Annotated in this window: 217 protein-coding genes, 2 tRNA genes, 1 other RNA gene and 1 pseudogene (2 of these 221 running past the window's edge); 102 read left to right on the top strand and 119 right to left on the bottom strand. The window is 49.7% G+C overall.

What is annotated here, in order from left to right:
- Nucleotides 1–117 carry the 5' end (the start) of an ROK family transcriptional regulator gene (locus tag AJ81_RS05210; RefSeq protein ID WP_031505000.1) on the bottom strand. 1,014 nt of this gene lie to the left of the window's left edge, so 117 of the gene's 1,131 nt are visible here — the first part of the coding sequence; the start codon lies at nucleotides 115–117; its stop codon lies off the left edge, out of view.
- 235 nt (nucleotides 118–352) lie between these two features.
- Between AJ81_RS05210 and AJ81_RS05205 the strand changes: the two genes are divergently transcribed.
- Nucleotides 353–1,378: a glycoside hydrolase family 130 protein gene (locus AJ81_RS05205; protein ID WP_197536851.1), complete on the top strand. Its 1,026-nt coding sequence runs from the start codon at nucleotides 353–355 to the stop codon at nucleotides 1,376–1,378.
- Here AJ81_RS05205 and AJ81_RS05200 read toward each other — a convergent pair.
- From AJ81_RS05200 to AJ81_RS05180, 5 genes are read right to left on the bottom strand one after another with little or no spacing between them, the layout of a single operon-like run.
- Nucleotides 1,368–2,582, bottom strand: a complete 1,215-nt coding sequence (locus AJ81_RS05200) for a carbohydrate ABC transporter permease (RefSeq protein ID WP_031504998.1) — start codon at nucleotides 2,580–2,582, stop codon at nucleotides 1,368–1,370. The two genes, AJ81_RS05205 and AJ81_RS05200, sit on opposite strands and share 11 nt — an antisense overlap.
- Nucleotides 2,579–3,448 (bottom strand): carbohydrate ABC transporter permease, encoded by an 870-nt coding sequence (locus AJ81_RS05195; protein WP_081708927.1) that lies wholly within the window; start codon nucleotides 3,446–3,448, stop codon nucleotides 2,579–2,581. The genes AJ81_RS05200 and AJ81_RS05195 overlap by 4 nt, the downstream gene beginning before the upstream one ends.
- A gap of 43 nt (nucleotides 3,449–3,491) precedes the next feature.
- Nucleotides 3,492–4,703 carry a sugar ABC transporter substrate-binding protein gene (locus AJ81_RS05190; protein WP_031504996.1) on the bottom strand — a complete coding sequence of 404 codons (1,212 nt, stop codon included), beginning with the start codon at nucleotides 4,701–4,703 and terminating at the stop codon, nucleotides 3,492–3,494.
- Between the two features lies 1 nt (nucleotide 4,704).
- On the bottom strand, nucleotides 4,705–6,072 hold the full coding sequence (locus AJ81_RS05185) for a glycoside hydrolase family 3 N-terminal domain-containing protein (RefSeq protein WP_051368700.1): 1,368 nt from the start codon (nucleotides 6,070–6,072) through the stop codon (nucleotides 4,705–4,707).
- Nucleotides 6,069–7,001: an ROK family protein gene (locus AJ81_RS05180; RefSeq protein ID WP_031504994.1), complete on the bottom strand. Its 933-nt coding sequence runs from the start codon at nucleotides 6,999–7,001 to the stop codon at nucleotides 6,069–6,071. The genes AJ81_RS05185 and AJ81_RS05180 overlap by 4 nt, the downstream gene beginning before the upstream one ends.
- Nucleotides 7,002–8,026: 1,025 nt before the next feature.
- Here AJ81_RS05180 and AJ81_RS05165 point away from each other — a divergent pair.
- Nucleotides 8,027–8,452: a ribonuclease H family protein gene (locus AJ81_RS05165; protein WP_031504992.1), complete on the top strand. Its 426-nt coding sequence runs from the start codon at nucleotides 8,027–8,029 to the stop codon at nucleotides 8,450–8,452.
- A 604-nt stretch (nucleotides 8,453–9,056) separates the two neighbouring features.
- Here AJ81_RS05165 and AJ81_RS05160 read toward each other — a convergent pair.
- The gene (locus AJ81_RS05160) at nucleotides 9,057–10,253 is read right to left on the bottom strand and encodes a dicarboxylate/amino acid:cation symporter (protein ID WP_031504991.1); all 1,197 of its coding nucleotides are present in this window, start codon (nucleotides 10,251–10,253) and stop codon (nucleotides 9,057–9,059) included.
- A 112-nt stretch (nucleotides 10,254–10,365) separates the two neighbouring features.
- On the opposite strand from AJ81_RS05160, the gene AJ81_RS05155 reads away from it, so the two are divergent.
- The gene (locus AJ81_RS05155; RefSeq protein WP_031504990.1) at nucleotides 10,366–11,031 is read left to right on the top strand and encodes a FadR/GntR family transcriptional regulator; all 666 of its coding nucleotides are present in this window, start codon (nucleotides 10,366–10,368) and stop codon (nucleotides 11,029–11,031) included.
- Here the strand turns inward: AJ81_RS05155 and AJ81_RS05150 are convergent.
- The 10 genes from AJ81_RS05150 to AJ81_RS05105 all read right to left on the bottom strand — a co-directional run bounded on the left by AJ81_RS05150 (nucleotide 11,009) and on the right by AJ81_RS05105 (nucleotide 21,626).
- On the bottom strand, nucleotides 11,009–12,904 hold the full coding sequence (locus tag AJ81_RS05150) for an alpha-glucosidase (RefSeq protein WP_031504989.1): 1,896 nt from the start codon (nucleotides 12,902–12,904) through the stop codon (nucleotides 11,009–11,011). The two genes, AJ81_RS05155 and AJ81_RS05150, sit on opposite strands and share 23 nt — an antisense overlap.
- Nucleotides 12,891–14,234: an L-fucose/L-arabinose isomerase family protein gene (locus AJ81_RS05145; RefSeq protein WP_231845446.1), complete on the bottom strand. Its 1,344-nt coding sequence runs from the start codon at nucleotides 14,232–14,234 to the stop codon at nucleotides 12,891–12,893. Before AJ81_RS05145 ends, AJ81_RS05150 begins: the two co-directional genes overlap by 14 nt.
- 5 nt (nucleotides 14,235–14,239) lie before the next feature.
- Entirely contained in the window at nucleotides 14,240–15,652 is a 1,413-nt protein-coding gene (locus tag AJ81_RS05140) for an aldehyde dehydrogenase family protein (RefSeq protein WP_231845481.1), read from the bottom strand.
- Nucleotides 15,653–15,672: 20 nt separating this feature from the next.
- Nucleotides 15,673–16,827, bottom strand: a complete 1,155-nt coding sequence (locus AJ81_RS05135; protein WP_031504986.1) for a UxaA family hydrolase — start codon at nucleotides 16,825–16,827, stop codon at nucleotides 15,673–15,675.
- A 5-nt stretch (nucleotides 16,828–16,832) separates the two neighbouring features.
- Complete coding sequence (locus AJ81_RS05130) at nucleotides 16,833–17,114, bottom strand: UxaA family hydrolase (protein WP_031504985.1); 282 nt, start codon at nucleotides 17,112–17,114, stop codon at nucleotides 16,833–16,835.
- Nucleotides 17,115–17,131: 17 nt separating this feature from the next.
- Nucleotides 17,132–17,791: a transaldolase family protein gene (locus tag AJ81_RS05125; RefSeq protein WP_031504984.1), complete on the bottom strand. Its 660-nt coding sequence runs from the start codon at nucleotides 17,789–17,791 to the stop codon at nucleotides 17,132–17,134.
- A gap of 6 nt (nucleotides 17,792–17,797) precedes the next feature.
- The gene (locus tag AJ81_RS05120; RefSeq protein ID WP_031504983.1) at nucleotides 17,798–18,616 is read right to left on the bottom strand and encodes a carbohydrate ABC transporter permease; all 819 of its coding nucleotides are present in this window, start codon (nucleotides 18,614–18,616) and stop codon (nucleotides 17,798–17,800) included.
- Complete coding sequence (locus AJ81_RS05115) at nucleotides 18,613–19,521, bottom strand: carbohydrate ABC transporter permease (RefSeq protein ID WP_031504982.1); 909 nt, start codon at nucleotides 19,519–19,521, stop codon at nucleotides 18,613–18,615. Before AJ81_RS05115 ends, AJ81_RS05120 begins: the two co-directional genes overlap by 4 nt.
- Nucleotides 19,493–20,752: an extracellular solute-binding protein gene (locus tag AJ81_RS05110; protein WP_081708926.1), complete on the bottom strand. Its 1,260-nt coding sequence runs from the start codon at nucleotides 20,750–20,752 to the stop codon at nucleotides 19,493–19,495. The genes AJ81_RS05115 and AJ81_RS05110 overlap by 29 nt, the downstream gene beginning before the upstream one ends.
- A gap of 340 nt (nucleotides 20,753–21,092) precedes the next feature.
- Complete coding sequence (locus AJ81_RS05105; protein ID WP_031504980.1) at nucleotides 21,093–21,626, bottom strand: GNAT family N-acetyltransferase; 534 nt, start codon at nucleotides 21,624–21,626, stop codon at nucleotides 21,093–21,095.
- 111 nt (nucleotides 21,627–21,737) lie between these two features.
- Between AJ81_RS05105 and rpmB the strand changes: the two genes are divergently transcribed.
- The 12 genes from rpmB (at nucleotide 21,738) to AJ81_RS05045 (ending at nucleotide 30,290) form a co-directional block, all read left to right on the top strand.
- The gene (gene rpmB, locus AJ81_RS05100; protein ID WP_031504979.1) at nucleotides 21,738–21,938 is read left to right on the top strand and encodes a 50S ribosomal protein L28; all 201 of its coding nucleotides are present in this window, start codon (nucleotides 21,738–21,740) and stop codon (nucleotides 21,936–21,938) included.
- A gap of 75 nt (nucleotides 21,939–22,013) precedes the next feature.
- On the top strand, nucleotides 22,014–22,526 hold the full coding sequence (locus tag AJ81_RS05095) for an adenine phosphoribosyltransferase (protein ID WP_031504978.1): 513 nt from the start codon (nucleotides 22,014–22,016) through the stop codon (nucleotides 22,524–22,526).
- 12 nt (nucleotides 22,527–22,538) lie between these two features.
- Nucleotides 22,539–23,894 (top strand): glucose-6-phosphate isomerase, encoded by a 1,356-nt coding sequence (locus tag AJ81_RS05090; protein ID WP_031504977.1) that lies wholly within the window; start codon nucleotides 22,539–22,541, stop codon nucleotides 23,892–23,894.
- A complete protein-coding gene (locus AJ81_RS05085; protein WP_031504976.1) occupies nucleotides 23,891–24,121 on the top strand; it encodes a hypothetical protein in 231 nt (76 codons plus the stop codon). Before AJ81_RS05090 ends, AJ81_RS05085 begins: the two co-directional genes overlap by 4 nt.
- Nucleotides 24,118–24,696, top strand: coding sequence for a dephospho-CoA kinase (gene coaE, locus AJ81_RS05080; protein ID WP_051368698.1), 579 nt, complete (start codon nucleotides 24,118–24,120; stop codon nucleotides 24,694–24,696). The genes AJ81_RS05085 and coaE overlap by 4 nt, the downstream gene beginning before the upstream one ends.
- Entirely contained in the window at nucleotides 24,693–25,952 is a 1,260-nt protein-coding gene (locus AJ81_RS05075; RefSeq protein WP_031504974.1) for an ABC transporter substrate-binding protein, read from the top strand. The genes coaE and AJ81_RS05075 overlap by 4 nt, the downstream gene beginning before the upstream one ends.
- Before the next feature lie 39 nt (nucleotides 25,953–25,991).
- On the top strand, nucleotides 25,992–27,035 hold the full coding sequence (kdd, locus tag AJ81_RS05070) for an L-erythro-3,5-diaminohexanoate dehydrogenase (protein ID WP_031504973.1): 1,044 nt from the start codon (nucleotides 25,992–25,994) through the stop codon (nucleotides 27,033–27,035).
- Nucleotides 27,032–27,526, top strand: a complete 495-nt coding sequence (locus tag AJ81_RS05065) for a hypothetical protein (protein WP_031504972.1) — start codon at nucleotides 27,032–27,034, stop codon at nucleotides 27,524–27,526. The genes kdd and AJ81_RS05065 overlap by 4 nt, the downstream gene beginning before the upstream one ends.
- A 126-nt stretch (nucleotides 27,527–27,652) precedes the next feature.
- Nucleotides 27,653–28,816: an iron-containing alcohol dehydrogenase gene (locus tag AJ81_RS05060; protein WP_031504971.1), complete on the top strand. Its 1,164-nt coding sequence runs from the start codon at nucleotides 27,653–27,655 to the stop codon at nucleotides 28,814–28,816.
- 27 nt (nucleotides 28,817–28,843) lie between these two features.
- A tRNA-Ser gene (locus tag AJ81_RS05055) sits at nucleotides 28,844–28,932 on the top strand.
- Nucleotides 28,933–28,974: 42 nt separating this feature from the next.
- The gene (gene panC / locus AJ81_RS05050; RefSeq protein ID WP_407636279.1) at nucleotides 28,975–29,790 is read left to right on the top strand and encodes a pantoate--beta-alanine ligase; all 816 of its coding nucleotides are present in this window, start codon (nucleotides 28,975–28,977) and stop codon (nucleotides 29,788–29,790) included.
- Nucleotides 29,787–30,290, top strand: coding sequence for a DUF5317 domain-containing protein (locus AJ81_RS05045; protein WP_031504969.1), 504 nt, complete (start codon nucleotides 29,787–29,789; stop codon nucleotides 30,288–30,290). The genes panC and AJ81_RS05045 overlap by 4 nt, the downstream gene beginning before the upstream one ends.
- Here the strand turns inward: AJ81_RS05045 and AJ81_RS05040 are convergent.
- Genes AJ81_RS05040 through nagZ form a run of 3 tightly spaced genes read right to left on the bottom strand, consistent with a single transcriptional unit; the run spans nucleotide 30,267 to nucleotide 33,414 of the window.
- A complete protein-coding gene (locus AJ81_RS05040) occupies nucleotides 30,267–31,019 on the bottom strand; it encodes a GntR family transcriptional regulator (RefSeq protein WP_031504968.1) in 753 nt (250 codons plus the stop codon). The two genes, AJ81_RS05045 and AJ81_RS05040, sit on opposite strands and share 24 nt — an antisense overlap.
- A complete protein-coding gene (gene murQ / locus AJ81_RS05035; RefSeq protein ID WP_031504967.1) occupies nucleotides 31,016–31,915 on the bottom strand; it encodes an N-acetylmuramic acid 6-phosphate etherase in 900 nt (299 codons plus the stop codon). The genes AJ81_RS05040 and murQ overlap by 4 nt, the downstream gene beginning before the upstream one ends.
- Entirely contained in the window at nucleotides 31,912–33,414 is a 1,503-nt protein-coding gene (nagZ, locus tag AJ81_RS05030) for a beta-N-acetylhexosaminidase (RefSeq protein ID WP_031504966.1), read from the bottom strand. The genes murQ and nagZ overlap by 4 nt, the downstream gene beginning before the upstream one ends.
- Before the next feature lie 100 nt (nucleotides 33,415–33,514).
- Between nagZ and AJ81_RS05025 the strand changes: the two genes are divergently transcribed.
- The 13 genes from AJ81_RS05025 (at nucleotide 33,515) to gyaR (ending at nucleotide 46,350) form a co-directional block, all read left to right on the top strand.
- Nucleotides 33,515–34,315, top strand: a complete 801-nt coding sequence (locus AJ81_RS05025; protein WP_031504964.1) for an electron transfer flavoprotein subunit beta/FixA family protein — start codon at nucleotides 33,515–33,517, stop codon at nucleotides 34,313–34,315.
- A complete protein-coding gene (locus tag AJ81_RS05020; protein ID WP_031504963.1) occupies nucleotides 34,312–35,277 on the top strand; it encodes an electron transfer flavoprotein subunit alpha/FixB family protein in 966 nt (321 codons plus the stop codon). Before AJ81_RS05025 ends, AJ81_RS05020 begins: the two co-directional genes overlap by 4 nt.
- Nucleotides 35,261–36,652, top strand: a complete 1,392-nt coding sequence (locus AJ81_RS05015) for an FAD-binding oxidoreductase (RefSeq protein WP_031504962.1) — start codon at nucleotides 35,261–35,263, stop codon at nucleotides 36,650–36,652. The genes AJ81_RS05020 and AJ81_RS05015 overlap by 17 nt, the downstream gene beginning before the upstream one ends.
- Before the next feature lie 169 nt (nucleotides 36,653–36,821).
- Nucleotides 36,822–37,493: a GntR family transcriptional regulator gene (locus tag AJ81_RS05010; RefSeq protein ID WP_031504960.1), complete on the top strand. Its 672-nt coding sequence runs from the start codon at nucleotides 36,822–36,824 to the stop codon at nucleotides 37,491–37,493.
- A 12-nt stretch (nucleotides 37,494–37,505) separates the two neighbouring features.
- A complete protein-coding gene (locus AJ81_RS05005) occupies nucleotides 37,506–39,011 on the top strand; it encodes a tripartite tricarboxylate transporter permease (RefSeq protein WP_031504959.1) in 1,506 nt (501 codons plus the stop codon).
- A gap of 12 nt (nucleotides 39,012–39,023) precedes the next feature.
- The gene (locus tag AJ81_RS05000) at nucleotides 39,024–39,974 is read left to right on the top strand and encodes a tripartite tricarboxylate transporter substrate binding protein (RefSeq protein ID WP_031504958.1); all 951 of its coding nucleotides are present in this window, start codon (nucleotides 39,024–39,026) and stop codon (nucleotides 39,972–39,974) included.
- Nucleotides 39,975–40,015: 41 nt separating this feature from the next.
- Nucleotides 40,016–40,459 (top strand): tripartite tricarboxylate transporter TctB family protein, encoded by a 444-nt coding sequence (locus AJ81_RS04995; protein ID WP_157724356.1) that lies wholly within the window; start codon nucleotides 40,016–40,018, stop codon nucleotides 40,457–40,459.
- A 9-nt stretch (nucleotides 40,460–40,468) separates the two neighbouring features.
- Nucleotides 40,469–41,743 carry a nickel-dependent lactate racemase family protein gene (locus AJ81_RS04990; protein ID WP_031504955.1) on the top strand — a complete coding sequence of 425 codons (1,275 nt, stop codon included), beginning with the start codon at nucleotides 40,469–40,471 and terminating at the stop codon, nucleotides 41,741–41,743.
- On the top strand, nucleotides 41,740–42,717 hold the full coding sequence (locus tag AJ81_RS04985; protein WP_031504954.1) for a hydroxyacid dehydrogenase: 978 nt from the start codon (nucleotides 41,740–41,742) through the stop codon (nucleotides 42,715–42,717). Before AJ81_RS04990 ends, AJ81_RS04985 begins: the two co-directional genes overlap by 4 nt.
- A gap of 13 nt (nucleotides 42,718–42,730) precedes the next feature.
- The gene (gene dapA / locus AJ81_RS04980; RefSeq protein WP_031504953.1) at nucleotides 42,731–43,621 is read left to right on the top strand and encodes a 4-hydroxy-tetrahydrodipicolinate synthase; all 891 of its coding nucleotides are present in this window, start codon (nucleotides 42,731–42,733) and stop codon (nucleotides 43,619–43,621) included.
- A 10-nt stretch (nucleotides 43,622–43,631) separates the two neighbouring features.
- Entirely contained in the window at nucleotides 43,632–44,414 is a 783-nt protein-coding gene (locus AJ81_RS04975) for an HpcH/HpaI aldolase family protein (protein WP_031504952.1), read from the top strand.
- Between the two features lie 4 nt (nucleotides 44,415–44,418).
- Nucleotides 44,419–45,360 (top strand): sugar phosphate isomerase/epimerase family protein, encoded by a 942-nt coding sequence (locus tag AJ81_RS04970; RefSeq protein ID WP_031504951.1) that lies wholly within the window; start codon nucleotides 44,419–44,421, stop codon nucleotides 45,358–45,360.
- Between the two features lie 3 nt (nucleotides 45,361–45,363).
- Nucleotides 45,364–46,350, top strand: a complete 987-nt coding sequence (gene gyaR / locus AJ81_RS04965; protein WP_031504950.1) for a glyoxylate reductase — start codon at nucleotides 45,364–45,366, stop codon at nucleotides 46,348–46,350.
- A gap of 19 nt (nucleotides 46,351–46,369) precedes the next feature.
- Here the strand turns inward: gyaR and AJ81_RS04960 are convergent, their stop codons facing one another.
- From AJ81_RS04960 to AJ81_RS04855, 22 genes are all read right to left on the bottom strand, one after another.
- Nucleotides 46,370–47,914, bottom strand: a complete 1,545-nt coding sequence (locus tag AJ81_RS04960) for a Na+/H+ antiporter NhaC family protein (RefSeq protein ID WP_038059826.1) — start codon at nucleotides 47,912–47,914, stop codon at nucleotides 46,370–46,372.
- Between the two features lie 196 nt (nucleotides 47,915–48,110).
- Nucleotides 48,111–49,085: an ABC transporter ATP-binding protein gene (locus tag AJ81_RS04955; protein ID WP_031504947.1), complete on the bottom strand. Its 975-nt coding sequence runs from the start codon at nucleotides 49,083–49,085 to the stop codon at nucleotides 48,111–48,113.
- Entirely contained in the window at nucleotides 49,082–50,071 is a 990-nt protein-coding gene (locus tag AJ81_RS04950; protein WP_031504946.1) for an ABC transporter ATP-binding protein, read from the bottom strand. Before AJ81_RS04950 ends, AJ81_RS04955 begins: the two co-directional genes overlap by 4 nt.
- Before the next feature lie 6 nt (nucleotides 50,072–50,077).
- Nucleotides 50,078–51,214: a C40 family peptidase gene (locus tag AJ81_RS04945; protein WP_231845444.1), complete on the bottom strand. Its 1,137-nt coding sequence runs from the start codon at nucleotides 51,212–51,214 to the stop codon at nucleotides 50,078–50,080.
- A gap of 14 nt (nucleotides 51,215–51,228) precedes the next feature.
- Nucleotides 51,229–52,110, bottom strand: coding sequence for an ABC transporter permease (locus AJ81_RS04940; RefSeq protein WP_031504944.1), 882 nt, complete (start codon nucleotides 52,108–52,110; stop codon nucleotides 51,229–51,231).
- A 12-nt stretch (nucleotides 52,111–52,122) separates the two neighbouring features.
- Entirely contained in the window at nucleotides 52,123–53,043 is a 921-nt protein-coding gene (locus AJ81_RS04935) for an ABC transporter permease (RefSeq protein ID WP_031504943.1), read from the bottom strand.
- Between the two features lie 45 nt (nucleotides 53,044–53,088).
- Nucleotides 53,089–54,642, bottom strand: a complete 1,554-nt coding sequence (locus AJ81_RS04930) for an ABC transporter substrate-binding protein (RefSeq protein WP_031504942.1) — start codon at nucleotides 54,640–54,642, stop codon at nucleotides 53,089–53,091.
- A 34-nt stretch (nucleotides 54,643–54,676) separates the two neighbouring features.
- On the bottom strand, nucleotides 54,677–55,585 hold the full coding sequence (locus AJ81_RS04925) for a diaminopimelate dehydrogenase (protein WP_031504941.1): 909 nt from the start codon (nucleotides 55,583–55,585) through the stop codon (nucleotides 54,677–54,679).
- A 259-nt stretch (nucleotides 55,586–55,844) separates the two neighbouring features.
- Nucleotides 55,845–56,054, bottom strand: coding sequence for a sugar phosphate isomerase family (locus AJ81_RS04920; protein ID WP_031504940.1), 210 nt, complete (start codon nucleotides 56,052–56,054; stop codon nucleotides 55,845–55,847).
- A 161-nt stretch (nucleotides 56,055–56,215) separates the two neighbouring features.
- Nucleotides 56,216–57,223 carry a LacI family DNA-binding transcriptional regulator gene (locus AJ81_RS04915; protein WP_031504939.1) on the bottom strand — a complete coding sequence of 336 codons (1,008 nt, stop codon included), beginning with the start codon at nucleotides 57,221–57,223 and terminating at the stop codon, nucleotides 56,216–56,218.
- A 27-nt stretch (nucleotides 57,224–57,250) separates the two neighbouring features.
- Entirely contained in the window at nucleotides 57,251–59,599 is a 2,349-nt protein-coding gene (locus AJ81_RS04910; protein WP_031504938.1) for a glycoside hydrolase family 2 protein, read from the bottom strand.
- 12 nt (nucleotides 59,600–59,611) lie between these two features.
- Nucleotides 59,612–60,418 (bottom strand): carbohydrate ABC transporter permease, encoded by an 807-nt coding sequence (locus AJ81_RS04905; protein WP_051368695.1) that lies wholly within the window; start codon nucleotides 60,416–60,418, stop codon nucleotides 59,612–59,614.
- Entirely contained in the window at nucleotides 60,419–61,306 is an 888-nt protein-coding gene (locus tag AJ81_RS04900) for a carbohydrate ABC transporter permease (protein ID WP_031504936.1), read from the bottom strand. It abuts the gene before it with no gap.
- A gap of 78 nt (nucleotides 61,307–61,384) precedes the next feature.
- Nucleotides 61,385–62,611, bottom strand: a complete 1,227-nt coding sequence (locus tag AJ81_RS04895) for an ABC transporter substrate-binding protein (RefSeq protein WP_031504935.1) — start codon at nucleotides 62,609–62,611, stop codon at nucleotides 61,385–61,387.
- 284 nt (nucleotides 62,612–62,895) lie between these two features.
- Nucleotides 62,896–66,210 (bottom strand): carbamoyl-phosphate synthase large subunit, encoded by a 3,315-nt coding sequence (carB, locus tag AJ81_RS04890; RefSeq protein WP_031504934.1) that lies wholly within the window; start codon nucleotides 66,208–66,210, stop codon nucleotides 62,896–62,898.
- Between the two features lie 4 nt (nucleotides 66,211–66,214).
- Entirely contained in the window at nucleotides 66,215–67,375 is a 1,161-nt protein-coding gene (gene carA, locus AJ81_RS04885) for a glutamine-hydrolyzing carbamoyl-phosphate synthase small subunit (RefSeq protein ID WP_031504933.1), read from the bottom strand.
- Complete coding sequence (locus AJ81_RS04880; RefSeq protein ID WP_031504932.1) at nucleotides 67,372–68,535, bottom strand: aspartate aminotransferase family protein; 1,164 nt, start codon at nucleotides 68,533–68,535, stop codon at nucleotides 67,372–67,374. The genes carA and AJ81_RS04880 overlap by 4 nt, the downstream gene beginning before the upstream one ends.
- A gap of 38 nt (nucleotides 68,536–68,573) precedes the next feature.
- Nucleotides 68,574–69,413 (bottom strand): acetylglutamate kinase, encoded by an 840-nt coding sequence (argB, locus tag AJ81_RS04875; protein WP_031504931.1) that lies wholly within the window; start codon nucleotides 69,411–69,413, stop codon nucleotides 68,574–68,576.
- A complete protein-coding gene (argJ, locus tag AJ81_RS04870) occupies nucleotides 69,395–70,603 on the bottom strand; it encodes a bifunctional glutamate N-acetyltransferase/amino-acid acetyltransferase ArgJ (RefSeq protein ID WP_031504930.1) in 1,209 nt (402 codons plus the stop codon). The genes argB and argJ overlap by 19 nt, the downstream gene beginning before the upstream one ends.
- Nucleotides 70,604–70,615: 12 nt before the next feature.
- On the bottom strand, nucleotides 70,616–71,635 hold the full coding sequence (gene argC, locus AJ81_RS04865) for an N-acetyl-gamma-glutamyl-phosphate reductase (RefSeq protein ID WP_031504928.1): 1,020 nt from the start codon (nucleotides 71,633–71,635) through the stop codon (nucleotides 70,616–70,618).
- Nucleotides 71,636–72,823, bottom strand: a complete 1,188-nt coding sequence (argH, locus tag AJ81_RS04860) for an argininosuccinate lyase (RefSeq protein ID WP_031504927.1) — start codon at nucleotides 72,821–72,823, stop codon at nucleotides 71,636–71,638. It lies immediately after the preceding gene.
- On the bottom strand, nucleotides 72,816–74,078 hold the full coding sequence (locus AJ81_RS04855; protein WP_031504926.1) for an argininosuccinate synthase: 1,263 nt from the start codon (nucleotides 74,076–74,078) through the stop codon (nucleotides 72,816–72,818). Before AJ81_RS04855 ends, argH begins: the two co-directional genes overlap by 8 nt.
- A gap of 468 nt (nucleotides 74,079–74,546) precedes the next feature.
- Here AJ81_RS04855 and AJ81_RS04850 point away from each other — a divergent pair, with 468 nt between their 5' ends.
- Genes AJ81_RS04850 through AJ81_RS04840 form a run of 3 tightly spaced genes read left to right on the top strand, consistent with a single transcriptional unit; the run spans nucleotide 74,547 to nucleotide 77,607 of the window.
- Nucleotides 74,547–75,809: an extracellular solute-binding protein gene (locus tag AJ81_RS04850; RefSeq protein WP_031504924.1), complete on the top strand. Its 1,263-nt coding sequence runs from the start codon at nucleotides 74,547–74,549 to the stop codon at nucleotides 75,807–75,809.
- A gap of 57 nt (nucleotides 75,810–75,866) precedes the next feature.
- Nucleotides 75,867–76,760: a carbohydrate ABC transporter permease gene (locus AJ81_RS04845; RefSeq protein WP_197536850.1), complete on the top strand. Its 894-nt coding sequence runs from the start codon at nucleotides 75,867–75,869 to the stop codon at nucleotides 76,758–76,760.
- Between the two features lie 10 nt (nucleotides 76,761–76,770).
- Nucleotides 76,771–77,607 (top strand): carbohydrate ABC transporter permease, encoded by an 837-nt coding sequence (locus tag AJ81_RS04840; RefSeq protein ID WP_231845443.1) that lies wholly within the window; start codon nucleotides 76,771–76,773, stop codon nucleotides 77,605–77,607.
- 117 nt (nucleotides 77,608–77,724) lie between these two features.
- Here AJ81_RS04840 and AJ81_RS04835 read toward each other — a convergent pair whose 3' ends face one another.
- The 5 genes from AJ81_RS04835 to AJ81_RS04815 form a co-directional block, all read right to left on the bottom strand.
- On the bottom strand, nucleotides 77,725–78,333 hold the full coding sequence (locus AJ81_RS04835) for a glycerol-3-phosphate acyltransferase (RefSeq protein ID WP_031504921.1): 609 nt from the start codon (nucleotides 78,331–78,333) through the stop codon (nucleotides 77,725–77,727).
- Nucleotides 78,326–79,396, bottom strand: a complete 1,071-nt coding sequence (locus AJ81_RS04830; protein ID WP_051368694.1) for a glycosyltransferase family 2 protein — start codon at nucleotides 79,394–79,396, stop codon at nucleotides 78,326–78,328. Before AJ81_RS04830 ends, AJ81_RS04835 begins: the two co-directional genes overlap by 8 nt.
- Nucleotides 79,397–79,550: 154 nt before the next feature.
- Entirely contained in the window at nucleotides 79,551–80,390 is an 840-nt protein-coding gene (locus AJ81_RS04825; RefSeq protein WP_031504919.1) for a carbohydrate ABC transporter permease, read from the bottom strand.
- 9 nt (nucleotides 80,391–80,399) lie between these two features.
- Nucleotides 80,400–81,269, bottom strand: coding sequence for a carbohydrate ABC transporter permease (locus AJ81_RS04820; protein ID WP_031504917.1), 870 nt, complete (start codon nucleotides 81,267–81,269; stop codon nucleotides 80,400–80,402).
- A gap of 44 nt (nucleotides 81,270–81,313) precedes the next feature.
- Nucleotides 81,314–82,612 (bottom strand): ABC transporter substrate-binding protein, encoded by a 1,299-nt coding sequence (locus tag AJ81_RS04815; RefSeq protein WP_031504915.1) that lies wholly within the window; start codon nucleotides 82,610–82,612, stop codon nucleotides 81,314–81,316.
- 493 nt (nucleotides 82,613–83,105) lie between these two features.
- Here AJ81_RS04815 and AJ81_RS04810 point away from each other — a divergent pair, with 493 nt between their 5' ends.
- Entirely contained in the window at nucleotides 83,106–85,100 is a 1,995-nt protein-coding gene (locus AJ81_RS04810) for a hypothetical protein (protein ID WP_051368693.1), read from the top strand.
- A gap of 82 nt (nucleotides 85,101–85,182) precedes the next feature.
- Here the strand turns inward: AJ81_RS04810 and AJ81_RS04805 are convergent, their stop codons facing one another.
- Genes AJ81_RS04805 through AJ81_RS04790 form a run of 4 tightly spaced genes read right to left on the bottom strand, consistent with a single transcriptional unit; the run spans nucleotide 85,183 to nucleotide 88,837 of the window.
- Complete coding sequence (locus tag AJ81_RS04805; RefSeq protein ID WP_031504913.1) at nucleotides 85,183–85,842, bottom strand: GntR family transcriptional regulator; 660 nt, start codon at nucleotides 85,840–85,842, stop codon at nucleotides 85,183–85,185.
- Between the two features lie 25 nt (nucleotides 85,843–85,867).
- A complete protein-coding gene (locus AJ81_RS04800) occupies nucleotides 85,868–87,370 on the bottom strand; it encodes a tripartite tricarboxylate transporter permease (RefSeq protein WP_031504911.1) in 1,503 nt (500 codons plus the stop codon).
- 12 nt (nucleotides 87,371–87,382) lie between these two features.
- On the bottom strand, nucleotides 87,383–87,817 hold the full coding sequence (locus AJ81_RS04795; protein WP_031504910.1) for a tripartite tricarboxylate transporter TctB family protein: 435 nt from the start codon (nucleotides 87,815–87,817) through the stop codon (nucleotides 87,383–87,385).
- A 45-nt stretch (nucleotides 87,818–87,862) separates the two neighbouring features.
- Nucleotides 87,863–88,837: a tripartite tricarboxylate transporter substrate binding protein gene (locus AJ81_RS04790; protein ID WP_031504909.1), complete on the bottom strand. Its 975-nt coding sequence runs from the start codon at nucleotides 88,835–88,837 to the stop codon at nucleotides 87,863–87,865.
- A gap of 123 nt (nucleotides 88,838–88,960) precedes the next feature.
- On the opposite strand from AJ81_RS04790, the gene AJ81_RS04785 reads away from it, so the two are divergent.
- The 7 genes from AJ81_RS04785 (at nucleotide 88,961) to AJ81_RS04755 (ending at nucleotide 97,787) form a co-directional block, all read left to right on the top strand.
- The gene (locus tag AJ81_RS04785; RefSeq protein ID WP_031504908.1) at nucleotides 88,961–89,848 is read left to right on the top strand and encodes an isocitrate lyase/PEP mutase family protein; all 888 of its coding nucleotides are present in this window, start codon (nucleotides 88,961–88,963) and stop codon (nucleotides 89,846–89,848) included.
- Nucleotides 89,849–90,400: 552 nt separating this feature from the next.
- Nucleotides 90,401–92,494, top strand: coding sequence for a peptide ABC transporter substrate-binding protein (locus tag AJ81_RS04780; RefSeq protein ID WP_031504906.1), 2,094 nt, complete (start codon nucleotides 90,401–90,403; stop codon nucleotides 92,492–92,494).
- Nucleotides 92,495–92,535: 41 nt separating this feature from the next.
- A complete protein-coding gene (locus AJ81_RS04775) occupies nucleotides 92,536–93,906 on the top strand; it encodes a M14 family zinc carboxypeptidase (protein ID WP_031504904.1) in 1,371 nt (456 codons plus the stop codon).
- A 3-nt stretch (nucleotides 93,907–93,909) separates the two neighbouring features.
- Nucleotides 93,910–94,896: an ABC transporter permease gene (locus tag AJ81_RS04770; RefSeq protein ID WP_031504903.1), complete on the top strand. Its 987-nt coding sequence runs from the start codon at nucleotides 93,910–93,912 to the stop codon at nucleotides 94,894–94,896.
- 3 nt (nucleotides 94,897–94,899) lie between these two features.
- Entirely contained in the window at nucleotides 94,900–95,832 is a 933-nt protein-coding gene (locus AJ81_RS04765; RefSeq protein ID WP_031504900.1) for an ABC transporter permease, read from the top strand.
- A gap of 9 nt (nucleotides 95,833–95,841) precedes the next feature.
- The gene (locus tag AJ81_RS04760; RefSeq protein ID WP_031504897.1) at nucleotides 95,842–96,831 is read left to right on the top strand and encodes an ABC transporter ATP-binding protein; all 990 of its coding nucleotides are present in this window, start codon (nucleotides 95,842–95,844) and stop codon (nucleotides 96,829–96,831) included.
- Nucleotides 96,816–97,787 carry an ABC transporter ATP-binding protein gene (locus AJ81_RS04755; protein ID WP_031504896.1) on the top strand — a complete coding sequence of 324 codons (972 nt, stop codon included), beginning with the start codon at nucleotides 96,816–96,818 and terminating at the stop codon, nucleotides 97,785–97,787. Before AJ81_RS04760 ends, AJ81_RS04755 begins: the two co-directional genes overlap by 16 nt.
- Before the next feature lie 18 nt (nucleotides 97,788–97,805).
- Here AJ81_RS04755 and AJ81_RS04750 read toward each other — a convergent pair whose 3' ends face one another.
- From AJ81_RS04750 to AJ81_RS04715, 8 genes are all read right to left on the bottom strand, one after another.
- Nucleotides 97,806–98,648 (bottom strand): MurR/RpiR family transcriptional regulator, encoded by an 843-nt coding sequence (locus AJ81_RS04750; RefSeq protein WP_031504895.1) that lies wholly within the window; start codon nucleotides 98,646–98,648, stop codon nucleotides 97,806–97,808.
- A complete protein-coding gene (locus AJ81_RS04745; protein ID WP_051368692.1) occupies nucleotides 98,645–99,535 on the bottom strand; it encodes an ROK family protein in 891 nt (296 codons plus the stop codon). Before AJ81_RS04745 ends, AJ81_RS04750 begins: the two co-directional genes overlap by 4 nt.
- A complete protein-coding gene (locus AJ81_RS04740; protein ID WP_031504891.1) occupies nucleotides 99,519–100,148 on the bottom strand; it encodes a bifunctional 4-hydroxy-2-oxoglutarate aldolase/2-dehydro-3-deoxy-phosphogluconate aldolase in 630 nt (209 codons plus the stop codon). The genes AJ81_RS04745 and AJ81_RS04740 overlap by 17 nt, the downstream gene beginning before the upstream one ends.
- A 14-nt stretch (nucleotides 100,149–100,162) precedes the next feature.
- A complete protein-coding gene (locus AJ81_RS04735; protein ID WP_096325183.1) occupies nucleotides 100,163–101,641 on the bottom strand; it encodes a tripartite tricarboxylate transporter permease in 1,479 nt (492 codons plus the stop codon).
- Nucleotides 101,642–101,653: 12 nt separating this feature from the next.
- The gene (locus tag AJ81_RS04730; RefSeq protein ID WP_031504888.1) at nucleotides 101,654–102,079 is read right to left on the bottom strand and encodes a tripartite tricarboxylate transporter TctB family protein; all 426 of its coding nucleotides are present in this window, start codon (nucleotides 102,077–102,079) and stop codon (nucleotides 101,654–101,656) included.
- A gap of 46 nt (nucleotides 102,080–102,125) precedes the next feature.
- Entirely contained in the window at nucleotides 102,126–103,061 is a 936-nt protein-coding gene (locus AJ81_RS04725; protein ID WP_031504887.1) for a tripartite tricarboxylate transporter substrate binding protein, read from the bottom strand.
- Nucleotides 103,062–103,277: 216 nt separating this feature from the next.
- Nucleotides 103,278–104,441 carry a serpin family protein gene (locus AJ81_RS04720; RefSeq protein WP_051368691.1) on the bottom strand — a complete coding sequence of 388 codons (1,164 nt, stop codon included), beginning with the start codon at nucleotides 104,439–104,441 and terminating at the stop codon, nucleotides 103,278–103,280.
- A gap of 65 nt (nucleotides 104,442–104,506) precedes the next feature.
- Nucleotides 104,507–104,725: a hypothetical protein gene (locus AJ81_RS04715; protein WP_144316853.1), complete on the bottom strand. Its 219-nt coding sequence runs from the start codon at nucleotides 104,723–104,725 to the stop codon at nucleotides 104,507–104,509.
- 151 nt (nucleotides 104,726–104,876) lie between these two features.
- On the opposite strand from AJ81_RS04715, the gene AJ81_RS04710 reads away from it, so the two are divergent.
- A complete protein-coding gene (locus tag AJ81_RS04710) occupies nucleotides 104,877–106,091 on the top strand; it encodes an S-layer homology domain-containing protein (protein WP_031504882.1) in 1,215 nt (404 codons plus the stop codon).
- A 141-nt stretch (nucleotides 106,092–106,232) separates the two neighbouring features.
- A complete protein-coding gene (locus AJ81_RS04705; protein WP_031504881.1) occupies nucleotides 106,233–106,880 on the top strand; it encodes a CBS domain-containing protein in 648 nt (215 codons plus the stop codon).
- A 36-nt stretch (nucleotides 106,881–106,916) separates the two neighbouring features.
- On the opposite strand, the gene AJ81_RS04700 is transcribed toward AJ81_RS04705, so the two are convergent.
- The 7 genes from AJ81_RS04700 to obgE all read right to left on the bottom strand — a co-directional run bounded on the left by AJ81_RS04700 (nucleotide 106,917) and on the right by obgE (nucleotide 114,816).
- Nucleotides 106,917–108,737, bottom strand: coding sequence for a PEGA domain-containing protein (locus AJ81_RS04700; RefSeq protein WP_051368690.1), 1,821 nt, complete (start codon nucleotides 108,735–108,737; stop codon nucleotides 106,917–106,919).
- Nucleotides 108,738–108,752: 15 nt separating this feature from the next.
- On the bottom strand, nucleotides 108,753–109,403 hold the full coding sequence (locus AJ81_RS04695) for a hypothetical protein (protein WP_031504878.1): 651 nt from the start codon (nucleotides 109,401–109,403) through the stop codon (nucleotides 108,753–108,755).
- Nucleotides 109,404–109,446: 43 nt separating this feature from the next.
- On the bottom strand, nucleotides 109,447–110,814 hold the full coding sequence (locus AJ81_RS04690) for a Do family serine endopeptidase (RefSeq protein ID WP_031504877.1): 1,368 nt from the start codon (nucleotides 110,812–110,814) through the stop codon (nucleotides 109,447–109,449).
- Nucleotides 110,815–110,963: 149 nt separating this feature from the next.
- Nucleotides 110,964–111,665, bottom strand: coding sequence for a hypothetical protein (locus AJ81_RS04685; protein ID WP_144080675.1), 702 nt, complete (start codon nucleotides 111,663–111,665; stop codon nucleotides 110,964–110,966).
- 323 nt (nucleotides 111,666–111,988) lie between these two features.
- Entirely contained in the window at nucleotides 111,989–112,942 is a 954-nt protein-coding gene (locus AJ81_RS04680) for a tRNA dihydrouridine synthase (protein ID WP_038059824.1), read from the bottom strand.
- On the bottom strand, nucleotides 112,929–113,558 hold the full coding sequence (gene nadD, locus AJ81_RS04675; RefSeq protein WP_038059823.1) for a nicotinate (nicotinamide) nucleotide adenylyltransferase: 630 nt from the start codon (nucleotides 113,556–113,558) through the stop codon (nucleotides 112,929–112,931). The genes AJ81_RS04680 and nadD overlap by 14 nt, the downstream gene beginning before the upstream one ends.
- On the bottom strand, nucleotides 113,509–114,816 hold the full coding sequence (gene obgE, locus AJ81_RS04670; RefSeq protein WP_031504869.1) for a GTPase ObgE: 1,308 nt from the start codon (nucleotides 114,814–114,816) through the stop codon (nucleotides 113,509–113,511). The genes nadD and obgE overlap by 50 nt, the downstream gene beginning before the upstream one ends.
- A gap of 189 nt (nucleotides 114,817–115,005) precedes the next feature.
- Between obgE and AJ81_RS04665 the strand changes: the two genes are divergently transcribed.
- From AJ81_RS04665 to prfA, 16 genes are all read left to right on the top strand, one after another.
- Entirely contained in the window at nucleotides 115,006–117,360 is a 2,355-nt protein-coding gene (locus tag AJ81_RS04665; protein WP_081708826.1) for an HD domain-containing phosphohydrolase, read from the top strand.
- A gap of 7 nt (nucleotides 117,361–117,367) precedes the next feature.
- Nucleotides 117,368–118,411 carry a GGDEF domain-containing protein gene (locus tag AJ81_RS04660; RefSeq protein WP_031504867.1) on the top strand — a complete coding sequence of 348 codons (1,044 nt, stop codon included), beginning with the start codon at nucleotides 117,368–117,370 and terminating at the stop codon, nucleotides 118,409–118,411.
- 287 nt (nucleotides 118,412–118,698) lie between these two features.
- Nucleotides 118,699–119,499, top strand: a complete 801-nt coding sequence (locus AJ81_RS04655; RefSeq protein ID WP_051368688.1) for an HDOD domain-containing protein — start codon at nucleotides 118,699–118,701, stop codon at nucleotides 119,497–119,499.
- A gap of 875 nt (nucleotides 119,500–120,374) precedes the next feature.
- Nucleotides 120,375–121,370 (top strand): LacI family DNA-binding transcriptional regulator, encoded by a 996-nt coding sequence (locus AJ81_RS04650; protein WP_031504864.1) that lies wholly within the window; start codon nucleotides 120,375–120,377, stop codon nucleotides 121,368–121,370.
- A complete protein-coding gene (locus AJ81_RS04645; protein WP_031504863.1) occupies nucleotides 121,367–121,996 on the top strand; it encodes a PIG-L deacetylase family protein in 630 nt (209 codons plus the stop codon). The genes AJ81_RS04650 and AJ81_RS04645 overlap by 4 nt, the downstream gene beginning before the upstream one ends.
- A gap of 12 nt (nucleotides 121,997–122,008) precedes the next feature.
- Nucleotides 122,009–123,040, top strand: a complete 1,032-nt coding sequence (locus AJ81_RS04640) for a Gfo/Idh/MocA family protein (protein WP_031504861.1) — start codon at nucleotides 122,009–122,011, stop codon at nucleotides 123,038–123,040.
- The gene (locus tag AJ81_RS04635; RefSeq protein WP_031504860.1) at nucleotides 123,037–124,542 is read left to right on the top strand and encodes a sugar ABC transporter ATP-binding protein; all 1,506 of its coding nucleotides are present in this window, start codon (nucleotides 123,037–123,039) and stop codon (nucleotides 124,540–124,542) included. The genes AJ81_RS04640 and AJ81_RS04635 overlap by 4 nt, the downstream gene beginning before the upstream one ends.
- Nucleotides 124,526–125,470: an ABC transporter permease gene (locus tag AJ81_RS04630; protein WP_031504858.1), complete on the top strand. Its 945-nt coding sequence runs from the start codon at nucleotides 124,526–124,528 to the stop codon at nucleotides 125,468–125,470. The genes AJ81_RS04635 and AJ81_RS04630 overlap by 17 nt, the downstream gene beginning before the upstream one ends.
- Before the next feature lie 35 nt (nucleotides 125,471–125,505).
- Nucleotides 125,506–126,453, top strand: coding sequence for a substrate-binding domain-containing protein (locus AJ81_RS04625; RefSeq protein ID WP_031504856.1), 948 nt, complete (start codon nucleotides 125,506–125,508; stop codon nucleotides 126,451–126,453).
- Nucleotides 126,454–126,499: 46 nt separating this feature from the next.
- Nucleotides 126,500–127,417 (top strand): sugar phosphate isomerase/epimerase family protein, encoded by a 918-nt coding sequence (locus AJ81_RS04620; RefSeq protein ID WP_031504854.1) that lies wholly within the window; start codon nucleotides 126,500–126,502, stop codon nucleotides 127,415–127,417.
- 74 nt (nucleotides 127,418–127,491) lie between these two features.
- Complete coding sequence (locus AJ81_RS04615; protein WP_031504853.1) at nucleotides 127,492–127,944, top strand: DUF5615 family PIN-like protein; 453 nt, start codon at nucleotides 127,492–127,494, stop codon at nucleotides 127,942–127,944.
- Entirely contained in the window at nucleotides 127,941–130,601 is a 2,661-nt protein-coding gene (locus tag AJ81_RS04610) for a sensor histidine kinase (RefSeq protein WP_231845442.1), read from the top strand. The genes AJ81_RS04615 and AJ81_RS04610 overlap by 4 nt, the downstream gene beginning before the upstream one ends.
- Nucleotides 130,588–130,947, top strand: a complete 360-nt coding sequence (locus AJ81_RS04605; protein WP_031504851.1) for a response regulator — start codon at nucleotides 130,588–130,590, stop codon at nucleotides 130,945–130,947. Before AJ81_RS04610 ends, AJ81_RS04605 begins: the two co-directional genes overlap by 14 nt.
- Before the next feature lie 13 nt (nucleotides 130,948–130,960).
- On the top strand, nucleotides 130,961–133,696 hold the full coding sequence (ileS, locus tag AJ81_RS04600) for an isoleucine--tRNA ligase (protein WP_031504849.1): 2,736 nt from the start codon (nucleotides 130,961–130,963) through the stop codon (nucleotides 133,694–133,696).
- Entirely contained in the window at nucleotides 133,693–134,751 is a 1,059-nt protein-coding gene (locus tag AJ81_RS04595; RefSeq protein ID WP_031504847.1) for a type IV pilus twitching motility protein PilT, read from the top strand. Before ileS ends, AJ81_RS04595 begins: the two co-directional genes overlap by 4 nt.
- Nucleotides 134,748–135,800: a peptide chain release factor 1 gene (gene prfA / locus AJ81_RS04590; protein WP_031504845.1), complete on the top strand. Its 1,053-nt coding sequence runs from the start codon at nucleotides 134,748–134,750 to the stop codon at nucleotides 135,798–135,800. Before AJ81_RS04595 ends, prfA begins: the two co-directional genes overlap by 4 nt.
- Here prfA and AJ81_RS04585 read toward each other — a convergent pair.
- The 5 genes from AJ81_RS04585 to AJ81_RS04565 all read right to left on the bottom strand — a co-directional run bounded on the left by AJ81_RS04585 (nucleotide 135,792) and on the right by AJ81_RS04565 (nucleotide 141,046).
- The gene (locus AJ81_RS04585; RefSeq protein ID WP_051368687.1) at nucleotides 135,792–136,067 is read right to left on the bottom strand and encodes a hypothetical protein; all 276 of its coding nucleotides are present in this window, start codon (nucleotides 136,065–136,067) and stop codon (nucleotides 135,792–135,794) included. The genes prfA and AJ81_RS04585 overlap by 9 nt on opposite strands.
- On the bottom strand, nucleotides 136,068–137,108 hold the full coding sequence (locus AJ81_RS04580; RefSeq protein WP_096325182.1) for a flagellar basal body P-ring protein FlgI: 1,041 nt from the start codon (nucleotides 137,106–137,108) through the stop codon (nucleotides 136,068–136,070).
- On the bottom strand, nucleotides 137,071–137,664 hold the full coding sequence (locus AJ81_RS04575; RefSeq protein ID WP_031504841.1) for a flagellar basal body L-ring protein FlgH: 594 nt from the start codon (nucleotides 137,662–137,664) through the stop codon (nucleotides 137,071–137,073). Before AJ81_RS04575 ends, AJ81_RS04580 begins: the two co-directional genes overlap by 38 nt.
- A gap of 4 nt (nucleotides 137,665–137,668) precedes the next feature.
- Nucleotides 137,669–138,334, bottom strand: a complete 666-nt coding sequence (flgA, locus tag AJ81_RS04570) for a flagellar basal body P-ring formation chaperone FlgA (protein WP_031504840.1) — start codon at nucleotides 138,332–138,334, stop codon at nucleotides 137,669–137,671.
- Nucleotides 138,335–138,418: 84 nt separating this feature from the next.
- Nucleotides 138,419–141,046 carry a calcium-transporting P-type ATPase, PMR1-type gene (locus tag AJ81_RS04565; RefSeq protein ID WP_031504839.1) on the bottom strand — a complete coding sequence of 876 codons (2,628 nt, stop codon included), beginning with the start codon at nucleotides 141,044–141,046 and terminating at the stop codon, nucleotides 138,419–138,421.
- 160 nt (nucleotides 141,047–141,206) lie between these two features.
- Here AJ81_RS04565 and AJ81_RS04560 point away from each other — a divergent pair, with 160 nt between their 5' ends.
- Nucleotides 141,207–142,532: an FAD-dependent protein gene (locus AJ81_RS04560; RefSeq protein WP_031504838.1), complete on the top strand. Its 1,326-nt coding sequence runs from the start codon at nucleotides 141,207–141,209 to the stop codon at nucleotides 142,530–142,532.
- A 267-nt stretch (nucleotides 142,533–142,799) separates the two neighbouring features.
- On the opposite strand, the gene AJ81_RS04555 is transcribed toward AJ81_RS04560, so the two are convergent.
- Nucleotides 142,800–143,381, bottom strand: a complete 582-nt coding sequence (locus AJ81_RS04555) for a DUF996 domain-containing protein (RefSeq protein WP_064462321.1) — start codon at nucleotides 143,379–143,381, stop codon at nucleotides 142,800–142,802.
- Between the two features lie 98 nt (nucleotides 143,382–143,479).
- On the opposite strand from AJ81_RS04555, the gene ffs reads away from it, so the two are divergent.
- Nucleotides 143,480–143,744: signal recognition particle sRNA large type (gene ffs / locus AJ81_RS04550), an RNA gene on the top strand.
- 35 nt (nucleotides 143,745–143,779) lie between these two features.
- On the opposite strand, the gene AJ81_RS04545 is transcribed toward ffs, so the two are convergent.
- Genes AJ81_RS04545 through AJ81_RS04525 form a run of 5 tightly spaced genes read right to left on the bottom strand, consistent with a single transcriptional unit; the run spans nucleotide 143,780 to nucleotide 149,106 of the window.
- Nucleotides 143,780–144,754: an ABC transporter ATP-binding protein gene (locus AJ81_RS04545; RefSeq protein WP_031504834.1), complete on the bottom strand. Its 975-nt coding sequence runs from the start codon at nucleotides 144,752–144,754 to the stop codon at nucleotides 143,780–143,782.
- On the bottom strand, nucleotides 144,751–145,731 hold the full coding sequence (locus tag AJ81_RS04540) for an ABC transporter ATP-binding protein (RefSeq protein ID WP_096325204.1): 981 nt from the start codon (nucleotides 145,729–145,731) through the stop codon (nucleotides 144,751–144,753). The genes AJ81_RS04545 and AJ81_RS04540 overlap by 4 nt, the downstream gene beginning before the upstream one ends.
- Before the next feature lie 5 nt (nucleotides 145,732–145,736).
- On the bottom strand, nucleotides 145,737–146,588 hold the full coding sequence (locus AJ81_RS04535; protein WP_031504831.1) for an ABC transporter permease: 852 nt from the start codon (nucleotides 146,586–146,588) through the stop codon (nucleotides 145,737–145,739).
- 5 nt (nucleotides 146,589–146,593) lie between these two features.
- Complete coding sequence (locus AJ81_RS04530; protein WP_031504830.1) at nucleotides 146,594–147,511, bottom strand: ABC transporter permease; 918 nt, start codon at nucleotides 147,509–147,511, stop codon at nucleotides 146,594–146,596.
- A gap of 47 nt (nucleotides 147,512–147,558) precedes the next feature.
- Nucleotides 147,559–149,106, bottom strand: a complete 1,548-nt coding sequence (locus AJ81_RS04525; RefSeq protein WP_031504829.1) for a glutathione ABC transporter substrate-binding protein — start codon at nucleotides 149,104–149,106, stop codon at nucleotides 147,559–147,561.
- A 153-nt stretch (nucleotides 149,107–149,259) separates the two neighbouring features.
- Between AJ81_RS04525 and AJ81_RS04520 the strand changes: the two genes are divergently transcribed.
- Both AJ81_RS04520 and AJ81_RS04515 read left to right on the top strand, forming a co-directional pair.
- Complete coding sequence (locus AJ81_RS04520; protein WP_051368686.1) at nucleotides 149,260–149,988, top strand: class I SAM-dependent methyltransferase; 729 nt, start codon at nucleotides 149,260–149,262, stop codon at nucleotides 149,986–149,988.
- A 93-nt stretch (nucleotides 149,989–150,081) separates the two neighbouring features.
- On the top strand, nucleotides 150,082–151,734 hold the full coding sequence (locus tag AJ81_RS04515; protein WP_051368685.1) for a sensor domain-containing diguanylate cyclase: 1,653 nt from the start codon (nucleotides 150,082–150,084) through the stop codon (nucleotides 151,732–151,734).
- 78 nt (nucleotides 151,735–151,812) lie between these two features.
- On the opposite strand, the gene AJ81_RS04510 is transcribed toward AJ81_RS04515, so the two are convergent.
- Both AJ81_RS04510 and AJ81_RS04505 read right to left on the bottom strand, forming a co-directional pair.
- Nucleotides 151,813–152,670, bottom strand: coding sequence for an SDH family Clp fold serine proteinase (locus AJ81_RS04510; RefSeq protein WP_038059821.1), 858 nt, complete (start codon nucleotides 152,668–152,670; stop codon nucleotides 151,813–151,815).
- A 12-nt stretch (nucleotides 152,671–152,682) separates the two neighbouring features.
- Nucleotides 152,683–153,786, bottom strand: coding sequence for a M24 family metallopeptidase (locus AJ81_RS04505; protein WP_231845511.1), 1,104 nt, complete (start codon nucleotides 153,784–153,786; stop codon nucleotides 152,683–152,685).
- Between the two features lie 279 nt (nucleotides 153,787–154,065).
- Between AJ81_RS04505 and udk the strand changes: the two genes are divergently transcribed.
- The 13 genes from udk to mnmE all read left to right on the top strand — a co-directional run bounded on the left by udk (nucleotide 154,066) and on the right by mnmE (nucleotide 167,009).
- Nucleotides 154,066–154,683 carry a uridine kinase gene (udk, locus tag AJ81_RS04500; RefSeq protein ID WP_031504821.1) on the top strand — a complete coding sequence of 206 codons (618 nt, stop codon included), beginning with the start codon at nucleotides 154,066–154,068 and terminating at the stop codon, nucleotides 154,681–154,683.
- Nucleotides 154,680–157,088 carry a hypothetical protein gene (locus AJ81_RS04495; RefSeq protein ID WP_031504820.1) on the top strand — a complete coding sequence of 803 codons (2,409 nt, stop codon included), beginning with the start codon at nucleotides 154,680–154,682 and terminating at the stop codon, nucleotides 157,086–157,088. Before udk ends, AJ81_RS04495 begins: the two co-directional genes overlap by 4 nt.
- Nucleotides 157,089–157,093: 5 nt before the next feature.
- Entirely contained in the window at nucleotides 157,094–158,554 is a 1,461-nt protein-coding gene (locus AJ81_RS04490; protein ID WP_031504818.1) for a glycogen synthase, read from the top strand.
- 12 nt (nucleotides 158,555–158,566) lie between these two features.
- Nucleotides 158,567–159,568 (top strand): galactose-1-phosphate uridylyltransferase, encoded by a 1,002-nt coding sequence (galT, locus tag AJ81_RS04485; protein ID WP_031504816.1) that lies wholly within the window; start codon nucleotides 158,567–158,569, stop codon nucleotides 159,566–159,568.
- An 81-nt stretch (nucleotides 159,569–159,649) separates the two neighbouring features.
- Nucleotides 159,650–159,922, top strand: coding sequence for a stage V sporulation protein S (locus tag AJ81_RS04480; RefSeq protein ID WP_031504815.1), 273 nt, complete (start codon nucleotides 159,650–159,652; stop codon nucleotides 159,920–159,922).
- 3 nt (nucleotides 159,923–159,925) lie between these two features.
- Nucleotides 159,926–160,174, top strand: coding sequence for a hypothetical protein (locus tag AJ81_RS04475; RefSeq protein WP_031504814.1), 249 nt, complete (start codon nucleotides 159,926–159,928; stop codon nucleotides 160,172–160,174).
- Between the two features lie 72 nt (nucleotides 160,175–160,246).
- Nucleotides 160,247–160,321, top strand: a tRNA-Gly gene (locus AJ81_RS04470).
- A 60-nt stretch (nucleotides 160,322–160,381) separates the two neighbouring features.
- Nucleotides 160,382–160,651, top strand: a complete 270-nt coding sequence (gene rpsO, locus AJ81_RS04465) for a 30S ribosomal protein S15 (protein WP_038059820.1) — start codon at nucleotides 160,382–160,384, stop codon at nucleotides 160,649–160,651.
- Between the two features lie 65 nt (nucleotides 160,652–160,716).
- Nucleotides 160,717–162,894 (top strand): polyribonucleotide nucleotidyltransferase, encoded by a 2,178-nt coding sequence (locus tag AJ81_RS04460; RefSeq protein WP_031504810.1) that lies wholly within the window; start codon nucleotides 160,717–160,719, stop codon nucleotides 162,892–162,894.
- Between the two features lie 17 nt (nucleotides 162,895–162,911).
- Nucleotides 162,912–164,147: a M16 family metallopeptidase gene (locus tag AJ81_RS04455; protein WP_031504809.1), complete on the top strand. Its 1,236-nt coding sequence runs from the start codon at nucleotides 162,912–162,914 to the stop codon at nucleotides 164,145–164,147.
- Entirely contained in the window at nucleotides 164,137–165,189 is a 1,053-nt protein-coding gene (locus AJ81_RS04450) for an HD-GYP domain-containing protein (RefSeq protein WP_031504807.1), read from the top strand. The genes AJ81_RS04455 and AJ81_RS04450 overlap by 11 nt, the downstream gene beginning before the upstream one ends.
- Before the next feature lie 13 nt (nucleotides 165,190–165,202).
- On the top strand, nucleotides 165,203–165,652 hold the full coding sequence (locus tag AJ81_RS04445) for a GatB/YqeY domain-containing protein (RefSeq protein ID WP_031504806.1): 450 nt from the start codon (nucleotides 165,203–165,205) through the stop codon (nucleotides 165,650–165,652).
- A 4-nt stretch (nucleotides 165,653–165,656) separates the two neighbouring features.
- The gene (mnmE, locus tag AJ81_RS04440; RefSeq protein WP_031504804.1) at nucleotides 165,657–167,009 is read left to right on the top strand and encodes a tRNA uridine-5-carboxymethylaminomethyl(34) synthesis GTPase MnmE; all 1,353 of its coding nucleotides are present in this window, start codon (nucleotides 165,657–165,659) and stop codon (nucleotides 167,007–167,009) included.
- Between the two features lie 23 nt (nucleotides 167,010–167,032).
- Here mnmE and hup read toward each other — a convergent pair whose 3' ends face one another.
- Entirely contained in the window at nucleotides 167,033–167,305 is a 273-nt protein-coding gene (gene hup / locus AJ81_RS04435) for a DNA-binding protein HU (protein ID WP_031504803.1), read from the bottom strand.
- A gap of 266 nt (nucleotides 167,306–167,571) precedes the next feature.
- Here hup and AJ81_RS04430 point away from each other — a divergent pair, with 266 nt between their 5' ends.
- From AJ81_RS04430 to AJ81_RS04405, 6 genes are read left to right on the top strand one after another with little or no spacing between them, the layout of a single operon-like run.
- Nucleotides 167,572–168,846 carry a hypothetical protein gene (locus AJ81_RS04430; RefSeq protein WP_031504802.1) on the top strand — a complete coding sequence of 425 codons (1,275 nt, stop codon included), beginning with the start codon at nucleotides 167,572–167,574 and terminating at the stop codon, nucleotides 168,844–168,846.
- 13 nt (nucleotides 168,847–168,859) lie between these two features.
- Nucleotides 168,860–171,514 carry a pyruvate, phosphate dikinase gene (gene ppdK, locus AJ81_RS04425; RefSeq protein WP_031504800.1) on the top strand — a complete coding sequence of 885 codons (2,655 nt, stop codon included), beginning with the start codon at nucleotides 168,860–168,862 and terminating at the stop codon, nucleotides 171,512–171,514.
- 36 nt (nucleotides 171,515–171,550) lie between these two features.
- The gene (locus AJ81_RS04420; RefSeq protein WP_031504799.1) at nucleotides 171,551–172,150 is read left to right on the top strand and encodes a class I SAM-dependent methyltransferase; all 600 of its coding nucleotides are present in this window, start codon (nucleotides 171,551–171,553) and stop codon (nucleotides 172,148–172,150) included.
- Nucleotides 172,147–172,833 carry an energy-coupling factor ABC transporter ATP-binding protein gene (locus AJ81_RS04415; RefSeq protein ID WP_064462319.1) on the top strand — a complete coding sequence of 229 codons (687 nt, stop codon included), beginning with the start codon at nucleotides 172,147–172,149 and terminating at the stop codon, nucleotides 172,831–172,833. Before AJ81_RS04420 ends, AJ81_RS04415 begins: the two co-directional genes overlap by 4 nt.
- Nucleotides 172,820–173,443, top strand: coding sequence for an energy-coupling factor ABC transporter ATP-binding protein (locus AJ81_RS04410; RefSeq protein WP_031504796.1), 624 nt, complete (start codon nucleotides 172,820–172,822; stop codon nucleotides 173,441–173,443). Before AJ81_RS04415 ends, AJ81_RS04410 begins: the two co-directional genes overlap by 14 nt.
- A gap of 59 nt (nucleotides 173,444–173,502) precedes the next feature.
- Complete coding sequence (locus tag AJ81_RS04405) at nucleotides 173,503–175,356, top strand: ABC transporter substrate-binding protein (protein ID WP_031504795.1); 1,854 nt, start codon at nucleotides 173,503–173,505, stop codon at nucleotides 175,354–175,356.
- Nucleotides 175,357–175,398: 42 nt separating this feature from the next.
- Here the strand turns inward: AJ81_RS04405 and AJ81_RS04400 are convergent, their stop codons facing one another.
- The 4 genes from AJ81_RS04400 to AJ81_RS04385 are packed head-to-tail and all read right to left on the bottom strand — an operon-like array spanning nucleotide 175,399 to nucleotide 179,503.
- On the bottom strand, nucleotides 175,399–176,562 hold the full coding sequence (locus AJ81_RS04400; protein ID WP_031504794.1) for an ABC transporter ATP-binding protein: 1,164 nt from the start codon (nucleotides 176,560–176,562) through the stop codon (nucleotides 175,399–175,401).
- Nucleotides 176,559–177,569, bottom strand: coding sequence for an ABC transporter ATP-binding protein (locus tag AJ81_RS04395; protein WP_031504792.1), 1,011 nt, complete (start codon nucleotides 177,567–177,569; stop codon nucleotides 176,559–176,561). Before AJ81_RS04395 ends, AJ81_RS04400 begins: the two co-directional genes overlap by 4 nt.
- Nucleotides 177,570–177,574: 5 nt before the next feature.
- Complete coding sequence (locus AJ81_RS04390) at nucleotides 177,575–178,453, bottom strand: ABC transporter permease (protein WP_031504791.1); 879 nt, start codon at nucleotides 178,451–178,453, stop codon at nucleotides 177,575–177,577.
- 12 nt (nucleotides 178,454–178,465) lie between these two features.
- Nucleotides 178,466–179,503, bottom strand: a complete 1,038-nt coding sequence (locus AJ81_RS04385; RefSeq protein ID WP_031504789.1) for an ABC transporter permease — start codon at nucleotides 179,501–179,503, stop codon at nucleotides 178,466–178,468.
- 592 nt (nucleotides 179,504–180,095) lie between these two features.
- Here AJ81_RS04385 and AJ81_RS04380 point away from each other — a divergent pair.
- A complete protein-coding gene (locus tag AJ81_RS04380; protein ID WP_031504787.1) occupies nucleotides 180,096–181,814 on the top strand; it encodes a P-loop NTPase family protein in 1,719 nt (572 codons plus the stop codon).
- A gap of 2 nt (nucleotides 181,815–181,816) precedes the next feature.
- Here AJ81_RS04380 and AJ81_RS04375 read toward each other — a convergent pair whose 3' ends face one another.
- Complete coding sequence (locus AJ81_RS04375; protein ID WP_031504785.1) at nucleotides 181,817–182,506, bottom strand: rhomboid family intramembrane serine protease; 690 nt, start codon at nucleotides 182,504–182,506, stop codon at nucleotides 181,817–181,819.
- 248 nt (nucleotides 182,507–182,754) lie between these two features.
- A complete protein-coding gene (locus AJ81_RS04370) occupies nucleotides 182,755–184,065 on the bottom strand; it encodes an alkaline phosphatase (protein ID WP_031504784.1) in 1,311 nt (436 codons plus the stop codon).
- 296 nt (nucleotides 184,066–184,361) lie between these two features.
- Here AJ81_RS04370 and AJ81_RS04365 point away from each other — a divergent pair.
- From AJ81_RS04365 to AJ81_RS04350, 4 genes and pseudogenes are all read left to right on the top strand, one after another.
- Nucleotides 184,362–184,875, top strand: a pseudogene (locus AJ81_RS04365) (rubrerythrin family protein).
- An 11-nt stretch (nucleotides 184,876–184,886) separates the two neighbouring features.
- The gene (locus AJ81_RS04360) at nucleotides 184,887–185,282 is read left to right on the top strand and encodes a class II SORL domain-containing protein (RefSeq protein ID WP_031504783.1); all 396 of its coding nucleotides are present in this window, start codon (nucleotides 184,887–184,889) and stop codon (nucleotides 185,280–185,282) included.
- A gap of 9 nt (nucleotides 185,283–185,291) precedes the next feature.
- A complete protein-coding gene (gene rd / locus AJ81_RS04355; RefSeq protein ID WP_031504782.1) occupies nucleotides 185,292–185,453 on the top strand; it encodes a rubredoxin in 162 nt (53 codons plus the stop codon).
- A 56-nt stretch (nucleotides 185,454–185,509) separates the two neighbouring features.
- Nucleotides 185,510–185,758: a hypothetical protein gene (locus AJ81_RS04350; RefSeq protein WP_031504781.1), complete on the top strand. Its 249-nt coding sequence runs from the start codon at nucleotides 185,510–185,512 to the stop codon at nucleotides 185,756–185,758.
- A gap of 19 nt (nucleotides 185,759–185,777) precedes the next feature.
- Here the strand turns inward: AJ81_RS04350 and AJ81_RS04345 are convergent, their stop codons facing one another.
- From AJ81_RS04345 to AJ81_RS04325, 5 genes are all read right to left on the bottom strand, one after another.
- A complete protein-coding gene (locus AJ81_RS04345) occupies nucleotides 185,778–186,041 on the bottom strand; it encodes a hypothetical protein (RefSeq protein WP_031504779.1) in 264 nt (87 codons plus the stop codon).
- A gap of 314 nt (nucleotides 186,042–186,355) precedes the next feature.
- Nucleotides 186,356–186,547, bottom strand: a complete 192-nt coding sequence (locus AJ81_RS04340; protein ID WP_031504778.1) for a hypothetical protein — start codon at nucleotides 186,545–186,547, stop codon at nucleotides 186,356–186,358.
- Between the two features lie 5 nt (nucleotides 186,548–186,552).
- Complete coding sequence (locus tag AJ81_RS04335; protein ID WP_031504776.1) at nucleotides 186,553–187,749, bottom strand: FprA family A-type flavoprotein; 1,197 nt, start codon at nucleotides 187,747–187,749, stop codon at nucleotides 186,553–186,555.
- A gap of 46 nt (nucleotides 187,750–187,795) precedes the next feature.
- Nucleotides 187,796–188,554: a metallophosphoesterase family protein gene (locus AJ81_RS04330; protein WP_031504775.1), complete on the bottom strand. Its 759-nt coding sequence runs from the start codon at nucleotides 188,552–188,554 to the stop codon at nucleotides 187,796–187,798.
- Between the two features lie 17 nt (nucleotides 188,555–188,571).
- Nucleotides 188,572–189,921, bottom strand: coding sequence for a B12-binding domain-containing radical SAM protein (locus AJ81_RS04325; protein ID WP_031504774.1), 1,350 nt, complete (start codon nucleotides 189,919–189,921; stop codon nucleotides 188,572–188,574).
- A gap of 216 nt (nucleotides 189,922–190,137) precedes the next feature.
- Here AJ81_RS04325 and AJ81_RS04320 point away from each other — a divergent pair, with 216 nt between their 5' ends.
- Complete coding sequence (locus AJ81_RS04320; protein WP_031504772.1) at nucleotides 190,138–192,519, top strand: ATP-dependent Clp protease ATP-binding subunit; 2,382 nt, start codon at nucleotides 190,138–190,140, stop codon at nucleotides 192,517–192,519.
- 98 nt (nucleotides 192,520–192,617) lie between these two features.
- Here the strand turns inward: AJ81_RS04320 and AJ81_RS04315 are convergent, their stop codons facing one another.
- The 14 genes from AJ81_RS04315 to cysE all read right to left on the bottom strand — a co-directional run bounded on the left by AJ81_RS04315 (nucleotide 192,618) and on the right by cysE (nucleotide 204,555).
- Nucleotides 192,618–193,073, bottom strand: a complete 456-nt coding sequence (locus AJ81_RS04315; protein WP_031504771.1) for a hypothetical protein — start codon at nucleotides 193,071–193,073, stop codon at nucleotides 192,618–192,620.
- Nucleotides 193,074–193,087: 14 nt separating this feature from the next.
- Entirely contained in the window at nucleotides 193,088–194,194 is a 1,107-nt protein-coding gene (locus AJ81_RS04310) for an NADH:ubiquinone reductase (Na(+)-transporting) subunit F (RefSeq protein ID WP_031504770.1), read from the bottom strand.
- Nucleotides 194,195–194,198: 4 nt separating this feature from the next.
- Entirely contained in the window at nucleotides 194,199–194,789 is a 591-nt protein-coding gene (locus AJ81_RS04305; RefSeq protein WP_031504769.1) for an NADH:ubiquinone reductase (Na(+)-transporting) subunit E, read from the bottom strand.
- A 5-nt stretch (nucleotides 194,790–194,794) separates the two neighbouring features.
- Nucleotides 194,795–195,394 carry an Rnf-Nqr domain containing protein gene (locus tag AJ81_RS04300; protein WP_031504767.1) on the bottom strand — a complete coding sequence of 200 codons (600 nt, stop codon included), beginning with the start codon at nucleotides 195,392–195,394 and terminating at the stop codon, nucleotides 194,795–194,797.
- Nucleotides 195,395–195,398: 4 nt separating this feature from the next.
- The gene (locus AJ81_RS04295; protein ID WP_031504765.1) at nucleotides 195,399–196,031 is read right to left on the bottom strand and encodes an FMN-binding protein; all 633 of its coding nucleotides are present in this window, start codon (nucleotides 196,029–196,031) and stop codon (nucleotides 195,399–195,401) included.
- Complete coding sequence (locus tag AJ81_RS04290) at nucleotides 196,028–196,939, bottom strand: RnfABCDGE type electron transport complex subunit D (RefSeq protein WP_031504764.1); 912 nt, start codon at nucleotides 196,937–196,939, stop codon at nucleotides 196,028–196,030. The genes AJ81_RS04295 and AJ81_RS04290 overlap by 4 nt, the downstream gene beginning before the upstream one ends.
- Before the next feature lie 53 nt (nucleotides 196,940–196,992).
- Nucleotides 196,993–197,946: a redoxin domain-containing protein gene (locus tag AJ81_RS04285; protein WP_031504762.1), complete on the bottom strand. Its 954-nt coding sequence runs from the start codon at nucleotides 197,944–197,946 to the stop codon at nucleotides 196,993–196,995.
- A 5-nt stretch (nucleotides 197,947–197,951) separates the two neighbouring features.
- Nucleotides 197,952–198,782 (bottom strand): thiamine pyrophosphate-dependent enzyme, encoded by an 831-nt coding sequence (locus AJ81_RS04280; protein WP_031504761.1) that lies wholly within the window; start codon nucleotides 198,780–198,782, stop codon nucleotides 197,952–197,954.
- 3 nt (nucleotides 198,783–198,785) lie between these two features.
- A complete protein-coding gene (locus AJ81_RS04275) occupies nucleotides 198,786–200,459 on the bottom strand; it encodes a 2-oxoacid:acceptor oxidoreductase subunit alpha (protein ID WP_038059833.1) in 1,674 nt (557 codons plus the stop codon).
- 88 nt (nucleotides 200,460–200,547) lie between these two features.
- Entirely contained in the window at nucleotides 200,548–201,630 is a 1,083-nt protein-coding gene (locus AJ81_RS04270) for a radical SAM protein (RefSeq protein WP_031504758.1), read from the bottom strand.
- 3 nt (nucleotides 201,631–201,633) lie between these two features.
- Nucleotides 201,634–202,767 carry an anhydro-N-acetylmuramic acid kinase gene (locus AJ81_RS04265; protein ID WP_051368683.1) on the bottom strand — a complete coding sequence of 378 codons (1,134 nt, stop codon included), beginning with the start codon at nucleotides 202,765–202,767 and terminating at the stop codon, nucleotides 201,634–201,636.
- A 12-nt stretch (nucleotides 202,768–202,779) separates the two neighbouring features.
- Entirely contained in the window at nucleotides 202,780–203,139 is a 360-nt protein-coding gene (locus AJ81_RS10950) for a GIY-YIG nuclease family protein (RefSeq protein WP_257008758.1), read from the bottom strand.
- A 14-nt stretch (nucleotides 203,140–203,153) separates the two neighbouring features.
- On the bottom strand, nucleotides 203,154–204,029 hold the full coding sequence (gene cysK / locus AJ81_RS04255) for a cysteine synthase A (protein WP_031504754.1): 876 nt from the start codon (nucleotides 204,027–204,029) through the stop codon (nucleotides 203,154–203,156).
- Nucleotides 203,926–204,555, bottom strand: a complete 630-nt coding sequence (gene cysE, locus AJ81_RS04250) for a serine O-acetyltransferase (RefSeq protein WP_051368682.1) — start codon at nucleotides 204,553–204,555, stop codon at nucleotides 203,926–203,928. Before cysE ends, cysK begins: the two co-directional genes overlap by 104 nt.
- A 148-nt stretch (nucleotides 204,556–204,703) precedes the next feature.
- Here cysE and AJ81_RS04245 point away from each other — a divergent pair, with 148 nt between their 5' ends.
- Genes AJ81_RS04245 through AJ81_RS04230 form a run of 4 tightly spaced genes read left to right on the top strand, consistent with a single transcriptional unit; the run spans nucleotide 204,704 to nucleotide 207,134 of the window.
- Nucleotides 204,704–205,336, top strand: a complete 633-nt coding sequence (locus AJ81_RS04245; RefSeq protein WP_031504751.1) for an HAD family hydrolase — start codon at nucleotides 204,704–204,706, stop codon at nucleotides 205,334–205,336.
- On the top strand, nucleotides 205,305–206,006 hold the full coding sequence (locus AJ81_RS04240) for a Crp/Fnr family transcriptional regulator (RefSeq protein ID WP_031504749.1): 702 nt from the start codon (nucleotides 205,305–205,307) through the stop codon (nucleotides 206,004–206,006). Before AJ81_RS04245 ends, AJ81_RS04240 begins: the two co-directional genes overlap by 32 nt.
- Nucleotides 206,007–206,042: 36 nt before the next feature.
- A complete protein-coding gene (locus AJ81_RS04235) occupies nucleotides 206,043–206,609 on the top strand; it encodes a hypothetical protein (protein ID WP_031504748.1) in 567 nt (188 codons plus the stop codon).
- 51 nt (nucleotides 206,610–206,660) lie between these two features.
- Nucleotides 206,661–207,134 (top strand): hypothetical protein, encoded by a 474-nt coding sequence (locus AJ81_RS04230; RefSeq protein ID WP_031504746.1) that lies wholly within the window; start codon nucleotides 206,661–206,663, stop codon nucleotides 207,132–207,134.
- Here the strand turns inward: AJ81_RS04230 and AJ81_RS04225 are convergent.
- On the bottom strand, nucleotides 207,118–207,924 hold the full coding sequence (locus tag AJ81_RS04225) for a PfkB family carbohydrate kinase (RefSeq protein ID WP_051673628.1): 807 nt from the start codon (nucleotides 207,922–207,924) through the stop codon (nucleotides 207,118–207,120). The genes AJ81_RS04230 and AJ81_RS04225 overlap by 17 nt on opposite strands.
- A 33-nt stretch (nucleotides 207,925–207,957) precedes the next feature.
- Between AJ81_RS04225 and AJ81_RS04220 the strand changes: the two genes are divergently transcribed.
- From AJ81_RS04220 to AJ81_RS04190, 7 genes are read left to right on the top strand one after another with little or no spacing between them, the layout of a single operon-like run.
- Nucleotides 207,958–208,245 (top strand): ubiquitin family protein, encoded by a 288-nt coding sequence (locus tag AJ81_RS04220; RefSeq protein WP_031504742.1) that lies wholly within the window; start codon nucleotides 207,958–207,960, stop codon nucleotides 208,243–208,245.
- A 1-nt stretch (nucleotide 208,246) separates the two neighbouring features.
- Entirely contained in the window at nucleotides 208,247–208,915 is a 669-nt protein-coding gene (locus AJ81_RS04215; protein ID WP_031504741.1) for a HesA/MoeB/ThiF family protein, read from the top strand.
- Between the two features lie 11 nt (nucleotides 208,916–208,926).
- The gene (locus AJ81_RS04210; RefSeq protein ID WP_231845441.1) at nucleotides 208,927–209,655 is read left to right on the top strand and encodes a lysophospholipid acyltransferase family protein; all 729 of its coding nucleotides are present in this window, start codon (nucleotides 208,927–208,929) and stop codon (nucleotides 209,653–209,655) included.
- Nucleotides 209,656–209,661: 6 nt separating this feature from the next.
- Nucleotides 209,662–210,216, top strand: coding sequence for a bifunctional nuclease family protein (locus AJ81_RS04205; protein WP_031504738.1), 555 nt, complete (start codon nucleotides 209,662–209,664; stop codon nucleotides 210,214–210,216).
- Nucleotides 210,197–211,039: a polyprenyl synthetase family protein gene (locus AJ81_RS04200; protein WP_031504737.1), complete on the top strand. Its 843-nt coding sequence runs from the start codon at nucleotides 210,197–210,199 to the stop codon at nucleotides 211,037–211,039. The genes AJ81_RS04205 and AJ81_RS04200 overlap by 20 nt, the downstream gene beginning before the upstream one ends.
- Before the next feature lie 4 nt (nucleotides 211,040–211,043).
- On the top strand, nucleotides 211,044–213,401 hold the full coding sequence (locus AJ81_RS04195; RefSeq protein ID WP_031504735.1) for a hypothetical protein: 2,358 nt from the start codon (nucleotides 211,044–211,046) through the stop codon (nucleotides 213,399–213,401).
- A 10-nt stretch (nucleotides 213,402–213,411) separates the two neighbouring features.
- A complete protein-coding gene (locus AJ81_RS04190) occupies nucleotides 213,412–214,257 on the top strand; it encodes a tetratricopeptide repeat protein (RefSeq protein WP_031504734.1) in 846 nt (281 codons plus the stop codon).
- Here AJ81_RS04190 and AJ81_RS04185 read toward each other — a convergent pair.
- From AJ81_RS04185 to AJ81_RS04170, 4 genes are read right to left on the bottom strand one after another with little or no spacing between them, the layout of a single operon-like run.
- Nucleotides 214,205–214,867: a hypothetical protein gene (locus AJ81_RS04185; protein ID WP_031504733.1), complete on the bottom strand. Its 663-nt coding sequence runs from the start codon at nucleotides 214,865–214,867 to the stop codon at nucleotides 214,205–214,207. The two genes, AJ81_RS04190 and AJ81_RS04185, sit on opposite strands and share 53 nt — an antisense overlap.
- Nucleotides 214,867–215,877: a rod shape-determining protein gene (gene mreB / locus AJ81_RS04180; protein ID WP_031504731.1), complete on the bottom strand. Its 1,011-nt coding sequence runs from the start codon at nucleotides 215,875–215,877 to the stop codon at nucleotides 214,867–214,869. The genes AJ81_RS04185 and mreB overlap by 1 nt, the downstream gene beginning before the upstream one ends.
- Nucleotides 215,878–215,926: 49 nt before the next feature.
- Nucleotides 215,927–216,127 carry a hypothetical protein gene (locus AJ81_RS04175; RefSeq protein ID WP_031504730.1) on the bottom strand — a complete coding sequence of 67 codons (201 nt, stop codon included), beginning with the start codon at nucleotides 216,125–216,127 and terminating at the stop codon, nucleotides 215,927–215,929.
- Between the two features lie 13 nt (nucleotides 216,128–216,140).
- A complete protein-coding gene (locus AJ81_RS04170; protein ID WP_051368680.1) occupies nucleotides 216,141–217,031 on the bottom strand; it encodes a YitT family protein in 891 nt (296 codons plus the stop codon).
- A 184-nt stretch (nucleotides 217,032–217,215) separates the two neighbouring features.
- On the opposite strand from AJ81_RS04170, the gene groES reads away from it, so the two are divergent.
- Nucleotides 217,216–217,485, top strand: a complete 270-nt coding sequence (groES, locus tag AJ81_RS04165) for a co-chaperone GroES (RefSeq protein WP_031504727.1) — start codon at nucleotides 217,216–217,218, stop codon at nucleotides 217,483–217,485.
- A gap of 15 nt (nucleotides 217,486–217,500) precedes the next feature.
- Nucleotides 217,501–219,117, top strand: a complete 1,617-nt coding sequence (gene groL, locus AJ81_RS04160) for a chaperonin GroEL (protein ID WP_031504725.1) — start codon at nucleotides 217,501–217,503, stop codon at nucleotides 219,115–219,117.
- A 42-nt stretch (nucleotides 219,118–219,159) separates the two neighbouring features.
- Here the strand turns inward: groL and AJ81_RS04155 are convergent, their stop codons facing one another.
- Nucleotides 219,160–219,822, bottom strand: a complete 663-nt coding sequence (locus tag AJ81_RS04155) for a DUF429 domain-containing protein (RefSeq protein WP_031504723.1) — start codon at nucleotides 219,820–219,822, stop codon at nucleotides 219,160–219,162.
- Nucleotides 219,819–220,151, bottom strand: a complete 333-nt coding sequence (locus AJ81_RS04150) for a cupin domain-containing protein (RefSeq protein ID WP_096325201.1) — start codon at nucleotides 220,149–220,151, stop codon at nucleotides 219,819–219,821. The genes AJ81_RS04155 and AJ81_RS04150 overlap by 4 nt, the downstream gene beginning before the upstream one ends.
- A gap of 244 nt (nucleotides 220,152–220,395) precedes the next feature.
- Between AJ81_RS04150 and aguA the strand changes: the two genes are divergently transcribed.
- From aguA to AJ81_RS04135, 3 genes are all read left to right on the top strand, one after another.
- The gene (aguA, locus tag AJ81_RS04145; protein WP_031504721.1) at nucleotides 220,396–221,487 is read left to right on the top strand and encodes an agmatine deiminase; all 1,092 of its coding nucleotides are present in this window, start codon (nucleotides 220,396–220,398) and stop codon (nucleotides 221,485–221,487) included.
- Nucleotides 221,481–222,251 carry an SDR family oxidoreductase gene (locus AJ81_RS04140; protein WP_031504720.1) on the top strand — a complete coding sequence of 257 codons (771 nt, stop codon included), beginning with the start codon at nucleotides 221,481–221,483 and terminating at the stop codon, nucleotides 222,249–222,251. Before aguA ends, AJ81_RS04140 begins: the two co-directional genes overlap by 7 nt.
- Nucleotides 222,252–222,822: 571 nt before the next feature.
- Nucleotides 222,823–223,140 carry a cupin domain-containing protein gene (locus AJ81_RS04135; protein WP_031504719.1) on the top strand — a complete coding sequence of 106 codons (318 nt, stop codon included), beginning with the start codon at nucleotides 222,823–222,825 and terminating at the stop codon, nucleotides 223,138–223,140.
- A gap of 3 nt (nucleotides 223,141–223,143) precedes the next feature.
- Here the strand turns inward: AJ81_RS04135 and ltaE are convergent, their stop codons facing one another.
- The 7 genes in view from ltaE to AJ81_RS04100 are tightly spaced (at most 38 nt apart) and all read right to left on the bottom strand, a layout consistent with a single transcriptional unit that may run on beyond the window.
- Nucleotides 223,144–224,178, bottom strand: coding sequence for a low-specificity L-threonine aldolase (ltaE, locus tag AJ81_RS04130; protein ID WP_031504717.1), 1,035 nt, complete (start codon nucleotides 224,176–224,178; stop codon nucleotides 223,144–223,146).
- Between the two features lie 11 nt (nucleotides 224,179–224,189).
- Nucleotides 224,190–225,779, bottom strand: a complete 1,590-nt coding sequence (locus AJ81_RS04125) for an N-acyl-D-amino-acid deacylase family protein (RefSeq protein ID WP_051368679.1) — start codon at nucleotides 225,777–225,779, stop codon at nucleotides 224,190–224,192.
- A 38-nt stretch (nucleotides 225,780–225,817) separates the two neighbouring features.
- Complete coding sequence (gene leuS, locus AJ81_RS04120) at nucleotides 225,818–228,265, bottom strand: leucine--tRNA ligase (RefSeq protein WP_031504714.1); 2,448 nt, start codon at nucleotides 228,263–228,265, stop codon at nucleotides 225,818–225,820.
- 14 nt (nucleotides 228,266–228,279) lie between these two features.
- A complete protein-coding gene (gene rdgB, locus AJ81_RS04115; RefSeq protein ID WP_031504713.1) occupies nucleotides 228,280–228,864 on the bottom strand; it encodes an RdgB/HAM1 family non-canonical purine NTP pyrophosphatase in 585 nt (194 codons plus the stop codon).
- Nucleotides 228,852–229,508 (bottom strand): ribulose-phosphate 3-epimerase, encoded by a 657-nt coding sequence (gene rpe, locus AJ81_RS04110; RefSeq protein ID WP_031504711.1) that lies wholly within the window; start codon nucleotides 229,506–229,508, stop codon nucleotides 228,852–228,854. The genes rdgB and rpe overlap by 13 nt, the downstream gene beginning before the upstream one ends.
- Entirely contained in the window at nucleotides 229,505–230,377 is an 873-nt protein-coding gene (gene rsgA, locus AJ81_RS04105; RefSeq protein WP_031504710.1) for a ribosome small subunit-dependent GTPase A, read from the bottom strand. Before rsgA ends, rpe begins: the two co-directional genes overlap by 4 nt.
- A 1-nt stretch (nucleotide 230,378) precedes the next feature.
- Nucleotides 230,379–230,686, bottom strand: partial view of a PASTA domain-containing protein gene (locus AJ81_RS04100; protein WP_031504708.1) — the 3' portion only. Its footprint extends 214 nt past the window's final position; only the last 308 of its 522 coding nucleotides appear in the window; the start codon falls outside the window, past its right edge; its stop codon occupies nucleotides 230,379–230,381.

Below are 230,686 nucleotides of genomic sequence, written 5' to 3'. Positions count from 1 at the left end.
CACCACGTTGGTAACGACAGGCTTGCTGACGCCCAATTCTTTGGCGATGTCCAAACGCGAAATGTTTTGATTGTCCCTTATCAAGCGCAGTACTGAGCCTTCAAGTTCGGTGAGCAAACCGGTCCCCCATTTAGTTAGCCTGTATTAACCAATATGATCATAAGACTGCCGTAACTCTCCTGTCAAGTCGTGGATTTGGGTGTTACATTATGAAAACTTTAACTGTCAAAGGGATCTCGGTGATAATCGCACATAATTGACCAAAAGGCCGCGTAGGAAAAATTATTCAGGAAAATCGACACTTCACCTATGACTCCATCGCGTGATGTAATAACTGGGTGAGGTGAACGGTGTGATCGAAGTTCAAAAGTTCTTGGAGCTCTTTAAACCAAGTCCGATCGGCGAGTTGAAATCCTCCGATAAGGTGAAGAGGCATCCAAAGAATCCCATACTCACGAGAAAACATGTGCCTTACTCTTCTGCCTTGGTCTTCAACCCGGGTGTGTGCAAGTACAAAGGAAAGTACGTCATGGTCTTTCGCAACGACCACGGCTCTTTTGAGGAACAGAGGCTCGAAGGCACGAACTTGGGACTCGCATTCAGCGACGACGGTGTAGAGTGGAAGGTCGAACCGAAACCCCTGCCGATGTTCCTGAGTGAGCCAGATGTATTGAGGATCTACGATCCAAGGCTCAACGTCGTCGAAGACGAACTCATCATGAGCTTCGCTGTGGACACCTTGCATGGCATCAGGGCTGGTATCGCGATCGTTCACGATTTTGAGAACTTCGAAGTGATCCATCTGTCCACCCCAGACAACAGGAACGTCGTGCTCTTTCCCAGAAAGATCAACGGTCGTTACGTGAGGCTCGAAAGACCTTTCCCAGTCTATGGAAGACTCGGCATGGAGAGGTTCGACATGTGGATGAGTTTTTCATTAGATCTTAGGTTCTGGGGTGAAAGCAGATTGTTGCTCGCAGTTGAGGACGTACCTTTCGCGAACTGCAAGGTTGGACCCGGTGCACCTCCCATCGAGACGGAGAAAGGATGGTTGGTGATCTTCCACGCGGTAGATGTCGATCCGAACAGAGGAAAGAACGGCTGGGAGGAGAAGTGGACCAAGCGTTACAGTGCCGGTGTGATGCTTTTGCATCTGAACGATCCGACCAGGGTTCTCGGTGTTTACAAACAACCCATCCTCGCACCCGAAGCAGAGTACGAGATCAGTGGAGGATTCAGAAACAACGTGATCTTTCCGACGGGCGCAGTTTTGGACGAAGAAGAGGTGAAGATCTACTACGGTGCGGCAGATACGACGATATGTCTCGCCACGGCGAAGGTGAAGGACCTGATCGAGCTGTGTCTGACTAACTCTTGATGGCACCCTCCAAGATACCAGAGATGATCCTCTTTTCGAATATGAGAAAGACAATGATGATGGGTAGTCCCGCTATCGTGGAAGCGGCCATGAGAGTTGGCCAAGTGAAGACGTTCAGCTTTTGATACAGCGCCAATCCGATCTGCACCGTTCTCATCTCGCGGGAGGTCGTGAGGATCAACGGATAGAACACATCGTTCCACGTGAGCACGAAGGTGTTTATGCCAAGCACGGAAAGCGCAGGTTTGCTCAGAGGTAAGAGGACGTTCCAAAAGATCCTGAAATCTCCCGCCCCGTCTATCCTCGCCGCCTGATCCAGCTCCAGCGGAAGTTGTTCGAAGTACTGTCGCATGAGAAAGATTCCAAAGGGTGTGACGAGATTCGGAAGTATCAGGGCCCAGTAGGTGTTTATCAGGTTGAGCTTTCTCATCAAGATGAAGGTGGGTATGATCGTGACCTGTGGGGGGATCATCATCGTTGAAAGGACGATCGAAAAGAGAAGTTCTTTCATTCTGAACTGTTTTCTCGCAAACGCGTAGGCTACGAGCGAGCAGAAGAAAAGGTTTCCAAAGACGGAGCAGACTGAAACGACTGTGCTGTTCAAAAGATATCTTCTGAAGTAGTCCTCTCTCAGGACCTTCACAAAATTGTAGAGCGTTGGATATCTGTTCACCAAGATCACATCGTCTATCTCCAGTGTTCCATCGCCTTCGATCGTTATTCTCAACTGAGAAATGTGTAAAACATCCAGCGTCAACTTCTTTGGTTCTACGTTCACTCTCATCGTTTTCCATTGCGATGTTGGATCTATGACGATCTCGGCAAATTTTTCCACACTCTCTCTTATGTCTTTGAAGAAGAAATTCATTTTCAGTGCACTTGAGGCCCTCACCTTGAAAACCAAGTGGGACAGTCTGTTGATGTCGGAAGAACCCATCGAGAACGCCAATCCGATAACTTCTTTGGATGAGTCCAACCTCGCAAAACTGTTTTTCTCATCCTTGACGAGTTCGAAGGCCTTTCCAATGGGACGGACCCTGGTCAGCAAAACGGTCCTTGGTGCTTCGAAATCTGACACGGTCTTTTCGATCGTTCTGTTGAACAGATCTCCTTCGGGCACGAAAGAGGTGGAGAACATCAAAAACGTTGGAAAAAGCGAGATCACAAGGAAGAGCACAAGCAAAGAATACACCAACACTTTCATAGTTGCTCACCCTTCAGAATCTTTCTTTGAAGCAATGTTATTGCCAGCACAATGAAAAACAGTACATAAGCGATCGCTGAACCGTAACCCATCTCGAACTTTCGAAACGAAACGTCGTAGAGATAATGAACTATCGTCTGCGTCGAGTTGGCAGGACCACCACCGGTGAGCGTGAAGATCTCGGTGAAGATCTGAAAAGAACGGATCGAGTTTATAGATACGACAAACAAGATCGTGGGTTTCAACAGAGGAAGCGTTATTCTTTTAAAAATCTGCCACTTCGTCGCCCCATCGATCCTGGCCGCTTCGTAGAGTTGCAACGGCAAACTTTGAAGACCTGCGACGAAGAGCACGGTGTAGTAACCCACGGCGGACCAGACGTCCATCACCATGATGGAGCCGAGCGCAGTCTTTTCGGAAGCGAGCCAGCTTCGCGCTGGTACGTCGATCCCCAGAGACCTCAACAGCATGTTCAAAGGTCCCATGGCGCTGTAGATATACAACCAGATCATCGATATGACCACCATGGAGATCACGGATGGTAAAAAATAACCAGCCTGAAAGAGACGTTTGAACTTGATTCCACTCGTCAACAGCACGGCCAGAAACAGTGAAATCACCGTCGTGGCTGGTACGGTGATCAGCACGAACAAGAAGGTGTTCGAGAGCGCTCTGAGAAAGACTCTATCGTTGAAGGCTCTGACGTAGTTGGAAAATCCAACGAATTTCATGTTCCACGTCAGACCAGAGTAATCCGTCATGCTGACGTAGATGGAAAAGACTATGGGATAGAGAACGAAGATGCAGAAACTCACCAACCAAGGTAGAATAAAGACAAGCGTTGTGATTTTCTCTCTTTTTCTCACGTTTTCACCCCAGAGAACCGGGGGCATTCGCCCCCGGCTTTTTTCATTTCACCTCATCGAGCACCCTCTGGATCTGCTCGTTGTAGTAGCTGAGAACTTCATCGACGCTCTTGTACCTGACGATGAGATCGTCCACGACGTTGGTCAGTATGTCTTCGATCTTCGGCCACGCTGGAGTCGGTGGTACAGGGAAAGCAGTCTTCAGTTGTTCGAAGAACACAAGATGCAACGGATTGTCCTCGAACCATGGGTCTGAAGCAGCTCTTGGATCGGCAGGGTACACTCCAGGATAGTGCTTGGTGATGATCATCGCCACTTGTGGTCTCATGAGGTAGTTTATCAATTTCCTTGCCGCATCGACGTTCTTGCACTGAGAAGGTATCGCGAGAACCTCACCACCCAAGAACGAAGCATGGATGCCTTCAGGCTTGTCGGGTTTCGGGATCAAGCAAACTCCGTAGTTCAAGTTAGGATAAGACTGCGCGAGCGTGCCTATGGACCAAGCTCCACTCACAAGGAAGCCAACCCTACCTTCTCCGAAGGCTTCACCGAGGTCTTTCTGCTTGCTCTTCAAAGCGTACTTCGACAGCTCTTGGTAGAACAAAGCGGTCTCTCTGTTCTGCGGTGAGTTCAGTACAGCCTTCTTAAGATCCTTCGACACCACGTCTCCACCGTTGCCCCAGATCGCGAGCAAGAACCACTCTTGCCATGGGCTGTACACTTCACCCGCAGGCAGTCCGATCCCGTAAACGCCTGGAAGTGCCGAGATCTTCTTCACCGCTTCGAGCAGTTCTGACCAAGTTTCTGGTGGTTTGTCTGGATCCAGACCTGCCTTGATCATGAGATCGACGTTGTAGAACATGGCGCGCGTTCCAAGGAGCCACGGATAGCCGTAGTACTTGCCCATGTACTCGGCACAGTTGGCACCTGGAAAGTTCTTGTACTTGGCGAGGTCTTCTGGATGCATCTCGAGCAGAACGTTCTTGGAAGCAAAGCTCGCAACCCAGGTGTTGCCGAGCTCCACGACGTCGGGTGCCGCACCGGCTGCGATCGCTGTAACGATCTTATCAAACCCCGTGGACCAAGACAGTTGAACAACCTCGACTTCGATGTCTGGATACTCTTTCGCAAAGCCAGCCAGGACTTCCTTCGCGAGCGCATCGTCCATCATGAACTGCCAGAACGCAAGCTTCGTCTTTCCAAGGCTCAGGACGGTGGCAAGAACCAAGACCACGAACAGTAGTTTCCTCAACATCCTAAACACCCCCTTGAGAGAGTTGTGCAAGTTTTCGAAAGACGTACCCTATCACCAGCGGACTCAGAGAGTATGTGACCACGTGAGGTTTGTCGCTGAAGTACTCCGCAAGGTGCGGGTTTCTCGTGATGATGTAGATGGTTGAAAATTTCCTCGAAAGCTCTCTGTGGAGTGAGATCTCATTTTCGGAAGCATCGACGATCAAATCTATGAGCAGATGTTTTGCATCGACAGAGCGGACCTGGCTGAAAGAAATGCACCGCGCCTTCAGATATTTTCGTGCTTGTTTCTTGATCGTCGCAACGTAAGAAGCGGAAACGTCCGCTGCGCTGTACGAGATCTCATCTGGTAGAACGAGCAACGCTGCTAAAGGTCTCAGACTCGAAACTTTGATTTCTACAGCTTTTTCGATCGCTTCAAACAAGTTCGCCACATCGCTCTCGACCTCAACAAGCTTGGAATTCACCCTGTCGATGGCCCTTTCAATCATTCTTTTTGGAATTCTTCCTGCCTGTAAGTTTTCCTCGATGGCTTCAAGATAGCCCTTCACGTTCTTCGCTTTCGAAACGATCAACATATCGCCAGATGCGTTGAAAAACTCCTGAACGATCTGGCTGGGTTTGAATCTCTTTGAGAGCGCCTTCATTTCCACCGCATCGCTGACAACGATTCCTTCGAAGGAGAGCTGTTCTCTGAGGATCTCTTGAACGATCTTTATCGAGATCGAAGCAGGTTTGGTATCGAGCGAACTGTAAACCAAGTGCGCGAGCATGACGAAATCGACTCTCGCGTCGATGGCTTCTCTGAAAGGTAATAGATCTTCTTGGAGTTCTTCGATGCTCGCATCGATGACTTCGAACTCTTCGTGGCTGTCCTTTCTGGATCTTCCATGCCCCGGAAAATGTTTCGCACACGAAAGAATCTTGGCACTCTTATACCCCTCGATTGACGCTTTACCCATCTCTGCGACGATTTTTGGATCTTCTCCAAAACTGCGATACCCCACCACGGCGTTCGAATAGGTTCTTTTCACATCCAGAACGGGTGCGAAGACGCTGTTGAAGCCAAGCCTTCGCAAGAAATTTCCCGCCATCTCACAGTAACTTCTCACGAACCTCGGATCTGTCCTACCAAGCAACAAGTTTCCCGGAGATGGAGGAACGAAAGGCACAGTTTCGAGTTGACCACCTTCGTGGTCGCAGGACACAAAGACCCTCCGCCCCTTGAGAAGATTCATGAGCTCTACAAACTGTGAGACATCTTCGAACATTTTGGGATAGATCAAAATTCCCCCTGCGCCGAGATCGAGAGCGATGTGCAGATCATTCAGATCGGAAACACCACAGAAGAGAAGTTTAGCGAAGTTCATGATCTCGCATCCTTTCTTTCAATGACTCGTTGCGCAAAGTCGAGATCGCTGAAGAATCTTTCGTAGAAAGCTCTAACAGCTCCCACTGCAACTGTCCTTGAACCGTTCTCGTCGATCTGCCAGTTCAAGGTCTTAACTTTTCTCACCGTCACTTGGTCTTCAATCTTTCGAACGATGCGTTGCAGCAGCTCTTCAGGCAACAATTTGAAATCTCCGCCGAGTATGAACAGCTCTGGATCAACGAGGTTGATGGCCGTCGCCATCTTGAACGCGGTATTTTCCACGAATTGATCTAAAGTTTTGCCGTCTTCAAATAGGACCGCAGGATCTTTCTCGAGATCTTCTAAGCTCACATTCTTTCGTGTTAGTGGCACTCCTTCACCCAGTTCACCCGCGGAGTGGTTGCTACCTTCGTAGATCTTTCCATCGATGATCAAACCCGCGCCCAGTCCGACGGGCTTTGAAAGCTCGTACGGTATCGAGAGTAAGAAGTACACCAGATTCTTTGCTCTACTCAGGTAACTCGCCGCAGCCGCGTTCGCGTCGTTGATCAAAAAGAAGGGTTTTTCTATCAATCCATCGAGTACGAAGTTCTTCAGCTCGAGCGCTTGAGAGATCAGCACGGTGTTGTTGGCGGAATCGATCAAGCCTGGCATGGCTATGGCGACTGCGTGGAACTGTCCGGCAGATTCGAAAGCTTGTCTCAAGATGTGAATCAGATTCTTCTGGTTCACATCGACGGTACGTTCCTCACACGAAACAACGTTCGAAGCGAAGTCCGCCAGAGCCCAGCACAACTCTCCCTGTTCCACAGAAACACCGAGCACCTTGAGCCATTCTGGGTTGAGCGAGAGCAAGCGCGTCTTTCTGCCACCAAATTGTGTGGGAGGAAGATAGCTTTTCACCATAACGATCTTCTGCTGGAGCAAAGGTTTCAGATTCCTCGAAACGGTAGATTCGTCAACAGAAAGGATCGCGCCGATCTGCCGCGCCGTGCATTCATTTTCTTTCGATAGAACACCCAGAATCGAATGCTGTAACTCGTTGATGTGGATCGCCCCCTATTAGTTGATTGCATCCTGCAACTAACATACCCGATTCTTTCCATACAGTCAAGGTCCAAAAATATCCTTCATTGAGAATTTCCAACAATTTCTGCCGATCATGGCCGCTCATCAGTCTTGTTCTCTCGATTACTCGCTTTATCTTTGTCTTTCTATCGGAATTGCTGTGTTGAGGGTGAGCTCCATCCCTCAAATGGGATTGTTGCCAACTCACCAAAACCTCTATTTCGTTGTGCCATCGAACATACAGCTTCATGGCACAAGCACGAAAAAACTAAATCCCTACAAGAACCCCACTACCAGCGCCGAACACCTCGACCAACAACCGTGATGTGGCTGGGATTTTTGTCCAAAACAGCAAAGATCAAGCGATTTTGTCGGGATCGTATACTAAGACAGGTGAAGGATGAGCGACGTACGTTGCTTTGAAGTTCCCTTAGTTGTAAGGCACGCCTTTCAACTTATCCTCCATGACCGACTGGCAGGTTCATCGAAGTGTGACCCGCACCGATCGTATCTGCTGAAGAGCAGTTTGTTCTCCTTGTCGAGCAGCACGATGGAGCTCGATGTGTGACCAGGGATCTATCAGCAACGTCTGAAAGAGTACCCACAAAACCTTTCAGATGTCCCTTCCCCACACTCGTGTGGATCAGGAGTGAACGCTGCGTGCCTTCTACGCAGCACATGCTGTCCTTAGAGAGCTTCATTTTCCACAAACAGGATCTCAACGTGATGTTAATGATAACAGCTGTCAGAACTCGGGGTTTTGAAACCTCAATATTAATAGGTGAAAGTGATGGGTCTTTGAAAAGTGAACGTGTGCCGAAGGTTTTGTCAAAAGCTTCCGTGAGCGAGGGATTCTTCATACAAATCTCAGAGGGGGTAGACAGATGACCATTTATACCGATGGTTCGTATTCCAATCAAACCAGCGTCTTAGGCTATGCCTTTTGTCTTGTAGAAGATGGTAAAGTGGAATACTTCTCGGACGCGTTCATCTTGAAAAACGGTAGCTCCACGATAGCCGAGATAGTGGCGGTCACAAAATCGCTTGAATATTGCTTGAAAAACGGCATCCAGAATCCGGTTGTAGTTCACGACTACGACGAACTACCTTTCTTTGCCTTTGGCTACAGAAGATGCCCACCGTCCATGTACAAATTTGTCAAGACGCTGCAAAGACTCACAAGAGAAGTGAAGCCGAGATTCCGTAAAGTGGAAGCCCACAAAGATGACACCTACAACAACATTGTCGACAAACTCGCAAGAGAGGCGATGCAACAGTTCTTCTCTCGAAGGACGAACAGCGACGTCTGAGCCAGCGAATGCGTTCGATGCAAACGATCAAGTTGATGGCCGTAAACCTCTTTTCTTGCTCCTCCAACGATCGCAACACTTGAAGCTACTTCGTCAGTGAATATAGTCCCGTTGGAATTCAGCAGCAGCTGAAGTGAAAATGAGTTTAAATCGGATCTGACAAGAACGAGAGCACAAAAAAGCCCCCGTGTTGCACGGGGGCCAAGTGTGATCAGCATCATTAAGCTTAAGAAAGTACGCTTTGCTCTCCCAGAATGAGGACTGGAAGCTTTCTCTTCAGGGTCCACGAGGCGATCTTTCTTTATAATTATCGGCTCGGGCCCACACCATCTCGTGAATTTCAAAGTCTGTCTTAAATTCTTTGTTGGCTTGTTCTCCGTCTCTCGGCCACGCACAATATCTACTATGAACTTTCCGAAAAGGGAGCGTGTTTCAACGGCTTAGACCAAGGCCAATGTACGGACTTCACGTTGAGGCCAGTGCACTTTCCTCAGGAGCGCTCCCATGAATAGATATACGGATATGGCTGTTGAGACAATGTAACCATCCCGTGTAGAAAAAAAGACGCCCCCTTGAACTGGGGCGTCTTTGAGAGTTTCCCTTTTCAGGCCTTCTCGCTACGATGTATGATCAGTGTACCAACCATGTCGCCAGTCACGTTCAAGCAGGTCCTTCCCATATCTAAGATCCTGTCCACACCTGCGATCAATGCGATGCCTTCCATGGGTAGTCCAACGGAAGTGAAAACCATCGTGAGCATGATCAAGCCGGCACCGGGAACTCCAGCAGTACCTATGGACGCCAAAGTTGCCGTAAGAACTATGGCGAGCTGCTGCGAAAAGCTCAAAGAAATGCCGAAGATCTGGGCGACGAAGAGGGCGCATATACCTTGATACAGCGCTGTTCCGTCCATGTTTATCGTCGCGCCAAGGGGCAGTGTGAAGCTGCTTATGGACTTTGGAACGTTCAGTTCCTTTTCAGCCACATCCATCGTGACGGGCAGTGTGGCGGAACTGCTACATGTTGTGAAGGCGACCAGCATGGCGGGTGCAGCCTTCTTGAAAAATTCTCCGGGGTTCATCTTACCCATCGTTTTCACAAGCAGAGAATAGACCACACCAGCGTGTATTGCGAGACCTATGTAGAGCGCGATGATCAGTTTCAACAGAGGCAGAAGCACCTTCGCGCCATGCGTGGCGACGGTGGGCACGATCAATGCGAACACGCCGATCGGTGCGTACCACATGATGATGCGAACGATTTTGTAGCTTGCCTCGGCCAGACCGTCAAAGAAGTTGAACACCACTTTTGCTCTTTCCCCGACGAGCGTGATCGCAATGCCTAAGAAGATCGAGAACACTATGATCTGAAGCATGTTCGCATCCACCATTGCTTTGATGGGGTTCGTCGGCACCATGTTGAGCAAAACACTCACCAATGAGGGAGGTTTGGCAGCGGTAACCTGGGCGTCGGTGGGTAAGGTCAATCCTGAACCTGGTTGCATCAAATTGCCCATGATCAATCCGATGATCACTGCGAGCGCGGTGGTGAATAAGTAATAAGCGATTGTTTTGGCCCCCACACGACCCAGTTTTCTAATGTTTTCAACACTCGCCGTTCCAACCACCAAAGACGCGAGCACGAGAGGTACGATGATCATTCTGATGAGGTTCAGGAACAAGTCACCGAAGGGTTTGATGTACGTTTGAGCAACTTTGGGGAACGGCTGAAGGATCAATCCTACCACCACACCTATCAGCAGACCCACCAAGATCCTGGAGGCAAGCCCGAGTTTCTTCATACCCTCGAACCTCCTTTCGCAGGATGAACATACGTACCAATATTATAGCGAATGCTGAGATCTTGCACAAAGCAGTGATAAACTTATCGTGGGAGGATTGAATTAGGCTGGTATGAAGAGCAAGTACGTCGTTGAGCAGATCAAGAACTTGATCGTATCACAAAAGCTGAAAGTTGGAGAAAAACTCCCGAACGAGAGGTTTCTCGCAGAAAGCTTCGGTGTTTCAAGGATCATCGTTCGTGAAGCGCTGAGTTATCTGAAAGCTTGTGGGATCATTGAAAGCAGACACGGGAGCGGGAACTACGTTTTGAAGATCCCGAACGATTCGAATTTTCAGAATGGCTCGATAGAGTACGATCTTGAAGAAGTCATCGACGCGCGAGAGCTTCTGGAGTCGACGATAGCGAGGATGTTTTTGCAGAACGTCACCCACGACATGATCCAGGACATGGAGTACATGGTTCAGAGCATGGAGATCAACTTCTTGAGGGACGATCTGGAGAAAGTTATAGAGAGCGATGTGAGATTCCACCAAATCTTCTCTAAGGCCTTTGGTAACTCCATCGTCTACTCGTTTTTGGACCATCTGACCGATTACATGAAGACCAGGATATGGCTGTTCCTGAAAAGAGACTATCTGTGGGACGAAGAATACCAGAAGAAATCGATCGAAAATCACAAAAGGATACTGCAAGCTATCTCGCGGGGCAGTCAGGATGAATTGCTCATGGCCATAAAGATCCATTACGATACCATCAGAGAACATCTCGAAGTTTGATCAACAGGTCTTGGATCAAAGATGAATCTTCTCTGAGAAAGACCGGTGGAAAGCCAATCGGTGCATCGATCTCGATCCAACCGCCCTTGAACCTCTTTTTCGTCCAGAGGTGTATCCATCCGTCCTTGGGAAGATAAACCCTCCAATTCTTGGTGTGCGGCTTTATGACGGGAGCGACCAAGACATCGTCACCCAACAGGTACTGATAGATCAACCTGTGACAGTTTGGATCGTTCGGATAGTTCATCGCCAAGTGCTTCACCAAGGGTAGGTTCTCCTCGTTGGCCTTCTTCAACTCTTGCTTCAGATAGTCCTTCAAGAGCCAGTGGATCTTCGACATGCGCGCGAAGTGTTTCAACACGTCTGGGTGAGAGTCGAACTGAAGGTTTTTGGAGGGTCGGTTCGTCTGGTGCGTTCTCATGATGGGCGAAAAGGCTCCGATCTCTGCCCATCTCATGAACAATTCTGGTGTTCTTTTGAGCCACAGCAAAGAGGTGAAACCACCCGTGTCGAAGTGCACCAACTTCACTCCACACATGCCCATGCTTAACATGGCTGGTATCACGGAGGCAAGCCCATCGCTCTTCGACCAATCCACGTTCTGATCCCCCGCCCAATAGATGGGAGAGTACCTCGTGGATGCAAGGTATCCTGCTCTCATGAAGAAGACCACTTCTTTGTTTGCCTCCTCAACAGCTTCGTAGTTCAACCTCGCCCAATCGACGGTATAAGCACTGTGATAACTCAAGCCATCTGCACTCTTCAGTCTCGCGTCTGAAGGCAGATACTCTCCATAGTCCGCCATCCAGCCGCTCATCCCGATACCGATCATGTTCTCTTTGATGATCTTCTTGTACCACTCGAAGGCATCTTTGTTGGTCAGATCGATCAGACCTGCTGGAAAGGTCGTCACGACGATGTCGTAAGGTTCGTTCTTTTCGTTCTTCACCAACAAGTCGTTTTTCAGCGCTTCTTGATAGAGCGATCCTCCCTTTATGAGAAACGGGTTTATGTAACCGAGGAAATGCACACCTTTCTCTTTCCACCTACTTATGTGTTCTGGTAAGTCGTGGTAATCTTTCCTGTCGTAACTCCAGTTCCAGTAGACCTGCCTTCCAAACTTCGTAATGTTTTTCCCACTCCAGTCTTGACACCAGAGTGCTGTGAGTGGTATGTCCCAACTTTCGCAGGTTTCAATCACCTTCTGTGCCGCTTCTATTCCACCTTGACTCGCTATCCAAACTCCAAAGACCCAATCGCTCACTTCAATGGATCTACCAAAGAGCATGTGAAATTTTCGAACCAGGTCCTTCAATTGACCATCCAGAAAAATGAGTTCGAACTCTTCGTCGTAAACCTCGAAGATCGTTTCGTCTTTGGATCTGAAATCTGCAACAACGAGCTTGTTCGTGTTGATAACAACACCGTATCCAACGCTCGAGAAGAAGACTGGTTGTGGGAAATAGCAGGTGTACCAATCGCCCCTCACACCTTTGAGCGAAGCGAGTAATGAGACCAAGTTCCAGCCCCTTCCGATGCCTTGCTCTTGGACAAAAATCGGAAACCTTTTGCCCTTCAAGTTCAAACGACAGAACTGTTCTCCCCCACCGTAGATGATTTCGTTCTTGAACCCCCTAAGCTTCACGATCAAACAGTTCGAAGCTTTGGATGAGATCTTCAAAGTGATGGGACTTTCAGAGACGAGTTTTATCGAGTCTGAATCGATCTTCGTCGAGTTGCTGAGTTTCGTTTTGATCTTGAAATGCCCATGCACGTCTTTTAAAGACAGGGTTGCATCGGCTTTCAATACGGTCCCATCGAAGAGTGTCTCGTTCGAAAGATACACTTTCGGACCTTTCTCAAATCTCAGCATGCACCTTCCACCCCTTCATGGACGCAAGCTCGAGGAAGTCTTCATACCAATCTCCGTAGGCCATGACGACATGATGGGCGAAACCTTTCTGCACAAGTGATTCGACCAGCCCAATGGGGTCGCTAACTTTCACTTTCACTTTCACGTACGTGCCCTTCAACAGCTTTTCTGTTTCTATGGCTTCACCTTTCGCCAGGAAGAGAGACCATCCTTTAATGTAGTCTATCCTCGCTATCGTCACAGGTCCTGGCTTGAGGACGAATCCCACAGTTACTCCTTTTCCACCTGCGAAGTAGGTGTCTAAAGTCCTCTCGGATCGTCCATCCCAGAGCGTGTGTGGTGCAACACCGCAGTGCCAGAAGAGCAGAGCGTTTTCTTCTTCAAAGATCTGACTGATATCGGAAAGATACATACCTTTACATCCGAAAGCCTTCAAAGTGAGCATTGTGACGGCGCCTAAGATATCTCCTTCACAGGCTGTGATCAATCCACTGGCCATGTCGTAACTCATCGCCGCACACGGCGAAACTCCGTAGTGCATCGCGAACTCGGGCCAACATCTTATTGCGAGGGCCGAGGATCTCGTCGTTTGAGCGATACTTCGAAACGTGGCGGCCAACCTCGCGACCTTTTCCAGTCTCACATCGTCCATGTTTTCGTCGTATCGGTATATGTTTTTGTAGTCCTCTTCGATCTTTTGAACTTCTTCTTCGGATGGACTGTGCTTGAAAACCATCTCCAAGGGTAGAACCTCCACGATGATCTTGAACTCTTTGAACAATTCAGGCTCGTAGACGTCGATGTTCATGAAAGACTTGGCATGACCACCGATCAAGGCTATCTTCGAATCTCTCCAAATCTTGATCGCCCTGATCGCGTTGAGCCAGCGTGAGAATTTTTTGATGAATCTTTCATCCTCGGCGGTTCCGTAGATGAATCGAACGTTCCTTCTGCCGGATCTGTAAAGGTTGGAAAAGTCCAGATGCGCACCAACCAGTGAGTTCAGCCTGACTCTGTCGCCACGATAATCCGGCTCCGGCACGGCCCAGCACATGATCGGAACGTTTTCGAATTCGGATGAAACGCTCAACGCGAGATCTCCAAGGTGAAACGTTGCGCTCAGCAGGACTATTCCGTCTATCGATTCTTTCTTCAGCGTGTTCAAAAAATTCGTCATCGATTCGACGTACTCGACGATTTGTGATGGCGCGAACCAGCGTACGCCTTCGAACCTCTTCAAGAGGTTCAGCTGTCTTTGGAACACCTTCTTACCCTCTTCTATGTCGTAAGTGCTCCTCACTAAGGGAATCAAAGCGATCTTCAATTCCACGTTTTTCACTCCCTGATCTCGATCACCACCGTCTTCATCTCGGTCATCTCCTCTATCGCGAATCTCACGCCTTCTCTTCCTATTCCGCTTTCTTTGTATCCACCGTAAGGCATGAAATCTGCTCTGTATCGTGGTCCGTCGTTCACGATCACACCACCGAACTGGAGTTCTTCTATGGCCTTCATCGCTTCGAAGATGTTGTTTGTGAAGATGCCCGCCTGAAGACCGTAGCGGGTAGAGTTTGCCAGATTGATCGCCTCGTCGAGACTTTCAAAGCTGTTCACCGCTACCCCGGGACCGAACAGTTCTTCGGTCATGATTTTTGTGGAAGTCGGCACTTCCAAAAGCACGGTTGGCTGGACCAACGTGTACTCGCGCGTGCCACCTGTCGCAACCTTCGCACCTTTATCTCTTGCTTCTTCGAACCAGTCCACGATCCTCTCGGCGTTCTGTTCGTCTATCACTGGTCCCATCTGCGTTTCTTCCTTCCTTGGATCACCGACTTTTATTTTTTCAACTCTTTCGACGAGCCTGTCAACGAAGTCTCTGTAAATATTCTTGTGTACGAAGACCCTTTGTACTGATATACACACCTGACCTGCGATCGAGAAACCCCCGGCGATGGTGGCATGGACAGCTCTGTCTATGTCGACACCATCACAAACTATCAAAGGTGTGTTCGAACCGAGTTCCAAAGAAAGCTTCTTCAAACCAGCGTTCTGGGCGATCTGTTTTCCCACCTCGACGCTTCCTGTGAAACTGACGAGCCTGATCCTTTCGTCCCGAACCAGTCTCATTCCCACGCTGCCACCCGGTCCGGTCAAAACGCTGATCGCCTGGGGTGGCATACCAGCTTCTAAAAGTAGTTCGCCGAGTATCAGAGCGTTCAAAGGCGTTTGTGAGGTTGGTTTCACAATGATAGAGTTACCAGCGGCGATCGCCGGAGCGACCTTGTGTGCGCACAGAGCCAGCGGAACGTTGAAGGGAACTATGGCGAGGACTACTCCAACCGGTTCTCTGACGAAGTAGCCTCTCTTTTTCTCCGAACCCTTGACGCTGTCGAACGGCAGTGTCTCTCCGTGTATCCTCTTTGCCTCTTCACATGCCAGTTTGAATATCTCTGCGGTTCTCTCGACTTCGGCCGTCGCTTCCCTGATAGTTTTTCCGACTTCAAGGACCAGAGTCTGAGCGATCCTCTCTTTGTTTTTGAGAATCAGAGAAGCCGTGTTGAGCAGTATCTCTGCCCTCTGCCAGGCGGGAGTTTTCTTCATTATCTTTGCACCTTCCAACGCATTAGAGATGGCCGTTTCGATGTCTTCTTCCTCTGCGATGGGCACGTTGTCCACGACGGAGCCGTCATATGGGAATCGGACTTCTATCTTTTTTGGTCTATCGATCCACTTTCCAGCAACGAGCATCTTCAAGGCAACCACTCCCTTCATGCGCTTGGATAGAGTTTCGTCAAAACGAACTCTTTGTGGTTCAGTATCTCTGCTTTCACCATCCTACCGTTCGCAGTCTCGATTACCCTTTTCCAGAGTACATCGGCAGCCTGATCGAGATCCATCTCTCCCCTCAACACGGCGGATACATCCACGTCGATGTGCTCGGACATGTTCACGGCAGTCTTGGGATTGGCAGTGATCTTCACCACCGGCACGATAGGATTTCCTATGGGATTGCCCTGACCCGTTGGAAAGAGATGTATCACGGCACCTGCTGCGGCGAACAGCGTCACAGCTTCAGCGGCTGCGGAAGAGGTGTTCATGAAGTAAAGACCTTTTCCTTTCGGTGGTTCTGCGTAGTCGAGTGCGCCATCGATCATCGCGTTTCCTATCTTTTGGATGTTCCCGAGCGCCTTTTCCTCTATGGTACTCAGACCACCCGCTATGTTTCCTTCGGTCGGTTGCGAACCGAGCAGGTCGACCCCTTGCGACTTGACCAACTGTTGGTACTCTTCGAAGAACTTCAAGAACTTTTCGCGCTCCTTCTGATCTTTAAACCTGCTCGCGACGATGTGTTCCGCCCCGGTCAGTTCGGTCGTTTCACCGAACAGGACCGTTCCACCGATGCTCAAAAACCTTTCTGTGAACCTTCCAACCACTTTGTTCGCGCCTAAACCAGATGTCGTGTCCGATTCACCGCACTTCAGACTGATCATCAGTTCGCTAATGTCGACTGGCTCTCGACGCAGATTGGTGGCATCTTCGACCAATTTCACGGCCACTCTCGTGACCTTCTCGATCGTTTTTATTTGCCCGCTACCTTCAACCCAGAAAGCCTCAACGGGTTTCTTCGTCTTCGCTATGCCCTCTGCAACGATGGTGGCCCATTTTGGTTCAATCCCAACGACGATGGCCGCCGCAACGTTCGGATTCGAACCTGTGCCTATGAGCGTTTTGAAGAGAAGTTCGAGGTCTTTTCCAAACTGGAGCCTTCCATACGGATGCGGTATGGCCAAAGTTCCAGCAACGGCCTTTTCCACCGCTTCCACCACTGCGTTGGATATGTCATCGACAGTTATCAACAGAATGTAGTTCCTCACTCCCACCTTGCCATTCTCTCTCCTGTAAGCCAGTATTTGTCTTTCCATTCAATTCACCCCCACCTGAGACTGCGTATGTTGTGAACGTGTACGTGCTCGCCTTTCATGATCTTCTTTGTCGCAACGCCTATGATTTCTCCATATTCTTTCACTTTCTCACCCTGCTCGATGTCTCTCAACGCTATCTTGTGACCCAAGGGTATATCCTGCTGAACGTCGATCTCATACTCCGTGTTACTTTCCAAGGTTCTTCCGCGAGCGGTTTCTCCTTTCTTCAGATCGACGACGGCGACACCCACATCGTCCCCATCTTTGTGAACCAAGAATCCCAGCATTCTTTGTCACCCCCATCTCATTTTTGAATCTGATCCCAGGAATCTTTGAAGATGTCCAATCCGAGGCTCGAGTAAGGGTTCTCGAAAGATCTCTTGTAAACCTCGAATGATGCGGTTATGATGTCTGCCCCAGCCAAAGCCGCCTCGGTGAAGTGCCGTGCGGATCTGACGGCGGCGATCAGGATCTTCGACTTGAAACCGTAGTTCTTCACAGCTCTCACGACGTTGCTGATGAAATCCACATCGTAATCGCCACGTTCTTCTTTCCAACCTACAAACGGACTTATGTAGTAGGCGCCGAGTCTGGCGGCTTGTAAGGCTTGAACCACGTTGAAAACTAAAGTCACGTTCACCTTCACTCCCTTTTTGCTGAGCACGCTCAGCGCTTCGAAACCAGCCTCTGTCGCGGGAATCTTTATGACGAAGTTTTCGCACATCGAAGCGATCCTCTGAGCTTCTTCGATCATGCTTTCGGCGTCGTTCAAGTGTGGATTCACCTCGATGCTCACGCTGATGTTTGTGTTTTCAACCAGCGGTTTGATCTTCTCGATGAACTGCTCGACTTTCATCTTGGCGTTCGCAAGATGTCTGGGATTTGTCGTGACTCCATCGATCTTCCATCTTTTGATCGCATACTCGATTTCATCCAGCTTCGCACTGTCCAGAAAGAACAACATGATACATCACCCCTTTATGCCACCGGCCGAAAGGCCTCTTATTATGTACCTTTGAAGGCTCAACGTCACCGCGAACACGGGAAGCAACATTATCGTTCCCGCGGCGGAGAGCTGCCCCCACAGAGGCGCGTACTGACCTAAGAACGCGTTCACCACGATCGGAGCAGTCTTGGCTCTTGTGCCCGTCAAGACCAAAGCGTAGATGAACTCGTTCCAAGACATCAAGAAAGCGAAGACCGCGGCAACGACGATCCCGGCCGAAGCCAGGGGAAAGAAGATCTTCAAGAATATCTGAAACGTTCTACATCCGTCAACCTTCGCTGCCTCTTCGTACTCTCGAGGGATCGACGAAAAGAACGGTAACAAAAGCGCCACAACGTAAGGCAAGTTGAAACTTATGTGCGCGAGAGACAGACCCAGAACGTTGTCGTTCAACCCGATCGATCTGAAGATCATGTAGAAAGGAACGGCGAGCGATATCTGCGGTATCATTCGGACCATGAGCAAAATGAAAATGAGAGCGTCGTTGAACTTGAAGTTGAACCTGCTCAGTCCGTAGGCTGCCATCGAGCCGAGTGAGACGGAAACGAGCGCCGAAAGACTGGCGACAACGAAAGAGTTTCTCAAAGATCTCGGAAACTCCCTGTGTGTGAAGATCAGTTGGTAACTCCTCAAGGTCGGCTTGAAGTAGAAAGGATTCTTACTCCAGATGTCTATGTCCCTCTTGAACCCGTTGACGATCACGACCATTATTGGAAAAAGCTCAATCAGGACGATTGAGAGGGCCACTAACAGAACAACGAAGGAAATCACTCTTTTTCTCATTCGATCTCACCACGCAATCCACGTTTGACCACGAAGTAAGATATGAAGAGCGCAACTATCAAGAGAAACACAGCAACAGAGGCGGCATAAGAGAGTCTTCCAAATTCGAACGCTTGTTTGTGAATGTAGAGAGAAAGCAGCATCGTCGCGTTCGACGGACCACCGTAGGTCATCACGTAGACTTCAGAGAAGATCCTCAGAGCATCTATCATCCTGAGTAGGAAAGCGGTGGCTATGACGGACTTCAAATAAGGCAACAGCACGTACCAAAACCTCTGGAAAAAGTTTGCACCGTCTATCCTCGCTGCCTCAACGTACTCTGATGGCATCGAGGAAAGGCCTGCATAGATGATCATGAACATGAAAGGCCACATGCGCCAGATGTCCTGAAGAAGTATCGCCACGTAAGCGTACCTCGTGTCTGCAAGCCAAGCGATCGGTCCGAGCGAGATCGAGTTGAAGAAACTTGCCAGTACACCGTAACTGGGCTGGAGCATCAAACGCCACGTCAAACCTGAGAGGACAGGTAGCACGAAAACTGGAAGCATCAGGAGTGAGCGCAGAATTTTCGAAAAGGGAAATTCTCTGTTGAACAGGATCGCCACGAAAAGACCAATCACCAATTGAATGGGTATCGCGATTGCGATGAATCCGAGTTGCAAACTCAAAGAGTGCCAGAAGTTCCTATCTCTAATCATCTCAGAATAATTTCTCAAACCGATGAAGTTCGTCTTTCCCAGATACAAAAGCTCTCTGTCGGTTAACGAGATCGCCAGAGCGTAAATGACAGGATAAGCTAAGATCGCACCAACGACTATCAGTGCTGGCAGAACGAAGACGAAAAAGGGGGCGAGGAACCGCCCCCTCTTTTTTGGATCAATAACCATACTTCTTGAGGACTGCATTGATCTCCTCCACCATCCTGTCAACGGCAACTTCAGGTGAAACTCTTCCAGATACCGCATCGAGCCAGTTGTTCCTTATGACCTGTGAAACTTCTGGATATCTTTCGAACCTTGGTCTTTCAACTGCATATTTCATGGACTGGTATATACCCAGGAACCAGGGTCTTTCCTTGGAATAGGCTGGATCTTTGAGTAGAGATTCCCTTGCGGGTGTCAAACCTTTTGGTATCAGTTTTCTGCCGGTCTCCACGGACATCCACCAGTAAGCGAACTCTGCAGCCGCTGTTTTCTCTTTCGCGGCGAGTGGTATTGCCACTATCCAGCAACCCCTCACAGCTGCAGCTTTCGCTGGTCCAGCCGGTGGTTCTGTGTAAACGACGTTACCTGCGACGAGCGATTTTTCGGGATTTTCGATATCGGGAACCAAAGCTGGCCAGTTGAACATAGAAAAGACCTCTCCTCTTGAGAATGCCGCAACCCTTTCAGCGTGACCGTAATCCAACGCACCGGGGGGCGCATACTTCAAGAGTTCTCTGTAGAAGTTGATCGCTTCGATGGCCTTCTGTTTGTCCAGAACCACGTTGTAGCCTTTGTCTGTGACTTGAAGGACCTTGGTACCGAAGCTTTCAAACATCCAGATCGCTTCGCATGTGGCTCCTTCCGTTGGTTTTGTGAACGGGGCCCAGCCATAGATGCCTTTTTTCGAGAGGAACTTTGCCATGTCAAGAAGTTCTTGCAGAGTCTTCGGAACTCTCATTTCATAGCCGTATTCTTTCTTGAACTCGTCCTTGTACTTTTCAATGATGTCCTTTCTGGTCAACCATATGTACACGTTTGCGTTGACTGGGAGTCCCTTGAACTCTCCTTTCCATTGGCCAGCTTCCAAAGCCAGCGGCATAATATCTGCCATGCTCGGTCGCGTGTAGAACTTAGTCTCCGGCCACTGTGCAAACGGCAGCAGCAAAGGTGCGACCAAGGGTATGTTCGGTTCGTCCACGGCGATGAGATCGTAGTCAGACCTTTCCGCAGTCACGCTGATCAACGTCTTCTGAAGTAGCGTGCCGCTCGGCACAAGTTCGAGCTCTACCTTGATGCCGGTCTTCTTCTCGAATTCAGGTAAACCTTCTCTGAGGGCTTGTGTGAGCGCATCGTCCCAGAGCAGAACACGCACGGTCGCAGCCATGAGCGTGAGTGTGAGCAACACTGCCAGACAGATTAACCACTTCCTCACAGACATCCCCCCTCCGTTTGGATTTTGAAAAGAACCGTTCACACATTTATTCTAAAAGTGGTATTACCACTTTTCAAGTGCAGTTTTCGCCCTTCTCAGCACAATATCACCAAAGAATTCCGGTTTGCAGCGATCTTCGCCTTGATGTTCAAAATATCTCCATCTTTCTTTCGTTATCTTTTCAGATTTAGCTTTTTAATAGTCTGGACTATGTTGTGCGTGGAATTTGAAGATGAAGAACGGGATAGAGTCCTTCTTGGAAGGTTCCGATACGCAATCACGAAATGTGGAACGGTACTGCCGGAAACTTGGAAGCGCTTGAAAGGTTTGGCTATCGCGCTCAAGATTGTCTGGAAAAATACTCCTCTGCCAGTATGCCCATCACGATGACATCGTGGTACTCGCCTTTCAGATACCTCGCTTTTCTCAGTACTCCTTCCCTCACGAAGCCACACTTTTCGTAGACACGTATCGCGCGATGGTTGTATTCGTACACGCGAAGCTGTACCCTGTTCATGTTCAGATACTCAAAAGCGTATTTCAAGGTAAGCTGTGTCGCTTCCGTCCCAAGGCCCAAGTTCCAGTAGTTTCTATCGGTTATGGCGATGCCAAACTCGGCACACCTGCTCACCCAATCTATAGAGTGCAAACCCGTCGTTCCAACCAGTTGGTTCGTTTCCACTGGAACGATGGCAAAGACGATGTCTCTCTGGCTCGCGTACAGATTCTTCACCCATTCTTCCTCCCTGATTCTGTTCAGTGGAAACACGCTCAACAGATACTGCCTCACTTCCTCGTCGTTGATGTTCAACAACCTGTCGATGTCGGAAATGTCGATCGGTCTGAGAATGGTTCTTTCACCTCGAAGTATCATGCCATTCCTCCTCAATCTCGGTAGGTTTTATAGGTATTCTAACCTAATTCTTGAAAACTTCAAACACATCTGGTAATATTGTCTCGGCTGAACGGGAAAGGGGTATGCGACATGGCGAAAAGGTGCGAAATCTGCGGAAAAGCTCCCGTGGCTGGTAAGAACGTGAGCCACTCGAACAGGCACACACCGAGGATGTTCAGACCGAACATCCAGAGGGTGAAAGTTGTACTCGAGGATGGAACGATCAAGACCATGAAGGTGTGTGCCAAATGTCTGAAGGCAGGAAAAGTCAAGAAAGCAGCAGCAGTTTGATCGCGCGGAGGACCCGCGCGATCTTATTTTTTGCTAAAATGTACTTGTGAGACTTGAAAAAGGACGGTGAGCGTTGTGGAGCTGAAAAGTTTCATCAGGGATATTCCCGATTTTCCCGCAAAGGGTATCATCTTCAGAGACGTCACCCCTCTGCTTAAGAACCCTGCGGCTTTCCAGAAAGCGATCGACGAGATGACGAAGATCTTGCAGGATATGAAGTTCGATCTCATCGTCTCTCCCGAAGCGCGTGGCTTCATCTTTGGTGCGGCTCTTGCGTACAAGCTTGGCAAAGGTCTTGTTCCCGTAAGAAAGCCTGGAAAGCTGCCTTATAAAACCGTTTCCATCGAGTACAACCTGGAGTACGGGACTGCTCAGCTTCACATGCATTCGGACGCTCTTCAGCAAGGTCAGCGTGTGATCATTGTGGACGACGTCTTGGCAACTGGTGGTACGGCCGCGGCTATAGCCAGCTTGGTGAAGAACGTGGGTGGTGAAGTGGCGGGAATGTGTTTTCTCATAGAACTGAGTTACCTCAGCCCGCGTGAGAAACTGAAAGATTACGATGTTCGTTCCGTTCTGGTCTATTGAGGAGTGATCATCATGCTCAGATTCGATTTCAGTTTCATGTTCGAGCCGAACGTGAAGGGTGGAATAACTGAGGAAGAGTTTTCGCAGATTCAACCGACGATGACTCGGTTCGTCGAAGAGATCTCGAGAGAAAAACCAGCTTTCGTGAAGGTGCTGTTCGACAGGAACCTGATGGACGCCGTCGAGGATCTGAGGGAATGGATTTTGAACTTCGACAACTTCGTCGTGATAGGCATAGGTGGTTCGAGCCTCGGAGCGGCTGCGCTTGCGAATGCGCTGAAACCTTTCGATTGGAACTATCTTTCAAAGTCTGAGCGCGGAGGTTATTTGAGAATCTTCTTTCTTGAGAACGTCGATCCGGATTACACGGCGAGCGTGCTCGACCGAATAGATCCGCGCTACACGATCTTCAACGTGGTTTCCAAGTCTGGTTCGACCGCCGAGTGTCTGGCGCATTATCAAATAATCAGGGGCCTTTTGGAAGTCAGAGGATTGAACCCCTCAGAACACATCGTTTTCACAACCGATCCGAAGAAAGGCTTGCTCAGGAGGATTGCGGAAAGAGAAAAGATCGTTGCGCTCGATATCCCACCGGAGCTCGGTGGCAGGTTCAGCGTTCTCTCCCCGGTGGGATTGCTGCCCGCCATGGCCATAGGCGTTGACATCAAGGCGCTCATCGACGGTGCGAAGGATGCATACGCAAAATGTGTTGCGCTGGACGTGTGGAAGAACCCCGCGGCGATGATGGCCGCCTGTCATTATCTGCACAAGCTCAAAGGAAGGCGCATCAGTGTCATGATGCCTTATTCGAACCGTTTGTACACGCTCGCGGACTGGTTCAGGCAGCTGTGGGCAGAGAGTTTGGGAAAGAAGTATTCCCTCAATGGAGAAGAGGTCTACGAAGGACTGACGCCGATAAAGGCACTTGGTGTGGTGGATCAACATTCACAGGTTCAGCTTTACAATGAAGGACCAGACGACAAAACCGTAACGTTCGTGGAGGTCGAAAACTTCGACAGGGACATTCTGATACCCTCGATACACGACGATGAGGAGATCTCTTATCTTGGGGGTAAGAGGCTATCGAACCTGCTCAGGAACGAGCTGTTTGGAACGGAAAGATCGCTTGCTTTCAACAACCGTCCGAGCATGAGGGTGATCTTCCCGTCGATCGACGCGTACGAGCTTGGCCAGTTCTTCATGTACTACGAGTTCACCACCGCTTTGATGGGAAAGCTTTTGAACATCAACCCGTACGATCAACCTGGTGTCGAACTCGGCAAACAGATCACCTACTCTTTGATGGAACGAAAAGGTTTTGAGAAGATGGCGTTTCCAGAACCATCGAAAAGGGTTGTGATCGAATGACGCAGAAGATCCTTGAGATATTCAAACCCAAGTGCCTGTATCGTGTAGATGAAGGTCCACTGGGTGAGAACGTCTACGTCGTGGTTGTGAATGAAGGGACCGATGTAGAAAAGAAGTTCATCGAGTTCTACAACCAAGTTGGGACGGAACCGGCTTTGATCGTGGTCACAGAAGAAGAGTTCGCCCAGATTGAGCCGCTGCTCGGTAAGGGGGAAAAACTCTTCTGAGGTTTGTCGTCGGCTTAACGGGAAAGATGGGTTGTGGAAAGAGCACCGTGGCGGAAATTTTCAAAGAACTCGGAGCCCAGGTCATAGATGTTGACAAAATTGGACACGAGGCGCTGAAAGAAGAGGCTGTGAAAGACCGCTTGAGACGGCTGTTCGGTCCAAAGATATTCTGTCAAGGTGAGATCGACAGGAAGAAACTCGCAAACGTGGTCTTTGAAGACGCAGAAAAGTTGAGAATCCTCGAGAGTGTCGTCCATCCAGTCATCAAAGATAAAGTGCTCAAACTGATCGAAGCTTGTTCGGACGTTGTGGTGCTGGACGCGGCACTGCTGAGGAGGATCGGACTGGCAGAGCTGTGTAACGTGATCATCACCGTTAAATGTGACGAAGCAAAGATCGTCGAAAGGCTTAAGAAAAAGGGTTTGAGTCAGCAAGAGATTCAAAGGCGGCTCGCGGCACAGAACGATATCGTCGAGGAAGGTATCGTGATCGAGAACAACTCTGATCTGGCGTCTCTTAGAAATGAAGTGGTCAATCTTTATAAACGATTACTTGAGGGAGGTGTTGGTGGATGAGAAGGTTTCTCGTGGTGTTGTTGACGGTGCTCCTCGTCACGTTGATGATGGCAAAGGTCAAAGTCACGTTCTGGCACGCGATGGGTGGTGGCCACGGTAAAACACTGCAGGAGATCGTTGAATTCTTCAACCAGCAACGTCCCGACATCGAAGTCGAGGCGGTCTACATTGGAAACTATGCGGCGTTGCAACAGAAACTTCTGGCCGCTGCTCAGGCGGGAGGACTTCCAACGATATCGCAAGCGTACTCCAACTGGACGGCGAAGCTCATTTACTCTGGAATCGTCGAAGTTCTTAACAGCTACGTCAACGATCCGCAGATAGGTCTTTCCAAAGCCGAGTGGGAAGACATCTGGGAAGTGATGAGGTTGAACTGCACTTGGGACGATAAGATCTACGCGGTACCTTTCAACAAGAGCATCTACGTTCTTTACGTGAACACCGATGCGCTCGCGCTCGCCGGTCTCAAGATACCCGAAACCATTGGTGAGCTCAAGAGGGCCGCGATACTGTTGACCGAAGACTTTGACAACGACGGTACGATCGATCAGTACGGCTTTGGCTTCAGATCCACGGTGGACCATTTCCAGGTTTTCCTCGCGCTCAACGGTGGCTCGATACTTCAGAAAGGTCCCGACGGCAAGTGGAAGGTAACGATCAACAGTCCTGAGTCGAGGGAAGTGCTTCAGTTCCTACTCGATCTGAAGGACAAATACGCGCTCGTTCAGGGTGGCTATCTCGATGGACCGTTCGGTGAAGGAAAGATCGCGATGTTCATAGAGACGGTTGCGAGCAAACCTTACGTTGATGCCGCTTCGAAGGGTAAGCATGGATGGACGTGGGCTCCTGTACCCGTTTGGAAAACAAGAAACGTTCAGTTCGCAGGAACCGACGTCATCATGTTCAGCACAGCGAAACCTGAAGAGAAGAAGGCAGCCTGGGAGTTCATGAAGTTCTTGATCTCTCCAGAGATCACCGCCTATTGGGCCGTCAAGACGGGTTATCTGCCCGTGAGAAAGAGTGCGACCGAAACTGCGATATGGAAAAAGCTCGTTGCGGAAGATCCAGCCGCCGAGGTTCCGTTGATCCAACTTCCGTACGGTGTGTTCGATCCACAGATCGGTGTTTGGGCAGAGATAAGGTCCATCGTTGGCACGATGGTGAGCGATGTTCTGTACGGTAAAAAGACCATAGAAGAAGGTCTGGCGTGGGCGGAGGCCGAGATCAAAAGAGAGCTCGAAAAAGAAGGCCTATGAAGATGAGCGGGGCTGAGGCCCCGCTTCGATTCTGGAGGGATGGACGTGAGAGGAGATCCATTCGGCAGACACAGAGTGATCGAACCGAAAGGCAAGTTGCCGCAGCCTGCCTGGAAGCTGGACAACGATACGAGCAAGTTGTACGACAACGAGATCTTGATCGACGTGATCAGACTCAATATCGACGCAGCTTCTTTCGCTCAGATCAAGCATGAAGTTGGTGCGGATGAACAAAAGGTCGCAGAAAAGATAATGCAGATCGTCGAGCAGAGAGGCAAGATGCACAATCCTATCACAGGCTCTGGGGGCATGCTCATAGGCAGGGTGAAGGCTATAGGGAAAGATCTGAACGTCGATGTGAAAGTTGGAGACAAGATCGCAACGCTTGTTTCGTTGAGTCTGACGCCTTTGAATTTAAAGAAGATAAAGAAGGTGTATCTGGACAGGGATCAGGTGGACGTCGAAGCTGAAGCGATACTCTTCGAAACAGGTGTGTTCGCTCGCCTGCCGGAAGATATGCCGGAGTCCGTGGCGCTCGCCGTACTCGACGTGGCTGGAGCTCCGATTCAAACTGCAAGGCTCGTTTCACCTTCCGACTTGGTGCTCGTCATCGGTGCAGGTGGCAAATCTGGTGTGCTGTGCAGTTACGTGGCGAAGAAGTACTCAGGTCCAACGGGCAGGGTCGTGGCGCTCGTTCATTCCGAAAGATCGATAGAACAGCTCAAGAAGCTCGGTTTCGTTGACGATATCTTCGTTTCCGACGCACAGGACGCCGTGTCATCGTACGAAAAGTTTATTGAAGTCACCAATGGAAGGCTCGCGGACGTGGTGATCAACGTCGTGAACGTTCCAGACACCGAAATGACCTCGATACTCTGCGCGAGAGAAAGGGGAAAGATCTATTTCTTCTCCATGGCGACGAGCTTCACCAAGGCAGCGCTTGGTGCCGAAGGTATAGGCAAAGACGTGGACATGATCATAGGCAACGGTTATGCGAAACATCACGCCGAGTTCGCACTCCAGATCGTCAGGGAGAACGAAAAGCTTTATCAACACTTCCTGGAGAGGTATGGTGAAAAATGACGCTCTTGGACAACTTCACAGTTCAGTACACCGATCTACACGCACCGCAAGAAATGATCAAGCAGCTTTTCTCCCTCCATGGACCTTCCTTCAACAGTCCACAGTTTGGGACCTTCAACGTGTGTCTCTATGTCTATCAAGACAAGATACCGAGGATTCTGGTCTCTTTGGTGATGTTCGACGATGAGAGCTTGACCGATTTTCTCAGCGAAGGCATAGAATTTGGGAGAATAAAGAAGATGGATGAGTTCAAGCTACTCGAAGCTGAGAACCAACTGGCGATAATTGATGTCACGTTGCTCAGCGAAGAACTCGTCATTTTCCAGAACGGACCACGCGATCTGATATGCCTGGCATCGTACGAGAAGATAAAGACGCTGAACAGAGAACAATTGGCGAAGATGCTCGTCGAGGAGTACTTCAGAAGGTTCTACAACCATGAATCGGAATACAGGGTGCAGGTTCAGGACAACTCAGTGATCGAAGGTTGATCAATCTCGAAAGCCCCTGATTCTCAGGGGCTTTTTTCTATTCTGCATTTTCTTGTCACGTGGTGGGAATTCTTCAATGGAATCACGCTCGCTGAATGTACTATAATTTCCTTGAGGTGATGCAGAGTGGAAAACTTCGTTTTTCACAATCCCACCAAGTTGATATTCGGTAAAGGAACCATTCCAAAGATAGGCGAGGAGATCAAATCTTTCGGGATCAAAAAGGTTTTGATGCTCTACGGCGGTGGTTCGATAAAGAAGAACGGTGTCTACGATCAGGTCGTGGAATCTTTGAAAAGAAACGGCATCGAGTGGGTTGAGGTTTCTGGCGTCAAACCCAATCCAGTGCTCTCGAAGGTCCACGAGGCTATAGAAGTTTGCAGAAAAGAGAACGTGGAGGCTGTTCTGGGCGTCGGTGGTGGAAGTGTTATCGATTCAGCTAAAGCGATCGCAGCCGGTGTTCTCTACGAAGGAGACATTTGGGACGCATTCGCCGGAAAGCATAAGATCAACAATGCCTTGCCAGTGTTCGCAATTTTGACCATATCTGCCACTGGAACTGAGATGAACGGAAACGCCGTGGTCACCAACGAAAAGACCCAGGAAAAGTGGGCGATCAGTGCAAAGTGTCTTTATCCACGAGTTTCTATAATCGATCCCACCGCACAGTTTTCTCTACCGAAGGAGCAGACCGTCTATGGTGCGGTCGACGCAATAGCACACACGCTCGAGTACTACTTCGACGGTTCAGACTCGGACATACAGAACCAGATCAGCGAGTCCATTATCAGATCGATAATGAAGTCCACAGAAGTTTTGATAGACAATCCACAAGACTACGAGGCGAGGGCGAACTTCGCCTGGTGTGCGACGATAGCCCTGAACGGTCTGACCGCCGCAGGTAGGAAAGGTGGGGATTGGTCCTGTCACAAGATAGAGCATTCTCTCAGCGCGCTCTACGACATTGCTCACGGTGCAGGACTTGCGATCGTTTTCCCCGCGTGGATGAGATACGTCTATAAACAAAAACCACAGCAGTTCGAGAGGTTCGCGAAGCACGTTTTCTCGATCGATGCCGTGGGAGAAGAAGCGATCTTGAAAGGTATAGACGCTTTCAAAGCTTGGCTCAGGAAGGTCGGTGCTCCCGTTTCGTTGAGAGACGTTGGTATACCAGCACAGGACATCGACAGGATCGTCGAGAACGTCATGAAACAGGGTCCATCCTTCGGTGTTCTGAAGAAGCTCGGTAAGGAAGATGTGAAACAGATCCTGCTCATAGCTTCCCAATGAGACATTAAAATGATAAAATCAAAGTGTGGAGGCGTGTCCGAACTGGCTAAGGAGCCGGTCTCGAAAACCGGTGGGCCGCGAGGCCCTTGTGGGTTCGAGTCCCACCGCCTCCGCCAGAAGAAGGTGGTTCTGTGATTGTTGTCGAGACGGTTTCCAGAATGAAGCAGATCTCCGAGTCGGAACGAGCCGCGGGCAAGAAGATCGGTTTCGTTCCAACGATGGGCTATCTCCACGAAGGCCACCTTTCGCTGGTTCGACGTTGCCGCCAGGAGAACGATGTGGTCGTCGTGAGTATATTCGTGAACCCGACGCAGTTCGGCCCGAACGAAGATTACGCGAGTTACCCGAGAGATCTGAACAGGGATCTTTCCATGCTCCAGGCCGAAAACGTCGATTACGTGTTCGTGCCGAGCGTGGAAGAGATGTACCCGCCGCACTATTCAACCTACGTGGTGGAGGAGAGTTTGTCGAAGTATCTGTGTGGCAAGTCCCGCCCGACACATTTCAGGGGTGTGTGCACCGTAGTCACGAAGTTGTTCAACATCGTCAAGCCACACCGGGCTTACTTCGGTCAGAAGGACGCCCAGCAGTTCAGGATCATACGCAGAATGGTCAGAGATCTGAACATGGACGTGGAAGTCATAGAGTGTCCCATCGTCAGGGAACCAGATGGCCTCGCGATGAGTTCAAGAAACGTTTATCTTGTTGGTGAAGAGAGAAAACAGGCGCTGGCACTGTACCAATCTTTAAAGATCGCAGAACAGTTGTATCGAGCCGGCGAACGCAGTGCGGAAAGGATAAAGGAGAAGATGCTGGAACATTTTGCAAAGTTCAACCTCGTCAGAGTGGATTACGTCGAGATCGTGGACGAAGAGACGCTGCAACCTGTGGAGCGCCTTGAAGGAAAGGTGCTCGTCGCCGTGGCGGCCTGGGTCGGAAAGGCCAGGCTGATCGACAACACGATACTCGGATGATCCTGGACGTTTTTGCCGTCTCACTGGTTCTTTCTTTGATCTTCAGAAGGAGGATCTTCCATCTCCACCAGACGGACATCAGATTCGTCTATCTTTTCCCGCTACCTTTCGTTCTTCAGTTCCTGCCCATCGAAAACAGGGTTTTGATGATGGTCATCTCTTATTCTCTGTTACTGTTTCTCCTCGCATTCAACTGGAACATCCCCGGTTTCAAGTTCATCGTGATGGGCTCGATCCTGAACTTCGTCGCCATCCTGCTCAATGGAGGGCGGATGCCCGTCTACGGACCACTCGCAGCCGCGATGGGACTGAGAGCCAGCATCAAACACGCGTTGCTGGAAAAATTCGAACCGATCCTGTTGATCGGCGACATCATACCTGCCTACACACCGTGGGGCAGGAAATTTTTGATCAGCGTCGGTGACGTGCTGGTCTACATCGGCCTCATGGTCTTCATGCTCACCAAACCGAAAGGTTCATCTCTCGAACGCGCCCTCTGACCTGAGTTCCATCTTGAACCTGTACTTGTCCCCGCGATAGATCGAGCGGACGAACTCCACACATTTTCCGTTCGTTGTGTACGTGTAACGTTTTCTCAGAAGCGCACACGCGCCGGGCTGCAAACCGAGATGTTTCGCGTCCGAAGATGAAACGTGTGTCAGTTCCAGTTCTTCGAGCGCTCTGATAAGGGGTATCTTCAACTCGTTTCTGAGAAACTCGTACAGCGATTCCTTCGACATGTCCTTTTTCAAGATGCTCAGAATCCTGACGTCCACCGCGGGATTGAGGTATGCGGCTTCGATGGCCACAGGCTCATCGTTGAGGAAGCGCACGCGCCTGAGCAGCACGACCATCGCACCCTGTTCCAGGCCGAAGACCTGGCAGAGTTCGGGAGGTATTTCGATGAGCCTGTTTTCCAGAACGTGAGACCTGACGCTCAGGCCTTCTTCCTTCGCTTTGTCTGTGAAACCTTTGAGCACGTTCATGGATTCCTCTTCTTTCTTGCCAACGATGAACGTTCCTTTACCTTTGTGACGCGAGATGAGCCCTTCGGATTTCAGCTCTTCCAGCGCGCGCCTTATGGTGAGCCTGCTCACCCCAAACGACTTCACCAGCTCGATCTCCGGTGGGATCCTGTCGCCCGGCTTGTATTCACCCTCCGAAATCCTGCGCTTCAATTCCCTATAGACGCGATAATAGAGAGGAACAGGATATTCTTCCACGTTCATCCCCCCAGCATCGTGAGTGCCTTTCTCAAACTCGGCTCCACACTCAGTATTCTCTGGCATTCTTTTAGATCCTTTTTCGAGATCAGGTGCAGCACCGCGAGCTTCACGCTGTAGCTGGTCTTCTCAAGGACGATTTTAGCAGTTTCCTCATCCACACCGGTCAGTTCTGTCACGATGTTTATGGCCCTCTTTCTGAGTTTCTCGTTGAGTACCAGGACATCGACCATGAGATTGTCGTACACTTTGCCGAGTTTTATCATCACCGTTGTGCTGAGCATGTTCAAAACCATCTTCTGTGCCGTACCGGCCTTCATGCGCGTGCTGCCCGCGATCACTTCCGGTCCTGTGACGACGCTCACAACGATGTCTGCAAACTGTGCGAGAGGAGGATCGTTCACGTTGCAGATCAGCGCCGTCTTACAGCCGAGCTGTCTTGCGTAGATCAACGCACCCCTCACGTACGGTGTGCTGCCACTCGCGGCTATGCCTATGACGAGGTCCTTCGCTTGCAAATCGTGGTTCATGAGATCTCTTTGCGCTTCGTCTACGAGATCTTCAACGCCTTCGATGGATCTGCGCAGCGCCTCGAAACCACCCGCGATGATGGGCACGAAGATGCCTTCTTCAAGACCGTAAGTCGGTACGAGCTCCACGGCGTCCATGAACGCTATGCGGCCACTGGTGCCCGCACCAACGTAAAAGACCCTTCCGCCAGAGTTCAGCGTCTCAACGCAGACCTCAACGAGCTTCTCTATCTGTGGCAGCGCTTCGCGGACCGCCAGGGCGACTAAGGCGTCTTCCTCGTTTATGATCCTCAAAATTTCACCGACGCTCTTTTCGTCTATCCTCTGAGACTTTGGGTTCCTCATCTCCGTGATCGTTCTGTTCTCGTTCATCTGAACACCTCCACGGGCAGTTTGCCAACGGGCTTCAACTCACCGAGCAGGACCTTCAGCAACGCTTCCTGTGAAACCATTTCGTAGCCGTAGGTGCACAGGCTCGAAGACTCTATCAAGCTGCAATCGTACGGATTTCTGAGCGCGACGAGCAGAACCTTTTTGAAATTTTTGCGCACCCGGATCAAGAGCTCCTTCTGCCAGTTGGAAAGATGCGCGTTTTCGGTGAACACGACGCACTTCTCAGCCTTCGGAATTTCAACGCCTTCTTCGAGAATGAAAAGCTTGCAAGCGAACCTCTTCGAGATCTCTTTCGCCACCCAGGGAACACCGATATCGGTTTCCTGAACCTGCACCGATCTGCTCAGCCTCACGGTGAAGACGTAATCGTCTTTATCCAGTTTGGGCGGCAGCATGCCATCGCTGTCGCGTACGAGCGTGATCGAACGCTCTGCGATCTGTCGCATGATCTGTCCATGCTCTGGATCGAAACGGATCTCTTCGGGCAAACGCTTCACCGCGAACTTTTCCTTGAACCGTTTGATCCTCTTGAGCGATTCTTCCAGCCTTTTCTGCAGGAACGGATCCTGTTCGATCTTTTTAAGAAGCACCTTCTTCGCCGACATCTGCGCGTCGGGTTCGTGACAGACGGTCAGAACGTCCATGCCCGCCATGAAGGATCTCACGACGGCTTCTTCCACCGTCATGTTCTTGACGATACCACCCATCAAAAGATCGTCCGCGACCAGAACACCGTCGTAACCGAGCTTTTTTCTCAAAACCTCGCCCAACACTTCGTACGAAACGGTGGCAGGTTCTTTTCTGGATTGAACCTTTGAAAGGTACACGTGTGAAGGCATTATGCTGTCTATACCCTTCTCGATCAACGTTTTGAAGGGCACGAATTCCCAGCTTTCGAGCTCTTCGAGACTTTTCTCGAGCGTCGGCATCTCCAGGTGTGCGTCCAGCGACACGCTCCCCTTCCCAGGGAAATGCTTCGCACACGCCGCAACGCCTTCTTCTTTCAATCCCTCGTAGAAGCGTGTCGCGAACCTCGACACGATTTCGGCTCTGTCGGAAAAGCTCCGCACACCTATCCCGGGGTTGTTGGGATTGTCGTTGATGTCCACAACAGGTGCGAGGTTCCAGCTCACTCCAACTGTTCTCATCTCTCGTGCGAGCACCTTTGCGACGCGGTACGCGTTGTTGGGATCGCTCGTGGCGGCTATAGCCATCGCACCAGGAGAGACCGCGAAACCTTCCCTGAAACGTGTCACGATGCCTCCCTCTTGATCGACGGCAAAGATCACGTCTTCGCCGAGAACCGATCTGACTTGCTTCACCAGACTCAGAACCTGCCTTGGAGTTTCCACGTTTCGTGCGAAGAGTATCACAAAGCCCGGCTTGACGAATCTCAGAACCCTCAATGTCTCTTCGTCGACTTCCTTGCCCTTGATCCCTATCAAGAACAGTTGGCCAACCAAACTGTCAAGGTCCATCGAAGTCACCTCTTTTTTTGATTATACACCCATCGAATCTGTTGTGCTTACATAGTTCTCTTAAATGGTATAAAATAAAGACAAGAAAGGAGGAGGCCTCGTGAACTTCCTTGTGCTCGTCAAGCAGGTTCCAGACACCGAGAAGGTGAAGATAGATCCGATCAGTGGCACCATGGTGCGCGAAGGATTGGATGTGACGATGAACCCACTCGACTCACACGCCTTGGAACTCGCGGTGTCTCTGAAGGAGAAATTGAATGGTAGTGTGACGGTGTTGAGCATGGGACCGATGAACACGATAGACGTTTTGAGGGATGCGATAGCGCTCGGTGCCGATCGAGCAATCCTTCTGAGCGATTCGGCTCTGGCGGGTTCGGACACCTGGGCCACAAGTCTCGCGCTCGCGAAGGCCATAGAAAAGTTGAACATCGCATTTGACTTGATGATCTGTGGTGAGAAATCCACCGACGGTGAGACTGGTCAAGTGGGTATCGAACTTGCGACGCTCTTGGACCTACCAGTGGTCAGTTACGTATCGGAGTTGATAGATCTTACTGAGAATTTCGTTGTTGTCAAACGGTCCGTCGAGGATGCACACGAGGTCTGGAAAGCACCACTTCCAGCATGCCTCTGCGTGCTCAAAAGTGTTGCCGAACCCAGGTTGCCCACACTCGCTGGAAAAAAGACCGCTATGGATGCAAAGATAGAAATCTATGACACCGAGTCAATAGGTATAAATCGTGAAGAAGTGGGGCTGAAAGGTTCTCCCACACGCGTTGTGAAGGTCTTCAACACGAAGATCGCTCGAAACTGTAGAATCTACGCTGACAAGGACATCCTCGAGGGAATCGAACGTGTCGTCGGGTTGATCAAGGCCGTACGGGACGGTGAAGTGGGATGATCCTCGTTTTGAACAACAAGATCGATCGCAGCAGCTTCGAATTGCTCTCGAAAGCGAGAAAACTCGCAGACAAGGCTTCGATGAAGCTCGCCTTTCTCTTGATGTCCAACTCCAAAAAGGACGTTCAACAGCTCGCACGCTTCGGACCCGACATGATCGTTTTGGCCGTACACGAGAAATTCAACAGGTTTTCGCTGGATCCGTTTCTCTCAACTGCGAAGAAGATCTTTGCAAAATATTCTCCCTCCATCGTACTGGCACCCGCCACCACCTTCGGGAGGACCCTCATGCCCGCACTCGCTGCGAGCTTTCGAACAGGTCTCACCGCCGACTGCACCGAGTTGGACGTGGATGAGAAGGGTAATCTTCTTCAAACCAGGCCTGCGATAGGTGGAAACGTCATGGCGACGATCGTCACCCCCACGCATCGACCTCAGATGGCGACGGTGAGACCGGGTGTGTTCGAGATCGTCGAACATCGAAAGGACGATGTACAGTTCATAGAAGAGAGAATCGAGGATTTGTCTGACAGATGTCAGCTCATTTCTGTTGAACCAAAGCAAGCAGGAGCAAGACTCGAAGACGCCAAGATCATCGTCTCCGTGGGTAAGGGACTGAGGAAGAAAGAGAACGTGGAAGTTGCCTTCAAACTAGCAAGTTTAGTGAAAGGTGCCGTGGGTGCATCGCGTGCAGTTGTCGACGCCAGATGGCTCTCCCACGATCATCAAGTGGGGCTGAGTGGTAAGACCGTCAAGCCGAGAATCTACATCGCTGCGGGTATATCCGGTGCTGTGCAACATCTTGCCGGCATGCAGACGTCAGAGATCATCGTTGCAATAAACAAAGACAGATACGCTCCCATATTCAAAGTTGCTGACATCGGCATCGTCGCCGACGCGTATTGGGTATTGAGCGAACTCGTTCAGAGACTGGGGCGTGAGAACGATGAGAGTGGTGGATGAACTGATAAGACTTTTGGGAGTCGAAAACGTCAAGTTCGATCCAGAAGAGCTCGAGAAGTACTCGCACGATGAAACGAGCGGTGTTGAAGCACAAATTCCCCTCGCAGTCGTCTTCCCCACCAGCACAGAACAAGTTTCAATGATTCTCAGGTGGGCGAACGAAAGAAGAGTGCCCATCGTGCCACGTGGCGCGGGCACGGGCCTTTCAGCTGGCGCGGTGCCGACGAAGGATTCGATCGTCGTTTCTCTGGAGAGGATGAACAGGATCGTTGAGTTCGATGAAGAGAACATGACGATCACGGTCGAACCAGGGGTCATAACTGGAGAAATACAGAAGATCGCGGAAGAACATGGATTGTTTTACGCGGGCGATCCCGCGAGCAGCGAGAGTTCTTCCATAGGTGGGAACGTTGCGGAGAATGCGGGAGGTGTCAAGGTCATAAAGTACGGACCGACGTCCTTTCACGTGCTCGGTCTGGAAGTCGTTCTTCCAACAGGTGAGATCGTTACTTTCGGTGGTAAAACACTCAAGAACGTGACAGGTTATGATCTGGTGAGACTCTTCGTCGGCAGTGAAGGTACGCTCGGGATCGTGACGAAAATCATCCTCAGGCTCGTACCGAAGTCGAAGTGTACCGCTGTGTTACTCGTTCCGTTCAGAGACATTGAAGATGCTCTGCTCTGTGTTCCAAAGGTGCTTTCTCAATCGGGGGTGCTTCCCGCCTCGATCGAGTTCATGGACAAGGCGTCCAGCGAGATGGCTTCCAGGTTCTTGAACGAGAGCATACCAAATCCAGAGGCCGAATGTCATCTGATCTTCGAGCTGGAATCTACCAGTAAGCAGAGTCTAACGAGAGAATACATCGAGCTCGGTGAAAAACTCATGCAGATGAAGGCTTTAGAAGTGTACATTGCCGACAGCAGGACCCAGCGCATGAAGATCTGGCGTTTCAGAAAGGCCATAGCCGAAGGTATCATCGCCTTCAGACCCACCCATTGCATGGAGGATGTGGTCGTACCTACTGCGAACATGCCCAAGTTGGTCGTTTCTGCTTACGACATCGCGCGAAGATTCGACCTGGAGGTTCTGAACTTCGGCCACGTCGGTGATGGAAACGTGCACGTGACGTTCTTGAAGCCTGATGGAATGAGCGACGATGTGTGGAAAAGATCTTTGGAAAAAGCGCTCGAAGAACTTTACAAAATCACGGTACAACTCGAAGGCAATTTGACGGGAGAACACGGTGTGGGTCTGAAACGGAAAAAGTATCTGAGCATGTTCCTTCAAGAAAAAGAGTTGGCGCTCATGAGGAGTATCAAGAGACTCTTTGATCCAAACAACATCTTGAATCCCGGAAAGATTTTTCCCGATTGAGAAAGAACGAGAGAGAGAAAGATTGCTTGAGTAAGACGAAGCATAAAGAGTTTCGAGGTCAATCCTGATTGGAATCAACCCAGAACTACGAAAATTTGCGCTTGATCATCTGGGTTGTTTTTGGTAACCTAATTTTGGTATTAAAAAGGTATACCAGGGGGAATACCTCATGCGGAGAGATCTGGGCGATCTAAAAGAAAAGATCTACAACGATCTCCGCGAAAAGATCCTCAACGAAGAGATCAAACCTGGTGAGTGGATAGTCGAAAGAAAACTCACCGAGATATACAGAGTGAGCAGGACTCCCATAAGGGAGGTTCTGCGCATGCTCATGGAAGATGGCCTTGTGGAGTTGAACGGTAAGAAGGGTTACACCGTCAGGAAACTCACGCTCGAAGACTTCGTTGAGATATACACCGCAAGGGAAGCCATCGAGGGCGCAGCGGCGCGCTTGGCCTGCCGAAATAGAGATCCTGAGATGCTCCAAAAGCTTCAACAATTGAAGCAGAAACTCGAGTTGGTCGACATCGACAACGATCCTGCGAAGGGTGTCGCGCTCGGAAGACAACTCCACGATCTTCTGATCGAGTACAGTGGTAACAAGATACTGAAGAGGTTCTACGAAAAACTTCGTCTGCTCACGAACATGACGAGGAACATAACCAAGAGGTCCGTCGAGATAGAGAAGAAGTCGAGAGAAGAACATGTGAAGATCATCGAAGCCATCCTCGACGGTGACGAGGCCAAAGTGGAGGAATTGATGAGAAATCATCTGCGCCGAACGCTCACCTCGGTGATCGAAAGCTACTATTCGCTGATCATGAAACGCGCCCAAACGTGAGGAGGTTACCCTATGGAAGTGCTCATCCAGACGGTTACGGTGGGATTTTCGCAAGTTTTCCAGCCAGCGAATTTGCTCTTACTCTTCATAGGCGTTCTTTGGGGCATGATCTTCGGCGCGATCCCGGGTCTCACCGCGACCATGGGTGTCGCTTTGGCTATCCCGTTCACCTTCAGCATGAAGCCCATCTCTGGACTCACCCTTCTGACGGGAATCTACATAGGCGGAGTTTCCGGAGGGTTCATCTCCGCAACGTTGCTCAACATGCCAGGAACTCCCTCTTCGATCACGACCTGTTTCGACGCGCATCCCATGAGCAAACAGGGAAGGTCTGGTCTTGCGCTTGGCTTAGGGCTCTTCTCGTCATTCTTCGGTGGTATCGTTGGTGTGATCTTCATGATCTCACTGGCATCTTTGATCGCCCGTGCCGCGCTGAAGTTTGGACCCTTCGAATACTTCTCTTTAGCGGTCATGGCTTTCATTGCGGTGAGCAGCATGCTCGGCGGTAACATAGTGAAGAACCTCATAGGGATCGCCTTGGGCCTCCTTCTCAGTTGCATCGGTCCTGATCCCATCACGAGTATTCCGAGATTGACGTTCAAGTTCTCTGAACTCCAAGGTGGTATAGCCCTCTTGCCGTTGCTGGTGGGTTTGTTCTGCATACCTGAGATCATCGTCGACATCGAGTCGGAGGTCGAACGCATCGTTCCAAAAGAATCGCTTGGAATGAAGTTTTCCGATGTTCTTCAGGCCGCAAAGATCCTGTTCAAACAGATTGGAAACGCGTTGAGGTCTTTCGTGGTGGGATTCATCATAGGTGTTTTCCCAGGGATCGGAGGAGCGACGGCGAACATCATCTCTTACGGTCTTGCGAGATCGAGTTCGAAACATCCTGAGAAGTTCGGTAGTGGTATTCCAGACGGAATCATCGCGAGCGAAGTTTCGAACAACGCCTCCATCGGTGCTGCGATGGTTCCGTTGCTCGCGCTGGGCATACCTGGCGATGCGGTCACCGCGATTTTGCTCGGAGGCTTCATCATTCACGGCATAAACCCAGGTCCTCTCATGTTCAAGTACAATCCAGACCTGGTCTTTGGAGTCTACGCAGCGCAGTTTTGGGGTAACGTTGTGATGCTCTTGCTTGGAATCTCTCTGATGAAGTTCTACATCTACTCGTTGAGCTTTCCAAAGCAATACCTTCTGCCCTTGATCACCGTCTGTGCCGCGGTGGGAGCTTTTGGTTTAAACAACAGGATCTTCGATATCTGGGTCATGCTGATCTTCGGGATCGTTGGTTACGTGTTGAAGAAACTCGACTTTCCAGTGCTTCCCATCATCATCGCCTTCGTTCTTGGCCCGATCGCCGAATCCAACCTGAGACAGGGTTTAACTGCGAGCGCTGGTAGTTTTTGGCCGATTTTCACAAGACCTTTGTCTCTCACACTGCTGATCTTGGCTGCGTTCTTGTTCGTTCTGGGAAGAATACTCGTCAAAAAAGGTGAATCTGCGAGGTGCTGAGGAGGTGTTTGCATGGGTAAGAAGTTTCTGGCGATTCTGTTGCTAACGCTCATCGTGACCATCAGTTTTGCAGCGTATCCCACAGGTCCCATCAAGGTGGTGGTCCCCTACGCCGCAGGTGGAGCCAGCGACGTGCAGGTGAGGATCATTGGAAAGTACGTCAAGCAGTTGTTCGGCTGGGACTTCGCCGTGGTGAACATCACTGGCGGTGGTGGGAGCACAGGTGCGAGAGAGGTTCTCAAGGCCAAACCGGACGGCTACACCGTTCTGTGGTACCATCAATCCATCTTCTCTAACTTCCACGTTGGAACGGCCGAGTTCAACTACTACGACTTCACGCCCGTGTGCATCGCAACGAGAGGAAACCGCGTGGTGATTGCAAGGCCCGATTCACCTTGGAAGGACTTGAAGGATGCGATTGAGGACGCCAAGAAGAACCCAGGCAAGATCAGACTCGGAGCCGAGATAGGTGCGACGAGCCATTTCCAAGTGATACCGATGCAGTTGGCGGCAAACAACGGTTTCATCATCACGGCGAGCCCTGGTGGCGACATGGACAGGATCACGAAGATTCTTGGTGGCCACATGGATCTGAGTCCGGTCGCACTGTCTGCGGCGGTGCCGTTCCTCAAGTCAGGTGAATTGAAGGCGCTCGCGGTGCTCTCACCCGAAAGAGATCCGTTCCTGCCTGACGTGCCGACCGCGAAGGAGCTCGGCTTGGAAGAGCTCGTCTTCACACAGGACCAGATCTTTTTAATGCCCAAGGGAACACCCCAAGAGATCGTCAAAACTTTTGCGGATGCGATCAAGCGGGTGATTCAGTTCAAAGACTGCGTCGATGAGTTGGCGGAGAAGGCCTTCGCCATACCCTTCTACTTGGACGGTGAAGAGATGCTGAAGTTCTTGAAGTGGGAAGACGAAAGGTTCGATCGGTTCGCGAGGGCTGCTGGTTTGAAGAAGTGATGTTCGCTGGGGGGTTCCCCCCAGCGTTTGGGGTGATGGGCGTGCGATTTGGAAAGGACTTCTATTCGGGTTTGGTCTTGGCTGTTCTTGCTGGATGGATGCTCTCTGAGAGTCAGAAGATCAGAAGGTTGAGGTTCGATGTCTTGGACAACGCCTTTTTTCCGACCTTGGCTGCGGTGTTGTTGCTGATCTTCTCGGTGGGTTTGATCGTGCAAGCGTTGCTCAGTAAGGAGAAGTCCACACCGATCAAATTCAAAAAGCCTTTCAGGATATCTTTGTTCATCGTGAGCTGTATCGTTTACGTTGTTTTGATGGAACCGATTGGGTTTCTGCTTTCGAGCATTCTCTTCGTTTTCGCTTCCTGCTTGATCATATCCTGGCCGCCGAAGATCAAAACCATCGTTTATTCAAGCATCTTCTCTGTGACCGCGAGCTGGGTGATTTGGTGCGTCTTCGCGAGATTGCTGCGTTTGGTGCTTCCTTGAGGTGAGACGATGAGGATAAAATTCGCTTACGACAAGAACAAAGATCTCGAGATCGAAATACCAGATCGAAACCTTCTATCGATAGCCCATGCACGCTTTCCCGATCCAGTGCACGATCCAGTGGCAGAGCTGAAGAGGTCTTTGTCCAATCCTATCGCCTCGCTGAAGTTGAGTGAAATGGTGGACGGGCACGAAAAGGTGGCCATCGTTGTGACGGACATGACCAGGTACGCCATGGATGAAACGGTGAGCGAACTTCTGCTTGAAGAACTCCACAGGGCCGGCGTGAGGAAAGAGAACATATATTTCTTGATCGCGCTCGGGACGCACAGGCCCATGACTCACGGGGAGATCGAACAGAAACTCGGAAAGAGAATCGCGAACGAATATGCAGTTTACAACCACGACTGTCGCAACGATCTGGTCGACCTTGGTTGTAGCTCTGCAGGTTTCCCCATGAAGGTGAACAGGAAGTTGATGGAGGCAGACGTGAAGATCACCGTTGGTGTGATCGAACCACACCTCTTCGCAGGCTACAGTGGCGGTGTGAAGACCATCTGTGTTGGGTTGGCCGGCATGGAAACCATAGGTTCGACGCACAGTTTGAAAGTGCTATCGGATCCAAGAACGAAACTTGGAGTGATAGAGAACAACATCTTCAGAGAATTCTTGAACGAGATGGCCGAGAGGGTGAAGGTGGATTTCACAGTCAACCTCGTGCTGAACGAAGAAAAACGTCTCGTTGCCGCCTTCTCAGGTCATCCGATCAAATCCTTCGAATCTGCCGTGAAATTCACAAGATCCTGCGTGGAAGTGCCAGTACCAGAGGTTGCGGACGTCGTGATCTCTTGCCCAGGCTATCCAAAAAGTGTTAACCTCTACCAAGCCACGCGTGCCGCGAACACCGTCGTTCTCGGTCCGAGGCCCGTTGTGAAGGAGAGTGGGGTCATCTTGATTCCGGCACGGTGCGAAGATGGACTGGGAGACGAAAACTATTACCGACTCATGTCCAGCTTCGCCAGCTTCGAAGAGCTGAAGGATCGTTTGTTCACACGTGGCTTCGCTTTCGGTGAACACAAGGCCTACATTCTCACGAGGATCTTGTCTTACGCATCGATAGTTATGAGCGATTGTGAGATAGAAGATGCCATTTTGAAGAAAATCTTTCTCTCGAAAATCTCGACGTTGCAGGAAGGCATCGATCAAATTCTGAAAAAGAATCCGCGTGCGAAGTTTCTCGTAATGCCGAACGGTGTCAACACGATTCCAAGGCTGGAGGGATGAACGTGAAGGTGATGATCGTTCAACCGATCCATGAGAGCGGTGTCAAGATGCTTTTGAACGCAGGTTTTCAAGTCATCCAAGCCTCAAGTCCAGAGCCTTCAGTCGTTGCCAGAGAGATCGTCGACTGTGATGGGGTCATCGTGAGGACGGCTCCTTTCACCGCAGAGATCATAAGGAACGCGCCGAAGTTGAAGGTGATCGCGAGGCACGGTGTCGGGGTGGACAACATCGATGTCGAAGAGGCTTCGAAGCATGGAATCTACGTTGTGAACACGCCCAACGCGAACGCACTCTCGGTGGCGGAAGCCACGATCGCCTTCATATTGGCTTTGGCGAAGCGACTCAAGCAGATGGACCTCGCGACGAGGAAGGGTGATTTCAACATCAGAGATCAGTTCTCCACGACGGATGTGGATGGGAAAACGCTTGGAATCATAGGGCTTGGAAGGATCGGCTCGCTCGTCGCGAAGAAGTGTCAGGCAGCCTTTTCCATGAAAGTCTTGGCGTTCGATCCCTACATCGATGCCCGCAAGGCTACAGAGTTGGGTGTTGAACTGGTCCCATTGGAAAGACTGTTGAGAGAGTCGGACTTCGTCACGATACACGTTCCTTTCACGCCCGAAACCAGGTTCATGATAAGAGAAGATCAGCTCAAACTCATGAAGCCCACAGCATACATCATAAACATGGCGCGCGGTCCAATATGGGACGAGCTTGCGGTCTTGAAAGCCGTCGAAGAGGGTTGGATAGCTGGAGCAGCCACGGACGTTTTCATAGAGGAACCTCCGAAAAACGATCATCCTTTCTTCAAGTGCGAAAAGATACTGCTGACACCACACAACGCTGCATTGACGAAAGAGTGCGTGATCAGGATGGCCGAAGGAGCCGCTCAAGGTGTGATCGAGGTTCTGACGGGAAGAAAGCCGAGTTTTCCGGTGAATCTGGATCTGCTCAAAAAATACGGAAAGATCTGAAGGAGGGATAAAGATGTCTTTTGTTCCAAAGGGAGTCATACCGGCGGTCGTCACACCCATGAACAATGACGAGAGCATCAACGAGTCAGCTTTCAGAAAGCTCTTGAACTATCTGATTGACAACGGCGTTCACGGTGTCTTCATCATAGGCAGTCAAGGAGAGTTCTACGCGCTGACCAAAGAAGAAAAGATCAGGCTCATGGAGATAGCCGTGGAAGAGGTGAACGGGCGAGTTCCTGTTTACGCAGGTACCGGAGGCATAACCACCAGAGAAGTCATCGAGCTCAACGATGCCGCCGAGAAGATCGGAGTCGATGCCGTTTCGATCATCACCCCATATTACATCAGTCCGACTCAAGAAGAACTCTACGAACACTACGTTAAGATCGCGAAGGCCACGAAGTTGCCAGTACTGCTGTACAACAATCCAGCAAGAACTGGTGGTGTAAAGATCGATCCAAAAACGGTTGAAAAACTTGCAGAGATAGACAACATCGTTGGTATAAAGGACAGCAGCGGCGATCTGACGACCACCAGCGATTACATAAGAAGAACCAAGAACAAGAACTTTCACGTGCTCGCAGGTAGGGACACGCTCATCCTCGCGACGCTCCTCTACGGTGGGTCAGGTTCGATCGCGGCCACGGCCAACGTCGCACCGAGGCTCGTTGCGAGCATATACGACTACTTCGTGCAGGGGGATCTCGAGAACGCGAAACGCGCTCAGGAGGAACTCACGCCGTTGAGACTCGCTTTCGAGCTCGGTACGTTCCCCGTGGTCATAAAGGAAGCGTTGAACATGATCGGAATCGAGGCGGGACCGGCGCGTGGACCGATCAAAGAAATGAGCGAGGAGAAGAAAGCTGAATTGAGGAAAGTGCTTCAGAGTATGAAACTTCTGTGAGGTGAAGATGGTGCGCGAGAATAAGACCAAGAAACTGCTGAAAGAGGGCAAACACGCCATAGGTATAATGGTGAGTGAGATAAGAACGCCCGGCATAGCACAGATGTTCGCCACATCGGGCTTCGATTTTTTCGTTATAGATACCGAGCATTCGCCTTTCAGTCTCGAAACCGTTCAGGACATGGTTTGGGCGGCGAGGGCCGGAGGGATCACCCCGATCGTCAGGGTGCCAACCAGATACGGCCATCACAATCTCTCCAGACCGCTCGACAGCGGTGCGGAGGGTCTTTTGGTGCCACAAGTTGAGACGCGCGAGGAGGTCGAGCAGATAATAAAGGCGACCAAGTACTATCCTCTCGGTGAGAGGGGCATGGCTTTGAGGAGAACACCGACGAACTTCGCGTCCGTGAGGGGTGAAGAGGTCACCAAGTGGGCCAACGAGAACACCCTGATCATACTGCAGATAGAGAGCAAAGAAGCCATAGACCATCTTGAGGAACTGATCTTGCCTGGTGTGGATGCGTGCCTGATAGGACCCAACGATCTGTCGCAGAGCCTCGGTGTGCCTGGGAACACGAAGCATCCACTCGTTCAGGAATACGTGGATAAGTTCGTTGAGAAATGTTTGAAGCTCAACGTACCATGTGGCATACACCTTCCAACGCCCGAGGCGCTGCAGCCATGGATCGAGAAGGGTATGAAGCTTTTGATGTGTTCCAGCGACATCAATCTGATCGTCGATAATGGTAAAAAGATCGTCGATGCCTTGAAGCAGATGATCCAAAGGAGGTGAGACGATGTATCCTTGGCACGACACGTTCCACATGGGCTTGATACACTTCATGGCGTATCCCAACGCGAAGGGTGAGGAAGAGATCCTCTCAACGGTGAAGAGAGTGCTCACGGACGAATTCTTCCAGGCGATCGAAGTGAGCGCGCTCATCGAAGAGAATACTTTGAAGAAGATCGGCAAGATGTGCGATGTTGCCAGAGTCGAACTTTTGATAGCTGCCCAACCTCTGGTTCTCTCCAGAAAATTGAATCTGAACTCGCTCAACGAAGAAGAAAGAAGGCTCGCCGTTGATGAGATCAAGAAGGCCGTTGAAAAAGCCTACGTTTCTAATGCAAAAGCCATCGCCTTTCTGAGTGGCAGAATGCCCGAGAAGGAACAACTCGGAGCGGCGAAGGAAAGATTGGTCGAATCTCTGTGCGAGATCTGTGACTATGCGAAACAGAGGTCTGAAGAGTTCGGTTACACGCTGGCTGTGAACCTCGAAGTTTTCGATTATTCGATCGAAAAGAACGCGCTCGTTGGTCCTGCACCGATAGCCTTCGAAATCGCTTCGAAGGTGAGATCTTTCCACGACAATTTTGGCTTAACGATCGATCTGTCACACCAGCCACTCTTGTTCGAAGATCCTTTCTACACACTGAATTTACTCTCACCTTTCGTGACGCACATCCACGTGGGCAACGCGGTGCTCGAAACGAACCATGTAGCTTACGGAGATCAACATCCGAGGTTCGGAATAAGTGGTGGAAAGAACGACGTGGAAGAACTCACCTACTTCCTCAAAGCTTTGGTCAAAATTGGCTATTTCGAAAGAAAACTTTCAACGGAAAAACCTGTCATCTCTTTCGAAGTCAAGCCGTTGCCTGATGAAGATCCAGACCTTGTTGTTGCGAATGCGAAGAGAACTTTCCTCACGGCCTATGCAAAACTTCTCAAGGAGGTTTGATCGATGAATAGGTTCAAAGTCTTCGTGACGAGGAAGATTCTCGAGGAAGGATTGAACATGCTCAAGGAGCGCTACGACGTTGAAGTCAGCGATTACGACGGAGTCATACCCAGAGAAATGCTTCTGGAGAAAGTCAAAGGAGTCGATGCGCTGGTCAGTTTGCTCACGGACAACATAGACGCCGAGGTCATGGACGCCGCAGGTCCCAATCTGAAGATCATCGCGAACTACGCGGTGGGTTACAACAACATCGACGTCGAAGAAGCAACGAAACGAGGTATCATGGTCACGAACACACCTGGTGTGTTGACCGAGACCACAGCGGACTTCGCTTGGACCCTTCTCATGGCCATAGCACGAAGAGTCGTTGAAGCGGACAGGTTTGTCAGGGAAGGCAAGTTCCGCGGTTGGGAACCCATGCTTCTAATCGGCACCGACGTTCACGGAGCCACGCTCGGTATCGTGGGATTCGGGCGCATAGGTCAAGCCATGGCGCGAAGGGCTCTTGGATTCAACATGAGAGTTCTGTACTACGACAACGCGAGGGTAGATGAGCAGATCGAGAAGGAGTTGAAGGCCACCTTCGTCGATCTTCCAACGCTCTTGAAAGAATCGGATTTCGTCACACTCCACGTACCTCTCACAAAGGAAACACACCATTTGATCGGTGAGAAAGAACTCAAGATGATGAAGAAAGATGCTTACCTCATCAACACCGCGAGGGGTCCCGTGGTGGACGAAAAGGCGTTGGTGAAAGCTTTGAAGGAAGGTTGGATCAAGGGAGCTGCGTTGGATGTGTTTGAGAACGAACCCGAGGTAGAACCTGAACTGCTCAAGCTCGACAACGTAGTGCTCGCACCGCACATTGCTTCTGCTTCTTACGCCACAAGATCGAAGATGTCAGTCATGGTTGCTGAAAACGTCATCAAGGCACTCAGTGGTGAGGTACCGCCCAACTTGGTCAATCCAGAGGTACTGAAGAAAAAGTGAGGGCGAAAGCCCTCACTTTTTATGCCACACTTTTCATAGAACGTGCGTGCAACAATCGTGCCAAGAAAACCAGAAGAATCACTCCGATCGGCAAAAGAACGAACGGGCTGATCTTGAAGATTCCGTACAACAGATACATCACCAAGGCCACCATCGCACAAGTGATCGCGTAAGGAATCTGCGTGTTCACATGGTCCATGTGATCACAACCAGAGAATATCGAAGAGAGCACAGTCGTGTCAGAGATGGGTGAACAATGGTCTCCAAAGATCGCACCTGCGAACACCGCTCCCGCCATGACCGTCGTTGACAACCAAGGATCTTTAGTGATACTGTAGGCCACAGGTATCGCAATCGGTGTGAGGATTGCCATCGTACCCCAGGAAGTTCCAGTAGAGAAAGAAATGAACATGCCGATCAAGAACACGATCGCCGGTATTAATGCGAAAGAGACGTTCTCTCCGACGAGTGAAACCACATAATCTGCCAACTTCATGTCCTTGGTCACGGTCCCGATGGACCAGGCCATGACCAATATTGCACAAGCTAAAAGCATCAACTTGAAGCCGTCCAGCAAAGTTCGCATCGCCTCAGTGATGCTCATCAACTTGAAACTGAGCGCTATCACTATACCGACCAGCGCCATCGCAAATGCGCCCCACAACAGTGCCGTCGCCGCATCGGCGTTCCCAAGTTTCTCTATGAGAGTTTCTCCGCCCTGTGCAGCGCCGGTGTAGTAAAAACCGAAGATTGTGACAAAAACGAGTGCGACGATCGGCAGCACGAAGGTCATTATCATAGGCCTTTTTTCGATCGGTTTTCCAAGCTCGAAGTCTATGTTCAGCATCGGCATCGCGCCGTCTCTGGAAGTTTTGCCTTCTTTTTCAGCCCTGATCTCCGCTTTCAACATTGGCCCGAAGTCCCAGCCACTCACCGCTACGATACCGACAAAAAGAACGGTGAAGATGCAGTAGAAGTTGAACGGGATACTTCCTATGAATGCAGCGAGAGGAGCAACAGTCGTTATGCCCGCCACGGTCAATCCGTTCTGGATCATCGCGAGTTGGTAAGCTATCCAGTCGGAGATGAAAAAGGTGGCGACTGGTGCAGATGTCGAATCGAGGATGTAGGAGAGCTTCTCTTTCGAGATCTTCCTTTGCTCGAAGATATCCCTCATCACGTTTCCAACGATCGCAGAGTTGATGTAATCGTTGAAGAACACGATGACACCCAGAAGCCAAGCCCAAACGCTCGCCGATCTTTTGGTCTTTATCTTCGTCCTGGCCCAGTCAGCCAGAGCCTTGCTACCACCCAAGCGCCAGATGAAGGCTATACCTGAACCCATGAGTAGGTTGAACAAGAGCAACTTCGCGTTCCACTCGTCCGCCATGGAGCCGATGATCTTCTCGAGCGAATAAACCACGCCTGCGATGGGGTTGAAACCGTTCAAGAGCAGACCACCCGTGAAGATGCCGAGGAAGAGCGAAAGTATGACGTTTCTTGTCAGGAAGCACAGCACAATCGCCACAAGTGGAGGTAAAACTGCCCACGCCGTGCCTTCCATGTTCATACCCCCCCCAACAAAATTTGTTGCTACTATTATATACGCCAGATCTGTAGGTTGCAAGATTCTGGAGAGAGAAGAGAAGATTCGTCACTGTTTGTTTTTATTGGGAAATTTCAAGAACCAGAAAATCTTGGCTACTGAGCGAGGACGAAGGAAGATTTGCTTGTCCCCGTCGTTATTTGTGAAAATTTTGCTACGCCCACGAGTACAAATGACACGCTACGAAATGGTTTGGCGCGACCTCTATCAGTTGTGGTTCGATCTCACCACAAACCTGCATCGCTTGAGGACATCTGGTGACGAACCTGCATCCTCGAGGTGGATTCAAAGGACTTGGAACATCGCCTTTGAGTATGATCTTCTTTCGCTTGAGCTTTGGATCAGGAACGGGCACGGCCGAAATGAGCGCCTTCGTGTAGGGATGAAGTGGGTTCAGATAGAGTTCCTCACTCTCTGCAACCTCCACGAGCTTTCCAAGGTACATCACACCAATTCTGTGCGAGATGTACTTGACAACGTTCAGAGCGTGCGAGATGAACAGATAGGCCACACCGAGCTTTGCTTGGAGGTTCTCCAGAAGTTTGAGTATCTGACTCTGTATGGACACATCGAGCGCAGAAACGGCTTCGTCACAAACGATGAGATCGGGCTCTGTCGCCAACGCTCGAGCGATACAGATTCTCTGTCTTTGACCACCAGAGAATTCGTGCGGGTATCTGTTCATGTGTTCGACGGAGAGTCCCACCATTTCTAAGAGCTCTTGAACCCTTCTTTCAACTTCTCTTCCTTTCGCGATTCCATGGTATGCGATGGCTTCACCGATGATCTCCTTTATTGGAAGTCTGGGGTTGAGCGAGCTGAAGGGATCTTGAAAAACTATCTGCATCTTTGGACGAAGTTTTCTCAGCTGTTTCTGGCTCAATTTCGTTATGTCCACACCCTTGAAAACGATCTCACCGCTGGTGGGTGTCTCGAGCATCAGAACGCATCTTCCGGTGGTCGTCTTTCCACAGCCACTCTCACCCACCAAGCCGAAAGTTTCTCCTTTCTTTATCTGGAAACTCACCCCGTCTACGGCCTTCACCACGGCAACGGTTCTTTGGAATATGCCAGCCTTCACTGGGAAGTGCTTCACCAGGTTTTTCACTTCGAGCAGAACTTCGTTCATGCTTCCACTTCCTCGGGTTGTGATCCTCTCAAGAAACATCTGACCCTTCTGTGCTGGTTCACGTTCACAAGCTTTGGAACCTTTTCCCTGCAGAGATCGAAAGCGAAAGGACATCGTGGATGAAACCTGCAACCTGCCGGTAAATCCATCGCGTTCGGAACACTCCCCTCGATCGTGTGCAAAGGTTTCTTTCCAGGTTCGAGTTTGGGTATAGACTTCAAAAGCCCGTCCGTGTAGGGATGCAATGGAGAGTCAAACAAGTCTACACAAGGAGCTTCCTCGACGATTTGACCTGCGTACATCACGATGACCCTGTTGCACATCTCGGCGATGACTCCCAGATCGTGGGTTATGAGCAAGACGCTCATTCCGAAACTGTCCTTGAGCTGGGCGATGAGATCGAGTATCTGCGCCTGAACGGTCACATCGAGCGCGGTGGTGGGTTCATCCGCGATGAGAAGTTTCGGGTTACACGCGAGGGCCATTGCTATCATGGCGCGCTGTCTCATTCCACCAGACATCTGGTGCGGATAATCGTCGTAACGTTTTTCAGGATTTGGAATACCCACCAGCTTGAGCAGTTCGATCGACTTTTTCTTGGCTTCCTCCATGCTCACGTTCTGGTGTGTCACGATCGCTTCGGCGATCTGTTTTCCCACCGTTATGACGGGGTTCAGCGAAGTCATGGGTTCTTGAAAGATCATCGATATCGCGTTGCCACGAATCTTTCTCATTTCGGCATCCGAAAGTTGGAGCAGATCCTTTCCGTCGAAGAAGATCTTTCCAGAAGTGATCTTCGCTGGTGGAACTGGTAAAAGTCTCATCACGGCCAAGGAGGTCACGGACTTTCCACAGCCGGATTCTCCAACCAATCCGAGCACTTCCTCTTCTTCGATGGAGAAGCTCACCTTGTCCACGGCGTGTACGATTCCATCACTGGTGAAGAACTTCACGGTGAGATCCTCAACACGCAACAGCTCTGCCATCGTCTATCACCTTTGAATGATCCTTCTCGCACCGATGTATTTTCTATCGAGGTCCGCCGAATAGTCGGGATCGTTCGGATCGAAACTGTTTATCGCCACACCCTTGCTTCCAGAGTGGATATACTTCATGTTTCCGATGTAGATGCCCACGTGTGAGGGACCTGCCTTGTAGGTTTGGAAGAACACCAGATCTCCCATTTTGAGATCTTTCCTATCCAGCACAGGTTCACCCTGTTCGTACTGCATGTCCGCATCCCGTCTCAAGAAATAACCTGCCATCTTGAAGCAGAACTGTGTGAAACCCGAACAATCGAACCCGTAAGACGTCGTGCCCGCCCACAGATAGGGAAGTCCCAAATGCTGTTTCGCGATTTCGATGATGTACTCTGTACCTTTTTGAGTTGCGAAGACTTCGTGTCTGCTTTCGAACAACTGTGCATCGCTCGATCTCACGAAAAATTCTCTTTGATCGGGCAATCTCAGTTTCAACCATTCACCTTTAACTTCGACGCAAGGCAGTGTGGTTCCCTGTACGAGCTTCGCTTCGACCACACTCTTTGGGTCCATTTCGCTGTAAAGCTGTGCGAACTTGGAAACGATCAGTACGAAAGGTGAAGAGAGATATTCCTTCAGTTCAATCTCGCTCATGCTCACGATTTTGGATCCATCGATCCAACCTATGTAAGAATCTTCCATCTGCACCAAGTACCAATCGCCATCCCTCTTGAACAGTTTCAGAATGTCCCCCATGCGCGCCTGAGTCACCGCGTTCTTCTGCAAAGTTCTTCTGGGTGCGTCCATCAAGTTCACCACGTCCACGTTCACGACCGCAAAGATCTTCTCACCAACAGATTCGTCCGGCAAGAGTTTGATCTTGTCTTCGAAAGAAACTTGGAGAGCCGTTCTCAGTCTTTCGAGCAGAGATTCTTTCAATTTGGGTTCTGAAACTTCTCCAAAGATTGTCAGCTTTCCATCCTCACTACCCACCGTGACGTTGAACACCATTTCTCGTGGTTCGATCCTGAATTCTTTCTTGAACAGTTCTATCTGCTTTTTTGCAAGCTCCAAGCTTTCCACAGCCACACCACTCCCAAAGAACGAGATCGCAATCAATATCAAGCAGATCAAGGTGAGTTTTTTCATCATCGCACACCCTTTCACTGCTTCAATCTCGGATCGAGCGCGTCCCTGAGTCCATCTCCGAGCAGGTTGAAGGCGAACGTGGCGAGCATGAGCACCAGACCCGGCCAGACGGCGTACCAAGGTTGGATTCTGAGATACGCACTCGCCGATCTTATCATGTTTCCCCAACTTGGTGTCGGAGGAAGGATGCCCAACCCGAGGAACGATAGACCCGCCTCGGCCAGGATCGCGCCTGGTATGCCCAACGACACCGAAACGATGATCGGACCCATGCAGTTGGGAAGTATGTGTTTCACGATGATTCGAAAGTCTGAAAGTCCTTGAGCTTTTGCAGCTTCCACGAACTCAGTTTCCTTCAAATAGATCACCTGGCTCCTCACCAAACGCGCTTTCCCAGCCCAACCGATCACAGAGAGTGCGATGAACATGTTCGTCAAACCCGGGCCAAGCGCGAACATCATACCGATGTAGAAGAGAAGCTCTGGGAATGCGAACAACATATCCGCTACCCTCATCATCACCATGTCGATGACTCCACCGTAGTAGCCTGCCAGAGATCCCACGACGATCCCTATCGCCGTTGTGATGAGCTGCGTCATGACACCGACCGTCAGAGAGATCCTCGCACCGTAAATCAAACGCGAAAGGATGTCCCTGCCGTACTCATCGGAGCCGAGAATGTAAACTCCATTTTTGCATATCCCCGACGGTGAACCCATGGGTTTGAGACGATTTCGCAGGTCTATCTTGTTCGGATCGGCCGGTGCGAGCAAAGGTGCGAAAACGGCGACGAACACGACGAAGATCACGAAGATCAGCCCAAACATCGCCGCTTTGTTCTTTCTCAATCTTCTGAAGGCATCCGCATAAAGTGAAGCGGCCTTCTTCTCAGCCACAAGAGTTACCTCCTATTTCAACCTGACTCTCGGGTTCAAAAACGCATAGGATATGTCCACGATCAGATTGCCCAAAATGTACACGATCGCCGTGAAAACGACAGTTCCTTGAACGAGCGGAAAATCTCTTTCCGAAAGAGCCCAGACGGAAAGCCTTCCAAGCCCAGGAATCGCAAAGACCGTTTCGGTGAGGATGGAACCCGTCAACAATCCACTGAGTTGCATCCCGAGGATCGTCACTACGGGAATCATCGCGTTCTTGAGAGCATGAATGAAGATCACCCTTCTCTCCGAAAGCCCCTTGGCGCGAGCGGTCCTGATGTAATCTTGCCTTATCACGTCCAAAAGGGCGCTCCTGGTGTAACGAGCGATTGAAGCGGCGAACCTCGTTCCCAAGACGATCGCGGGCAAGATCATGTGTTTGAAACTGTAATAGCCAGATATGGGAAACCAACCAAGTTTCAGTCCGAAGACCAATTGTGCAACAACGGCAACCCAAAAAACGGGCGCACTCACTCCCGCGAGTGCGAGGATCATCATGGAACGATCAAGGATGGAATATTGCTTGACCGCCGAAATGATACCTACAGAAACTCCCAGCACTATTGCCACCAGGTACGAACTGAGAGCCAGTTTCAGAGTGGTGGGGAACGTATCGGCGATCATCTTGGAGACGGGCATATTGGTCTTGAACGATTTGCCAAGGTCTCCTCTCAACAGGTTGAACAGAAATCTCAAATACTGCACGATAAGTGGATCGTTCAGTCCCAGTTGCTCTCTTATCTGTTCAATTGCTACTGGATCTGCGTACTTTCCAACCATCTCCAGAACGGGATCACCGGGCACTACGTTGAGCAAGATGAAGGTTATCAGAGTGACTCCGATGATGACGGGTATTGAATAAAGTAGACGGCGAACGATGTATTGAACCACGATCGTTTTCCTCCTGAAAGGGCGGGCGTGCGCCCGCCCAAGGATTCACTCTTTGTACGCGTACAGATAGACGGTTATTCCAGTCGGATGAGCGATTATGCCGTGCACGTTCTTTTGAGTCGCAAGCAGGTATTTCAAATGGAACAACGGTATGACTGCTATGTCTTCTCTGATGATCTTGTACTCTATCTCTCTGTACATCTGCGCTCTCTTTTCCGGATCGACCTCGACGCGCGCTTTCTTGATCATTTCTTGGACTTCCTTGTTGTTGTAGCCGGAAGACATCTGATTACCCTCGCCGAAGAAGACGCCTATGTAGTTGTCTGGATCTGGAATGTCCGCCCACCAGTTACCATAATTTGCCGGGATTTTACCCTCTCTTCTCGCTTGACGGAATGCAGCCCTTTCGATTGGTATGATCTCGAGGTCTATTCCAACTTCCTTGGCCATCGCTTGGATGATTATGTTCGGCTGTGAGAGTGTGTCTCCACCCCACTGCCACGCCGTCACCTTGCCGATGTTTCCAAGCTGTGCAACCAATTTTTTCGCTTCTTCTGGGTTGTACTCGTAAGCTGGACCTTCTCCAAGTGGATAGGATCCGGGTATACCCGGTGTGACGAAACTCGTCGCCACGGTTGCTCTTGGTCCAAAGACTGCCTCTGCGAGCTCTTCCTTGTTGATCGCGAGCGCCATGGCCTTTCTCAAGATCGGGTTGGACCACTTTGGATCGCTCATATTCATCAAGAAATAGTACGTATTGAGCGCTTCCTTCTCGATGATGTTGTACTTTCCAGATTTCTTCAGCCTGTCGTACTCGAGTACGGGTATCGTCACCACGTCGAGCGTTCCCGCCTCGAACTCCATGAGCGCGGTCGTTGAGTCTGGGACTATTCTGAAAACTATGCCGTCGAGGTATGGAAGGTCCTTTTCGAAGTAATATGGGTTCCTCTCAAGAACGATCTCGGTGTTGGGTATGTGCCTCTTCAGTTTGAAGGGGCCCGTTCCCACGGGGTTGAGTTTCCAGTTGTCTCCAGCGGCTTTGACAAGCTTTTCGGAGTAGATCGAGGCACCTGGGACCGCAAGGTGGTACAAAAATGGTGCGTAAGCTTCTTTGAGTATTATTTGGAACTTGTAGTCGTCGATCTTCTTGAAACCTTCCAGGCTTGTGGATTCACCTTTGATGAACTCCTCGGCACCCAGTATGACATCGAACAACCACTTGCTCGCGCCCCTGCCCTTCGGACTGAGCATCCTCTCGATCGTGAACTTCACATCGTCGCTCGTGAGCTCCGTCTTTCCATCGTGGAACTTGATATTCTTCTTGAGCTCAAACGTGTAGACTCTTCCATCTTCAGAAATTTCTGGCATCTTCGCGAGCAGTTCCGGTTCGAGCTCCAAAGTTTCGCCCTTGTACCTCACCAGTGTGCTGAACAAGAGTCTTGCCAAAGCATAGGTCTGCAAGGTCGTGTCTTCCTGGGCATCGAATGTCATTCTGTCGGTGGTGAAGTAGTCGTACAGAGTGCCACCCCTTTTCGGCGCTTGTGCGAAGAGCATCACCGCGGCGAAGACCAAAACCGCTACCAGAAGAACTCTCTTCATGAGAACACCCCCTCAACAAAGTTGTAGGCCAAATTCACAATAACTTACAGATCAGCTCGTCCTTCTCTCCAAGCAGTAAGTCTATCAAAGGTATCTCGAGTAACGTGTAACAACCGGGCTTTTGCTTCACACTTGCACGAGCTGCTGCAACCATAACCTGTGCCGTTGCAGCTGGGTTGTTCACTGACATGTGGTATTCCATCCTTTGATTGCAAGCACCTGCGGAAGTTCCTTTCCTTTCTATTTTCACGGAATGACCCATGTCTATCAAGTCCTTCACAGTGCTGACTTGATTTATGTAAACTTCATCGTGACAGAAGTATGGATCTTCCGAGATCTTCTTCGCCACTTCGTCGAAATCGTATCCGTCCTCTAATTCCACGTACACGAGCCTCATGTGCATGCCCATGCCCTTCGGACAAGTGATCGAAACGGCATCCTTCACTCCCTTGATCCTCTTCACAGCCACGGTGTGACCCATGCTCATGCCTGGACCGAAGTTCGTACAAGTCATACCCTTCGGCGCGATGATCTGCATGACGGCTCTGATGAGCGAATCGGTTCCGGGGTCCCAACCCGCAGATATGATCGCAACACAATTGTTCTCCTTTGCTATCTCGTCGAGCTGTTTCTTCAGTCTGAGCGCCCCCTCAGCGCCATGTATGTCGTACGCGTCGATTGTGTTGATGCCTTTGTAGAGAAAACTTGGAGCGACGCTCGGCACAGCACGACTGTCGATCGCCAAGATCGCGACGTCAGGTTTTTCAAGTTCTTCCACGTTGCTCGTGACAGGTAGGTCTGTGATCTGACTCGAAATTTGACTCACTCGTTCTGGAATTTCAACGATTCCCACAGCTTCCATGTCTTGTGATTCTCTGACAGCTTGAAGCACGTACCTTCCGACGTTTCCCATGCCGACTACGGCCACTTTGATCTTCTCCATCTTCCCCCTCGCTTTCTGTGCAACACACCGATGAACTCCTCGAAACATAGGTTACCACATTTTAATACATCAAGTCAAGCTCAAGCCTATTGTTAGCTTAAACGTACAAAATGCCTTTAGATGAACCTTCTACTCCATGAAACGAGGGGGTTTGAATAGATATCGCGATGCTGAAAATAAATCGCGAAGCGCTCTCTCTGGGTGCAGTAATAAGAAATAAGGCGAGCTTGAAGCTCGCCTCAGTGGTAAGTGTGTTGTTTCATCCAGGCAACAGCGAAGCACTCTCTGCGTCCAGAAAGAGATGAACATCGCGATGTCTTCTCAAAAAGCTTGCAGGACGTTCAGCCGTGATGGGACCTTCCAGAGTTCGGAGAACTATCTCTTTCTTTCTCTCGCGGGGCACTATGCACAGAATCTTCTCGGCGCTCAGTATGGCAGGCACGGTCAGAGTTATCGCGTGGGTTGGCACTTCTCGAAAGCTGCAGCAAGACCCATCTCTTCACTTGTTTTGTAAATGGAGATGCGAAACATGTTTCTCAAGAGGAGGCAACCTTTGTGTCCCCGTCAACGAATTTAAAGCTGATCCACAGGTTAACAAAGCGTGCCTGACTGTGAACTTGAAGTCATGACTCACGCCGACTCTCGCGCGATGAGTTCGACGTCCAGCACCACACGTTTGGGCTTTTTTCTCCTGCCACTCAATTTTTGCAGCAAAAGTTTGAAAGCCTCAAACCCCATACCGAACTTGTTTATCCTGATCGTTGTGAGCGCTGGTCTGTAGTAAGAAGCGAATGCCACATCGTCGTAGCCAACCACTGCAACATCCTGAGGTACTCTCTTGCCAAGTTCTTCGAGCGCCCTCATCGCACCGAAGGCGAACATGTCGTTGTAGCAGAAAATGCCGTCAAAGTCCAGCTTCTTCTCGATCGCTTTCAAAACCGCGTCGTAACCAGCTTCCATGTTCGGCTCGGGCGATACGATGATGTAATCTTCGGAAAGATGAACATTCGCCTCGCGCAGAGCTTTTCTGTAACCTTCTTCTCTCATCCTCGCCGCGGAGTTCTCTGGTACGGAGTTTATCAAAAGGATCTTCTTCCTACCCTTAGACAGCAAATGCTTTGTGGCCAGATAGCCCCCTTTGACCTCGTCGCTGTGTATCTCATCGAGTTGTAATCGTTCGATGTGTCTTCCAACGATCACCACGGGAACGTTGATGTGAGAAAGTCTTTCAAAGTCGCTCAGGCCATCCTCCGTGGGTGTGATCAGTATGCCTTCGACCCTGCGTTCCAAGAGCGTCTGTATGGCTTCTCTCTGTTTCTTCGCATCTGTCCCGGTGTTCATGAGCAACAGCTGATAGCCGTACTTCCTTGCCGCGGCCTCCATGCCTTTCATAACTTCAGCGAAGAACAAATTCGTGATGTCTTCGAGTATGACACCGACTATCTTGGTTTGGTTGCTGCGCAACGAGGATGCGGTTATGTTCTTTATGTAACCCAATTCCTTGGCGATACGCAGTATCTTTTCGCGCGTCTGTTTGCTTATATCGGGTTTGTTGTTCAGAACCCTTGAAACGGTGTTCACAGAAACGCCAGCCTTTTCGGCGATGTCTTTCATCGTTATGTATTTCCTCACACCCATCACCTTGCCAATAATATAGCAGAAACATCAAACGATCTCTTCGATCAATCGTTTCGAAACCTCACACTCCTTCAGTGTTGTTAAGATTCGCTCACCTTCTTTGCCCTCCCTCACGTACAAGAGCGATGCGACGGCGTAACCCCAGCCTATGATCTTGCTGATCAAAGAATTCTGTGAGCTGATCGGGCCGAAAGTCTTAGGCACAAGCAGATTCGCTGTTGCCAACTGTCCAAGATCCCATAGCAGTGCGGCGATGTTCAGCTGTCTCTTCGTGTTGAATATCGTTATGGCGCTCAGCCAATCACCTGAAAAATCCAACATACCGTAGATCTTCTCATCTTCCCTCATACACAGCAACTCTTCGTCCGAAAAATTTTCCTTGTTCACCCAGACTATATCCAAAGCCCTCTTGTTCTCGCGAAGGACCATGATCGGATAAAAGTTTCGGCTCAGCAATCTTTCTCCTTCGAACAGTTCCACGAAGACGTTCTGAGCGTTAGGTTCGAGTTGTGCCTTCACGTCTGTGATTTTCTCCACAGACCAAGGTTTTATTTCTACTCGAGTCTGTTTCAAGACTTTTCTTTCAGTTCTCACGATGAGTGTCGCTTCGAACTTTTTTGAAGTGTTGTTCGCTAAGTACACTTCTGCCTCATACATTTGTCCTTCGAGCAGTAACGATCTGTGGTTGGGTATGATGCAAACGATTGGTTGGTTTATGGTTTTCATCAGATGGTGGAAGGATTTGGGCGATCTGTTGTAGTCCAAAAGACCGTTGGCTTCCCACGCTATGTCGGAAAACTCTGTGATGACGTATCCACTGATCGAAGGATAAAGACGCATCACTTCCGCTTGGTACTTCAATCCCAAGAATTGATGGAGCTGCGCTTGGTAGATGAGATCGTCGATGTTGTGAAACTCAACCATTTTCTCGATCGCCCTCACAGGTTCAGAGCCTTCAAAAGTGTTGCCCATAACACTGATGGGGAATTTCGACCATTCTCCAAGCCAAGCCTTTGGATCGGAAAGGCCCCACACTCCAAACTCTGAGACGATCTTTGGGAGCTTGCGATTCGGTGGTTCAAAGAAGGTCTTGTATTCACCCGTTGCGAAGTCTTGGATGCGTTTCTTCCACTGCTCGTTGTGGTACGGAAAGGCGTTGTAGAAATGATAATCGTCCACGTCCGATACGACGTGGTAGTTCCAAGGACAAGCCGAATTGTCCACGTACAAACGTGTGGAATCCAGAGTCTTGGCCTTCTCGTAGAATTTTCTGATCCACTCTTTCGTTTCCTCTGTGGCGTTTTCGGTAAGGTCAACCCCCCACGTTTCGTTGATCAGACTGAGCATCACGAAGGATGGGTGATTTGCATATCGATTCAAAACGTTTTCAAGAAGTTTTTCTAAATAGTTTCTCCCTTTCTCGTCCAGTTGCCTCGCGTAAGGTAAATCCATCCAAACCAAGATTCCCAACTCGTCTGCCACTTCCAGATAGTCTTGATCTGGTATCTTCACGTGGTATCTTAGAAGATTTAGACCCATTTCCTTGGCTTTGAGCATCTCGTCAAGGAGCCTTTCGCGATCTGGGAGCGTGTAGTGCGTGTCTGCATAGAAGTTTTGATCGAGCGCGCCGAAGATGTAAACAGGTTCACCGTTCAGAAGGATCTTGTCATCTCGTGTTTCGATGTATCTGAACCCAAATCTGGTTTCGATCCTTTCGTCGTTGAATTCAACGATGAATTTGTAAAGGTAGGGATGTGAGAGGTCCCAAGTCAAGGCATTCTCGAGCTGTAGTGTGAATCTGCTCTGTTTGATCTTTTCCCGCAGAACTTCCTTTCCAAAAGGATCTAAGAGGAACACTTCGAACTCGTGGCACGTTCCATCCGAGAAGCGTACCTCACAATCTACGCTCTTGAGGTCCTTTCTGGGAAAGGCTTTCATTGAGTCGACATGAACTTCATCGACGATCCAGAGCTCGACCTGCTGAATGATTCCACAGGCGTTCCCGTACCAATCTTGTTTGCCTGCGACAACGTCGGATCTCTCTGAAAGATCCACGTCTGAAACCAAGACCTTCACCACGTCGTTCCCGTTGAATTTCAGTTGTCTTGTGATGTCCACCTTGAAGTCGTCGTAGCCACCCTCATGCTGAAAAACTTCAGAGTCATTCACGAAAATTCTTGCGATGTAATCTACACCATGAAAGTGAAGAAGTATCCTTTTTTTCTCGTAACCTCTCAGATCCAGCTTCTTTTCGTATACCACATGTTTCACCTTTTCCTTCACGTTTTCCCAGAGCACCTCGTGAGGTAACTTCACCTCAACGAAGTGAACTCCATCCAACGAAAAGCGCCAACCTTCGTTCAGCTTCAGCCTCAAAGCGATCACCCCTCACCTGAGACTCAGTACCACTCCGCGCGTCAAGTATCTCTGCAAGAATATGTAAACTGCTATCACGGGCAAGGATGCCAAAACGTTCGCTGCCATTATGGGTCCGTAGCGTATGTTCACATCGGATGCAGCCAGCGCCACCAATCCCACTGGCAGGGTGTACATCTTATCTGAAGTCATCACTATCAAAGGCCAGAAGAAGTCGTTCCAGGTCCAGGTGAAGTGAAGGACGGTCACCGTCACCACTGCGGGAAGCGACATGGGCAGAATCACCTTCAGCATCACATCCAGTTCACTGGCTCCATCCAGACGAGCGGCTTCTTCATAATCCAAAGGTATGGCCTTCATGAACTGAGAGAGTATGAACACGGCCATGGAAGAAGGCAAGGCGGGGATTATGATTCCCAAGAGGTTGTTCACGAGTCCAAACTTTCTGACCAACAGATACAGAGGTATCGCGATGGCCTGAGTGGGTATCATGAAGCCTGTGAGCGAGAGGAGATAGAGAATTTTCCTTCCGGGAAATTCCATACGACTCACGGCGTAAGCGGCTGGGATGCAGACCAAAAGTATTCCGACCGTGGCTCCCGTGGCTGAGATCAAGCTGTTCACGAACCAAGTCCTCAACTTCGCCCTCTGCAGGATTATCTTGTAGTTTTCCACGAACCATTTGCTTGGTATCCACTTGCTGGCCAATATGTCTTTTTCGCTTTGAAAAGAAGCGAGAGTCATCCATATGAGTGGAATCAGGTAAACCAAAGCCAATGCAAGTGCGAATGCGGTCAAAAGATACCTTTTGAACTTCATTCAGACCAGCTCCTCTTTCGCAGAGGCTATCATGAGACGCAGTTGTAGATATGCGAATACCAACATGACCAGAAACAACACGAACGCCATGGCTTGAGCGTAACCCATGCGAAAGTATCTGAAACCTTGCTCGTAAATGTATTGCATGAGGGTTCTGGTTCTACCCGCAGGGCCTCCGGCGGTCATTATGTACACTTGGCCGAAAATCTGCAGAGACGCTATGATCTGCGTGACCAAGACCAGCACGTGTACCCTTTTGAGCAGAGGGATCGTTATGAAGAACATCTTTTGAAAGCCGTTCGCTCCATCCAACTCAGCAGCTTCGTAGTAGGAGGCGGGGATCTGCTGAAGGCCGGCAAGGTACAGAACTATACAGAAACCGATCGTCCACCACACGGTAGTTATCACGATCGCAGGCATCGCCCAAAATGGATCAGTGAGCCAGCTTATCGGTTTCAAGCCAAAGAACTTCATCACCTTTCCGATCATTCCAAAGTATGGGTTGTACAACATGGTCCACGTTAGACAGACCACCGATATGGTCAAGGTGTAGGGCAGATAGAAGGCGCTTCTGAGAAAATCTTTAAATCTAATTTTGGAATTTATCAAGAGAGCTATTAGGAACGAAAGAACAACGATGGGGGGCACAGTCAGTATAACGAAATAGACTGTATGCCAAAGCGAAGCCCAAAAGACCTTGTCGGACATCATCCTGGTGAAATTTCCAAGGCCTATGTACTTCGGTGTACCAAAAATGTCCCACTTGTAGAAGATCATCCTGATCGAGTTGAAGAATGGAATCAACCTGAAGATGAGTAACAGAACAAGAAAAGGTGCGAAGAACAAATAAGCCAGCAACGTGTGCTTTTTCTTTCTGTAGACTGCCATGCGGTCTCACCTCACCACGAGTCAGTTGAGAAAAGGGAGGGAGGATAGCCTCCCTCCCTCGAGTGAGCCGACGAATGCTCAATCTTCAAGGACTTGCTTGGCAAAGTTCACCAATTCCTTGGCTGCCGCGTCGGGCGTCATCTTTCCAAGGATCACCGCTTCACCTATCTCCCACATCTTTATTCTAACCTCGAGCCATCCTTTCACACTGGGAGCTGGAACAACGAACTCCGCAACGTGTGCGTAATCTTTTCTCATCGGCAATCCCAGGAACGCCTCAGAGTTCAAAACGCTCTTCAAGACTGGCAAGTGCCCTGCCTTAGCCCACTCTGCGGCGTTCTTTGCGAACCACTCTATGAACTTCGCTGCAGCAGCGATCTTCGCAGGATCGTCCTTCGGTTTCTTCGGTATCACCCAGGTGTGGCTGTCCCCCCACGTGTAAGGTTTGCTTCCAGCTATTGCAGGTAAGTTTGTCACACCAAACTGCAAACCTTCGAGAGTTGGGTACACCGCCATCACCCAGACACCGTTGAAGTGGAATGGTGACTGGTTGTTCTGGAAGAGAGATTCGGCGGTGTCGTAGGTCATGGGCTTCATGACACCACTTGTGTAAAGGTTGCTCATGAACTCGTAAGTTTTCTTGACTTTTTCCAAATCGAATTTCAGAGTCTTGGTCTTCTCATCGTAAATTTGTCCACCAAGTTGCGTGTAGTAAGCTATGAAGAGCCTGTCTCCCATCATCGCGCCGATCTCGCTGGAGATTCCAACTTCGAGCCCAAGCTTTTCCTTCGCCTGCTTCGCGTAGCTCAACAGTTCGTCCCAAGTCTTGGGCACGAGCACCTCACCTTTGGCATCCACCAGACCAGCCTCTTTCAAAAGTTTCTTGTTGTAGTAGAGCACCAACGGGTGTGTGTCGAATGGTACCGCGTAGAGTTTGCCGTCGTAGCGAGCTTTTGCCGCGATTTCGGGAACGTAATCTTGAAGCGTTTCTTTCGAAATGTAATTATCGAGCGCAGTGAGAGCACCCCTTGAGGCGTAGTCCGGCACCAGTACAAGGTGCATGACGGACACGTCGGGTGGATCCCCAGCAGCAATTGCAGTGGTCAACTTGTTGTAGAGTTGGCCCCACTCAACGATCTGTTCGATCACTTCGATGTCTGGGTTCTCAGCGTTGAATCTCTTGATCAGTTCAGTCACCAAGAAGCCTTCGCCACCGCTGAAGAACGTCCAGACGGTTATCGTCGTTTTTGCCAGGGCGAGGAGTCCGAAGGCGAGCAGCAGCGTGACCACCAGTAACCTTTTCATAAAGGCACCTCCTTGATGGATGAAGTGTGGAACCTAAGGTTCTACTATAACGATACCATGAACGTTCACATAAAACAAGGGTTAGAAGACCGAGAAAAATAGAAAGACAACGAGTATGGCAACGATAATGTGAAAAATTTTGCCATTAAAATGAAAAAAGCGAAAATTCTCAGGCAAAACAACATTTCTCGCCGTGTGAGACTTCCTCTACCAGACCAAAAGCACGTTGTCGGGAAATCTCAGAAGTTGGTTCCTTATCAGCCCTCAATCGAGAGTGTATTGGATTAGTAGAAATTCAATGTGTGCAGCTCTTTCAGACTTCGGACAGTAAGGTCACTCAACCGTGACTGTCTCACGGCTGAAACCATCGCCCTGAACGCCTCGATCGTCGTGATGCACGGTATTCTGTTTCTGAGCGCCCCCGTCCTGATCTTGTACCCAACGGTCCTTCGACTGTCGAAACTCAACGGTGCCTTGGCTTCAGGATCGATCTGGTGAATTTCATCCGTCCTCTCGTTGGATTGCGTGATGACGACAAGATCCACCTTGTGTTGATCGATCAGATCGACGACGTCTGGCCTACCCTCACCAACCTTGGGCACGACGATCGCTGGAATACCCGCAGCCCTGAGAGATTTCGCAGTACCGTTCGTGGCGTAGATCTCGAACCCTAAATCGTACAGGTAAGAGACCAACGGGATGATCTCTCGTTTGTCTCTGTCTCTGACGCTGACGAGCACACCTTTAGTTGGGAAATAGTTATCCGCGGCCAGTTGTGCCTTGCCAAATGCCTCGGCAAACGTCTCACCGATACCCATGACCTCACCCGTGGAACGCATCTCTGGTCCAAGCAACGTGTCGACGTTCAAAAATTTGTGGAACGGTATCACCACTTCCTTGACCGAATAGTACGGGGGCCAGGGGGTCGGTATCAATCCGCCTCGAAAATCGGATAAATCTTTGGAAAAAACCTTCCTCGTCTTGTAGGGGAAATAGGGTTTTAGAAGATCGATCAGTTTCTCGCCGATCAGCACCTTCGCGGCGATCTCCGCTACAGCTATTCCTATCGCCTTGCTCACGAAGGGAAAAGTTCTCGAAACTCTCGGGTTCAACTCGATGACGTAGATCTCTTCGTCCTTTATGGCAAGCTGAACGTTTGCTGGTCCGACGATCTTCATGCCCTTCACCAGTTTGAAAACGACATCTTCGATGCGATCGATCAGATTGTCAGAAAGACTCACCGGCGGTAGAACGCATGCGGAATCTCCCGAATGTATACCAGCTTCTTCTATCTGTTCCATCAAACCAGCGATCCAGACGCTTTCACCATCGCAGACCAGATCAACGTCCAATTCGATGGCGTCTTCCAAGAACTTGTCCAGAACGAGTGGATGTCCCTGCGAAACCAGTGCAGCCTGCGAAACGTACTCGACCAAGTCTTTCTTCGATTCGACCACGGCCATCGCCCTACCACCCAGCACGTAGCTCGGTCTCACAAGAACAGGAAATCCGAGTTCGTCAACGACTCTGAGAGCCTCTTCGACACTTGTGACGATCTTGAAGTCTGGGATTTTCAGTTTCAACTTTTTCAGGAATGTTGCGAACCGAGCCCTGTCTTCAGCGATATCGATTTGTTCGAAATCCGTCCCGAGTATCTTCACACCCGCCTCTGCGAGCTCCTTCGATAGCTTCAAAGGTGTCTGTCCTCCAAAAGAGACCACGACGCCTTCAGGTTTTTCGCTCTCGATGATCTCGAGGATATCTTCGACCGTGAGAGGCTCGAAGTAGAGTCTGTCGGAGGTGTCGTAGTCTGTGGAGACAGTCTCGGGGTTGGAATTGATCATGATGACTTCATAACCTTCCTCTTGAAACGCCCAAACGGCGTGGACGTTGGCATAGTCGAACTCTATTCCCTGACCAATTCTGTTGGGACCTGAACCCAACACCACGATCTTCTTTTTGTTCGATGGGATCGCCTCGTTCTCGACACCGTTGTAAGTCGAATAGAAGTACGGTGTGGCCGCCTCGAACTCCGCCGCGCAGGTGTCGACCATCTTGAAGATGGGTTTTATGCTGAAAGACTTTCTGATCCTTCGCACATCTTTCTCAGAGATTTGCAACATTTCCGAAAGTTCTCTGTCCGAAAATCCCCACTCTTTCGCTTTCCTCAAGATGTTCGGATCGTTGAGCCCTCTCTCCTTGATCTGGTTTTCGAAGTCCATGATGGACTTGATCTCTTCCAAGAACCACTCGTTTATCTTCGTGAGTCTATGTACCTCTTCAACGGAGAAGCCGTGTCTGAAGGCAGCGAAGATGTACGAGATCCTTTCAGGGGTGGGATTGGCGAGGTACTCTTTGATGTGGTTCAGATCGAGTTTGGGTGTCTTGTCCAATTCGAGCGATCTTAGAGCTTTACCCAGCGCCTCTTTGAAGGTTCTACCTATCGCCATCACTTCGCCGACCGATTTCATCTGTGTGCCGAGCCTTGGGTCACAGCCAGGGAATTTCTCCAACTGGAACCTCGGCATCTTGACCACCACGTAGTCGATCGATGGTTCGAACGCGGCAGAAGTTTTCTGAGTGATCGAGTTCGCTATCTCGTCGAGCCTCAAACCGACCGCCAACATCGCCGCAACCTTCGCGATGGGATAACCTGTAGCCTTCGAAGCGAGCGCTGATGATCTTGAGACCCTGGGATTTATCTCGATCACCACCATCCTGCCATCCTGTGGGTTGACGGCGAACTGAATGTTGCAGCCACCAGTCTCCATCTTGATGGCGGCCATGGCTTTCAGGGCGGCATCCCTCATCGCTTGGTATTCTCTGTCGGTGAGCGTCTGAGCGGGGGCGACGGTGATCGAATCACCCGTGTGAATCCCCATTGGATCGAAGTTCTCTATCGAACAGACGACTATGAAGTTCCCCGTACAGTCTCTCATCACTTCGAGCTCGTACTCTTTCCATCCTATGACTGATTCTTCAACGAGTACCGTCTTGGCTGGGCTTTCGATCAAGCCCCTCGACACGATCGAGATGAGTTCATCCTCGTTGTACGCTATTCCTCCGCCACTTCCACCGAGCGTGAAGCTGGGCCTGACAACGACGGGATAGCCCAACTCGCGTGCGACTCGTAGGGCATCGTCCACTCTCGAAACAGTTTGGCTGCTGAGAACTTGTAAACCAGCTTCTTGCATGGCTTTCTTGAAGAGCTCACGGTCTTCGGCCTTCTCTATAGTCTCCACGTTCGCTCCTATGAGTTGAACGTTGTATTTTTCAAGAATACCTTTCTTGTAAAGTTCCACAGCCAAGTTCAGAGCAGTCTGACCACCCATTGTACACAGTATCGCGTCTGGTCTTTCACGTGCAATAATTCTTTCTAAGTACGTTGCTTCGAGAGGCTCTATGTAGACGGCGTCGGAGAACTGTGGATCTGTCATTATCGTCGCGGAATTGGAGTTCACAACGATCACATGATAACCGAGCGATTTCAACGCCTTGAGCGCCTGTGTGCCTGAATAATCGAACTCCGCCGCTTGCCCGATCGTTATGGGACCAGAACCTATGACCAGGATCTTCTTGATGTCTTGCCGTTTTGGCATGTTCTCACCTTCCTTTGATCAACTTTGCGAAATCGTCGAAGAAGAAGTTCGCATCGTGCGGACCGGGGCAAGCTTCCGGATGGAACTGAACCGAGAATGCGGGATAGTCCAACAGCTTCATTCCCTCGATCGTGCCGTCGTTCAACGAAACGTGTGTGACCTTCACCTTTCCAAATCCTGCAGGGCTTTCACCCAGCAGTTCATCGGCGTTCGAGAGCTTCTCGTAGTGAAAGATGTCGTCCTCTATGCCATTTATTCTCAAGCTCGATGGCTCGACTGCAAAGCCGTGGTTGTGAGTCGTGATCAAGACTTTGTTCCTCTCAAGATCTTTCACAGGATGGTTCACACCCCTGTGACCGAACTTCATCTTGTAAGTCTTTCCACCGATGGCGAGTGCGAGCAGTTGATGTCCCAAGCATATGCCGGCCACGGGCAAACGGTGCAACAAGATTTGTCTCACCAAATCGATGGTTTTGATCAAGATGGATGGATCTCCTGGTCCGTTGGAAATCAGCACGCCTTGAACGTCGAATCTCTTCAGTTCTTCAAACTCGATCGTGTAAGGGACCCTCAAGATGGAAAGACCACGCTTTCTCAACTCCCTCAAGATGTTGAATTTCACTCCACAGTCGATCACAGCCACGCGGGGACCTGAAGAATCGTCGAGGAAGTTCTCTTTGCAGCAAACTTCTTTCACCAGATCGACACCGAGCACTGGCTCGCTCTGTCTGACCTTCTCGAGCAAAGAGGTTGGATCCAGATCGATCGTCGATATGGCACCCTTCATCGTGCCTTGGGACCTGATCTTCCTCGTTAGAGACCTTGTGTCCACGCCTTGAATGGCCATCGTACCGTTTTCTCTCAAGTACTCGATCAAGGTCTTTGTTGCCCTGTGATTGTAAGCTTTCTCCACCATCCTGAATACGACGAAACCCTTGACTCTCACACGATCCGATTCGATATCTTCCTCGTTGACACCATATATACCCACTTCAGGGTAGGTCATCACGACTATTTGATTGGTATAGGAAGGATCACTGAGCACTTCTTGATAACCCATCATGGCCGTGTTGAAGACCAGCTCACCGTAGACTTCGCCTTCCGCCGCAAGACTTTCACCGAAACAGAACGTACCGTCTTCCAAAACCAACAGCGCCTTTTTCATATCTTCTTCCCAACCTTCATCAAGACATTTCTCAAGATCTCGATAGCCTGCGTTATGTGCTTCTTCTGAACGATCAACGGTGGTAAAAGCCTAACGGTGTTGTTGCCTGCCGGTACGACCAAGAGACCTTGATTCAAACATTCCTTCGCGAATTCGTTCGCAGAGATCTCTTTGACCAACTGAACACCCCACATCAGGCCGATACCCCTCACCCGTTCGATCTTGTCTGGAAACTCTTTCCACAGTTCAGAGAGCAGTTTTCCAAGCTGTTCTCCCATGCGAGTCACCCTCTGTAAGAACCCATCCTTCAGCAACTGCTTCATCACCACCAGGCCAGCACTACACGCGAGAGGATTTCCACCGAAGGTGGATCCATGATCACCCGGTTCGAAAACGTCGGCCTTTTCGTTGGCGATCACCGCACCTATGGGAAATCCACCGCCCAAACCTTTCGCGACGGCGAGCACATCCGGTTCAACGTCGAAGTGTTGGTAAGCGAAGAGTTTTCCCGTTCTACCCATGCCACATTGGACCTCGTCGAAGATGAGCAAAGCATCGTACTCATCGCACAGTTTTCTCAGCGCTTTGACGAATTCTTTGTTCGCTAAGAAGATTCCACTCTCACCCTGTACGGGTTCCAGAATGACTCCGCACACGTCGTTGGAAAACTTAGCCTTGAGAGATTTCACATCGTTCAATTCGAATTTTTCGAAGCCCTCCACGAGTGGTTTGAACTTTTCTTGATACTTCGTCTGCCAAGTTGCCGAAAGTGCACCCATGGTTCTGCCGTGGAAGGAGTTCATCGCTGAAAGGATCCTGTACTTGTTTTCATGCTTGGTTTTTCCATACTTCCTCGCGATCTTTATCGCCGTCTCGATCGCTTCCGCACCACTGTTCACGAAGAAAACTCTACCGTTCAAGGAGTTCTTCGACAGCATCTCGGCAAGTTCAATTTGAGGTTCTGTCCAGTAAAGGTTTGAACAGTGCATCAGTTTCTCGGCCTGTTTCTTGATCGTCTTGACCAACTCTGGATGACAATGACCGAGCGCATTTACCGCAACACCCGAGCCAAAATCCAGATACATCCTTCCATCCTTGTCCCAGATGAACGCACCTTTGCCACGATCGAACACGACGTCGAACCTGTGGTAGGTGTTCATCAAGTGTTCTTTACCGTTGATCAAACGATTCACCTCCCTCAGTGATTGGTTACGATCGTACCGATCGGTCCTGATGCAAAGAGTGTTGCGAGAAGAGCAGTGGGATCATTGCCATTGATTATGCGCGCGCTCTTGACACCGTTTTTCACAGCTTCCACAGCACAGCTCAGTTTCGGCACCATGCCTGCCTTCACGATGCCTTCTTGGATGAGTTTCAAAGCTTCCTCAACATCGAGTTGTGAAACGAGTCGTCCGTCCTTCATGACACCGTCGACGTCGGTCATGAAGATGATCATTTCCGCCTTCAAGGCGATGGCGATCTGAGCAGCGGCAACGTCGGCGTTCAGATTGTACGTCGTACCATCCTCACCAACGCCGATCGGCGCTATGACTGGAACGTAGCCAGCCTGGAAGAGCCAACTCACCAAATCTTCATTGATTCTCTTCACCTTCCCCACGTAACCTATATCGCCATACTGCGTATCTTTCTCTGCGATCAGAAAGTTGACGTCTTTTCCGCAAATGCCAATGGCCTTGACACCGCTGAGGTTCAAAGTCGCGACGAGGTCTTTGTTGATTTTGTTGAGCACCATCTCCACGACTTCCATGGTTTGCTCGTCCGTCACCCTGTAACCGTTCCTGAAGGTGGGTTTCATCCCAAGCTTTTCCATCAAGGTTGTGATCTCGGGACCCCCACCGTGAACGATGAGTGGCTTGATCCCAACGCAAACGAGAAAGGTGATGCTCCGTGCGAAGCAGTCTTTGGACTTTCGATCGTTGAGCACGTTGCCTCCGACCTTCACGAGCATTGTTTTGCCATGGAAGCGTTCAAGGTAGGGGAGCACCTCGAACAAGTTGCTCACAACGTCTTGGCCCATGCTTTGTACCTCCCGTTCTTCTTGATGTACTCTTCACTCAGATCGCAACCCCACGCCGTCGCGCTGTGAAGACCATCGTTCAGGTCCACCGTCAGAAAGATTTCGCTCGCTGAAAGGATCGTGGTCGCTTCTTCTTCGTTGAATTCGCAAGGAAGACCGTGTTTCAGCACTGTGATCGTGTTTTTCCCATCGCCGATGTGCAGGTCCATTCGAGAGAGGTCGAAGTTCACACCCGAGCAACCCGCGGCCGCGACGATCCTGCCCCAGTTTGGATCTTGCGCATGGATCGCGGTTTTGACCAAGTTGGATGACACGATCGATCTTGCGATCTTTCTTGCTGAAAGCTCGTCTGGTGCGTGGACCACTCTGACTTCGATCAATTTGGTCGCCCCTTCACCATCTTTGACGATCATCTTCGCAAGTTCAATGTTGATCTCGTGGAGGCTTTCAAAGAATTTCGAAAACTCAGGACTGTCTTCCTCTATTCTTCCGTTTCCGGCTTGAGCGTTCGCGAGAGCCAGGACCATGTCGTTCGTGCTCGTGTCGCCATCCACGTCGATCATGTTGTAGCTTTTTTCGACAGAGTCTTTGAGAGCCTTCTTCAGCGCGCTCGGAGAAATGTTGGCGTCGGTGAATAAGAAACTCAGCACCGTTGCCATGTTTGGATGTATCATTCCCGAACCTTTGGCGATACCGAGGATGTGCACTCTCTTTCCATCGATCTCGACTTTCCTCGAAGCCATCTTGATGAACGTGTCCGTCGTCGTGATCGCTTCGGCAAAGGGTGTCGGATCTTCGTTCAAGCACTTTGAAGCTTCTTCTATACCCGCTTCGATCTTGTCCATGGGCAGTTGCAAGCCTATGATGCCGGTCGAGGCGAGCAGAACGGATCTTGGATCAATCCGCAGGACCTGTGCGGCCTTCTGTGCCGTGCGGTACGCATTCTCTAAGCCCTGTTGACCAGTGCAACTGTTGGCGATCTTGCTGTTCACAACCACGGCTCGAATCTTCGTGCAGTTCTCACCGAGCAAGTTCATGTTGTAAAGGATAGGAGCAGCTTTCACGGTGTTTGTTGTGAAAAGACCAGTAGCGACACAATCGAAGATTGAATATGCGATTCCAAGATCTTTTCTGTATCTTTTGATTCCACAGTTTAGTCCGGAAAACAGAAAACCCTTGGGTAATTCCATCCACTCACCTCCTCACGGATAAACAGCTTTGAACTTCAGAGCCGTCTGCTCTTCGAAACAGAACATCACGTTCATGTTCTGAACAGCCTGTCCCGAAGCACCTTTCATCAGATTGTCGAGGGCGGACATCACGATCAAGGTGTCGGTCCTCTCGTCTTTCGTGAGAGATATGAACACGTGGTTCGTACCGAGACACCATTTCGTAGTAGGATAGGTTCCGATGGGAAGTACGTGCACGAAGAATTCATCCTGGTAGAACTCGCGATACATTCGGTGAATTTCTTCGATCGACAGGGATGTTTTGAGATAGATCGTGCACAGAATGCCTCGATTCATGGGTATGAGGTGCGGGGCGAAGACGACGTTGATCTTCTTTTTGAACAGAGCTTCAAGTTTTTCCTCCATCTCCGGCACGTGTCTGTGATCGACGAGGTTGTAAGGTTTGAGATTTTCGTTCAGCTCGCAGAATGTGTAACTTTCGTCTTGTTTTCTCCCCGCACCAGAAACACCGGACTTCGCGTCAACGAAAATTTCGCTCGTTCCAAGAGCATCGTTCTTCGCAAGTGGCGCCGTGGCGAGGAGAACCGCTGTGGGGTAACAGCCTGGGTTTCCAACGAACTTTGCGTTCTTGATCTTCTCTCTGTTCAACTCGGTCAGACCATACGCTCTCTCGCACGTTTCGTAGTTTGAAAGCTTCTTGCCGTAATGTTTTTCATAGAGTGAAGGATCGTCGAACCTGAAGTCTGCACCCAAGTCTATGACTTTCGTGTTCTTCAAATCCTTGACGAGTTCGTAGCTGACACCCGCTGGCAAAGCCGTGAACAAAACGTCACAATCTTCGAATCTTTCGACTTCGATATCTTGCAAGACGGTTTCGTCCAGTTCGAAAGGATAAACATCTTTCAAACTCTTTCCCACAAAGCTCTTCGAAGACAGATACGTCACTTCGACGTGTGGATGGTTGCTCAAGATCCTGAGGAGCTCCAAGCCCGTGTAACCTGTGACGCCAACGATTCCCACCTTGATCTTCATTCATTCACCCCCAAATTCTTCCGCAACGATCCTGTAGGCGTCCCTGAATGGTGTTCCTCGCTCGACCAATTCGTACACTTTCTCAGTCGCCAAGACTTCCTTGGTCAAACTGGTTCGACATTTTTGCTCGTTCACTTCCAATTTCTCGAAGATCAGTTTCATAACGAGCAAAAGTTGTTCGACGATCTCGAAGGCTTCCAGAACAGTCTCTTTGAGCAATTGAAGATCTCTGTGATATCCCGTGATGAGGTTGCTCGTGATCGTAGCGCACTCCATCTGCTTGGCGACGATCCTGTTGTGGTATGCCCTCACCAATTCCAAAGGATCCGGGTTGAGCTTCTGTGGCATGATCGAGCTACCCGTGCACAGCTCCCTGGCCAAGGACAGATAGCCAATTTCCGGTAGGGAGAAGAAGATGATATCGCTTGCGAACCTGTTCAGATCGAAACTGATCTGGCTCAGAGAGTGCAGAAGCAGAAATTCGTACTTTCCTCGACTCAGCTGGGCGTGGATGGGATTCTTTTGAATACTCTTGAAGCCGAGTCTTTCAGCCGTGAAGCGTCGGTCTATTTTCGCCGGTACACCGTAACCGGCGCCCGTGCCGAGTGGAGATCGATCGATCAGTTCGAAGACGAGTCTCAGAATTCTTAGATCGTCATCCAACGCATCGTACAGAGCCATGGACCAAGTTCTGAAGTTCGTTGGCATCGCCTTTCTGGTGTGCGTGAAACCTGCAAACTTTATTCGACCGAACCTCTTCGAGAACTGTACGAGTTGATTTTTCAGTTCCTGGATCAGTTTTTCGATCCTTTTCAGCTGGTCTTTGTAAAGCAGCCGTAGCGCCGTCAAGACCTGATCGTTCCTCGAGCGGGCCATATGGATCTTCTTGCCTATCTCTCCAACCTCTCGCACCAAGAAGTTCTCGATCGCCGTATGGCAGTCTTCCTCGTCTGGCGAGATGGAGAACTGATTCGAGTCGATCAACTCTGAGAGTTTCTTGAGGGCAGCTTTCAGTTTCTCGAGTTCTTCACTTGAGAGATAGCCAACCTTTGCGAGCATCTCTGCGTGTGCGATGGAGGCGATAACGTCGTACTTGATCAGTTTCATGTCCGTGAGGTAGTCCTTACCAACGGTGAATCGTTCGATCAGTGGATCGAGAGTGTAACCTTTCTCCCACAGCTTAGGCATGCGTCAGTCCCTTCCTCCACGCGAAAGGATCCTTCTGTTTCAAAACCAAGTTGTGTGCCTTCAACCTGATGGAGTGAATGTTTATGAAACCTTTCGAGTCGAGTGCGTTGAATCCACCTTCGACGTCCATGCTCGAGAGTGCCTGATCGTAGAGAGACGTCGGTGAAAATCTGGCCACAGGAGTCACGTTTCCCTTATAGATGGACACGATCACATAACCATCGATCGCCTCTTGCGATTTCTTGAAGGCGGCCAAGAGAAAGTCCATCTCGGGAGAGTACCAAAAACCGTTGTAGATCAGTTCTGAGAACTTCACAGACAACATATCTCTGAGGTGCATGACTTCCTTGTCCATCGCGATCCCTTCCAGATCCCTGTGGGCGATCCACAGAATCGTCGCACCGGGTGTTTCGTAGATCCCTCGCGACTTTATGCCTATGAACCTGTTCTCCACCATGTCAACTCTTCCGACGCCGTTCTTCGAACCGATCTCGTTGAGGTACTCGAACAGTTCCAGGGGATCTTCCTTGCTCGTTCCATCCTTCAGGTTCACGACCTTCGTTGGGATACCGTCTTTGAAATGGATCTGCAGCAACGTTTCTTCATCCGGAGCATCTTTCGGTGAGACGGTCCTGCTGAAAACAGATTCGTCCGGTGTGTAGAGTGGATCTTCGAGTTTGCCAGCTTCGTGCGAGATGTGCATGAGATTTTCATCCTCACTGTAAGGTTTTTCAACGCTCGCTTTGATCTGTATGCCCTTGCTTTTGGCGTAGTTGATCAAGTCTGTTCTACCCTTGAAAGTCTCCAGAAATTCTGGATCTTTCCAGGGTGAGATCACCTTCAAATGTGGAGCGAGAGCCGCGTAAGTCAGCTCGAACCTGACTTGGTCGTTCCCTTTTCCCGTCGCACCGTGCGCCACGTACTGGGCGTTCTCTTTGTGCGCGATTTCGACTTGTTTTTTGGCTATGAGGGGCCTCGCCAGGGATGTGCCGAGAAGGTATCTGCCTTCGTAGATCGCGTTCGCCATGAGGGCGACGAAGATGAAATCTGTGACGAACTCTCTGCGGAGATCTTCGATGTAAACCTTCGTTGCACCGGTCTTCAGAGCTTTCTCCTTGATGAACTGTAGATCGTCCTTTTGCCCAACATCCGCCACGAACGCGATCACTTCGAAACCTTTCTCACAGAGCCACTTGAGTATGACCGAGGTGTCCAGACCTCCACTGTACGCCAGCACAACCTTTTTGCCTTCCATCCTTCACACCTCCTAAGTTTTGTTCTTGTAAAAAAAAGGCGGCCATATCCTTTGAGATATGGCCGCCCAGGTGCTGTGCAAAGAAAACGGCGTGCTAAGTGCCCACCACCTGCACCCGGCGGCACCCAGCACGTCTACGAATATTGAGCGTTGTGTTGAAATCTTTCAATTCAGTTCCTCGCCAACTTCGCATCACGATCTTCACCTGCTCGAACTGTTTTCAACGATTGTATCTCACCCATGCAGAACTGTCAACAACTTTCTGTGTCGTGAAGGTAAAGGTTTCAAGAACGCGCAGGTTCAAAGGCCATTGAATTCTTGTCACAGAGAATCAGAACTTTATAAGAAGCTAAGATATCAAATTGGTGAGCACTTAGCGCAGAACTTTAAAGGATGTCCGATTGAAGAATGAATTTGGCACAGGAAAGTTGTATAATTATCACGTCAGAAAACCAAGGGGGTGGTTTTGTGAGATGGTTGATCCTCATTGTGCTGATAGTTTCCACAATCCTTTGCGCCTCTCAGATCGAAATAGTCTTTTGGACGCACGAAGATCCCAACAGAACGCCTCTGGAAGAACGCTACATTCAAGAGTTTCAGAAGATGTATCCAAATGTGAAAATCACACGAGTTACTTATCCTTCAGCGAAGATCAGGGAAGTCGTTCTCACAGCCTTCGCTGCACGCAAAGGGCCCGACATTTTCAACATGGAGATCCAGGATGCTTATCCCTACATAGTGAACGAACGCGTCGCACCCGTGAGCCTCAGTGCGCTGGGACTGAAGAGTTACGACGAGCTCAGGCAGATGTACGTCGAGGGCACCTTGGACGCCGTAACGTACAAGGGGAAGATCTACGGCTTACCGTTGGAGCTCACCAACTGGTGCGTGTTCATCAACAAGAAGTACTTCAGAGAAGTCGGCCTGGATCCTGAGGAGGACTATCCAAAGACGTGGGAAGACATGGTGCGGGTCAGTGAGAAGTTGGTCATAAGGGAAGGTCAGATCCTCAAGAGGAGGGGCTTCGACTTCAGATATCCGTACTATCTGACCTTCATGTTGCCCATGGTTGAACAACTCGGTGGCGCGTTGCTCAGTGAAGACGGAAAGACTGCGATCATCAACGACGAAGCGTGGCTCAAAGTGCTGAGGTTCTTCAAAGAGTGGGGACCGAACGGGAAGAACCTCGGTTCACCGACCTACACTCCTGCAAGAAAGGATTTCAACAAGGACAACAACACGGTGACCATGTGTCTGTCTGGGTTGTACCAGATACTCAGGATCAAGGCGGAAAATCCGCAGTTCTACGAGAGCGGAGAGTGGATGGTCGTTCCGTTCCCAGTCTTCGAGGACGCCGTCAAGGATGTCAGGTGCAACTATTACGGTCACTACTACATGGTGAACGCTGAAAGTTCCAAAGAAAAACAAGAATGGGCCTGGAAGTTCATTGCGTACATGTTGAGCCATCCAGAAGAGTACTTGGTCGAGGTCGGTTTGATACAACCAAAGAAGGACTTCGTCGAATCAGACACCTTCAAGAACTATCCGTACTCCAAAGTTTTCCTCGAAGACATGGCGAAGTCGCACATAGTTCCGTTGCATCCGAAAGGTCCCCAGCTCGAGCAGTTGATCAAAGAGGCTGTCGAATCGGTGATGCTCACGAACACCACAGTTGAAGACGCTTTGAAGACGTTGAAAAAGAAAGCCAACGACTTGCTCAAGGAAGAATGACTCAAGGGTGGGCAACGCCCACCCTTCTTGTTGTGTCTCTTGAGTGAGGTGTGCAGTGTGAGAGGTGTTGAGAGAAAGAAAGCCCTTTGGGGTTTCATCTTCACCGTTCCAGCGATCGTCTTCTTTGCAATTTTCAATCTTTATCCCATTTTCTATGCGGTGTGGATGAGTTTTCACAGGAAAGATCTTTTGTCTTTGAAACCACCGCGCTTCGTGGGACTGGCCAACTACGTTTATCTCTTCACGTCTGAATCTTTCTGGAACTCTCTCAAGGCGACTTTCATATTCGCTGCAGGCACGTTCGTGCCCATGGTCGTACTCAGTTTAGTGTTTGCTGCGCTGATCGTTAGTCGAAAAAGATTGCAGAGATTTTTGCAGATGGTCTACTATTCGCCAGCAGTGCTTTCATCGGTCGTGGCGGCATCGATATGGCTCTTGATGTTCGACCCCAGAGGATTAGCCAACCAATTTCTCAACTTCTTGTTGAACACGAAAGGTGTGGATTACCGCTGGTTGGCGAACGAGAACATGCTCAGGTTGGCAACGATCATCGTTTACTTTTGGAAATACGTGGGCTATTTCACGATCATCTTCGTCGCTGGAATGGCGAGCGTGCCGAGATCTGTCCACGAGGCTGCGACGATCGATGGAGCGACCAAGTGGCAAGATTTTTGGTACATCACGCTTCCTCTGATAAAACCCACCACGCTCTTGGTCTGTGTCATGACGACGATACAGTGCCTCAGAACCTTCAGCACGCAGTATCTTTTCGTTCAAGGTGGCGCGCCTTTGAAACCCATAGACGTGATCGCCCTAAGCATCTACAACACGGCGATAAGGGATCATCGGATAGACAGGGCCAGTGCGATGAGCGTTTTGCTGTTGTTGATAATCATGTCTCTCAGCTATCTACAGATGAAGATCTCTAAAAGCGAAGAGGTCTCGTACTGAGGTGAGGATGGTGAAAGGATTCCTTACTTCGAGCGCAGCGTGGTTCTTTCTCATAATCTTTGCCATCTTCATTCTCACACCCATCGTCTTCATGTTTACCGCATCGATCATGTCCTCGAAGAACATCACAAGGATTCCTTATCCTTGGTTCAGCGGAGAGTTTCGCTGGCAGAACTACTGGCAGGCCATAAAGGGAAACGATGGTAAGTTTCTTTATCCAAGGTGTATCTGGAACTCGTTCGTTGTCGCATCCCTGACGACGATAGGTACCGTTTTTCTGTGCTCACTCACGGGTTTTGGACTTGCGAAGTACAAGTTCAAAGGTAGAACCATCGTTCTGTTGCTCATACTCGCCACGATGATGATACCCTTCGAAGCGATCATGATACCGCTGTACTTGATCGTTACGAACCTGAAGATGCAGGACACTTACGCAGGCTTGATCGTACCACTCATCATGAACGCGTTCGGTGTGTTCATGATGAGACAGTTTCTCATCACTTTCCCAGACGAGCTCATCGATGCGGCGAGGATAGATGGTGCGAGTGAATTCGGGATCTATTTGAGGATAATCCTTCCAAACAGCACACCAGCCTTGGCCACGCTCGCTGTGTTGACCTTCAGATCTCAGTGGGACAACCTCATATGGCCCCTCTTGATCGTTCAAAGTCCTGAGAAACGCACCATTCCACTCTACATCATTCAGTTCGCAACAGAAAAGTACACCAACGAGGGAGCGATGATGGCTGCGGCCGCGATCGCCAGCGTACCTATGTTCGTTCTGTTCTTCACGCTCACCAACTATTTCCTCACGGGTGCCGAGCTGTTCGCAGCGAAGAAGGACTGAACTGTCGAAAAAATACGTATGCGTTGTTCAACAAAAAAACTGGATGAAGAAGAAACTCACAGAAGCCGAGTCAGAATGAATCGAAGCTTGAAGGCGGCCGAAAGGCCGCCTCTTTTTTCATTTGGCTGGATATGAGAGTCTCGAGAAAAACTTCTTCCAATCTTTCCAATGCTTCATTGCCAAGATGGTGAAGTTGCCAAGATAGAACACAAGAAGGTGCGTCTCTTGGTTCAACGCCTTGTACAACACGTAGATCGACAGAACGATCAATCCCAAGAGCACTCTGAAGGAATCTTCTTCGGCTGTTGTTTTTCTCTTCAACAGACTGAAGAGACTGAACACCCCACCGAGTATGACGGGTGCTTCCCATTTCGTCAGTACCGACCACGCTCCAAAAGTAGTCGCCACGGCTTTGCCACCTTTGAATTTCAGCATGGGTGAGAACGCATGACCAGCAACACCCGCCAACGCCGCCAGAGAGACAACGTACTTGTTCGCCAGTGAATCGCTCGCGATGAACAAAAACAGTGGGAAGGTTCCTTTGAAATAGTCGAGTCCGAGAGCAAGCACTCCCCATTTGAACCCCTTCGCGCGCCACAGGTTCGATGAACCTGGATTTCCGTCTCTGATCTTTTTCAGATCCACGTTGTTGATCTTCGCCAAGATGTACGAGTACATGATGGAACCTGACAGAAACTGAAGCGCTATCACGAAGATCTCAAACACGAATCTTCCTTCCTTTCCATTCGACGCTCTTCAGAAAGATCACTTTGTAGAGCGAGACGAAGAAAACCAACAGGAAAAACAGATAGTGTAAGAAATAAAGGAGTGCGTCCAGAATTGTGTAATCGCCAGTTTTTTTCGATACCTTGTAGATTTGTATAGCAAAGAGAAAATAGTACAGACTGTACGGAAAAGAAAAGAGGTTACCCATTCCTGAGTACAGTCCAACCATCCAGATGAAAACCAAGAAGAACATCGGACCAAGCGATGAGGCACCGAGCGCCATGTTCTTCGAAAAACCTTGGAACAGTTGCGCCAAACCCTGTGGGTACATGCGAAACTTTATCAGCGAACCACCGAGGTAATTCTCGACGCGATAACCTCTCTGCAGGAACAACCTTCCAAGCTTTATGTCCTCCAGTACGCCGTCCTTGAACGCCGCGTGTCCTTGTGTTTTTTCGTAATCCCTCCTGCTCACGACGATGACGGGTCCGTACGCGCCCATCGGTTTGGTCTTGAAAACAGAGAAACTACCCATCGATCCGATCACGATCATGTTGAACGGCAGGGAGAGATGTTCGTAAAGTTTTTCAAATCTTTGATAGGGCCAAACCGAGACCAGGCCGTCGTGTTCCAGTTGGATCGCCACAAGACTCTCGATGGCTTCTGGTTGCGGTTCGACGTCCGCATCCATGAAGATCAAAATCTCGCCCGAGCTGTTGAGATAACCGTTCCAACAAGCCCAGCTCTTGCCTGCCCATCCTTCAGGTGGTTCGCTGGAAAAATCGACGAGCTTGACATCTTCGAAGCTTTGGACGATTTGCTTCGTGCGGTCCGTCGAATTGTCGTTGACAACGATGATCTCAAGGTTCTCATAGGTTTGCTTTTTCAAGGCTCTCAGAATTTTTCCAATGTTCAATTCTTCGTTTCTCGCAGGCACGATCAAGGAAACCGATGGCCGTCGACTGGGGATTTTCTTCTGCAGAAATCTCATTCTCGAAAACAATATCCAGCCGATCAGCCAAGATGAGATCAAAAGAACGTGCCTCAATAAGTGCTGGATCATATTTAAAACTCTCCCAAAATGAAAAGTTCTTACCAAAACTATCTTACCATGCGACTCCTAACAAAAAAATAGACAACAAGCGATACGCTTCTGGTGGGTTTTCGGAGTCGACCTTAGCGTTGCAGAGATACGTTTCGCACAGGCGTGAGTAACGTCAGCCCTTCACACCACTTCCAACGAGCGATTTCACGAAAAGATCCTGCAACGCGAAGAATAGAATCAAAGTTGGAAGGAGTGCAACCACCGTTGCGGCCATGATGATGCCCCAGTTGTTCGAAGACTCGGCGTTCATGATCATGTTTATCGCCACCTGAACCGTTTTCATTCTGTCTTCCATCGCTACAATCATTGGCCAGAGGTACATGTTCCAGGCATAGGTGAAGTTTATTATCGCAGCACCTGCGATGATAGGTCTGGATAGTGGCAGCAAAACTTTCGTGAAGTACTGCATAGGTGTTGCTCCGTCTATCCTTGCGGCGTCTTCGAATTCTTTTGGGATCGTTTTGAAGTGTTGCTGCATCAAGAAGGTGTTGGTTGCACTGGCCAGGAAAGGTATCGTCATAGCCCAGTAGGTGTTGGTCCAGCCGAGCCTGGATATGATTCTGAACAACGGCACGATCAGCACAATTTCAGCGGGGATGAAAAGGGTGGCAAAGAGCACGTAGAACGTGATCTTCGAACCCTTGAAAGAAAAGTTCGCATAGGCATAACCTGAGAGACTCCCCGTGAACAGTTTACCCAGAGTTATAAAGATCGATATTAAAGCGCTGTTGAGTATCATCCTTGCGAACGGAACTATCTTGAAGGCGTCGATGTAGTTTTGCACGAAGAAACCTCTGGGTAAAAACTTCGGTGGGTAGGAGAAGACGAACTCAGGGGGCTGAATGCTCATGATGATCGCCAAAAGGATTGGTGCGAATATCAGCAAACTCGATATTATCAAGAGTATTTCGAAGACAATCGTCTTAATGATCCTTTTCTTGGATCTCTTCATGCGATCACCTCATTGGTAATGCACGCGTCTTTGACCGTAAGTGAAGTAAAGGATCGTGACGATCATCATCATGACGAAGAGAATCACATTTTCTGCGGAAGCCAAACCGATTTTCTGAAACCTGAATCCGTCCAGATAGAGTTTGTAAACCAGGTTCGTCGTGTAGATGCCAGGACCACCTCTCGTCATCACGTCGATGATCGCAAAAGACTGGAAGGTAGCCGATATAATGCTCATGATGACCAGATAAAAGGTTATTGGTGAAACCAGAGGAAAGATGATTTTCCAAACTCTCTTCCATGAATTGGCTCCGTCGATGATGCTTGCTTCCATGACTTCACTGGGCACGCTCTGCAAGGCTGCCAGGTAAAATATGACGTTGAAGGGCAGAGTTTTCCAGATTGAAGCAAATATGAGAGAGTACGCAGCAAACGGTCTTGTCGTGAGCCAGTGAGTCTGTATGCCGAAAAGGATTCTCATCAGATAGTTCACGTGCCCAACCACCGGGTTAAGGAGGAAACCCCAGAGTGCTCCGGCAACCGCGTAAGATACCGCATAGGGTGCAAAGATCAGGGTCCTGTATATCTTTGATCCAGGGACTTTCTGATCGAGCAGGAGAGCGAGGAAGAAGGACAAAAAGATCGAGATCACAACGGTGGTTCCGGTGTAAACGAGAGTGAAATTGACCGCATACAAATAATCCTTGTCTGTGAAAAGAGAAAGGAAGTTCTGCAGCCCCACAAAGATCCTTCTTCTCCCGAACACTGAGACTCTGAAAAAGCTGTTGTACAGAGCGTCAAAAGCTGGCATGTAGATAAAAAGAATTATTACCAAGTAAGTTGGTATTAAGAGCAAGTACGGGAAAATCTTTCTGCGCACAGAACTACCCCCAAAGAGGGCGGTCCGTACGGACCGCCCCAAGATCAGAAGTACTCCTTGATGGCCTTGTTTGCGTTCTTTTCCGCCTCGTCGAGTGCCTGTTTCGGTGTGAGTTCACCCGTGAGCATCTTTTCCACTGCCATGTCTATGGCGTTTCTAACCTCTGGGAATGCACCGATGATGGCGCCTTGAGTGTTGTAGTTCTGAACGCTTGTGAGCAACTGAAGAATAGCGGTCAGGTGGTGTGGATTTTCTTGATAGTAACCCTGAACGAGCAACGTCTGTATCGCATCGACGCGTATCGGATAATACCCAGTGGCCTTGTGCCAAACGATCTGCGGGCCTGGTTCGGCGAGGTACTTGACAAGTTTCCATGCGGCATCGACTTCCGCTTGGTTCTTCTGTTTCAAAATCCACAGACTTCCTCCACCTACCACGACCCCGCCGCGCTGTGTGCCATCTGGGAGTGGTAGGAAGGCTGTGCCGAGTTCAAATCCTTGCTTCTTTGATTCGTTCATCAAAAGTGCCACGTCCGAAGTGGACGAGATCAACATACCGACGGTTTGAGATATGAAAAGTTGTCTTGCCGCGGTCCAATCAGCGCGTCTTGTGTTGATCATCAAGCCTTCCTTCGTGAGTGTGTTCCAAAGGTTCAGGAAGTTGAGCGCTGCTTGGTTGTTGAAGACCACCTTGGTGGCTTTCTTGGTCCTTCCGTTGTCGTTGTCCACAAGCGGTTGATTCTGAAGCGCCATGTATTGCTCGAAGAACCAAGCGTAGAGTGGCCAGGTGATCCCCGTTCTGACGATGTTGCCCTTTTCATCCTTCTTAACCAACTTTCGACAAGCTTCTATCAATTCGCTGAAGGTTGTTGGTGGGTTGTTCGGATCGAGCCCAACTTCCTTGAACATCGTTTTGTTGTAATAAAGCAAAGGCGTAGAGCTGTTCCAAGGCATCGAGTAGAGTTTCCCACCGACGCGGTAATAGTTCAAAACCTGTGGCAGGAACAATCCGACATCGAAGGTAGGATCTTTGTCGATCAAATCTTGCACTGGGACGATCACACCACTGTCGATCATCTTCTGCGTGCTGATCTCGTTGAGTTGAACGACGTGTGGGGGAGTGCCGGCCTGAACCGCTGAGATCAACTTGGCGAGTATCTCTTCGTAGCTACCAACGTACTGGACTTCCACCTCGATGTCCGGATTCAGCTTCATGAAGTCGTTGACCATGTTCTGAATGACTTCGATCCTCCAGCCACCCATTGCGTGCCAGAACTGGATCTTGACCTTGGCGAAGCTCAGAACTGTCAGAACCGCAAGAACGATCACCAAGAACCTTCTCACCACAAACACCTCCTTTGAGGTTGATTCAAAAAGAGATAAGCATTGAGAGATTAGTGATGTTTAAAAAATCGTACAATCTCGTTGAAATAGGTTCCACAAAAGCAAAACCAACCCTTTCGGGTTGGTTTCTCCACGTCTCCGCAACCCTGTTTTAACTAAAGCTTATCACATACGAAGCTCGACTATGCGAAGATCAATGTTTTCGTAACTATCTCTTCATATTTCTGTCGCATTAACGCAACAGGAGTGAACGCTTTCGATCGGAGGCTAAGTTCAGACACATAAGATCGAGCAGGACGCGATAATTGGATTCAAATTTGTTGAAGATTTTCCTCTGACGATGATTGAACAATGTGCTTGGATCATCCTCACAAACAGCGAAGAAAAAGATCTGTGCAAATTAGTTCACAGTAACGATGTTTTTACTGCATTCACAATTTAAAGGAAAAGCGATACAATATGAACGACGGTCACTCTCACGGAGGTGAGAACCATGAAGAAGCTGTTACTCGTTCTTTTGATCGTAATGGTCTTGACCTCGGCGTTCGGTCAGTTTGCACGCATCAACACGATACGGGTAATTGCGGATGGAACCATCGACGCGCAGGGAGGCATGAAGATCTCTTTCAGGTGGGTCTTCCCAACCAACGCACTCTACATGCAAGTGAAAAGCACTTTCCCGAACCCTTACGTACTGTTGAGGAACCTCACCACGTTCAGCAGCATATTCGAACTGACGAACACGAAGATCAGCTACGACGATGCGAAGAACTCCATTTTGGTTGATACCGATGTGATCGGAGCCGTGGTGAACAGGAAAGGCAGATGGGAGTTCAACCTCGGAAAAGGTGCAGAGTTGGTTCACGCAACGGATCAAATGGCCATCTTTGTCCTTGTGAACGCTGCCTCTTCGGAAGAGGTCATCTTCACGACCATGAAGCTAAACCTGCCGAGTGGTTGCTCTGAACTCAAGTACGATCCTGCCTCAGGTGTTTTCTCTTTCAACATGAAAAGGAAGAACGTCTCGGGCAGTGTGAGTGCCGATGTCAACGCGAAGGTAAAACCGAGAATCATGTCTGCCCTTTACAAAGTCTACGGTATGCCGGACGTCATGGACGGAGCCTACTGGGTGGCGAAGTTCATCTTGATGAACAAGGGCAAGGGTGACATAGTGGATTTGAGGATTTCTTACAAACTCGGTGACTACACCTCTTGGTCTCCGGAGTCCGTCTACGACGTGGTTCCACCCAATGGAGCAGTCGTCGATCTGTACTATCCCATAATATCTTCCAACGTCACACAGCTTCGTTCTCAAACTCCGGTTGACCTTCAGATCAAGTACAGTTACAAAGACCGTTCGGGAAAAACTTACTCGGACACGATCATCAAACGTATCCAGATGCTGGGTGTCAACCAGTTCGAATTTTCGAACGTCCCAGAGGAAGAGCGAACTGGTTCATGGATAGACAACTTTTCAAATTCCCCATTACTCGCGGCCTTCGTGACATACCTGGACGATGTGGTGAAGAGTTTCGTCGGTCTGGTGAGTCAATACTCCGGTGGAGCTGGAGCGGCTCTGAAGGACAAAGACGCCATAGCGTTCATGAAATCTTTGTACGATCTTGCCATACACAACGGTATATCCTACCAAACCCCTTCTGGGTTCTTGGTCGAGTACGCTTCACTCGGACAGGATGTCAAGTACCCAAGGGATGTGTTGAGGGACAAGGCGGGTACGTGCCTCGATTTGGCGATCCTGTTTGCAGCGGTGGGACAAGCGGTCAGTTTGAAGAGTTACCTCGTCGTGATGCCCGGCCATGCCTTCACGGTCATAGAACTTCCCTCGGGTGATATACTGCCTATCGAGACCACAGGGTTGGGTGGACCCGTGGTCGGTAAGAGCGCCACGTTCGAGCAAGCCGTGGAGATGGCGATGGAACTGCTTGGAAAACTCGAGTTCGGTAAGTTTTTCATCGTCGACATCGGTGAAATGCAGAGAAAGGGAGTTTTACCTCCAGAACTTCCGCAACTTCCTTCAACGATCATAAAAGATTGGGGATACACGCTTCCCAGGGCGACGGGAGGAACTGCCGGCGGGTCAACACCGCAGACAACCACGCCTCAGACTGGTACCGGCACTCAACCTCGACCGAGCCAACCTTCCACGACCGTCGTGAACTTGACGGGTGTGTTCGAGGGAACTTACAGGAACAGCATCACCGGTCAACAGGGGACTTTGGAGTTCTACATAGAGCAGTCTGGTAGTACCGTAAAAGGAACTGCTTGGGCGGACCAAGACATGGGAGATTTCACTGGAACTGTTTCAGGCAACAACGTCAAGATAACTGCAAAGATGGAATCGTCCGCGTACGGCACCAGCTACGTGGTGGTCTTCAACGGCACGGTGCAAGGCAACGCGATACAGGGAACTTACACGGTTCAGGGAACGAATGTGTCTGGCACGTTTCAAGTCAAAAGAACACAGTAGTCAAGCAAAATAAATAAATTTTAGGGATGGCCGATTCGCCATCCCTTTTTAGCTGAGCGCAAGCGTTGGAAAAAACTTTGGGTCAGATCAACCCCTCTTGGGCCCTTTTCAAAAGCGTGGCCATCACTTTCTTGATATGCTCTTCCACCCTCTGTTCAGCCAAAGGGATGTTTCTTTCCACGATGGCATCGAAAATCGCTTTATGTTCAACGCATGATTGTTCCATCCTGCCTGGATACGAAAGTGAAAGGATTCTTACCCTGTGAAGTTTCGCGCTCAGAGACTCCATGATCTTCAGAAGTTCCTCGTTTCCAGAGCCTCGCACTATTTTTTTGTGGAACTGCGAATTGAACATCGTCAGAGCTTCCAAATCTGAAGTTTGAACGGCGTTGTCCATCTGTTTCACAATCATTGACAACTCTTCAATATCTTGTTCCGAAGCTCTCTCGATGAACAACCTGCAGGCGAGTTTTTCAAGATACATTCTCAGATAGAGTAAATCTTCTATTTCCTTGGGTTCCCATTTCTTCACGGTGAACCCTTTTCTTGGTTCAACCGAGACCAAGCCTTCGGCCGCGAGATGGTGCAACGCTTCTCTGACGGGTGTAACACTCACACCGAGTTCCTTCGCCAGCGCATCGATAACGATCCTCTGGCCAGGTACGTATCGACCCTTGGTTATGAACTCTTTGATCTTCGTGAGAACCTCTTCCTTCAACGATCTTCTTTCTATGGTTTCCATGACGCTCCCCCAATCCTAACGTCAATTATAGCGTGTGACGCCTCTTTTTGATAGCTCCTGAGACGATGGGATAGACGAGTGAAAGAACTGCCAAAATCAGCAAGGTGACCGATATAGCAGATTTGAAGAAAATCGAAAAATCACCGTGCGAGAGCATCAAAGACTGCCTGAAGGATTGTTCAAACTTTCTTCCCACGACGCTGGCGAGTATCATGGGTGCTGTCGGGATGTCGAACTTTCTCATCGCGTAGCCCAGAAGGCCAAACATTATGAGAAGATAGAAATCCACGACACTCAAATTGATCGCGTATACTCCTATGAAACACAACGCGGTTATCAATGGATAGAGGATCTTCGGTGGAACCGCCAAAATCCTCACCAGCAAACCTGCCAGAGGCAAATTTATCACCGCCGCTATAAGGTTACCAACGAAGAAACTCGCCACGACACCCCATCCTATCTCTGGATAGAATTCGAACAGAAGTGGTCCTGGCTGAAGACCGTAGATCATCAGTGCGCCGAGCATGATCGCCGCAGTGCCAGAACCAGGAATACCGAGCGTGAGAGTGGGAAGTATTGCGCCGATCGAGCAAGCGTTGTTTGCAGCCTCTGGAGCGGCCAGACCTTCGATGGCACCTTTGCCAAACCTTTCAGGTTCTTTAGATAGTCTTTTTTCAACGTTGTAAGCCATAAGGCCGGCTATGGTACCACCCGCGCCGGGTAGTATCCCTATCAGAAATCCTATGGGTGTTGATCTGAGTATCGGTACAACACTGCGTTTCCATTGTTCTTTGCTGATCCAAATCCGTCCAAACTTCTTCTTGATGGGTTGTAGTGCCTCTGAGCGTGCTATCTTCTCCAAATTTTTCAAAACCTCTCCCAAACCGTATATGCCTATGATCACCACGACGAATTCTATACCGCCTTGCAGCTCAAGATTTCCAAAAGTGAATCTGGAAACACCAGACTGAGGATCGAGCCCAACCATTGAGACGATCAAGCCCAGAGCCATGGAAAGAAGCCCTTTCAATACCTTGCCTTCCGACATCGAAGCCGTTGCTGTGAGTGCGAGAACCATCAGCGCGAAGTATTCGGGTGGTCCAAACATGAGTGCGATCCTTGCGAGTGGTAGAGCCAACAGTACGAAAGCTATGGATGATATCAACCCACCTATGAACGACGCTATCGCCGAGATGGCGAGTGCAGCCTCCGCCTCTCCTTTCAAGGTCATGGGATAGCCGTCGAAACACGAAACGACGGCTGAACCATCGCCTGGGATGTTCAGAAGGATTGAACTTCGAGAACCACCAAACATCGCTCCATAAAAGATGGCACACATGGTGATCAAGGCAGTCTCTGGCTTCATGACGAACGTCAAGGGTAAAAGCAAAGCTATACCTGTCGCCGGGCCAAGACCTGGAAGCATTCCGATCACTGTACCCAAGAAACTCCCAAGCGTCAACCAGAAGAAGTTTGCCGGCTCGAAAACGACCTTGAAGCCGTACATCAAATATTCAACTGCGGCCATTTTCGATCACTCCTAAGGAAGGTTTATCAGGAAAACCTTTTCGAACAGATACCAAACACCGATCGTGTAGAGCAGGGCGATACTGAGAGACATCAACCATTTCTTGAATCCGTTCAGCAACAACAAAAAAGATGTGAGAAACACGAAAGTGGATATCATGAAACCAACTCGATTGAACACCAAAGCATAGCCCACGCAAAATAAAACAGCGATCCACATTCGTACTGAGAGCTTGCTGGGCTTGCGAGCCGTTTCCTGGCGTGTTCTCAGACTCTGAACGAGCATCAACAAACCTATAACACTCACAAGCACTCCCAGACCCAACGGAAAATATACTGGTCCAAAGGGATTTCCCACCGGGGCTCTGGGTAAGTTCCAAGATGCCAAAGTGTAAACTAAGCCGAAGACAAGCACGATTATCGCAAGGTATCTGTCTTTTGCCTCCACGAAAGATCCCTCCAAAGCCCGCAGGAAACATCCTGCGGGCCAAGTTCATTCACCCTTGTACAGTCCAAGTTCTTTGAGCACCACTTTGTAATCTTCGTTGACCTTTTCCAGGTAATTCATGAACTCTTTGCCCGGCATGAACGCCTTGGTCCAGTTGTACTTTGCTACAACCCTTTCCCATTCAATTGTTTGAACCATCTTCGAGAGCGTGTTTATCCAGTATTCTACAGCGTATTCGGGCATCTCTGGCGGTCCGAACAGACCACGCCAGTTCACGAATTCGGCATCTATGCCTTCCTCTTTGAGTGTTGGAACAGTAGCAAGAGCGCCAGAGACACGTTGAGGAGAGGTGATGGCAAGAACCTTGATCGTACCAGTTTGAAGCGCAGTCGTCACCTCTGCAAGACCCGTTGAGAGCACATCGATGTGTCCCCCAAGCAGAGCAGCCAGATGTTCGCCTTCCTGGAAGGAAACATAGGTTATGTCTTTGAGGTTCGTCACACCTGCCGCTCGTGCCGCGATCAAAAACTGTATGTGGTCCATCGACCCGAACGCGGAGATGCCACCAACCCTGACGCTCTTTGGATCTTTCTTCAAAGCATCCATAACCTCAGTGATGCTGTTATACTTGGACTTCTTTGACACCGCGAAGGCACCGTAATCGTGTATCAACATCGCCAGAGGGGTAAGGTCCTTGAACGAGTACTGGGTTTGTCCAGTGAGGTTGATCAGAAGAAGTGGAGGCGAAAAGACTATGATCGTGTAAGGATCACCCTTCTTGGTCTGCATGTGTGCCAGGCCCACTCCACCGCCACCACCGGGCATGTTGGTGACGACGATCGGCTGGGTCACCAGTCCTGTTTCTTTCAAAACCTGTGCGACGACTCTTATCGTGGTGTCCCATCCACCTCCTGGACCACCAGGTGCGATGAAGTTCAGCGGCTTTGCCGGGTACGTTTCAGCGAAGATTGTGGTGACGAGTAACATCGAGATGATCAGCAGAACAATTTTCACCTTCATGAACTCACCTCCTTGCAGGTTTCTATACAATATGATATCATATATGAGGTCGTATATATTATATCTGTTCTCCGACGCATCGTCAAGTTACAAAATTCACCTTTAGTTAAGGAGGGAATCTCGATGTCTGAGTGGAAAGCTTTCCAGAAAGCGCGCAAGCTTAGAGAATATCTCAACGAAAAGGGGAAACTGACCCTGAGGGTGTGCGCGTACGACGCGCTTTCGGCGAGGTTGATACAGCTTGCGGGATTTGAAGTGGTGGGTACCACAGGTTATGGGATATCCGCTTCTCTGATTGGTCAACCGGACATAGGTCTTGTGGGATACGCGGAGATGTTGGAAAGAGTCAGAACGATCGTCAACGCAACGGATCTTCCAGTCGATGCGGACATAGACACTGGTTATGGAAACGCCTTGAACGTGTACTGGACGGTGAAGAATTTTGCGAGGATAGGTGTTGCTGGAGTGCGATTGGAAGATCAGGTTTGGCCGAAGAGATGTGGCCACATGGAAGGAAAAAGCATCGTCTCGCTGGAAGAGATGGTCAACAAGATAAGAGCGGCTGTGGATGCGAAGAACGAGGAAAACCCCGAACTCGTCATAGGAGCAAGGACGGATGCAAGATCCGTTGCAGGTTTTGAAGAGGTTCTTCGCCGAGCGAAAGCTTACGCACAAGCTGGTGCGGATTACATCTACGTAGAAGCGCCACAATCTATAGAAGAAATCAAGACGTTGGTTCACGAAGTTCCAAAGCCAATTTCTTTCAACATCATACCTGGTGGCAAGACTCCTCTGTTCGATTTCAACGAGCTCGTCAAAGTGGGAATCACGTATCTGTCAATACCTATGGTGTGTTTGTATCCTGCTACGAAAGCAATGATGGAAGCTTTGAAAGCGTTGAAAGAAGGAGACTTTCAAAAAGTCGTCGAGCTCGGCGTGAGTTGGTCCGAGTTCAACGAGATCGTGGGTTACAGCGAATGGAGAAAGATGGAGTCGAAATATTCGGGTTGAGAATGTCGAGAAACTCGCATTGAATGGTCGAGACGCTTTCAGAAGGAGAGTTGATCTGCCGGCTTGAGATATATCTGGACGCTGGATCGACGATCTTTTTGAAACACTTAAAATTGTGGAAACCCCGCTCAGATTAGGGTTCATCAAAACAAAAAGCCCCATTTCTGGGGCTTTGGTTTTATCATCGACTTTTCGTTCTGTTGTTGTGTGCATCAGTGAGCTGACGATCCATCTGGATCTTCAACGAAAATCTTTCTCATCGGGAGCGCCTTTATCCTTTTGAACATATCTGAAGAACAAATCAACGAGTTAGACCAACACCAATGTACACGGCTACCGTCTGGACGGTTCACTTTCCTCGAGAGCGCTCCCATCATGATATATACGAACGTTGATGTTGAAAAGAAGTAACACAATCAAAACTGAACGATGAAATTGCGTGAGGATCGTGAATATCCGAGTTGGAATCAAGTGCAAATTGTTTTTCGCTCATTGACACCCATGAGCGTGTTCGCGTATAATGATAAACAATAAGTGCATGGGGGTGATTCTGTGAAGAAGTTCCTGGCGGTCCTACTGGTTTCTTTCCTCGCAACTCTCTTCTTCGCGCAGATCAGCTTGCAAGAGGCGGCGCCCGTTGTTCAAAAACTCGGTATTCTCAAAGCCATCGACGACACACCGCTCACGTGGGACGAGTTCCACGCCGCTGTGGCGAAGGCTTTTCCTGGGAAAGAAGGGTTGGTCAAGAAGGGGTCTGAGCCTGTTCTCAGGAAAGATTTCATTATGAGCCTGGTCAAGGTGCTGGGACTTGAGCAGGAGGCGGCGAAGTTCACCGAGATATGCACGTTAGCCAACGACGAAGACAAAGTTCCACCTGAAGCGGTCGGTGCGTTCACGCTCGCTTTCAGGAGTGACAGACAACTTTTGGATTATCGATACGGTCATCTTTTGGAGCCATTCTCGCCCATCACGAAAGCTGAAGCCGCAAGATCTTTCTACCAGGCGCTCTATCCACCGAAACGTGGTGGAACGATCGTGACGGCGACCGTGGCAAGTCCAAAGGGTTTCAACACTCTCTTCACCTCTTCTGGACTGACATGGACGCTCTGCAACATCATAGGTGACGGTTACACAGGTACCGACGACAATGGGTTCTACCATCCAAGGATGATAAAGAGGATCCCGAGTCTCGAAAACGGCTTGATCAAGATCTTGCCAGATGGCTCGGTTGCGATCACGTTCGAGCTGAGAAAGGGCATGAAATGGCACGACGGTCATCCCGTCACGGCGAGAGATGCCAAGTTCCAGTGGGAAGTGATGGTCTCTGAGGCACCCATCACCACGAACTATTTCGAAAAGATGGTTGAAAAAGTCGAGATCATTGACGATTACACCTTCACTATTTATCTGCCACACCCAGTGCCGGGTATGGAACTCGGCTCATCCGTGTACGCTTACTACTACGGTTGGTTCCAATTGCCGGAGCATTTGTTCAGGGAAGATTTTGAAAAGGCGAAAGCGAGCGGAAATTGGGATGAATTCGTCCAGAAGGTCATGTTTAACCCAGTTATGACTGGCCCATACAAGTTCAAAGAGTATGTCGAAGGTCAGTACATGGTTCTCGAAGCGTTTGACGAATACTACATGGGAAGGCCGAACATCGATCGGATCATATTCAAGATCATCCCAGACAGCGATGTCATATTCGCCTCGACGTTGAAGGGTGAGATCGACTTCGGAAGATACACGCTGGATCTGAAGCAGAGCTTGCAATTACAGAAAGAAAGGGGCGACATCTTCAACGTCTACTTCACGCCAAACGTGGCGCTGTGGACGCTGAATCTCAACTTCAGAGATCCTAACGATCTGAGCAAGCCACACCCACTCTTCTTTGACGTGAGGGTCAGACAGGCCATACTCTATGCACTCGATCGTCAGCAGATAAACCAGGTCGTGTTCTTCGGACTCGGCCAGATCATGGATACTTGGATCACGGAGATACACATCATGAGGGACGCACTGAAAGGAGATCACATAAAGAAGTATCCTTACGATCCTAAGAAAGCGGAACAGTTGCTCGCCGAAGCGGGTTGGAAGAAGAACAGGCAAGGTTTACTGGAAAAGGATGGCAAGGTCTTTGAATTCACTATCATTTACGGTGCGGGAAGTAGCCAAGCTGAACTCATGGCACAGCTCATACAGGGTATGTTGAAGAAAATAGGTATGAACGTGAAGCTCGAAGCAAAACCTGCGCTTGTGATATGGGAAGAAGCGCCCATGGGCAAGTTCGACGCGTGGCTGACCGGTTGGGGCTACGGTGTGAGCGATGAAGCCTTGAACTACTGGGGTACAGACATGATACCGTCGGAAGAGAACAACTGGGGTGGCACCAACTACACAGGTTGGTCCAATCCAGAGAACGACAAGATACTCGAGCAGATGGCCAAGGAAGTTGCTTACGAAAAGAGGGTGGAACTCTACAAGAAACACTTCGCGCTGTGGACCAACGATCTACCCGTTCTGCCACTCATTTCTGATCCAACACCACACTTTGCGAAGAAATACATAAAGAGCTTCAACTCCACCTACGACAGCGGCCTTGGCTGGATCATCTACAACTGGTACATAGACACCGAAGTCAGATGAGGCAGGGGGGTCTCCCCCCTGCCTTTTTCAGGGGGATCGAGATGAATTTTGAAGTCTTGGTGAAGGACATACCCGATTACAAGAGATTCTTCTCGGTTGATGAACTCGATCGAAGGACAGATGAACTTGCGAAGAAGTATCCACAAATCGTAGAAGTGAGCGTGGCAGGTTTCTCGAGGAACGGCCATCCAATAAAGCTGATCAAGATAAAGGGTGGTTCCAAGAACGCTTTGCTCTTCGGTTGTCCCCATCCGAACGAACCCATAGGTGCGATGATGTTGGATTTCCTCGCTGAAAAACTCGCCAGCGATGAAGCTTTCAGATCCCAGTTCGACTACACTTGGTATCTCATAAAGGTGATCGATCCAGACGGCACAAAGTTGAACGAAGGTTGGTTTTCAAATCCTGAATCGATCAGAAGGTACGCGGAACACTTCTACAGACCCCCGGGATATCTTCAGGTGGAATGGACCTTTCCTGTGGACTACAAGACGTTGCACTTCCACAATCCGTTGCCAGAAACTAAGGTTTTGATGGACATCATAGACGAGACGAAGCCATCCTTCATGTACTCTCTGCACAACGCCGGCTTTGGAGGTGTTTATTACTACATCAGTGGAGAAGTTCCACCTCTGTACGAAGTTTATCAGAGAATACCTCAACTTTTCAACGTGCCACTCTCACTCGGTGAGCCGGAAGTTCCGTATGCAAAAACTCTGTCCAAGGCGGTGTACAAACTCTTTCCGATAAGTGAAGAGTACGACTATCTTGAGAAACATGCGAGTGTGGATCCTGCAAAGATCATAAAATCTGGCGCCAGCTCCGACGAGTACGCGAGCAGGGTTGCGAACACCTTTTCTTTGGTGTGTGAAGTACCTTACTATTACGATCCGAGGATCGAGGACACCGCCGAAACTGACATGAGCAGAAGACAAGCTCGAAGAATATCTTGGGAGAAAGCCAAAGAGCACTACGAACAGATAAAGGGGCCGTTCGAACACTGTGCGAGTTTCGAAGAAGCAAAGAAATTTGCGTTTTACGAGACTTTGAAGAACTACATCGAAACCATGCCGGCACATTTGGAAGCGGAAAAACATTGGATAGAGACAGATCCAGAGCTCGAAAGGAAGGCCACGGTGGCCGAAGTGTTCGACAATCTCTACGTGACCCAGTTCTACCAAAGTTTGAGCTTGGGCATGCTCAGAAGATTGATGAGCAGTGTTCTGAAGGTGAGAAACGATGAAAAGCTTTCCAAGTTGAAGCAGCATGTGGATGAAATGTTTGAGAAAAAGATGGAATATTTGTATAAGAACCTGAACTACAGAGCGATTCCGATAAAAGATCTGGTGGCGATTCAACTTCTCGCAGGTTTGTACACGGCCAACCATCTTCAAGCCCAGGGAGGTTTTTGACTCTTGAGAAGGTATCTGTTGATAAGGTTCCTCGAGTTGATACCCATCTTCTTTCTGATCTCTCTGATCATCTTCTTCATCTTGAACGCCATGCCGGGAGATCCACTCTTGACCATGAGGATGGAAAATCCAAGAGCCATGACGAGAGATCCTGCCAAGATAGCGGAACTGAGGAAGTACTATCATCTGGACGATCCACTCATAGTGCGCTACGGCGTGTGGCTCTGGAGTTTCCTCAAAGGGGATCTGGGCTACTCTTCGATGTACAAACAACCGGTCCTTGGCATCATTCTGAAGAGACTTCCGAACACTCTGTTGCTGACGGTGACGGCATGGGTCATAGGTTTGATCGTCGCCTTTCCCATCGGTATCTATTCGGCGGTGAAGAAGTACTCCTTCTTCGACTATTTCTTCACCGTTCTGGCGTTCATCGGGATATCCTTACCAACCTTCTGGTTCGCCCTGATGGCCATAATCGTCTTTTCGGTGTGGCTGGGATGGTTCCCCGTGACGGGTGTACAGACCTACGGTGTCAGCGGCTTTTGGAACGTTTTCTTCGATCGCTTGAGACACTTGGCACTCCCGGCCCTCGTTCTCGGTTTGGTTCAAGTCGCCTACTGGGTCAGGTACATCAGGACCGCACTACTCGAGGTGCTCGATCAGGATTACATAAGGACTGCATACTCCAAGGGTGCTGACGAAAGAAGGGTAATTTTGAAACACGCGCTCAGGAACGCGCTCATTCCCATAATCACGATCATCGCTTTGGACATACCCTATTTCTTCGGCGGCGCACTGATCATCGAAACGATCTTTTCTTGGCCGGGCATGGGAAGACTCATCTACGAAGCGGTCTTGGCGAGCGATTACAACTTGGCGATCAACTGTTTGATGTTCCTTGCCGTGATCACCTTGCTTTCGAACTTGCTCGCGGACATACTGTACGTGATCGTCGATCCAAGGATCAGGTTGGGTGCGAAGGCGGTGTGAGAGATGGTCTTGCCTTTGAAGAAGAGTGTTGAGGAGCTCGAAGAAGAGAGTTCACCACTCCCCATAGGCACCTACTGGCAATTGGTCAGAAGAAAATTCTTGCGGCACAGATTGGCGCTGTTCGGGCTCATCGCGCTCAGTTGCATCGTGTGTCTGAGCGTCTTTGGACCTCTGGTTGCATCCAAAGCCTACGATGAGATGGACCTTCTGAACAGGTTCAAACCACCCCTTTCGGCTGGATATCTCTTCGGAACGGATGAACTTGGTCGAGACGTCTTCGTGAGAATCATGTACGGTGGTAGAATCTCACTCTTTGTGGGTTTCACGTCGGCGCTTTTCTCGACTGGGATAGGTTTGTTGATCGGTTTACTCTCGGGATACCTCGGTGGGATCGTTGACAGATTGTTGATGCGCTTCGTCGATGTGATGCTGTCGATACCGCTCTTTCCAATTTTGCTGATCTTGACGATGGTCTTTGGCTCGGGTGTGAAGAACACGATCTTGGTCCTGACCGTCTTCGGTTGGATGGGTGTGTCACGGCTCGTGAGAGGGGTCGTTCTATCGCTGAGGGAGAACGAGTACGTCATGGCTGCGAGAGTGCTTGGAACGAGCAGGTTGAAGATACTCTTCAAACACATTCTTCCGAACGTGATGCCGATAACGATCGTTTCGCTGACGCTGAATCTGTCTTACGCAATCTTGGCCGAGTCTTCGTTGAGCTATCTCGGTCTGGGTATACAACCTCCGACACCTTCTTGGGGTAACATGCTCCAACGTGCCATGAACTACATTCTCGCGACGGGGCTCGAAAGAACTGTGCCGTGGTGGCTCGTGTTCTTCCCGGGCTTCATGATCTTCATAACCGTTTTGAGTGTGAACTTCTTGGGAGATGGGCTCAGGGATGCGCTCGATCCCAGGTTCGTGAGCGAGTCATGAGGTGATCGAATGCTGTTGAAGGTCGAAAATCTCAAGATCGGTTTCAAGACAAACATGGGAAGGATCGTGCCGGTTGACGATGTGTCCTTCGAACTCAACGAAGGAGAAACGCTTGGAGTCGTTGGAGAGTCCGGTTGTGGTAAGAGTGTCACAGCGTACGCGATAACGAGGCTGCTTCCAAGGAACGCGTTCGTCGCTGAAGAATCACACGTGTGGTTCAACGGCATAGACCTTCTGAAACTGCCAAAGCAAGAGCTTTACAAGATCAGGGGTAAGGAGATATCGATGATCTTCCAAGAACCCATGACTTCGCTCAATCCCGTTTACACGGTAGGCTGGCAGATCGCGGAGGTGTACGAGTTACACGAACTCTTGGAGAAAGAAAAAGTTTCGAACAGGGTTATCAAGATGCTCAGGGATGTGAAGATCCCCGAACCAGAGAGCAGAATCAAGCATTATCCTTACCAACTCTCTGGAGGCATGAGACAGCGTGTCATGATAGCGATGGCGCTCGCGTGCAATCCCAAGCTTCTGATAGCGGACGAACCCACCACCGCGTTGGACGTCACCATACAGGCGCAGATACTCAAGCTCATGATCGAACTGAAGGAGAAGTACAACACCGCAGTCATGCTCATCACGCACAGTTTAGCCGTCGTCGCGGAGGTGTGCGACAGGGTCGTGGTGATGTACGCAGGTCAAGTCATAGAGACGGCTGATGTGTTCGAACTGTTCGAAAATCCCCTTCATCCTTACACGAAAGCGTTGCTCAACTCTGTGCCTCGGATCGATTGGCAAGAAAGACAGAAGCTCGCCTCCATAGAAGGTACGGTGCCACATCCTGCGAAGTATCCAAAAGGTTGTAGGTTTAATCCAAGGTGCAGTTTCAGAATGAACGTGTGTAAAGAGAAAGAACCTGAGCGGGTATCTATCAGTCCAACGCACTCTGTGAAGTGCTGGTTGTACGCGGATGGTGATGAACAGTGGAAGAACTCGTGAAGCTCTCGAACGTCAGCAAATGGTTTCCCATAAAGAAAGGTTTTGGAAAGAAGTCCTATCTCAAGGCCGTCGATGATGTTTCTTTCAATGTTTTTCGGGGAGAGACCTTCGGGCTCGTGGGAGAATCGGGCTGTGGCAAAACTACGCTCGGAAGGTTGATGGTGAGGGTCTACGAACCAACTTCGGGGAAATTCCTTTACAAAGATTCGAAAGAGTGGATCGACTTGTTCTCTTTGAAACTGAGCGAGTTTCAACCTTTCAGAAAAAAGATTCAGATGATCTTTCAAGATCCGTACAGCTCTTTGAACCCAAGGATGACCGTTCTTCAGATAATCACAGAAGGTTTAACTGATTCGATGTTGAGTCAGAAAGAAAAGAAAGAGATGGCCGTAGAGATGATGAAGAATGTGGGATTGAGACCTGAATACCTTTCGAGATACCCCCACGAGTTCTCAGGTGGTCAAAGACAGCGCATAGGCATAGCGAGGGCGTTGATCCTCAAACCTGAGCTGTTGATCTGCGACGAACCCGTTTCGGCGCTGGATGTGTCGGTGCAGGCGCAGGTGATAAACCTTCTGATGTCACTGAAAGGGCAGTACAATCTGACCTACATTTTCATTGCGCACGATTTAGCTGTCGTGAAATACATTTCGGATCGCATCGCGGTGATGTATCTTGGAAGGATCGTCGAGCTGGCGAACTCGAACGAGCTGTTCGCAAACCCACTTCATCCATACACGAAAGCGTTGATAGCCTCTGTGCCAGTTCCCAATCCCAAACTCAGAAAGCTTCGAAACGTTCAACCCATCCAAGGTGAGATCTCTTCGCCCATAGATCCACCGGCTTGCTGTCTTTTCGCCAGTAGATGTCCCTACGCCATGAAGGTCTGTGCAGAGCAAATACCACAACTCAAAGCAGTCGAGGCTTCGCACCAAGTCGCGTGTTTTTTGTATTGATGGGTTCGTGAGGCAAGTTCACTCATAGCCATACTCTCTACGAATTTTTTCGAGATTTCGGAGATTTTCAAGGCTTGTTTCGTTGATGGCCGCGAACTCGAAGAGCAACGCGTCTGACATGATGACGGGTATTGCCATCGAACGGTAGCTTCCAATGCCTCCACGATCTGTAACGATTATCTCGTCCGCCAGATCGCACAGTTGATTGAGTGCCTGATCGGTGAACAATATATTCTTTCCGCCCCTTTTTCGTGTTTCAGAGAACAGTATCCTCAGTTCGAAGTTGATCTTTCGGTAAGCGAATCCAATCGAAACGTCGTTTTTTCTTATGTTCACCACGTGTTCGAAAAACGAACGACCAGTCGTACCGAAGAGCCAGGTCTTTTTGCCGAACCTGTTCAACCAGAACGAAAGTTCCATCGCTGGCACCAGTGCCGCTCCTTCACCGAAAACATAAACGTCGTTCGCCTCGAAGATGATCTTGGCTGCGTTCTTCAAACTTTTTGTCAGTTCCGCGACGTTCATGTTCTGAAAAACGGCTGTATGAGTTTTCAAAAGTTCATCGAGTACAGTTTCAGAAGAAACGCTCTTCAAACCCTCCTCGACCTTCTTCGAAGAGGTGAGATTGTCGATCAACGCACGCTGGAACTCTTCTTTCATATCGGAGTATCCTTTGTAACCCAGAATGCGAGCAAACCTTATGACCGTTGCCTCACCAACACCGGAAGCCTTGGCCAATTGATCTGCGCTCATCAATGTGATCTTGGATGGATTGTCGATGATGAACTCCGCCACTTTTCTTTGACTCCGTGTGAGCCTTGAGTAAACTCTCTGAATCTTTTTTCTGTACTCACTGTTCATACGATCCCTCCGAAGCGTTGACGAGAGAGCAAAAGCACTCCGACAGTTCCTGGGTTCGGTTGAACCTGAGACAACTCCACCGAAATCTTTTTACCCGGTGTCATATAGTAATTTCGTTGTACGTATTCTACCAACACGCTTCTGTAAAATTCATCCTTGATGAGCCCTCCACCGAGCACGAGAACTTCTATGTCCAAGGTGTCCACGATGTTCGTCAAAAATCTCGCCAAGACCTTCGCACCGTGGGAAACAACTTGGAAGTACGGTTCAAACCGCATTTTCGCTTTTTCGAAGATGTCCTCACATCTGAGTCTTTCTCCCGTGAGTGACTGAATCAGGTTCTCTAAACCTCTCCCAGAAGAAATGGCCTGAAGACATCCTTTTCTACCACAGCTACAAACGGGTCCTTCTTCTTCCGCGATAGTGTGACCAATCTCTCCGGCGGCGTAGTGTGAGCCACGATAAACCTTTCCTTCCAGAACCAAACCCATACCGATGCCCGTGCTCACCGTCACATAAGCCAAATTCTTAGATCCGCGCACCCAAGCTTCAGCGTACGCGGCGGCGTTACAATCGTTCTCCACGAAGCCTTTATCACCAAAGAACCTGCTAAAGGCTTGCTTCAACGCGAGGTTTTTCCATCCCAAATTTGGTGACCACAGCACGTTTCCATCATCGTCGACTGCTCCAGCGGTGGAGATAGCCCAGATCCTGAGTTGCTCACCGCTCAAGAGCTTCTTGCCCGTTTCGGTGAGTCTGCGCAAAAAGTCTTCAAAACCTCTGTGAGGTTCTGTGGGGAACTGGAGCACTTCACGAGGAACCAAACTGTCTTCATCGAATGCGGCAACTAAAGTTTTCGTGCCCCCTATGTCAACACTCAGATCCACTCGAACCACCGATCAAACTCTTGATCTTCTTTATTCGATCATCCAGTTCTTTGAAGTTTCTTTCTTGTAGCAACTTCTTGTTTGCTATGTAGGAACCTACGCCAACGGCCGCTGCACCACTGGAGAAGTATCGAGTCACGTTTTCGTCCGTCACACCACCGAACGGGATGAACTTCACTTTCGGAAAAGGTCCACGATAGGATCGCAGCAGGTTCACGTCGGCTGGATACAACTTGAGCACATCGAGGCCCAACTCCAGAGCGTTCTGCACATCGGTGGAGGTGAAAACGCCCGGAACGTACGCTACACGGTCCTTTCTCGATAACTCCGCCACTCTTGAACTCAAACCTGGACTCAAGAGGTAATCAGCACCCGCCGCGATCGCCCTTTGGTAGTTTCTTTCATCGAACACGGTCCCTGCACCGAGGAAGAGCTCGCCGCCAAAGTGTGTTTTCAACGCCTTCAGGACTTTGTCGGCGTCCTCTTCGGAGAAGCTCACCTCAACGAACCTAAGGTCGTTTTCCAAGAGTATCTCACACAGGTCCATCGCTTCTCTCACGTTCAAACCACGAACGACTATCAAGATTTTGCTGTCGAGCAATCTCTCTAACAAGGTATCTCCTCCGTTCACGATTTTCGTTTCCTCAGCACAGATGTGAGCAACGATACCGCAGAGAGGATCAACAAGACCAAGGAGATCGGCCTGGTGAAGAAAGTGGTGAAACTGCCCCCACTCAGTATCAGTGCTCTTCTCATGTTAGCTTCTGCCATCGGACCGAGTATTAGCGCGAGAACGATCGGACCGAGTGGCACATCGAGCAATCTGAAAATGAATCCCAACACACCTGACAGAAACACGATCATGAGGTCAAATGCGCTGTTGTTTATAGCGTAACTTCCAACGAGCGATAAGATGATTATCGTTGCCCAAATGAAGCTTTGAGGTAAAGAGAGAAACTTCGTGAGAATTTTCGAAAAGAAGAACCCAACGGCGAGGAAAACAACGTTGGCGAGCAACATCAGCGTTATGACCATGTAGACGAAATTGGCGTGGTCTCGGAACATGATCGGTCCAGGTTGCACACCGTAGATTATGAAAGCGCCTATCAGAATCGCAGTGACGGCGTCTCCGGGCAGACCGAGTGCCATCATTGTTGTCAAGGCTCCGCCAAGGCAAGCGTTGTTCGCTGTCGTCGATGCGGCCAAACCTTCTAACGAACCTTTGCCGTACTCCTCGGGTCTCTTCGCTATTCTCCTACTCTGATCCCACGCCACCAAACCTGCGATGTCTGCTCCCGCACCTGGTATGACACCTATGACTATACCTATGAGGGACGACAGCAATGCCACGGGCGTCAAATCCTTCACCTCTTTGAAGGTCGGAACCACCCTTTTGAGTTGTGTGGTGATTCGTGCGTCTGCTGACATGGTCCGACTCTTGGTGAAAATTTGCGACAGAACTTCTCCGATTCCAAACAGACCTATCATGACCGGTATGAAAGAAATACCACCCAGAAGCTCCATCCTGCCAAAGGTGAACCTCTCCGAACCGAAGATGGGATCGAGTCCAATCAGGGCGATCGAGAATCCGAGAAATCCCGCTATCATTCCCTTCAAAATGGACTTGCCGGAGACAGCGACCATCGTTGAGAGTCCAAAGATTGCGAGGGTGAAGTACTCGGCGGGTCCGAAGGACAGCGCGAACTTCGCGAGCGGAAAACCAACGGCGATCAGCGCAACGATACCCAATATTCCGCCGACGCATGAGAAAACGACGTTTATTCCGAGCGCGAGACCAGCCATACCTTTCTTCGTCAAGGCGAACCCATCGAAGGTGGACGCGATCGATGCGGGGGTACCTGGAGTGTTTATGAGGATGGCCGATATCCCACCGGAGAAAATAGCGGAATTCCACACTCCGATGAGCATCGCGAGTCCTTCGTTGGGTGACAACCAAAAAGTTAGAGGGGTGATTATAGCAACCGCCATCGTTGCCGTCAAACCCGGAAGAGTTCCGATGATGAGGCCAGAGAACGTTCCCACGAGCAGATAGATTATCGCCCGTGGATCGATAGCCTGTAAAAATCCCTGCACGAACTGTTGCACACGATCACCCCTTCAGAAGAAAAGCACGTGAAAAACATTGCCGAACAGAAGAAAAACACCGATGCTCAAAACCGCCGAGCCAATCAAACCCATGTACCATTTCGATCCCGTGACGATGTGGATCGAGAACAACATCAAGAACGTGTTGAGCAAAAAATTACATCTGCCCCAGAGCAGAACGTACAAAAGGATCGTGATCAGAACCAGAGAGACTTGAGCCCATCTTCCCTTGGGAAAGGGAGTTGTGGTTTTCTTGAAGAACCTCCGAAGACTGAAAGTCAAGAGCAAACAGGCCAGAACAAGAATCACTGAAGCTATCAACCTTGGGAAGAATCCCGGGCCTGGAATCGTTGCTATACCAGCTGGAAGCTTTGAAGACTCAACCAACAGATAAATCGAGTACGCTATTGAAACCAACGAGAAAATCAAATCACCCATCCTCTCACCTCGAAGTTAAAGGCTGCCCATCGGGGCAGCCTTCTGTTCATTTTCCGAGCGCCTTCGGTATGAGTTCCATGAACATGTTGTACTGAGCTACGGCGAATTCTTTGAACTTTTGTCCATCGAGGTAGGCTGGTGTCATGCCCCTGTCGAGCAGGAACTTTTGGAAGGTTTCACTGTCGTAAGCCTTTTTGAACGCATCTGCGAGTATCTTGTAAACTTCTGGATCGACACCTTTGGGCAATGCCAAGCCTCCCCACGCCGCGATCGAGACATCGTAACCGAGCTCCTTCATCGTTGGTACGTCAGGGAACAGAGGGGTTCTCTCGTCGCTCATCACGGCCAAGATTCTGAGTTGACCTGATTCTACACCCGCTTTGACCTCCGTGGGGCTGACCGTCACAGCTGTGATGTGTCCTCCCAAAAGGGCAGCAACCGCGGGGGCAGCACCATCGAATGGGACATGGACGAGTTTTATACCCGTAGCTTTTTCAAGGCTCAGCGCGGCGATGTGCCAGATGGAACCTGGTCCCGAGTTACCCACAGTCACCGTGCCAGGTCGAGTTTTCACATACTCGATGAATTCTTGAGCAGTTTTCCAAGGTGAATCGGCTCTCACTGTGAGGGCGGCTGGTATAACCATTATTCTCATGAGCAGATCGAAATCTTCCGGACCAAAGTCTGCGTAACCCAGCGCCTTAACCATCGAGAGTTCGACGGGCACATAGCCCATGGTGTAACCGTCGGGTTTGCTGGTTTGAAGTCTCTTCATCGCGATGGCACCAGCAGCACCTGTGATGTTGGTGCAGTTGATGGGAACCTTGAGTATCTCTTGTGCGATGGCTGTGATGGTTCTCGAAACCATGTCCGAAGCCCCACCGGGAGCCGCTTGGATGATGAAGGTGATGGGCTTGTCTGGATAAGCTGCGAGAAGTAGAGTCGCAAGAACCAACGAAACGAACACGAGCAACCTTCTCATAAGAAAACCTCCTTTGAAGTAAATGCTTCCATCCGAAAACGAAATGGAAGCTTTTGCTTCAAAAATACCACAGGTCAAACCATCTGCCAAATCCGGTGCGGCACGGAGAACTGGAAGATTGGGAAGCTTCTCCTGAATAATTGCTCAAAACTCATTTTTTCATTCGATTGCTCTGTCTTTCTTCGTCAATCACATCGATACAGATTTTTCACCTTGTCACGGCTTCTGCAGTCGGCCCATGAAGAGTATGGTGTTGCTGGTTTCTTCCTGAATCAAGAACATGAACGGTCTATCGGCTCTGAAGATCACCGGCATGACTGGCATCGCCATCTTGATACCCATGATCACCGCGGTTGCGGCTGCCGCTTCAGTACCTTCCTCGTTGACTTCCACGAAGGCCTGGTGTATCACGTTCTGAATCTTCAACATGTGAGTTCCATCGATCTTTGAAAAGTCGGCCCTGTCAGTGAACGGATCGACCATGCCCATCTTCATGAGCGTTTCCTTCATCGATAGACGTTCCAAAATCTTGAACCTTGGCAAAAACACCTGAACCCTTGTTTCACTGAGATTCTTCAGCCATCCTTCGATCTTTTCTTTCGTTAGATCCTTTTCCAGCTCAATCAACTCTACACCCGCTCTCGGCAGAACGATGACCATGGAAAGACTGCTTTCTGCGTACGGAAGTTTCAGAACTTGAACTTGGTCATCTTCGTAGTATTCGAATTTCTCTGTGAGTTCCATCATGTCCACTTCGACCTTTGTAGTTTCGTTCACATGGAAGAAATCCTTCTTCGTCAACTTCTCGTCGAACGGTATTTTCCATCTGCCTTTGAAGTAGATCGCGTTGGTCAGGATCAGTCTGGTGAGACTGTCGACGTCGTCTCTCGTGAGCATGTTCTTGATCTTCCCCGCGGTCTTTTCTTCAATCCATTCGTTGACCTTTCGAATTGAATTGTCCAGATCGGTCACGAAATCGACGATGTTGACAGGCGCTCTGTAATACCTTTCGATGTCTCTGAGGAAAGAATCCAACAGTGGATAGTTCTTCTGCACCCACAGCGCGTTGGCTGTGATCAGTTTGTAAGCTTCTGCTGGTTTGTTGAGTGAAGTGATCAATTCTGAAAAACTTTCGTGGAGGCCTTCGTCTTCGAAGTGCAACACTCGCTTCATCTGCAAAGCCGTGTTTCCATCCGCACCGAGGTAAGTCATCGCCAGAGCGGTACTTATACTGAACGGTGAGAAAAAGATGTTTCCTTCCTTGCTCGCGAGCACTCTGTAGAGATCCAGACCGAACGAGTTCACAGAATTTGCTGCGTTCATTGCGAAGTATACGCCGAGTGACAAAAACACGATCACCACAGAGAGTGATCTCTTCACGACCTTCGCCCCCTCGGGGACCATTCTACACACAGATGATTAGAAATCGATGAGAAATCGCACCATCACGTCGCGATGGGTTTTGGATAGACCACCACGTTGCCGTCGCGAACGAATATCACAGCGAGATAAATGTTGGGAGACGTGAAAAAGTTTTCGATCGCCTTGATTAGATCTTCCGCAAGCTTTTCTATCGTTGACTTTTGCTCTTGCGAAGCACCACAGCCAAAGAGTAGCAGCACGAGCGCGCAGCAGAGCAGAGGTATCCTCAGAAGCCTTCCCATCGGAACAGCTTCGGAAAGTTCTTTCGTGATAACTGTACCCTGAGCTTCGTGTTCGAACCGTGGGAACAAGTAAGCTCTGGGTCGTAGTCTAAACAATGAGGTCGGCTGTGGTAATATAGTTCGAGAGAGAACTGTTCTGGAGGTGAGGTGGATGAAGAAAGCGCTCGTTTTTGTTCTGGCATTAGTCACGGGTTTGATGTTTGCACAGGCTTTCTCCGACGTGCCTGTGAACCACTGGGCGTACGAAGCTGTGACTGAGCTGGCGAAACTCGGTATCATCTCCGGCATGCCGGATGGAACGTTCCAAGGTAACAATCCCATGACTCGCTACCAAGTCACGGTGGCACTGAAGAAGATGCTGGACTATCTCACCAAGCAACTGGCCGCAGGTCCAGCCGATATGCAGACCGCGTTGAAGAGAATAGCTGCACTCGAAGATCTGGTGAGCACCGCGATCAACAGAACTCAGAGGCAAGGGGAACAATTGGCTGCGACGGATCAAACACTTCAGACCGTTCTGGCCGAAATTTCGACTTTGAAATCTACCATCGTTGAGATCTCTCAGGTGAGAAGAGATTTGCCCACCATGATCGCCGCTTCAGAAAACAAGATGATGACGATGTACAACCAACTTTCCGCCAAGGTGTCCGCGGTTGAGAAGAGCGTTTCAGATCTGCAGGCGCAGATCTCTGCGCAAATCATGTCCCAGTTGAAGGCTTCCATCGATGCAATCAACGCGAGAGTGAGCGATCTCGATACGAAGTTCAACAACCTCTCTTCGAGGCTCGATACTTTGTCCAAGTCCATCGACGCCACGAAGGCCGATCTGACGGCTCTGTCCAAGAGAATGGACGGTTTGGAGTCCAACTTACAAGCGCTCGCGACGCTGAGAAAGAGCTTCAGCGATCTGGAGGGTCGTGTTGCTGCCCTGGAAACGAAGCTTGCTTCGGATGTCGACAGCTTGAGGAAGGCGCTCGACGCAACGTCCCGCCAGCTCGATGCAAGATTGTCCCTGCTCGAAGGTCAAGTCGCTTCGCTCGTGACCGACGTTGAAAAACTCAAGAAAGATGTTGCCGACGCTACCAGCGCGGCGAAGAAGGTGGGCGTGCTCGAAGGCAACGTTGGAACGCTCGCAGGTCAGTTGACATCTCTGAGTCAGAAAGTTTCTCAAGCCGAACAGAACATCGCTAACCTGTCCAAGAAGATCGATTCCAAACCTTGGATGAGCGACATAGAAGCGGCGACGGTTGAGCAGGCGAAGAAGATCAACGAGGCTTACAACATGGGCTTGATAGGCATCATCGTTGGTGCGGCCGGTGCGGTGATAGGACTGATTGGTATGTTGATGGGTGGTGCAAATCCGTAACGTGGTCTCTGGAAGGAACTCAAGGACCCCTCGCGGGGTCCTTTTTGTTGCCACAGAACTTTGAGATGTGGTGTATCATTAATGAAAAGATGGATCTTCAACGCCGGCTTTTTAAACAATCTCTCGGAAGGGGGTTTTACCATGTTCGTGAAGGACATCATGACCACGAACGTCGTCACCGTTTCACCGGAGACGACCTTTCAAGAAGCCATGGAGATCATCAGGACGAAGGGCATCAGAAGACTGCCTGTGGTGAAGAACGATAGAGTCGTCGGTATCATCGCTGAAAAAGACCTGCTGAAAGCTTCCCCCTCACAGGCGACCACGTTGGATGTGTGGGAACTCACCACTCTGCTGGGTAAACTCACAGTCAAGCAGATCATGAAGAAGGATGTGGTTCATGTTCATCCCAACACACCTATAGAAGAGGCGGCGAAGATCATGACGGACAAAAAGATCGGCTCACTCTTGGTGATGGAGGAAGAAAGACTCGTTGGTATCGTCACCGAGACCGACATATTCAAAGTGTTCATCAACATGCTCGGCGCGCGGGAGAAGGGCTTCAGGTACGTCTTCAAGGTTCGAAACGTTCCAGGCATCCTGGCAAGGATTCTGAACCTGATGAACCAATGCGGTGGAGACGTCATAGCCGTGAGCACGTACGAAAAGTCTGAAGAAGAGTACAGCGTCGTGATCAAGGTGAAGCCATCTTTGGACAGAGAAAACTTCGAGAAGAAACTCTTGGAGGGTGTTGTGAACGTTTCCATCATCGATGTGAGACAAGATTGAAGGGGGCTTTCGCCCCCTTCAGTTGTTCTGAGTCCGTCACTGTATCGGTCTGAGTGTCACGCTCACACTGACGGACTTTCTGTCCACTTTGAGAGTGAGCACTTCCGCGTAGTAACCACCCTTGATCACGACGAGTTGGTACGTGCCGTATTCCAGGTCCAACCTCAGCGGTGTGATGCCTTTGAGATATCCATTTATGTACACGAGCGCGTTGGAAGGCGAACTGTTGATGCTCACCGTGCCAACCTTCACGATCGGCTCGAGCGTGAGATTAACAGTTCTTGTCTCGTTCGGCGACACTTGAACTTCCACGGAGGCGTCCTCGTAATCCGGCAAACTCGCAACGACTCTGTGCACCACGTTTGCATCCACTTCCACTCTCAATCCTGTAGGACCGGCCACACCTACGTATCTGCCATCGACGTATATTGAAGCGTTCGTGGGGTTCGTGTAGATGAGTAAGAACCCCGTTCTGATGATGGGTGGTAGAGTTATATCGACACGCTTGGTCTCACCAGATCCAACGTTCACAGTCACGGTCGTGTCTTGATAGCCACTCATCGTGGCGATGATCGTGTGTGTGCCGGGATCGACCTGCACAGAAAGACCAGTTGTTCTTGTGGTCCCAATGTAGTTACCGTTCACGTAAATAGATGCACCGACTGGGTTGGTGAATATGTTGAGCGTCGCTTTTCGTGGTACGAGCGTGAGCGTTATGGTTCTCGTCTCGCCTGGATTGAGCGTTACCGTCATGGAAGCATCTTGATAACCCGATAGTCTCGCTTCAACACTGTAAGTGCCCGGTGCCAGTGTCAGAGTCAATCCAGCTGAAGGCGCAACACCTCGGTATTGACCGTTGACGTAGATCGAAGCGCCCGCCGGGCTCGAAAACACTTTCAAAGTCGCTTGTTCCGGATTCAACACCAGATTGATGGTCTTCGTCTCACCCGGTGCAACGGTGAAACTCTGCTGTGCAGCGGAATAACCCGGCATCGTTGCCAAAACGGTGTGTTGACCCGGTTGAACCTCGATTTGGATCGGGCTCACGCCTATGAAAGAGCCATCGAGGAATATCTGAGCTCCGGGTGGGGTGGTGTTTATGTTCAGCATCGTCTTCTGTATGAAGTTAGCCGTCACAAGCACCGTTCTTCCAGCGGTGACAAAGAAGGTCTCCGTTCGTACTTGGTTCTGCCAGTAGAAAGTCGCAAAGTGCTGACCTTCGTCGAGTTCAACCCTTGCAGGAGTTCTTCCAATGTACTTTCCATCGACGTAGACGTGTGCACCCGTTGGGTTGGATTCGAGTTGTGCGACGCCGGTTCTTGGAGCCCTTCCAACGTAGAAGTAAGTTATGTCGCTGGCCCATTCGCCAGACAGATAAGGCAAGATCTGTTTTTGCACGTAGTTTTCCGCATCTTCGCTGAGCAACGGGAACGTCTGTTTTGTGCCGAGATCTCTGAGCTGTTGAATGATGGGAATAAAGCTCGTGCTGGCTATGATCTGGATGAATTCTTTTCCTTCAGGTGGGGCGACCTTGAAGGAGTACAAGTTGGATATGGGCAGTTTGTAAGTCACGTTCGGCGCGATGTAGTTGTTCGAATCGTATTTGTTCGGGAACAGGAGCGTGATCTTGCCGTCGGTACGGATGTTGTAGATCAAGACGTAGCAACTCTTGTTGGCTTTGAAGTAGATGTTCAGCGACTCACCGACTTGATACACCGCACCCTCTGGCTTGTTCAACCACACCTTGACTTCGAGTTCGCTTGGTTGTGGAACGATTATTATGTTCTTGAGCTGCATGTCTGCAAAAGCCATGACTGCGACCAACAATGCGAGTACCACGATCAAAGATCTTTTCATCCGTATCCCCCCTCATCACTGTGGATATATGACTCGTGCATCTACGACTTTGTCATCATCGATTCTGAAGAAGGCGAAACCTTTGGTTTCAATGTCCGTCAATGTCATGTCCTTAGGAACAGTGAAATTTTGCCAGTCACCACCTGCCTGAACCTTGGTCACTTTGTAGACACTGCCTTCTCTCTTAAACTCGACAAGCACATAGTTCGTAACTGGCACCTTTGTTTGACCAGCCTCACCTATGATCAGATCCCAACTCGTTCCGAGTAGATCGTCGGCTCTCAGGTATAGAATCAGTGTTCCATCGAAAGTTGTTTTGCTGTCGTCGATTGTGTTTTTAATTGTATCCAAATCAGTCATATCGTAGTTTCCAACGAACTCGTTGTTCAGATAAACGTTCTTATCGGCTGCATTAACTGAAAAGACAAGGCTTCTGTTTGTGAAACCAGTGGGTTGATTATCAAAATCATACCAGAGCATCAAAATGTCAGGCTTTGAATCACACCAACTGGCGAGGTTCAACAGATCGCTGTCAGTGCTGTTGGCGGTGACTTCGACGATGTTTTGCGTGACGCTGGATATGATCGAAGGTAGAGGAGCGCACGAAACCAGTATCAAGGCGACGATCGCTGATGTTGCAATCAAAAACCATTTCAAACTCTTCATCACACCACCCCCAAGTTTTTGAAAAGAGGCGCAGAGCGCCTCTTCAGTACGTGAAACTGAAGACCAACCTTGCGTTCTTTCTAACGGCGAAGATCGCTACGAAGTCTCCCTTTTTGACTTTTTCCACGGCTTGATTCCAGTCACTCAACGATCTGATCGTGTAACGTTGTCCACTCACCGCGACTTGGTCGATCACGTCGCCGACCTGTAAACCGAGCGAGCCTTTGTTCTGTCTCACGATCACACCGTTCACGCTGGTGGGTATAGAATAAGTTTCTCTGTCGGCGGGGGTTATTTCGTCGACGATCAAACCTACAAATTCTTTTGCTGAGATGCTCGATGGAGCTTGTTCGTCCGAAGCGGCGCCCAGCGTCACGACGAACTTGATCTCTTTGCCGTTCCTGTTCACGACGATCTCGACGATGTCACCCGGCACGTGGCTGTGTATGAGCGAGACCAGTTCGGCGTCGGAACTGACGTCAACACCATCGAATTTGACGACCACGTCGTTGTCTTTCAAGCCGGCTTTGTCGGCGGGAGAGCCTTCCAAAACCTGTACGATCAGGGCACCTTTGTTGACCTTCAGCCCGAGTGCTTTGGCGAGCTCGTTCGTCACGGTGGTGATCCTGACGCCGAGATAGGCTTTCTGAGTCTTTCCAGTCTCGACCAGCTGGTTGATGAACCTCTTCACGGTGTTGATCGGTATGGCGAAGCCGAGGTTCACCGCTTGCTGTGGGTTGATGATCGCGGTGTTGATACCTATCACCTGACCGTGTATGTTCAAAAGTGGCCCACCGCTGTTGCCTGGGTTGATCGCCGCATCGGTTTGGATCAAGTTGGTGTAGTATCCAGATCCATCAGGTTTTGGAATCCTTCTACCCGTCGCACTCACAACACCGATGGTCACAGTGTGTTGGAACCCCAGAGGGTTCCCTATGGCTATGACCCACTCACCAATCTTCACCCTGTCGGAGTCTCCAAATGGCACAGTTGGTAACTCTCTCTGAGCGCTGATCTTCAGCACGGCTATGTCCAGTTCCGAATCGCCACCAATGTACTCAGCTTTGTAGGAAGAACCGTCCAGGAGCGTCACCGTTATCTCTGAGGCTCCACCCACGACATGTTCGTTGGTCAGTATGTAACCTTCCTTGTCGAAGATGAAGCCAGAACCTATGCTCGTCGCCCTCTGCGTCCCACCGAACGGAGAATAACCGAACCAACGTCTGAAGAACTCTTCGATGAACGGATCGAAGTATGGAGAAGTGACGGTCTTGACGGCCTCCACTTTCACGACGGCCGGTGCGCAGGCTTCCACCACCGCCACGATGGGACTTTGATAGTCGGGATTAACCAACGCAAAGCTTGAAACCAACGCCACGAGCACGCTCAGCATCACGAAAGCTTTCCTCATGTGCGACACCTCCTCGACTCAAACTTTTGCTCCATCTTCTTTGACAATGATATTGTCACTCACGTTCATTAGAAATCCATTAAAAAACTGGCAGACGGCAAATTCCATGACATCGAACTTTGAATTCACGAACGCAGAGAAGCTGTTTCTCACCTTTGTACTTTTTTCAAAGGTTCGATCACTCGATTATCCACGACTTCGCCGTCTCGTATTTTGAAGAACGCGAAGCCCTTAGTGTTCAGTTCACTCGCTGGAATATTCTTCGGTACATCCATGTTTTCGAAGTTCTCCGACACTTGAACCTTCGTGACCTTGTAAACGTTGCTCTGAACTTCCTCGAATTCGACGAGTACGTATTTGGCCGTCGCATCTTTCGCTTTCACTTCGTCTACGAAGAGATCGTACACCGTGGCAGAGAGGTCTGTCGCGACGAGGCGCAGTTTCAGTTCGCCAGGAAAGTCTTCTCTCGGTTGTTCGCTGATGATCGATATGATTTCATCGATCGCTGTGTCCTCGTAATTGGCGATGAAAACGTTGTTCACATACACGTTCTTGTCGATTACATCGGTTGCACCTACAAAGAGCGTCGCTCTGTCGTGGAATCCAACTGGCGGATCAGCCAAATCGTACCAAAACATCACGACGTCTTCCTGCTCTGCGCACCAGTTCGCGAGTTCCATGAAATCTTGGTTCGTGGGGTCCTTGAGCTCCGAGGCATTCGAAGTCTCTTCGACCTCGATCGGATAAACTTTACCGTCGACCACGATTAATATCCATTTCGCACAGGAACTCAGAGCCAACAAGAGCAACGTCAGCGCAGCCACAAGAACCAACACAGCCGTGCTTCTCACAAAAATCACCTCCTCAGTCTTTCGACCCTCGCACACGAAACTGTACGTCAACGCCACGTTCTCACCGTGTACAGACCATCGGATGAAATCGATCTTTCCCACGACCCTGTTTCGCAATCACATCGTTCACGTTGATGAGTGTCGGGGGGCACTCTGACGGCGGGAATTGTCGATGAGAGGTATCGTTGACGATTTCGGCACGATTGTGAACTCACTCAAAATGAACTTTTCGAGCCTTGCCGGTCTCGACGAGATGGTCGAAGAATCCTTCACAGCGTTGATGCGTGTCGCAGAAATTATGATCGTGGTGGTAACGGACGAGGTCACGCATTGGTTCTATCTCGAACGGTATTCTCGCCCACGCTCATTAAAAATCGATTAAAAAACTCGCGAATCGCAGATTCTATCGCGTCGAAACCCTCCAGTTTCATGAATCTCTCTCGAAATTCACGACCACCGAAGAAGCCGTGGGTGTAGCCTGCCACGAACTGTCTCAACTTGTAAAAAGACTTTTCCCCTTCGCGCTCTTTCAAAAGTCTCGCGTGGAACAAGAACATATCCCTGATCTGTTCGACAGTCGGTGCTTTGGTGTGGAAAAACTCGTGAAAGATCCAAGGCTTTCTGAGCGCACCTCTGGCCACCAATGCGGCGCTCGCTTTAGAGATCTCGAGTGCTCTTCGAATATCCTCAACTGTGTAGAGATCTCCAGAGATGGCGGTTGGAACGTTCCACCTTTCCAAATTCAGATTCCACTGTGCCTTTCCAGAGTACATTTGGACTGCGGTCCTTCCATGCACCTCGACGCCGTCCACTCCCGCCGAAACCAGCACGTCCATGATCTTTTCAAGCTCGTTCTTTTCAAAACCGATCCTAATTTTCACCGTGATCGGCTTTTCACACGCGTTCTTCATGGCCACGACTATGTCTCTGAGCCTTTCGAGGTCTTTCAACAGTGCGGCTCCAGCGTTCTTCTTGATCACTTTTTTCACAGGACAGGCCGCGTTCAGATCGATCCAGCTGGCTCTGTGCTGAACCTTCTTGGCGGCGAGGGCGAGTTTTTTCGGATCAGACCCATAGAGTTGAACGGCGGAGTTTTCTTCTTCGAAAGGAAGCATCTCATCGACGACGTCAAGATCGAGAAGAACGCTCTCTGCGCTGATCATCTCGCTGAAACTGAATTGAGCTCCCCAGAGTCGACAGACGGTTCTAAAAGCTTTGTTGCTGATACCCGCCATGGGTGCCAGACCGACGATACCAGGATAGCTAAACCTTTCCATAGTGGTTCACCACAGATTCTTCGATCTGAGAAACGACCATGCCTTTGATGCTCTTACCTTGTTTCACTCTTTCTCTTATCTCGCTGGCCGAGATCTCGATCAGGGGAGCTTGGAGGAAAACGATCTTTTCGAAGAGTTCTCCGAGCTTTTCTTTCGCCCTCTCATGGTAAGGTTTGCCACAGTAGCGAGGATAAACGACGAAATGACAGGAGTTGAGCAAATCTGTGTATCTGTGCCAACTTTCGATGTAACTCAAGGCGTCTTCTCCGACTATGAAGTACGGTGCGCAATTGTGTTGTTCTGCGAAGTAACGCACGGTGTAGAGAGAATAGGAGATATCCCCTCGCGTTCTTTCATAATCGCTCACGATGACGTTTTTCAATTCGAAGGTCTTGACGCACCAGTCGAACCGCAACTCGAACGGTGCTATGTCGTTCGATCTGTGCGGAGGTCTGTAAGCAGGAACGATGTAGAGTCGTTCGAGTTCTAAAAGCTCCAACGCGTACTGCGCAACGATCAGATGTCCCACGTGTGGTGGGTTGAACGTTCCACCGAAGATGCCGATCCTATTCGTGGTATTCGAAATCGTAGCTTCCGATCCAGACAGTATCTCCATCCTTCGCACCCGCCTGTTTCAATCTTTCGCTCAAACCGTTCTTTTCGAGCAGTTCCAGAAAGCGAACCAAGGCGTCCCTGTGCTCTATCGAATAACGATTCAACCACGCTTCCACCTGTTCACCCTTCACGACGAATCCTTCTTTGGTCTTGACGATCTCAAAGTCGAACTTGAGTTCCAGTTTAGTTTTGAAGGGCTTCGGTTTTTCAAAAGGTGGTGCGGGAAGCATCTTCAACTTCAGCTTGCTCTCTCCTACGAACTGCGCGATCTTTTCCTTCAAGATGTCGATGTTCTGCCGTGTCAGGGCAGACACGGGGACGATCTCTCTGTTCGTGTACTGTTTCAATTTTTCAAGCCTTTTCTCTAACTCATCCTCCTCGAGCAGATCGATCTTGTTCGCAACGAGAATCTGTGGCTTTTTCAAAAGTTCTATGTTGTACTTCGAAAGTTCTTCCATTATCGTGTCGTAATCCTTCAGAAAGTTTCTGCCTTCCACACAGGCTATATCGATCACGTGCACCAACACGCTGCACCTCTCTATGTGCCTCAGGAACAGATTTCCAAGTCCACTTCCTTTGTGCGCGCCTTCGATCAATCCGGGGATGTCTGCAAGAACGTACTCCATACCGCTGTTCAACCTCACGACACCGAGGTTGGGAATCAATGTGGTGAAAGGATAGTCAGCGATCTTGGGCCTGGCGTTGCTCATGGCGGCGATCAGGGAAGATTTTCCAACGTTCGGAAAACCAATCAATCCAGCGTCTGCGAGCAACTTCAACTCGAGCTCAAGCCATCTCTCTTCGCCCCTCTCACCCGATTCGGCGATCCTTGGAGCTCTGAGCGTGCTCGTGGCAAAGTGCACGTTGCCCCTGCCACCCTTACCGCCCCGCACAACACAGACCATCATGCCGTGTCTGTCCAAGTCAGCGATGATTTCACCACTTTTGGCATCCTTCACGACCGTCCCGACCGGAACGTCTATGATGAGATCTTCACCGCTTTTTCCTGCTTGTTTTTTGCCACGACCGTGCTGGCCGTCTTGTGCGACGAACTTCTTCTGGTACTTGAACTTGAGCAATGTAGAAAGGCTGGCGTCGGCACGTAGGATCACAAAGCCACCGTCGCCACCATCGCCACCGTCTGGTCCGCCCTTGGGCACGTACTTTTCCCTTCTGAAACTCACTGCGCCGTTTCCACCGTCTCCGGCCTTGACGTGGATTAGAACTCTATCGACGAAATCTTCCTTCTGCAGAACGATCACCTCTGTCGTGGAATATTGTAAACCATCGAGAAAAAACAGCATTCACGGAAAAGCAACGCTCAGATTTCGAAAAACTCTTCTTTCTTCTGACTGAAAATGTGAGGAGTTGAACGTTGTGTCTATCCTTAGTTCGAAGGTGTCGGTTTCCAGTATGAAGGGCCTTTCCACTCTCATGGTAGGATTGATTTGGGAGAGGTCACGATCAGAGAGCGAATTAGATTTTCAAAATTGACGATAAATCTGCTGGCCATTGCTTACTATACTTTCACTTTCTCACTCTTCTTCACGAAAGTGAACGTTATCCTCGTGGCGAGTCTTCTTGCCTTTCCAGTGTTGCATTTCGCGGTGAGTCAAGGTATCAGAGGAGCATTAACAGCCGCGATTACAAGTTCAGCTCTTGTGATCGTTGCCAATCGAATCTTCAAAAGGGCCGATCTGTTTCAGGTGGGTCTGGCGATCTTGGTTTATTTTTTCTTTGCTGTGCTGGTGGGTCGTGCGAAAGATTTGTTCGACAGGCAGAACCGAGCGTTGAGAGAGCTCGAAGAAAAGTACAAAGACCTCTATGAAAAGTTCAAATCCTATCTGGATCTGGCACCCGTTGTGATACTCGGCTTGGACACGAATGGAAAGGTTGTGCTCGCGAACAAAAAGGCTTGTGAATTACTCGGACATGAGATGGACGAGATCGTGGGGAAGAACTGGTTCGATAACTTTCTGCCGGATCGTATCAGGGACGAAGTTAGAGATGTCTTTGAAAAGATCAAAAACGGTGAGCTCAAACCGGTTGAGGTCTATGAGAATCCCATCGTCAACAAGAAAAACGAAGAAAGGCTAATTCTCTGGCACAACGGGTATTTGAAAGATGAAAATGGGCACATCCAGGCCATCATAAGCGCTGGCTTGGACGTGACGGAGAAAAGACAACTGGAGAACGAGCTTCAAGAGCAACTGAGCGTCTTCAAAACCTTGACAGATATCTTAGAACATTTGATCAAAAGTGATTTGAACGTCAAAGAAAGGGCAACAATGATTGCGAGAGCCTGTGTAGAACTCTTCGGAGCGCACTCCGCCTGGGTCGGATACGCCGCACCGGACGAAAGCGTCAGGGTCATGGGCAAATATCCAGAGGATGATCCAAGCTTGAAGAACATCATCGCCCGGTGGGACGATAGTCCATACGGACGTGGAGCGGCTGGGAGGTCTATCAAAAGTGGAAATCTCGTCCTGATCGAGGACACTCTCACGGACTCAACGTATGAAGTTTGGAGAGGGAAAGCTAAGCTGTTCGGCATAAGAACAGTCGCAGCGTTTCCTTTGGTGAATGCCAAGCGTGTGTACGGAACTCTCGTAGTACGCAGCGACAAGAGTGGTTTTTTCAACGAAAAGAGGATACAGGCACTTCAACTTTTGGCCAGCGCGGCAGCTTCGGCTTTGGAGAACGCACAACTGTTTGAAGACCTTCAAAGGAGTTTTGAAAAGCTCTCCACACTTCAAATGATAGACAAAGTAATTCTCTTTTCGAATGATTTGACACAAGTTTTAAGAGAAATACTCGATCAAGTCGTTCGAGCTCTGAACGTCGACTCGGCATTTTTGGCCTTGTATAACACAAAGGATCGAAAATTCGAGCAGGTTGCCAAGAAAGGTTTCAAAACGAACGTGCTCGAGGAGACATTGAATGATCTTGTGGCGGGTTTTCTCGATGCCGATGGAGAAAAAAATCTCAAAGAGAGAGATTTGCCCAATGAGCCATCAAGAAAGAAAATCCTTCAAGAAGAGAAATTTCAGTGGTATCACAGCACAGTACTGTTGTTGGAAAATCGTCCTTTGTGTTGCCTGTTCGAAGTTTATCGAAGTGATGTTTTTGAGCCGGACCGAGAGTGGTTGGATTTCTTCACCGCCATCGTCAACCAGATCAAGATAGCGATCGAGCGAATCCTTTTGTTGAGAGATCTTCAGGAGGCAAACACCAAACTGTTGAAGGCGTACGATGAAACCATAGAAGCGTTGGCTCGAGCCATAGACATGAGGGATGCAGAAACTTATGGACACAGTGAAAGAGTGGCAAATCTGACGGTGCAAATCGCGAAAGCCATGGGCATAGAAAAAGAACAATTGATCCACATACGTCGTGGTGCACTGTTGCACGATATAGGAAAGCTCGCCATACCGGATCGAATTCTTTTGAAACCTGGAAAGTTGGATGAAGAAGAATGGAAAATCATGAAAATGCACCCGCTGTACGCTCAAGAGATGCTTTCGAAGATCGAATATCTCAAATCTGCTTTGGACATACCGTTGTACCATCACGAACGCTGGGACGGAAATGGTTATCCGTTCGGTCTGAAAGGTGAAGAAATACCGCTCTCAGCGAGGATCTTCGCGGTTGTGGATGTGTACGATGCGCTCACCAGCGATAGACCTTATCGAAAGGCTTGGACAAAGCAAGAAGCGATCGAATACATTAAGAACCAGAGCGGAAGGCAATTCGATCCAAAAGTTGTGGAAGTGTTCCTGAAGATATTGGAGCAAGGAGCGTGAACCACAGTTGCACGATTGTGAACGATTACTCCAAGCAGTTTTGAACTTGACTGGAAAACTGTTGGGTGAGAACGTAGAGAACGTTTATCAAGACATCCTTCAGAGCGCGATCGAGATCGTCCCGGGCGCTCAGGCTGGATCTGTTCTTGTGAGGGAGCAAGATCGTTTCAAGTACGTCGCCGCGGTTGGATTCGATCTTGAGGGATTAAGGACGATATCCTTCTCGGTGGAAGAGCAGGAAACATGCTTGGGAGAAATGGACTTTGTGATCAGAATCGTTGGTATGGCACGCTCAGTTGACACGCTCATAAAAGATGAACGACTTGACGTGTTGAAAAAATCTGGAAGATTAGATGAGATAAAATCGACTTTGATCATACCAATCAGGATTGGAAAAGAACTCAGGCTCACGTTGAACCTCGACAACATGGAACGAGAAGACGCCTTTGGCAAAATTTCGATCAAGATCGCAAAACTCTTGGCGAACTTGCTGGCTGTCATTTTCAATAGGCTTGAATTGGAGAAACGCATTCAGCGACAGAAAGAAGAGCTTGAACGTATGTCTTACCACGATTCGTTGACCAATCTTCCAAACAGGAGGATGTTCGATGAGCTATCAGAGAAAATGCTGAGCCTTGCCAAAAGAGAGAACAGAGAACTCAGCATTCTGTTCTTGGATCTGAGCGGTTTCAAGAGAGTCAACGATGTTCATGGACACCTCGTTGGTGATGAAGTTCTGAAAGTGACCGCGTCCAGAATAGCGAAATGCCTAAGAGCCGGTGATCTGGTGTGCAGGTTTGGTGGAGACGAATTCTTGGTCTTGGCTTACGACTGTTCGAAAGAAAACGCGAAGACTCTGGCAGGAAGGTTGATACAGGCCATAGAGGAACCCATCGAACTGAAAGGGGTCACGCTGAATATAAGTACGGAAGTTGGGATCAGTTCCTTCCCTGAGGATGGAAACAGTGTGAGTGAACTCGTCAGAAAGGCCGACGAAGCGCTTTACCGTGCAAAGAGGCATGGATTGAAGGTCGTTGTGGCCAACCCATGATTTCGGCAAGATTTTCACAAGAAAGACTTTGTACGAAAGTATCTCGCGATCCTTCCAATTTTCTAAAGATCTCAGAAATAAACTTTCGTCGTTTCCGTGAGTTCGAACGCATCTTTGTATCACGCTCAAGAGAATGAACCTCAAATTGTTCCTTCGCATAAAGGTTTCAGGAAGGTGGTTTTTCCGACCTGCCGAGGTTCGTTCTCATAGATTTCACACGCGAGATTCGACAGATGTGAACGTCATCCAATATTCTTCGTGTATAATTCAAAGCGAGGTGAGACATCTTGGAAGAACTCAATTCGATTCCGCTGAACGCGTTCGTGGAATTGTTCGCTAGTCTTGGTGTCCACGAGTACAAGAACTTCATAGCGCATTCTGTGCAGGTGGCGAAGATAACGAGGCATCTCGCTCGCTCACTTGGATTGACTCATCATCCCGATCATGTTTACTTGGCTGGACTCTTGCACGATGTAGGTTTGATTTTGAAGGCATCCATCGAAAATTACGATGTGTTCATAGATGCCTTCAGGAACATACCGGATTTGGAAAAGATCGTTTTGACCCTCGACAAAAAGGACACTCATTCCTTTGTATCTCATCTTTTGGCTTCGCACATAGATTTTGTGGACAAAGACTGCGCGAAAGCTTTGATGTATCACCACACGGCGTTCAACATGATACCAGATGAAAGCGTTGCACTGCTGGCGAACTGCATCAAAGCAGCAGACGCCATCTCTTTGGCTTTCCTCAGAACCTCGGAGATATTCAACGAGGAAACTTTGAAATCGATGATCCAGTCTTTGGAAAGAGACAAAGGCTTGAACGATGAAGTCAGGAAGGCTGCGATCGACGTGCTCAAGGACGTTAGAAGTTTGTTGGACCTATTGGACAACGAACATCACTTCAGCAGCGATGCCCGGATCTGGTGCGCAGATTTTGAAAGAGCTACAAAACTGATCGCAGCGCTTTTGGATTTGAGAAGTCCCTACACTCGAATCCATCGTGGGCCCAACCCTTCAAACCAAGGCAGAAAGATTTCGTTATCATCTTTCCATTTCCAGGGAGCAGAAACCTCTGCATCATGACATCTGGCAGAGGCTTGATGAGGGGAAGAAGCTCCGAGAGGGGCATGTCCAAGACGATGAAGTCGATCAGCTTGAAGTGTGCTATCTTACCAAGGAGTCCTCCTTTTTCTAAGACGAGCACCCTTCTGTACAGCTTGTAACCTTTGATTTCGTGAGGTTCGTAATAGAAAGTTCTCAATTTATGTTCATCGAGAACCCATGCGGTTTCACAGCTCAGAACATTTCAACCTCCGGCAACCGTCGTTAACTTCAACTCCGTGTTCTTTGTGAATATGATACCATCGGTTAATACCATCCGTCAAGACTTCTCTGTTGTGATAAGTTGTATTTCTCTATCTTTGTCGTACCACGAGATTTTGAGCGATGATACGAAGTCAAAAAGTATCCAAAACCTAACCTGCGTCTTGCTCCTTTGCAACAAATTCTTGGTGATGAGCTGGGGTGAACGCGTAACCGCCAGCGATGAACTTTGAAGAATTTCTTTGACGAAGCAAATTCCAAAAAGCAACTTTCAAGACGCCCGGTTATCGAGCGGAGTAAGTTTTCTACCAACAGATAGAAACAAGGAGAAAACTCAAGAAAAAATCAGAATCAGACTCAAGATAGTTCTATAAGGCTTGAAAACGACTCCTTTCAGACAGAGATGGGAATCTTTACTCTTTGACGTTCACTGTAAGGTTTCGTATAATTTTTCACGGAAGTTTGGGAAAGCGTTAGACCTAAGTATTTATGAGCCATTCACGATGTTATGTACCGTTATCTTGCCAGTGAGTCAACGAGCATTTTCTCAAAGGCAAAGATGATCTTGTAAAGACTTCGTTTGAACATGTGGTGATTTGAAAGGTTCTTGACACTGTAGCACGGGTGGGAGAAGGATGGCCAATCTCTCGGAGATAGCAAGGCTGACCAACGTGTCTATCTCCACAGTTTCAAAGGTTCTCAACGGAAAAGGACGTGTGAGTGAGGCCAAGAGAAAGGAGATTCTGAGGGTTGCAAGGCAGTTAGGTTACACCCCCAACTACCATGCGAGGAGTATGGCACGCAAGAGCAAGATACTCACAGTAGGTCTCATCGTACCCGACATCATAAACCCGTTCTTCGCGAGTCTCACACGTGGTGTTGAAAAAGCCTGTGGTGAGGATTCATTGGTCATCTTGATGGATTCTTTCAGAAATCTGGAAAGGGAAGAAAAGCTCATAAAAAATGCGAGGTTCTTCGGCATAGATGGAATCATCATAGGAAATTCTCGTGTGAGCGACGATCTTGTGGAGGAGATTTCGACTTACATTCCCGTGGTCGTCTTCGACAAATTTTATGAACTTGACAACGTCGTTTCGATCGTCTTGGACAACCGCTACGGTGCCTACATGGCCACAAAACATCTCATTGAGAATGGTTGTAAGAACATAGTGCACCTCGGTGGGACTCATGAGCTCTACGTTTCGCTGGAGAGAGCCAGAGGCTACGAAGCCGCCATGAACGAGGCGAGTTTGAAACCCGTGGTCGAGCCCGTGGGTTACAACGAGTCCGTGGGGTACGAAGGCATGAAGAGATTGCTCGAATTGGGTTTTCAAATCGATGGTGTCTTCTGCATGAACGATTTGGTTGCGATAGGTGCGATCAAGGCGTTGAAGGAGAAGGGTCTGAGGATACCTGAAGATGTTGCGGTGATAGGCTTCGACAACGATAAAGAACTGTGCGAGATCGTCGATCCTCCTCTGAGCTCGATTCACCAGCCGGTCGAAGAGATGGGTGAAGTCGCGGCAAAGCTCTTGTTCGAACTGATCAAGGGCAATTCCAAGATAAAGCGCTATGTTTTCACACCGAGGTTGGTCGTCAGACAGTCGAGCTTGAAGAAGGTGAAAACGTGAAGAAGATCTTGGTCGTTGCTGCGCACGGCGACGATCCGATCATAGGTGCGGGTGGAACGATCAGAGAGTTTTCAAAGCTTCATCATGAAGTTTGCGCTTTGAGCGTTTGTGGAGACAGAATAGATGGCTATTCTGAAGCGATGAAGTTGCTGGGAGCTCAGGCGGAACACTTCGAGTTCTCTTACGGGCAGATAGATGAGCAGCGTTTCTCTGAAGAACTTGAGAAGTTCATGAGGAGTTTCAATCCCGACGTGGTGTTCACTCACTGGCAAAGTGAGATTCTCTACGATCATGAGGTCGTTTCAAATCACACGGTGAAGCTCGCAAGGAAGCTCGAAAAACAGATCTATCTTTTTGAAATCCCAGCTTCGAGCTTGGACTTTCAGTTCGATGTGGCAATCGATGTGTCTGGTTCGTACGAGTTCAAAAAGAGGGCGATCGAACTAATGAGGAATGCTTTCGAAAAAGACGTCTTCGAAAAGGAGATCATGCCGTCGATAGTCTTTCCTCCAGGTTTCAGGGGCATTCAAGTTGGTTGTGCGTACGCCGAGGTGTTCAAGCACCTGGGAAGCAGGTTTCCTCTATCACCTTACAGAAAGAGGCTCGTAGATCTGGAAACAATTTGAGGAGGTGGACACATGAGGAAGTTGAAGGTCGGTGTCGTTGGAGCGGGGAAGATTTCCGAAGTGCTGCACATTCCGAACACCATTCTTTCCGAGTACACAAAGCTCGTGGCGATAGCCGATCCGAGCGAGCAGAGGTTGGAGTACTTCAAGAAAAAGCTCGAAGACCAAAAGGTGAGATTCTACGAAGATTATCAACAAATGCTGGAGAAGGAAGAGATAGATGCCGTCATCGTGGCTGTTCCAAACGCTTTGCACGCGAAGGTTTCCATCGCAGCCCTGGAGAAGGGAAAGAACGTTCTGGTCGAAAAACCTATGGCTACGAACTCAAAAGAGGCTTTGAAAATGATAGAAACGGCCAAGAAAAATGAGAAAGTCTTGATGGTCAATCAGTCTCAGAGGTTCTTCCCACACCATATCAAAGCGAAGGAGATCGTTCAGTCTGGTTTGCTCGGTGAGATAAGACTCGTCAAAACCATGTTCGGTCACGCAGGACCAGAGAATTGGTCTCCGAACGCATCGTGGTTCTTCGACAAGGACATCGCGATGTTTGGAGCTCTGGGAGATCTTGGAGTTCACAAGGTGGATCTGATAAGGTACATCACCAACTTGGAGATCGTCGAGTGTGCAGGCTTTCTCGCTACGCTCGAAAAACGTGCCACGGTAGAAGATGTGGCGAGCGCGCTTCTGAAGCTTTCCAACTCCGCTTTAGCCACGCTCGATTCGAACTGGATCACGAAAGGTTTGGAAGAAAATTACATCGTCGTGTACGGAGAGAAAGGAACGATGAAGGTGGGACAGATTGATCCAACGAGGATAGATATCTATCTCGAAAAACCCGTGAGGATGCACGGTGAGATCGTCTTGAAACCTTTGTTCACCAACGAAGATCCGTATTGGAAGATGCCCGTGGTGGATCACTTTGCGAAAGTTTGCTTAGGATTGGAGGAGCCCATAGTCAAAGCTGAAGATGGATACATCGCGGTGAAAGTCGTAGAAAAGATTTTCGAATCTGCCAAGAAAGGGCAGGCAGTGAAGATCGTATGAAAGCGATCCTCTCTGCGAGAAACGTGTGCATGAATTTTTCCAACGTGAGGGTCTTACACAACGTGGACGTCGATTTCGAACCGGCGAAGATCTACGGCGTGGTGGGTGAAAACGGAGCGGGAAAATCCACACTCATGAGGATTCTTTCCGGTTTTCTTCAACCTGTGGAAGGTGAGATCCACTTCGAGGGTAACAAGGTCGTTTTGAACCCACTCAGGGCAAAAGCTTTGGGGATCATCCTGATTCCCCAAGAGTTGAATTTGGTCGAGAGCTTGAGAGTGTACGAAAACATCTTCCTCGGAGACGAAATGACACGTGGCTTTCTCCTCTCGAAGAGAAAGATGATCGAAGAGACCAAACATCTCATGGCACAACTGGATCTCTCCATAGATCCTACAGTTTATGTTTCACAGCTTTCTCCCGCGCAGAAACAGATGGTGGAGATCATCAAAGCCATATCCAAGAGAGTGAAAGTTTTGATCATGGACGAGCCAACTTCCTCTCTCACCGATGAAGAAGTGTTGAAGCTTTTCCAGATCGTCAGAAACATGAAACAGAAGGGAATAACGGTGATCTTCATATCGCACAGACTCAAAGAGGTGCGTCAAATCGCCGAGGAACTGATCGTGCTGCGGGATGGCAGAAAGGTCTATCAGGGAGAAATACAAGGTTTGAGCGAGAAACAGATAGCCGAGCTCATGGTGGGTCGGAAACTCGACGAGATGTTCCCCGAAAAGCCCGTACCGGGAACGGAGATAGTTCTTCGGGTGAGAGACCTTTCGACCGCCGACGGAATTGTCAAGGAGGTCAGCTTCGAACTTCACAGGGGCGAGATACTGGGTTTCTACGGACTGGTCGGTTCTGGTAGAACGGAGCTCATGGAAGCGCTCGTCGGTATCAGAAAGGTCAAATCTGGCGAGGTGCATCTGTTCGGAAAGAAGGTGCAGATAGAGGATCCTCAAGATGCGAAGAACTTGGGTCTTGTTTACTTACCTGAGGACAGAAAAAATGCGGGCATCATTCAGATCTTGGAAGCCTTCAAGAACACGACCATGATGTCTTTGGAGAAATTCTCTAAGCTCTTGGTGCGCGTGAGGAAGGAAGTAGACACGTTCAAAAGCTACGAAAAGAAGTTCGATATCAAGGTGAGGAGTCCTTGGCAAACGGTGGGCACGCTCAGTGGCGGAAACCAACAGAAGGTGGTGATATCCAAGCTGGTGGAAACGGGAGCGAAGATCTTCCTCTTCGACGAGCCGACACGTGGAGTCGATGTGAACGCGAGACATCAGATCTACCAGATCATGCACCAGATGATAAGTGAACTCGGATGCAGTTTCGTCGTTGTTTCTTCGGACCTGCCAGAGGTGATAGGCCTCTGCAACAGGGTTTTGGTCATGCGCAACGGACGGATCGTGGCAGAGGCGAAAGGGGAAGATCTGAACGAGAAGGAGCTCATCTACCACGCGACGGGCGTGAAGGAGGTCGGTGCGTATCAAGCTTAGAAACTTTCTCGGAAAGTACATGATCGTTCTTGTCCTGATTGGTTTGATGATCTTTTCCGGAATCATGACACCCGCGTTCTTGAAACCGAGGAACATCTTGAACATCTTCTGGCAGACTTCCTACGTTGGGATCATCGCGATAGGCATCACCTTCGTCATGATCGCCGGTGGAATCGATTTGTCGGTTGGTTCCATGCTCGCGCTCCTGGGGGCCTTCGCTATCACCACGAGCAACAAGTTGGGCAACGGTGTTGGACCAACGTTGGCTTCGATCCTGCTCACCTACGCTCTTGCCGCACTGCTTGGTCTGGGCATGGGACTTTTGACCACGAAAGGAAAGATTCCCGCGTTCATCACAACGCTCGGTGGTATGGCGATATACAGATCCTTGGTGCTGAACTTTGCAAACGGAGGAGTCTACATGAGCTTTTCTCGCACCTTCTCGAGCTTCGGAATGAAGTTCGTTGCAGGTTTACCTCTGCCCATGATCGTGTTTGTTGTCTATGCGGTGCTGGCGTACATCGTTTTGGACAAAACCAGATTCGGCAGGTACGTGTACGCCGTCGGGGCGAACGAGACCGCCGCAGTGTATTCCGCGATAAAGGTGGATACGATCAGAACGATCACGTACATCATCAGTGGCGTTTCTGTGGCGACATCCGCCATCCTGTTGTCATCCATGATGGCTTCCGTCAGTTCTTCGTCCACAGGTTCTGGTTTCGAGCTCGACGCCATCGCAGCTGCAGTCATCGGTGGAACGAGTCTGAGCGGTGGTAAGGGCACCATCTTCGGAACTTTCTTCGGTGCCTTGATACTCGGAGTCGTCAACAACATGTTGGTGATGTTGAACGTGGCGGTGTATCTGCAGGGTATGGTCAAGGGTTTGATCATCATCGCGGCAGTGTTGTTGCAGAATCTGAGAAAATGATCGCCCCTTTGGGGCAAAGAGAGGGAGGTGTTCGTATGAAGAAGCTGTTGGTCGTGTTGATGCTGGTCCTAACGCTGGTGAGCTTCGCGGCGAAGTACAAGATCGGAGTCGCGATCCCGGCGGCGGACCACGGTTGGACCGGTGGTATGGTCTGGTGGGCACAGTACGCGATCAAGCAGTACCAGAACGATCCGGATGTGGAGTTCTACCTGGTGACCGCCAGAGAACCGAGCGAGCAGATCGCGCAAGTACAAGCCTTGCTCGCACGCGGCATCAACGCACTGGTCATCAACCCGTACGAGTCTGCTCCACTCACACCCATCTGTGTTCAGGCCTTCAGACAGGGTGTGTACACGGTCATAGTCGATAGGGGTATCAACTCCGAAGAGTACAACGTCTACATCGCTGGCGACAACTACATGTATGGCTATCTCGCCGGAAAGTATATCGCTGAGAAGCTGAAGGGTAAAGGTAACGTTGTCGTGATCAGGGGTATTCCTTCCACGATCGACGATGAAAGGGTCAAGGCCTTCAAGGATGCCATAGCGCCTTATCCAGATCTGAAGATCATCGCAGAGCAACCAGGCTATTGGTCGAGGGAGAAGGCGTTCGAAGTCATGCAGACTCTGCTCACCAAGTTCCCACAGATCGATGCAGTCTGGACAGGGGACGACGACATGCTACATGGAGTGTTGATCGCCCTCAGACAAGCTGGCAGAGACAAGAATATCGTCTTGGTGGGTGGAGCTTGCGAGAAGAACATCGTCAAGATGATCATGGACGGTCATCCACTCATCGAAGTGAACTTCACATACCCACCCAACATGATCGCGACGGCGATAAACCTGGCAGTGATGGGTCTCAAGGGTCAATCTCTGAACGGTTTCTACCAGAAGGGTATCCCGAGGAAGATCATACTCTCCACCGAGACCGTGACCAGAGAGAACGCGAAGGACTACTACTTCCCAGACTCAGTGTTCTGAGAGGTTGAGGCGGGCTTCTGCCCGCCTCTTTGCTGGAGGTGTTGCGATGAAGATCGGATTCTTGACGGTCGCGTTGGGGAATACGAAATTCGAAGAGATCATCGAATGGGCTGGCAGTGCTGGCTTCGAGGCGTTGGAGGTTGCTGCCTGGCCCTTGGTGAACGAGAGGGATTTTTCTTCAACCACGATCGACGTGGACAAGTTCGATGAAAAACACGCTGAAAGGATCAAAGCGCTTCTGGAAAAGCACGGTCTGATCATCTCCTCCCTGGCTTACTACGACAACAATCTGGATGCGAACCTTGAGAAAAGAAGAGCGATAAATGAGCATTTGAAAAAGGTCATCGACGTGGCGAACTTGCTCGGTGTGGAACTCGTTGGGACCTTCATAGGAAGGGACATCACAAAGAGCGTCGAGGAGAATTTGAAGGAGTTCGAAAAGGTCTTTAAACCGCTGATAAGTTATGCCGAAAGCAAGAACGTCAAGCTCATGATAGAGAATTGCCCAATGGTCGGTTGGCAGGCCGAAGAGAAGATAGGAAACATCTTCTATTCACCAGAACTCTGGAGAGAAATATTCAGGATCACCCCAAGTTCCTTCGGACTGAACCTCGATCCGTCTCACCTTTACTGGCTGGGCGTGGACTATCTGAAGGTGGTGGAAGAGTTCGCAGAAAGGATCTTCCACGTGCACGCGAAGGACGTGGAAATCAAGAGAAATATGTTGCACGAACAGAGCATTTTTGGACACTTTGGAACCAACGCACACGGCAAGAGCTGGTGGATCTACAGGATGCCCGGTCTCGGTGAGATAGATTGGCCCAGCTTCATTTTGAACCTCAGGAAGGTTGGATACGATTTCGTGATCAGCATAGAACACGAAGATCCCATCTGGGCAGGGAGTTTGGACAAATCGAAAAAAGGTTTGCTCATGGGCTTGCAGTTTCTCAAGAAGTTTGTTTGATGTGAGTCTTGGAAAATGTGCCCTCCACACGGAGGGCTTTTGTTGTTGTACAATGTTTTTGATGGTGGTTGAAAATGTTCTTCGCTGACAGAATGCTTGGAAAGCTGGCCAGAAAGCTCAGATTGCTCGGTTTCGATACGGCTTACGTTTCAGATATGGACGAAGAAGAGATACTCGAATTCTGCAAAGAAACCAACCGTGTCCTGATAACGAGAGACAGAGACTTGCTCAGAAAGGCCGTAGAAAAAGGTATTCGTTGCTACTACGTTTCTTCGGACGACTGGCGAGAACAACTGGTGGAACTCTCGAAGAAGATAGATCTGAAGAATTCGAAACGCATGAGCAGGTGCAGTTTGTGCAATGCTGAACTCGTCAGGGCGAGCGAGGAAGAAATAAAGGCGAAGGTGCCGCTGTACGTTCAACAGACACAGAACGAGTTCTATTCGTGTCCTGTGTGTGGCAGAGTGTACTGGGCAGGCTCACACGTCGAGCACGCTGAGACTTTGTTCAGGAGGTTGGGACTTTGAGGTTTTTCGATCTGATCATGGAGTTTCTTGAATCGGGGTACCAAAGTCACGCGATGGACAAACTGGCGCATCTGCTCTGTGAAGAGGTGCAAGCAGAAGCGTGCGATGTGTTCCTCTTCGAGGACTACAAATCGCAGTTCAGGTTGGTGGGTTCAACTCACGGACAAGAAAGGGTTGGTCAGGAGAAGTTCGGCAGAGATGAGCTTGAGAAGTTGGAAAGTTGCTTTCTCCTCGAGCACGATGCGAACGTCATAGGAGCGGTCGTATTGAAAAAAGTGAAGAAGACAGAAGCTTTGCAGGAGTTGCTGAAAGAACTGTCGAAAACGTTGTGGGTTGCCGAGAAGATCGTTTCGATGCGAGAAACGATGGAAAAATACGAGCTGCTCAGTGAACTGACCGACGTGTTTCACAGTTGTGGCGATCCAGACTCGCTGTTGAAAGGCACGCTGTCTGTGATGAAGAAGGCGCTGAACGCGGAAGCCGTACTGTACTTGGTGAAGGACAAAGAAGGTTATATCTTCAAGGACGCCGAGGGTGTGGACAAAAATCAACTGATCTACGAAAGATTGCCCGCTAACCACAGCTTCGTGACGAAGGTGGAAAAGTCTGAGCGTGGCATCGTGCTGACGAAGACCCAGCTCGATTTTCTTGGCATCAAGGTGAAGTCGGCGATCGCGTGCGCCGCGAGACTCGGTGATACCATCTTGGGCATAATCATCGCCGTGAACAAGATCGCTCCTACTGGTTATCGCAGCAGGTACAGTTTCGATGAACTCGATCTGGCGACGCTCAACGACATGGTGAAGAGGTACAGCCTCGCGCACACGCGTGTCGAGTACCAGCAGAGTCTCAAAGAACAGATAGAACGTTTGACTTTGAGCACGAAAGAGTACGAGAGATTGATCCAGCAACAGCAGGAGTATCTCAAGAAAATGGACCTGGTGCACAGCCTCAGCAACGCGATGAGGGCGAGCTACGATCTCGTGAACGTGTACAAAATCCTGCTGCTCGGACTCACGTCGGGTCGAGGTTTCGCATTCAACCGAGCACTTCTGTTGATCCGGGATAGGAAGACTGACACACTCGTCGGCAAGATGTGGTTGGGGCCGGAAGATGGGGAAAATATCGAGGAAATCTGGAAAGAAGCCGAAAAGCGTGCCATGATTTACGGTGACTTCTCACAGTATCTGCGCGAGGAGGCAATGATACTCGATGCGAAGGGAGGCCTCACCGCTCGCATAGACGGAAGGATGTTCCATTACAAGGATCATCCGATCCTCGAGAGAGTCGTGTTGAGAAGAAGGATAATCCATGTCACACCATCGCTGCTGGAAAGTTTTGAACCTTCAGTTCGGGATCTTGTGAATCTGCTGGGTGTGGACGAGTTTCTCGTATTACCCCTCGTTGGTCGGTGGGATACGATAGGCGTCGTCGTGCTGGACAACAAGTTCACGAAGAAGCCCATCAGCGAGGTAGACATTGAGGTTCTTCGAATAGTCGTTGACAGCGCGGGACTCGCCATAGAAAACGTGATGAACTACGAAGAGCTGAGGAAAAAGACCGACAGCTTAGAGAAACAGAAGAACGTGATAGATTACCTTCACAGATTCACGGAAAACATTCTGCAGAACCTGTCAACTGGTATCGCTGTCATCGACAAAAACGGGCGCATCCTTCAGTGCAACAGAATGTTCTCCAACATCGTTGGATTGCCACAGGAAAGAATCGCCGGAGAACATTATTTCGAACTCGGAGCGGTGTTTCAGGATCTCCTTGGGGTTGCCATGACGGTGCAGGAGAGACGTGAGGCTGTCGAGCTGTCCGAATACCGCATAGAAGGACCACAGGGGGAAATCTTTCTCAACGTCAAGTACTCGCCACTCTGGGACCCGATGAACGAAACCATCACCGGTGTGATCGTCACGCTCGAAGACGTCACGCAGAAGGTCAGGATGGAGCAGGAACAGAAGGAAAGAGAGAAACTCATGTTGCTGGGGGAAGTTGCGGCACGTGTGGCACACGAACTCAGGAATCCCATCACGGTGATAGGAGGGTTCATCAACCGGGCGAGGAGGAATCTGTCCAACACTCAGACGGTCGAAAAGTATCTGGACGTCATATCGAAAGAAGTTGAGAACCTCGAAAGGATCGTGACAGAAATATTGGAGTTCAGCAAACCGAAGTCCATTCTTGAGTTCACCAGGTTTGACATGAACGAGCTGATAGAAGAGGTCGTTTATATCATGCAGGAGAAAGCAAAGAAAGCGAATGTTATAATAGAGACAAAGCTTTCCAGCGCAGCAGAGGTCGTTGCGGACAGGGCGAAGCTGAAGAGAGTTCTCATAAACCTCGTTCAGAACGCCATAGAGGCCTCGCCTCCCAATGGTAAGATCGTGGTCAGATCTTTCCAGGAGGCCGACAGAGTGGTTGTGTCGGTCTTCAACATGGGCGAGCCTCTTTCCGATAAAGAGTTGAGGAAGATCTTCACCCCGTTCTATACGACCAAGACGCAGGGTACGGGCTTGGGACTACCCATATGCAAGAAGATCGTCGAGGACGAACACGGTGGTAGAATCTGGGCCGAGCCGAAGAACAACGGCATGGAGTTCTTCTTCGAAATTCCCGTGAAGGGAGGAAAGGAAAATGTCCAAGGCTAAGATACTCGTGGTGGATGACGAAGAGAACATAAGGTTTCTCCTGAGCGAGGAACTCACAGATGAGGGATACGAAGTGGAAACTGCGATGAACGCAGAGGAGTGCCTCCAGAAGTGTAACGAAAAGCCGTTCGATCTGGTGGTTCTGGACATCGAGATGCCTGGAAAGAACGGCATAGAAGTCGCCGGCGAGTTGAGAAAGCAGCAACCCGGGTTGAAGATCGTTTTGCTGACGGCTTATTCGCACTACAAGTACGATCTTTCCTCTTGGGCGGCCGATGCTTACGTTGTCAAGTCGGCCGATCTGACGGAACTGAAGCGAACGATCGAGGAGCTTTTGAATCTGTAAGGAGGTGTCGGTTTTGGATTACAGAGAGACTCTGAACTTACCGAACACCGCGTTTCCGATGCGGGCGAATTTGGTTGAGAAAGAGCCGCAGATCCTCGAACGTTGGAAGAGGATCGACATTCACAGATACATCCTGAAAACAAGGGAGAATCGTCCTGCGTTCGTTTTGCACGATGGTCCTCCGTACGCGAACGGCGCGATACACATAGGCACGGCGATGAACAAGATTCTGAAGGACATGGTGATGAGGTACAAGACATTGAGAGGATTCAAGGTTCCGTATGTGCCGGGTTGGGACACGCACGGTTTGCCCATCGAGCATCGCGTGACGAGCATGCTCAAGGAAAAAGTAGAGAAGATGACGCCACAGGAGATCAGGCGAGAATGTGAGAAGTTCGCCAAAGAGCAGATAGAGATTCAGAAACGTCAGTTTCAGAGACTCGGCGTGATAGGCGATTGGGAGAACTATTATGCCACGCTTGAACCTGAGTACGAGTACAGGGTCTACACTGTTTTGAAGAAATTCGTCGAAGATGGTTATGTGTACAGGGAGAAGAAGCCTGTTTTGTGGTGTTTCACTTGTGGTACTGCACTCGCTCAGGCGGAAATAGAGTATCGTGATCATGTTTCTCCATCCATCTACGTTAAATTCAAGATGAAGGACAGTGACGAGTACATCGTGATATGGACAACCACACCGTGGACCTTGCCAGCCAACACGGGCATCGCTGTGCATCCTGAGGAGACCTACGTGAGGTTGAACGTTGATTCTGAGATCTGGATCATCGCGGAGAGATTGCTCGAGCAGTTCGCAAGTGAGATCGGTTTAAAGCACTATTCGGTCCTTGAAAAGTTCAGTGGACGCTTGCTGGAAGGCAGAATCGCGATCAGCCCGCTGTCTCAGAGAGATTCAAGGATCATACTCGCCGACTTCGTTGACATGGAGACTGGGACCGGTTGCGTCCATGTGGCTCCCGGTCACGGTGAAGAGGACTACGAGTACGGATACAAGATATACAAGCTCGATGTGCTTTCACCCGTTGATGAAAAAGGGCGTTTCACAGGTGAGGCTGGTAAGTACGAAGGCTTGAACGTGTTCGACGCAAACAAGATCATCATGGAAGATCTGAAAAGCTTGGGTGTGCTACTGCACGCTTCGACGATAACGCACTCTTATCCTCACTGCTGGAGATGCAAGAATCCCGTCATATTCAGGGCGACCGAGCAGTGGTTCATTTCCATCGACAAGAACGATTTGAGAAAGAAGCTTTTGGAACAGATCGACATGGTCGAGTGGATCCCCGATTGGGGTAAGAACAGGATAGCTGCGATGATCGAAGAAAGGCCGGACTGGTGTATTTCCAGACAGAGAGTGTGGGGCATTCCGATCCCCGCGTTCAGGTGTAAGTCCTGTGGACATGTGAATCTGGATCCACAACTCATCGAGCACTTTGCAAGTATTGTCAGGCAGAAAGGTACCAACGCTTGGTTTGAGACGAGTGAAAAGGAACTTTTGCCGGATGGCTACGCTTGCAAGAACTGTGGCTCGAATGATTTGGAAAAGACGTACGACACTCTCGATGTGTGGATAGACTCTGGAGCATCGTTCGAGGCTGTGCTCAACGCGAGGCCCGAGCTCACTTTCCCTGCAGACATGTATCTGGAAGGGAGCGATCAGCACAGAGGTTGGTTCAACTCGTCTCTGGTGCTGTCCGTCGTCAAACATGGTCAGCCACCGTACAGAACGGTTCTGACCCACGGGTTCATCAAGGACGAAGAAGGAAAGAAGATGAGCAAGTCCTTGGGGAACGTGGTCGATCCGCTGGAAGTGTGTTCGAAGTACGGCGCAGACGTTCTAAGGCTCTGGCTCGCGAGCAGCGATTACTTCAACGACATACGCATAAGCTACAACATACTCAAGCAGCAAGTGGAGGTTTACAAAAAGATTCGAAACACGATCAGATACCTTCTGGGCAACCTTTACGACTTCACACCGAAAGATGTCGTGCCTTACGAAAAGCTCCTGCCGGTAGATAAGTGGGCACTCGGAAGGTTGCAACAGATAATCAAGACTGTCACGGAAGCTTATGAGAGCTACGAGATATCGAAAGTGTACAACATCTTGGTGAAGTACTGCTCAGTCGAACTGAGCGCGGTGTATTTGGACATCGTGAAGGATCGACTCTACGTTGAAGGGAAGAACTCTCTCAAGAGAAGATCTGCTCAGACGGTGCTCAGAGAGATTCTCAGATCCCTCTTGATCATGCTTTCACCGATAATCACCTTCACATGCGAGGAGGCTTACTCTCATCTGTGTTCGGAAGATAGAAGATTCGAAACGATACACGCGGAAAGCTGGCCGGAGTACAGGAAAGACTGGATCGATGAGAGACTCATGCAGGATTTCGAAAAACTGTTCGAAGTCAGAGACATCGCGCTGAAGTCTCTCGAGGACGCAAGGCAAGCCGACCTGATAGGTCATTCTTTGGATGCGAAGCTCACACTGAAAATCGGTGATGAGAAACTCTTTTCATTGTTGCAGAAATACAGAGACGTGCTCGAAGAGATCTTCATAGTGTCTCAGGTCGAACTGGAAAAGGGAGAAGAAAGGATACAAGTTTTGGTGAGCAAAGCTGAAGGGCAGAAGTGTGAGAGGTGCTGGAAATACCATCCGTTGACCAATTCGGACGGCCGTTTCCCCGGAATATGTCCAAGGTGCGTTTCGGTGCTCGAGGGTGAGCGAAAATGATCGATATTCACTCCCTGGTGTCCGAGGCCTTCGCGAAGGGCGCTTCCGATGTTCATTTGTCGGTTGGAGTTCCTCCGATCTACAGGATCGACGGGGTGCTCGTGGTTCAAAAGCAGTACGCACCCGTCAGTGCAAAGGATCTGCTCGACGCGGTTCAGAAGATTTTCGAGCAGTTGAACATCACAAGAAGCGAAGACAAGAAAGAGGTAGATTTCGCCTTTTCCGTGGGAGACAAAATTAGGGTCAGAGGAAATCTTTACCACGAGAGAAAAAACCCCGCCCTCGCACTGAGGCTGATCACCAGCAGGATAAGGACCTTCAGTGAGTTGGGTTTACCTGAGATACTCAAAGACTTTGCCAACAGAGATTCTGGTCTGATTCTCGTCGCTGGGCCCACCGGCAGCGGTAAGTCCACGACTCTGGCGGCAATGATAGACTACATCAACGAGAACTTTCCGTACCACATCATCACCATCGAAGATCCCATCGAGTACGTTTTCACCAACAAGAGATCGATCATCCACCAAAGAGAACTCGGTCAGGACACGAACAGTTTCTACGATGGTCTCAAGTATGCGTTGAGGCAAGATCCAGACGTCATACTCGTCGGCGAAATGAGAGATCTGGAAACTATGGCGCTGGCACTCACCGCTGCAGAGACAGGACATCTGGTTTTGAGCACGATACACACCAACAGCGCCGCGAGCGCCCCGGAAAGGATCATAGATGTGTTTCCGGCACATCAGCAGAAACAAATTGCGCTTCAGGTGGCGAACACCCTCATCGCGATCGTGTATCAAAGATTGCTGAGGCACGCTTCGGGTAGAGGTGTCGTGCCAGTGTTGGAGATACTTGTGGGAACAACGGCGGTGAAGAACTTGATAAGGGAGAACAAGCTGCACCAGATAGAATCGATCATGCAGGCGAGTGCCAAGCAGGGTATGATCCTCTTCGACGATGCCCTGCTGAAGGCTTACTTTTCAGGTTTGATAGACAAAAACCAGCTTTACGAGTACTGTCGCAATCCAGAGGAAATGAGGAGAAAGATAGGATGAAAGAGTTGGTCAAATCTCTTGTTGAGAAGGCGAAGGAAAGACTTCAAGAATTGCAGATCGAGCTCGCAAGAGCCGATATCGACGTCGAAGAGATGAAGAGATTGTCCATAGAATATTCAAAACTTGAAGAGATCGTTCAGCTTCACGAAGGGCTTGAAGAGCTCGAAAGAGATATCGAGTTCTGGCAACAGGTCATTGCGGAGGATCCTTCTGCCGAGAAAGAGCTCGCTGAGACGAAACAGGAACACGAGCAGAAGCTCTCGCAGTTGATTTCGCTCCTGCTTCCGAGCGACGACTACGACAGTATCATCATGGAAATAAGGGCAGGCACAGGGGGAGAAGAAGCCGCACTCTTCGCCGCAGATCTGTACAGAATGTACAGCCGCTATGCGGAGCGCAAGGGCTGGGAAGTGGAGCTCGCAGACTTTCACGACACCGGTCTTGGCGGGTTCAAAGAAGTCGTGTTGTTCGTCAGAGGGAAATCTGTTTATAAACATCTGAAATGGGAAAGTGGGGTACACAGGGTCCAGAGGATCCCGATCACGGAATCTTCCGGTAGGATACACACCTCCACCGCCACCGTCGCGATACTGCCCGAGGTCACGACCGTGGAAGTCCAGATAGACCCGAAAGATCTGGAGATAGACACCTTCAAGGCTTCAGGTCATGGGGGACAGTACGTGAACAAAACTGAATCTGCCGTGAGGATAACGCACCTTCCAACGGGTATCACCGTGAGCTGTCAAAGCGAAAGATCGCAGCATCAAAACAGAGAGAAGGCTCTCGCCATACTCAGGGCCAAACTCTTTCAGCTGAAACAGGAAGAGCTCATGCAAAAGATCTCCCAGCAAAGGAAAAGCCAGATAAAGACAGCCGAGAGAAGCGAAAAGATCCGGACCTACAACTTTCCGCAAAACCGCGTGACCGACCATAGGATCGATTACACAAGTTACAGGCTCAAGGAAATATTGGACGGCGATCTGGACGAGTTGGTTTCTAAACTGCTGGAGTTCGAACTCGCAGAGACCGCAAAGCGCATCTTAAGTTGAAGTCTTACCGTAAGCCTTCTTCGCCAAAGCTTCGTAGATCATGTTCGTCAGGGAAGAGAGTTCGTGCCTCGCCGCCTGCCTCGAATATTCGTACAGGGTCATGTTCATGAACCAGCTTTCTGCGAGCGTTCTTCTGAACAAGTTCGACTTGGGTATGGACTCGTACATCTTCTTGAGAACATCGTAAAAGATCGTCGCGGTGAAGTCCGCACAGGCGTTCCAGAGTTTATCAGAACCTCTGTTGATCGTAGAAATTGTCTGCACCATTCACATCACCACCAGCTCGGCAAGCAACACACCAGCTTTGTGCATGGACTCGAGTATCGCTATGATGTCCTGTGGTGTGGCACCGAGACTCTTGAGCGCGGAAACGAGCGCACCCACCGTGGCTTCCGTTTCCTGTTCCGGAAGTTTGCCATTTTTGATCGTGACGTTGAAAACCCCGTAAGAGAGAGTGAAGTCGAGGATCTTTATGTTTCCGCCGAACACCACCGTGCCCGTCTTTTCGTTCACAACCACTCGTGCGGGCATGTCCACTGAGACTTCGATTTCCTCTACGAGTGCGAGGAAGGATATCACATCGTCTTCGAACGCAGAAGGTACGTCTATCTTTATCGTCGAAGCATCGATCGCCTTCGCTATTCTCCTTTCAAAAGTGGTGTTTATCGCCTGTGCCACCCTCGCGGCGGTCGTGAAGTCGGGTCGTTTCAGATGCAAGGTCACCGAGTTGGACTGAGCGAACTCGAAGGGTATCTCACGTTCCACGATGGCGCCAGATGGAATGAACCCCACGACCTTGTACTTCGATTGCAAATTCGCCGAGACCTTGACTTCCGCTCCACCCACGCTGACGCTTCCTTGGGCCACTGCGTAGACGTTTCCATCCGCACCGAACAGTGGTGTTTGTAGCAGAATGCCACCCTCCAACGACTTCGCGTCCCCTATGGATGCCACCACGACATCCAGCCTCATGCCCTCTTTGAAAAACGCAGGAATGTCAGCGATGACCATCACCATCGCACTGTTCCTCGTTTTGATGTCCTCTGGATTCATGGTCACACCGAGTGTTTTCGCTATGTTGCTGAGTACGGTAGAACTTATCTTACCCGAATCACCCGTGCCGTTCAGTCCCACCACGATGCCTATGCCGAACAGCTGGTTGTCTCTCACGCCTCTGAAGTTCGCGATGTCTTTGATCCTTGCGGTGGAGAAAGCGATGCACGTCAGTGTCAATGTCAGCACGAGAAATATCTTTCTCACGCCCACCACCTCACAGCAAGAATCTGGCGATGGCAGAGAGAAATGCATCGAGCCATGATTCCTCGTCGGGCTTCTGCCTGAAAACGAGCTGTCCGTTGACCCAAATCTGACAGTTGGCGATCTTCGAAGAGTCGATCGTGTTGTTCGCGGCGATGTCGTCGGGTCTGACGGTGCCTCTTATCGTCACTTCGCTGAGCTGATTGCCGACCTTGAGTTGTCTGTTTCCTTCTATGACGAAGTTTCCATTCTCTATGGCGACCACGACGGCAGACATGGTCATGATGACGTTGGTACTGGTCTTTGCGCTTCTGTCGATGTTCGTGTTGTTGTTTATGGGAATGAACTTGGACAAGTCGAAGTTCGTGATGCCTTTCACCGTGCCTGTGATCAGGTTCATCAAAGCCTTCTCCAGAGATTCGGTGCTGAGCGAAGTGCTGAACTGCGGACTTTCGCGCACGACGATCGTGACGATGTCACCCACGCGACTCGCCTTTCTGTCCGAGATGATGTATCTGAACTGCGTGTTGGTGGAACTGTTCCACAAGGACGTTGCGAGAATGATCGCTGTGAAAAGCATCAGTGCGAAGATAAGAAATCTCCTCATGGCCTCAACCTCCAATCACCAGAACGGTGAGATCCTCCTGGAGCAAGCCTTCTATGAGCACACCGCTCGAAACGTTTCTGACGGAGATCTTCTCGCCTATGTAAGCGTCACGCATGGCGCGCACCTGCGCCGTTGCAACGACCGGGCCAATGGTCATTCTGGCTGTCAATAGCTGTCCGGCTCTCACATCCGGTGGTTTCATCAAGTACCTCGCGTCCAAAGGTTCGTTCTGTCTGAACATCTTTCGAACGATCTTTCCAACTACTTGGTCGATGTCCGTGCAGTGTTCCACGTTCAGGGCTAGGAGGTTCACCTTCTGAAACGTCACATCGTTTTCGCTCAAGACTTCGTTGGATCTGACCGTTCTGTTCACGACCAGAACATTGGCAAAGATCGCAAGCTCACATTCGATGCGCACATAACCACAGAACTTCTCTTCTCGATAAGCTTTGAACAGGAAACGGAAAAAACTTTTCGAACGATTGTGTGAAATCAGCTGGATCTTGTCAAAGGAACTCGGAGAACTTCTGATGTGCAGAGAAACTATGGTCGCCTCCGGGCCAAATTTTTCCACGGCAAACTTTTCTATCGCTTCGATGAGCATCTCGTTCGCAAAACAGTAGACTGTGAATATCAAAAGGAACACGATTGTAAGAACGAGCCCTTTCATGATCTCACCATCTAAGTATTTCTACGTGATGGTCGGGTTATCCTCTGAAAAGAAAAGACCCGGTCTTGCGACCGGGCCAAGAGCTCAGCTCTTTCTTCGATCGAACCACTTGACGAGTTCGAAGAGTGGCACGATCATAAAAGCTGCCAGAGAGCTGACCAAGAGTTGATGACCTGCCAGCGTGGTGGTACCGAAGACGTCCTGCAGACCTGGAAGATATATGACCGCAAGTAGGAGCAGGAAGGATACAGCACACGCTAAGAGCAAGCGTGGATTGTTCTTTATGCCCACTTTGAAGAGCGAATGTTTCAAAGATTTTGAGTTCAGCGCGTGGAACAGCTGGCCCGTGCACAGGGTGAAGAAGACCATCGTTCTGAGCAGTCTTATCTCGTCGTGTTCCATCAGGGCCCAACCGTAGACGAAGAGTGTCAACATCGAGAGCAACAAGCCTCCGATGAATATCTTTTTCATCACGTCCTTGCTCATGATACCCTCTTTCGGATCTCTCGGTGGTCTGTTCATGACGTCAGGTTCTGCAGGTTCGACCCCGAGCGCAAGTGCTGGAAGTCCGTCGGTGACCAGGTTCATCCAGAGAATCTGGACCGGAATGAGGGGTAGAGGCAATCTGAGCAGGATCGAGACGAATATCGTCGCCACCTCGCTGATATTGCACGAGAGCAGATAGTAGACGACTTTTCTGATGTTGTCGAAGATCTTTCTTCCCTCTTCAACGGCAGCCACGATGCTCGCAAAATTATCATCGGTGAGCACCATGTCCGCGGCGTCTTTCGAAACATCCGTTCCCGTGATACCCATCGCGACACCTATGTCCGCTCTCTTCAAAGCCGGTGCATCGTTCACACCGTCTCCCGTCATCGCCACGATTTTACCTTTCTTCTTGAGCGCCTCCACGATCTTCAGTTTATCGCTCGGTGAAACCCTCGCGTAGACCTTCACCTCTTCCACGACCTTCACCAGCTCGTCGATATCCATATTCAAAAGTTCACTACCCGTGAGCGTTTTACCTTCAGAGTCAATTACTCCCAACTCTTTCGCTATCGTCTGTGCGGTTGCCTTGTGATCGCCCGTGATCATGATCACCTTTATCCCAGCGGTTCTGCACTTCTCGAGGGCATCTTTCACCTCTGGCCTTGGAGGATCTATCATGCCGATCAGTGCGAGGAACACCATGTCTTGCTCGAGATCTTGATACTGACCTTCCTTTACGCTCTTGTAAGCCACCGCAAGAACGCGCAGGCCATCCTGAGCCATTCGCTGGTTAGCCTGCAGAATCTGTTCTCTGTCCTTTTCGCTCATTTCTTTCACTTCGCCTGAGATCGAAACGTACTTCGTGCACTTCGAAAGCACGACGTCGGGAGCACCCTTCGTGTAAGAAACGAAAGTGTGGTCTTTCCTGTGGACGGTCGTCATCATCTTTCTGTCGGAATCGAAGGGTATTTCATGGACGCGCGGCATCTTTTCTTCCAACTCTGTCTTTTTCAAACCGAAGTCCCATGCGGCGAGCGCGAGGGCGATTTCGGTGGGATCACCCGATGTTGCTCTGCTGTTGTCTTTGAACGCTATGAACGCATCGTTGCAAAGTGCCGCGGCCGTGAGCGCTTCTTTCAAAACACCCGCAGGCTCATTGGATACTTCGTGTTTCAACCAGTGTTCTGGGTGCAGGTAGTACTTCACCACGGTCATCTCGTTCTTGGTGAGGGTTCCTGTTTTGTCCGAGCAGATCACGTTCACAGACCCGAGCGCTTCAACGGCTTGTAACTTTCGCACGATCGCGTGCCTCTTCACCATGTTGTACATACCTAAGGCGAGCACGATCGTCACGACGGCGGGCAAACCTTCCGGAACCGCTGCGACGGCGAGACTGACGGCCGTGAGGAACATCTCAAGAACAGGGTTACCCTCCAAAATTCCCACGACAAAGACGATCGCGCATATCACGAGCACGATCATGCCGATCTGTTTTCCAAGCTTTTCGAGGTTCCTCTGCAGCGGGGTTTCTTCTTCCTCCATTTCTGTGAGCATCTTGGCTATCTTACCGATCTCCGTCTCGTTTCCAGTGGCTGTCACGATCGCTTTTCCGCGTCCCCGGCTGACGACTGTGCCAGAGTAGACCATGTTCGTTCTATCGCCAATGGGCAGGTTTGGTTTGTCTATTGCGTCGATCAATTTTTCCACCGGTTGAGACTCTCCCGTGAGCGCAGCTTCACTGACCGATAGGTTCACCGATTCGATCAATCTTCCGTCGGCGGGAACGTAGTTGCCAGCTTCCAAGATGACTATGTCTCCCGGGACCAATTCGTGCGATGGAACAGTTTGAATGACTCCATCTCTCAAGACGCGTGCGGTTGGCGCAGCCATTTTCTTGAGCAGTTGTAAAGACTTTTCCGCCTTGGATTCCTGTATCGTGCTCAGTGTGGCGTTCAGTACCACGATGATCATGATGAGTATCGCGTCAACGGCTTCACCGACGAGGATGGAGATACCCGCCGCGGCGAGCAGGATGATGATAAGAAAGTCCGTGAACTGTGAGAGGAACATCTGAAGGATCGTGCGTCTCTTCTTTTCCGCAAGTTCGTTTGGACCGTACTGCTGTAGTCTTCTCTTCGCCTCTTCAGTGGACAGACCCTTTTGTGGATCGACCGAAAGTTCTCGGCAAACCTCTTCTGCACTGAGCCTGTAGAAATCTTTCAACGCGCCATCACCCCTCGCTTTTGACCCAAGTTAAAGTCTAAGGTCGAATCGTTGCACAATTCTTGCGAAAGCATGTCTTAAACTCAACACACGTGAGACCTGCCCATGTAGTATATTGAATGGATGTGGAAATCGTTGCGCAAGTGGAGGGATCGTGGAAATGAAAAAGATGGGCATCGTGGGATTTGGAGCTGCTGCGATCGGTTTTCTGCAGGGTTTGATCGAATCTAAGAAGATCGACGATTACGAGATCGTCGTGTTCGAAAGAGGGAAGGACCACGCCCACAACACCATTTCCGGTGTGCGAATGGACGGAAAGATCTTCGTGAGCAGGGGCATGGGTGGCGAACTGGATATACCTTTTGAGGTGCAGTACAAGATCGTCGAGTTGTACTTGAGCCATTCAGGTTATCGGCCCACGCTGAAGGAGAGAATCGATCCTATAGAGTATCTCAAATCTTTCGAGAAGGATGGAAAAAAGATAGAGTTCGGCGAATCCTTCGCGGACGATGAGACATACAGAAAGTTCTACGATCACGGTTTTGAACCGATCAAGGCTTATTTCTTCCACTTGGGAACGGATGTACTCAAAGACACGAACAACAATTTGTTCGAGCACTTCTCGTCCTTCAAGAACGTGCACTTCGTGTTCGACACGATCGTTGAAGATGTCGAACTGGGTTCAAAACATAAAGTCATCACAAACAAAGGCGAGTTCGTGTTCGACGAACTCGTGGTCGCCGTCGGCAGGAGTGGCCACAGATTGATGGACCGCATCAAGGAAAAGTATCCGCAGCTCGTCAGGGAGAATTATTACGTTGACATAGGTGTCAGGTACGAGCTTCCGAACCACGTGATGGAAGAGTTCTTCGACATGTACGAGGTGAAGGTCAGATACAAAACCAGGACCGGTTACATGTGCAGGTTGTTCTGTCAGAACCCCGCAGGTAAAGTGACGCTCGAAAAGTACGAAGATTTCACCACGGTGAACGGTTATTCCGACACCCATCACAAGACACAGAACACGAACTTCGCCGTTCTCGTCACCACGAGGTTCACAGAACCCTTCAAGGATCCAACAGGCTACGGTAAGAACCTGGCCAAGCTTGCGAACATTCTCGCAGGCGACAGAGAAAAAGTTATCCTGCAAACTTACGGAGATTTCAAGGAATACAGAAGAACAAAACGACTCGGAAGGGTTCAGCCGACGCTACACGAAGACAGTTTCATACTGGGAGATGCGAATCTTGTATTTCCATCGAAGATACGAGAATCGCTCGTGGACTTCATAGACAACCTCGATCGAGTGATAAGAGGTGTCGCGTACTTCGACAATTTGCTGTACGCGGTTGAGGTGAAATTCTACTCCAACAAGTTCTGTAACGATGTGGTGGAACATTTGCACGTGATAGGTGATTGCAGCGGTTGGACCAGATCGATTCAGTACGCAACTTCGATGGGTTACATAAGGGCGCTCAGGCTCTGAATCGTTTTGGAATGAAAAAAGCCTCCGTAAGGAGGCCTTTCTCGATCGTTTTTCGTGAAGAAGCTCTCACTGTTCAAGATCCGAATCTGTTTAGAGAACGTTTTCATCGTCTGTGGATTTGACGTGTGAACTTGTCGTGGCATCGTTGTGGCTCAACTTTCTAAAATCCACAGAATACTCAGGAGCACACGCCTCACGATGAATTAAAATGAGGACCACATCGAGACTATGGATCTCGCCACATCAATCTTTCTGAGAGCGCTCCCATTAATATGCATACGGACCGTGCTGTTGCAAACACGAAACGGTCCTGTGAACTCGCCACTGAGATGCAGATCTTTCCTCCATCGAGAAGAAACCGACCATGGCGACGATCACGCCTGCGAACATGAGTATCGCACCGACACCGAACACGATTAGCAGGATCGCACCCCACTTGTACAGGCTCGCCACGGTGTTGAAGATGTTCATGTTCGTCACCTGTGCGAGCAATCTGTACGCTTTCACGTACGAGATCAAGCTGATGATCAAGAGAACCACAGAAACAACCATCACCAGAATCGTCGTAACTCCGAGCGAAGCGATGCCGAAGCCACCTGTCATCATCGTACGCATCACTGCACCGATCACCATGATGGAGGCTATGGTGATCCCGACGAAGCCGAGGATCACGGGAAGCAAGAAAAGATTAAAGATCTCCCTCTGGTTAGTCAACTGTGAGATCTTGTGAACACCAACCAGGAACAACACCAGTCCGACGAGCGAGAAGACCCATCCTGCGCCAGGTATCATGGAGAGAAGGTAAGAGCACAACAGCCCCACACCTGCCAACAAACCAGCTTGCTTCATAGTCTCACCCCCCAAGTTTTGTTGATCTCATTGTACCACACAATTTCATCGACCAAACGTTCGAGAAGTTCGAGTGCTCGTGTATAATATGTTTGGTGTCACGGTAGGCGGGGGGCTGGCGGTCCCCTGTACCCGAAATCCGCCACACGCGGGGCCGAACTCCCACCGGAGGCGGTCCATGTCGAGACACAGACTGGGCGGAAGGCGATGAAGGCTGGGTCCTGTGCAACGGTGCGCCGTGAACCTGGTCAGGTCCGGAAGGAAGCAGCCATAAGCGGTAGCACCGTGTGCCGCAGGGGAGCCTGGCTGGAGCTGGAAGCTCAGTTATGCCTCGGTTTGGGCTTGTCGAAGGTGGGTCCGTGGCACCATTTTTTGTGAGAAAGAGCGGCGCGAGCCGCTCATTGGTGTATCTCGTTGTGGTACAAGAAGCATGCGACGGCATGGTCTTCTTTCACGTTCACCAACTTCGGTCTGAACTCCTTACATTCTTTCATCCTTGAAGGACACCTATCGAAGAACGGACAACCCTTGGTGATGTTCGCCAGCGACGGTACCTCGCTGACATCGATGGAAAACTTCATTCTTTTTTCTGGATCCGGGACGGGAATCGAACTGAACAAGAGTTTCGTGTAAGGATGGAGCGTTTCTCTGATCACAGTCTCTGCTGTTCCCATCTCCACGATCTGTCCGAGGTACATCACCGCGATCTTGTCACTCAAAAACTGGATGACGGAAAGATCGTGGGAGATGAAAAGATACGTCAGCTTCAGTTTTTGCTTGAGCTCCTTCAACAGGTTCGCTATCTGCGCTTGAACGGAAACGTCGAGTGCACTGGTTGGTTCATCGAGGACGATGAACTTCGGTTTGGTTATTATAGCTCTTGCGATCGCAATCCTCTGTCTCTGTCCGCCGGAGAATTCGTGTGGGAATCTGCCGAGGTGCTCTGATTTGAGTCCCACGCTCTCGAGCGTTGAAACGATGAGATCCTTCTCTTCGGACTTAGACACAACCTTGTGTATGCGCAACGGTCTTGCGAGGGTGTCGTAGACTGTCATTCTTGGATTGAGAGATGAAAAAGGATCTTGAAAAACGATCTGCATGTTTCTTCTGAAATTCCTGAACTGTCTTTCCTTGAGGTTCGTGATCTCCACGCCGTCGAAATAGATCTTTCCACCGCTGGGTTCGTAGAGTCTTATGACCGTCCGGCCCAACGTGGTCTTTCCACAACCGGACTCTCCCACAACACCCAGTGTCTCACCTTCGTCTATCTCGAAAGAAACGTCGTTGATGGGCCTTATTACATGCTTGCCACCGAAGAATCCCAGTTTGATCGAAAAGTCCTTGATTAGTCTTTCAACCTTCAGCAACTTCATCTGCTACCACCACCGTTGTACGGGTTGAAACACGCAACCATGTGTTCATCGCCCGCAAGCTTTGGCGCTTCGACGTCGCACACGCCCGGCACGAACCTCTCACACCTGGGATGGAAACGACAACCACTGGGTGGCTCGATGAGGTTTGGCACACTGCCTTCTATAATTCTGAGCCTTTCAACTTTTCTGTCTATTGGAGGTATTGCGCTCAGAAGACCTCGCGTGTATGGATGACGAGGACGGGCGAAGACCTCCTTTATGTCGGCGATCTCCACTACATAACCTGCGTACATGACCGCGACCTTGTCGCAGATTTGAGCGACTATGCCAAAGTTGTGGGTGATGAGCAGAACGCTGAGTTTGAGTTGTTCGTTCATTCGCTTGATCAACCCGAGGATCTGTGCTTGTATGGTGACATCCAACGCCGTGGTCGCTTCGTCCGCGATCAAAAGCTTTGGATTGCATAGAAGCGCCATGGCGATCATCACGCGCTGGCGCATGCCTCCAGAAAGTTGATGAGGATACTTGTCCAGAAGTGCCACAGGATCCTGCATCCTCACCAGTTTGAAGACTTCGATTATTTTCTCGATCGCCTGTTTTTTCTCGATCTTCTCGTGAGTCATGAGCACGTCGCAGAGTTGCTCTCCAACGGTGAAGGTGGGATTCAGCGAGGTCATGGGCTCTTGGAATATCATCGCGATCTTTTTACCGCGAATTTCTCTCATTTTTTCCTCGTCGAAGGAGCTTATTTCCTGACCATCGAACCAGATCTTGCCAGAGAGCATCCTCGCAGGTGGAGAGGGTATGAGTTTGAGGATGCTCATCGCCGTTATGGACTTACCACTGCCCGTTTCGCCCACGACACCGACGATCTCTCCCTCTTTCACGCTCAAATTCACATCTTCCAGAGCCTTGACAGTTCCTTCTTCGGTGTCGAAGTAGAGTCTCAAGTTCTCTATTCTCAAAAGCTCCTTCATGCTCATCACCTGTCCTTCAGGCGAGGGTTCAGCGCGTCGTTCAAGCCGTCGCCGAAGAGGTTAAAACCGAGCACCGTTATGAACAACGCCAGGCCTGGGAATATGCCCAGATGTGGCGCTATTTCAAGATACACCCTCGCCATGGCAAGGTCGGTTCCCCATTCGGCCTCGGGTGGTTTCACTCCGAGCCCCAAAAAGCTCAAGCCTGAGATGGTGAGCACAGCGGTCGCCATTCTCAACGTTGCCTGAACGAGCAGCGGTGCCAGTGCGTTGGGCAGAACGTATCGCACCATTATGGAGAGGTTAGATTCACCGATCGCTTTTGCCGCTTCTACGTACTCGGAACTTTTGATCGTCAACGCGGAAGCGCGCATGACCCTTGCAAACTGTGGGAAGGAATATATCGCGATCGCCACCACCAGATTGATCTTTCCAGGACCCAGTGCGGCGACTATCGCGATGGCCAAAAGTATGTCAGGAAACGCCATGAGCACGTCGAGGATTCTCATCAACACTTCGTCCAACACGCCACCGAAGTAACCAGCGATCGTACCAACCGTTGCTCCAAGGATGAAGGCTATCAGTACAGCGAGCGACGAAATGGAGAGGGAAGTCCTTGCTCCGTAGATCACTCTGCTCAACACGTCCCTTCCAAACACGTCCGTGCCGAAGGGATGTTTCCAAGACGGTGGTTCCAAACTTGCCAAAAGATCTTGTTTGTAAGGATCCTTTGGGGCGATGACAGGGGCAAAGATGGCCACGAAAACGATGAGAAGAACGACGATCAAACCGAAGATCGCACCTTTGTTCCTCGCCATGCGTTTCAGTATGATCAAGGAAGAAGTTCTCTTCTTCATGCGCATCAACCTCGCCTCAACCTTGGGTCTATGAGTGCATACACAAGGTCCACGAGTAGGTTCACGAGCACGAAGGTTGTTGCGATCATCATTATTCCAACTTGTACCGCGATGTAGTCTCTGCTGAAGATCGAGTCGACCACGAACCTTCCAAGACCGGGCCATCCGAAGACGCTCTCAGTGAGCACCGCACCACCCAGAAGGTATCCGAACTGAAGCCCTATCACGGTCACAACGGGGATCAACGCATTCCTCAGAACGTATTTGTAAATCACTTTTCTCTTAGGAAGACCGAACGCCACGACGGTTCTCACGTAATCTTGGTTCAACACCTCGAGCACGCTCGCGCGCGTCATCCTCGCTATGATCGCCGAGGTGGCGAGCCCGAGCGTCAACGCCGGCAGTATCAAATGCTCTATACCACCCTTTCCGCCAGATGGAAGCCATCTGAGTGTGACCGCGAAGAGAATGATCAGAAGAATTCCGAGCCAGAAGATTGGCATCGAAACACCCACGAGTGAGAAGACCATGGAGAACGTGTCGATCCAGCTGTTCCGTTTCACCGCCGACACGATGCCGAGCGTCACACCAATCACGGAGGAGATGATTATGCTCACGAGTGCGAGCTGAGCCGTGTTTGCGAATCTTGGAAGCAACTCGGTGAGTATGGGCCTTTCTGTTCTGATGGATCTCAGATCGTTCGTGATTATTCCCTTCATGAATCTGAGGTATTGCTCGATTAGAGGTCTGTCCAGACCGTACTTTATACGTATCGACATGATGTCCTCGACCGTCGCACCTTCACCAGCGATGATGCGCGCCGGATCACCCGGAATCATGTGCATGATGGAGAAAGAAACTATTGAAACACCTATGACAACAGGTATCAGAAGCAGAAGTCTTCTGACGACGAACTTGAGCAAGGCTGATCACCTTCCTTCAATGAGGGTGGCGGGTGCCACCCTCGATGTCAACGATCGATCCAAGCTTCTGCCAAGCTCACACGTTCGGTGGGATAGATTTTGACGCCCTGTAATTCTTTGCGCATCACCGCAGCGATGTTCATTTCGTAGAGGAAGATCCAAGGAGCATCCTGAACAACGAGCTTTTGTGCTTCCTTGAAATATTCTAAAAGCTTTTTCTCGTCTGTTTCCACCGCGATCTTGTCTATGAGCTCGTCAACCTTTGGATTGCTGTAGAAGTAGTTGTTGTAACGCATCGTTGCATTGGGACTGTCCATGCGGTTTGAAGAGTGGAAGAGGGGGAACAACACCTGGTGACCCTCCGCGGTTCCAGGAGCCCAGCCGAGTAAGAACATCTGATAGTCCCAATCTTCGGGTTTTCTTGAAAGTATCTTGCTTACGTAGCTTCCCCATTCCATCGGCTTCACGTCCACCGTGACGCCCACCTCTTTGAGCATACCCTGGATGGCCACCGCGGTTTCGTAATCGTTTAGGTATCTTCCTTTCGGTGTTATGAGTTCGAGCTTGAGATTCTCATAACCGGCTTCTTTCAACAGTTGTTTCGCTTTGTTAGGATCGTATGGATAACCTCCCGTTGAGAAATAACCGAAAGTCCTGCTCGAAAGCGGTGAATCCGATGGCTTTGCGAGGCCTTTCATGAGTACCCTGCAGAGCTTTTCTTTGTCCACAGCGTAGTTGAGCGCTTGCCTGACCCTCACGTCGTTCAGAGGAGCTCTGGAAGTGTTCAAACCTATGAAGATCGTCCTCACGGTTGGCACGACCTCGACTTTCAGCGATTTGTCCTGCTGAAGTGCCGCAAACAGAGCGGGTGGTGGGTTGTACATGAAGTCTGCGTCCCCCGCCCTGACTTGGTTCACGCGTGAGACGTCCTCCGCTACGACTCTGAAGATTATTCTGTCCAGATAAGGCAAACCCTGACGCCAGTAGTTGGGATTCTTCACAAGCTCGACGCTCTCCCCGGCCTTCCATTCTTTGAACATGAATGGACCAGTGCCTATGGGGTTCTTAGACATCAGTGCTGGATCGTGTCCGAACTTTTCGATGGCCTGCGGTGAGACCATCCAACCGCTCGACTGAGCGAGCCTGTAGAGGAAGGTCGAGTTCGGCTGGAAAAGCACGATCTTGACCGTGTAGTCGTCGATCACTTGAACTTCCTTGATGATGCCTTTGTACTGACCGACGTTCCTGAGGTTCGCGGAGAAGAGATAGTCGAAGTTCTTCTTCACAGCGTGAGCGTTGAAATCTGCTCCGTCGTGGAACTTGACGTTCTTGCGAAGATGAAAGACGTAGGCGGTACCATTGTCAAGGATTTCCCATCTCTCGGCGAGCACGGGGATGATTCTGAGGTTCTCATCATAGTCGACGAGCCCTTCGAAGATGTGCATCCCAACGATGGTGCTGATCGAATCTGGGATGTTGCCGGGCAAAAGTGTGGTGACGTCCACTCCGATGAGAAACCTCACTGTGCCTCCGTACTTCGCCGCGAAGATGGCCACAGAGAGAAGAACCGCGAGTAACACCACAAACCTACGCACTCACACCTCACCTCCTAAACAGAAGTTATTGGCACTTATTCTATCATGCTGTTTTGAAAACTGTCAAGCGAGAGGCACACATTCAGCGAAAGATTCGATTTCAGATTGAGATGAGAAAATGTTATACTTTCCGATACAAAGGGGGTGAGGAGTGTGAGTTGGTTCGCGAACGAAGATTTCTGGAAAGACATGTACGATTGGCTGTTTCGACCAGCGCGTTTCCAATCAGCGAAAGAAGAAGTAGAAAGAATCGTTACATTGAGTGGTATTCGAAGCGGAAACGTACTCGATCTTTGTTGTGGGCCAGGAAGGCATGCCTTTGAGTTTGCAAGGCTTGGATTCAACGTGACCGCTGTCGATGCGTCAAGCTTTCTTCTGGGCAAAGCCAAAGAATTGTGCTCAGACCTTGACAACGTGGAATTCGTTCATGCTGACATGAGAGACTTCGTTAGGCCAAATCATTTCGATCTTGTGATCAACATGTTCACTTCGTTCGGCTACTTCGAAGATCAGGAAGAAAACATGAAGGTGTTGAGAAACATCAAGAAGAGTTTGAAAAATGATGGCAAGTTACTGATGGAAATGGTGTCAAAAGAAGTGCTCCTACTAAACTACAGAGACTCAGTCGTGAGTGAGCAAGGTTCAAAGATGCTCATAGAGAAACACAGTTTCGAGCCAGGCATGGCGAGAATGAGGAATCAATGGATCGTTCTGGAGGCTGGAGGCTACAAAGTGTACAGTTTGCAGCACTACGTGTACAGTGGACAAGAGTTGAAGATGATGCTTCAAACGTGTGGTTTTTCGAACGTTGAACTGTACGGTTCACTGGACGGGACAGCTTACGATCTGAACGCCAAGAGGCTCGTCGTGGTTGCCTCGTGATAGGTGTCGAAAGTTGCAAGCTCAGCGCGTTATTATACTCACTGAAAGAGAACGATACCTCTGGTATGAATGATTCGTGAGTGGGGTGAAGGAATGTCGAAGTTCATACCGTTGTTAGTGGCACTCTTAGTGTTCGTTGTTTTGGTGACGATCTTCCATCTCAGTGCCAAGTCACACTTTAAAAGCTACGTGCAAGAGTTGGGAGTGCTTTTCGCCGAGTCGGTGAAAGATTACGCCAATTGTTTGAGCTTGTCTTACTTTCAATGGTCCAAGATGTACGAGCTTTTGAGTGAAGATAACTTGGAGGAAGCTTCGATCTTGTTTGAGGAACTGAAGTCTTACTTTCCAGAGATCGAAGAAGTGAAGGTCCTGAACGAATCGGGAGATTTCGATTATTTCAAGATCGATTCGAAGAACGGAAAACTCCACATGTATTTCAAAGTCTACAACGACGATCTCAGCGATTTCGTGTCGGACAAACTCGTGCTCGCGGTTGTCGATGCGCAAAAGTTGTTGGACAAATTCGGTGTGACTCATATTCGGATCTCTCCGACGGGGAAAGAATTCGTGTACGGTCTGAGATACAAACTACGCAAATCGGCTTTGGACAGCTTCTCGATCTTTTCATCCGTTCTTCTCGCTGTGGGAACTTTCTTGGCTGTTCAGATGGTTCGTCTGAGGATCAACTTGTCTCGAGAGAGGAAGTTCAGAAAGCTCCACGAAGCGCTGACGCAGATCAGCGAGTACTATTTGAAGGGTCAAAATGGAGAGAAGCTCTATCAACTGATCCTCGAGAAAGCCATAGAGGTTGTCCCAAACGCTCAAGCTGGGAGCGTTCTGCTCAAAAAGCAAGACAAACACGTTTACGTCGCAGCGGTTGGGTACGATCTCGAAGGCCTCTCGAAGATCGAGTATCCTGAGTCGGTTCAGAAGAAATGGCTTGAAAAACCCATAAAGAAGAAGAGCGATATGGTGAATTTCAACAGAGAAGATGAGAAGACGTTGGAGATTCTGAAAAAGCATGGCAGAGTTGAAGAGATCGTGTGCAGTTTGGTCGTGCCGGTTCAGATAGGAAACGAGATCGTTTTGAGCTTCAATCTGGAAAACTTCGAACGGGAAGATGCGTTCGACGAAGAATCTCTCCAGATTGCAAAACTTTTTGCGAACTACGTCGGCATGGTTTTCCTCAAGATCAAGCAAGACGAGCAGATCATGCAACAGCAGAAGATGATGGAGTATTTGTACAACCACGATCCACTGACTGGTTTGTTGAACAGAAGAGCCTTCGAAGAGTACGGCGAAAAACTTCTGTCCTTGGCGAAGAGGGAACGAAAGAAGGTCGCACTTTTGTTCTTGGATCTTCGCAGGTTCAAAAACGTCAACGACAAATATGGCCACGAGACGGGTGATCTCGTTTTGAAGGTCCTCGGTTCGAGACTCGAGAAAGTTTTCAGAGAGAGCGACGTTGTTTCAAGGTTCGGTGGAGACGAGTTCGTGGCGTTGTTGTACGACTGCGATGGGAACAACTTCGCGCAGCTTTTGAACAGGGTATTCCAGATCGTTGAAGAACCGATTCAACTGGATGACAAGAGTTTCCAGGTCGGTGTGAACGTGGGAGTTGCGATCTATCCAGACGATGCACGAGAGCTCGATCAATTGATAAGGCTTGCGGACATGGCGATGTACTATGCCAAAAAGAAGGGTCTGCGGTACGCCACGGCGAGCGAGGTTGAAACCGGAATCTGATCCACTACAGTTTTTCTGGGGGTGAAGCGAGAGCAAAAGGCCGGCTTGGGGCCGGCCGAAGTTCTACTGGCATGAGCCTCAAGAATTTTTCCTCGATTCTTGACTCGTGCCTCTCTCCCCACCCCTGTACGGGACGGGTATGTACTGAACCGATGGTCTTCTCTGTTCGGTTTGTTTGTAGAGGTCCATGAGCTGATAGACTTCCTGTGGCATGTTTTCAGAAACGGGTATTCCCATCTGCTTGAGCGCATCCACGGTCAGAGGATAATCGTGAGTCCATTTGCCACTACAAAGAGTCTCTGCCAGTTGTTTGGCTTTCTCTTCACCGACCTTTTCCTTCAAGAGACACGTCACGAAGTCCATCACCTGGTTCATGGCCTTCTTGGCGATATCGGCAAGGATCAAAGTTTGATCGTCTATTTCGTTGATGTTTTTCTTTTCGAGCACGCTCAGTATCGAAGGCGCAGGATAACCACCCAGTTGTGGATCGAGCGGTCCCAGCACGGCGTTTGGATCCATGACTATTTCATCCGCAGCCAGGGCTATCATGGTTCCACCGGACATCGCGTAGTGAGGAACAAAGACGGTGACCTTGCCTTTGTGCTTGACCAGGGCACGGGCAATTTGCTCTGCTGCCAACACCAAACCACCGGGGGTGTGCAGGATCAAATCGATCGGCATGTCTGGTGGGGTCAACTTTATTGCCCTCAAGATTTCTTCGGAATCTTCTATGGTTATATACCTTCCGAAGGTGAGACCGAAGAAGCTCATCGACTCTTGCCTGTGAATGAGCGTTATAACTCTGCTCTTGCGTTTCACCTCGAGCTGTCTTATCAAAGTTTCTCTCGCGCTCTTTTGACTGTAAGCTTTGAAGAACGGGATGAACATGCTGAGAATGAAGATCATCCAGAAGAGTTCGAATATGAACGAGTACATTTCTACTCCTCCTCACAGTACAACTATGTCAGGCCTTTTCAGCGTTAACGAGCCGATTTGCAAATTCAGCGCGGGCCAACGACTCGACTCAGGATAGGAGAAACATTCCAAACCATCTTCGAGGACCAAGAACGTATCTTCGGACTTCGTACCGGTTATTGTTGGATTCCACGCAACGACGTTTCCAGCCTTCAAGGAATAATCAGTATCTTCGTTCGCTATTACTTCACGCGCGTTGTAACCTGCAAGCCCACCTTGATGGTGCAGGAACCACTCGTGCGGTTTGTTCACTGCCACGTAAGCCTTCTTGATTTCTTCGAACACCTCGCTCAATTTCTTGCCCGGTTTTGAGTTTTCGAGTGCCGCCGCTTCGACGTAACAGTTGTCTCTGTGTTGTTTGATCCAATCTTCGTCTCTACCGAACAAAACGGATCTCGTTGAGGAGAGAACCAAGCCTTTCTTTCTGACGCACACGCTCACGAAGAGCTTCTTTCCGACCCTCACGTTCCTGGGAAGGTTGTGTCTGTACAGCTGCGCACTCTCCTCACCGAACACCAAGATGAGTATCGGTTCGATACCGCGTTCGAAGAACGCCTTCGACATTTCCGCTTGAACTTGCAATTCCGTCATCTCGGGTGAGAACTTCAACATCGTGTTGGAGAAGATCTCGTCGCAGTTGGCACCAAGCCATCTGTAGGTTTCGATCTCCGGCTCACTCATGACGAGCCTGAAGTTCTTCAGCTGGTCGGAGACGTTCCTCGAATCGAACCAGCCAGTGTCAGAGAGGAGTTTTTTCCCTTGAACGAAGGATTTGAGCACGTCCCACAGGTCCTTGGACCACATGTACTCGGCGAACTCCACATCGCCCAGAACGTCTTCGTTCAACTCTTCCTGCTCGATCCTCTTTCGTTCGATGTTGTTTGTGAGGATGTAGATCGAATCTTCCACGAGCAGAAGATGAACGCTTCCAACCTCGCTGTTGATAGTCACGTAGTTCCTCGCACCGAGTGTGGCCCAGGCGAAGTTGTCGCAGCGTGAGATCAGCAACGCTTCGGCCTGCTCCTCTTCGATGAGCTTTCTCAGCGTATTGATCCTTTCTCTGAACACTTCCCTCACCAAGCAAGATCACCTTCCTGAACAGGGTCTGAACGTACGTCCTCGTACAAAAAAATCACGATTATTAACGCCACCCGAAGAGCGCTGTATCGACTTAAACCCGCAAAAACCGTTTTCATTCGTGAGATTGGGATGAACATCAAAATTTATTGTAGCATATATGTTGAAGATGTGTTGTCGCGGAGCAGAATCTGAGATGTCGCTTATGTCTGGCAAATCTTTCGAAACTATGGGAAAATCGAATCTCAAGACAATTTGTCGGTTCGGGGAGGGTAGGCGTTGGTTCTCATCGGTATAGGCGGTGGAACAGGATCGGGAAAAACGACCGTCGCAAAAAGGATAGTTCATTCTCTGGGTGAAGAAAGGTGCGCGATCTTACCCATGGACAACTACTACAAGGACATGAGCCATTTACCAATAGAGGAACGGAGGTTGGTGAACTACGATCATCCGGACGTGATAGAGCATCGATTGCTTGTTGAACACCTTCGAAAGTTACTCCATGGCGAGGCCGTCCAGATCCCCACGTACGATTTCGTCACGTACACCAGAAAGGTTGAAACGCTGAATTTCGTTCCGAAGAAAGTGATCCTGGTTGAAGGTATTTTCGCGCTGTATTATGAGGAGCTCAGAGAACTTTACGAGCTTTCTCTGTACGTGGATACGGAGAGCGATATCAGGTTCATACGCAGGCTGATGCGCGACGTGAAAGAGAGGGGAAGGAGTGTCGAGAGCGTTGTAAACCAGTACTTGCGAACAGTCAAACCCATGCACGATGCGTACGTTGAGCCAACGAAACGTTACGCGGACATCATAGTGCCAAAGGGTGGTCACAACGACAGGGCGATCGAAGTCGTTGTGAACTACATAACCAAGAGGCTGGAGAAGGAAGTATGAAGAAATTGATCTTGCTAATTCTCGTTTCGTGTTCGTCGTTGTGGGCGGCGGGCACTTTCAACGCGGTATCGACGAAGCATTTGGACATACTCTACGACGATGGCTTGGAACTGGCGGCGCACAGACTTCATCGAGTGGCTGACGAGATTTTTGAACGCTTCATGCTGGAGTTCAAAAGTCCACCACGTACGAGACCAAGGGTCTATTTACTCAGATCTGATCTTTCCAACGGTTACGCCAACACGGTTAACAACACGATCGTCATCTACGTGAGCGATATGAACCCTTATCAGTTCACCCCCAAATATGAAGATTGGGTCGTATTCTGCTTCGTTCACGAGCTCGCACACATTTTCCTGGCAAACCAGTTCTCTCCGTACATCGACTGGTTGGAGTTCTTCGGTCACGCTGTACCAGCGGCGGTCCAATCGGTCTTGACGCCTTTGTACCTTCACGAAGGCGTGGCGATCATGCATGAATCCAAGGAAGGTGAGGGCAGGGCGAACGATGTGCTGTTCGAGCTGTACAGGAAAAACGCGTTGGCCAGCGATATAGGTCTGAAGTTCGCTTCTTCCATCAACACGGTCCGCTTCACACCCGGCGGGGCGAGTTACACGCTGGGATACACGCTCTTGGAGTCTCTCGAAAAGAAAAGACAGGGTGCTGTGAACGAACTGATCGAAGCTTTTTCGAACGATCCATTCGCGACTTTCTTCAGGCACTTGAGACGGTTCGCCTCGTCCGAGGAGGTTCGAAGTTGGTTGACTGCAGAAGCTGACGTACAACGAGAAAGATTGACGAATTTGTCGCTTATCCCGAGCAAGCTCAATGTGGAGCTCTGGAGAGTGTACTACGCCTTCAGCGGGTACGACGAAGCAAGCGCGATTTACTTCTACGACATCTTTGAGGGTAGGAACCACAAACTCGTTGAAGTTTCCAGCATCGTGAGTTTTGCGGTCAACTCAAAACGAGAGCTGGCGATCGTCAGAAGAACCGTGAAAAACGGCAGGTACGTCAACAGGTTGTACTTGTGGAAAGGCGCTCTGAGAGAAACGAGCATCGAGCACGTTATCGACGTGGCTTGGTTGGATGATGACAGGCTCATACTGATCGTTCAACACAACGATGTCAGGAAGATAGAGATTTTCAATTCAAAGACGTCTTCTAAACAAGAGCTTCAGATTCCCCAGGGGCTCGTTCCACTACAGATAGCATCGTCGAAAGACTGCATCGTGTTCACGGCTAAGCAGGCAAGCAGCATCGATCTTTACCTGCTCAAGAATGGCACTCTGGCAAGGTTGACGAAGGACGGGAAAGCTAAGCTCTCACCAGTCATTGTTAACGACACACTCTATTATGTAGCAGAAACGAACGGAGAACTCCGCGCTCATAAGCTCGATCTATCCACGAACCGGGTTTACGAACTGGTAGTGAAAGACTGTATAGCATCGGTGGAGTGGGAAGACAAGATCTTTTCGATCAAGCCTCTACCGGGCGGGTATGCGCTCTTTTTTGAGCCAGGAGGAACGATCCTTCGAAATGCTGTCGTGACTGAAACGTTGATCACGACCGGTTCAAAACTCGAGGAAACGACACTGACTTCAAAAAAGATTCGCGATTCAATGAAGTTCAGGTTCGCTCTACCTTTTCCTTACATTGATCTTGTCGGGGACGATTTGGGTGTGGGTGTGTGCATGGGCTTCTGGGACGATTTGACCGACAACATCGCAACACTCGCCTTTCTCAAGACGATGAGATCTCACTGGGCCAACCTGACGTTCAGTTCCTCGAGCGGTTTAACAATGTCTCTCATGGGAACGAACGAGTCTGTTACTTTCGACATGATCGTGTCTGATTCGAACTATCGTGCACTGAGGAACGATGTGCTCTTCTCAAAGCTGGGTCTTGTAATCGAACCCGGCGGACTGACACCGAAATTCGCACTCGGGTACGCCTATGGAAGCGTTGGTGGCCGAATACATCTGCACAGGTTCTCGGACTTTTCCTTCACCGTTGAATTGTTGCCCGACATGTGTTTCGAACTTTCGAAGGCATTCGCATTCAAGCAACTGTTGTTCGAGGTGCGAGGAAAAGTAAGGCCCTCGGGACTGGATTTTTCAACACAAATGGTTCTACCCGCGATCAGAACGGATCTGGGAAGTTTCGATGGCTTTTTGGGTCTGGACAGCTTTGCACTGAGCTTCGGCATGGTTCAGGGTGAAACTGAAGAGTACTGGACGAGGGTCGATTTCAATGGTCATCTTTCCTACCAGCTTCCTCTGAGGCCTTATGTGAAGGTTGGATTGAGAGATAAAAAATTGTTTGTCCAACTCGGTTTTGAAGATCTTATCGGCATCTTTCTCAGGGTCAAACAGGACTATGCTATAATTCCAACAGCGAGGTGAAAACCGTGAAGGTTGCGATGATCGCTTACGAGGTCTATCCCTTCGCAAAGGTGGGAGGTCTTGCAGACGTGCTCGGAGCCCTGCCAAAGGCCGTAGAAAGAAGTGGGGCGAAGGTGACGATATTCATGCCTTTACACAAGGTTGTGCTCAAGAACAGTCAAAAGTTTGGCTACCAGCTGAGTGAGGTTGCCAAATCCATTCCTGTGGAGAACGTTCAGACAAAGGAAACTTTCGACCTCTACAAGTCACAGCTTCCTGGCTCTGGTGTGGCGGTTTATTTCATCGCGAACGAGTATTACTTCTCCGCGGAGAACGTCTACGAAGGCCCCGATCTTGCCGAACAAGCTATATTCTTCTCGGCTGCGTCGATTCAAGCCATGAGACATCTGTCGGAACAGTTCGACGTGGTGCACGCGCACGACTGGCAGACCGGGCTGGTGCCCGTCTATCTCAAGACACTCTACAGGGTGGATCCGTTCTTCAGTCGCACGGCGATCGTCTTCACGATTCACAACCTCGGCTATCAAGGCATCTTCAGCCCGAGCTACATGAAGTTCGCTGGCTTGCCGGGTTATTTGTTCAACATAGATGGGCTCGAGTTCTACGGAAAGATCAACTTCCTCAAAGGTGGGATCCTCTTCAGCGACATCGTGACGACGGTGAGTCCCACTTATGCTCAAGAGATACAGACGGAAGAGTACGGAGAGAAACTCGATGGGGTTTTGAGACTCAGGTCGGAAGATCTCTACGGAATACTGAACGGGATAGACTACGAGGAGTTCAATCCTGCGACGGACAGAAGAATATACGTCAACTACGACATCAACAGCATAGAAAAGAAGTATGAAAACAAGAAGATGCTACAGAAAGAACTGAACCTTCCGGTGAGAGAGGAAGTTCCACTGATCGGTATGATAAACAGACTGGTCGATCAGAAGGGGCTGGATCTGATCGAGAAAATCGCTGATTATATGTTTCTCTTCGACCTTCAGTTCGTTGTGCTCGGTACGGGTGAGAAAAAGTACGAAGAGATGTTCCTGCAGCTTCAGAAAAGGTATGCGAGCAAAGTTTCCAGCAACATAAAGTTCGACATAGAACTCGCACAGAAGATTTACGCAGGATGTGACATGTTCCTGATGCCTTCTCGCTACGAACCGTGCGGACTGGGTCAAATGTACAGTCTGAGGTACGGTACCATCCCGATAGTCCGTTACACCGGCGGTCTGGCCGACACCGTCAAGGAATACGATCCGGAAACTGGCCTGGGCAACGGCTTCGGGTTCAGAGAGTACGATCCTGCGCATCTGTTCATGGCTATTGCCAAGGCAGTCCATTTCTTTAAGAACGAAAAACGTCACTGGGAAAAAATCGTTCAGAACGCGATGCAAACGGACGTGTCCTGGGAGCGGTCGGCGAAGCAGTACATGAGAATCTACCAAGAGGCTTTGAAAAAGAGAAGGGTGTGAGGAGGAAAAGAAATGCCTGAGTTCAGGAAAGACCCTGTGTTGAAGAGGTGGGTCATCATAGCCACAGAGCGGGCCAAAAGGCCGCACGATTTTGCCCGCCCAAAGGTTGAAGAGAAACCCGCGTTCTGCCCTTTCGACTACGGTAACGAACACACTACGCCACCGGAAGTCCTTGCGTTCAGGCCGCCAGACACCGCACCCAACTCCCCCGGTTGGTGGGTGAGGGTCGTGCCCAACAAGTTTGGGGCGGTGAACCCCAACCTTTCACCCAGGAGATACGGTGTGGGCATGTTCGACGCGATGGATGGCTTTGGTTATCATGAAGTGATCGTTGAAACGCCCGATCACAACACACACCTTGCGCTGATGGATTACAAACAAGTGGAGGAAGTGGTCTGGGCTTACAAGCATCGATATGAGAGCATCTCAGCGGACAAGAGGGTTGAATACATTTTGATTTTCAAGAACCATGGTCGCGATGCAGGAGCGTCTCTACAGCATCCGCACAGTCAACTCATAGCGTTGCCGATAGTTCCGAAGAGAGTACAGGAAGAGCTTTCTGGTTCCAGGGAGTACTACTCTTACAAGGAAAGATGCGTCTTCTGCGACATTGTCAGTCAGGAACTGGAGAGGAAAGAGCGAATCGTTGAAGAAAACGAAGATTTCGTTTCGTTAGAGCCTTTCGCTGCGAGGTTTCCTTGCGAAACCTGGATACTTCCGAAACGTCACGCGCACAGTTTTGGTGACATAAACGAGAGAGAAGTGAAGAACTTTGCGAAGATATTGAAGAACACTCTCTATCGTATCTTTGTTGCCTTGGACAACCCGCCGTACAATTTCATGTTACACACGGCACCAACCGACAACGAGGGAGAGGGATACTATCACTGGCATTTGGAAATTGTTCCACGCCTGACGAACGTTGCGGGATTCGAGTGGGGATCGGGATTTTATATAAATCCCATGCCACCGGAAGAGGCAGCCAAATATTTGCGTGCGGTTGAAATAGCATAAATATGTGGTAAAATCACTCGTAGCACAGCACCAAAAGGTGTTGTGCATGAGATTCTTTACAGATCAAGGAGGATTGGTCGAATGGAGATTTTGAAAGTCAGTTCGAGTTCGAACCCCAACAAGGTTGCAGGAGCCATAGCAGGCGCTTTATCGAAGGCCGACAGAGTTGAGATCCAGGCGATAGGTGCGGGGGCCGTGAACCAAGCCGTCAAAGCGATTGCCGTAGCCAGGAGATTCCTCAACGAGAACGATAAGGATATCTACATGGTGCCCGGTTTCATGGAGGCCAAGATCGAAAACGAAACGCGCACGGGTATATCCTTCAAGGTGTTCGTGACGACCAAGCAGAGCTGATGGATGGAAGATGTACTCCTGCAGATCGCGAGTGCTTGCGTTCAGGATCGTTCGTTGCTCGAGATCGTCAAGCACGTTGCTTCGATGTCCGATGAGGAAAAAGAGCTCTTCAAGACAAAGGTCAAAGCGTACTTTCTGAACAGAACGGACGAGACAGATCTGCAGGCGTACGAGTTCTTCAGATTGATCTTAGAGGACAAAAACGCAGAACGAGTCCTTAAAATGCTCGAAGAAGAATCTAACAAGATCTGAAAGCTTTGATGTGGAAAATTGAAAATGGTATGTTCACTGTCCGCCGATCGATGGTATAATAATGTTTGGTGAGCGGGCGTAGCTCAGTGGTAGAGCATCAGCTTCCCAAGCTGAGGGCCGCGGGTTCGACCCCCGTCGCCCGCTCCAGACCTCGGCTCGGATGTGGGCGCAGACCCCTTCTGGGCTGAAGGCTGAGCAGACGGAGGTGTGCTTGTGGACAAGGAGCAGAAGCAACAGATCATCGAGCAGTTCAGAATCAACGAGAAGGACACGGGCTCGGTGGAGGTCCAAATTGCGTTGCTCACAGCAAGGATCAACCATTTGACCGAGCATTTGAAGGCCCATCCGAAGGACTTCCATTCCAGAAGAGGCCTGATGAAGATGGTCGGAAGAAGAAGGAAGATGTTGAGGTATCTGAAGAGAGCGAACCCTGAGTCCTACAGAAATTTGATCGAGAAGTTGAACCTGAGGAAATGAAAAAACGAGACGAAACGAGGGCGGGCGCTGGCCCGCTTTTAGTTTCGTGTTGAGAGGTGATGGTTTTGAAATACTGGCGACGTGTCATTTTGGGTAGAGAATTCTACGTGGAGCACGGAAGGTTGGCCAAACAAGCCAACGGTGCTGTTCTTGCAAGGATCGGAGACACCTCCGTGCTTGCAACTGCGGTCATGTCAGATCAGGCAGTCGAAGGTATCGACTTCGTACCACTCACGGTTGAATTCCAGGAGCGCTTCTATGCGGCAGGCAAAATACCCGGTGGATTCGTGAAGCGTGAGGGAAAGCCGAGTGAAACGGCGATCCTCTCGGCACGAACGATCGATAGACCTATAAGGCCCCTTTTCCCGAAGCACCTGCGCAACGAGGTTCAGGTCGTTGTGACTGTGCTTTCCGCGGATCCTGGCAACCCACCGGATGTCGTGGGCGTGATGGCGGCCTCTTTGGCGTTGAACTTGTCGGACATTCCCTTCAATGGCGTTGTCGCTGCGGTGAGGGTCGGTCTCATCGACGGACAGGTTGTTTTCTTCCCCAGCGAGGAAGAGCTCGAGAGAAGTTCTCTGGACATCGTCGTTGCGGGCACGGCAGACGCTATAACCATGGTGGAGGGTGAGGCAAAAGAGGTCAGCGAAGAACAAATGGTTGAAGTGCTCTTCAAGGCTCACGATGCGATCAGGCAGATCGTCGAATTTGAGCAGGATATTCTCAGCGAGTTCAACGTGACCAAGGTGCAGATCGAGGAAGTGAAGCTGCCGGAGGATATCGAAGGAGATTTCCGCGCACTCGTGGACACGAACGAGTTACGCAGCAGATTGCTCACGCAGGGCAAAAAGGCCAGAGCGCAGGCCATAGGCGAATATTACGAGTCCATCGTGGAGCAGTTGAAACAGAAGTATCCTGAAGAACTTCTGAATCAGTACGCAATCCAACTCAAGGATCTGTACGAAAATTTGTTGAAGCACAAAATGAGAAGAATAATCGTTGAGGAGGGTATAAGACTCGATCTCAGAGGGCCAAAGGACATAAGACCCATAACCTGCGAGGTGAGTGTGCTTCCGAGAGTTCATGGATCGGCACTGTTCACCAGAGGCGAAACGCAGAGTCTCGGCATCGTGACGCTCGGTGCACCCATGGATGAACAGATTGTCGACACGATTCTCGAAGAGGGTACGAAGCGTTTCATGCTGCACTACAACTTCCCACCTTTCTGCACCGGTGAGGTCAAACCTTTGAGAGGACCGAGCAGAAGAGAGATCGGCCATGGACATCTGGCGGAGCGTGCCCTCAAGTTTGTTCTGCCAGACGAGGACGAATTTCCATACACGATAAGGGTCGTCTCCGAAATCTTGGAGTCCAACGGTTCCTCTTCGATGGCAACCGTGTGTTCGGGTTCTTTAGCTCTCATGGACGCAGGGGTTCCTGTGAAAAAGCACGTTGCCGGTGTGGCGATGGGATTGATCTTGGAACCGGATGCTGCGGTCGTGTTGACCGACATCATGGGCGCAGAGGACCACTGGGGAGACATGGACTTCAAAGTCGCCGGGACGCGTGATGGCATCACGGCATTCCAAATGGACTGCAAAGTTTCCGGAGTTTCGAGAGAACTTTTGTACAAAGCTCTCATGCAGGCAAAAGAGGCGAGAATGTTCGTGCTCGACAAGATGTACGGCACGATCGACGGGCCAAGATCGAACCTCTCGAGCTATGCACCTGTCATCAAGACCACCATCATCGATCCGATGAAAGTTGGTGAGGTCATCGGGCCTGGAGGACGAATAATAAAGGGTATCATCAAGGAGTTCGACGTCCAGATATCGGTGGACGACGAGACAGGGCGTGTGAGCGTGATCGGTAACGGCGAGGAAAAGGTCGACGCGGCCATCAAAAGGATAAATGAAATAGTCAAGGAGATAGCGGTTGGCGACGTCTTTGAAGGTAAGATAACGCGCATAGAACCATTCGGCGTGTTTCTCGAAGTTGGAGCTGGAAAGATTGGACTGCTGCATCAAAGTAAGCTCCTGAGCAACTTGAAGGCACTCAAGATTGGTGACGTGCTGAAAGTCAAGGTGTCCAACATAGACAACCTTGGTAGGCTCCAGTTCGAGGAGGTGGCGAAAGGAGAAACAGAAGAGAGAAGAACCTCTCATTCAAGGCCGGAAAGGTTTCACAGAGACGAAAGAGATCAAACTCGTAGCAGGAGAAATCCGCGGTCAGGCTCAGACTAACACGGGGGATACATCGCATGAAAATTGAAACGCTACCAGTTCGAAATGGGCACTTTCATTTCGTGCCCGTTCCATCTGTCAAAACTCTATCTCTTGCGTTCGTTATACCGGCTGGCTCTGCGAGCGAATCACCAAATGAGGCTGGTGTTGCCCATCTCATTGAACACGTTGCGTTCAAAGGGACGGAGAAGTTCGATGAATTCACGCTGAAATTCAGTCTGGAGGTCGTGGGGGGCAGCCTCAACGCTTTCACAACCAAAGATTTCACGGTGTATCTTGCGAAGGTACCTTACAGCCATCACGAGAGAGCGATTGAAGTGCTGTCGGAGATCGTTTTTCGTCCGCTCTTTGATGAGAGATCGATCGAGCTCGAGAAATCTGTTATCATTGAAGAAATAAAGACCTACGATGAGGACTACGAGAGCAGAGTTCAGGATCTCTTCGCGGAGACATACCTCGAGGAACCTTATTCGAGGCCGGTGATTGGTTACAAAGAAACTGTTGAGAAACTCACGAGGCATAGAGTACTCAATTTTCATTCTACGCACTATGGAAATGTCGAAATAGTTGCGGTTGGAAAGATCACGAAGAACGTTTTGGAAAAGTTAACGCAGATCCTCGAGCGCCACAACAAAGAAGTGGATCCTTTGGACGTGAGCCCTCGTTTCAAACCAGAAGGAATCAGTTGTGAGGCTAAGAACGATCTGACACAGATTCATATGATCGGTGGAACATTTTTGGACTTTGGAGTCACGAGTGAGCGTTACCCTGCCTTTATGGTTTTGAGCACCCTGCTGGGAAGCGGGATGAGCTCGGTACTCTTCACGAGGATCAGGGAACAACTCGGGCTCGTCTACGATGTTGAGCTTGTCAATCAACTTTGGAACGATAGGGGAATCTTTGGAGTGTACGCATGTGCGAGCCCTGACAAGCTTGAAAGGTACGTCGAAGAGCTGAGGAAGATAATGAAAGAGGATATCTCGAAAGATCAGTTCGATTACGGCAAACAGCGATTGATCGGCAAGCTCCAGATGATTACGGAGAGCGTCTCGGGCATCTTCGGTTACGTCATCGAATCCATCATCTCCAGAGGTAGACCCGTGCCACTGGATGAAATGCTGAAAAGAGTAGATGCGGTGACCTTGAGGCAGGTCAGGAGTCTGTGGAGAGAAATTTCTGAGAGGGCGTGGCACTGGTCGTGCGTGGTGCCCGTGGGAAGTGAGGATCAGGTGGTGAAGGTTCTTGGATCTTGAGCCTATGCAATCCGTACTGAAGAGTGTTGAATCGCTCGCGGGTGTGGAGATATCTCTCGAGACCGTGCGGAATCCAGACGGCACGGTCTTGATCAAAGCTGGCGAAAGGATCACACCGGACAAGATTGAGCAACTAAAAGACAACGGTTTGAACAGAATCTGGGTGAAGATCGAAGAGGTTGTTCCACCGCTGGTGGAACCTCAGAAGATAGAGCAGGCGAAGCAGGAGATACAACAGGTGTTCAGGTCTGCCGTTGAAAAGTTCAAGATAGAGAGTGAGCAAGTCTGGAGAGTTTCACAAACTGTGCTGAGCGATATCATGAAGAACTACGGCGAAAAAATTTCGTTGATTTTCCTCGTTCAACAGACCGACGAGGACTACACCTACACGCACGAGGTACACGTCAGCATGATAAGTTCGTTGGTCGGCATGGAGCTGGGCTTAAGGTTGGAACAACTATCACACCTTGCCTTCGCTGCGATGATCCACGACGTCGGAAAAGTTTTGGTTCCCAAAGAGATACTGCTTGCACCACGCAAGTTGAGTCCCGAGGAGTTCGAACTCATGAAGAAGCACGTTGCGTTCGGTGAAAGAATATGTCGAAAATCTGGTTTGAACGATGAAAGAGTCATAAGCGCCGTGAGGGATCATCACGAAAAGCTCGATGGAAGTGGCTATCTCGCGGGCTTAACCGATGAACAGATAGGTCTGTTCGCACGCATCGTGAGCGTCGTGGACATCTACGACGCACTCATTTCGAACAGATCTTACAAGCCTTCCTGGACCCCCTACAAAGCCATGACCGAGGTCATAAAACTTGCCTCTCTTGACAAGCTCGATCCGAAGGTCGTTCAGGCTCTGGTTTCCGTCTTGGGCCTCTATCCGATAGGCACCACCGTTGTTCTGAACGATGGGAGAAAGGCCGTTGTGGTCGGGGTGAACAGGAAAAATCCGTTGAGACCCGTTTTGAGGATCGAAAGTGGTGAAACGATAGATCTTTCAAGGGAAAAAGGTCTCAGAATAGTTTCGGTCATAGAGTAATGGAGGTGGTTTCGTGGATCTGAAAAGCAGGCTGAATCAGGATTTAAAGGAAGCACTGAAAGCGAAAGACGAAGTAAAACTCAGAACGGTGAGGATGCTTCTGACAGCCATCAAGAACTTCGAGGTTGAGAAGATGACTTTGGCGACAGATGAAGATATCCTTCAGATCATGTCGAAGGAGATAAAGAAAAGGCAGGAAGCCATTGAGATGTACGAGAAGGGCGGCAGACAGGATTTGGCTCAGGCAGAAAGACAGGAGATCGAAGTGATCCAGTCTTACATGCCAAAACAATTGAGCGAGGAGGAAATAAAAGAGATTGCGAAGAAAGTCATCTCCGAACTGAATCTGAAAGGCCCTAAGGATGTGGGCGTTGCCATGAAGGCGATCATGCCCCAGGTGAAGGGCAGAGCGGATGGAAAACTCGTGAACAAGATCGTATCTGAACTTCTCAGCGGGAGCTGAGAGTTTGTCCGACACGATTGTTGCCATAGCCAGTCCCAGAGGCATCGGAGCGATTTCGATCGTCCGTCTGAGTGGGCCAGATTCTTGGAAGATCTGTCTTGAATCCCTCAGGAAGAGACTCAGTTCCGTTGAGCCACGCAGAATTTATCACAACTTCATCGTAGACGATGATGGCCAAGTCATAGACGAAGTGCTCTTAGTGTTCTACAGATCACCCTACTCTTACACAGGCGAGGACATGGTTGAAGTTATGTGCCACGGTGGTCCCATCGTCACACAGATGGTTCTGGAGAGGTTCCTCAAGTTGGGTGCAAGGCTCGCAGAGGCAGGAGAGTTCACGAAAAGAGCTTTCTTCAATGGGAAAATTGATCTGACTAAGGCCGAGTCCGTAAAACAAATCGTGGAAGCCACGTCGAAGAGTGCGGTAAAAATCGCAGCGGCGAACTTGTCTGGAAGGTTGGCAAATTTTGTCGAGCGTTTACGACAGGACATGCTCGGTGTCCTTGCTCGAATCGAAGTGGAGTTCGACTATCCAGACGAAGTTTTCACAGCACCGGAAGAGCTGAAAAACGAATTGTTGGGTTTGTTCGATCGAGTCAACGAGTCTTTGAAGAACGTCGATGGCAGGCTCGCTCTGTCAAGAGGTTTGAGAATTGTGATCGTCGGTAAACCGAACGTTGGTAAATCCACACTTTTGAACGCACTGCTCAACGAAGAGAAAGCGATCGTGACGGAGTTGCCGGGCACGACGAGGGACACCATAGAAGCGTTTGTGACGATCAAAGGGATCACCTTCACACTTGTAGACACCGCAGGTATAAGGGAAACGCACGACAAGGTGGAGAGAGTGGGTGTTGAGAGAGCCATAAACACCGCGAGCAAAGCTGATTTGATCCTCTTCGTTCTCGATGCCAGTGTACCACTTGACGAGGACGATTTCAGGATACTCCAGCTAATAAAGAACAAAAGGTACCTCGTTGTTGTCAACAAGATCGATGCTGTCGACAAGGTGGATCCTGAGAAATTGAGAAAAGCCCTCGGCACCGATGCACACATCTTGGTCATATCTGCTCTGAAGAAGGAAGGTATTGAGAAACTCGAAGAGGAAATCGTCGAGCAAGTTCAGGATGTGTTCGAGAACATGGAAGGTTACGTGACCACGACCAGGCAGTACGAACTCTTGTTGTCCTGTAAGTTGAATCTTGAAAACGCAATCAAAGAAGTGGATGAAGAAAGGCTCGATGCTGCAGCCGAAAGACTGAGGAACTGTCTCGAGGCACTGGATGCTCTTCTTGGAAGGCAGTACAGTATTGATTTGATCGATCGGATGTTCAGAGATTTCTGTGTTGGCAAATGAAAGGGGGCTCGCGCCCCCTTCTTTCACTTGACCTTTTCCTTCAGAACTTTGCCGGGTCTGAATTTCGGAACTTTTCTTGCAGGAATCGTGATGGGCTTCTTGGTCTGTGGGTTCACGCCTTTCCTCTGCGCCGCCTTGCGAACTTCGAAGCTTCCGAAGCCGACGAGCTGGACCTTCTCGCCCTTTGCCAGAGCGTCGGTGATGGACTCCAGCATCGTGTCGACGACCTTCTTGACGTCCTTCTTCTTCAGACCGGCTTTCTTCGCGACCTTGTCGACGAGTTCTTTCTTGTTCATCCTTCAACCCCCCTCCTTACAGCAGTTTTGGGAGATCAGATCTCCCTCTTTCTTGTATAATAACACTTTGGGACCACTCATTTCAAGTGGGTGCCGAAGTCTACAGGAAAAATGACAGGTAAGGTTATGAGAAATGCGATGATAAAAGGAATCCGAAAAAGGTATCGAAAGTTTTTGGCTATCTTTTCGGCTTAGCTGCGATTCTGAGCCGATATTGGCCAATTTTATGGTATTATTAGGTGAAAAATGTACGAGGAGGTATCGCGATGAGAAAACTGATACTCTTGTTATTGCTGGTGAGCACGTTGTTGCTGGGGCTCACCCAGTTTGTCCCGCAGAGTTACGATTTCCTTTTACTGAGCAGAGACAACGCGAAATACTATGAGCAGATGAAAAAGGTGGCTTTGTTTGACACGCTCATCAATGGCCTTGGAATTGAGTCCATGATTCAGGGTGTCATAGCCAGTCAACTCGTGAAGTACGGGGCGAAAATCGACCAATTCAACGAACTTTTGTCAGGTCAAATACTGTTGATACAAAAGGATCAAGATTTCTTCTTGGCAATCGGCCCAGGGAAAGAAACGGAGAAACTGGCCAAAGCCATCGCAGATTTTCTGGGCAAAGAGATCTGGGTTAGCGCCCAGAAATCTTACGTCGTGGTTTCGAACAACAAAGATTTCGCCGGCCTGTGTTTGAAAGGTGGGGGCGTGGTTCCAGCCGAGGTGAACAAGCACTTCGAGGATCCGTCCGTTTGGGCGGTCGGTTATTCGCCCAAACTTGCCTACGATGAAGCCGAGTTTGAATCATTGCTTGTGATCAGAGTCGAATCAGACAGAGTGAGTGGTTTTCTGCAGTGGAAGGCCAGGAATGACGCTGCAAAGGCGATAATTTCCGAGACGAGACCAGATCCATCTTACCAGTTACACAAAGATCCAAACCTTTCGGGTGAGGTTTTCGTATTTTCAAACGTCCAGAATGCGAGGGCTGTGAAGACTATCCTCGAGCAGGTCGCAGGTGATCTGGCAGGTAACGTACTTGGTTCACTTGGGCAGGTCTTTGGGATTTCCGGCGATCTCGGCGGTATCACCGAGCAGATCCTGATTCTCTCTGAGAAAGCCTCGGGCAAGATGGCAATGTCTTTTGGTTTCAGTCAGTTCGTGGAGAGCCTCTTTGAAGCGCAGTCTGACGCTGTGACCGTTGAGCCATCTCTCTACGCGGTGATGGAGGCACAGATCACGGCCCAAGAGATAGCCAAGGCTCTGGGACGTGGAGAGGTTTCAGGAGACGAACTGAAAATAGACAACTTCACTGTGAAATGCGATGGAAGACATGTTAGAGTTTTCAGCAGCCAGAGGAGTGATGAAAAAGCCTCTCTGGATAAAGCTCTGAAGCTTTTCGATCCCAACAGGCATTCGCTTTTCGTATTCATCGACTTTGCTCCCATCATCGAAAAGCTCCTCGGGGTGGCTTCACAATCGGCTTTCGTAGCTGTTGGTACGGTCAGCAACGATGCTTACATAACAGAGTGGAACATCAAGTGAGGGAGGTGTGTTAATGAACAAGAAACTCGTGTACTTTTTCGCAAACGGCGTGGCAGAAGGGAACGCCGAAATGAGGGATATTCTCGGCGGTAAAGGTGCAAACCTCGCCGAGATGACGAACCTCGGTATACCTGTTCCGCCTGGGTTCACAATTTCTGCTGAGGTGTGCAGGTATTACTATCAGCATGGTCGCACGTATCCTGAGGGACTCAAGGAAGAAGTAGAGCAAGCGATGAAGCGACTCGAGCAGGTCACAGGAAAGGGCTTCGGAGATCCCGAAAGACCGCTGCTCGTTTCGGTGAGGTCGGGAGCGGCGATCTCCATGCCCGGCATGATGGACACGATACTGAACTTAGGTTTGAACGACGAGACCGTGAAAGGCCTCATCAAGATGACGAACAATCCAAGATTCGCCTACGATGCTTACAGAAGGTTTTTACAGATGTTCGGTGACACCGCGCTGGGTATTGCCAGAAGCAAGTTTGAGAACGCGCTCGAGGAGATGAAAAAGCAGAAAGGCGTGAAAATGGACATCGAATTGGATGCGGATGATCTCAAGAAGCTCGTTGAAATCTACAAGAAGATCTACGAAGAAGAAGGCAAGAAGTTCCCGCAGGACGTGTACGAACAGCTCTGGCTCGCCATCGACGCAGTCTTTGGAAGCTGGATGAGCGAGAGAGCAGTGAAGTACAGAGAGATCAACAACATTAGAGAGGACGAAATGCTGGGTACAGCAGTGAACGTAGTGGCAATGGTCTTCGGGAACATGGGAGAACGTTCCGGAACCGGTGTGGCCTTCACACGCAACCCGAACACAGGAGAAAAGGAAGTTTATGGAGAGTTCTTGCAGAACGCTCAAGGTGAAGACGTCGTCGCAGGTATCAGGACACCGCTCCCACTGGCAGAGTTGAAGCGTCTGATGCCTGAGGTGTACGAAGAATTGATGAAAATCATGGATAAACTCGAAAGGCACTACAGGGACATGCAAGATATAGAGTTCACGATCGAAGAGGGTAAACTGTACATGCTCCAAACAAGAAGCGGTAAGAGAACGTCGAAAGCGGCCATCAAGATTGCCGTGGACATGGCCAAGGAAGGGATAATCACCAAAGAAGAAGCAGTGCTGCGTGTCAAACCAGAGGATATAGAAAGAGTTCTGCACCCGCGATTCGATGAGAAAGCCCGCGCAAAGGCGAAGGTCATAGCCAAGGGATTGCCCGCTTCTCCAGGTGCGGCGACGGGTGTCGTTATCTTTGATTCCAAGAAGGCCGAAGAAATGGGAAGAAGTGGTGAGAAGGTCATACTTGTAAGACCAGAAACGAGCCCGGAAGATGTCGGTGGAATGGCTTTCGCACAGGGTATCCTCACTTCGAGGGGTGGAATGACCTCCCACGCGGCCGTCGTGGCCAGGGGCATGGGCAAGCCTGCCGTCGTCGGAGCAGAGACGATCGAGGTCAAGGAAGAAGAGGGCTTCTTCAGGGTGAACGATGTTTTGGTGAAAGAAGGAGAATGGATCTCCATAGATGGTGCCACGGGAGAAGTCTTGCTCGGCAAAGTCGACACGATCAAGCCTGTAGGTCTTGAGGGCGAAGTGGCGGAACTCCTCAAGTGGGCAGATGAAATCAGAAGACTCGGTGTGCGCGCCAACGCCGACATACCGAGGGATGCTGAGGTTGCAAGGAAGTTTGGTGCCGAAGGTATAGGTCTGTGCAGGACGGAGCACATGTTCTTCGAAGCGGACAGAATACCCAAGATGCGCAGGATGATCGTGGCGAAGACCAAGGAAGACAGGGAAAAGGCTCTGAACGAGCTCTTACCGTTGCAGAAGGAAGACTTCAAGGGCTTGTTCAGGGCGATGGCCGGTTATCCCGTTACGATAAGGCTCATAGACCCACCTTTGCACGAGTTCTTGCCGCACGACGATGAACAGATCGAAGAGACCGCAAGGGAACTTGGCATATCGCCGAAGGAACTGAAGGACATCGTCAGGTCCCTCAGCGAGCTGAACCCGATGTTGGGCCATCGTGGATGCAGACTTACGATAACGTACCCCGAAATAGCGATCATGCAAACGAAGGCGATCATCGGAGCAGCCATTGAGTTGAAGAAGGAGACCGGCATGGATGTGATCCCGGAGATCATGATACCTCTCGTGGGTCACGTGAACGAACTTGCCTTCCTGAAGAAGATCATCGCGGAAGTGGCCGACAAGATGATAGAAGAATCTGGCGTGAAGATAGAGTACAAGATAGGTACCATGATCGAGGTTCCTCGTGCATGCGTTACGGCGGATGAGATAGCGAAAGAAGCCGAGTTCTTCAGCTTTGGAACGAACGATTTGACGCAGATGACATTCGCGTTCAGCCGTGACGACATCGGTAAGTTCCTGCCTGAATACTTGGAGAAAGGCATACTCGAGCATGATCCGTTCAAGACGCTGGATTACGACGGTGTGGGTGCGCTTGTCGAAATGGGAACGAAGAAAGGAAAGCAGGCCAGGCCGAACCTCAAAGTGGGCGTTTGTGGCGAACATGGAGGAGATCCACGCTCGATCCACTTCTTCCACAAGGCCGGTCTCGATTATGTGAGCTGCTCACCGTACAGGGTACCTGTGGCGAGGCTCGCCGCCGCACAAGCCGTCCTTGTCCACGACAAAAAGGCCAGCTGAAAAAATGGGGGCCACCCGTGGCCCCCTTCTGCTTCCATGGAACACTATTACACGGAAAGACCAAAAAGTGAACTGAGAGTTAAAACGGCCACGCTGAAATTGAAGAACAAGAGAGTCTATCAGTTCCAGACACCGTCTGGCGTTTTCAGCTTTGGAGAGATCGACAAGGCGACGCGCATTCTCATAGAGCACTGTGAATTGCACGGCAAGAAAGTGCTCGATCTTGGTTGTGGTTACGGTGTGATAGGTATCGTGCTAAAAGCTGAATATCCCGATCTGGAAGTCTGTATGAGCGACATCAACGAACGAGCGGTGGAGTTTGCAAAAATAAACGCAAGGAAAAACAACGTCGATGTCACAATAAAGTTGGGAGCGTTCTTTGAACCCTGGAAGGATGAAAAGTTCGACCTCGTTCTGATGAATCCGCCCCTCGCTGCTGGCAAAAACGTGGTGCTCAGATTGATAAGAGAATCCTGTGAACATCTGAACAACGGGGGTTCATTGCAGGTTGTCGCCTACCACAACAAAGGTGGCTCGTACATAAAGCGGGCGATGGAGGAGATCTTTGGAAACGTCGAAGATCTCTACAAGGAGGGCGGCATCAGAATCTACAAGTCTCTGAAGGTGGGATCGTGATCGAGCTGAGGGATGTTTGCTTCAGTTATGGTGACGGTTTTAGCTTGAGAAACATCTGTTTGAGAATAGAAAGAGGTTCGTTTGTGCTGCTCGTAGGTGCGAACGGCTCTGGGAAGACAACACTGTTGAAGATCCTGGCCGGACTACTTCCCATTCATTCGGGTTCCGTACGCTTAGATGGAAGACTTGTTGGCAGTGAGGAGCTGCGAGAATTGTCTTGTTACGTGTTTCACAATCCGTTCGATCAGATCGTCGGTTCGACGGTCGAGGAGGATATCGCTTTCGGTTTGGAGAACCTCGGACTGAACAGAAACTGTATTCGAAACAAGGTCGATCGAGCCTTGAGGATGTTCAATCTTTTAGAGAAGAGTTCTGCGAATCCTCTCACACTTTCGGGTGGAACCGCACAGAAACTCGCCGTCGCATCGATGTACGTGCTTGAGCCGGAAGTGTTCCTCCTGGATGAACCTACCTCGATGCTGGACGATCTTGGTGTGGAGGAATTGAAGGAAGCGCTGAGTGAACTCAAAAAACTCGGCAAAACGATAATAATTTCGACGCACGAACCAAGGGTGTTCTTTGAGCTGGCAACTTCCGTGGTTCACATGGTCGATGGCGGTGTGGATTTTCACGGTAGTGTGAACGCATTTATCGAGAGGCAGTTCGGCGATGTCGAACTCTGAGCTGACACTGCTGGATGTGGTCTTCGGCTACGAAAACGGTAGAAGGTTGTTCAACGGTTTGAATGTGACCGTGCGAAGCGGTCAACTGCTGCTTGTGTATGGACCAAACGGCAGCGGTAAGTCCACGTTGCTGAAACTCATGGCAGGTTTACTCAAGCCTCAATCCGGTTCTGTTCTGCTGAACGGGAACACAGTAGACCATCGCAGTTTCAGAGAGATCGGCTATGTGATGCAGAGGGCTGAGGATCAGTTCTTCTGCGAGACTGTTTTCGATGAGATCGCTTTCTCTGCGAGAAATTTTGGCTTTCACGACGTGGACGAACTGGTAAAGGAGGCCCTCGCTGAGGTAGGTCTCGGGCATGACGTGCTCGAAAAGAGTCCATTTCAACTGTCGGAAGGGGAAGCGAGGCGTGTTGCGATTGCCTGTGCTCTGGTGCACGAACCTGTGCTTTTGCTACTCGATGAACCTTTGATCGGACTCGACAGAATTGGTAGGCAGATGGTGCAAGATATTCTGAAGAAGCAGAAACAAGCTGGAAAGATCATCGTGGTCACGAGCCATCGTTCTGACAATCTTCGAGATCTGGCAGACGTCTTTCTCACACTTTGATCTTGTGCGTGCATGGGGTATAATTGTTGTGCAGTACACTCGTTTGGGGGGTTGAGAAGATGAGAAGATTTTGGATCATCGCAATCTTGGCTGTGGCGGCATTGATCTTTGCAGAAGTCAAAAACCCTGACACCATCATCACTGTCACGATCGGTGAGCCAGACACACTTGATCCGCACTTTGCGTACGACACAGCGAGCGGTGAGGTCCTGACCCAGATCTACGAATGTCTGCTCGAGTACGTCGGCGACAGCGTCATCCAGATGGCCCCGAGACTGGCCACGGCCGTGCCGAGCCTTGAAAACGGGCTCATCAAAGATGACGGCAAGACTTACGTGTTCCCGATCAGGAAGGGCGTCAAGTTCCACAACGGTGCGGAGTTGACGCCAGAGGATGTCGAGTACAGTTTCGAGCGTGGCTTGTTGTTTGACCCAGCTGGCGGACCGATGTGGATGCTCTGGGAGGCCATGTTCGAAGTCTATTCGCTGGACGAGTTCGTAGAAAAGATCGTTGGTAAACCTCTCAGTGAAATTCTCGATCCTGCCACCAAGGAACCACTCCCGGAATACCGCGACGCACTGATCAAGGTCTACACGGACTACATCGATCCGGCGATCGAAGTTGATGGGGACAACGTGGTGTTCAAACTCTCAAGACCCTTTGGTCCGTTCCTTTCGATCCTTTGTGGTTATTCAACGTGGAGTATGATCCTGAACAAGCAGTGGGCGATCGAGCAGGGCTGCTGGGACGGCAAACCGGACACCTGGTGGAAACACTGGGATCTTCCAAAAGAAGAATCACCGCTGTATGCGAAGGCAATGGGAACTGGACCGTTCAAGCTCGTAGAATGGGACAGAACGCAGATGAGGGTCACTCTGGAAAGATTCGACGATCACTGGAGAGGGCCCGCGAAGATCAAGAAGGTCATCATCTGGGCGATCGAAGAATGGTCCACGAGAAGGGCAATGCTTGAGAAGGGTGACGCGGACTTTGCTGCAGTACCGGCACAATATCTGCCCCAGGTTGAGAACATGCCTGGCGTCGTCATAACCAAGGGACTTCCGATCATAAGTGTCACATCACTGCACTTCAACTGGAACGTGAAGCCAGACAGCAAGTACATCGGTTCTGGAAAGCTCGATGGCAACGGAATACCACCAGATTTCTTCAGCGATGAGCACGTGAGAAGGGCGTTCGCGTACGTTATAAACTACGATGCTGTGATCAAAGACGTCTTGCGCGGCCTTGGTAGCAGGGTGCCCGCAGACCTTCCAAGCAGCCTGCTGGGCTACGATCCGAATCTGCCGATGTTTGAGTTCAGCATTGCGAAAGCAGCTGAAGAGTTCAAGAAGGCATGGAACGGTGAGGTCTGGAAGAAAGGATTCAAGCTCACGCTGCTCTACAACACCGGTAACGAGGCGAGACGAACTGTCGCCGAGATGATCAAAACTTACGTTGAGATGATCAATCCGAAGTTCAAGATCGAGGTCCGTGGTGAGCAGTGGCCAACTTATTTGACTTCCTACAAGCAGGGTTATCTGCCGGCGTTCATCATAGGTTGGCTTGCAGACTATCCAGATCCACACAACTTCATCCAGACTTACTATCATTCGGCCGGCACCTACGGTTTCGCCCAGGGTGAAAACTTCAAAAAGTTCGTCTCGACACCCACACCCGAACTGAATGGTAAAAGCTGCAACGAACTGATCGAGCAAGCGGCCACAGAAACGGATCCGAACGTCAGAGCCGAGATCTACCGAAAGGTTCAGCAGTTCGCCATCAACCATGTGCTCGGTGTCGCACTGTACGAACCTCAGAGCCTCAACGTGAGAAGAAGCTGGGTCAAAGGCTGGTACTACAACCCAATGATGCCTGGTGCTGCGGATTACTACAAGTTGTGGAAGGAAGAGTGAGACATCTCGAAGGTGAAAAACCCGGGCGGCGAGCCCGGGTTTTTACTTTGCGAAGTGGCAGGCAACCCAATGTCCAGGTCTGATCTCTCTCAATTGGGGTTCTTCCTTGGAGCAAATTTCCTGTGCCATGTAACAGCGCGTGTGGAACCTGCAACCCGATGGAGGATTGACGGGGCTGGGCACATCACCTGTGAGAATAATTCTTTCCTTCTTGATGTTCGGATTGGGTATGGGTATCGCACTCATCAGCGCTCTCGTGTAAGGATGTGAGGGATTGTCGAAAAGATCTTTCTTTGCGGCAGTTTCGACGATTTTGCCGAGATACATGACGATGATCCTGTCGCTCACGTATTTTATGACCGAAAGATCGTGTGAGATAAAAAGGTAAGTCAGCTTGTGTTCGTGTTGAAGGTCTTTCATCAGATTGATGATTTGCGATCTTATCGAAACGTCCAATGCTGAAACCGCTTCGTCGGCGATCACCAGTTTGGGAGATAAGGCGAGTGCCCTCGCGATGCCAATTCTTTGCCTCTGACCACCAGAAAACTCGTGTGGAAATCTGTACATGTAATCGCCGCTTATACCAACATCTTCGAGCACTGAACGCACCTTGTTTATGAGCTCCTTTTCGCCTTTCACCATCTTGTGAACGGCAGGGCCTTCGCCCACGATGGATTTTATGCGGAGTCTTGGATTGAGCGAGCTGTACGGATCTTGAAAGACTATTTGAACGTTCTTCCTGAACTGTTTGCGCTTCTCATCCATGTCGGAAAGCAGTAAGGAACAGAATTTTCCAACGGAGGACTTCGCCTCGTTGAAGAACATTTCGGCGTACCTTCTGTCCACTCCGTCCAAAGCGTTGATCACGGCATCCTTCGAACCCAGTTCTTTCAGCATCGCGTTGAACTTATCCACGTAAGTCTTTTTTATGTAAGATCTTGCACGCAGCGCCGGCATGAAGAAATAGGTCGTATCCTCGTTGTCTATGATGATTCTTCCTGAAGTTGGCTCGTAGAGTCTGAGCAGGACCATCCCGATCGTCGTTTTCCCACAACCAGATTCACCAACGAGTCCAACCGTTTCACCCTCGTTGATCTCAAACGACACGCCGTCCACAGCCTTGATCCAGGCCACAACACGTTTGAAAACGCCAGCCCTTATCGGGAAATATTTCACGAGGTTTTCTACTTTCAAGATTGTGCTCACACGAACTCACCAACCTTTCTCTTTTTTGCCTCGTCCACCTTCTGCCAGAAGAAGCACCTCACCGTGTGGTTTTGATCAACTTCGATCAACTGTGGTTCTTCCCTCGTGCACCTTTCTTCTTTGAACTCGCACCTGGGATGGAACTTACAACCGGATGGAAAATGCAGTGGATCGGGGACCACACCGGGAATGTTGTACAGCCGCGTCTGCTCTATGTCCAGCCTCGGGATCGCGTGTAGCAAGCCCCACGTGTAAGGATGTTTTGGGTCGTTGAAAAGGGTTTTGACGTCCGCGTATTCGACGACCTTTCCGGCGTACATGACTACAACCCTATCGGCGTTCTCGGCGATGAGTCCCAAATCGTGAGTGATCAGCATGATCGCCATTCCGTACTCTCTTTGAAGCTCCTTCATCAACTCCATAATCTGTGCCTGGATGGTCACATCGAGCGCCGTGGTTGGTTCGTCTGCGATCAGCACCTTCGGTTTACACGAGAGCGCCATCGCTATCATCGCGCGCTGCCTCATTCCTCCGGAAAGCTCGTGCGGGTATTGATCTATTCTCTTCTCTGGTTCGGGTATACCCACCTTTCTGAGCAGTTCTATCGCCATGTTTCTGGCTGTTTTCTCGTCGACTTTCTGATGAAGCATGATCGCCTCCATGATCTGATCACCAATGGTGAAAACGGGATTCAGCGCCACCATCGGTTCTTGAAAGATGATGGCTATGTCCTTTCCTCTGATCTTTCTCATCTCTTGCTCTTCTATCTTCGTCAAATCGACTCCGTCGAGCAGAACCTGCCCTTCCACAATCTTGCCTTTCTCATCGAGGATTCTCAGAATTGAGAGCGCGGTGACACTCTTACCGCAACCAGATTCTCCGACTATTCCAAGCGTCTCACCCTGATAGACATCGAAGTCGACGCCATCAACCGCTTTTACTATTCCATCCTCCGTATAGAAATATGTCTTGAGATTCTTCACACTCAGTACGGGTTTCTTCTCCATCTCGCTCACCCTCTCAGACGTGGATCGAACGCATCTCTCAGCGCGTCACCCACGAGGTTCCATGCGAGCACGAACAAGACCATCGCGGTGCCTGGATAAACGATCGCGTACCAGTACTTCAAAGCTTCTCCGGAAGCACCTAAGAGCCAGTTTCGTGCGAAGTTCAAAAGAGCCCCCCAGTCCGCATATCCCACGGGTGCTCCGAGACCGAGGAAACTGAGTGCAGCTGCCGTGATGACGAGAGAACCTATTCGCATCGTCGCCTGTATGAGCACAGGGAAGATCGTGTTGGGCAATATGTGTTTCGTTATGACCCAAAAATCACTCACGCCAAGCGCCTTTGCCGCGAGGACGTACTGTTCTTCTCTGGCTTGTAATATATTCGCTCGGATGAGCCTGGCGGTGGCCATCCAGCCGAAGATGATCAAAGAGATCATCACCTTGTCCAGACCCATGCCAAGGAAAGCGGTCATGACTATCGCAGCGAGTATGTAAGGAATTGACAGAAAGACATCGGTAATCCTCATGAGGACCTCATCGATCCATCCACCGAAATAACCTGCGATGGAACCTATAACAAGCCCCACAAGCGTCGAAGTGAGCGTGACCGTCAGGCCCACTTTGAAGGCAGTCCTCGTGCCCCAAACGACTCCGTAGAAGATGTCGCGTCCATCTATGATTCCAAACGGATGTCCCTCTGACGGAGGCTGTGGTGTCTTGTCCCAGGTCACGATGGGTATCATGTACGGATCGTAAGACTGTGGTGGGCATATCAGGGGGGCAAAGATCGCAACCAAAGTGAAGAAGATCAGCAGTGAAAATCCCAGCACGGCGGACGGGTTTCTCAGAAGCCTTCTCAACGTTCTTCTTGTCTCAACTCTCATGTTCTTTCCCCCTCAACCGAGCCTGACGCGCGGATCAACCACAGCGTAGAGAATGTCTATCACGAGGTTTCCCAGAACGAGTATCAGAGAATAGAAGAGCGTTGAAGCCATTATAGAGGCGTAGTCGAGTTGTGTGGCCGCCGTGGCGGTGAAACTTCCCATGCCGGTCCTGTTGAAGACCATTTCAACGATCACCGTGCCGGCGAACAGTTGTATGACCATTCCTCCACCCACCGTGACCACAGGTATCATCGCGTTCCTTCTCGCATGCTTGTTGATCACAACTCGCTCTGCCAAACCCTTGGCTCGCGCAGTTCTTATGTATTCTTTTGTGAGAACTTCAAGCATGCTCGATCGAGTTATCCTCAACAGATACGCCCACCAGAGCCAGGAAAGAGTCAAAATGGGAGCTACGAGATGCCTCAAGGCGTCAACAAAGACATCGAACCTACCGTTCAAAAGAGCGTCTATCGTAACAAGAGAAGTGAACCTCCTGAATTCGGGAGATTTGATCACCTGGTCCGCCCACAAGCTGAGATTTCCAGGTGGGAACCATCCCAGGACGCTGTAGAAGACCATGAGCACGATGAGACCAAAGACGAAATCTGGAAAACTCCAACCAACAACTGCGAAGATTCTGACGAAATGATCGAGGAATTTGTCCCTGTTGACCGCTGCTATCACGCCGAGCCACACTCCCACGAAGACCACTGGGATTATTGAATACAAAGCTAATTCCACGGTCCAGGGCAGCCTGCTCAGTATCGCATCCTTCACGGGTTGTTTCCCAACGAGTGACCAGCCAAGATCTCCCTGAAGGGTGTTCTTGAGCCATTTGAGGTAACGGATCATCATTGGATCGTTCAGGCCGTACTTCTGCTTGATCTTTTCCAACTGGACGGGAGTCAATTTGTCCAGCACACCAGGATTCACATAAGCTGCCAGCAACCTGTCCGGTCCCAAACTCTGTATCATTCCAAAGACGATCAAAGAGAGCCCGAACAAAATTAAGGGTAACAGAAGCAATCTTCTGACGATGTACGTTAACAAAGGGATCACCTCCACTCAGTACTCTAACACTGACGAAATACATTCTACCAGAAAAGAAAATCGGCCAGAAAATCTGTAAAGACAAAGAAAAAGAAGCCACCGCAGAGAAATATTGGATACGAACCACATGAAAACAGATTACAGATCACATTTTCTCACAAAAATCGTGCATAGCGAGGTTTGTCGCTGGATCAATTTCGATGATATAACGGGTTCCAAGCCATAGCCAGAAATCTTCGGTTTCGAGGTGCAAATTCTTGCCGAGTTTGGGTTTCGCACTCGTCGTACTGTCCACGTATGGTACGAATTCTTTCTCGGGTTTGATCCCCGTGTTGAAGCGATATCTACTGGCTTCCTCTCTGCAGCGTTTTTGAACATGCTCGCTACTTCTTCTTCAATAGCGAGGAGCTTCTTATTTGGTAGCGCGGGAAGAGGCGAGGAATTCAGAACCAAACCTGCCAACCACAGGCCGCTTGATCTGACAGTCGGTTCATTCCTTTCCTATTCAGAAACGACGCGTAACCACTTCGTTAGAGATTTTTCCCGCACATGAAAGGCGGCGGCGGTATAAGTATACGGGAGAGGTGTTAGGTTGAGTCGCAGTGTGATCATTGACGGTTCAGTCATTTACACGAACTACAGCCAGATCATGGGCCAGAAGAAGTTCGAATCGCTGCTCAAAGAGTTCATTGAGATTCTCAAGGAAAGGCGCAGCCCACTTCTGAACGCCTTAAATGCCTTCAAACTCGACGGCGACTACGATCTTCGCAGGTTCGTTGAATACTTACACTTGCTGACGATGAGAAACGTGAAAGAGCTGACGAACATCATCTATTACGTCAACCCCAGAGACCTTGAGAAGTTTGTCGAGGCATTCTATTCTTTCTGGCGTTCGAAACACAGATTCATGGTTCGCGAGGAGAAGTATTCCGACGATCATATCAGAAGGGCGAGCATAGAGTACACGATCACCCAGATCAGCGATCAGTTCAAGGCAGTGATCAAGAATCTTTACAGAGAGCTCATGATGAACATCTCCAATTCCTTCCCAACCGTGATGAGACAACTTCCCAGCGGTGCGCAGGTAGCCTTTCTCGTTGAGGATATAGACGGCGAGAAATTCGATCGATTACCCTGGATCAGAAAGATACCAACCGTTTGGGGAGCCGTGTTCGATCCACCAGTGATCTTCTACACCAAGTCGAACAAGAGAAAAGGTGTTGTGCCCGTCGTCGACGAGCCCGTTCTGGACAAGATAGAGCTCAATCCTAAGGAATGGTTCAGGTTCCCGATCTTCGTTGGAGATCTATTATTTTACAACCTGGTACACGTGGATTATCTTGCGCACGGTGCGGGTTTGGCCAACTTGTTCGAGCTCGCGACGCCGAAGCATCTGAGGCAGAGAGAACCTGATGGAATGCTGATCTTCGGTTTGGAACCAAGCAGGATTCCCAACTTCAACGAGCGCTGGAGAAACGGCGTGATATTCAGAGATGGTAAGATGTACGTCGGGATCATCCCAGCGATCGATGAGAACGATTATTTTGGTTACATGAAGAAGACCACGCTCACGATTCACAACTTGATCAGAATCGACCAAGGAAGGTTGCCCATACACGGGTCGATGGCGCGCATCATTCTGAAGAACGGTAAGATGGCAGTCGCGATGTTCGTTGGTGATAGCGGTGCGGGAAAGAGCGAAACTTTGGATGCTTTGAGTAGACTCGAAGAGGTAGCGCAGGTGGACACCATCATCGACGATATGGGCAGTCTCGCGATCATGGATGGTCATGTGGTCGCTTACGGTACAGAAACAGGTGCATTCGTTAGACTGGATGACTTGCCACCAGGATATGCTTATTCAACGATGGACAGAAGCATCTTCATGAACCCGGACCAAATAAACGCGCGCGTCATAGTTCCGTTCAACAACTACAACGAGATAATCACACCTACACACATCGATTTCTTCTTCTACGCCAACAACTACACTGAAGTCGATAGAGACGAAGACAGGATCGTCTTCTTCGACAACGTCGATGAAGCTCTCAAGGTTTTTTCTGAAGGCAAACGCATGAGCAAAGGCACGACTTCGGAAAGCGGATTGGTCACGTCGTACTTCGCAAATCCATTTGGAGCTGTCCAGAGGCAGAAGGAACATCACAAGCTCGCCGAGTACTATCTGAAGAAGATGTTCGAAACGGGTGTGAAGGTCGGAGAAATAAGGACCATGCTCGGTGTCGAGGGTTACGAAAAAGAAGGTACAACACTTGCTGCAAAGGCCCTGCTTAAGATTATCGAAGAACTCTGAATTTAGACTATCGAACGGAAAGCGAGCATCACGAAACTGTACACCACGAGGACTCCGAGAGCGATTGCCGCTGCTCTCCAGGCGAGAAACACAGATCTTTTTCGACTGTAGATAGAAGGTACCGGTTTGATCAGATAACCCATCAAGATCCCGGTGAAGAAACCCCCAAGATGTGCCGCATTGTTAATACCACTTCCAGGTAAAAATCCGTACACGACGTTGAAAACGATCATGGGCAACAGCGCATAGCCAGTTACGGACCTCACGTAGAATGGAGCATCGCGTTTGAAACCGAGAATGAACAACACGCCGACCAAACCGAATATCGCTCCGCTCGCACCAACTGAGACGGACCTGTAGTAAAGCAAATGCGTTGCGACGTTGCCAACCAGTCCAGACAGAAAGTACGAAACAACGAACTTTTCAGGTCCGTAAATCGACTCCACGATTGTTCCAAAATAAAACAGTGCGTAGGAGTTGAACAACAAATGCAGGATACCGCCATGAACGAATATCGCCGTGATGGTTCTGTACCACTCTCCCCTCGCCACGAGCGGACCGTATTGGGCACCGAAACTCAGCAAAAGATAAGCTTCATTGCGAAAAGAAGAAGTTAATCTTGCAATCATCATCGCGATCATGATTATCACGTTGACGAACAAAATCAAATGTGTGAGCTTGATTGTTCTCAAATCATGACCTCCCACAAAGATTATACCGAAAATGTGGCGCAGCTTCGCGATGAATCTGGCAAATCTGCTTGCGCTGAATGAAGGCCTTCGCAACCACCTGACACGATGCCCGCCACAGTTTACACAAGTTAAGCCAGAAGGTCCATCCTGTTCGTGAGATTGAGATGAATGAAAGAATTGATGTGAATTCGTTTTGTCGGAGCATAACAGAATGGGCCACGCTCAGGACGAACGTGGCCCGGTGAGAATCAATACCCCGCGGCTGCAGGGACCTTTGGGAAGCTCACGGTGTTCAAAGATGTGATCTTCATTATCATTTTTGCCACGTCGGTGTTGTCCATGAATCCTGTGAACAAGTGCGCACCTGGTCCGAAGGCATAGACGGGAACGACTCCAGCGGTGTGATCGTACGTGGTCCAACCGAAGCCCACCTTTTGACTGACGAATCTGGCAAGCTCTCTTCTCAGGTTGTTGGCAGGAAGCTTGGTGAAGTATTCGTATTCAGAATCCTTCAGCTCTATACCGTACCATTCTTTCAATCCGGCGAAGAATTTCTCTTTGTCTGCCACGTTGTACTGTTTCAAAAACATCGCTGTCGTACCTTTGGCTTTTCTCGCTTGCTCGACGTTGATGGTATAACCCCCATTGGACAGAGAAAGTCCACCGGTTTCGTGGTCTCCCGTGACGATGACGAGAGTGTTTCCGTCCCTCTTCGCAAAATCGAGTGCAACCTTGACGGCGTTGTCGAACTCGACGACTTCCTTCCAAGCGCCGTAGAAGTCGTTCGCATGGCATTCCCAGTCGATCTGCGAACCTTCGACCATGAGCATGAAAGGTTGACCGCTTTTGGAGAGTAATTCTATTGCCTTTGCGGTCATCACGTCGAGCGTGGGCTGGTTGGCTGGTCTATCGGAGACCGGTTCGAGGTAGTTCTTCGCGAAGAGACCGAGAACTTTCTGAGCAGAAACGTCTTTGAGTTCGTCCGCATTCGTTATGTACTGATAGCCCTTCGATTCAAGCATCTCAATCAGGTCGAGTCCATCCTTTCTAACGCCTCCCTTGCCCTCGGGCAAGAACCATTGCCAACCACCACCGAAGGCAACGTCCACGGTCCCTGACTCGACGAACTGCTTGGCGAGTGTCAATTCGTCGCTTCTGCTGGAAACGTGTCCGTAGATTGCTGCAGGTGTGGCGTGAGTTATCTGGCAAGTCACGGCGATTCCGATTCTGTAGCCAGCTTTTTTTGCGATTTCAAAGATCGATGGCACCGTTTCACCGTTGGCAAGAACAGCGATGGCCTTGTTCAGAGTTTTGAAGCCACAAAACAGTGCCGTTCCAGCGGGAGCCGAATCTGTGACCCACGAGTCCGACGAGTAGGTGACCGTCAGGCCCGTGTAGGGAAGCGTCATCGTCGTGAGGAGTCTGTTTTCCAATATGCTCGCGAGTACCAGTTGGTTCGCGCTCATCCCGTCACCGACTAAGAAGATCACGTTCAGGGCCAAGACAACAAGGTTCAGTGAAGCTACCAAAGCGAGTGTCAAGAACAGTTTGAACCTCACAGCCTTCACCTCCGCAGTTTGAGTAGTCCCAAGACTACCGTACTGAAGAGAGTTTGACGGAATTTTTGAATAGGTGAGGAATTCTTCATAAGAACCTACGCATATGTTTGAGTGATTGTCCCTAATTTCAGAGGACTTTCCACAGTATGAGAAGACCTTAATGAAAGAGGCTCAAATCTTCAAATGAAGGTGCCAATAAAGCTTCTGTTTGAATTCGATACTGTATTGAAATGTTTCCATCCAACAAATTGGATGGTATAATAAGACCAGAAAACTCCGCTTTTGGGGGTGATCTTATGAGGGAGATGACGAAGAAGTTCCTCGAGGATGCCTTTGCGGGAGAGAGCATGGCCCACATGAAGTACTTGATCTTCGCAGATGAGGCGGAACAGCGCGGATTGAAGAAGCTTGCGAACCTGTTCAGAGCCATTGCCTACGCAGAATTTGTGCATGCTCGAAACCACTACAGGGAACTCGGCAAGATCTACAAAGAAATGCCAGAGAACGTTCAACAGTGCATCGACGGTGAAACGTTCGAGATCAACGAGATGTATCCTGTGTACAACACCGTCGCACAGTTCCAGCAAGAAAAGGGCGCAGAGAGAAGTACAAAGTTCGCGTGGGAAGCTGAGAAGATCCATGCAGAGATGTACAAGAAAGCGAAGCAACTTGCTGAGAAAAAGGAAGACTACGCGGCTGAAAAAAATCTACATATGTTCTGTTTGTGGTCACACGGTAGAAGGTGAAGCACCAGAAAAGTGCCCGGTCTGTGGCGCGCCGAAGAATTCTTACAGGGAATTCTCTGTGTGAGGAGGGATAGTATGAAACTGGCTGATTTCATCAAGAGTGAGGATTTCAAGAAGGAAAAACACGTTCCCGTGATCGAGGCACCTGACAGCGTCAAAAAGAATGAACCGTTCCACATCACTGTCACTGTTGGCAAGGAAATTCCACACCCCAACACCACAGAGCACCACATAAGGTGGATACAGGTTTTCTTCCAACCAGATGGTGATCCTTATGTGTACGAGATTGGAAAGTACGAGTTTAACGCGCACGGAGAATCTGTTCAAGGACCGAACACTGGTGCAGTCTATACAGAACCGACGGTGACGAACAAGGTCAAGCTGAACAAATCTGGAACGATTTTGGCGCTCTCTTTCTGTAACATACACGGTCTTTGGGAGAGCAGCAAGAAAATCGTTGTAGAGGAGTGAGGAGAGAACATGAAAAAGTATCGATGCATTCTCTGCGGGTACATCTACGATCCTGAGAAAGGTGATCCAGACAGTGGAATAGCCCCAGGGACACCTTTTGAAGCTTTACCAGATGACTGGACTTGTCCGATGTGCGGAGCTTCAAAACAGGACTTTGAACCGATCGAATGAATGGTCTTTGAAAGCTGGGGGGTGTTCGAGTGGCGCAGGTGCCTATCAAAACCGTTATGGCGATACTGGTGAAGAACAGGAAAGAAACAGCCGACAGAGTGCAGAAGATCCTCACGGCTTGGGGGTGTTTGATCAAAACGAGGCTTGGTCTTCACGATGGAGTTTTGGATAACTGTTCCGAAGCTGGACTGATCGTTCTGGAACTTGTCGGAAGCCCGGAACAGCACAAAGAACTGTGTGATAAGCTGAACAAACTACCCGGAGTGAAAGCAGACTACATGGAACTTTCCTTCGATGAAGAATGACCCCCCGCAAGGGGGGTTTTCACCATTTCAACATGACTCTTTCGACGATCGGGTCGAGAATCACGTAGCGTTTTGAACCGTTTTCGATGCGTTCCTCAAGGTACGAATACTTCACGAGTGATTTGATCAGCTTTGGCAACGTTGTGTCGTTTATAGAGATCGAATTCATAAGGAAGTACTTCTTGATCTTGGAGTAGGTGTCCATTCTGTGAGCCACAGCTTCAAGGACGATGCGATAATTGGGAGATTTTCTGAAAAGTTCATTCAGCTCACTTTCAACCATCTTTTCGGCTATCTCAAATGTTTGTGTGAGTGTTCTGTCATAGTCACCGATCTGCGAGAGTGTAAAGGTGTGTGTCTTGCGAAGAGGTGGCCTTCACATTGGCCTCGCCTTTTGTTTTTCGAATAAATCTTCGGCGAGACGATCGAGGCTCAGTGGAAACCATTTTTGGCTTCAGGGAAAAGAACGCGCCAAACCCCAGTTTGGTTACCAAACCCAGGTTTGGTTCTATGGAAATATCATAGCACATCTTGAAGCGCCGAGTTTTCAAGATGAATTCTCAATCTTTGAGCTTTTCCTCCACATTCGTACGTTTTTCATGTTTTCGAAGATCCCGACTTCGACGATCTTTCCGTTTTTGTAGGAGGCCTCGATCCATCTTCCATTATGTAGTGGCTCATCGTGGGTTTTGTGTGGTATGCCAAGTTCTCTTTCTCGACGATCGTCACTTCGTGGTGTTCCGCGAGGTTTTTCGCGAGTTCAACCCATCCCCCCACGGCGATCTTCACTCGTATCACTCCAGTTCTTTGAGAAGTTGCTCGATGGCCTGTTCGATCTTTGCTTCTTCGATCTTGCCACCTTTCGTTTCGACGAAGGAGACGAACTTGAACTTGGAGTCTTTCAAGAGCTTCTTCACTGTCAGTTCCACAGACGCTGCCCAGCCGTGGACACCGAAGAAGATGGCGGTTTTTTCGTAGTTGGCCTTGTCCAAGATCTCGTATAGAACGTACCTCATCTTTGGATGAATGTCTGCCTCGTACGTTGAGACACCGAAGACGAGTGCGGCGCTGCTTGGAATGTCCTTCAAGATCTCGCTCTCGAAAGGCTGATCCTCGTCCAAGAATTTGTAGACGATTGTACTGAAACCTTTGGCCTGCAGGATCTCAACCACTCTCTTCATAATTCTATCGACAAAACCATACATTGAATCGTAGATGACGCAGATCTTTTTCGGTTCAGCAACACCGTTCGCCACGTTCAGATAGTGTTGTAAGAGTTTTTGAGGTTCTCTTTTCCATATCAATCCGTGCCCAGGCAGTATCGCTTTTATCTCAAGTGTGGATAACTTTTTCGCACCTTCGATGATGTAGTTTTTGTAGTGTCCTATCACGTTGACGATGTACTTCGTGACGTACGGTAAGTATTCTTCAACGATCTTTTCGTTCGAATCATCGATGATCGGTGGAAGAGAATAACCACCCCCAACGTCGCAACCGAAGAGAATGCCGTCCACGTGTGTGACCATCGCGTCTGGCCAATGGAGCCAAGGAGTCATGACGAATTTGAACTTTCTGCCGGCGATTTCTATTTCTTGATTGTCCGAAACCACTTCGACATTGGTTATACCGTAGAAAGATTCAAGAAGTCTTTTACCGAAGCTGGAGGCGATGACCTTGGCTCTGTTCTCGTTGAGCTTCAAAGTCTCAGGCAGTGTTCCGCTGTGGTCTGGTTCGGTGTGGTTCACGATGATGTGCGTGATCTGCTTTGGGTCTATCAAACTGGACAGAGCTTTGAGAAACTCGTCTGTGTAGTTCTTCTTCCAACCGTCGATCAAGATGTTCGCACCGTTCAACTTGACAAGATAGGCGTTGTAACTTATGCCTTCGGGAATATCCCAAACTGCTTCGAAATACTTAATGTGATCGTCGTCTATTCTCAGGATGTGAACCTCAGGATCTGTGAAGATTCTTTCTGTCCAAATCTTTGGCACGCTCAACACCTCCGAAGAAGAAGACTTCAACTTTTTTATACCACATTCACAGGAAGAAGTTGACCTTCCCCGGGCCCATATCGAAGGTTTGACCCAACGCGAGGACTGTGGCGAGTTCCATCGGCAAGTTGTTCTTCGCGATCTTTTCGATGGTCCTCTTCACATCGTAGGGAACTCTCACGATCTGAGCCTGAACTGTTCCTTTCTTGACTTCGACGATCATATATGAAGCTCTGGGATCAGCATCTTTTGGCCTTCCCACGCTGCCGGGGTTCAACACGAGTTTTCCAAAGACCCACTTGACCATGGGAATGTGCGTGTGACCGTTCACGATGATATCCTCACTCGTGGATTGAGCGATCTTTTGAAGTCTGTCTGGATCGATCTGCGGTGTGACGTACTCTAAAAGTTCATCCAGGGGACTTCCGTGCACCAAGAGAAACTTGACGTTCTCCACTTCGAACGAGAGTCTTCGTGGAAGTTTTTTGAGAAAATCCTTCGTCTCTTGGGATGTGTGTTCTATGGTCCAGTTGAGTGAGACATCTCCAACTTCTGTTTCTCTTCCTGGAGAATAACTACAACCACAGCTTTGTTTGGAGTATCCAACCGCATCGTCGTAGTTTCCCATGATGGTTTTGATGTTCTTTTTCTTGATCTCTTGAACCACATTTTCTGGATCTGGTCCATAACCGACCAGATCGCCGAGGCAGAAGATCTCATCGACACCCTTTTTGCCTATGTCTTCCAAGACTGCGTTCAACGCTTCCAAGTTTGCATGAACATCTCCCAAGAACGCCAAACGCACAGTTTCACCTCCGAGCTTCAAGTCTCGCCAAAGCGAAGATCGTAGCTTTCGTCTTTTCCTCGGTTTTTCAAGAGTTTCAAAAGAAAAGGAATGCCACGCGTGAAGATCATTCTCGGTGAAGTGTAGACACAATAATAAGCCTTAACGAAAAGCTTTTTCAGCTCAGATGGAGAAAAATTTGGATGTTCGAAGACCAAGTGGGTGCCATCGTACAAGGAGAAGTTCTTGGACAAGATCTTACTTTTGAGTCTTTCGTAGAGTCTTGTTCCAGGATAAGGAGTCAAAATCGAAAATTGCACGATCGATGCCTTCAGTTTCTTGGCTAACTGAACGGTTTTCATGATCGATTCCTTTGTGTCGCTGAGCGCGCCGATGACAAAACTTGCGAACACATCGATCTTGTACTTCTTCAAGAGCTTGATGACCTCGAATGCGATCGAACTCGACAATCCTTTCTTGTATTCTTTCAAGACCTTGTCCTCAGCGCTCTCAAAACCAATGAAGAGCATCTTGCAACCGGACTTCGACATCGCTTCGAGTAGATCTTCTCTGTTCAGAAGTTCATCTGCTCGTGCAAACGCCCACCAACGGAAGTTGAGGTTCCTTTTCAGCATTCCTTCACACAGTTCGATCGTTTTCTTCGCATTCAGCGTGAAGTTGTCGTCGAAGAAGATCACCGAGCCGTAATCCATCTTTTTGATGAGCTCGAGTTCCTCCAGCACGTTTTCCACACTTCTCTCTCTGATCCGGCGGCCCATGAACTGAGAGGCGCTGCAGAATTCGCAGTCGAACGGACAACCACGCGAGGTGATCATGCTCGTTGCTGGTTGACCACAGAACTTTGTCTTGTAGAGCTTCACATTTTCTCTGTCCGGAAATGGCAATTCGTCGAGGCTCTGCACAAATTCAGGTGGTCTGGCAAAAACTTCACCTTCCGACAGATAGGCCAGACCACCTATTTGGGGATGTGGTTCTCCACGCTCAAGCGATTCGATCAACTGCAGAAAAGTGCGTTCTCCTTCCCCCAGAACAACGTAGTCACATATTCCTTCTTTAAGTATGCTCTCGTACTCGGCGGTCGCGTGAGGTCCACCGAGCACCGTGATCACTCCATGATTTTTTGCTCTCAGTGCGATTTGTTTTGCGAGTGGGAACCTCGGTGTGTCGACTGAGATACCGACAACATCGAAGTCTGAATAGTCGAATTTTTGCCAGTCGAAAGGCTGAACGTTCATGTCGATGAGCGTCACGGGATGGTTCGCACGTTTCAAAACGGAACTGATGTACATCAATCCGAGCGGTGGATAGATTGCTCCGAGTCTGAAATAGTAACCCTTGTGCGCTGGGTTGATCAGAAGAACCTTCATGTTGAATCCTCCCTTGCTGCTATTATATAAGTTAGCAAGGCGAGCGCAGAGATGAAAATCCAATTGAACCTTCCCCGCTTCGATGGAGAAATGGCCCAGCTTGTCCTTCGTAGATCGTGTTTTCACATGTGTGTCACTCTTATGTTTATATACTGTCACTTGTATGTTTAGCGCTCGTAAGAATACTCTGCTAAATTATGCTTCGGAGGTGTCATCATGAGGAATCTCAACGAAAAGATGAGGGAGATTTTCGAGAAAACCATTGAGAATATCAAGGATAGCAATCAGAACTTGCTCAAGCCTGAGCACGTTCTTCTTCAGATCCTGTACGATGGCAACAACGAAGCGGCGAAGTTGCTCGAGGAACTGGGAATCGACACGAACAAGATCACCGAAGAACTTGAAGAAAGCGTCGAATCACAGTACGGCATATACTACGGTTTCTCAGATCAAGTTTACGTTTCCAGTGAGCTTTCGTACGTTCTGGAGCTCGCAAGACGTGAGGCGAGGTTGTTCAACCAAAAGGACGTCGGACCTTTGCACTTTTTGCTTGGCCTTCTCAGAGAAGGCAGATCACAGGCTGCTCAGATCTTGAGGAAACACGGTGTTGATTACGAAAAACTTTTGCAGAAGGCTAAGGAAAAGAGCGAGGAACTCGCTGCTGAAGGTTCTTCGTTGAACCTCTATGCGACGGACTTGACCAAGATGGCCAAGGAAGGAAAGATCGGTCCCATCATAGGTCGAGACAAAGAGGTGGAGCGAGTCATAGAGATCTTGATGAGGAAGACGAAGAACAACCCGATCCTCATAGGCGATCCCGGTGTGGGAAAGACGGCCATCGTTGAAGGGCTCGCCCAGAGGATCGTCGAAGGAAAAGTACCTGAGCAGTTGAAGAACTTCAGGATACTCATGCTTGATCTTGGAAGGATGCTCGCTGGTACCAAGTACAGGGGAGAGTTCGAAGAGAGGTTGAAATCGTTTCTCGACGAACTCATGAAACAGAAAGAGAACACGATTCTGTTCATAGACGAAATCCACACCTTGGTTGGTGCCGGTGCGGCTGAGGGAGCGATTGACGCTGCGAACATGATGAAACCAGCACTCGCGCGTGGTGACATAAGAGTCATAGGTGCCACGACGGTCGACGAGTACAGAAAACACATCGAGAAGGACAAAGCGCTCGCCAGAAGGTTCCAACCCGTTTTGGTCAAGGAACCTTCGATAGAGGAAACGATCGAGATCCTGAAGGGCTTGAAGAAGACCTACGAGGATCACCACAAGGTGAAGATAGATAACGAAGCGATCGAGGCCGCGGCGAAGCTCTCTTCGAGGTACATCACCGACAGGTTCTTACCAGACAAGGCGATCGACTTGATCGATGAAGCGGCTGCAAGAGTGAAGATGGCTTCGACCAAGCAGGGGAAGGACGAGAAAAAGATTCGTGAAATGGAAAAGAAGATGAAAGAACTCGAAGAAAAGATCGACGAGTACACCGTCAAATCCATGTACAAAGAGGCTGCGGAACTCAAGAAAGAACTGTTCAAGTTGAAGAGCGAACATGATTCTTTGACGAGTGGCAAACCCACCGTCACCGCCGAGAAGATCGCTGAGATCGTGGAGTCCTGGACGGGGGTTCCCGTGTCAAAGATGCTGGAGTCCGAGAAAGAGAGGTTGCTCAAGCTGGAAGAGATCATCCACGAGAGGTTGGTCGACCAAGAGGAAGCCGTCAGCGTCGTCGCAGATGCCATAAGGAAGGCCAGAGCGGGGATCAAGGACCCCAACAGGCCAGTCGGAACTTTCCTGTTCCTGGGGCCGACAGGTGTGGGTAAGACCGAGCTCGCCAAGACTTTGGCAGAGGTGCTGTTTGGGACCGAGAGTGCGTTGATCAGGATCGACATGACTGAGTACATGGAGAAACACAGCGTTTCGAGGCTCATAGGAGCACCACCGGGATACGTCGGCTACGAAGAGGGAGGTCAACTCACCGAGGCAGTGCGCAGAAGGCCGTACTCCGTGGTCCTGATGGACGAGATCGAGAAGGCCCACCCGGATGTGTTCAATGTCCTTTTACAGATCATGGACGATGGAAGATTGACAGATTCGAAAGGAAACGTGGTCGATTTCAGAAACACCATAGTTATCATGACGAGCAACATCGCGAGCGATTTGATACTTGAATACGTCAGGCAAGGTAAGAGGTTCGAAGAACTCGAGGAACGTGTGCGTGAGGAATTGAAACGCTACTTCAGACCGGAGTTCATAAACAGGTTGGATCACGTGATCGTGTTCAAGCCTTTGACGAAGGAGCACATGAAGCAGATCGTCGAGATAATGATCAAGAAGCTCGGTTCGAGGTTGAAGGACAAGAAGATCGAACTCGTCATAACCGAACAGGCCAAGGAGTACCTCGCGGAGAGGGGACACGATCCGATCTTCGGTGCAAGACCACTCAGAAGGCTCATCGAAAGAGAGATTGAAACACCGCTCGCGAAGTTGATCATCGCGGGCGAGGTGAAAGAAGGTCAAACTGTTCGAGTGGATTACAGAGACGGTGAACTGAAGCTGGAAGTCGCCAGAGAATTGGTCAAAAAGCAATGAAGAGGAGCGTAAGCTCCTCTTTTTTTATATGAACTCGACCAGCTGTGACAGTTTCTTACTCTTGATTGCTTGCGCCGAGACGAATGCAACAAAGCAGTTCACATCTCCAAAATCCTCTTGGCGGCTTCTGGATCGATCCTGAAAGGTGAACCTCTGCCTTGGTAAAAGCCGTGTTCTCTTATTAAGTGGATCGAAAGATAAGAGAAGATCAATCTTTCGTTGATCTTCTTGTTTTCGACGATCACGTAGTTTTTTGGATACAGTCCGGGATCACCGAACGGGCACGGCATGTACCCTCTCACATCATCCACGTACACGGCGAAGTGTTCGTCGACAGTTACCCAACTTCCAGTGGCATGTTTGGCTTTTTCATAGAAATATTGCAGCCTATCGGCTATCTTTTGGTGCGTGAGCCCGAGCGCGGTCACCTTTTTGTCGTCTTCGTCGAGTATATCGATGAGTTTTCGATCGTCCGTCCCCAGAAAGCCATAACTGCTTATCACACCGGGTTTCATTCTCTCTTGCACTTTTTCCAAATCAGGGGTTTGCTTCACATCTTTCCCCCCCTTCATGCGAATTTGTCGTAGAAGATCTTTTCCTCTTTGAGACCGAACTTTTTCAAAACTTCGATCGAGGCGTTTATCATGCCGGGGCTTCCACAAAGATAAGCTTCAACTTGATCTGGAGAGAATCTGTCAAGGTATCTTTCTACCACCTGCGGGATGAGGCCAACCTCACCTTCCCAGTTGTCTTCGGGCTTAGGTTCTGACAGAGCAGGTATGAAATGAAAGCTCGGATAAAGTTTCTCCAAATTTTTGAAGAAATCGACATAGAAGAGATCTCTCTTCGATCTTGCTCCGAAGAAGAAATAAGTTTCCCTCTCTATTTTCTTTTCGTACATATCGAGTATGATGGATCTTATGGGTGCCATGCCCGATCCACCAGCTATGGCGATGATCTTGGAGTTGGATTCTCTCAAGTAGAACTCGCCGAACGGGCCGATGAACTTCAGCTCTTCACCAACTTTGAGATGTTCGTGGATGTAGGTTGTAGCCAAGCCACCTGGAACTTTTCTTATGATCAGTTCTATTCTGTCTTTCACCGATGGTTGTGAAGACATCGAATAAGCCCTCATGATTGGCTCTTTCACATCACCGTAGGGAGGTATGATCAGCTGGATGTACTGACCCGCCTTGAATTCTATGGTTGGGGGATCGATCAACTTGAGAGTTATCTCCTTTATATCGTACGTTAGATCCACGATTTTTTCGACCTTCGCTCGATACTCGTTTATTTGGAACAGATGCTCTGGCAACCAAACTTTTATCGCCTTCTTCACTTTCACTTGACAGGAGAGTCTAACGTTCTGTGCGACTTCGTCTTTTGAAAGGTACGGTGCCTCGGTGGGTAGGATGGGACCAACGTCGCTCAAAACCTTCACTTTGCACAAGCCACAGCTTCCCTTGCCACCACAAGCAGATGGGACGAATATTTTGCCTTCGGCGAGTGAACTGAGCAGAGACGAGCCACCCTTCACTTTGAATTTCTTTTTCCCATCGTTCACATCTATCTCGACTTCCCCATAGTTGTTTATGAACTTGTCGGCGAGTACGACTAAACCGGTTAAAGAGACCGACACAGCCGATAGAACGAGTATCGTTGCGAGCAATCTCATCACCTCACTGAAGTTTGAAAACACCAGAGAATCCTATGAACGCCAGGGCCATGATACCTATGATGATCAAGGTTATCCCAGCTCCCCTCAAAGGCACCGGTATGTCCTGTTCTCTTAGCCTCATCCTTATGGCTGCAAGGGCAACGATTGCAAGCCACCAACCCACACCTGAGCCGAGACCAAAGAAGATGGACTGAATGAGTCCATAGTTTCTGACCACCATGAACAGAGCGATCCCCAAAATTGCGCAATTCACAGTGATCAAAGGCAAGAAGATCCCAAGGTTCATGTAAAGCGTTGGTGAAAATCTGTCTATGGCCATTTCGAGCACTTGAACGAACGCAGCTATGACGATTATGAAAACTATGTATGTGAGGTACTCCAAGCCGAACGGTACCAAGAGGTTGTGGTACACAACGTGGTTTATCGCTGTGGTCACAGTCATGACGAAAATCACAGCCATTCCCAAACCGTTCGCGGTCTTGATCTCTTTTGAAACCGATATGAAAGAACACATTCCCAGAAAGTATGACAAGACCATGTTCCCAGTGAAAATCGAACCTAAGAAAAGAACGAATGGGCTGATCTCACCCATGGACCTCACCTCTTCTTGATCATCATGGCTTTGAAGATCCAAAGAATGACCGCCAAGACGAAGAAGGCGCTCGCTGGCATCACCATGATCGTCCAGTTCACGAAGTTTTCCCCGAAGATCCTGAATCCAAACAGAGAACCAAAACCAAGGATCTCTCTTATGGTCGCCACGATCAAGAGTATGAGAGAATAACCAAGTCCAGATCCCAGCCCATCGAGGAAGGACATCATTGGGGAGTTGGCGAGTGCGTAGGCCTCCGTCCTACCCATGACTATGCAATTGGTGATGATCAAGCCCACGTACGGCCCCAAGGCCACGGATATCTCCGGCAAGTAAGCCTTCAAGAAAAGGTCAAAGATGATCACGTAAAAGGCTATGGAGAAAACTTCCACTATCATGCGCACCTTTCTCGGTATCATCCTTCGCATCAAAGAAACGCTCAAGGACGACAAAGAAGTGGTCATCGTCAAGCCGATGCACATGATCAAAGTGTTCAAGAGTTTGTTCGTCACCGCCAAGGTCGAGCATATGCCGAGTATTTGGACGATCACGGGATTTTCAAAGAAAATCGTTCTTCTGAATATGTTGCCAACTTTTTCGTTCATTCTCTCACCTTCCGTAACGATCCATCAAGATCGGTTTCCACTGCTTTATTGCCTCGTTCACCAGTCTTTCAACAGCCTTCGATGTCCCCGTTGCACCGGTGATGGCATCCACCGTTGGATCTTCTGGATCGTAGTTGCCAGGTTTGGCGACGTTGGTGGCGAAAGTCAGATAAGGATAAGAGGAGGCCAACTTCTTCCTGGAAAACTGTTTCTTGAACCAATTCTCGTCGATCCTTCCACCGAGTCCAGGCGTTTCAGAATGTCTCACGAAGGAGATTCCAGCCAGTCTCTCGAAAGATTCATCGAGCGCGATCACTGCCAAAATTAGACCCCAGAGGCCACTTCCGGTGTACTCGAAGGCATAAATGCGACGCCCATCCACGCTTGTCAAGTAGACCCTTCTACCGTCGAATTCGTCGATCTGTATCTTCTCTCTGAAAGTTTTCTCTATCTCTCTCAAGTCCATTTCGTCAACATTCATTCCAACGGCTTCCAAAATCGCTTTCGCACGGATCGCGGTGAGATTCACTTCAATTCGTTCTTTGGTGAATGAACTCACAAAACCAAGGACACTTGACAGAACCAACGAAAGCACGACCATGAACAAGATGGTGTAAACGGCCGATTCTTTCTTCATTTTGCCACCACCTTCTTCTGGCTCAAGAGATCCAACAGCGGTGCGAACATGTTCGCAATCAAAATGGCGAACATGGCACTTTCAACGAAGGCGGAAAACGTTCTTAGGATTATCGTCAAAGAACCTATGAGCAAACCGTAGATCCACTTGGCTCTCTCGGTCCTTGGCGCACTCACAGGATCGGTCGCCATGAAGACGGTTGCAAAGAGCAAACCACCCGAGATCAAACTTTGAAGCGTGCCGATTGGAGAGACACCAAGGACTTGGAAAAACCAAGCCAGAAGAACTGCTCCACCGAAGGTCGAAACTATTATCTTGAAAGAAGCAGTTTTCGTTAGAACCAGATAAACCGCGGCGATGATTATCAACCATTTTGCGGTCTCGCCTGCAGAGCCTGGTATGTCACCCCAAAAGATCTTGAAGTAATCTTGGACCGCAACCGGCATTCCCAATTTCGCTGCTCTCAAAGGCGTCGCACCACTCATCAGTTGAGGAGAAAGCCAGAAACGCCAACCGTTTGGAAAGACACCCAGGTTCCAACTCGCAGTCATGAAACTTGGAAAACTCACAAAAACGAAGGCTCTTCCAACCATGGCAGGATTGAACACGTTTCGTCCAAACCCTCCGAAAACTTCTTTGGCGAAAAAGGTTCCAAAGAAACCTGCAACCATTATGATCCAAAAAGGTATCGATGGTGGTAGTATCAAACCCAAGATTGTTCCAGTCACGAATATGGATTCGGTCGGTTTCTTCTTCTTGTACCTCTCAAAAACCCATTCTGTAGTGAAGCAAACCGCATTCGAAATCAAAACGTTGAGAAGAACCTTCCAACCAAAGTTGAGAACGGCAAAGGCCAAAATCGGTAAGAGCGAAAGAACAACTCTACGCATTAACGGTTGTTTCACCATCTAAAAGCCCTCCCGGACAGGTCCTCAAGTATATATTACACTTTTTTTGAAATTCAGACCAACTGGACCACATGGGAAAGTTCCTGTCTGTTCCTCGGACTCTTTTCCAACTCGAGGTGCTTCTCGTTCAACTGATCGAACCTTCCCCACTTTCCCACGGCGATGAGCGTTACGATGCGTCCATCGAGGCCGAAGAGTTCTTTCACCTTGATTGGATCGTAGCCTGCCACGGGGTGTGCCACCAGTCCCATTTGTGTTGCTTGAACCAAGAGAAATCCCACCGCCAAGCCGGTGTCGAACAGGGCGTAGTTTCTGTCGTCGCTCAGTTGGCAATCGAACTCGTCTTTCGTGTGAACGATGATGAGCGCGGGTGCGTACTTCATCCAATAGTTTCCCGAAGACAGTGCCTCGTGGAGTTTTTCAAGATTTTCCTTCGTCCTGACCACGATGAACCTCCAAGGTTGCTTGTTGAAACAAGAAGGTGCAAGGTGTGCAGCTTCGATCAGTCTCAAAAGTTTTTCATCCTCGATCGGATCGCTTCTCAAACCACGAAAGGCCCTTCTTTGAAGGATCGAAGGGTTGATGGAAAAATCTTCTTCTTTGATCTTTCTGTAGGCTTCGAGCACCTCTTGAGCATGACCATCCACCTTGACGTTTATCCATTCCTTTCTGATCCTTCCCCAAGGATCGACGATGAACGTTGAACGAACCAATCTTCCATCTTTCAAGATTCCAAGCGCTTGTGCAAATTCTTTCTTCGAGTCGGAGAGTAGCGTGAATTTGAGACCATGCTTCTCTTTGAACGACGATAAAGATTTCGTTGAATCGGGTGAAACGCCTATGATGTGGCCTTCGAATTGCTCAAACAACTCGTTGAACTGTTGAGCTTCCGACGTGCACCCAGAAGTTCCTGCCTTGGGATAGAAATAGATCACCCAGTAGTCTCCAAGAAGATCTTGAAAGGTGAATGGCTGACCTTCTTCGGTCAAAAGTGAAAATTCGACCATCTTCTTCACACTTTCAACCCCCTGTACGCGATTGGAGTTTCGTCCACTTTGTAAGCCACAAGTTGTTCTTCGAAGATGGGTTTGTTCGGGTTTTTGTAGATCACACCGAGTGCGTATTTTTTGGTGTCCGTAGCGATCTTGAAGGCTCGATCACGATCGGTTGGATCGTAGTCTTCTGGAAGAATGTAGGTGTTTTGCTTGTACCATTCGTAAGTGTTGACCTTGTTGAAGGTGACACACGGTTGAAAAACATCGACCAGCGCATAGCCTTTGTGTTGAATCGCTTGTTTGAAAATCTCCACAGTTAGATCGAGATAACCTACGAAGGTGCGAGCGACGAAAGAGGCGTCCAAAGCCACCGCGACCGCTATCGGATTGAATGGATCGACGTACACGCCATCGATCTGGAGAGTGGTCGTTTGACCTCTCGGTGTTGTGGGCGAAGCCTGTCCCTTGGTCAAACCGTATATCTGGTTGTTGTGGACGATGTTGGTTATGTCTGGATTTCTCCTTATGGTGTGGATGAAATGGTTTCCTCCTTCAGCGTAAGTGCATCCATCTCCGCTTTCTGCTATCACGACAAGTTGTGGATTCACCATCTTTATGGCCACGGCGGCTGGGAGTGATCTTCCATGCAAACCGTTGAACATGTGTGCTTTGACGTACTGTGGCATCTTCGCCGCTTGACCTATACCCGAAACTATCACAACCTTGCTTGGAGGCAAATTTAGTTGCGCGAGTGCCATCTTCAGCGCGCGAATGATACCAAAATTCCCACAACCTGGACACCAAGCGATGTCTGCATTTGGAATGTCGTAATCTTCAGGTCTGAACATTTCTCACACCCCCAATCTTTCTCGGATCGCTTTTGCGATCTGTTCGACTGAGTAAGCGTATCCGTCGTATTTCAGAATCCTTTCTGACGTGTCGATGAGAAAAGTTTGTTGTACAAGGTTTGCGAACTGACCGGTGGCGTTCTGTTCGATGAAGATGACTCTCTTGGCTTTTTCAAAATATTCTTTCGCCGAAGGATGGATGGGATAGACTTGTGAAAAGTGTAGATGCGCGATCTTGTGGTTCAAGAAAGATTGGAGCGCTTCTTCGACGATGAGATAAGTTGAACCCCAACTCACGATAAGAACTTCGTAGTCCTTAGGACCGGAGAGCTTCGGAGGGAGTGCTTCTTGGATTATCTTGTTCATCTTTCTGAGTCGTTTCTCGACCATGGCCTTTCTGACGGATGAACTCTCTGTTATGTGGCCGAACTCGTCGTGCTCGTCGCTGTCGACTCTCACCAGGCCCTCACCGTAACCGGGAATGCCACGCGGTGAGATTCCGTCTTCTGTGACTGTGTATCTTCGATAGTTTGCGTCGGTCTTCACGATGTGTCTTTCGATGTCCATTTTTGGAAGATCGTCGACAAGATAATAAGAATCGAGCAAGTATTGGTCTGTGAGAACGAACACAGGAATCTGAAATTTGTCTGCGACGTTGAAGGCTTTCGCTGTGAGTTCGTAAGCTTCCTCTATGCTTCCAGGCGCGTAGATCACACGCGGAAACTCACCGTGTCCTGCGTAGAGGACCAGGTTCAAATCGGCCTGTTCAGTACGGGTCGGAAGTCCCGTGGCTGGTCCAGGCCTTTGACCCAAATGGACGACGATGGGTGTTTCAATCATTCCGGCAAGACTGATTGCTTCACACATGAGTGCAAAACCTCCACCAGAGGTGGTCACCAAGCCTCTGGCACCGGCGTACCAAGCGGCGATGACCATGTTCGCCGCGGCGATCTCGTCCTCCGCTTGTTCGACGAGGATTCCGTGAGTCTTTGACATTTTCGCAAGTTCTGTGAAGACCGCCGTGGATGGGGACATTGGATAAGAAGAAACGAAGTTGCAACCACCCGCCACGGCACCGAGCGCGACGGCCATTGATCCATTCAAAAGGTTCTTTTTTCTGACCTCTTCGCACTTTTTGAGCTCCAGTTTCAAGCCCAACTTTCTTCCGAGCTCGTAGCCTTTGAGCGCGGCAGATACGTTGGCATTGATCACCTCGTTTCCCTTTTTTACAAAGTACTGTTCGATGTTTTTCTTGAGCGCATCGATGTTCAATTCCATGATTCCAGCCAGCACACCCGTAGCGACGGAGTTGGCGTAAATTCTGTTGCCAAAGCTTTCAGCGATTTTCGAAAATTCCACGACCACGTGGTTGGTTTCGTCTTTGACGAACTTCTCTTCGCCGAGGACGATCGTTGAAGTAGTCATTCTCCATCTGTGCCTCTCGATGGCGTTCTCGTTCAAAACCAAGAGCAGATCAATGCGATCGATGTTGGCGTACACGGGTTTACAAGAGATCCTGAGCGTGGTGGAGTTGTTTCCCCCTCGAACTCGAGACATGTATTCTTTGGTCGCGAACACGTACAGATCGGAATCTTTCACAACATTAGAAAGCAAGTGCTCAACCGCTTGAATTCCCTGTCCCGCCGCACCACTTATCACGACACTTACTTCGTTCAATTCATACATGTTTACACCTCCGGCATATCTCTTATGGGTTCAATTTGTATTTTATCATTTATCGTTGTGAAACACAAAATTGCGCGGATCAACTCAACAGCCACACGTTTTCGATGAAAACTCTTTTCAGACCTTTTGCTTTGGCTGATTCGAAGACTCTCTTCATCTGTTCTTTGCTCGTCGTTGGAAGATCATGCATGAGATGTTGGGGAGCGAAGGCAAGAAGAATGTAAGGAATGTTCTCGTCGATCTCGGCGAGAAAGGCTGCGATACCACCGACTTCCAACTCGTCGACGTAATGTGGAACGATCAGGCTGCTCACTACGAGTAAAGGAGGATCTTTTCTTTCGTCCATGCTGTGGATCAGTCTCACATTTTCCTTCAGTCGTTCGATGGCCTTCACCCCGTTCACACCCGTCAGTGCTTCGTAGACGTTGGGATCGAAGGCCTTCCAATCGATCTTGATGATTCCACCCGTTTCCAGACTAATTGATGCCATTTGTCTTGCAATGGATCCGTTCATCAGGCCGTTGGTTTCCCAGCATATCCTCTTTTTGATCTTCCTCGACGCGTTCAACGTGAAAGTTGACCAAGGCAAAGGGTCGCCGCCGAAATAACAAACACAGCTGATCCTTCTTTGATCCGCGATTCGAACGAATGTTTCCAGAGACACTTTTTCTCCATCTCTCAACTGTCCCCCGGAGAGCATGTACTTGTGGTCTATGTTCTGGCAGAAAAGACAATCCAGATTGCAACCAGCGAAGAACACGGCGAGATTGTAGAATCCTCTGTGATCCTTCTCGGGACACACAGGCAATGCGACACAGTTCGTCGGGTGCGGATCGAGATACCAGTGAAGGTAAGCTTCTTTGAAACTCTTCGTCACAGGGACCAGTCTTCCATCTTCGTTGCGCAAGATACCACAGTAACCCATTCCACCGACAGGAATTTCGCATTCGTTGATGCAGAGAAAACATTTCTTGCCATCGTGAGGAATTGACGTGGGAAAATCGATCGACCGGCGCCATCTGCTTCGTGTGTTTCTCACGAATCTGAGGGCCTCTGTGGGTCTATCTCTCAAACATTTGACGCAGACTCGAATCGATGAGCCGATGAGTTCCGATTCAAAGCCGCACAGCACGCAGCGTTTCTTCACGGAAGGTTCAATCATTGCTCACCACGGTAAGGCGAGCTTACCCATGACACAACTTCTTCGAGCTCCCGTCACGGTTTTAGATGGTGCTAAGCCTTTGACGAAGAGCTCACCAAGAAAGGCGATCGCCATCGCTTCGCGAAAGTCTATCAGTTTCTTTTCAGGGATTCTCACTTCGAATCCCAGTCGACTCAGATCCTCGATGAGCGTTTGGTTGTAAGCGCCACCACCTGTGACGATCAACCTTTTCACGTGTGGCAGATGCACAGCCAAGTTCTCCTTCACCATGATGGCCGTGAAGGTCACCACCGTTCTCAAAAGGTCTTTGGGATGCAGCATTTTCGTAGCACCGATCTCTTCCAAAAAGCTCATGTTGTAGACTTCCCTCCCCGTTGTCTTGGGGGGACGTCTTTCCACGTACGCCCTTTCATGTTCCAACATTCTCTGGAGTAAGCCGTTGTTCACTCTTCCCTCTCTGGAGAGGGCACCTCCCTCATCGAAATCCCTGTTGAGGAAATTTCGCACCACGATGTCTATCAGGCAGTTGCCCGGGCCTGTGTCGAAGGCGATGAGCTCACCACGATCATTGATCGCTGTGACGTTCGCTATACCGCCGATGTTCAGCACGGCGGTAGAAGCGTCTGAACCTATCAAAAAGGCCCAGTCGAAGTAAGCGCTGATGGGGGCACCTTCGCCCGAGAGGGCGACGTCTTTCGTACGCAAACTGTGCACCACTGGTTTTTGCAACTCCACGGCGAGCACGTCTGCTTCTCCAAGTTGCAACGTTGCACCCTGGGTGGGTGCGTGCCAGACCGTTTGACCGTGGTAGGCGACGAAGTCGCACTGGAAGTTGAATGACTTCACCATCTCGGCGTGTTTTCTTGCGATCTCGTAGTTGAGAAGCGTTACGTACTCAACGTTCGAAGAGTTCTTATCGTACGCTTTGATGATCTTTTCTCTGAACGTAGGTTCGTAGTTCACCGTGACCGCGTTCATGAGCTCAAAGCTCAGTTGTTTGCCCCAGGAAAAGCGCACTTGGGCTATGTCCAAACCGTCGGCGGAGGTGCCGGACATCAGGCCCAAGACGACGTGTTGTTTCTTCTCGAACGTGTCCAACAACCTTTGCCAATCTCCAAGCTTGGTGAAAAGGTTCATAGGATCACCCCCTCACGGAGTTCGAACCATTTCTTCGATGATCTTGAAGAATTCATTTAGATCATTCAATCTGTAAAGGTTCGTCTTCACCTTCAGATCGCTCGAACCGAAACCCTCAGGACCGTCGAACTTCTTAGAGAGCCTTGAGGATATCTCTTCTTCGAGTCTTCGCTCGGATGGTAACATGACCACACTCAAAACCTTCGCATGCTCGAGCAGATAGTCGATGTGCCAATGCTTGCGTTTGTTTTTTCGTAGATGTCTCGCGACTCTCGCTGAAAGATCGCCCATCGCCGAACCAACGTAAACATAAATTCCTGCTTCGAGGGTCCAATGTTTTATCGAGACCTTCTGATCCAATTTCAGGAGCAAAAGATAACTACCCTTCATGAGACCAGACTCGTGTACCTTTCGAAACCATCCGGGGCGATCGTCACCACGCGTGCATCCTCTGGGAGTTCTCGAGCGATCCTCATCGCGACGGCAATGTTTGCACCACTGGAAATGCCGACTGGTAGAGCCTCTTTTTTCATCAGAAACTTCATCGTCTGGAAGGCCTCTTCGTCTTCGACGGTTTCTATTCTATCAATCACGGACAGATCCAAGATCTTGGGGACGAATCCAGCTCCAATACCTTGAATTCGATGTTTGCCAGAGACACCTTTGGAGAGAACGGGAGAGCTTGCAGGTTCCACCGCCACGATCTTCACTTTGTCTGTGTAGATCCTCTTCAAAACCCTTCCAACTCCACTGATCGTTCCACCCGTTCCTACGCCTGCTACGAAGACATCGATTCTGTAATTCATCTGAGAGAGTATCTCGTGCGCAGTGGTGAGTTCGTGCGCAAGGACGTTGTAAGGGTTTTCAAACTGGTTGGGCATGTACGCTCCGAGCTCTTCTACGATCTCGTTCGCCTTTTCTACGGCGCCACTCATACCACGCTCTGCCAATGTCAAGATGACCTCAGCACCGTAACTTTTCAACAACTTTATTCTCTCTTGACTCACATTCTCGGGCATCGTCAAAATCACTCGAAAACTCTTCAATGCACCTATGGCTGCCAAAGCTATACCCGTGTTGCCACTCGTAGGTTCGACTACGGTTCCATTCTTTATGAGTCCCTTCTTTTCCGCAGCCTCGATCATGAACAAGGCGGGCCTATCTTTCACGCTGCCCCACGGGTTGTTCCGCTCGATCTTGACGAACACTCTCGGTTCTGTGGACAATCTCACCATCGGTGTGTTGCCGACCAAGTTCAGCATCGATCTCCCTCCTCAAGATTCTTGCTGGAATTCCAACGGCTACTGCGTTCTCTGGAACATCTTGTAAGACTACAGCGTTGGCACCAATGACGGCGTTGTCGCCAATTCTTATGGAACCGAGTATCTTTGCCCCAGCCCCGATGAAAACGTTCCGCCCAACATCGGGATGTCTCTTACCAGAGCAGATGTGTTTCGCTCCAAGAGTTACACCATGATAAATCACGGTGCCACTCTTGACACTCGCCGTCGCACCGATTACGACACCGATACCGTGGTCTATGACCACGCCGGGTTCGATCTCTGCGGCTGGGTGGATATCCATCGAAAACAGCACGCGTTTGATGTAGTGAAGCAAATACGCCAAGGGATAGATTTTCCAGTGATAGAAAAGGTGGGAGAGTCTGTAGAGGGTCAAACCATGGAAGGAAGCGTTGAAGAAGATCAGCTGAAACACGTTTTTCGTTGCTGGATCCAAGCGCAGATACGCTTTCACATCCTGCCTGATGGCACTTACAAGTTCACGCACCCCACAAGCATAGAAACACCTCCTGAAGCAGTCTTAATTTCAATGTACCATGCTTGTACTACCTGCATTTTAAGAAGTGGTTATAATCAGAGCAGGACACGAGCGAGCGTGATTACATTCTTTTTCGAAAAGACGAGGAGGATTCACGGTGATCAAGAACATCGTCTTCGATCTCGGAAGGGTGCTCTTGGAATGGGAACCTTACCAATACATGCTCGAGAATTTTCCCAAACATGTTGCGGACGAGATGAACGAAAAGATCTTTGAAAGCAGAGATTTTTGGTTGATGGACAAAGGCTTGATGAACGAAGATCAGTTGTGGCAAAGGAAGATGGAGGAACTTCCACATCTTAAAGAATACATCTTGCACATGAAGGAAGCTGTACCGAAGCTCTTGCGACCGATAGAGAAGAACACAAGACTGCTGCCAAAGCTCAAAGAAAAGGGTTTCAGACTCTACGTGCTTTCCAATTTCAGTGAGAAGAATTTCGAGTTGGTGCACAAGAAATTCGACTTTTTCAAATACTTCGACGGCATGGTCATCTCTTCGCACGTGAAACTGGCCAAACCCGAAAAGGAAATCTTTCTCGAACTGATCAAGAGATACAATCTCGTACCACAGGAAAGCATTTTCATAGACGATAAGCTCGAGAACGTTAAAACAGCACAAGAACTCAATTTCAAGGTCATACACTTGACGAACGGCACGGATCTGGAGGAAGAACTCTGGGGGATCTTGAGAGAGTGTGATGGCTCCGAGCGAATCGTACGGCAGGGTTGACGTCGTCAGGAAGCTCAGCCAGTGTGAGATATTCATGAACGCTGATCAGAGCATCGTCTCGAGATTGGTCGAGCTTGGCAGTGTTGAATTCTATGGACCGAAGCAAATCGTTAGGTATCGAGGCGATGTTTGCAACGAAGTGTTGTTCCTTGTAGATGGAGAAACCTTGGGACTTTTCACAAACAGCGAGGGCCACGTGTTGCAGATAGACCACATGCTCGCGCCGAAGCTTTTGGCCTCGGCAGTCATCTTCGCGCAAGATGCGCGCTATCCTGTGGACATTGAAACGGTCAAAAAGAGTGTTTTTCTGAGTGTCGATCGTGGAAAATTCCTCGATCTTTTGATGAGCGATCGAAGGTTTCTGGAAAACTATCTGAGATACATTTCAAACACGTTCTTGTTTGTAACTGACAGATTCTACGAGATTGCGATGAAGAATTTGGTTCAAAAGGTCTGTTCTTATCTATTTGAACTGAGTAGAAGGCAAAACAGTCTTTCGGTACAACTGGATATGAGCAAAGAAGAAATGGCAAGAGAGTTCAACGTGACAAGGCCCGCACTCTCGAGAGTGTTCATAGAACTTGAAAAACTTGGAATCATAGCGATGCAGGGAAGAAAGGTCGAGATAAAGAACCTCAAATACATAGAAGATTACACCTCATTCGGATGAGTCCTTCAGCGTTATCATTTACATGGGGGTGAAACGATGAAAAGACTACTCTTCGTTTTGTTGGTCTTGGCTGGCATCAACGTTTTCGCAAGTGCGTTCGTCAGCTTCGATTCTTTCCTTGGAGTTGGTGTTTCTCAACAGTTGATCATCGAAGGTGAAGAACAGCAGATCGATGCGTTCACGAACTACGGTGTGCAGTTCAATTTCGATTACGGTTTGCACAGGGGTTTGAGGTTTGGGGCGATCGTGTCTTCACAGAACTTTTCGGTGAGGTTCGAGAACGAGAGCCTCAACTTTTGCCTTTTCTGCTTGGGGTTCGAAGGTATGTTTGTGATGGACTTTCTGGATCTCGTGCTTCAGGTATCTGGTGAGGGTCACTGGATCTTGGGTTCGATCTCGTGTGAGGATGGGATTCTATCACAAGCCAATTACACTGGTAATCTGTTCGCAGGAAAGGTGATGTTCGAGAAGTTCTTGAGCGAGAACTTGTCGGTGGCGGTCGGTGGAGGGCTCAAGTTCCTCCTGGTTAAGAACATGACGTCGTCTATGGACCTGACTGGATTCATCCCCTACGCGGTGCTGAGGATCGCTTATTCTTTCTAATGTTTTTCTAATCCCCCCGGTGTAGAAGTTTCAGTGAAGGGGGGTCATCGTATGAGGTATCTCACGATCCTGCTAGTGTGTATAGCAATTTTGGTATCTGCGCAGATCACGGCACCGCAAGATATTATCATTCGCATGTCGAAACTCTCTGTCACGCCCGAAATGCTCGTATTCTTCTCTGGACTTCCTCAGGAGAAAACTGTGCTGCTCTACAACTTCGGAAACACTCCGGTGAAATGGAGTTTGGGTCCAGCTTCGAGGTTTTTGAAAATTGATGCATCGAACGTTCCCAATCCTCTGCAACCTATGACTGGAGCGTTCATCAAAGTGAGCGTCGTGTGGGACTTAGTACCAACTGAAGCGGGGACGATCGAAAAACCCGGAACACTCATAGCGTTGCTCGAGAAGTTACTCAGTGTCGATATACCGGAGAGGTACAAACACTTCGGCGTTGGCTTGTTCAGTGTTCGAAACGAAACGACTCCAGCTTTTCACATCGTAACGGTTTTCACGGTGATGTACTGAGACCAGCCTCAACGTCCTCGAGAAGGTCCTTCACAGCCTGGGCCTTCGCGAGGGCGCTCTTGAAACTCTTCGAGGCCTCCTGTGAGACCTTCACTGCCTTTTCGAGGGCGACTCTTCTTTCTTCACCTTTGAGCAGAGAGAAGATGAGCACGGCATCGAACACATCGCCGCAGCCTGTGGTGTATGGATGAGCCAAACCGTCGCCTGCGATGTGAAGTTCGTTCCACCTTGCGCCACTTGGTCCCATCTTGATCACGTCACAAGCGATTCTTTCACACTGCGATTCGTTGCCAATCAAGATCAGATCTTCGTGCAAAGATCTGATGTCGTCGCTCAAGATGTGTCTGGGACCTGCGTCGAGAAAGATTTTTCCTTGAAAGTTCTTCAGGAAGTTCTCAATCGTTCGTTTCGAAACTTCTGTGTTGATGAACGCGAATGAACATTCAGAAACAACCTTCCAGTCTACGTCCACGTCCAGATCGTTGACTCCACGCTTGACCGCTATCGTCCTGTCGTTGAAGGAGATGTGAAGGCCTGTTTCTCCGTCCTTCACTGTGATGTGATTGGTGTCGAAACCGAACCTTTGGAGTTTGTTCAGAAGGAAGGTTGCTCTGTGATCTTTGGCCACGTTGGAGAAGAAGAAGACTTGAAGACCAAGCTGATGCAAAGCGAAAGCCACGTTCAAACCAGAACCACCACAATCTTCGACAACTTCACACCCGTGTGGCTCATCACCGTATATGTATATGTCTACGAAGCTTCCTCCGACAACAGCGATCTTGGTGCTCATCTCAAAATATATAATAAATCGGAAGGTGAGAGAATGCGCGTGAGATTTTCAAACTTGGCCGATGCGATGGTGGGTTTGAAAGAGATCGAAGTGAAGCCAGGAAAGAAAGAGGAGATCTTCGAACAGATCTCCAAAGCTTCTGGTAGAAAAGTGAGGCTGGACGTGAACGAAGACAGCGCGTACCTTGTTGTGGAACAGAACGGCTCGGTGAGAAAGAGCTGGGTCATCGCGCTGCTCAACGGTGTGAACGTGGTTGATCTTTCACCTTCAAGCGTTTGGGACGGAGAACTGGTGATCTTCGTTCCCGTCAGTGGTGGCTGAGATGTTTCAGCGTCACAGTCAGTTGCTCGGTGATTGTCTGAACAAGCTCTTCGATGCAAGAGTCTTGGTTGCGGGCGTTGGCGGGCTCGGCTGTACAGTCTCTACACTGTTGGTTCGCCTCGGAGTCGGTCACGTTTATCTGCTCGACAGCGGTGTTGTGGACGAACCGGATCTGAACAGACAGATCCTTTACGACAGATCCGATCTTGGTAAAAGAAAAGTGGAGGTTGCACAGAAAAAGCTTTCTCAGATAAATCCACGCTGCGAAATAGTTCCGATGCACGTCAGGATCGATCTCGATTTCTGTCTTCCTTCTGTCGATGTTGTGGTCGATTGTCTGGACAACTTCGAGTCGAAATTCACCCTCGATACTCTCTGCGAGAAAAAACGAATTCCGCTCGTCCACGCGGGTGTTGAAGGATACTGCGGCCAACTGATGAACATCCTGCCAGGCTCAATCAGATTGAGGCATGTTTTCTCGGCTGCTCCAAAAGAAAGCTCGATCAGGCAGGTTTATCCACCTTTGGTGACGTTGATGGCTTCACTGCAAGTGAACGAAGTGGTCAAGTTGATCTGCGATGGCACAACGAATCTGGTGAACGAACTGATGTTGATAGATCTTGCCACCATGAGGTTTGAGAGGATAAAGATCCGAGGTGGTGCGAACTGAAAAGAATTCTTGTGACGATTTACTTTCTCGTTTCGGCGGTCATCTACGTTGTCATAATGGGAGCACTGGTGTTGTTTCTGGGATGGATCTTGAGATTCTTCATTGGCGAGCATAAGGCGAGGAGGTTCGTTCTCAAGCAGGTGAAGCTCTTCGGCAAGAACACGTTCAGGTTCATGTTCTGCAGGGTGATAGCAGAGGGTTTAGAGAACTACAAACCAGACACCAACTACATCGTCACACCGAACCACCAGAGTTTGATGGACATACCACTGATACTGGGCTACATCGATCCTTTGCCAATGGTCGCGAAGAAAGAGCTGGCGTGGGTGCCAGGTGTGAGCTGGTACGTCAAATTCTTGAAAGGTGTCTTCCTGGACAGGAAGAACCCCGCCGAAGGTGCGCAAGTCATAAAGAAGATCATGAAGTTGTTGAAAGATGGGGAGTCTTTCTTGATCTTTCCAGAAGGCACAAGGAGTGAAGACGGTTCGGTTCGCGAGTTCAAGACGGCTGTTTTCAAGGTGGCAAAGAAGCTCAACGTGAAAGTGTTGCCTGTCTCAATATGGGGTACAATGTTCTTGGTGCCGAAGAAGAGTCTCATCCTCAATCCAGGCACAGTTTTGATGAAGGTTCATCCACCGATCGATCCCGCTCAGTTCGAGAACGAAGTCGAACTGGCGAAAGCGGTCGAAAACATCGTCAGGGCTGGAGTGGAGGAACTCAGGAGTTCTCACAGGGGGTGATCTCCGATGAGGAAGGCTTGGGTCAAGGCGCTCGTCCTCGACAAGGTGCACAACTCTCCCGTGGTCATTTTGGGTATCGAAGGCACGAACAAAGTCTTGCCGATCTGGATCGGGGCGTGCGAAGCCAACGCGTTGGCCATGAGTTTGGAAGGCTTCGAGTTTCCAAGACCACTGACCCACGATCTGATACTCAACCTACTCGATGCACTCGATGCGAAGCTGGAGAGAATCGTCATACACAGCGTTAAGGAGAACGTCTACTACGCCACGTTGGTCATAAGGGATTTGGCAGCGATCGAGGGAGAGGAGGAGGAACCAGAAGATCAGGCGATCATAGAGATGGATGCAAGACCCTCAGATTCCATCGTGCTTGCGGTCAAGAAAAATGTTCCCATCTACGTGAGCAACGAGATCGTGGATGAACACGCCATAGATCTTGAGATGTCCGAAGAGGCGAGCGACGAGGAGTTCAAGAAGTTCGTTGAGAACCTTGACATCGACACCTTCAAGAAGATGCTGAGGGACGAGCCGAAAGAGGAAGATGAGGAAGACAGAGACTGAATTTTTGAAAGAGTTCGAAGAACTTTTGCGGGAAGAGATAAAGGAAGCTTGTTGCCGAGTGGAGCGGGCGATAGCTTACAGCGTTCTAACACCCGGTAAGAGGTTCCGTCCGCTTCTTATCTGGTCGATCTGCAACGATCTGGACGTCCCAGTTGAACTCGTATGGCATCCAGCGCTCGCGGTGGAGTTGTTCCACACGGCGTCTTTGATTCACGACGATCTTCCACAGATCGATGATTCTCCTTTGAGGAGGGGAAAGCCTTCGTGCCACGTGGTTTTTGGTAACGATACGGCCATCCTCGCGGGGGATGGTCTCATGCTGAAAGCGTTCTGCGTGCTCAGCGATTCTCCCGCCGAACCGAGAAAGAAGGAAATGCTTTTTCAATACTTCTCACGTTCGACCTACCAGGTGCTCGTTGGGGAAGCTTTGGATGTGGAGTACACAGGTGCGAGCCCGGATCTTGGCGAAGTGCTGAGAATGTACGCCAAGAAAACTGGTGCTCTTTTTTCGTTCTGCTTCGCCAGCGGGCCTATACTCGCCGGTAAATTCGATCTTGCCGAGAGGTTTTCAAAGCTTGGCGAAGCTCTGGGAATATGGTTTCAGGTTCAGGATGATATCAAAGATGCGTGTGGTGATGAGAGCAAGCTTGGCAAGCCCGTTGGTAGAGACGTGGCGCTCGGTAAACCCACCGTTGTGAAGATCCTCGGTCTTGAGCAAAGCAAGATTTTCGCCGATAAGTTATTGAGGTCTATAATGCGCCAGCTCGGGAAGCTGAGACTCAATAACGTGCGTAAATTGCTCGAAGATCTGGCGAAAAGGTGAAGAGATGAGGTTCTCTGAACTGTTCCTTTCGATCTTCAGAAGAAGATTGCTCCTGATAGCTGTCCTCGTGGTGGTCGCGGTTGTCGCGGCAATTTTTTTGTGGCGGTTCTACGCGAACAGAAGTGTCGTGCTGAACGGGGCAAAAGAGGAAACTTCAGTTCCCCTGTCTATCGTTGTACCGGACGGTGCGTACGGCGTTAGAAAGAGTTTCATCGTGAAACGCGTTCCGAGAGAAACTCTGCCGCAAATGATTTCAAGCATGTTTGTTGGTGATCTCTACGATGTGTCTCCCTCGGACGGCGTTGACGAGTTCGCAATGAGACCGATCAGGATCGTCTACAGACTACCGAGGGATCTCTACCTTGGTGCAGATTACGCCAACGTGAGATTGGCCTACGTTCCAGATCCCAGCCAGCCCGTTTACAGGGTCTTCGGTGGGGCATCGATGGGTGTTGATGAAAAGGGACCGTACGTTGAGGCGCAGGTGTTCCACACATCGATGATCGGTTTAATCGCGGACGTTCCGGAGAAACAAAAGCTGGGCCTTCAGTTGTTGATCGAAAGATCCAAAAGCACAGAACCTGTCCTTCTGCTCGTGCCGGATATGGACAGAGGCTTTCTTGGTTTTGTGAATTCCTCTCACGATTCGGCGAACTTCTGGGGTGAGCTTTTTCCAAACAGAACGATCATGTACTACGACTATCCCGTTGCGGCTACGCGTTCAGTTTCGTACATGAACTCCTTTCGCAGCTTCGCACAGACCAGAATGCCAAGTTATCTGCTCTTTGAAGCGGAAAAACTCGCTATGGAACTGGTGAGGCTCAGGAACTTCGACTTTGACATCGTTGCGCACGGCGTCGGGGCCATCATAGCAAGGCTCGCAGTTGAACTGCACCCAGAGGTCAAGAACGTTCGAAGTTTGGTCCTCGTGAGTCCACCGAACGGGGGAACCAACGTTGTGAATCCTCTCTACTATGGTACGTTGCTTTACAGAAAAGATTCTCAGGTTGTGGCAAACAGCTTCGGCGTCGATCGTTTCATGGTGGATGCGATGAAATCTCATCTGTTGTACTACCTCGAAGCGCTCGGACCTGTTTATGCGGAGATCCTTACCGGTTCGGAACTGTTGAAGAAACTCAACGAGACTGCGAGAAAAGATGTGAGGTACCTCGTCGCGGTGGGAAATTCGCCTCCAGCCTCGATCGATGTTGGAGGAACGCAACTTGAAGTGTTCTATCCTGAGCTGGTTGCTGGCAAAGGCGATGGTGTGGTGACTCACGAAAGCGCCTTTCTGGAAGGAGCACAGAAACTCGTTCTGAAAGGCTCTTTCTTCGATTGTTATCTCGATCCGGTTTTTCACGATACGTTGAAGAAGTTTCTCGCAGAAACGCGTATCGAGGTTCCAGCATACAGGGAGGAAACCTACCCGGAAAGATCTCCTCAGGCTCAGCAAGCAGAAAGAATAGTTAAACCGGAGCAAGTTGCTCAGTCAACCACGAATCAGGCCAAGAAAGAAGAGGCCGTTCAAAGGCGTATCATTCTACCGAACAGGTTTGAACGCTCCGAACTCCTCACGAAGATGGAAACGCTGAATCTGGGCAACGTTTCAAGCGTTCATTTTGCTGTGGGAAGGCTCTTCTACATGCTCAGCGATGGTCTCTACAGCGAAGGAAAAAAGGTCAAATCCGGCACGGTTCGATACGTACACTCGTTGAAAACGGGTTTGGGTTTCGTTTCGAACGAGAGTGCGTATTTCTTTGACGGAAACAGGGTGTTGGAACTTGCGAAGATAGACACGGCGAACACAGAGGATGTTTTGGTCACTGAGAATGGTGTGTTTGCACTGCTGAGGGCGAAGGAAGGGTTGGTTCTTGCGCGATGGGAGAACGGCTGGAAAGCGGTTCAAAGTGTTTCGGGAGTCTATGGCAGGTTCGTGGAAAGTTCTTCGACTCTGCTGATGACCAACAGAGAGATTTACGAACTGTCTGGAGGGAAACTGAGGAAACTGCTCGATGCGTCGAAGCTGAAGATCGAGGGACGATCGGTCGACTTCACAAGCTGTCTGATGGTATCGGATCTGTTGTTTGTGGGATTGAGAAGCTACAGTTTGCTCGTCTACGATCTCAAAAGTGGAACGTACGTTTGGGGTGCGGAAGGATGGATAGATCCAAAAGAGTTTCTCTTGCTGGGCAACACCGTGTTGATCTTTGGCACTTCCAGCCTCTTCGTCTTCGATCTTTCGAAGCTCACTTTGAGATCGGTCTATCATTCTTTCCCGACTGCAGTGGAGGACATCGCTGTTGGAGCCGACAAGATCTACGTACTATCGCAGTCACGCGTGGAGGTGTATAAACTGAAGTGAGGGATGATTGATGAGGTACGCGGTGGTTCTGCTGGTTTTGGTTTCGATTCTGGCTTTTTCGAACGCTCTGGAATACTACAAATCCGCTTTGAATGCTTACACACAAGGCGATTACGGACGGGCGCTGGAATGGTTCGAAACGGCGTTGAAGCTGGAGCCGAGAATAGAATCGTACGATCCGCTGGTGAAACTGAGAATGGGCGTGTGCGCATACATGATCAGGGATTACACGAAGGCCAGAGCTTATCTGGAACCCTACGAATCGAGCAACGCCGTGGCGGCGAGTATCCTCAAAGCGATACGTGAAGGTTCGAAGGCCAACGAAGAATGGTTGGAATGGTTGAGAGCGAGGATTCCACCTCCAACTACCACACAACCACAAGCTACAAAAAAAAGCACGTCTCTGTTCCTCGTCATTGGGGTCTTCATTATAAGTTTTGCCGCAACCTTCCTGTTATTGAGACTGATGAAGAGGGCAAAGAAAGTCGGCACTGAAGAAGGAGAACTCACAGCGGAAGAAAGACTCGAACGCCAGCTCCAGAGCATCGATGTGGTTTCGAAAGATCTGGAACAGGGTAAGAGAGTTATCGATTTTGAGGCGGACGAAGAACTGCGGAAGCTCGAGGCTCAGATCGAGAGTATAGTTCAAGAGATAATTTCTAAAGAGTCTAAAGAGGGAGAGAGGAAGGAGTCGGAAACTCTGGTTGGAGAAGATCCGTTCTCCGTGCTGAGGAAGATGGAGGAAAAGGAGCAGTACAGCGAAGAAGACGCCAAGCTTCTGTCTCAGATCATGCAACAGCTGGTCAATAACCCGGAAGATAACACAAGCGAGTCGGGCGAACAGGATCGATCTTGACTAAGAAAAAATCTCCCTGTCTGCCAACGACCGTTCCGAGCTTATCGCAGTTCATCTCTCTCAGAAGTTTTCCATTCGTGAAGTTCTCGGAAACCCTCACCGTGAAACCCGTCACGTCCACATCTTCGTAGATCTTCAATCTCGTTCCACCAGAGATTTCGCCTTCTATAGTCACCTGGCTCGATTCTACACTCACCTGCATTGAGAACAGAGCAGAGTCCCACGGTTCGATCCAGCACACATGGTCACTCACGTATCGAACGATTCCGACAAAACGATTGTTCATCGCATCTATCGCAATGTCGCCGGCTTTCGCCCGTCCCGTTGCGATCAAATAGTTCTGCCTTAGGCCAAGGACGGTGTTGGACTGTTCGAAAGTGACGTCGTTGATCTTTACGACGGTCTGTTGCTCGGCGACGTTGAAAACGAGCACGATCGCTTCTTTGAGCTTGTGAAGTGTGTATCTCAAAGCATTCGCGGGGTAAACGGCGATGTGAACGAAGCGAAAAAGAAACCTCGCCGGCTTCGCCTGAAAGACGGCATTCAGTGCAAAGATGGTCGTAAAGATCAACATATAGGCGATGAAAAGGTTCACTTGACGGTTGCTCATCAGTCTACCTGCTGAAGCTTCTTCAGAATGTCGACTTTGTCGAGGACTTTGCCCGCGCCGATCGCAACACTGCTCATGGGATCTTCGGCTCTGACCACTTTGATTCCGGTTTCTTTTTCTATGAGCTTGTCCATGCCCCTAGTGAGTGAACCGCCTCCACTCGTGACTATACCCCTCTCGACGATGTCCGTGACCAGTTCGGGTGGGGTTTTCTCGAGCGTGGTTTTGATCGCGTCGATGATGGCGTTCACAGGCACCATCAAGGCTTCCCTGACCTCACCACCTCTTATGGTGATCCTTCGAGGCAGTCCTGTCGACAGATCTATACCAGTAACGATCGTTTCCAGACCGTCATACTCGGGAGATGGGAAGACGTTCCCTATTTCTATCTTTATCCTTTCGCCCGTTCTTTCACCGATGGCCACTCGGTACGTTTCACGAACGTACTGAACGATGGCCTCGTCCATTTCGTCTCCAGCTATCCTTATCGATTCCCACACCACGATGCTGCCGAGCGATATTACGGCAACTTCTGTCGTTCCACCACCGATGTCGACGATCATGTTCCCGTTGGGTTCTTCGACGTCGAGCCCGAGCCCGATCGCGCTCGCCATGGGTTCTTCTATCAAAAACACTCTGGCTGCACCTGCCTCCAGACCCGCCTCCAGTATCGCCCTCTTTTCAACATCGGTGATGCCTATGGGAACACCTATGACGACCCTCGGTTTGAAAAAAGCGATGGACGTCCTCGTCTTGCCTATGAAGTATTTGAGCATCGCCAGCGCCACATCGTAGTCGGCTATCACTCCATCTCTCAGGGGTCTCACAGCGACGATCGAAGCGGGGGTCTTTCCAAGCATCATCTTCGCTTCGAGACCGACTTTGATGACTTCACCCGTGTCGGCGTTCATCGCCACGACTGAAGGTTCGTTTATAACGATACCCTTGCCCTTCATGTACACGAGCGTGTTCGCAGTACCAAGGTCTATTCCGAGATCTCTTCTCACCACAATGCGCACCGTCCTTTTCACCGTACTAAAATGATTTTATCACGATGTTTCAGGCGAAGTACGCGGTGAGAAAAGAAAGCCCATACAGAACAGCTGTTATCAACAAAGCTTTCCAGCCTCTTCTGTTGTGACCTTTCATCTTCTCATCCTCTTTGTTCTTCATGGCCTTCAAGCCGAGCTCGAAGCTTATTATGGCAAACAGTAAAACGATGGAACCAGCGTAGAACAGGATATTGGAAAATGTCCTCAAGCTTTCACTCCCCTCAGAACACGTTTCCTATGTTCTGGAAACCTTCACCGATCACGTGTCGAGCCTCGCTTATTATTATGAACGCACTCTTATCGAGTTTCCGAATGAAGGATACAAGTTCTCCAAGTTCCCTCCTCCTAAGGACAATGAGCAATATCTTTCTGTCCTTGCCAGTGTAGGCACCTTTAGCTTCTATGTACGTCGCGCCCCTGTGCAGCTCGTTCAGAACGAAGCTGGCGATTTCTCGATGTTTTTCCGAAATTACCAAAACTTGCGTCGAAGATTCGATGCCCTTCAGAACAAAGTCTATCATCATTCCGTTCACCATTATAGCCAGGATGGCGTACATACCGAGTTTGGAACCCATGACTGCGCCGGCGAACACCGCTATGAACAGATCGACGATCAACAGTGTGGTACCCATAGGTGCGGCGAAGAATCTGTTGAAGATGCGTGCAATGATGTCAGTACCACCTGTGGAAGCGTTCTGCGTGAAAGTGAGCGCCATGCCAACGGCGGTGATGATGTCTCCGAAAAGAACAGCGATGATCAGATCTTCCGTGTATCTGGGGATCGGAACTATCCTGTCGAAAAAATCTATCATGAAGTTGAGAAGGAAGGTGCAATATATAGTTTTCACACTGAAGTCTCTGCCCATCGTGATGAAACCGATGAGAAACAGCGTGGCGTTTATGATGTACATCCAGACGCCCACAGGAAATCCCACGAGCCTGTTCAGAACGATCGCAAGACCACTTGCGCCACCTGCGGCAATGAAGTTTGGGATCAAGAACGAAACTACTCCAACGGCGGTGATGATTACACCGATCGTGGCCAGCACGTACTCTTTTACGATGTACTTTCTGCTCACATTCTCACCTCCACATTGAACAAATTTTACCATTGAAGTGATAGTTTTCGAGAGAAAATGGGGCTATCTGGTGCATATTTCGGAATAATTGGCATTATTCGCGAATATTCAGCGATAAAGTCCATAAATCGCCTCTTGATTTGTAAACCAAAGTGGTGTATTCTATAATTAGCACTCAATGATATTGAGTGATAAAATTTGAAAGGAGGTCGTGCCCATGAAGGTTGTACCGCTTGGTGAAAGACTCTTGATCAAGCCCATCAAGGAGGAGAAGAAAACTGAAGGTGGGATTGTTCTGCCCGATTCGGCCAAGGAAAAACCTATGAAGGCTGAGGTCATCGCAGTTGGAGAAAAGGTTGACAACATCGATGTGAAACCCGGCGATAAGGTCATCTACTCCAAGTACGCAGGTACGGAAATCAAGATTGACGATGTCGACTACATCATAATTGATGCCAACGATATACTGGCGAAAATCGAAGGTTGAGAGGAGGGAGAAACCATGCCCAAACTGTTGAAGTTCAATGAGGAAGCTCGCAGAGCGCTCGAAAGAGGAGTTAACAAAGTTGCCGATGCTGTGAGGATCACGCTTGGGCCAAAGGGCAGGAACGTCGTAATCGAAAAGAGCTGGGGTTCTCCAACCATCACGAACGATGGAGTCTCGATCGCTAAGGAGATAGAACTTGAGGACAAGTTCGAAAACTTGGGAGCCCAACTCGTCAAGGAAGTCGCTTCCAAGACCAACGACGTCGCCGGTGACGGTACGACCACTGCCACGGTGCTGGCACAGGCGATGATCAGAGAAGGTTTGAAGAACGTTGCTGCAGGTGCTAACCCAATACTTCTCAAGCGTGGAATTGACAAGGCCACCGAAGCGGTTGCCAAGTTCATCAAGGATAACGCGAAGAAACTCTCGGGTAGAGAAGACATAGCGCACGTCGCATCCATAAGTGCGAACAACCCGGAGATCGGGGAACTGATCGCAGAGGCCATGGACAAAGTGGGAGAAGATGGAGTCATCACAGTCGAGGATTCCAAGACGCTCGAGACCTACGTTGAGTTCACAGAAGGTATGCAGTTCGACAGAGGCTACATATCACCTTACTTCGTCACCGATGCGGAAAAGATGGAAGTCGAATTGAAAGAACCGTTCATACTGATCACCGACAAGAAGCTCAGTGCCGTGAGACCTTTGATACCGATTTTGGAAAAAGTTGCGCAGACCGGTAAACCCATCCTCGTCATTGCAGAAGACGTCGAAGGTGAAGCGTTGACGACTTTGGTTCTAAACAAGCTCAAGGGCACACTCATGGCCTGCGCTGTCAAGGCACCCGGTTTCGGTGACAGGAGAAAGGCCATGCTCCAGGACATCGCTATACTGACCGGTGGAACCGTGATAAGCGACGAGCTTGGCATAAACCTCGAAGATGTCACGCTCGAGGATCTCGGTAGGGCTGATCTGGTAAGGGTCAAGAAGGACGACACGATCATCATCGGTGGCAAGGGTAAGCCTGAGGAGATCAAGAAGAGGATCGCGCAGATCAAATCTCAGATTGAGCAAACGACATCGGAATACGAGAAGGAGACATTGCAGGAAAGGATGGCGAAGCTCGCCGGTGGAGTAGCCGTCATAAAAGTTGGAGCTGCGACGGAGACCGAACTGAAGGAGAAGAAACACAGGATCGAGGACGCTCTGAGCGCGACGAGGGCTGCTGTCGAGGAAGGCATCGTTCCCGGTGGTGGAGTGACGCTGTTGAGGGCCAGAAAAGTTGTAGAGGAAGTCATGAGCAAACTCGACGGTGACGAAAAGATCGGAGCTTCGATCGTGTACAAAGCTCTCGAGGCACCCATCAGGCAGATCGCCGAGAATGCAGGTTACGACGGTGCAGTTATCGTGGAGCGAGTTCTGAGCTCGAAAGACTTCAGCCATGGTTTCGATGCACTCAAGGGCGAATACGTCGACATGTTCAAAGCTGGAATCATAGACCCAGCGAAGGTCACAAGGAGCGCACTGCAGAACGCTGCATCGATCGCGGGTATGTTGTTGACAACGGAAGCGCTCGTTGTCGAGAAACCCGAAGAGAAGAAAGAAACGCCATCGATGCCACCAGAATACTGATCGATAGACACGAAGAGGAGGGCCACCCCGCCCTCCTCTTTTTTATTCGCGAAAGCTATCCAGTGCCAGCATGATTCCAGTTTCCTCGTCACCGAACGTTAGGTAAGACTTTTCTCTTGCGAGCGCCACGGTCAAACCACAGACCAGCGAATCTAAGAAATCTTCGTAGGCCTTGAGGTTGTCCTTCGGTATGCAAAAACTGTCCGGTATTTCAACAAAGTTTTTGAGTTTTCCTTCCAACCAGCGAAGCTTTTTAAATCTTTCTTTCGCCTTGACTCTTTTGTAGTGGAATACCTTCATATCGTTGAACAGCACCATGATCGTTGCGTGGGGATAAACTTCGAAGATGTTGCCAGATTCGAAGCTGTAACCAATCTGATTCAAGCGCTCATACAGCAGTTCGGGAAAGAAGAAAGGATACCTCTTCTTGTTCACTGGATAGAGCGAAAGACCGAACCTCGCAAAGTGTTTGAGAAACTCTCTTTCGTTCGGTCTGTGACAAGATTCGTTCGTGACGATCAAAGGTGCATCGACTCCAACGACGCTGTTCGGATGTGTTCTCAACGGCTCTAAGATCTCATCTATCTTCTCGCTGTAGACGAAGTCAACGAGGTGCAAGCCTCTGTCCAATACCGTGACAGCCGTGGGGTACTTGCCCGTCCAAGAAGGATCGATACCAGAGAAAAATTCGAAATCTCTTTTCAAACTTCCCCTTCCTTCGGTACCACGCAGATGAAGGAGGACGGGCCTTCGAAAACGTTGACGAACTGGTGCAACTCGTTGGGTGATACGTAAACGAAGTGTCCTTTTTCAACGATCGTTTCGCCATTATCGCATACCACTTTCAGTCTACCTTCGACCACGAAAACTTCATGTTCCCAGGGATGAGAATGAAGAGGCGTGGATGCGTTGGATTGGAGCGTGAACAACCTCATGACAAATGTGGGGGCTTCGTCTTTGCTTATGAAAACTCTCTTCAGGACCTCTCCATTCAAGAGTTCTTGCGGTTCAATCTCGTTCATGTGTTTGATCATCACAGCTATCCCTCCCAAGATATTTTAACGGTTGCTGGTGGGGAGGTCGAGAATTGGTAGAATAAAGAAGAAAACAAAAAATAAGGGCGATCTTTCGATCGCCCAAGAACAGTTTTATCAGTGTATCTATGTCGTCAAAGGAGGGTGGGGGGTCTTGCCCTGGTTCCATAACTTAGACGATACAGTTTCGGGGTAGGTTCAGGTTGAACTTGTAAATTGATTGTGAACTGGGGAGTGATCCACTGTGAACGTGCTGAGAAGTGTCCCACGAGTCGATGGTTTCAGAATGCCTGCGGAGTTTGAACCGCACGCGAAGTGCTGGATGATCTGGCCAGAAAGGCCCGACAACTGGAGATGTGGTGCGAAACCTGCTCAGGAGGCTTACGTGAAGGTCGCCGAAGCGATCAGTCAGTTCGAAAAAGTCACGATGTGTGTTTCTCACGAACAATACTTCAACGCGAGATCGAGACTATCACCGCGCGTGAGGGTGGTTGAGCTCTCGAGCAACGACGCATGGATGCGCGATATCGGGCCAACGTTCGTCGTGAATGACGAGGGTGTTGTTCGAGCGGTGCGCTGGAAATTCAACGCGTGGGGTGGGCTTTACTTTCCCTGGGACAAGGATGAACTCGTATCACTGAAGGTGGCAGACATTGAAGAGCTGGATTGCTACGAAGCACCGATGGTTCTTGAAGGTGGTTCGATCGACGTCGACGGTGAGGGCACTCTCATAACGACGGAGGAATGCCTTTTGAACCCGAACAGGAACCCAGATCTTTCGAAAGAGCAGATAGAGCAGATACTCAAAGACTATCTTGGAGTGGATAAAATCATCTGGTTGAAGCGTGGTGTGTACAACGATGAAACGAGTGGACATGTGGACAACCTGTGCAGGTTCGTAAAACCCGCAGAAGTGGTCCTCACCTGGACCGATGACAAGAGTGACCCACAATACGAAATAAGCAGAGAAAACTATGAGATACTGTTGAAAGAAACAGATGCGAAGGGTAGAAGATTGAAGATTCATTTGATCCACCAACCGACGCCGCAGTATGTGACGGAGGAAGAGGCAAGCGGTGTTGATCTTTCCGAGAAGACGCATAGAAGGCCTGCTGGATACAGACTTTCAGCTTCTTATGTGAACTTCTACATTGCAAACGGCGGTGTCATCGTTCCAATCTACAACGATCCAAACGACGAACTGGCTCTCAAGAAATTCAAAGAGATATTCCCAGAAAAGAAAGTCGTGGGTGTGTATGCGAGAGAGATACTGCTTGGGGGAGGAGCGATCCACTGTATAACTCAGCAACAACCCTTGGGGGTGAGGAAATGCTGAAGGACAAGGTGGCAATCGTGACCGGTGGTGGCCAAGGTATAGGTGCCGCGATAGCTCAGTTGTTCTGTGAGAACGGTGCAAGGGTGGTGATCGCCGAGATAGACGAAGAGGCTGGCATCGAGCGTGAGGAAATTCTGGAATCGAAAGGTTACGAGGCGACGTTCATTAGGACTGACGTTTCTGGCGAAGAGTCAGTCAGGCGGATGGTCGAACAGACCGTCCAGCTCTACGGTGGTGTGGACATTCTGGTGAATAACGCGGCGATAAGTTCTACAAAGAACATCTTTGAAAGAACTTTGGAGGAATGGGAGAGAGTCATCAGGGTGAATCTCACAGGACCTTACATTTGCGCACGTTACTGTGCCGAGCAGATGATCAAGAGAAACGGAGGAGTCATTATCAACATCGCCAGCACGAGGGCGTTCATGTCAGAACCAAACACGGAACCTTACTCGGCGTCGAAGGGAGGCGTCGTCGCACTGACGCACTCTCTGGCGATCAGCTTAGCTAAGTACAGAATCAGAGTCGTGTGCATCAGTCCAGGATGGATTGAAACATCGAGATGGAAAAAAGCTTCTCTGAGAAGTGAACCACAGCTTAGAGCCATTGACCATGAACAACACCCTGTTGGCCGGGTCGGTGATCCTCTGGACATAGCCAATTTGTGCGTCTTCTTGGCAGACGATGAGAAAGCTGGTTTCATAACGGGTGTCAACTTCACGGTCGATGGTGGCATGACGGTGAAGATGATTTATGTAGAATGAAAGACGCTGTCTCAGTGTGGACGTTCAAGACTTGTCAGAACACAAGATTGTAGCTCGCTCCAGATGGCATCTTTCACAGTTTGAGACGACTGAGTTTAGCTTTTGGAGAAGAAGATCGGCGAACATAGTTTTTCATCGTCCGTATATTTTTGTATGGGACAAGAGGGCGCGCCGACCAGGATCCTGGGAGAGTGGAAACGTGCATTGGGATAGGTCTACCCCGTCAAGGACACGGCGTGAATTTCACCTTTGATCTCGATACTCTGCGTTTGGTTGACCTCTTTGTGAAGTTCACTGTCTCTGAGAAATCTCCGTGGAGTCGATGAGGCCGAGAATTTACGGAACTCAAGTTGGAGAAAGAATAAATTGAGGTCTTCAATCTTGCACACCTTCCAAAGCGAATGAAAAAGACAAGAGAAAGGAGCGGTTCAATGCTCCTGCGCGAGAAGAGAGAGTGATTTGAGAAACTTCGTACATGAAAGATCGAACGGCGGGCGAACGCCCGCTTTTTGTTTTGTTTCAATCGATCTTTCAAATTATGGTACGCTCGTCGTTGGGAGGGTGCGAACGAATGCAAATTGAAAGATCAAGCGGAAGGCTTTCAGAACTGGTTCAGTATCAAAACGGTTCGATCGTGAGCAGAACGATCATTGATAAGAAGACTGGGACTGTTACGATCTTCGCCTTCGACAAATCTCAACGCCTCTCGGAACACACCGCACCGTTCGACGCTCTGGTGTACGTTCTGGATGGTGAGTGTGAGATCAAGATATCCGGTCAATCTTACCATCTCAAGGCGGGAGACTTCATCGTCATGCCAGCGAACGAACCACATGCGGTGAGCGCCTTGGAGAAATTCAAAATGTTGTTGGTGATGATCAAGTCTTGAGTTTCAAAGTCTGAATTCTTTGAACAACTTTTCAAACACGTCTAACGCTCTCAGTATATCGCTCCTCGAAACGTCGTTGTGCGTCACGAGCCGTATCGACGAGTCTGAGAAAGCGACGGCGAGGACGCCTCTTTCTTTCATCGTTTTCAATAGCTGGTGTGCGTCGACTCTCAAATTGTCTGTCCTCAGGATCACCATGTTGGTTTCGACTTCCTCTGGGTTGACCATATAGCCAATCTCTCTCAGTTTCAGTGCAAGGAATTTTGCGTTTTCATGGTCTTGCTTCAATCGGTCAACCATCTTGGTCAAAGCGACGATCCCGGCCGCAGCTAAAACACCCGCCTGCCTCATACCACCTCCGAGTATTTTCCTCGCCTTTCTTGCCCTTTCTATGAACTGTTTGCTCCCCACCACGATCGACCCGACGGGTGCACAGAGACCTTTGGAAAGGCAGAACATCAGAGAGTCTGCGTACTTGGCGTACTCTTTGACTGAAACGTTCGAAGCGATCGCGGCGTTGAAAATCCTCGCACCATCGACGTGGACGTTTATTCCATGCTCCTTGGCGATCTCGTAGATCGCTTTGAAGTTTTCGATGGGAACCACTCTACCACCCGACCTGTTGTGGGTGTTCTCTATGCTTATCAAGGAAGTTCTCGGAAAGTGTATGTCCTTGGGTCTTATCGCTCTGCGAACCTCGTCTGGATCCATCGCGCCGTTTCTACCTTTGATTGGGTGAGGCATCACGCCTGAAAGAACGGCCATTGCGCCTGCTTCGTACCAGAAGATGTGGCTGTCCGCTTCGAGTATCACTTCATCACCGCGCTGGGTGTGTGCCATGATGCTGACCTGATTGCCCATAGTTCCGGATGCAACGAAAAGAGCCGCTTCCTTGCCGAACATCTCTGCGGCCAGCTCTTCGAGTCTGTTCACCGTGGGATCTTCCCCGTACACATCGTCTCCAACTTCTGCCTCCGCTATGGCTTTTCTCATCTCGGCCGTTGGCTTCGTTACAGTGTCTGAACGAAGATCGATCATGGGATCACTCCTCATTTGCCGAACTTCCTCAACACTCTGCCGGGCCTCTCACCTGTCAGTTCTTCATCGCGCAGGACGACCACGCCGTTCACCAAAACGTGAACGATGCCTTTCGGATATCTTTTCGGATCTCCGAAAGTTGCAAGCTCTTGAACTCGATCGAGATCGAAGATGACGATGTCAGCGGTCATTTTGGGTCTCAAGATGCCCCTGTCCAAGATGCCGATCTTCCTTGCTGGAAAACTTGTCATTTTCCACACGGCCTCTTCAACGCTCAAAAGCTTGAGTTCTCTCACATAACGTGCCAAGACCCTGACGAAGGTGCCAAAGTTCCTTGGGTGTGGATGGCCCTGGGATAGAACACCTTCAGTGGAGAGTGCGCTGCCGTCCGATCCTATCATCGAATAAGGACTTTTGATGACAAGTTTGACGTCCTCTTCGTCCATGGCGAACCTCATCATGCCCACGCGACCACGTTCCTCCACTATCAGATCGAAAGCCGCTTCGAGTGGGTCTTTGCTGAGCACCTTCGCGATCTCGGCGAGACTCTTCCCCTGGAAAGGCTTGTTCTTCTCGCTCACGACATAGCTGATGTGTATCTTGTCATAACCACCCATCGCCTTTTGGATCGGATCGATCTGTTGTTTTATCTTCTCTCTGATCTTTGGATCTTTCAGTCTCTCCAGCATTCTCTCAGTGCCGTTCTCGTGCACCCAATCCGGCAGGATCGCGTCGAGGTCCGTCGCCGTGGCAGTGTAAGGATACACATCGCACGTGACATCGTAGCCCTCGTTCCGAGCTTGTTCTATCATTTTGAGAGTCTCTTTCACCTTGCCAAAGTACTTTTCACCACAGGCTTTGTGATGGGAAATCTGAACAGAGACGTTACTCCTTTTTCCTATCTCGATCGTCTCTTCGACGGATTCGATCAATCTTGCGCTCTCGCTCCTCATGTGCGTGGCGTAGAAACCGTTGTATCTCGCGACGACTTTGCAGAGCTCTGTTATCTCATCAGTTTCTGCGAAACTTCCTGGAGGATATATCAAACCTGTGCTCAGGCCGAAGGCACCTTGCCTCAAGGATTGCGCGACGAGGTCTTTCATTCTTCTCATTTCTTCAGCCGTTGGTCTTCTGTTTTCGTATCCCACGATCGACTTTCTGATCGTTCCGTGTCCGACGAGCATTGCGTAGTTTATCGCTGGCCTTGCACGTTGAAGCGCATCCAGATACTCTGAGACGCTCTGCCAACCAGCCTCGACGCCGTACATCTCTCTGTAGTAATTCTTTGTCTCTTCGAGCGCACTACCGATCAAGGGAGCCAAAGAATAACCACAGTTTCCCACGAGCTCCGTGGTCACGCCCTGCCTGAGCTTGCTTTCGCAGAAAGGATTGACGAAAGCCGAAAAGTCCGAATGGCTGTGTATGTCGATGAAGCCCGGACAGACGAACATACCCTTCGCATCGATCACAACTTTCGCTCTTCTTCGATTTAGTTTTCCCATCTCGACTATCTTTCCGTCTTCGATGGCTAAATCTGCGTAGAACCATGGACCGTTAGTTCCGTCCACGACCATTCCGTTCCTGATGAGCACGTCGTACATCGACAACACCTCGATAAAAAAAGCGCGCAGATGCGCGCTCACACGATGATGTTCAGAAGTCTCTTTGGAACGTATATGGCGTCTTTCGGCTCTCCGTTCAAGAACTTTTTGACTTTCTCACTCTCCAACGCGATCTTCAATGCGTCTTGTTTCGTTGCGTCCACAGGGACTCTTATTCTGTCTCTCAGCTTGCCGTTCACCTGCACCGCGATCTCCACTTCTTCTACCTTCAATGCTTCTGGATCGTACTCTGGCCAGCTTTCCTCCATGATGGAGGTCGTTTTACCCATCGCGTGCCAAAGTTCTTCTGCAAAGTGTGGGGCGAAAGGAGAGATCATCAAAACGAACTTTTCGGCAAACTCTTTCAACAAAGATACGTGCCACCGCTCCTGTGGAACTTCCTGCAAATAGTCCGACACGTCGTTCACGAGTTCCATCAAGCCACTGATCGCCGTGTTGAACTTGAAGCCACCTTCCATGTCTTGGGTGATCTTCAAGAGTGCAGAGTGTAGTTTCCTTCTCAGTTCCCTTTCTCTGGGACCCATCTCGGAAGAACCTTGATCGTTCAAGGATACGATCTTGTCTATCAAGTTCCACGCCCTTTTGATGAACCTGTGGACGCCCTCGATGCCTGCGTCGCTCCATTCCGCATCCTTCTCTGGTGGTCCCATGAAAAGTATGTAGAGCCTGAGCGTGTCGGCACCGTACTTCTCTATCATATCGTCTGGCGAGACGACGTTTCCCTTGCTCTTGCTCATCTTCGCGCCATCTTTGTAAATCATGCCCTGAGTGAAGAGGTTCGTGAAAGGTTCGTCGAAACTGAGGTATCCAAGGTCGTGCAGGACCTTCGTTATGAACCTCGAATAGAGCAGGTGCAGTATAGCGTGCTCCACCCCACCAACGTACTGATCGACCGGCAACCAGTAATCGACGTCTTCCTTCTTGAACGGTGCATCGTCAAGATCGGGATTGACGTAACGGAGAAAGTACCAAGAAGAATCGACAAAGGTGTCCATCGTGTCGACTTCGCGTGTTGCTGGACCTCCACAACGCGGACAGGTTGTCTTCTTGAACTCTTCCTTCAGTGCGAGCGGAGATTGACCCGTAGGCAGGAATTCGACGTCGTAGGGCAGTGTCACGGGAAGATCCTTCTCGGGCACGGGCACAATGCCACACTTCTCGCAGTACACGATGGGTATCGGTGCACCCCAGTACCTCTGACGTGATATGAGCCAGTCTCTCAGCTTGTACTGCACAGAACGTTTACCCAAGCCTTTTTCTTCCAGCCAGTCGATGACCTTCTCTATGCCCTCGGGGACTCTCGTTCCACTCAAAGGACCGCTGTTCACCATGATCCCAGGACCATCGTAGGCTTTGTCTTCATCGAAAGGTTCGAAAGGCTCTATGACCTGTCTTATCGGTAAGTTGTACTTCTTCGCGAACTCGTAGTCTCTCTGATCGTGTGCTGGCACGCCCATGATGGCGCCCGTACCATACTCCATGAGTATGTAGTTCGCCACGTAGATGGGGACCTTCTCACCGTTCACGGGGTTTATCGCATACCTTCCAGTGAAAAAGCCTTCTTTCTCGGCTTCGAGTGCACCCCTTCTGTGTCTGTCCTGTGTGCTCACACGAGTCAGGAAATGCTCGAGATCGTGTTTGAGTTCGGGCAGAACGATTTGCTCCACCAACGGTGATTCGGGCGCCAACGCCATGAAAGTGACGCCCCACAGTGTGTCTGGCCTGGTCGTGAATATCTCGATATCGAGGTCGAGACCATCGACTTTGAATTTGACCTTCGCCCCCTTGCTCTCACCGATCCAGTTTTTCTGCATCGCTTTGACGTGTTCTGGCCAGCCTGTGAGCTTGTCGAGGTCTTTCAAAAGTCTTTCCGCATAATCGGTTATTTTGAAGAACCATTGTTCCAAATGCCTGATCGTTATAGGTGTGCCACAGCGTTCGCACCTTCCATCCTTCACCTGTTCGTTCGCGAGCGAGGTCATGCACCTGGGGCACCAGTTCACGGCGGCTTTCTTCTTGTAAGCCAAGCCCGCTTCGTAGAGCTTGAGGAAGATCCATTCTGTCCACTTGTAATATGGCTCAAGACAGGTGATCACTTCCCTGTCCCAGTCGTAACTGATTCCGAGTCGCTTTATCTGTTTTCTTATGATGTTGATGTTGTCCAACGTCCAGTCTCTCGGATGGATTTTTCTCTCAATAGCGGCGTTCTCTGCGGGTAGTCCGAAGGCATCGTAGCCGAACGGATGCAACACGTTGTATCCACGCATGCGTTTGTAGCGAGCGACTGCATCTCCTATCACGTAGTTCTTCACGTGCCCGACGTGCAAAGTTCCCGAAGGATACGGGAACATGACGAGCATGTAGTACTTCGGCTTTTCGCTCCGCTGAGGCGTTTTGAAGAACTTCTTCTCTTCCCAGTATTTCTGCCACCTGGGTTCTATCTCGCTCGGTTCGTATTTCGGCACAGCACCACCTCCAGTTACTTGGCTAAAATTATAGCATTCAGAAGCGAAAAGAGTTTCGAAAAAGCTCTGTACCTGTGACTAATGGTGTGCTTCACTTCGTTGAGTTCGCCGAACGTCTCGTGGAAACCTTCGGGTATGAAAATGGGATCGTACCCGAAGCCGAAAGTTCCACGTATTTCTTCGCTTATGTGTCCTTCCACGATACCCTCTGCACAGACGAGGAGCCTTTCTTTTGGATCGTAATAAGCCGCCGCACAAACGAAGCGTGCGGTTCTGTCGGTCCTGCCCTCGAGCATCTTCAAGATGAACTGCATCTTTTCCCTGTAACTTGCGTTGGGCATGAACCTTGCGGATTTGACGCCTGGGAAACCGTTGAGAGCATCTATCATCAGACCGGAGTCGTCGGCGATCGTTGGAAGATCAGCGATCTGCGCGTAAAAGACGGCTTTCTTTATGGCGTTCTCAACGAACGTTTCGCCGTTTTCCTCCGCTTCTTGATGGATATTCATGTCTTGAAGAGTGACTATTTTCAGACCTTCGGGTACGAACCTTCTTATCTCTTCAACCTTGTGTCTGTTCTTCGTCGCTAACAGGAGCATTCGATTCCCTCCAGCATCCTCCTCACCGAGGATGGATCGGGGTTTCTGAATATGCCATAACCCATGACGAGTATTTCTGCCCCGGCACAGACGACCTTTTGCATTGTTTCTTCGTTCACGCCACCGTCGACCATGATCTTCACATCGAGCGATCTTTCCTTTATCATGCGCCTGAGGCGTTTTATCTTTTCAACGGTCCATTCTATGAACTTTTGACCAGAAAAGCCTGGATTGACGGTCATCAAGAGCACGGCGTCGAGTTCCACCAGAATGTCGGTGAGCACCTCAACGGGGGTGTGGGGATTCAAGACGGCATAAGCTTTCGCACCGCTTTCTTTTATCTTTTGGATCGTTCTGTGAAGGTGCGTGCACGCTTCGTAATGAACACCTATCCAGGATGCACCAGCCTGGGCGAATCTTTCGACATACTTGTCTGCGTCTATGATCATCAGGTGCGCGTCGATCGGCAAGTCCGTGCAGGTTTTCACCGCCTCGAGCAGAGGCAAACCGAACGTGATGTTGGGCACGAACACACCGTCCATCACATCGAAATGCACCATGTCTATGTAGGGCTGTACCCTTTTGATCTCCTCAGCGAGTCTTGAAAGATCGCACGCAAGGATCGAAGCTGAGATCAACCTCATTTTTCACTCACTTCCTTGTAAATCTCGAGATAATTCTCATAGCGGCTCCTCGCTATGACGCCTTCCTCGACGAGCTCCTTTATCTTACATCCAGGTTCGTCGATGTGATTACAGTCTTTGAAGAGGCAGTTTCCATGTTCCCTGATTTCTTTGAAATAATACTTCAACTTGTCTGCTCGTATGTGGTCGACCTCTATCAATGAAAAACCCGGGGTGTCTGCAACGAGCCCTCCGAAGGGAAGGTGTAGCAGCTCGGCGGCCGTGGTTGTGTGTCTTCCGCGTTCGAGTTTTTCGGAAACTTCCTGAGTCTTGAGGTTTGCCCCCGGGCAGATCACGTTGAGCAGACTGCTCTTTCCAACGCCCGAAGGGCCAGCGAAAACAGAGGTTTTGTCTTTGAAGTGTTCCACAAGCTGGTCTATACCATGCTTGGTCTTGGCGCTCGTCATCACCACAGGATACAGCTTCGAGTAAGTTTCGAGGAAAAGTCTCTTTCGTTGTTCGTCTTCTTCCGTGAGCAGATCGATCTTGTTCAGCACGATCAAGGCGTTCAGATTGGCCTCTTCGACGAGCACGAGGAGCTTGTCGAGGACCAAAAGGGGGACCTCGGGCCTGCGGAGCGTGTAAACGCACACGACTTGATCGACGTTCGCGATCTTAGGCTTGGGTAGTTCATTCTTGCGTTTCAGTATGGACTCAACCACACCGATGTCGTGCACGCGCACATACTCGACGATGTCTCCTACAACGGGTTTGAGATCGGTTAGTCTGAATCTTCCTCTGAGAACGCATCTGATCCTCTCTTTGGTGTTGATGTCTTCAACGATCAGAGCGTTCGACATGAATTTGACCACCACACCTCTGTTTCTGATGTCAATCCCTCCCCGGTTCACCCACGTCTATGAGGATCGAAACTTCCTCACCCTTCTTCAGCTCTGTACCTACGGGTGGATAAATGCCCATCACCCTGCCGTCTGCACCTTTGAACGGCATCTGAGCTATTCTAACCTTGAAGCCCATGCTCTGCAGAATGACTTCGGCCGTTTCTCTCGGCGCTCCAACCAAGTTCGGCACGGTGAGTCTGCGAGGTTCCTCACAGAACAAGTTCACCGTCCTACCTTTTCTAACCCTGCTCTTCTCCTGAGGTACGGTGAACTGAACCAAGCCTTCACCGTGGATTT

The organism is Pseudothermotoga hypogea DSM 11164 = NBRC 106472 (genome assembly GCF_000816145.1).
Taxonomy (GTDB): domain Bacteria; phylum Thermotogota; class Thermotogae; order Thermotogales; family DSM-5069; genus Pseudothermotoga_A; species Pseudothermotoga_A hypogea.
This window is presented reverse-complemented; position numbering and strand designations above follow the sequence as displayed.

Coding starts and splice junctions, on each gene's coding strand:
- AJ81_RS04405 (WP_031504795.1), top strand. CDS start 173,503: ATGAGAAGATTTTGGATCATCGCAATCTTGGCTGTGGCGGCATTGATC.
- AJ81_RS04695 (WP_031504878.1), bottom strand. CDS start 109,403: ATGAAGAGTTTGAAATGGTTTTTGATTGCAACATCAGCGATCGTCGCC.
- AJ81_RS04900 (WP_031504936.1), bottom strand. CDS start 61,306: ATGGCAGTCTACAGAAAGAAAAAGCACACGTTGCTGGCTTATTTGTTC.
- rd (WP_031504782.1), top strand. CDS start 185,292: ATGAAAAAGTATCGATGCATTCTCTGCGGGTACATCTACGATCCTGAG.
- AJ81_RS04235 (WP_031504748.1), top strand. CDS start 206,043: ATGAAAAGACTACTCTTCGTTTTGTTGGTCTTGGCTGGCATCAACGTT.
- AJ81_RS05115 (WP_031504982.1), bottom strand. CDS start 19,521: ATGCAGTCCTCAAGAAGTATGGTTATTGATCCAAAAAAGAGGGGGCGG.
- AJ81_RS04680 (WP_038059824.1), bottom strand. CDS start 112,942: ATGGAAAGGTTTAGCTATCCTGGTATCGTCGGTCTGGCACCCATGGCG.
- AJ81_RS04125 (WP_051368679.1), bottom strand. CDS start 225,779: ATGTACGACGTGCTCATCAGGAACGGAATGGTCGTGGACGGAACTAAC.
- AJ81_RS05130 (WP_031504985.1), bottom strand. CDS start 17,114: ATGCTGGGATTCTTGGTTCACAAAGATGGGGACGATGTGGGTGTCGCC.
- AJ81_RS04515 (WP_051368685.1), top strand. CDS start 150,082: ATGTCGAAGTTCATACCGTTGTTAGTGGCACTCTTAGTGTTCGTTGTT.
- AJ81_RS04555 (WP_064462321.1), bottom strand. CDS start 143,381: ATGAAGCAAGCTGGTTTGTTGGCAGGTGTGGGGCTGTTGTGCTCTTAC.
- AJ81_RS04190 (WP_031504734.1), top strand. CDS start 213,412: ATGAGGTACGCGGTGGTTCTGCTGGTTTTGGTTTCGATTCTGGCTTTT.
- AJ81_RS05010 (WP_031504960.1), top strand. CDS start 36,822: ATGCGGAGAGATCTGGGCGATCTAAAAGAAAAGATCTACAACGATCTC.
- argB (WP_031504931.1), bottom strand. CDS start 69,413: ATGGGCCAAGACGTTGTGAGCAACTTGTTCGAGGTGCTCCCCTACCTT.
- AJ81_RS04690 (WP_031504877.1), bottom strand. CDS start 110,814: ATGAGGAAAGCTTTCGTGATGCTGAGCGTGCTCGTGGCGTTGGTTTCA.
- AJ81_RS04300 (WP_031504767.1), bottom strand. CDS start 195,394: ATGAACGAAAAAGTTGGCAACATATTCAGAAGAACGATTTTCTTTGAA.
- AJ81_RS05135 (WP_031504986.1), bottom strand. CDS start 16,827: ATGGAAAGACAAATACTGGCTTACAGGAGAGAGAATGGCAAGGTGGGA.
- AJ81_RS04625 (WP_031504856.1), top strand. CDS start 125,506: ATGAAGAAGCTGTTGGTCGTGTTGATGCTGGTCCTAACGCTGGTGAGC.
- carB (WP_031504934.1), bottom strand. CDS start 66,210: ATGCCAAAACGGCAAGACATCAAGAAGATCCTGGTCATAGGTTCTGGT.
- nadD (WP_038059823.1), bottom strand. CDS start 113,558: ATGGAGATACTGTCTGGATCGGAAGCTACGATTTCGAATACCACGAAT.
- AJ81_RS04265 (WP_051368683.1), bottom strand. CDS start 202,767: ATGAACCTTTTCACCAAGCTTGGAGATTGGCAAAGGTTGTTGGACACG.
- AJ81_RS04545 (WP_031504834.1), bottom strand. CDS start 144,754: ATGAAGTTGCTGAAGGTTGAAAGACTAATCAAGGACTTTTCGATCAAA.
- AJ81_RS05185 (WP_051368700.1), bottom strand. CDS start 6,072: ATGAACTTCGCTAAACTTCTCTTCTGTGGTGTTTCCGATCTGAATGAT.
- rpe (WP_031504711.1), bottom strand. CDS start 229,508: ATGAGGTTGATCTCAGCTTCGATCCTTGCGTGCGATCTTTCAAGACTC.
- AJ81_RS04495 (WP_031504820.1), top strand. CDS start 154,680: ATGAAGAAATTGATCTTGCTAATTCTCGTTTCGTGTTCGTCGTTGTGG.
- AJ81_RS04905 (WP_051368695.1), bottom strand. CDS start 60,418: ATGAAGTTCAAAAGGTATCTTTTGACCGCATTCGCACTTGCATTGGCT.
- AJ81_RS04725 (WP_031504887.1), bottom strand. CDS start 103,061: ATGAGAAGGTTGCTCGTGTTCGTTTCGTTGGTTCTTGCGACTCTACTT.
- flgA (WP_031504840.1), bottom strand. CDS start 138,334: ATGAAAGGGCTCGTTCTTACAATCGTGTTCCTTTTGATATTCACAGTC.
- AJ81_RS04970 (WP_031504951.1), top strand. CDS start 44,419: ATGTATCCTTGGCACGACACGTTCCACATGGGCTTGATACACTTCATG.
- AJ81_RS04200 (WP_031504737.1), top strand. CDS start 210,197: ATGAGGAAGACAGAGACTGAATTTTTGAAAGAGTTCGAAGAACTTTTG.
- AJ81_RS04410 (WP_031504796.1), top strand. CDS start 172,820: ATGTCGAACTCTGAGCTGACACTGCTGGATGTGGTCTTCGGCTACGAA.
- AJ81_RS04240 (WP_031504749.1), top strand. CDS start 205,305: ATGGCTCCGAGCGAATCGTACGGCAGGGTTGACGTCGTCAGGAAGCTC.
- AJ81_RS05160 (WP_031504991.1), bottom strand. CDS start 10,253: ATGAAGAAACTCGGGCTTGCCTCCAGGATCTTGGTGGGTCTGCTGATA.
- AJ81_RS04360 (WP_031504783.1), top strand. CDS start 184,887: ATGAAACTGGCTGATTTCATCAAGAGTGAGGATTTCAAGAAGGAAAAA.
- prfA (WP_031504845.1), top strand. CDS start 134,748: ATGAAAGAGTTGGTCAAATCTCTTGTTGAGAAGGCGAAGGAAAGACTT.
- AJ81_RS04430 (WP_031504802.1), top strand. CDS start 167,572: ATGAGAAAACTGATACTCTTGTTATTGCTGGTGAGCACGTTGTTGCTG.
- hup (WP_031504803.1), bottom strand. CDS start 167,305: ATGAACAAGAAAGAACTCGTCGACAAGGTCGCGAAGAAAGCCGGTCTG.
- dapA (WP_031504953.1), top strand. CDS start 42,731: ATGTCTTTTGTTCCAAAGGGAGTCATACCGGCGGTCGTCACACCCATG.
- argJ (WP_031504930.1), bottom strand. CDS start 70,603: ATGGAATTACCCAAGGGTTTTCTGTTTTCCGGACTAAACTGTGGAATC.
- AJ81_RS04790 (WP_031504909.1), bottom strand. CDS start 88,837: ATGAAGGTGAAAATTGTTCTGCTGATCATCTCGATGTTACTCGTCACC.
- AJ81_RS04945 (WP_231845444.1), bottom strand. CDS start 51,214: ATGAAAAAACTCACCTTGATCTGCTTGATATTGATTGCGATCTCGTTC.
- AJ81_RS04705 (WP_031504881.1), top strand. CDS start 106,233: ATGTTCGTGAAGGACATCATGACCACGAACGTCGTCACCGTTTCACCG.
- AJ81_RS04535 (WP_031504831.1), bottom strand. CDS start 146,588: ATGAAGAAGAGAACTTCTTCCTTGATCATACTGAAACGCATGGCGAGG.
- AJ81_RS04730 (WP_031504888.1), bottom strand. CDS start 102,079: ATGGGTGATTTGATTTTCTCGTTGGTTTCAATAGCGTACTCGATTTAT.
- AJ81_RS04760 (WP_031504897.1), top strand. CDS start 95,842: ATGCTGTTGAAGGTCGAAAATCTCAAGATCGGTTTCAAGACAAACATG.
- AJ81_RS05155 (WP_031504990.1), top strand. CDS start 10,366: ATGAAGAGCAAGTACGTCGTTGAGCAGATCAAGAACTTGATCGTATCA.
- AJ81_RS04230 (WP_031504746.1), top strand. CDS start 206,661: ATGAGGTATCTCACGATCCTGCTAGTGTGTATAGCAATTTTGGTATCT.
- AJ81_RS04615 (WP_031504853.1), top strand. CDS start 127,492: ATGTTCTTCGCTGACAGAATGCTTGGAAAGCTGGCCAGAAAGCTCAGA.
- AJ81_RS04310 (WP_031504770.1), bottom strand. CDS start 194,194: ATGAGATTGCTCGCAACGATACTCGTTCTATCGGCTGTGTCGGTCTCT.
- AJ81_RS04140 (WP_031504720.1), top strand. CDS start 221,481: ATGCTGAAGGACAAGGTGGCAATCGTGACCGGTGGTGGCCAAGGTATA.
- AJ81_RS04925 (WP_031504941.1), bottom strand. CDS start 55,585: ATGGAGAAGATCAAAGTGGCCGTAGTCGGCATGGGAAACGTCGGAAGG.
- AJ81_RS04475 (WP_031504814.1), top strand. CDS start 159,926: ATGGAAGATGTACTCCTGCAGATCGCGAGTGCTTGCGTTCAGGATCGT.
- AJ81_RS04350 (WP_031504781.1), top strand. CDS start 185,510: ATGGCGATACTGGTGAAGAACAGGAAAGAAACAGCCGACAGAGTGCAG.
- AJ81_RS05075 (WP_031504974.1), top strand. CDS start 24,693: ATGAGAAGGTTTCTCGTGGTGTTGTTGACGGTGCTCCTCGTCACGTTG.
- kdd (WP_031504973.1), top strand. CDS start 25,992: ATGGACGTGAGAGGAGATCCATTCGGCAGACACAGAGTGATCGAACCG.
- AJ81_RS05165 (WP_031504992.1), top strand. CDS start 8,027: ATGACCATTTATACCGATGGTTCGTATTCCAATCAAACCAGCGTCTTA.
- AJ81_RS04135 (WP_031504719.1), top strand. CDS start 222,823: ATGCAAATTGAAAGATCAAGCGGAAGGCTTTCAGAACTGGTTCAGTAT.
- AJ81_RS04560 (WP_031504838.1), top strand. CDS start 141,207: ATGAAAAAGATGGGCATCGTGGGATTTGGAGCTGCTGCGATCGGTTTT.
- AJ81_RS05020 (WP_031504963.1), top strand. CDS start 34,312: ATGATCCTCGTTTTGAACAACAAGATCGATCGCAGCAGCTTCGAATTG.
- AJ81_RS04295 (WP_031504765.1), bottom strand. CDS start 196,031: ATGAAGAAAGAATCGGCCGTTTACACCATCTTGTTCATGGTCGTGCTT.
- AJ81_RS04345 (WP_031504779.1), bottom strand. CDS start 186,041: ATGGTTGAAAGTGAGCTGAATGAACTTTTCAGAAAATCTCCCAATTAT.
- AJ81_RS04325 (WP_031504774.1), bottom strand. CDS start 189,921: ATGAAGGTTCTTCTGATCAACCCAGCGCACAAGGGTTACTATTTCAGA.
- AJ81_RS04810 (WP_051368693.1), top strand. CDS start 83,106: ATGAAGAAGCTGTTACTCGTTCTTTTGATCGTAATGGTCTTGACCTCG.
- AJ81_RS04930 (WP_031504942.1), bottom strand. CDS start 54,642: ATGAAGAGAGTTCTTCTGGTAGCGGTTTTGGTCTTCGCCGCGGTGATG.
- AJ81_RS04150 (WP_096325201.1), bottom strand. CDS start 220,151: ATGATCAAACACATGAACGAGATTGAACCGCAAGAACTCTTGAATGGA.
- AJ81_RS04985 (WP_031504954.1), top strand. CDS start 41,740: ATGAACGTGAAGGTGATGATCGTTCAACCGATCCATGAGAGCGGTGTC.
- AJ81_RS05000 (WP_031504958.1), top strand. CDS start 39,024: ATGGGTAAGAAGTTTCTGGCGATTCTGTTGCTAACGCTCATCGTGACC.
- AJ81_RS04595 (WP_031504847.1), top strand. CDS start 133,693: ATGATCGATATTCACTCCCTGGTGTCCGAGGCCTTCGCGAAGGGCGCT.
- AJ81_RS05015 (WP_031504962.1), top strand. CDS start 35,261: ATGAGAGTGGTGGATGAACTGATAAGACTTTTGGGAGTCGAAAACGTC.
- AJ81_RS04805 (WP_031504913.1), bottom strand. CDS start 85,842: ATGGAAACCATAGAAAGAAGATCGTTGAAGGAAGAGGTTCTCACGAAG.
- AJ81_RS04650 (WP_031504864.1), top strand. CDS start 120,375: ATGGCCAATCTCTCGGAGATAGCAAGGCTGACCAACGTGTCTATCTCC.
- AJ81_RS05150 (WP_031504989.1), bottom strand. CDS start 12,904: ATGCTGAGATTTGAGAAAGGTCCGAAAGTGTATCTTTCGAACGAGACA.
- AJ81_RS05045 (WP_031504969.1), top strand. CDS start 29,787: ATGATCCTGGACGTTTTTGCCGTCTCACTGGTTCTTTCTTTGATCTTC.
- AJ81_RS04290 (WP_031504764.1), bottom strand. CDS start 196,939: ATGGTGAAACAACCGTTAATGCGTAGAGTTGTTCTTTCGCTCTTACCG.
- nagZ (WP_031504966.1), bottom strand. CDS start 33,414: ATGGACCTTGACAGTTTGGTTGGCCAACTGTTCTTGATAGGGATCAAG.
- AJ81_RS04420 (WP_031504799.1), top strand. CDS start 171,551: ATGGAACACTATTACACGGAAAGACCAAAAAGTGAACTGAGAGTTAAA.
- AJ81_RS04700 (WP_051368690.1), bottom strand. CDS start 108,737: ATGAAAAGATCTTTGATCGTGGTACTCGCATTGTTGGTCGCAGTCATG.
- AJ81_RS04185 (WP_031504733.1), bottom strand. CDS start 214,867: ATGAGCAACCGTCAAGTGAACCTTTTCATCGCCTATATGTTGATCTTT.
- AJ81_RS05125 (WP_031504984.1), bottom strand. CDS start 17,791: ATGTTGTTCTTTCTGGACAGTGCGAAGCTGGATGAAATCGAGTATGCG.
- AJ81_RS04915 (WP_031504939.1), bottom strand. CDS start 57,223: ATGGGTGTGAGGAAATACATAACGATGAAAGACATCGCCGAAAAGGCT.
- AJ81_RS05190 (WP_031504996.1), bottom strand. CDS start 4,703: ATGTTGAGGAAACTACTGTTCGTGGTCTTGGTTCTTGCCACCGTCCTG.
- rpmB (WP_031504979.1), top strand. CDS start 21,738: ATGGCGAAAAGGTGCGAAATCTGCGGAAAAGCTCCCGTGGCTGGTAAG.
- AJ81_RS04575 (WP_031504841.1), bottom strand. CDS start 137,664: ATGAGGAGATTTCTTATCTTCGCACTGATGCTTTTCACAGCGATCATT.
- AJ81_RS04710 (WP_031504882.1), top strand. CDS start 104,877: ATGAAGAAAGCGCTCGTTTTTGTTCTGGCATTAGTCACGGGTTTGATG.
- AJ81_RS04765 (WP_031504900.1), top strand. CDS start 94,900: ATGGTCTTGCCTTTGAAGAAGAGTGTTGAGGAGCTCGAAGAAGAGAGT.
- AJ81_RS04225 (WP_051673628.1), bottom strand. CDS start 207,924: ATGAGCACCAAGATCGCTGTTGTCGGAGGAAGCTTCGTAGACATATAC.
- ppdK (WP_031504800.1), top strand. CDS start 168,860: ATGAACAAGAAACTCGTGTACTTTTTCGCAAACGGCGTGGCAGAAGGG.
- AJ81_RS04205 (WP_031504738.1), top strand. CDS start 209,662: ATGAGGAAGGCTTGGGTCAAGGCGCTCGTCCTCGACAAGGTGCACAAC.
- AJ81_RS04540 (WP_096325204.1), bottom strand. CDS start 145,731: ATGAAGGAGCTTTTGAGAATAGAGAACTTGAGACTCTACTTCGACACC.
- AJ81_RS04990 (WP_031504955.1), top strand. CDS start 40,469: ATGAGGATAAAATTCGCTTACGACAAGAACAAAGATCTCGAGATCGAA.
- AJ81_RS04395 (WP_031504792.1), bottom strand. CDS start 177,569: ATGGAGAAGAAACCCGTACTGAGTGTGAAGAATCTCAAGACATATTTC.
- carA (WP_031504933.1), bottom strand. CDS start 67,375: ATGAAAAAGGCGCTGTTGGTTTTGGAAGACGGTACGTTCTGTTTCGGT.
- AJ81_RS04215 (WP_031504741.1), top strand. CDS start 208,247: ATGTTTCAGCGTCACAGTCAGTTGCTCGGTGATTGTCTGAACAAGCTC.
- AJ81_RS04750 (WP_031504895.1), bottom strand. CDS start 98,648: ATGAACAGTGAGTACAGAAAAAAGATTCAGAGAGTTTACTCAAGGCTC.
- AJ81_RS04585 (WP_051368687.1), bottom strand. CDS start 136,067: ATGGTGCAGACAATTTCTACGATCAACAGAGGTTCTGATAAACTCTGG.
- AJ81_RS04270 (WP_031504758.1), bottom strand. CDS start 201,630: ATGATTGAACCTTCCGTGAAGAAACGCTGCGTGCTGTGCGGCTTTGAA.
- AJ81_RS05065 (WP_031504972.1), top strand. CDS start 27,032: ATGACGCTCTTGGACAACTTCACAGTTCAGTACACCGATCTACACGCA.
- AJ81_RS04825 (WP_031504919.1), bottom strand. CDS start 80,390: ATGAAGAGATCCAAGAAAAGGATCATTAAGACGATTGTCTTCGAAATA.
- AJ81_RS04785 (WP_031504908.1), top strand. CDS start 88,961: ATGTCTGAGTGGAAAGCTTTCCAGAAAGCGCGCAAGCTTAGAGAATAT.
- AJ81_RS04855 (WP_031504926.1), bottom strand. CDS start 74,078: ATGGAAGGCAAAAAGGTTGTGCTGGCGTACAGTGGAGGTCTGGACACC.
- AJ81_RS05105 (WP_031504980.1), bottom strand. CDS start 21,626: ATGATACTTCGAGGTGAAAGAACCATTCTCAGACCGATCGACATTTCC.
- AJ81_RS04580 (WP_096325182.1), bottom strand. CDS start 137,108: ATGCATTTCTCTCTGCCATCGCCAGATTCTTGCTGTGAGGTGGTGGGC.
- AJ81_RS05200 (WP_031504998.1), bottom strand. CDS start 2,582: ATGAAAGTGTTGGTGTATTCTTTGCTTGTGCTCTTCCTTGTGATCTCG.
- murQ (WP_031504967.1), bottom strand. CDS start 31,915: ATGAACGAGAACAGAACGATCACGGAGATGAGGAACCCAAAGTCTCAG.
- AJ81_RS04320 (WP_031504772.1), top strand. CDS start 190,138: ATGAGGAATCTCAACGAAAAGATGAGGGAGATTTTCGAGAAAACCATT.
- AJ81_RS04305 (WP_031504769.1), bottom strand. CDS start 194,789: ATGGGTGAGATCAGCCCATTCGTTCTTTTCTTAGGTTCGATTTTCACT.
- AJ81_RS04640 (WP_031504861.1), top strand. CDS start 122,009: ATGAGGAAGTTGAAGGTCGGTGTCGTTGGAGCGGGGAAGATTTCCGAA.
- AJ81_RS05140 (WP_231845481.1), bottom strand. CDS start 15,652: ATGCTCGTTGCTGGAAAGTGGATCGATAGACCAAAAAAGATAGAAGTC.
- AJ81_RS04605 (WP_031504851.1), top strand. CDS start 130,588: ATGTCCAAGGCTAAGATACTCGTGGTGGATGACGAAGAGAACATAAGG.
- gyaR (WP_031504950.1), top strand. CDS start 45,364: ATGAATAGGTTCAAAGTCTTCGTGACGAGGAAGATTCTCGAGGAAGGA.
- AJ81_RS04895 (WP_031504935.1), bottom strand. CDS start 62,611: ATGAAAAGGTTACTGGTGGTCACGCTGCTGCTCGCCTTCGGACTCCTC.
- AJ81_RS04455 (WP_031504809.1), top strand. CDS start 162,912: ATGAAAATTGAAACGCTACCAGTTCGAAATGGGCACTTTCATTTCGTG.
- AJ81_RS05040 (WP_031504968.1), bottom strand. CDS start 31,019: ATGAACGTGGAAGAATATCCTGTTCCTCTCTATTATCGCGTCTATAGG.
- cysK (WP_031504754.1), bottom strand. CDS start 204,029: ATGCTGAACTTGGTCGGCAACACACCGATGGTGAGATTGTCCACAGAA.
- AJ81_RS04960 (WP_038059826.1), bottom strand. CDS start 47,914: ATGGAAGGCACGGCGTGGGCAGTTTTACCTCCACTTGTGGCGATTGTG.
- galT (WP_031504816.1), top strand. CDS start 158,567: ATGCCTGAGTTCAGGAAAGACCCTGTGTTGAAGAGGTGGGTCATCATA.
- AJ81_RS04635 (WP_031504860.1), top strand. CDS start 123,037: ATGAAAGCGATCCTCTCTGCGAGAAACGTGTGCATGAATTTTTCCAAC.
- AJ81_RS04195 (WP_031504735.1), top strand. CDS start 211,044: ATGAGGTTCTCTGAACTGTTCCTTTCGATCTTCAGAAGAAGATTGCTC.
- AJ81_RS04950 (WP_031504946.1), bottom strand. CDS start 50,071: ATGGCAGAGCTGTTGCGTGTTGAGGATCTCACCGTGAAGTTCTTCACC.
- AJ81_RS04715 (WP_144316853.1), bottom strand. CDS start 104,725: ATGGGAAGGCTTCTGAGGATACCTCTGCTCTGCTGCGCGCTCGTGCTG.
- ltaE (WP_031504717.1), bottom strand. CDS start 224,178: ATGATCGATCTTCGTTCAGACACTGTAACGAAGCCAACGGCCGAGATG.
- AJ81_RS04955 (WP_031504947.1), bottom strand. CDS start 49,085: ATGAACGAAGTTCTGCTCGAAGTGAAAAACCTGGTGAAGCACTTCCCA.
- AJ81_RS04510 (WP_038059821.1), bottom strand. CDS start 152,670: ATGTACTCGTTCATATTCGAACTCTTCTGGATGATCTTCATTCTCAGC.
- AJ81_RS04800 (WP_031504911.1), bottom strand. CDS start 87,370: ATGGCCGCAGTTGAATATTTGATGTACGGCTTCAAGGTCGTTTTCGAG.
- argC (WP_031504928.1), bottom strand. CDS start 71,635: ATGAAGATCAAGGTGGGAATCGTTGGCGTCACAGGTTACACGGGCTTG.
- AJ81_RS04880 (WP_031504932.1), bottom strand. CDS start 68,535: ATGAACACCTACCACAGGTTCGACGTCGTGTTCGATCGTGGCAAAGGT.
- AJ81_RS05085 (WP_031504976.1), top strand. CDS start 23,891: ATGACGCAGAAGATCCTTGAGATATTCAAACCCAAGTGCCTGTATCGT.
- groES (WP_031504727.1), top strand. CDS start 217,216: ATGAAGGTTGTACCGCTTGGTGAAAGACTCTTGATCAAGCCCATCAAG.
- AJ81_RS04170 (WP_051368680.1), bottom strand. CDS start 217,031: ATGGTAAAATTTGTTCAATGTGGAGGTGAGAATGTGAGCAGAAAGTAC.
- AJ81_RS04775 (WP_031504904.1), top strand. CDS start 92,536: ATGAATTTTGAAGTCTTGGTGAAGGACATACCCGATTACAAGAGATTC.
- AJ81_RS05120 (WP_031504983.1), bottom strand. CDS start 18,616: ATGAGAAAAAGAGTGATTTCCTTCGTTGTTCTGTTAGTGGCCCTCTCA.
- groL (WP_031504725.1), top strand. CDS start 217,501: ATGCCCAAACTGTTGAAGTTCAATGAGGAAGCTCGCAGAGCGCTCGAA.
- AJ81_RS05090 (WP_031504977.1), top strand. CDS start 22,539: ATGCTCAGATTCGATTTCAGTTTCATGTTCGAGCCGAACGTGAAGGGT.
- AJ81_RS04620 (WP_031504854.1), top strand. CDS start 126,500: ATGAAGATCGGATTCTTGACGGTCGCGTTGGGGAATACGAAATTCGAA.
- AJ81_RS04480 (WP_031504815.1), top strand. CDS start 159,650: ATGGAGATTTTGAAAGTCAGTTCGAGTTCGAACCCCAACAAGGTTGCA.
- AJ81_RS04830 (WP_051368694.1), bottom strand. CDS start 79,396: ATGATCCAGCACTTATTGAGGCACGTTCTTTTGATCTCATCTTGGCTG.
- argH (WP_031504927.1), bottom strand. CDS start 72,823: ATGCCTAAGCTGTGGGAGAAAGGTTACACTCTCGATCCACTGATCGAA.
- AJ81_RS05005 (WP_031504959.1), top strand. CDS start 37,506: ATGGAAGTGCTCATCCAGACGGTTACGGTGGGATTTTCGCAAGTTTTC.
- AJ81_RS04220 (WP_031504742.1), top strand. CDS start 207,958: ATGCGCGTGAGATTTTCAAACTTGGCCGATGCGATGGTGGGTTTGAAA.
- AJ81_RS04280 (WP_031504761.1), bottom strand. CDS start 198,782: ATGTTCAGACCTGAAGATTACGACATTCCAAATGCAGACATCGCTTGG.
- AJ81_RS04390 (WP_031504791.1), bottom strand. CDS start 178,453: ATGAGAGTTGAGACAAGAAGAACGTTGAGAAGGCTTCTGAGAAACCCG.
- rdgB (WP_031504713.1), bottom strand. CDS start 228,864: ATGCTCCTGTTAGCGACGAAGAACAGACACAAGGTTGAAGAGATAAGA.
- AJ81_RS04285 (WP_031504762.1), bottom strand. CDS start 197,946: ATGGTCGAATTTTCACTTTTGACCGAAGAAGGTCAGCCATTCACCTTT.
- panC (WP_407636279.1), top strand. CDS start 28,975: ATGAAGCAGATCTCCGAGTCGGAACGAGCCGCGGGCAAGAAGATCGGT.